This is a genomic window from Teichococcus rhizosphaerae (assembly GCF_002631185.1).
Taxonomy (GTDB): domain Bacteria; phylum Pseudomonadota; class Alphaproteobacteria; order Acetobacterales; family Acetobacteraceae; genus Pseudoroseomonas; species Pseudoroseomonas rhizosphaerae.
In genome coordinates this window covers 56037-218678 of record NZ_PDNU01000008.1, presented here as the reverse complement: position 1 = coordinate 218678, position 162642 = coordinate 56037, and the positions used below count along the sequence as shown (strand labels likewise).

Sequence of the window (162642 nt, the reverse complement as noted above, 5' to 3'; positions counted from 1 at the left end):
TTGACGCGGTCCCCGGCCAGGACGCGGATGCGGTTCTTGCGCATCTTGCCGCTGGTATGGGCCAGGACCATGTGCTCGTTGTCGAGCTTCACGCGGAACATCGCGTTGGGCAGAAGTTCAACGACCTGGCCGCTGAACTCGATCATATCTTCTTTTGACATCAGGCCTCTTTCGGGGGTGGTGGCAGGCGGGGCGGACCATGATCGCCCGCGCCCGGCTGGTCAAGCACAGGCTGCGGAAGCGGGCAGGGCGCCGGCCGCTCGGTACGGCATGGAAATGGCGCCGGGAGGCGAATTCTTCAACCTTCAAGGACGGCGCGGAAAGGTGGCGGCAGGGACGGGGGCTCAGCCCTGCCCCAGCCGCATCGAGACGCTGCGGGCATGGGCGTCCAGGCCCTCCGCCCCGGCCAGCGCCACGGCGGCGGGGCCGATCGCCTCCAGCCCGCGCCGCTCGGCGGCGATCCAGGTGGTGCGCTTGAGGAAGTCGAACACCGACAGGCCGGAAGCGAAGCGCGCCGTGCGGCCGGTGGGCAGCACATGGTTCGGCCCCGCCACGTAGTCGCCCAGCGCCTCGGGGCAGTGGCCGCCCAGGAAGGCGGCGCCGGCATGGCGGATGCGGGCGAACAGCGCCTGCGGCTCGGCCACCATCACCTCCAGGTGCTCGGGCGCCAGGCGGTCGGTGAGCGCGGCGCCCTCCTCCCAGTCCCGCACCACGATGATGGCGCCGTGGCGGCACCAGCTTTCCCCGGCGATGGCGGCGCGCGGCAGGGTCTTCAGCGCCTCCTCCACCGCGTGCTCGACGGCGTTGGCCATCTGCCCGCTGGTGGTGATGAGGATGGCCTGGGCGCTCTCGTCGTGCTCGGCCTGGGCCAGCAGATCGATGGCGATCAGCGCCGGGTTCTGCGAGGCATCCGCCAGCACCACCACCTCGGAAGGGCCGGCGATGGAATCGATGCCGACCCGGCCGAAGACCTGCCGCTTGGCCTCGGCCACATAGGCGTTGCCGGGGCCCACCACGCGGTCCACCGGCGCGATGCTGGCGGTGCCCCAGGCCATGGCGGCCACCGCCTGGGCGCCGCCCAGCCGGAAGATCTCGCTGACGCCGGCGCGGTGGGCCGCGGCCAGCACCAGCGGGTTCAGCGCGCCATCGGGGGTGGGGACGCACATGGCGATGCGCGGCACGCCCGCCACCCGGGCGGGGATGGCGTTCATCAGCACGGAGGAGGGGTAGGCCGCCTTGCCGCCGGGCACATAGATCCCCACCGCGTCCAGCGGCCCCCAGCGCAGGCCGAGGGTGAGGCCGAGCGGGTCCGCCAGCTCCACGTCGCGCGGCAACTGCGCCTGGTGGAAGCGCTCGATGCGGGTGGCGGCGAGGTCCAGCGCGTCCAGCAGGCCAGGGGCGCAGGCGGCGCGGGCGGCCTCGATCTCGGCCTCCGTCACGCGCAGCGCGGCGGCGCTGCCGGGCGTCCAGCGGTCGAAGCGGGCGGTGATGTCGAGCAGGGCGTTGTCCCCGCCCGCGCGCACCTCGGCGATCAGGGCGGCCACGGCGGCATCCACCTTGGCGGTGGTGTCGCGCGCCTGGTCCAGCAGGGCCTGGAACTTGCCCTCGAAGCCGGGCTCGGCGGTGGAAAGGCGGATCATGCGGCGGACTCGGTTCCGGTCTCGGCCAGGGCGGCGCGGAAGCGCGCCAGCCAGGCGCCGATCGCCTCGGGCTGCGTCTTGAGCGCGGTGCGGTTGACGATCAGGCGGGAGGTCACCTGGGCGATCACCTCCGTCTCCACCAGCCCGTTGGCCTTCAGGGTGGAGCCGGTCTGCACCAGGTCGACGATGAGGCGGGACAGGCCCAGGGAGGGGGCCAGCTCCATGGCGCCGTTCAGGTGCACCACCTCGGCCTGGATGCCGCGGGCGGCGAAGTGGCGGCGGGCGACGTTCGGGTACTTGGTGGCGACGGCGAGGCGGGATTCGCGGCCCAGCGCGTGCTGCCCGGCGCTTTCCAGCGGCTCGGCCACCGAGACGCGGCAGCGGCCGATGCCGAGGTCGAGCGGCGCGTAGATCTCGGGGTAGTCGAACTCCATCAGCACGTCGGCGCCGCAGATGCCGATCTGGGCGGCGCCGAAGGCGACGAAGGTGGCCACGTCGAAGGAGCGCACCCGCACCACGTCGAGCCCCGGATGGTTGGTCTCGAAGCGCAGGCGGCGGCTGGATTCGGCATGGAAGTCCTCGGCCGGCACGATGCCGGTGCGGGCCAGCAGCGGGCCCAGCTCCTTGAGGATGCGCCCCTTGGGCAGGGCCAGGACGAGGGGCGCCGCATCGTCGGCGGCTGCCGTGGTCGGGTTGGCGATGGGCTGGTCCATGGCGGGTTGTATCATCGGAAAAGCGGCAAAGCCATGTCAGCCTTGAATACGTTCGATGTCGGCGCCGACGGCGGCCAGCTTCCGCTCCACCCGCTCATAGCCGCGGTCGAGGTGGTAGACGCGGTTCACGGTGGTCTCCCCCTCGGCGGCGAGGCCGGCAATGATCAGGGAGACGGAGGCGCGCAGGTCGGTGGCCATCACCGGCGCGCCGGACAGCCTGGCCACGCCGCGCACGATGGCCGAGGAGCCGTGCGCGTTGATCCGCGCCCCCATCCGGGTCAGCTCCGGCACATGCATGAAGCGGTTCTCGAAGATCGTCTCGGTGATCATCGAGGCGCCCTCGGCCACCGCCATCAGCGCCATGAACTGGGCCTGCATGTCGGTGGCGAAGCCGGGGAAGGGCTCGGTCATCACGTCGACGCCGTGCAGCCCGTTGAGGCGCCGGGCACGGACGCCGTCCGCCTCCTGGATCATCTCCACCCCCGCCTCGCGCAGCGAGCGGGTGCAGGCGCCGAACAGCTCCAGCGTCATCCCCTCCAGCAGCACCTCGCCGCCGGTGATGGCGCCGGCGCAGGCGAAGGTGCCGGCCTCGATGCGGTCGGGCAGGATGGCGTGGGTGGTGCCGGACAGGCTCTCCACCCCCTCGATGGTCAGCCGGTCGCTCCCCACCCCCTCGATGCGGGCGCCCATGGAGATGAGGCAGTTGGCGAGGTCGGTGATCTCCGGCTCGCGCGCGGCGTTGACGAGCTGGGTTGTGCCCTCGGCGAGCGTCGCCGCCATCAGCAGGTTCTCGGTGGCGCCCACCGAGACCTGGGGGAAGAGGATGCGGGCGCCCTTGAGGCGGCCCTCCACCCGGGCGTCGATATAGCCCGCCGCGAGGTCGATCGCGGCGCCCATCTGCTCCAGCCCCTTGAGGTGGAGATCGACGGGCCGGGTGCCGATGGCGCAGCCGCCGGGCAGCGAGACGCGGGCCTGGCCGTGGCGCGCCAGCAGCGGCCCGAGCACCAGGATGGAGGCGCGCATCTTGCGCACCAGGTCGTAGGGCGCCTCGAACTGGCGGGCCTCGCCCTCCAGCAGGATGCGGCGGGCTTCGGTGTCTTGCTCCACCCGCAGCCCGTGCTGGGCGATGAGGTGGCCCATGGTGGCGACGTCGGCCAGCGCGGGGGCGTTGGTCAGCACCACCGCCTCATGGGTGAGGAGCGAGGTCGCCATCAGCGGCAGGGCGGCGTTCTTGGCGCCGCCAATGGCGATGCGCCCTTCCAGCCGGCGGCCACCGCGAATGCGGATGCGGTCCATCGCCTTACTCCCTTACGGCCTTACAGCCGGGGCAGCGCGACGCCGCGCTGGCCCATGTATTTGCCCTTGCGATCGGCATAAGACACTTCCGGCGCGCCCGCGCCCTGCAGGAACAGGAACTGGCAGATGCCCTCATTGGCGTAGATGCGGGCCGGCAGCGGGGTGGTGTTGGAGATCTCGATGGTCACCTGCCCCTCCCATTCCGGCTCGAGCGGCGTGACGTTCACGATCAGGCCGCAGCGGGCATAGGTGCTCTTGCCCAGGCAGATCACCAGCACGTCGCGCGGGATGCGGAAATACTCGACCGTGTGGGCCAGGGCGAAGGAGTTGGGCGGGATGATGCAGGTCGGGCCGCGGCGGGTGACGAAGCTGTCATCGGCGAACTTCTTCGGGTCCACCAGCGCGTTGTCGACGTTGGTGAAGACCTTGAACTCGTCCGCCACCCGGGCGTCGTAGCCATAGGAGGACAGGCCGAAGGAGATCACCCCCTCGCGCCGCTGGCTCTCGACGAAGGGCTCGATCATGCCGTGTTCGGCCGCCATGCGGCGGATCCAGTGATCGGGCATGATGGACATGGCGTGGTGAACGTCCTTCGGCGCGGCAGGGCGGGCCCCGATAGCGCAGCGCGCCCTGGCGGGCAACACGGGGAAAGGCGGGCGGCGGCCGGCGCTCAGTCCCGGCGCGGTGGTTCGGCGGGCGTGGGGGGCGGGGAGGCGGGCTCTCCGGAGGGCTCCGCCCCGGCGCGGGCGCGGCTTTGCGCCTTGCGGCGGCGCAGGTTCTCGCGAAGGGCGGCGGCCAGCCGGGCCTCGCGATCGCTGTTCCGGTCGCTGGGCGGAGGAGGCTTGCTCATCGGGCGGGCCGCGCGGGGAATTGCGGAAGGAGGCTCAAGGAGGGCGGGCTCCCCGGAGGGAGAGGGGTGGTGCTGCTAGAGAGGATTGAACTCTCGACCTCTCCCTTACCAAGGGAGTGCTCTACCACTGAGCTACAGCAGCATGCCGCCGTGGAAGCGAGGCGCTCTCTACGGGCGCGGCCGGGGCGGCGCAACCCCTTTTTTGTGCCGCGGGCGGTAAAACAGGCCGGCGACCTGTGGCCGCGGCCCCCTCCCGCCCCCATGCCGGAGGCGGAAGGGAGGCGCCTCGGCCTCCGCCTCAGGCGCCGGGCTCGCCGAAGCCGCGGCCCTTGCGCACCGCCTCCCACACGCCGAGTGCGGCGATGGCGAGGTGCGGCAGCGCCGCCTGCAGCTCGGCCGAGACGGTGATGCCGAAGCCGGCGGCGAGCAGCAGGAACAGGCCGCGCCAGGTGCTGGGCTGGCTGATCTGCAGGCGGATCCAATCGGTCATGGAGAAGCTCCGGGAAAAGGGGGAGGATCAGATGCCGTTCAGGGTGAGCGCCTCGGCGGCGATGGTTACCGTGCCCGGCCCGGTCACGCTGGCGGTTTGCGCCAGGAGGCCGCAGGCCAGGGCATTGCCGCCGCTGGCCGCGTCATAGATGCCCAGATGGGTCAGGCTGCCGGCGGCGCCGGTGAAGACGAAGCGCAGCGCCTCGGTGTTGCGCTGCGCGCCGGTGCCGGTGAAGACGATGCGCTGGCGGGCATAGCCGTTGCCGGCCGGCTCGCCGGTCAGGCCGCCCGCGCCCGCGCCGGTGCCGAGCGCGGCATAGACGATGGTGGGCAGCGCGGGCGCCCGGCCGCACAGGGCGCGGGCCAGCATGTTGCGGGCATAGTCGGTCAGGGTCGGCATGGGCGTGCGATCCTTGCGAGGGGTGGAGAATGTGGCGCGGCCTCAGGCGGCCGCCGTCAGCGCCCGCAGCATGGCGTCGGGGAGGCGCTGCGGGCGGTAGTCGATCGAGCCGAGCTCGCCATTGGCCGCGCGGTTCAGCGCGGTGGAGGCATGGCCGACCAGCAGGCGTGACAGGCCGGGGGGCACGGAGACGGCGGCGCTCTGCACCGGCCTGCCGGCCATGCAGAAGGCCAGCCCGTCCGGAGCCCAGGCGAGGGCGGCGCGGAACGGCGTGCCGGGCGTCATGCTGCCGCCGGACAACGCGGCGAGGGTGGCGCCGCCGCTTTCCGCCACGCCGAACACCTCCGCGCCGCCCGAGGTGTTGCGCACCACCAGGCGGTTGGCGTCGGTTCCGTCATCGAGCTGCGCCAGGCCCTGGCTGGTGCCGAACAGGGCGAGGTTCGGCAGCATGGCCTCGAGCACCAGGGTTCCCGCCGTGCCGAACCCGCCCGGCGGTGTCCAGACCGGCACATCCGCCGCGCGGCTGCCAGAAACCAGGAGCCCCGCTGGCGGAAGGACGGGAGAGCTCATGGCATGCCCCGGCTCCAGCTGCGGAGCGCCGATGCGCAGCGTCACGTCGAGAGCGGCGCCGGAGGGCGCCCGGAACTCCAGCCCGGGCACGACGAAGGCGGTGCCGGAGGGTGCCGTGGCATTCGATGCGGTGCGGCTCTGTGCCAGCGAAGGGCCGCTGCGCAAGGGGGCGAGGCTGCTGATCAGGGCCCCGCCATTTTCATTGCGGTATCGGACCGTGACACCCAGGGTCGTGAAGCTGGCGACGCTGCCTGCCAACACCCGGCAGAACACCGAGCCGGTCCAGACCTCGTTCATGGAGGCTGCCACCGTCTCGCTTCTCTCGAAGCACAGGGCCCATGAAGCGGAACTGCCGTTGGTGCCGGAGAGGCGGACATCGACAAAGGGGATGCCGTCCTCGGTTCCGCCGCCCAGGATCTTGATGCTCAGGGTGGTGGAGCCGAGGATGTTCCAGTTGTGGGGCAGGCGCGAGGTCCAGGCTCCGGTGCGTGCTCCCTCGCCGCGTGGGTTGCGGATGGCGTTGCGGCGCGCCGCCTCCACCAGCAACCGCCGGCCCGTGCCGGTGAACCGCGCCATGTGGGGCGGGGCGGGCCACCAGGCGCCGGAGGCGTCCTGCGCCATGGCATCCCCCATGCGGCCGACAAGGACGCGCCCCGTGTGCTCCGCCCCCAGCGCGCGCAGCGGGACGCCCGCGCCAGGCAACCCGATGAGCCCGGGCGATGCGATCATCAAGGCGCCCCCGACCCCACCAGGTGGCAGATCCGCGTCGTTCCGCCATCGGGCGAGTAGGTCATCAGCGTCGCCACGCCGCCCGCGCGCACCTTGGTGAAGCCGTCGCTGTTGGTGGGCGCCGTGTTGCTGGTGAAGCCTGACAGGGCCAGCGCCAGGTCCGCGCCCGTGCGGTTGACCACGGTGCAGGAGAAGCCATCGCCCATGCCGGTCCAGCTCAGCGAGAGGGTGGTGCCGGGGTTGGCGATCAGCACCCGGGCATTGTGCGCCGCGTGGGTGAGCGCGGTGGCGCCGGCGAGCGCCAGCGTCGTCAGCCGCCGGCTGGTGAACTGCGTGTCCACATACTGGCGCGTCGCGGCGTGCAGGTTGGCCGTCGGGTTGGCTGGCAGCACCAGCGGGCCGGTCAGCGTCACCGTGCCGTTGGCGCTGATGCGGAAGCGCTCGGCCACGCTGCCACCCTGGCGCGTCTCCACCACCACCGCGCCCGCTTCCGAGCCGCTGGCCACGGCCTCCGCCACCGTCGCCACGCGGGCGAAGACCTGCTCGGTGCCGGCGCTGTTGTTGCCGCTGCTTTCCAGCACGCCGATGCGGTCATTGGCGGCGGGCGCGGCGGAAAGGCGGCGCAGGCGCACCGTCTGGGCCGCCGTCATGCCGCTGCCGCCGAAGGTGAAGCCCGCATTGGGGTTGTCCGCCTCGCCGGCGAACACGCAATCCGCCCCGGCGACCGTGAAGCTGGCATAGGGCGTGTTGCCGCCGTTGAACATGCGGAGCTGGCCGCCCAGCCCGCTGCCGCGGCGGTGCAGGTTCACCGCGCCATCCGTGTCCATCGACAGGCGCGTCTCGATCGCGGCGCCGCTGGAGACGGAGGCGAGCTCCACCCGCCCGGCGGCGATGCGCTGGACGGTGGCGCCGGCCCCGCCCAGGCGGTTGCCCAGCAGCTGCAGGCGCTGCATGGCCGCGGCGCTGTCGGCGGTGAAGGTGACGGCGCTGGTGTCGCAGCCTGAGACGATGAGGCTGCCGGCGCCGGCGCCGAGATGGATGGCGCTGATGGTGACGTTGCTGGTGCCCGGCGCGCCCGTGAAGTCGCAGCCGACCAGGGAGAGCTGGCCGGACAGCACCTCGGCGATGCGGCGCGCGCCGCCGGTGATGTTGACGCCGATCATCTCGTGCTGCTCGTTGCCGGTGGCGTTGACCTGCACCGAGCAGCCTTTGGAGGACAGGAAGCCGCCCACCCACTTGCAGCGCAGCGCCGTGCCGCCGATGCGCACGCCGATGGTGGCGGGGTCCGCCGCGTCCACCCAGCCATCCGTGCCGCTGTTGAAGAAGCTGCAGGAATGCGTGGCGTCCTGGATGTCGAAGCCGATCTCGTGGCCGAACTCGAAGCAGTTGTCGAAGGTGGCCATGTCCACGTCGTTGACGACGAAGCCGCTGCCGAGGCGGCGGTTCGGGCTGATGTAGACGGCGCCGCCCGAGGTCCAGCCGGCGGCGTAGCTGCTGCCCACCAGGTCCACGGTGGTGCCGTTCACCACGTTCACCTGCCAGCGGCCGTGGCAGGCCGGCGCGCCCGAGCTGCGCATCTCGGCGATGTTGATGATCTCGCCGCTCACCAGGCTGTGCGGCGCGGCCATGGTGACGCGGAAGAGGCCGGCGCCGTTGCTGGCGACATTGGTGATGAGGATGCGGGTGTTCGACCAGCTGCGCGAGGTGGTGACGAGCGGGTGCCAGTTCACCTCGCTGATGCGCGAGACGTCGAAGGAGCGCGCGAGGTAGAGCCCGTTGGTGCAGTCGCCCAGCACGTGCTCGATGCGCACGCGCGCATTGCCGTCGCTGTGGATGCCCCAGTTGAAGCCGAGGATCAGCAGCCGCGAGAGCTGGCTGTCGGCGCCGTTCGCGGTGCCGCCGGCGCCGCTGCCATCGCCCACCGTCACGGCGGTGCCGGCGAAGGCCGCGGCCTCGTCCAGCCCCTCGCGCAGCGTGGTGGGGCGGCCGAGGCCGCGGCGCAGCAGGGCGATGCCGTCCAGCCCGGCATTGCGGCGCACCCGCACCGTGCGCGCCGGATCGACGATCAGCGCGTGGCGCACGCCGCTGTAGTCGCCATTCATCCGCCAGCCGCCGGTGCCGGGGCGGCCGCGCAGGAACACGCCGTCCTTGAGGATCAGGTCGGCGGCGCCGATCAGGTAGCGGCGGGGGCCGATCAGCACGGTGCCGCCGCCCTGCGCCGCGGCCGCGTCGATCGCCGCCTGGATGGCCGCCGTGTCGTCGGTCACGCCGTCGCCCACCGCCCCGTGGTCGCGCACATGCAACTCGCGCTCCGCCATGATGCCGGCGCGCAGCTGCCGCACCGTGGCGCGCCGCGTCTCTGCCAGCGCCAGGCTGCCCTGCACCACCGGCGCCACGTCGTCATCGGCCAGCGTGGCGGCCGCCGGCAGCTCCGAGATCTTCTTGTCGGACATGGAAGCAATGATCCTTGCGAGCGGAAGAAAGGGGAGGGCGCGTGGTCAGAGCAGCAGCTCGCCGCCATCGGCGGCGGTGAGGCTGGCGCCCGCCTCGGTCAGCAGCGCGAACGGCTCGGTGACGACGAAGGAGGCGGAGGTCTGCGCCGCCAGCGGCTCGTTCGTGTCCTGCACGCGGATGCGGTAGCCCGAGCCCGGCGCGGGCGCGGTGAAGCTGGCCGAGGCGCCGCCCGAGGCCACGGCCACCGTGGCGGGGCCGGCGATCACCGCGCCGGCGGCATCGAGGATGCTGAAGGTGAGGCTCGCCACCGGGCCGCTCACGCGCGCGCCGATGGTGAAGCTGCGGCCGATGTAGAGACCCGTCGGCACCGGATCGAGCGAGACGCTGCGCGTCACCGCCGCCACCGGGCCGAGCGAGAACTCGAAGCCCAGCGCCGCGTTCCCGCCCAGCCGCAGCGGCGGGGCGGAGGCGTCCAGCACCAGCCCGTTCCCCACGCCCGCGCTGCTGCGCACCGGCAGGAAGGTGAGCGAATCCGCCGATTGCAGCACCACCACATGGCCGGGCTGCAGGCGGGTGGCGGCGGCGGCGAAGTAGCCCGGCGCCAGCACGCCAGCGCGGGTGTCGGTGGTGACGTAGAGCCAGAGGGTGAAGCTGTCCGTGCTGGCGAGCGAGGACAGGCCGCGGGGGTCGAACGGCATGCGCGTCTCCTGATGGGTCGCGGAAGGCGTGCGTCTCCGGCCCGCGCACGGGCCCCGGCGCATGGCGAAGGGCCGGCGCGCAGGCGGCCGGTGCAGAGGAGGGGGCGGGGAGGCCCGGATCGTTCGGGGAGGGGCGGGCGTGTGCGCCAGGCGCAGTTCACCCGTTGATGGCTAGGATTTAAAGGATTGATTGGGTATTTGTCAAGAAAATATTCCCAATGTTGTCTTCTGCGCCGCTGCCCGTGGACCCTTGGGCGGCGTGCAACTAACCTGCGATCTCCCCCTCCCCATTGCCGCAGGGACCGCTCGATGCCCCGACGCCGGATCGCCACCGCCGCCTTCGCCGCCCTGCTGGGCCTGTTCGCCGCCGGCCATGCCGGCGCGCAGCAGCCGGAGGCGGTGCTGAACGTCTACAACTGGTCGGACTACATCGACCCGTATGCCGTGGCGCAGTTCCAGAAGGAGACCGGCATCCGCGTCCGCTACGACGTGTTCGACAGCCTGGAGACGCTGGAGGGCAAGCTTTCCGCCGGGCGCTCGGGCTACGACATCATCGTGCCGACCAGCGAGCCCACCTTCTCCCGCCTTGCGCGGGCCGGCGCGCTGAAGCCGCTGGACCGCGCGAAGATCCCGAACTGGGGCAAGCAGGATCCCGCGCTGCTGCGGCAGGTGGAGAGCAGCGACCCCGGCAACCGCTTCGGCGCCATCTATCTCTACGGCACGGTGGGCCTCGGCATCCGCGCCGACCGCGTGCGCGAGCTGCTGCCCGACGCGCCGACCGACAGCCTCGACCTGCTGATGAAGCCCGAGAATGCGCGGCGCCTGGCGCGCTGCGGCATCGCGGTGATGGATTCCGCCACCGACGTGCTGCCCACCCTGCTGAAGTGGCTGGGCCGCAACCCCAGCAGCACCGAGCCGCAGGACCTGCGCGCGGCCGAGGATGCGCTGACCGCCATCCGCCCGCATGTGCGCGCCATCACCGCGAGCGGCAACATCCTCGATGCCCTGGCCAATGGGGAATACTGCGTGGCGATGACCTATTCGGGCGACGTCATCCAGGCACAGGCCCGTGCGCGCGAGGCGAAGCGCGGCGTCGAGATCGGCTATGTGGCGCCGAAGGAGGGCGCGCAGCTCTGGTTCGACATGCTGGCCATCCCGGCCGATGCCCCGAATCCGGAGGCGGCGCACCGCTTCATCGACTTCCTGCTGCAGCCGGCGGTGATGGCGGGCATCACCAACCATGTCCGCTACCCGAACGGGGTGCCGGAGGCGCGCCCGATGGTGGACCCGGCCGTGCGCAACGACCCCAATGTCTACCTCTCCCCCGAGATGCTGGCGCGCACCTTCACCCTGACGCCGCTGACGCCGGCGGCGGAGCGGGCGCGAAGCCGCAGCTGGAGCCGCTTCAAGGCCGGCCGCTGACTTGCCGCTGCTCTCCCTGCGCGCCCTGACCCGGCGCTTCGGCCAGACCCTGGCGCTCGACCGCCTCGACCTCGACGTGGCGGCGGGCGAGTTCCTCACCCTCCTCGGCGGCTCGGGCTCCGGCAAGTCCACCCTGCTGCGCGTCGTGGCGGGGTTCGAGACGGCGGATTCTGGCGCGGTGCTGCTGGAGGGGCGCGACCTGTCCGGCGTGCCGCCGCATGCCCGGCCGCTCAACATGATGTTCCAGTCCTACGCGCTGTTCCCGCACATGAACGTGGCGGCCAACGTCGCCTATGGCCTGCGGCGGGATGGCGTGCCGCGCGCCGAGCGGGACGCGCGGGTCGGGCAGGCGCTGGCCATGGTCGGGCTGGAGGGCTTCGGGGGGCGGCTGCCGCACCGGCTCTCGGGCGGGCAGCGGCAGCGCGTGGCGCTGGCCCGCGCGCTGGTGAAGCGCCCGCGCCTGCTGCTGCTGGACGAGCCGCTGGGCGCGCTGGACGCCAACCTGCGCGAGCGCACCGGCTTCGAGCTGCGCGCCCTGCAGCGCGAAACGGGCGCGGCCTTCATCATGGTGACGCATGACCAGCAGGAGGCGCTGGCGCTGGCCGACCGGGTGGCGGTGCTGGAGCATGGCCGGGTGGTGCAGCTCGGCCCGCCCCGCGCGGTGTATGACCGGCCGGCGACGCGCTTCGTCGCCCAGTTCCTCGGCGCCGCCAATGTGCTGGAAGGCCGCCCCGATGGCGCGGGCGGGTTCGACTGCCCTGGCCTTGGCGCCACGCTGCGGCCGGAGGGCGCGCTGCCGCCCGGCACCGCCGCCTGCGCCCTGCGCCCCGAGCGCATCGCGCTGCGCCCCCTGGCGGAAGGGCCGAACAGCGCCGAGGGCGTGGTGGAGGAGGTCGCCTTCCGCGGCGATGACAGCCTGCTCCTGGTCCGCGCCGGGGGCGGGGCGCTGCTGCGCGTCGGCCATGCCGAGGAGGATGGCGCGCCGCCGCCGCGTGGCGCCACGGTGCGGCTGGGGTGGGAGGCGGCCTCCGTGGTGCCGCTGGCCGGCTGATGCGCCCCCTGCTGCTGCGCGCCCTTCCCCTGGCCCTGCCGGGGCTGTGGCTGGCCCTGCTGGTCGCCGCGCCGCTGCTGGTGGTGCTGGCGCTGGCCTTCGCCTGGCCGACCGAGAGCGTGCCGCCCATCGCCCCGCCCTGGGGGGCGGAGGGGCCGAACATCGAGCCCTTCGCCCTGGTGCTGGAGGACCCCTTCTACCACGCCGCCTTCGCCCAGGCGGCGCTGGTGGCGGCGGGCACGGCGGCGCTCTGCCTGCTGCTGGGCTTCCCCATGGCGATCGGCCTGGCGCGCGCCACCCCCGCCTGGCGGCTGCCCCTGCTGATGGCGGTGCTGCTGCCCTTCTGGACCGGCTTCCTGCCGCGCCTCGGCGCCTGGATCGGCCTGCTGCGCGACGAGGGCTGGATCAACACCCTGCTGCAATCGCTGGGCCTCATCGCCGACCCGCTGCCGCTGCTCTATTCCTGGCCGGCGCTGTTCCTCGGCATGGCGCATGCCTACCTGCCCTTCGCCGTGCTGCCGCTCTATGCCAGCCTTTCGCGCCGCGACCCGGCGGTGGAGGAGGCGGCGGCCGATCTCGGCGCGACGCCCTGGGCGGTGTTCCGCACCATCACCCTGCCGCTGGCGGCGCCGGGCGCGGCGGCGGCCTTCCTGCTGGTGTTCATTCCGGCCATGGGCGAATACGTCATCCCCGAGCTGCTGGGGCCGCCGGGCGCGCAGCTTGTCGGCCGCGTGCTGTGGCAGGAGTTCTTCCAGAACCGGGACTGGCCGGTGGCGGCGGCGCTCGCCGTGCTGCTGCTGCTGGCGCTGCTGCTGCCCATCCTGCTGTTCCAGCGGCTGGAGGCGCGGCGGTGAGCCGGGGCGGCATGGCGCGGCTCGGCCTCGCGCTGGGGCTCGGCTTCCTGTGGCTGCCGGTGCTGCTGCTGGCGGGCTACGCCTTCAGCGAAAGCCGCATCCCCTTCCAGTGGGGCGGCTTCTCGCTGCGCTGGTTCGCCGCGCTGGCGGAGAATGAGCGGCTGCTGGAGGCGGCCTGGCTCTCGCTCCGCGTGGCGCTGGGCTCGGCCACGCTGGCGGTGCTGCTGGGCGGCGCCACCGGCTGGGTGCTGGCCCGGCGCGGCTCGTTCCGGGGGCGGGCGCTGTTCGGCGTGCTGGCCGGCGCGCCGCTGGTGCTGCCCGACGTGGTGATGGGCCTTTCGCTGCTGCTGCTCTTCGTGCTGCTGGAAGGCGCCACGGGCTGGCCCGCCGGGCGTGGCGCCACCACCATCCTGCTGGCGCACGCCACCATCGGCGCGGCCTATGTGGTGGTGCTGGCGCAGGCGCGGCTGGCCGAGATGGCGCCCGAGCTGGAGGAGGCGGCGCGCGACCTCGGCGCCGGGCCCGCCACCGCCTTCGCCACCATCACCCTGCCGCTGATGGCGCCGAGCCTGGCGGCGGGCTGGCTGCTGGCCTTCACCCTTTCGCTCGACGACGTGGTGGTGGCGAGCTTCGTGTCCGGCCCCGCCGGCACCACCCTGCCCATGGTGGTGTTCTCCATGCTGCGGCTGGGGCTGACGCCGGAGGTGAACGCGCTGGCCGTCGTCATCCTGGCGGTGGCGGCCCTGGGCGGCGGGCTGGCCCTGCTGGCGCTGCGGGGCCTCCGCCGGCTTTGAACCTTCCGTGTGCCGTGCTTGCTCCCCCGGCGCCGCATCCCAGATCCCTGGATGTGGACGACCTGGCTGCGCGCGGCGTGGTGGTCACGCCCCCGACGACATGGCCACCCGGTTCCCGGTGCCCGGGCCTTCCGTGAAGCGAATGCCGCGACCCTGAGAGGCGCGGCAGAAGTCGAACACGGCGCCCGCGTGGCGCGGGAGGAAGAACATGGCCACGACCTGGACGGATGCGCCCGGCATGACCCGGCGCGAGCCCTCCATACGCCGCATCGGCGGCTCCGACATCGGCGAGGCGCTGGCGCTGGGCTGGCGGGACTTCCTGGCCAACCCCACCCAGCTCGTCTTCCTGGCGATCCTCTACCCCATCATCGGCCTGGTCGCCGCGCAGCTGGCGGCGGGGCGGGAGCTGATGCCGCTGTTCTGGCCGCTTGCCTCCGGCTTCGCGCTGCTGGGGCCGGTGGCGGCGCTCGGCATCTACGAGCTGAGCCGGCGGCGGGAGCAGGGCCAGCCGACCCGCTGGACGGACGCCCTGGCCGTGCGCCATTCCCCGGCGATCACCTCCATCCTCGGCCTCGGCGTCCTGCTGCTGGCCATCTTCGTCCTCTGGCTCTTCACCGCCCGCCTCATCTACGGGATGACGCTGGGCAGCACCCCCGATAACGCGACCGACTTCCTGAGCCGGGTACTCTACAGCCGCGAGGGGCACCAGCTGATGCTGCTGGGCAACCTGGCCGGCTTCCTCTTCGCGGCCCTGGTGTTCTCGCTCACCGTCGTGTCCTTTCCCATGCTGCTGGACCGGGCGGGGCGGGGCATGCCGGTCACGGCGGGCATGGCCATGCGCACCTCGCTGCGGGCCGTGCGCGCCAACCCGGCGCCGCTGGCGCTCTGGGCCTTCGTCATCGCCCTGCTGCTGGCGCTCGGGAGCCTGCCGCTCTTCGTGGGCCTGGCGGTGGTGGTGCCGGTGCTGGGCCACGCCACCTGGCACCTCTACCGGCGGATGGTGCAGGACTGAGGCCCCGGCCCCGGTCCCGGCTGTGCCCTGGCCCTGGCCCTGGCGGTGCCGGGGGCCCGGGGCCGGCGCGCCAGCGCCGCGGAAGGGGCGAATCGGCCCCGCGGGGTGGCGTGCCGCCTTGTCGGGGCGGCCGGGTGGGGTCTAGGGTCCGGCGTCTTTCGAGTTGGACCCATTCACCCATGAACCTGATCGCCGAGCGGCTCGACCGCATCGCCCCGTCCCAGACCATCGCCATCACCGCCAAGGCGCGGGCGCTGAAGGCGGAGGGCAGGAACGTCATCAGCCTCTCGGCCGGGGAGCCTGATTTCGACACCCCGCGCAACATCAAGGACGCGGCGATCGCGGCGATCGAGAAGGGCGAGACCCGCTACACGGACGTCGCCGGCGCCCGGGCGCTGCGCGAGGCCTGCGCCACCTATTTCCGCCGCGAGCACGGGGTGGAATACAAGCCGGAGGAGATCGTCGTCTCCACCGGCGGCAAGCAGGTGATCTTCAACGCCATCCTGGCCACCATCGACGCGGGCGACGAGGCAATCATCCCGGCGCCGTGCTGGGTTTCCTACCCCGACATCGTGACCCTGGCCGACGGCAAGCCGGTGATCGTTCCGGCCGGGCAGAACCAGGGCTTCAAGATCACGCCCGAGCAGCTCGAGGCGGCGATCACGCCAAAGACCAAGTGGCTGATCCTGAACAACCCCTCCAACCCCACCGGCGCCGCCTACAGCGCGGAGGAGCTGAAGGCGCTGGCCGAGGTGCTGTTGCGCCACCCGGATGTCTGGGTGTTCACCGACGACATCTACGAGAAGCTCACCTATGGCGGCTTCAAGGCCCGCACCCTGGTGGCGGTGGAGCCGCGCCTGAAGGAGCGGACCGTGACCATGAACGGCTGCTCCAAGGCCTATGCCATGACCGGCTGGCGCATCGGCTTCGCCGGCGCGCCGGTGAAGCTGATCAAGGCGATGGACAAGCTGCAGGGCCAGTCCACCTCCAACACCTCCTCCATCTCCCAGGCCGCCGCCGTGGAGGCGCTGACCGGCCCGCAGGATTCGGTCGAGGAGATGCGCAAGGTCTACGAGAAGCGCCGCGACCTTGTGGTCGGCCTGCTCAACAAGGCCCCCGGCATCCACTGCATCACGCCCGAGGGCGCCTTCTACGTGTTCCCCTCGGTGCATGGCTGCCTGGGCAAGACCACGGCCTCCGGCAAGCGGATCGAGACGGACGAGGACTTCGTGACCGCGCTGCTGGAGGATGAGGGCGTCGCCGCCGTGCACGGCTCCGCCTTCATGTTCCCCGGCCATTTCCGCATCTCCTACGCCACGGACGATGCCTCCCTGACCGAGGCCTGCACGCGCATCCAGCGCTTCTGCGCCGGCCTGAAGTGAATGGCGGGAAGGGGGAGGGCGGTCCGCCGCCCTTCCGCTTCCACCCCGCGGCCGAGGCGGATTTCGAGCGGCTGCTCGACCTTTCCATCCGCGTGCTGCGCGCCGATCTGGAGCGCGTCGGCCGCTGGGACCCGGAACGCCGCCGCGCCCGGATGCGCGAAAGCTTCGACCCCGCCGCCACGCGGCTGGTCGTGGCGCCGGATGGCGCGCTGCTCGGCTGCGTCACCTGCCGCCACCATGCGGACCACACCGAAATCTCCAACCTCTACCTGGAGCCGGCCTGCCAGGGGCGGGGCCTCGGCCGCGCCGTGATGGCGGCGCTGCTGGCGGAGCGGCCCGGCCTGCCGGTGCGGCTGGAGGTGCTGAAGCAGAGCCGGGCGGTGGGCTTCTATCGCCGCCTCGGCTTCGCCCAGCTGCGGGAACAGGCCTTCGACCGGGCGATGGAGCTGCCGCCCCGGCAATAGGCCGGGCGGGCCACGCCCCCGCCTGGCCAGCCCCCGCCTGGCCAGACCCCCGCTTGCCCGGCAGCGCGGGGCCGCCCTGCGCGTCCCGGTGCCTGCCACCCTTGGCGGAGCCGGAAACGCCCACTAGGCTGCCCGCCTCGCCTGCCTGACATGTCGGAGATCAGCCCAGCCATGCCCGCCCTCGCCGGTCGCCTGAATGACATTGCCGTTTCCGCCTCCGTCGTCATGGGCACCCGTGCCCGGGCGCTGGCCGCCGAAGGCAAGAAGGTGATCAGCCTCGCCGCCGGCGAGCCCGACTTCCCGACGCCCGCGCACGCCATCGAGGCCGCCCACCAGGCGGCGCTCTCCGGCGACACCAAGTACCCGCCGACCGACGGCACGCCGGCGCTGAAGAAGGCGGTGCAGAAGAAGTTCCGGCGCGACAACAACCTCGACTACGCGCTGGACGAGATCATCGTCGCCAATGGCGGCAAGCAGATCATCATGGATGCGCTGCTGGCCAGCTGCGACCCGGGCGACGAGGTGCTGATCCCCGCCCCCTACTGGGTGAGCTACGCCGACATGGCGAAGCTGGCGACGGCGACGCCCACCTTCGTCAGCTGCCCGCAGAACAACGGCTTCAAGCTGCGCGCCGAGGACCTGGACGCCGCCATCACGCCGAAGACCAAGTGGCTGTTCCTGAACTTCCCGAACAACCCGACCGGCGCCGCCTGCTCCCGCGCGGAGATGGAGGCGATCGCGGCGGTGATGCTGAAGCACCCGCATGTCTGGATCCTGACGGACGACATGTACGAGCACCTTGTCTATGACGGCGAGTTCTGCACCATCGCCGCGGTGGAGCCGCGGCTGAAGGACCGCGTGCTGACGGTCAACGGCGCCTCCAAGACCTATGCCATGACCGGCTGGCGCGTGGGCTTCGCGGGCGGGCCGAAGGCGCTGATCAAGGCCATGGCCAACATGCAGGGCCAGCTCACCAGCGGCATCAGCACGATCAGCCAGGCCGCCGCCGTGGCCGCGCTGGAAGGGCCCCAGGACCTCATCGCCGAGCGCGCCGCCATCTACCGCGAGCGGCGCGACCTCGTGGTGTCCATGCTGAACGAGGCGCCCGGCATCACCTGCCACAAGCCGGAAGGCGCCTTCTACGTCTATCCCAACATCGCCGCCTGCCTCGGCAAGACCAGCAAGGGCGGGCGCAGGATCGGGAACGACACCGACTTCGCCCTGGCCCTGCTGGAGGAGAAGCTGGTGGCCACGGTGCAGGGCACGGCCTATGGCATGAGCCCTTATCTGCGCATCTCCTACGCCACCGACACGGAAAGCCTGCGCGAGGCCTGCGCGCGCATCCAGGAGTTCTGCCGGGAGCTGGCGTGAGCGGCGCCGGCCTCGGCCTGAGCGGCCCCGCCCGGAGCATCCCTGCCATGGGCGGCTTCACCATCCGCCCCGGACAGGACGAGGACGCGGCGGACTTCATCCGCCTCGTGGGCGACGCCTGGGCGGAATACCCGAACTGCTTCCTCGACGTGGATGGCGAGGTGCCCGAGCTGCGGGCGCTGGCCACCCACTTCGCCGGCACGGGTGGCGCGCTCTGGGCGGCGGAAGCGGAAGGGCGCGTCGTGGGCATGGTGGCGGCCCGGCCGCTCGGCTCCGACCGCGCCTGGGAAATTTGCAAGATGTATGTGGAGAAGTCGCAGCGCGGCACCGGCCTCGCCCACGCGCTGCTGGGCGGGGCGGAGGCGCATGCCCGCGCGCGGGGCGCGCAGCGCATCGTGCTCTGGACCGACACCCGCTTCGAGGCGGCGCACCGCTTCTACGAGAAGCGCGGCTATGTGCGCTCCGGCTCCATCCGCATCCTCGACGACATCTCGAAGTCGCTGGAGTTCCGCTACGCCAAGCCCGCCATCGGGCTGGTGGTGGAGGCGCTGGACGCCGCGGCCGCCGCCAGCGCCGAGCGCAGCCTGGCCGAGATGCTGGTGGCCTGCGTGGCGGATGGCGCCGCCACCGGGCACCTGCCGCCGCTTCCGCCAGAAGCGGCGCGCGCCTTCTGGCGCCGCGTCTCGGGCGAGGCGGCGCTGGGCAACCGGCTGCTGCTGGTGGCGTGGCAGGAAGGGCAGGTGGCCGGCACGGTGCAGCTCAACCTCGCCATGCCACAGGACCAGGCGCACCGTGCCGTGGTGGAGCAGCTCCTGGTGCATCCGCAGTTCCGCCGCCAGGGCATCGGGCGGGCGCTGATGCAGCGGGTGGAGCAGGCGGCGCGCGGCATCGGCCGTTCCCTGCTGACGCTCGACATCCGCGCCGGCGCCGCGGCCGAGGCGCTGTGCCGGGGCCAGGGCTGGGTGGAGGCAGGGCGCATCCCCGGCTTCTCGCGCGATGCCGGCGGCACGCTGACGGAGCAGCTGCTGCTCTACCGCCCGCTCTAAGGGGGGAGGGAAGGGACCGCTCCTTTCCCGGCCGCCTGCCTTTGCGCTACGGTTCCGGAATGGTCACGCCGGAATACTGCCGCGCCATGGCGGCCTACAACACCACGATGAACCGCCGCTTCTACGCGGCCGCCGCGGGCCTCGGGGCGGCGGCGCGGGAGCGGGAGCGGGGCGCCTTCTTCGGCTCGCTGCACGGCACGCTCTGCCATCTGGTGTGGGGCGACCTGCAGTGGATGAGCCGCTTCGATGGCGGCCCGGCGCCGGCGGCGAAGCTGGCGGACAGCGCCGGCATGATCCGCGACTTCGGCACGCTGCGCGCCACGCGCGAGGCGCTGGACGCGCGCATCGAGGCCTGGGCGGCGGCGATGGACGAGGTGCTGCTGGCGGGAAGCCTCACCTGGCACAGCGGCGCCGCCGGGCGGGAGGTGACGCGGCCCATGGCGCTGCTGGTGGTGCATTTCTTTAACCACCAGACGCATCACCGCGGCCAGGCCCATGCCCTGCTGACGGCCGAGGGCGCCCGCACGGGAGACACCGACCTGTTCCTCGTGCTGCCCTGACCCGTGTGGGGCGGAGAGCGGCGGGGGGAACCCGTCCCCGCCCCTGGTGTTTCTCCGCCGACACCGCCACGGAGAACAGACATGCCGGACATCAAGCAGAGCAAGATCCTCATCCTGGCCACCGACGGCTTCGAGGAATCGGAGCTTTTCGTGCCGCTGGAGAAGCTGCGGGCGGCGGGCGCCACCGTGCATGTGGCCGCCCCCGAGAAGACCCGCGAGCCCGGCAGCATCCTTGCCTGGGACGGCCAGAAGCAGCCCGAGGACTGGGGCCGCAAGGTGCCCGTGGACCGCAGGCTGGACGAGGCGAGGGCGGATGACTACGACGCCATCGTGCTGCCCGGCGGCGTGCTGAACCCCGACCAGCTGCGGGTGGACCCGGCGGTGATCGGCCTGGTGCGCGACTTCGCGGCCAAGGGCAAGGTGGTGGCCTCGATCTGCCACGGGCCGTGGATCCTGGTGGAGGCGGGCCTCGCCAAGGGCCGCAAGATGACCTCCTTCGCCTCCATCAAGACGGATGTGCAGAATGCCGGCGCCAACTGGCTGGACCAGGAGGTGGTGACCGACCAGGGCATCGTCACCAGCCGCTCGCCCAAGGATCTCGACGCCTTCGTCTCCAAGATCATCGAGGAGGTGCGGGAGGGCAACCACGGCGCCCGCCGCGCGGCCTGACCGGCAGGCGATAGGCCCAGGCCCGGGGGCCGTTCCGCCCCCGGCCTTACCGGCTCAGCGCAGGAACGGCCCCACCGCCGCCAGCACCTCGTCCGGCGCCTCTTCCGCCAGATAGTGCCCGCTGTTCACCGCATGCCCGCCCACCGGACCGGCGGCATGGTTCCTCCAGACCTCCAGCGGCCTGTACCATTGGCCGATCTTTCCCTTCTCGCCCCACAGCGCCAGCAACGGGCACTGCACCTTCTCGCCCGCCGCGCGGCTGGCGCGGTCATGCTCCAGGTCGATGGTGGCGGCGGCGCGGTAATCCTCGCAGATGGCGGTGACGGTGCCGGGCTGGCGCAGGGCGGCGAGGTAGTCGGCCCGCGCCTCGGGATGGAAGAAGCCCTTCTCCTTCGGCTCACGCGAGGTGTGCAGGTCGAACCAGTCCTCCACGTCGCGCAGGATCATCCGCTCCGGCAGGTCGTGCTTCTGGGCCAGGAAGAACCAGTGGTAGTAGCCGAGCGCGAAGGCCATGTCGGTGCGCTCGAAATGCTCCAGGGTCGGCACGATGTCGAGCAGGGCGAGGCGCTCCACGGCCTGCGGCGCGTCGAGCGCCAGGCGGTGCGCCACGCGGGCGCCACGGTCATGCGCCAGCACGCGGAACCGCTCATGGCCCAGGCCGCGCATCAGCCCGAGCATGTCGGCCGCCATGGCGCGCTTGGCATAGGGCGCGTGGTCCGCCGTGGGGCCCGGCTTGCCGGAAAAGCCATAGCCGCGCAGGTCGGGGCAGATGACGGTGTGGGTCTCGGCCAGGATGGGCGCGACGCGGTGCCACATGGCATGGGTCTGCGGATTGCCGTGCAGCAGCAGCAGGGGCGGGCCTTCCCCGGCCCGCCGCAGGCGCAAGGTCTGTCCCGCGACGTCGCGCTCCTCCAGGACGAATCCCTCGAAGATCATGCCGTTTCCTCCCCTTCGGAGGATCAGCCCAGCACGGTATAGACGCCGAGCGCCAGCCCCGCCGCGCAGAAGCCCATGGAGAGGCCGGGCCAGATGCTGCGCGGGCCGCGGCTGGCCAGCAGCAGGTTGAACAGCAGGCACAGGCCGAAGCCCAGCGCCACCTCGGTCAGCGGGCGCATGTAGATGCCCCAGGCCAGCAGGCCCAGCCACAGGAAGAAGGCCAGCTTGGCCAGGAGCCTCCAGATCGTGTCGGCCCTGTCCGAGGCGGGGCGGAGTTCCGGCACGTTGGAGCGGGTGTGGATGAAGGCACCGCCCGAGAGCAGCAGCAGCGCCGGAATGAAGGTGTCCATGCCTCAGCCGGGTAGCCAAGCCGGGCGCCCTTGCCAAGCCGCAAAGCGGCGCATGGGCACCGGCCCGCCGCCGCGCGGCAGGCGGCGAGCCGCGGCAGAGGGGGAGGGACGCCCTGCTTGGTCAGCCCTGCGGAAGGTGGCGGCTGGCACGCCTCAGCAGCCAGCCCTGCAGGCCGGGAGCCTTGTGGATGGCATCGCGCAGCGCCTTCAGCTCCGCCTCGGCCCGCGAGCGGGCGAGGGAGGCTTCCACCGCATGGCCACGGGCGATCTGGCGCTCCTCCTCCAGCGTGGCGAGGCGGCGCGCCAGCACGCTCCTGTCGCCATCGGAGCCCTGGCTCATCTCGCGCAACAGGGTGCGGGCCTCCTCCAGCTCGCGGCGCAGGCGCTCGACCTCGCCCTGCGCCGCCGGCGGCGGGCCGGCCGGACGAGGCGCGCGGGTGTTCGGGATGCTCTTGGAACGCTTGCGGCCCATACCGGCTCTCCCACTCTGCCAAAGCCAGGGTCGATACCCATTCTGGCCGTGAGGGGGAAGGCTGCCATCCACAAAAAGCCCGCGGCGCCGGGGGCGTGGCGCGGAGGGGTTCTCCGCGCCCTGCCACTTCAGTGGACCGCCTGACCTTCCTGCGCCTCCTCCTCGGCCTCCTCCACGGTCCGCTTCATGAGGCGGACCGCTTCCTCCACCGTGTCGGCGGTCCAGTCGGAGATCTCCCGGACCCAGACGCCGTTGCGGAAGAGCCGCGCCCGGACCATGCCGGAGGAGGCAAAGGTCTTGATGGTGTAGGGGCCGTATTCGAATGCGGCGGATTTCATGGCTTCTTGCCGTGCTGGATTGCGGTGGCGTGCAGCTTAGGGCCGGCTTTGTTAACAAAGGGTTCCGGCCGGCGCGAATATGGCCGCCAGGATGCACGGGGCCGGCCCGGCATGGTTGACGAGGATGCATGACGACCTTCTTCACCGCCGACACCCATTTCGGCCATGGCGGCGCGCGCGGCCTCTACCGCCGGCCCTTCCCCTCCGTCGCGGCGATGGACGCCGCCCTGGAGGAACGATGGAACGCGGCGGTGCGGCCGGGCGACGAGGTCTGGCACCTGGGCGATTTCGCCATCGGCTACCCGGCGGAAGCGATGGCGGCGCTGCTGGCGCGCCTGAACGGCACGAAGCGGCTGATCCTGGGCAACAACGATGCGGCGGCCACCGCCGGCCTGCCCGGCTGGGCCAGCGTGCAGCACTATGCCGAGACGGAGGTCGAGGGACGCCGTCTGGTGCTCTGCCACTACGCCTTCCGCAGCTGGCGCGACATGGCGCGCGGCGCGATCAACCTGCATGGCCACAGCCATGGCCGGCTGAAGCCCCTGGCCCGCCAGTTCGATGTCGGCGTGGATGTGCGGGAGTTCCGGCCCGTGACCCTCGCGGAGATCCTGCAGGCGGCGTGAGGCGCCCCGCGCCGCCTGTTCCCCGCTTCCTACCGGAGCCGCTGGGCCACCCGCTCGGCATCCTCGTCCGGCAGCGGGTCCACCAGGGTGCCGATCAGCCGCATCAGTTCCTGATGCTCCGGCCCACTGCCCCGGCGCGCCAGGAACTCGCCCAGCGGGACGAGGGATGCGGCTCCGCCGGACGGGCCATTGGGTTGATGCCTGACCATGACATCCTGTTCCCCCGGCCCACGGACCAGATGCCAGGTGTCGCCATTCGCACTCGCATAGATCAGCCGTTCCGGCCGGGACATGCACGCCTCCTTCTCATGGCCAGGAGGTAACGCGCCCACCCCCCCATCCGGATCACGCGCCCGCGCCAGACAGGGAGGGACGGCCCGCGAAGCGCCGGTGCAAAAAGAAAGCCCGCCGACCGAAAGGGCAGCGGGCCAAGGTATACAGGGAGGCTTCACGTCTGGGAGACGAAGGGTCAGGGACCCTCTCCGGCCAAATCGCCGGATGACAGGAAGCTAATGCGCCCTGTGACATGCGCGTAGATCAAATATCGCCGCCCCGCCATGCAGGCGACGCATGGTGAACATTTGATGGCTGCTATCAGCCGTTGAGAGCCGCCAGTTCGGACACCAGGAAGTCGCGGAACACGCCCACGCGCTTCGAGTGCCGCATCTCCTCGGGATAGACGAAATAGGCGTCGATGCGCGGCGCCTTCAGGTCGGACAGCACGGGGATGAGGTCGCGCAGGTCGTCGCCCATGTAGTCGGGTAGGGCGGCGAGGCCCAGGCCCGAGCGGACGGCGTGCAGCATGGCGGGCAGGCTGTTCACCTCCACCGCCGCGCGGCGCGGGCTGCCGGGGCGGCGTCCGGCCTCCAGCAGCCAGTTGATGCTCTCGACGGGCGGGCGGTAATCGCCATAGACGATCAGCCGGTGGACATCGAGATCCTCGGCCCGCTGCGGGATGCCCGCCTGCTTCAGGTATTCCGGCGAGCCCACCACCTTCCAGCCGAAGGTGGCGACATGCCGCTGGATCAGGTCCGGCTGCTTCGGCGGGTGCATGCGGATGGCGACGTCGGCCTCGCGCATGGCGAGGTCGAGATCGGCATCGTCGAGCAGCAGCGTCACCGTCACGTCGCTGTGCAGGCCCATGAACTTGCGCAGGCGCGGCGCCAGCCAGGTGGTGCCGAAGCCGGTGGTGGTGGTCACCTTAAGGCGGCCCGCGGCGCGCTCCCGGCTTTCGGTGAGCAGCGCCTCCGTCATGGCGAGCTTGGCGAACACCTCGCGCACGGTGCGGTTCAGCGTCTCGCCCTGTTCCGTCAGGATCAGGCCGCGCGCGTGGCGGTGGAAGAGGGGCACCTGCAGCGCCTCCTCCAAGGCCTGGATCTGGCGCGAGACGGCGGACTGGCTGAGGTTCAGCGACTCACCGGCATGGGTGAAGCTGCCCGCCTCGGCGACCGCGTGGAAGACCCGGAGCTTGTCCCAATCGAGCGGCATGGCGGGTCAGGCGGCTTCGGCCTGGGCGACGTCGTCGCGGAGCGCGAGGAACTTCTCCGCTTCCAGCGCCGCCATGCAGCCGGTGCCGGCGGCGGTCACCGCCTGGCGGTAGACCCGGTCCTGCACATCGCCGGCGGCGAAGATGCCCGCCCGGCTGGTCCGCGTCGAATCAGGAGCCGTCACCAGATATCCCTCCGCATCCATGTCCAGCTGTCCCTTGAACAGGCTCGTGGCCGGGGCGTGGCCGATGGCGACGAAGACGCCGTCCACCGCCAGTTCCCGCGCCTGGCCGGTTTCGCGGTCGCGCAGCGCGAGGCCGCGCGCGACCGGCGTGCGCCCGCCGGTCTCGGCCAGCACCTGCTCGGTCAGCGTGTTCCAGAGGATCGTCACGTTGCCCTTGGCCATCAGCCGCTTCTGCAGGATCCGCTCGGCCCGCAGCGTGTCCCGCCGGTGGATCAGGGTCACGTGCCGCGCCAGGTTGGAAAGGTAAAGCGCCTCCTCCACCGCCGAGTTGCCCCCGCCGATCACCGCCACGTCCTTGTTGCGGTAGAAGAAGCCGTCGCAGGTGGCGCAGGCGGAGACGCCGAAGCCGGACAGCTCCTTCTCTCCGGGGATGCCGAGCCACTTGGCCTGCGCGCCGGTGGCGATGACCACCGCCTCGGCCTCGTAGCTGTCCCCCGAATCGCCGGTGCAGCGGAAGGGCGGGCCGGCGGTGAAGTCGACGGCGGTGATCAGGTCGTGCCGGATGCGGGCGCCGACATGCTCGGCCTGCTCGCGCATCTGCTCCATCAGCCAGGGCCCCTGGATGGGGGCGGCGAAGCCGGGGTAGTTCTCGACCTCGGTGGTGATGGTGAGCTGCCCGCCCGGCTGCATGCCGGCCACGATCAGCGGCTCCAGGCCGGCACGGGCGGCATAGATGGCCGCGGTGTAGCCGGCGGGGCCGGCGCCGAGGATCAGGAGGCGGGTGCGGTGCAGTTCAGACAAGGGCTTGGTCCCGGAATCGCTCTGGTGCGCAGGATATCGGAAAGAACCGGTTTCCCCGCAACCCGATGCCTTGAATAGAAAGCCTCGTGCAAGGATATTGCGTCTGAAACGCCGCACGAGCAACGAAACGGTTCCGATGAAGCCTGAAACGATCGACAACCTGGATGCGGTGGACCGCCAGATCCTCGCCGAGCTTCAGGCCGATGGCCGGATGACGAATGTGGAACTGGCCCGGCGGGTGGAGCTTTCCGCGCCGCCCTGCCTGCGCCGGGTGCGCCGGCTGGAGGAGGGGGGCATCATCCGGGGCTACCACGCCGACATCGACCCGGTGGCGCTGGGCTGGCAGATCACCTTCTTCGCGGTGGTCGGGCTGGAGAGCCAGAAGCACGCCATCCTCTCCGCCTTCGAGGCGGAGGTGACCACCTGGCCCGAGGTGCGGGAATGCCACATGATCCGCGGGGGAGGGGATTTCCTGCTGCGCCTCGTGGCGCGTGACACCGCGCATGAGAACGCGCTGACCAACCGCCTGACCGCGGCCCCCAATGTCGGCCGGGTGACGACGCTGCAGACCATCCACACCGCCAAGGAAGTCCCCGGCGTGCCGCTGGAGCTGCGATAGGGAAAGCGCGAAAGGGCGGGCGAGGGAGGCCTCTCCTTCCCCCGCGCCCCGTGCCCTCAGGCGCGGCGCACCGTGTAGTTGGCCGCTTCCAGCGCCGCGACGATGGCGTTGCCCTGCACCGCGTCCCGCACCTCGATCATCAGCTCCAGCTCGGTGGACTGCACCGTGGGCGCGCCGAAGAGCTGCTGGTGCTTGACCTCGATGACATTGCCGCCGGCCTCCGAGATGCGCCTGGAGATGTCGGCCAGCACGCCGGGGCGGTCGGGAATGTCGAAGTGCAGCCGCATGATCCGCCCGTCCCGCAGCAGCTGGCGCAGCAGGACGTTGGACAGGGCGCGGGCGTCGATGTTGCCGCCGCAGACGGGCGTGCCCACCCGCCGGCCGGCGAGGCGCGCGGGATGCGCCAGCAGCGCCGCGACGCCGGCCGCGCCGGCGCCCTCCGCCACCACCTTGGCGCCTTCCGCCAGCAGGGCGATGCCCTGCTCCACGGCGCGTTCCGGCACCACCAGCACCTCGATGCCGAGGCGCTTGATCAGGGCATAGGGCGCCTCGCCCACGTCGCGCACGGCGATGCCCTCGGCGACGGTCGGCCCGCCGACGGCGATGGGCTGCCCCGCCAGGCGCTGCGCCATGGCCGGATAGCCCTCCACCTCCACGCCATAGACGGTGAGGGAAGGGTTCATCTCCAGCGCCGCCGCGGCGCAGCCGGCCAGGAGCCCGCCGCCGCCCACGGGAAAGACCAGCGTGTCCAGGCCCGGAGCGTCCTCGATCATCTCGATCGCCATGGTGCCCTGGCCGGCGATGACGCCCCGGTCGTCATAGGGATGGATGAAGGTCAGCCCCTCGCGCAGCGCCAGGGCATGGGCGTGTGCGGCGGCCTCGGCCAGCGTCTCGCCATGCAGCACCACGGTCGCGCCCCAGCTTTCGGTGCGGACCACCTTGGTGGCGGGGGTGAAGCGCGGCATGACGATGGTGGCGCGGATGCCCAGGCGGCTGGCATGGCGCGCCACCGCCTGGGCGTGGTTGCCGGCCGACATGGCGATGACGCCCGTGGCCTTCTCCCGCGCCGTCAGCAGCGCCAGCCGGTTGGCGGCGCCCCGCTCCTTGAAGGCGCCGGTGGCCTGGAGGTTGTCCAGCTTCAGCCAGACCTCGCAGCCGGCGGCGCGCCCGATGACGGGGGCGGGCACGGTGGGCGTGCGCAGCACCGCGCCCTGGATGCGCGCCGCAGCCTCCCGCACATTGGCGAGGGTGATGAGGGCGGGCGAGGACAGCTCGCCCGCCAGTCCCGAAAGGCCGCGGCTCGGCATGGTCAGACGAAGCGGACCTTGGCGATCTCGTAGGCGCGCGAGCCGCCGGGCGCCGGCACCTCGACGGAGTCGCCGAGCTTCTTGCCGATCAGCGCCTTGGCCAGCGGCGAGGAGATGGAGATGGAGCCCTGCTTGGTGTCCGCCTCGTACTGGCCCACGATGCGGTAGGTCTTCTCCTCGTCGCTCTCCTCGTCGATGACCGTGACGGTGGCGCCGAAGCGCACCTGGTCGCCGGAAAGCTTGGAGACGTCGATCACCTCGGCCGAGGGAATGATACCCTCCAGCTCGGCGATGCGGCCCTCGATGAAGGACTGCCGCTCGCGCGCGGCATGGTACTCGGCATTCTCGGAGAGATCGCCATGCTCGCGGGCCTCCGCGATCGCGCGGATCACCGCGGGGCGCTCCTCCGACTTCAGATGCCGCAACTCCTCCTCAAGCCTGGCGAGACCTTCGGCGGTCATCGGGAATTTCTGCACGGCAGATCTTTCCTTCATACGCGGCAACGACCGCCGGGCGGAACCCGGCGGCCTTCCGGCACCCAGACGGGCGCCATTGGCGGGAACATGGATCGGGCGGGGCCGGCCTTTCGGTCAGCCCCGCCCCGCCCTTCAGAACGAAGGAGGAAAGTAAGCCTGCAAGGGCGCCACTTCAAGTGTTCCGGCCTTCAGGGCGGCAATCGCGTGCACCGCGGCGCGGGCGCCGGCCATGGTGGTGTAGTGCGGCACGCCATGGGTCAGCGCGCCGCGGCGGATATCGAAGCTGTCCGCCACGGCCTGGCCGGTGCCGGTGGTGTTGATGACGAGCTGGATCTCGCCGTTGCGGATGGCGTCCACGCAATGCGGGCGGCCCTCCATCACCTTGTTCACCACGGTGACGGAAAGCCCCGCCTCGCGCAGCGCCGCCGCGGTGCCGCGCGTGGCCAGGATGCGGAAGCCCATGTCGGACAGGCGGCGCACGAAGGAGACGGCGCCCTTCTTGTCGCTGTCCTTCACCGAGACGAAGGCGGCGCCCTCGGATGGCAGCTTCACGCCGGCGCCGAGCTGGGCCTTGGCGAAGGCGCGCTCGAAGGAGGCGTCGAGCCCCATCACCTCGCCGGTGGACTTCATTTCCGGCCCGAGGATGACATCGACATTGGGGAAGCGGTTGAAGGGGAACACCGCCTCCTTCACCGCCACGTGCCGGTTGACCGCCTCGTCGTCGAGCCTGAACTCGGAAAGCTTCGCGCCGGCCATGACGCGGGCGCCGATCTTGGCGATCGGCACGCCCGTCGCCTTGGCGACGAAGGGCGCCGTGCGCGAGGCGCGCGGGTTGACCTCGAGGACGAAGATCTCGCCGTCCTTCACCGCGTACTGCACGTTCATCAGGCCCTTGACCTTGAGGGCCTTGGCCATCGCCTCCGTCTCGGCCTTCAGCTCGGTCACCACCGAGGGGGGCAGGGAGTAGGGGGGCAGCGAGCAGGCGCTGTCGCCCGAATGGATGCCCGCCTCCTCGATGTGCTCCATGACGCCGGCGACATAGACCTGCCCGTCCTCGTCGGCGATGCAGTCCACATCGACCTCGATCGCGTCCTGCAGGTACTGGTCGATCAGGATCGGGTTCTCGCCCGAGACGATCACCGCCTCCTGGCCGAAGCGCAGGAGCTGCTCGCGGTTGTAGGCGATCTCCATGGCGCGGCCGCCCAGCACGTAGGAGGGGCGCACCACGACGGGATAGCCGATGCGCTCGGCCTCGGCCACCGCCTCGTCCAGCGTGCGGACGATGCCGTTCTGCGGCTGCTGCAGGCCGAGGCCCTTGAGCAGAAGCTGGAAGCGCTCGCGGTCCTCGGCGATGTCGATGGCCTCGGCGGAGGTGCCGAGGATCGGGATGCCGGCCTTGTGCAGCGCCTGGGACAGCTTCAGCGGCGTCTGGCCGCCATACTGCACGATGCAGCCCAGCACTTCGCCCTTCTCCTGCTCCTTGCGGATCAGGGAGATCACGTCCTCGGCCGTCAGCGGCTCGAAGTAGAGGCGGTCCGAGGTGTCGTAATCGGTGGAGACCGTCTCGGGGTTGCAGTTGACCATGATGGTCTCGAAGCCCGCCTCGCGCAGCGCGTAGCAGGCATGGACGCAGCAATAGTCGAACTCGATGCCCTGGCCGATGCGGTTCGGACCGCCGCCGAGGATGACGATCTTCTTCTTGTCCGTCGGCCGGGATTCGCAAACGGGCGTGCCGAAGCCGCCTTCATAGGTGGAGTACATGTAGGGCGTGTCGGAGGCGAACTCGGCGGCGCAGGTGTCGATGCGCTTGAACACCGGCAGCACGCCGAGGCTCAGCCGGTGCTGCATCACCGCCGCCTCGCTCTGCCCGCTCAGCACGCCCAAGCGCTTGTCGGAGAAGCCCATCGCCTTGAGGCGGCGGAAGCCGGTGGCGTCCTGCGGCAGCCCCTCGGCGCGCACGCCCTCCTCGGCGCGGACGATCTTCTCGATCTCGCGCAGGAACCAGGGCTCGAAGCGGCAGGCCTCGTGGATCTCCTCGACGGTGAGGCCGGCGCGGAAGGCCTGCGCCACGTTCAGCACGCGGTCGGGCTTCGGCGTGGCGAGCGAGGCGATATGCGCCTCGCGGCTGTTGTCGGTCATGGCGATGTCGTCGAGGCCGGACAGGCCCGTCTCCAGGCTGCGCAGGCCCTTCTGCAGCGCCTCGTTGAAGGAGCGGCCGATGGCCATGGCCTCGCCCACCGACTTCATCGAGGTCGTCAGCGTCGCCGGGGTCCCTGGGAACTTCTCGAAGGTGAAGCGCGGGATCTTGATGACGACATAGTCGATCGTCGGCTCGAAGGCGGCCGGCGTCACCATGGTGATGTCGTTCTTCAGCTCGTCCAGCGTGTAGCCCACGGCGAGCTTGGCGGCGATCTTGGCGATGGGGAAGCCCGTCGCCTTGGAGGCCAACGCGGAGGAGCGGGAGACGCGCGGGTTCATCTCGATGACCACCATGCGGCCATCGGCGGGGTTGATGCCGAACTGGACGTTGGAGCCGCCGGTATCGACGCCGATCTCGCGCAGGCAGGCGATGCTCGCATCGCGCATGCGCTGGTATTCCTTGTCGGTCAGCGTCAGCGCCGGGGCCACCGTGATGGAATCACCCGTGTGCACGCCCATCGGGTCCAGGTTCTCGATGGAGCAGACGATGATGCAGTTGTCTGCGCTGTCGCGGACCACCTCCATCTCGTATTCCTTCCAGCCCAGCACGCTTTCCTCGATCAGCACCTCGTTGGTCATCGAGGCGGAGAGGCCGGCGGAGACGATCTGCTCGAACTCCTCCCGGTTGTAGGCGATGCCGCCGCCCGTGCCGCCGAGCGTGAAGGAGGGGCGGATGACGCAGGGCAGCTTCACCAGATCCAGCCCCGCGCGCGCCTCCTCCATCGTGTGCGCGATGGCCGAGCGCGGGCTCTCGATGCCGATCTTGGTCATGGCGTCGCGGAACTTCAGCCGGTCCTCCGCCTTGTCGATCACCTCGGCCTTGGCGCCGATCAGCTCGCAGCCATACTTCTCCAGCACGCCAGCCTCGGCCAGCTTCAGCGCGGTGTTCAGCGCGGTCTGGCCGCCCATGGTGGGCAGCAGCGCGTCGGGGCGCTCCTTGGCGATGATCTTCTCGACCATCTCCACCGTGATCGGCTCGATATAGGTGGCGTCCGCCAGGCCGGGGTCGGTCATGATGGTGGCGGGGTTGGAGTTCACCAGGATCACCCGGTAGCCCTCCGCCCGCAGCGCCTTGCAGGCCTGCGCGCCCGAATAGTCGAACTCGCAGGCCTGGCCGATGACGATGGGGCCGGCCCCGATGATCAGGATGGACTTGATGTCTGTACGCTTCGGCATCGGGGAGGACCTTATCGGCGGGAATCGGTGGCGAGCTTGACGGCGATCAGCCCCAGCGCGCCGCCCAGCACATAGCGCTGCGCGGCCAGCCAGAGGGGCCGCCTGGCCAGGAAGGTGGAGATGCCCCCGGCGCCCAGCACCAGGAGGATGTCGAACAGCGCGCCGATCAGCACCTGCACGCTGCCCAGGATGATGCCCTGCGCCAGCACGCTGCCGCGGGCGGGGTCGATGAAGGGCGGCAGCACCGCCACGTAGAACAGCGCCACCTTCGGGTTCAGCAGCGCCGTGGCGGCGCCCACGGTGAACAGCCGCGCGGGCGGCTCCGGCGGCAGGGCGCGCGGCTCGAACACCGAGGCGCCGCCCGGCCGCAGCGTCTGCCAGGCCATCCAGCCGAGATAGGCGGCGCCGCCCAGGCGCAGCGCGTCATAGGCGTAAGGCACGGCCAGCAGCGCCGCGGTGACCCCGGCGGCGGCCGCCAGCATGATCAGCGCCATGCCCGTCTGGCAGCCGGCCAGGGAGACCAGCCCCGCCCGCCGCCCCTGCGCCAGGGTGCGGGAGGCGAGATAGAGCATGTTCGGGCCCGGCGTGACCGCGAGGCCCACGGAAAGGGCGGCGAAGGCCAGGAGTGCCGCGAGCGAGGGCATCAGACCGCGCCCATGGCGTCAGCCCTGGATCGAGAAGCCGCCATCCACCGGGATGGCCGTGCCGGTGATGAAGGCGGCCTCGTCGCTGGCGAGGAAGGCGGCGATGCCGCCGAAATCCTTGGGGTCGCCCCAGCGCCGGCAGGGGCTGCGGGCGATGACGGCGTCGTTCAGGGTCGGCACGTCCTGCCGCGCCTTGCGGGTCAGGTCGGTGTCGATCCAGCCGGGCAGGATGGCGTTGGCGGTGATGCCATCGGCGCTCCAGGCGGCGGCGAGGGACTTGGTGTACTGCACCACCGCGCCCTTGCTGGCGCCGTAGGCGGGAGAGAAGTACACGCCGAAGATCGACAGCATGGAGCCGATGTTGATCACCCGCCCATGCCCGCTGGCCTTCAGCGCCGGGTAGGCGGCGCGGGTCAGGCGCATCACGCTGGTCAGGTTGGTGTCCAGCACCGTCATCCACTCCTCGTCCGTCACCTCGTGCGGAGCCTTGCGGATGTTGGTGCCGGCATTGTTGACCAGGATGTCGAGCCGGCCGGCCTGGGCCAGCACGTCCTCCACCAGCCTCGCCGGGACGGCGGGGTCGGTCAGCTCGGCCCGCAGGGCGAGGGTGCCGCCGCCCAGCGCGGACGCGGCGGCCTGGTTCTTCTCCGCGTTGCGGCCGGCGATGACCACGCGCGCGCCGCAGGCGGCGAGGCCGCGCGCCATGCCGAAGCCGATGCCGCCATTGCCGCCGGTGACCAGCGCCACGCGCCCCGTCAGGTCGAACATCCCAGCCATGCCCCGTTCCTCCTCCCGCCAGGCGGCTCAGGCCGCCTTGTGCTTCTCGATCATCTCGACAAAGCGGTGGAAGAGATAGTGGCTGTCGGAGGGGCCGGGGCTGGCCTCGGGGTGGTACTGCACCGAGAAGGCCGGCCGGTCGGTGGCGGCGATGCCCTCGTTGGAGCCGTCGAACAGCGACACATGCGTCACCTTCACGGTCTCGGGCAGGGACTTCTCGTCCACCGCGAAGCCGTGGTTCTGGCTGGTGATCTCGACGCGGCCGGTGGCCAGGTCCTTCACCGGCTGGTTGGCGCCGCGGTGGCCGCGGTCCAGCTTGAAGGTGCGGCCGCCCAGCGCCAGCGCCAGGAGCTGGTGGCCGAGGCAGATGCCGAAGACGGGGGTGCCGCTGTCCAGCACGCCGCGGATGGCCGGCACGGCGTATTCGCCCGTCGCCGCCGGGTCGCCGGGGCCATTGGACAGGAACACGCCGTCCGGCTTGTGCGAGAGGATGTCCTCGGCGGTGGCGGTGGCGGGCAGCACCGTCACCTCGCAGCCCGCATCGGCCAGGCAGCGCAGGATGTTGCGCTTGGCGCCGTAATCGACCGCCACGACCTTGTGCCGGCGCGCGGGCGCCACGTTGTAGCCCTCACCCCAGGACCACAGCCCTTCCGTCCAGGCATAGGACTGGCGGCAGGAGACGTCCCGGGCGAGATCCATGCCCTCCAGCCCCGGCCAGCCGGCGGCCTGGGCGCGCAGCGCGGGGATGTCGAAACGGCCGTCCTGCGGGTGGGCCAGCACGCCGTTCGGCGCCCCGCCGTCGCGGATGCGGGCGGTGAGCGCGCGGGTGTCGATGCCGGCGATGCCGGGGATGCCGTGGCTCTTCAGCCAGTCGTCGAGATGGCGGGTGGCGCGGTAATTGGCCGGCTCCGTCAGGTCCAGCTTCACCACCAGGCCGCGCGCGGCGGGGGTGATGCTCTCCACATCCTCCGCGTTGGCGCCCACATTGCCGATATGCGGGAAGGTGAAGGTGATGATCTGCCCGGCATAGGAGGGGTCCGTCAGGGTTTCCTGGTAGCCCGTCATGCCGGTGTTGAAGCAGATCTCGCCCACATTGGTGGTGTGGGCGCCGAAGCCCACGCCCCAGAACACCGTGCCATCGGCCAGCACCAGCGCGGCGGTGGCGCCGGCGGGGGGCTGGTCCTTGGTCTGGCCATCGGTCGGGGTGGCGGAAGCGGGCATGCGCGTCTCCGGGCTCGGTTCGGTCTGCGGGGTGGGGGCGGCGGCCAGCTCCGCCAGGGAAAGGCCGGTGGCGGCGAGGATCGCCGGCCAGTGCTTGGCGGGAATGGCGCGCGACTGGCGCCACTTGCGCACCGCCTCGGTGCCGACGCCGCAGCGCTCGGCCACGGCTTCGCTGCCGCCCATCAGGGCGATGATGTCATCCACGGACCGCATGGGCACGTTATGTGGGAAAAAATTTCCCGGCGCAACCAGAGGGCCGGAATTGGGAAAAAAATTCCCAGGCGCATGGACCCCTGGCCCCCGCCGCCCCGAGCGGCTTTATACCCCGCCCCGATCCCGATGGAGAGTGACCGATGAGCCTGCGCGAACGCTTCACCCAGGAACTGAAGGCCGCCATGGTGGCGAAGGATGCGGCCCGCACCTCCACCATCCGCATGGTCATGGCCAAGCTGAAGGACACCGACATCGCCGCCCGCCCCAGCGGCGTGGAGCAGGTGCCGGAGGAGCAGATCGTCGCCATGCTGCGCTCCATGGTGAAGTCGCGCCGCGAGAGCGTCGAGATGTACACCCAGGGCAACCGCCCGGAGCTGGCGGAGAAGGAGGCGGCCGAGATCGCCGTGATCGAGTCCTTCCTGCCGCGGCAGATGGACGATGCCGCCATGCAGGCCGCGGTGGCCGAGGCGGTGGCCGAGAGCGGCGCCAGCTCCATCAAGGACATGGGCAAGGTCATGGCCGCGCTGAAGGCGAAGCACGCCGCGACGCTGGACATGGCCAAGGCGGGGCCGATGGTGAAGGCCGCGCTTGGCGGCTGAGGCCGATCCCGCCGTGGCGCGGCGGGGCGGCATGGCTTAGGTAGGGCGGCATGTCCCTGCCGCCGAACTTCCTGGAGGAGCTGCGCCTCCGCACGCCGCTGGCGCCGCTGATCGGCCGCGGCGTGAAGCTGGCGCGCGCGGGGCGGCAGTGGCGCGGCTGCTGCCCCTTCCACGGCGAGAAGTCGCCCTCCTTCTACGTCTATGACGACCACTACCATTGCTTCGGCTGCGGCGCGCATGGCGATGCCATCGCCTATGTCATGCAGAGCCAGGGCGCCACATTCCCCGAGGCGGTGGAGCGGCTGGCCGCCGAGGCCGGGCTGGAGGTGCCGAAGGCCACGCCGCAGCAGGCGAGGCGGGAAGCCCGGCAGCGCGACCTGCACGGCGTCATGCAGGCCGCCGCCGAGGCCTTCCAGCGCCGCCTGCGCCTGCCCGAGGGCCGCGCGGGGCTCGACTACCTGCTGCGCCGGGGCCTTTCGGAGGAGACCATCCGCAGGTTCGGCCTCGGCTGGTCCGGCGCCGGGCGGGGCACGCTGGCGGCGGACCTGAAGCCGCTCGACATCGAGGTGCCGCAGCTGGTGGAGGCCGGGCTGATGCGGCCGGGGGAAGGGGACAGCCCGCCGGCCGACCTGTTCTTCAACCGCGTGATGTTCCCGATCCGCGACCGGCGCGGCCGCATCATCTCCTTCGGCGGGCGGGTGCTGGGGGATGCCCAGCCGAAATACGTCAACGGCCCGGAAACCGAGCTGTTCTCCAAGCGCCGCAACCTCTACGCGGCCGACCTGGCGCGGGAGGCCGCCTTCAGGGGCGCGCCCGTGCTGGTGGTGGAAGGCTACATGGACGTCATCGCCCTGCACCAGGCGGGGTTCGGCGGTGCCGTGGCCCCGCTCGGCACGGCGCTGACCGAGGAGCAGCTGGCCGAGCTGTGGCGGCTCTCGCCCCAGCCCCTCCTGTGCTTCGACGGCGACAAGGCGGGTGCCCGCGCCGCCGCCCGCGCCGCCGAGCTGGCCCTGCCGCTGCTCTCGCCCGAGCGCAGCCTGGGCTTCGTCACCCTGCCGCCGGGGGAGGACCCGGACACGCTGGTGGCCAGGGGCGGCCCCGCCGCCTTCCGGGCCCTGCTGGAGGCGGCGCGGCCGCTCTCGGCGGTGCTCTACGGCATGCTGGCCGAGAAGCACCCCGGCACCACGCCCGAGGCGCGCGCCGCGCTGCGCCACGCGCTGGAGGCGGCGGCGGGCACCATTCCCGACAAGTTTCTGGCCGGCGAGTACCGGCGGACCTTGCTCGACACCTTCTTCGCCAGCGGCCGCCGGCCCGCCCCGGCGGCCCGCCAGCCCTGGGCGCCGCGTGGCGGCGCCGGCGCCGGGCGCGGCGGCCGCCCGGCGGCGCCGGCCCTGAACCTGCCGCGCCCCGGCATCGACCCGGGCCATGTCCGGCAGGAGCAGGCCCGCTGCCTGCTGGCCATCACCCTGGCCCATCCCTGGCTGCTGGGCGAGGTGGAGGAGGCGCTGGCCAGCCTGGAGCTGCCCGGGGGCATGGCGCGCGGGTTGCAGCGGGCGATGCTGGCCTGGCATGGCGGGGCGGAGCGCCTTGAAGCCGCGGCGCTGGCCGACCACCTCGAAAAAACCGACCCCGAGGGCCTGGCCTGGCTGCGCCATTCGCCCCGCATGCTGCCCGCGGCGGCGCGGGAGGCGGCGCTGCCGCAGCTGGTGACGCAGCAATGGTGGTACTTCTTCGGCCGCTTCCGCGGCGAGGAGGCCCTGCTGGCGGAGCGCGAGGCGGCGGCCCGGGACTTCGCGGCCACCGGCAGCGAGGCGGCGCAGACCCGCCTGATCCGGCTCAATGAACTGCTCGCCGCCCAGCGGCGGGGCGAGATGGAGGAGGAGGGCTGGGGCGGTTAGGAAGGCCGCCGCCCCGCATCATTCCGCGTCCCGCTCTTGTGTTGCCCGGTGGGGGGGCGTTATGGCCCCGTTTCGTGGCGTTCATCCGGGCGCGGCGTGTGGCCCTCCTTCTCCTGTCTTTTTGGGGCGGGGCCGTTAGGACCAAAGCGAGGCTTCCTGGCCTAGACTGCGGGCCGGGCAGCGTCAGACGGAGCGGATCGGCATGGCGAGCAAGGTCGCGAACGGCACCGACACGGTCGAGAACCGGGACGAGGCGGTGGAGGGAGCGCTTCTCGACACCCTTTCGGCCGCGGTCAAGAAGCTGGTCGCGCGTGGCAAGGAACGTGGCTACGTCACCTATGACGAGCTGAACCAGGCATTGCCGGACAGCCAGGTTTCCTCCGAGCTGATCGAGGACACCATGGCGATGCTGAGCGAGCTCGGCGTCAACGTGGTCGAGGCCGAGGAGACCGAGGAGGCCGAGGGCGCCGCCAAGCCCGCCGCCAAGGCCGAGGGCGGCGAGGACGAGGAAGAGGAGGAGGGCGGCGGCAATGTGGACGAGGAAAGCCTCGGCCGCACCGACGACCCGGTCCGCATGTACCTGCGCGAGATGGGCAGCGTGGAGCTGCTCTCGCGCGAGGGCGAGATCGCCATCGCCAAGCGCATCGAGGCGGGGCGGGACATGATGATCGGCGGGCTCTGCGAGAGCCCGCTCACCTTCCAGGCCATCCTGACCTGGCACGACGCGGTCCGGGAAGGCCGCATGCTGCTGCGCGACGTGATCGACCTCGAGGCGACCGCCGCCGCCGACAGCCCGGACGTGCCGCCCGCCGCCGAGGAGGAGTTCGAGGAAGGCGAGGAGGGCGAGGGGATGGGCCTCTCCCTGTCCGCCCTCGAGGAGAAGCTGAAGCCCGAGGCGCTGGCCACCTTCGAGCAGATCGAGGAGATGTATGGCCGCCTGCAGAAGCTGCAGAACAAGCGCATGGAGGCCTACACGGCGGGCGAGGAGCTCGCCAGCCGCACCGAGGCGACCTACGAGAAGCTGCGCCAGGAGCTGGTCGCCCTGGTCGAGAAGGTGCAGCTCCACAACAACCGCATCGAGGAGCTGGTGGACCAGCTCAAGGGCCTGAACCGCCGCATCACCGGCTATGAGGGCCAGATCCTGCGCCTCGCCGAGGCCAGCAAGGTGAAGCGCGACGACTTCCTGGCGCAGTGGCGCGGCGCCGAGATCGACCCCGCCTGGTTCGAGCGCGTGGCCACCCTGCCGGGCAAGGCGTGGAAGACCTTCGCCGAGCGCTCGCGCGGCGAGGTGGAGCAGATCCGGACCCAGATCAGCAACACCGCCGCCGTCACCGGCCTGCCGGTGGGCGAGTTCAAGCGCGTCTATTCCACCGTCTCGCGCGGCGAGCGGGACATGACCCAGGCCAAGAAGGAGATGATCGAGGCCAACCTGCGTCTCGTCATCTCCATCGCCAAGAAATACACCAATCGCGGCCTGCAGTTCCTGGACCTGATCCAGGAGGGCAATATCGGCCTGATGAAGGCGGTCGATAAGTTCGAGTACCGCCGCGGCTACAAGTTCTCCACCTACGCCACCTGGTGGATCCGGCAGGCCATCACCCGCTCCATCGCGGACCAGGCGCGGACCATCCGCATCCCGGTCCACATGATCGAGACGATCAACAAGCTGGTCCGCACCAGCCGCCAGATGCTGCACGAGATCGGCCGCGAGCCGCAGCCCGAGGAGCTGGCCGAGAAACTCGGCATGCCGCTGGAGAAGGTGCGCAAGGTCCTCAAGATCGCCAAGGAGCCGATCAGCCTCGAGACGCCGATCGGCGACGAGGAGGACAGCCATCTCGGCGACTTCATCGAGGACAAGGCCGCCATCATCCCGCTGGACGCCGCCATCCAGACCAATCTGCGCGAGGCGACGACGCGGGTGCTCTCCTCGCTCACCCCGCGCGAGGAGCGGGTGCTGCGCATGCGCTTCGGCATCGGCATGAACACCGACCACACGCTGGAGGAGGTCGGCCAGCAGTTCAACGTGACGCGCGAGCGCATCCGCCAGATCGAGGCCAAGGCGCTGCGCAAGCTGAAGCACCCGAGCCGCAGCCGCAAGCTGCGCTCCTTCCTGGACAACTGAGCATGGCGCTCTCCCTGGTGGAGCCGGCCCTGCGGGTGGCGGTGGACGTCACCTTCCTCCGCATGGCGGCACCGCCGGACGGGCCGGCGCCGGCCCTGCCGGAGGGCAGCCGGGTGGAGCGGGTGGCCCGCTGCTCGGTGCCCTTCTACCGCTACCTCTACAACACGGTGGGCCAGGACTATGTCTGGTGGCTGCGCCGCGCCGCGGGCGATGCCGAGATCGCCACCATCCTGGCCGACCCGGCCGTGTCCATCCATGTGCTCTACCAGGGCGGCGCGCCCGCGGGCTTCTTCGAGCTGGAGCGGCGGGCGGCCACCGGGCTCACCGGCGCGGGCAGCGTCAACATCGCCTATTTCGGGCTGCTGCCGCACGCGGTCGGCACAGGCGTGGGGCAGGCCTTCCTGCGCCACGCCATCGACACCGCCTGGGCCGAGGGCTGCGGGTTGCTGACGGTGAACACCTGCACCGCCGACCATCCCCGCGCCCTGCCCAACTACCTCGCCGCCGGCTTCACCCGGCTGCGCACGGTGCGCGAGATCTGGCCCGTGCCGGTGCGGCTCGGCCTCAACGTGCCGGCGCACCTGCTGGCCTGAGGCGGCGGCCGCCCTTCCTGAAAAAACGAAGGGCCCGGGAAGGAAGCTTTCCCGGGCCCTCGCCTTGCTCCGCGGGTTTCCCCGCGAACATCACTTGGCGGCGGCGATCTGCCGCTCCAGGATCTCGGCGGCCTGGGCGGCGTTGCCCCAGCCCTTCACCTTCACCCACTTGCCCGGCTCCAGGTCCTTGTAGCGGGTGAAGAAGTGCTCGATCTGGTCGCGGGTGATCCTGGGCAGATCCTCCATCTCCTTCACGTCCGTGTAGGCGAGGGAGATCTTGTCGTGCGGCACGCAGACGAGCTTCTCGTCCTGGCCGCTTTCATCCTCCATGAACAGCACGCCGATCGGCCGGGCGCGGATCGTGGCGCCGGGCACCACGGGAGCCGGCACCAGCACCAGCGCGTCGGACGGGTCGCCATCGTCGGCCAGGGTGCCGGGGACGAAGCCATAGGCGGCCGGATAGGCCATCGGCGTGAACAGGAAGCGGTCCACCACCACGGCGCCGCTGTCCTTGTCCACCTCGTACTTCACCGAACTGCCCTGGGGGATCTCGATGACGACGTTGATGTCGTGCGGCGGGTTCTTGCCGGTGGGGAGCTTGGTCACATCCATGGGGGGCCATCCGTTTCGTGGCAGTGCGGGGGCTGGTTAGCAGGGGGCGGCGGCGGCGGCAATTCGGCCACGCTGCGGGCTTGCGGGCGGCCTCGCGGCGCGGGCACCATGGCCGCTCCGGCCGTGCCGCGCCAACCGCCCGCCCGGCCCGGGCCTGAGGGAGGGAAAACAGCACCATGACCACCCGTCGTTCCCTGCTGGTGGCTGCCTGGGCGGCGCCGCTGGCCGCCGCCGCGCCGGGCCTGCTGCCCGGAACCCTCGCCCGGCCCGCCCTTGCCCGGCCCGCCCTGGCGCAACCGGCGCTGGCGCAACCGGCCCCCGCGCCCCTGGTGGAGCGGCGCGAATTCAGCTTCCAGGGCTACACGACGCGGGGCGGGGCCGCCATCCCGGCCATCCGCACCGGCTACCAGACCCTGGGCACGCTGAACGCCGCCGGCGACAACGCCGTGCTGGTGACGCATTTCTTCAGCGGCAACGGCCATGCCTTCGGCCGGCTGCAGCCGGATGGGCCGGCGGGGTGGTGGGATGCCATCATCGGCCCCGGCCGCCCGATCGACACGGACCGCTACTTCGTCATCGCCTCCGACACGATGGTGAACCTCAACGCGCCGGACCGGCACACCATCACCACCGGCCCGGCCTCGGTGAACCCCTCCACCGGCCGCCCCTGGGGGATGAGCTTTCCCGTCGTCTCCATCCGCGACTTCGTCGAGGTGCAGAAGCGGCTGCTGGACCACCTGAAGGTGCGGAAGCTGGCGCTGGTGGCCGGGCCCAGCATGGGCTCGCTCCAGGCCATCGAATGGGCGGTGGCCTATCCGGAAATGGTCGAGCGCGTCATGCCGGTGATCGGCACGGGCGAGATGGATGCCTGGATGCTGGGCTGGCTCGACCTCTGGGCCTCGCCCATCCGCACCGACCTCGCCTGGCGCAACGGCGACTATTACGGCCAGGGCCGCGAGGCGCCGCTGCGCGGGCTGGCGGAGGCGCTGAAGCTCGTCACCCTGCATTCGCGCGACCGTGGCTGGGCCAGGCAGTTCGGCCGCCGCCCGGCCGAGGGGCAGGACCCCGCCCGCCGCATGCAGGACCGCTTCGCCATCGAGGCCGCGCTGGATGCCGCGGCGATGGCGCGTGCCAGGCTGTCGGACGCCAATTCCTTTCTCTACCTGGTGCGGGCCAACCAGCTCTTCCTGGGCGAGCATGAGGGGCTGGATGCCGCCCTGGCGAAAGCCGGCGGGCGCTGGCTGGTGCTGCCCAGCCGGGGGGACCGGGTCTTCCCGGCCGAATACAGCGACGAACTGGTGGCGGCGCTGCGCCGGGCCGGCAGGCCGGTGGCGCAGGCGGTGCTGGAGGGGCCGCAGGGCCATCTGGAAGGCGTCGTCGCCATCGCCCAGGCAGGAGAGGCGATCCGCGACTTCCTTGCCCGCTAGCGCGGCTCGGTCTAGCAGGGGGGAAGCATGGCGAATCGCCGGGCCTTCCCTTCGCGCCCGTAGCTCAATGGTCAGAGCGGGCCGCTCATAACGGCTTGGTTGCGGGTTCAAGTCCTGCCGGGCGCAAGGGGGGAAGACAGCGCGGCGCCAGGCCCGCCGCGCCGGGCCGGCGGGCCGCTCCGGAAGGGTGGCCCGGGAGCGGGCGTTAACCCTCACGCTTGGCGGGGCGGCCCGGGCTGGCTAGAACCACGCCTGAACCTCTGCCCGGAATAGTGTGACCATGGCCGCTCAGTACGTTTACGTGATGAAGGATCTCACCAAGTCCTACCCGGGCGGGCGAGAGATCTTCAAGGGCATCACCCTGTCCTTCCTGCCCACCGCCAAAATCGGCGTGCTCGGCCCGAACGGCGCCGGCAAGTCCACCCTGATGCGCATCATGGCGGGCATGGACAAGGAGTTCGGCGGCGAGGCCTGGGCGGCCGAGGGCGTGAAGGTCGGCTACCTGCCGCAGGAGCCGCATCTCGACCCCAACAAGACCGTGGGCGAGAACGTCCGCGACGCCTTCGGCACCTTGGCCGCCGACCTCGAGCGCTTCAACGAGATCTCGATGAAGTTCGCCGAGGAGATGAGCGAGGAGGAGATGAACGCCCTCCTCGCCGAGCAGGCCGAGCTGCAGGAGAAGATCGACGCGGCGGATGGCTGGGACCTCGACCGCAAGATCGACATCGCGCTGGACGCCCTGCGCGCGCCGCTGGCCGACAGCCCGGTGACCAACCTCTCGGGCGGCGAGCGGCGCCGCGTGGCGCTGTGCAAGCTGCTGCTGGAGAAGCCCGACCTGCTGCTGCTCGACGAGCCGACCAACCACCTCGACGCCGAGAGCGTGAGCTGGCTGGAGAAGACGCTGCGCGACTACCAGGGCGCCGTGCTGATCGTCACCCACGACCGCTACTTCCTCGACAACGTCACCAACTGGATCCTCGAGGTCGATCGCGGCCGCGGCATCCCCTATGAGGGCAACTACTCCGCCTATCTCGCCGCCAAGCGCAAGCGCCTGCAGCAGGAGGAGAAGGAGGAGAGCACCCGCCAGCGGCAGCTGGCCGAGGAGCAGGAATGGATCGGCCGCTCCCCCGCCGCCCGGCAGGCCAAGAGCAAGGCGCGCATCCAGGCCTATGAGGAGCTGCTGGCCAAGAGCCAGGAGCGCGCGCCGGACCCCACCGAGATCCAGATCCCGCCCGCGCCGCGCCTCGGCAACCTCGTCATCGAGGCGGAGGACCTGCGCAAGGGCTTCGGCAACAACCTGCTGATCGACGGGCTATCCTTCAAGCTGCCGCCCGGCGGCATCGTCGGTGTCATCGGGCCCAACGGCGCCGGCAAGTCCACGCTGTTCAAGATGATCACCGGCAAGGAGCAGCCCGATGGCGGCACGCTCAAGATCGGCGAGACCGTCTCCCTCGGCTATGTGGACCAGAGCCGCGACACGCTCGATGACAAGCGCACCGTCTGGCAGGAGATCTCGGACGGCGAGGACCTGATCATGATGGGCAAGCGCGCCGTGCCGTCCCGCGCCTATGCCGCCGCCTTCAACTTCAAGGGCGGCGACCAGCAGAAGCCGGTGGGCGTCCTGTCGGGCGGCGAGCGCAACCGCGTGCACCTGGCCAAGATGCTGCGCAAGCCGCACAACGTCATCCTGCTCGACGAGCCGACCAATGACCTCGACGTGGACACCCTCCGCGCGCTGGAGGAGGCGCTGGTGGACTTCGCCGGCTGCGCCGTGATCATCAGCCACGATCGCTGGTTCCTCGACCGGCTGGCGACGCACATCATGTCCTTCGAGGGCGACAGCCACGTCGAGTGGTTCGAGGGCAACTACCAGGCCTACGAGGCGGATCGACGTCGACGCTTGGGCGCGGCGGCGGACCAGCCGCACCGGATCAAGTACCGGCCGCTCACCCGGTAAACCGGTGGATGGCCTGGCGCGGGTGGAATCCCCGCATGCGGTGCGCACGTCGCGGCTGACGCTGCGCCCCGTCGGGCCTGAGCATCTGGCCGACCTCGTCGCGCTGAAGGGTGACGAGGCGGCCTTCGGCCTGATGCTCCATGGCACCCGCAGCCCGGCCCAGGCGCGGCAGGATCTCGAGCAGGACATCGCCTGCTGGGCCGTCCATGGCTACGGCACCTGGGCGGTGCACCTGTCCGCGACCGGCGCCTTCCTCGGCATCGTCGCGCTGGCCGAGCGGCCGGATGGCCGTGGCGTCGCGCTGCGCTTCGCGCTCTGGCCGCACACCCGCGGCAAGGGCTATGCGCGGGAGGCCGCCCGCGCCGCGCTGGAATTCGGCCACCAGAGGGCCGGCCTCGCCCGCATCGTCGCCGTGGCGCGGGAGGACAACCTGGCCTCGCGCGGGGTGCTGGAGGATCTCGGCCTGCGCCGCGCCAGCGAGTTCCCGCGCGATGGGCACCGCATGCTGGTCTATGAGAGCCTGCGGCCGCCAGCGTCGCCGGCCTCCCGGGACGGCGGCTGAACCGGCCGGCCGGGGGAGGGAAGCGCACCGCCATATTGTGGCAGGCCTGCCACAATATGGCGGCAATGCTCACCCGCCCGTGATCTCCTTTAAACAGCCGAAATCCCATAAGTATCTGAAAAGGCGTGACTTATAGAGCGCCTCGCCGACTTCGAGAGAAGTCGGTGGTCCCAGCATTGTGTTTGAAATATGGCAGTTGCGGGCTAATCCCCCCGCAGGGAAGGAAGCGCAGACTTGAGGGTCTCGCTCAATGCCAACAACTCGGTTTCTCGCCGCACTGATCGCCGTGCTGATCATCGGCCTCATGTCGCCCGCCGCGAAGGCGCGGGATGCGAAGGACTTCACCCTGGGTGTCGCCATCGGCGGCGGCGTGCCCTTCGCGCGGAAGGATTCCTTTCTGGTCGCCTCCCTCGGCGGCGCGAAGGGCGGCAAGATCTCCGTCGCCAGCAGCCTGTCGCTCGCCGCCCTGGCCCGGCCGGTCTTCGAGCCGCGCCCCCTCTACGTGCTGGGGGGCGGGCTGGGGCTGGGCCGGATCGGCGCGGCCCGGCTCTCGCTCGACGGGCAGATCGCAGCCGCCGCCAATCCGGCGCCGGATGAGAGCCGCGCCGTGCTGGGCCTCGCCCGGCTGCGCCTGGTGTTCTGAACCTGCCTTCCAGGCCGGCGCCCCAAGCGCGGGCGGTCAGGCACCCGCAGTCAGGCGCTGGCGGTCAGGCGCGCCATGGCCGAGGCGGTGGCATCGTCGGCCGGGAAGAAGGCCTCGATCGTCACCTCCGACAAGGTCACGTCCACCGCCGTGCCGAACACCGTGGTGGTGCTGATGAAGCCGAGCGGCCCCGCCTCGCTCGCCAGCCGCAGCGGCACCGCGATGCCGCTCTCTTCCGCAGGCGCGGCCCGCACGCCCCGGGCCTGCGGCGGGAGCGGGAGGGCCTTCAACTCCTCCAGCAGGCCGAGCAGCGCGGGGTCGGACGAGGCGCGCACCTCATGCCCCAGCCGCGCCAGGAGATGGGCGCGCCATTCCGGGAAGTTCAGGATGCGCCCGGCAAGCCCCCCGGGGTGCAGGCTGAGGCGCAGCACGTTGACCGGCGGCCGCATCAGCGCCTCCGCCACCTCCCCGATCAGCACGCCAATGGCGGCGTTGGCGGAAAGCAGGTTCCAGTGCCGGTCCACCGCCAGGGCGGGATGGGGCATGTGCCCGTGCAGGATGCGCTCCATGGCCTGGCGGGCCGCCGCCAGCGCGGGCGCCTGCAAGGGCCGCTCCCCATAGGCCGGCGCGAAGCCCGCCGCCACGAGCAGGGCGTTGCGCTCGCGCAGCGGCACGCCGAGCCGCTCGGCCAGGTGCAGCACCATGGCGCGGCTCGGCATGGCGCGCCCCGCCTCCAGGCAGCTGAGATGCCGCTGCGAGACCTCGGCCTCCAGGGCGAGGGCCATCTGGCTCAGCCGCCGCCGCTGCCGCCAGTGGCGCAGCAGGGCCCCGGCGGTCGGGCGCTCCGTTGTCATCATGGGGCAAGCCTAGCGAGTGCCGCCGCCGCCCGCGCTGCTGGGCGGGGCGGGGCTGGCGCTGCTGCCCGTGGCCGCCTTCATGGCCTGGCTGGCGCATGGCCCTGCCGTGCCGCGCCAGGGGCTGAGGCTGGTGGTGGCGGGCAATGTCCTGTGGGTGGTGGCGAGCCTGCTGCCGCCGCTGCTGGGGATGGTCTCGCCCAACGCGCTGGGCTGGGCCTTCCTGGTGGGGCAGGCGGGGTTCGTCGGCCTGCTGGCCTGGCTGGAGGCCGGGGCCGGCCGCGCCGCGGCGGCGGCCGCGTGAGCCGGGCCGGGAGGAGGATCGCGCCATGACCTGCTACGCCGTGGGCCTGCTGCACGCCGTGCAGATGGGACCGGGGATCGTCGCCTATCTGGAGGGGATCGACGCCACCCTGGCACCCTATGGCGGCCGCTTCGTCATCCATGGCGGCCCGCAGGAGGCGCTGGAGGGCGCGTGCGACCGCGACCTGATCGTCATCGCCTTCCCCGACCGGGCGGCGGCCCGCGCGTGGTATGGATCGCCGGGCTACCGGGCCATCCTGCCCCACCGGCTGCGCCACGCGCGGGGCGAGGTCTTCCTGATCGAGGGGATGGGGGAGGGGCACCGCGCCACCGACATCCTGCGCGGCGCCTGATGCCTCAGACCCCGCGCCGCCGGCGCAGCAGCCGCATGCCGAGGATCGCGCCGCCGATCACCAGGAAGGACAGGGCGGTGGAGACGGTGCCGAGCGCGTAGAGCACCGGCGTCGTCACCGTCGTCGTCATGCCGAGGATCTCCAGCGGCAGGGTGTTGCCGCTGCCGGCGGTGAGCAGGGTGCGGGCGAACTCGTCGAAGGACAGGGTGAAGCCGAACAGGGCGATACCCACCACGCTGGGCGCGATGATCGGCAGCACCACGTGCCAGAAGCTCTGCCAGGGGGTGGCGCCCATGTCGCGCGCCGCCTCCTCCCAGGCGCGGTCGAAGCGGTTGAACACGGCGAACATGATCAGCAGGCCGAAAGGCAGCGTCCAGGTGAGCTGCGCGCCGAAGGCGGAGGAATACCAGGCGGGCTCCCATTCCATCCGGTTGAACAGCAGCCCCACGCCGAGGCTGACCAGGATGGAGGGGACGATCAGGCTGGCCAGCGTCAGGTAGAACAGCGCGCCGCTGCCGGGAAAGCGCCGGCGGAAGGCCATGCCGGCGGCGAGCGAGATGACCACCGTGCTGGCCGTCACCATCGCCGCCAGCAGCAGGGTGCGCGTCATCGAGGCGCCGAGGTCGCCCACCGCCTGGGTCTGGAACAGCCGCCCGAACCAGTGCAGCGAGACGCCGTTCATCGGAAAGGTCAGGCCCCCGTCCGGCCCCTGGAAGGACAGGATGGTGATGGTCAGCGTCGGGCCGTAGAGGAACAGCAGGAACAGCACGAACAGCGTGCCGAGCAGGAGGCGGGCCGCGCGTCCGGGCATGGTTCAGAGCTCCTTGCGGATGTCGATGACGCGCAGCATCGCGGCCACCAGCAGCAGCACCATGGCCAGCAGCACCACCGCGTTGGCCGCCGCCGCCGGGTATTGCATCAGCCCGATCTGGTTCGAGATCATCAGCCCGACCGAGGCGCTCTGCCCGCCGCTCATCAGCCGCACCGTGGCGAAGTCCCCCATCACCAGCACGACCACGAAGATGGAGCCGATGCCGATGCCCGGCTTGCACAGCGGCAGGATGACGCACCACAGGGTCTGCCAGAAGCCGGCGCCCGCGTCGCGCGCCGCTTCCAGCAGGCGGCGGTCGATGCGCATCATGGTGTTGAAGATCGGCACCACCATGAACAGCGTGTAGAGGTGGACGAAGGCCAGGATCACCGCGAAGTCCGAGAACAGCAGGAATTCCAGCGGCTGCTCGATGACGCCCGCGCCCACCAGCGCGTTGTTCAGGATGCCGTTGCGGCCGAGGAAGGGCACCCAGGCGATCATGCGGATCAGGTTGCTGGTCCAGAACGGCACGGTGCAGAGCACGAACAGCACCATCCGCCAGGTGGCGTCCTGCACCACGAAGGCCAGGTAGTAGGCCAGCCAGAAGCCCAGCGCCAAGGTGACAAGCCAGGTGAGGCCGGCGAACCAGACCGTCTTGAGGTAGGTCTGCCACGTCACCGGGGAGGCGAAGACCTCCCTGTAGTTGGTCAGCACGAAGTCTGGGATCAGGCTGAAGCTGTCATAGTCGTAGAAGCTGACGACGACGATCAGGCCGATCGGCACGAGAAGGAAGCAGGCCAGGACCAGCGCCAGGGGCGCGGCCTGAAGCCAGGGGAACCATCGGGACATGGGCGCTCCGAACGAGAGGCCGGGGCAGGGGGCGCCGCCCCCTGAACCCCCGCCATCAGCGCGCGGCCGCCGCGGGGGCGCGCCGCGCAGGCGAACCATGGCTCAGGCGGCGATGAACTCGTTCCACTTCTGGATCATGTAGCGGTCCTCGTTCATCACCGAGTTCCAGCACACGACCTTGCCCATGCGCTCCTGGAAGGAGCCGCCGTCGCGCACCGCGCCGGCCTTCTCCATCACCTTGCCATCGGGGGCGAGGATGTCGGCGGTGGCGGGCTTGCCCTCCATCCAGTAGCCCCACTCGTTCTCGCTCATGTTGGCCTTGGCCGTTTCCAGCACCGCCGAATAATAGCCCTGCCGGTTGAGGAAGGCGCCGCACCAGCCGGAGAGATACCAGTTCATGTATTCATAGGCCGCATCCAGCTCGAGGCCCGAGAGGTGGCGCATCAGCCCGAGGCCCGAGCCCCAGGCGCGGTAGCCCTCGGCCAGCGGCTGGTACACGCAGGGAATGCCGCGCGAGCGCACGGCGGTGACGGCCGGCGACCACATGGACTGGATGACGACCTCGCCCGAGGCCATCAGGTTCACGCTCTCGTCGAAGGTCTTCCAGAAGGCGCGGAACTGCCCGGCGCGCTTGGCCTCGATCAGGAAGGCGATGGTCTTGTCGATCTCGGCGCGGGTCATGTTGCCCTTGTCGCCATACTTCAGGATGCCGGCGCTTTCCGCCACCATGGCGGCGTCCATGATGCCGATGCCGGGGATGTTCAGGATGCTCGCGCGGCCCTTGAAGGCGGGGTCCAGCAGGTCCTTCCAGTGGGTGATGGGGCGGCCCACCAAGTCGGGGCGGATGCCCAGCGTGTCGGCGTTGTAGACGGTGGGCATCAGCGTCATCAGCTCGGTGCGCTTGCCGGCGAAGGCCTTCGCGTCGCGGCTCTCGACGAAGCCCACCGAGAAGGGGCTGGTGCCCTGGCCGGCCGCGCTGTCCGGCGTCAGCCGGCCGGTGGTGAAGATCGGCACGATCTTGTCGGCCAGCTTGATGCGGCTGGTGTCGATCGGCTGCAGCGCGCCGGTCGGGTACACCTTCTTGATGCTGAAATACTCGATGTCGGCGATGTCGAAGCTGCGCGCCTGGGTGGCGGCGCGCTGCGCCACGGCGTCCGTGTCGGTCACCGTCAGCTGCAGGGTGAAGCCGAGATCCTTCTTCACCTGCTCGGCGATCGGGTTCAGGCCCGACACGCCGGTGCCGATCTGGCGCAGCGTCACGTTGCGGATGTTCTGCGCCCACAGCGTGGGGAAGCCGGTGATCGCGCCGCTGCCCATGGTGGCGCCCGCCAGGGCGAGCGCGCCACGGCGGGTGAGGGCGGCGGGCTTCGTCTGCTCGGTCATCTCTTACGCTCTCCTGGTCAGGCGTTGGGGCTGAGGGGGTGGGCGTCCTGCGCGTCCCATCCCAGCGTGGCGGCCTCGCCCGGTGCCACGGGCGCGGCGTGGAACAGGCCGTCCGGCAGCAGCGCCTCGGCGGTCTGGCCATCGGGGGCCCGCACCACCACGCGCACCGCGGCGCCCTGGTACTCGACGGCGGCCACCTGCCCGGCGAGGCTGGCGCCGCCGGGAGGGGGGGCGAGGCGGGTGCGGTCGGTCCGCACGGCGAAGCGCCCGCCCGGCAGCTCCAGCACGTTGTGGCCGCCGATGAAGCGGGCCACGAAGGCGCTGGCCGGCTTCTCGAAGATCTCGCGCGGGGGCGCCGCCTGGGCGATCCGCCCCTGGTCCATCACCACGGCCATGTCGGACAGCGCCATCGCCTCCTCCTGGCCGTGGGTGACATGGATGAAGGTGATGCCGAGCTCCCGCTGGAGGCGCTTCAGCTCCTCGCGCATCTGGGTGCGCAGGAAGGGGTCGAGGGCGGAAAGCGGCTCGTCCAGCAGCAGTACCTTGGGGCGGGTGATCAGCGCGCGGGCCAGCGCCACGCGCTGCTGCTGCCCGCCCGAGAGCTGCGCCGGCAGCCGGTCCGCCATCGCCCCGAGCTGCACCAGCCGCAGGAACTCGGCCGCCCGGGCCAGCCGCTCCGCCTTGCCCACCCCGCGCATGCGCAGGCCGAAGGCGATGTTCTCCAGCGCCGTCAGGTGCGGGAACAGGGCGTAGGACTGGAACATCATCGCCGTGCCGCGCGCGGCCGGTGGCAGCAGCGTCACGTTGCGCCCCGACAGCAGGATGTCCCCCTCGCTGACCGTCTCATGCCCGGCGATCATCCGCAGCGTGCTGGTCTTGCCGCAGCCGGAGGGCCCGAGCAGGCAGCAATAGCTGCCGGCCGGAATGGCGAGGGATATGCCGTCCACCGCCGCCGGGCCGTGGCCGTATCTCTTGGTGACGCCGATCAGTTCCACATCTGGCCGCAAGCGCCCGGTCCTGTCCCGTTTACTGTCGGGCAGGTTCCATGCAAGAGGCGCGCCACTCCCAGGGATGAATGCTGACTCACAACTTTCCGTGCAGGGAAAGCCTGTGGGCGCGGCAAAAAGAAGAAAATCGCCCAAAAAATAAGCGAAAAGGGTATTCCTGCCTTTTGGGCAGTCAGCCTTTGCGCCATTGAAATCACGGCACAATGTCATCCATCATCTTGATGATGCGCGCGGCTCCGCGGGCATGTCGAATAGGCTCCAGGAGAGCGAGCCATGCCTGACGCGACGCCACCGGGCCATAATCTGAGCGTGAGCCTGCCGGATGCCGGAGAGCTCGTGCCGGTGCTCGACGAGCTGGTGGACATGGCGTGGGAGCCCGGCTGGGGCCCCGCGGCCCTGGCCAGGCTGGTGCAGCTCTGCGGCACGCTGAAGCAGAGCCTGCCGCCGGCGGCCTGGCAACTCGCCCGCGCGGAGATGCTGGGCCACCCGCTGCACCGGCTGATGCAGGAAGATCCCCTTATCCGGGCCGCGCAGGAAATGGCCGGCCGCCCCGGCCTGCTTCCCCTGCTGCAGGATCTGCTGTTGCGGCACGAGGCGGTGCGGGACCGGATCGGCCAGGCCTCGCGGGCGGGGCGCGACCTGTTCGAGGCCACCACGGCACTGGGCCACTTCTCCGCGCTGCGCGGCCAGACCGCCTTTCTGGCGCGTGTGATCGATGCCGTGCTGGAGCGGCACCCGGGCGCCGAGATCCTGAGCCTCGGCGCCGGGCATCTGCGGGAGGCCGCGCTCCTGGCGGAGCCCGGCAAGCTGGGCCGCTGGGTGGCGCAGGAGGCGGATAACGGGGTGATCGCCACCCTGCGCAAGGGGCTGCCGCCCGGCATCCCGCTGCGCAGCCTGCGCTGCAACCTCTCCTACTTCGTCCGCAAGCCCTATCTGCGTGGCTGCTTCGACCTGATCCTGCTGCCGGACCTGCCGGGCTGCGGCGCCGCGCCCTGGCTGCGGGAACTGGTGGACTCCGCCTTCGCCGCGCTCAAGCCGGGCGGGCTGCTGCTGCTGGGCAGCGCCGGCCCCGCTCCGCCCGAGGCGGCCTGGATGGAGGTCTTTCTGGGGCTGCGGCCCTGCTGGCGCACCGCGGAGGAGATGAGCACCCTGCTGGCCGCCGCGCCCGAAACGGAGGCGTGGCGGCCGCGGGTGTTCCATGGCAGCGGCGGCGGCCCTGGCGGCCAGCGGCTCTATGCCATGGTGGAGCGGCGGCGCTAGCCTTTCCCGGCCCGCCGCCGCGGCCTCGTCAGCGGCCCTCGCGCGCCGCCAGGGTGGCGACCTGGCGCCGCATGGCGTCCAGCAGCGCCGAGACCTGGCCGCCATTGCGGCTGATCACGGCGGAATACTCGCTGCGTTGCGTCAGGCGGAGCGAGGTGCCCTCGGCGATCACGTCCACCACGCGCGGCTGGCCCTCGACCTCGCCCACCCGCCAGTCCAGGCTGAAGGGGGCGGTGTTGGGGCGCTCGATGATGGTGTTCACCAGCGCATCGTCCTCGGTGCGCTGCTGGCTGCGGCCCAGGCTGAAGCGCACCCCCTCATACTCGCCGAAGCGGGCGGAAAGGTTGCGGATCAGCGTCTCCTCGAACAGCTTCAGGTATTCCTGCTGCTCCGCCGGGGAGGCGGTGCGCCACCAGCGGCCGAGGATGAAGCGGCCGACGCCCTCCACATCCACGGCGCGGCGCAGGATGGCCGCCACGCGCTGGCGGCGCTCGGCCACCGGGGCGCGGGAGTTGAGGGCGCCGACCAGCTCCTGGCCGGTGCTCTCGATGAAGCCGGCGGCGCGGTTGATGTCCATCTCCGCCCGCGCGGGGGCGGTGCCCAGCGCGGCGAGGGAGAAGGGGGCGGCCCAGGCGGCGGCCAGCAAGAAACGGCGGTTCATCCTGTTCGGTCTCATCTCGTGTCCGGGCCGGCTCAGTTGCGGCCGGGCTGGGTTCCAGAGGGCGGGCTTCCGGCGGTGCCGAGCCCCGTGCCCCAGGCATTGGCGGGCGCCGGGTTGGCGCCGCCGTTGCGGATCTCCTGCTGGCGACGCTGGCGGTAGGCGCTGCGGAAGGTGGCGTAGGGGTCGAGGCTGGTTTCCTTTACCGAGTCGATCGTCTCGATCAGCCCCTCGCGGGTGTCGAGCACGGTCAGGCCGGTGAGGCCGTAGCCGATGTTCTCCAATGTGTTGTCGCCATTGGCGGTCACCCAGGTCATCGGGTTGCTGGCGATGCCAACTCCAAACCCCACCAGGTCGCGTGGGTTGCTCGGGCCCAGCACGGGAATGAACAGGAAGGGCCCTTCGCCCACGCCCCAGGTCGCCAGGGTCTGGCCGAAATCCTCCGTGTGCGCCGGCAGGCCGAAGCCCGTGGCCACGTCGAAGATGCCGCCCACGCCCAGGGTGGAGTTCAGCAGGAAGCGGCCGACGGTGTTGCCGAAGCGCTGCGTCTCGCCCTGCAGCCCATCGTTCAGCAGGATCACGGGGCTCCTCAGGTTGGCCAGCACGTTGCGCACCCCGGTGCGCACCGGCTGCGGCAGCACGAAGCGGTAGACCTCCGCCGCCGGGCGCAGCACCACCGTGTCGATGCCGTTGTGGACGGCATACAGGCCGCGGTTGAGGGGCTCCAGCGGGTCGTTGGTCTGCTCGTATTCCGCCAGCGCCTCGGGCTCGCTCGCTGGCGGGCGCGTGGCGCAGGCCGAGAGGGCCAGCATGCCGAGCAGCATAAGGAGCGGGCGGCGATAGGGATGCATGGGCGGAGCATTTCCTGCAAGGCCGGGAGGAAGCGGCGGGAAGGGCAATCAGCGGGCTACATACATCCAGGGATGAATGCCAGGAACATTTAAAGGTCAAGCTGCTGCAAACAACCCCGTGCGGTGCCGCATTCATTTCCGCCGCCGGGTGCAGTAAGGGAGGGGCATGAACCACCTCGCCGACCACGCAGCCTCCGCCGGCACCCCGGGCACCCTGCAGCGCTGGCTGACCGGCCCGCGCGTGGCCGGCCTGCCCGTGCCGACCGAGCTGCCGCCCCCCGCCCTTTCCTTCGAGTTCTTCCCGCCCCGCACGGAGGCGCTGGAGCAGCAGCTCTGGAGCTGCGTGCGGCGGCTGGAGCCGCTGGCGCCGCGCTTCGTCTCGGTCACCTATGGTGCGGGCGGCACCACGCAGGAGCGCACCCATGCCACGCTCTCCCGCCTGGTGCGGGAAACCAGCCTGACGCCGGCCGCGCATCTCACCTGCGTTGGCGCCAGCCAGGGCGAGGTGGACGACGTCGCCCGCCGCTACTGGGCCGATGGCGTGCGCCACATCGTGGCGCTGCGCGGCGACGCCCCGGCCGGCGAGGAGGGCTATGTGCCGCACCCGCAGGGCTACGCCTATGCCGCCGACCTGGTGGCCGGGCTGAAGCGCGTGGCCGATTTCGAGATCTCGGTGGCCGCCTATCCCGAGACACACCCCACCGCCAGCTCCGCCCAGCACGACCTGGACAACCTCAAGCGCAAGATCGACGCCGGCGCCACCCGCGCCATCACCCAGTACTTCTTCGACACCGAGGTGTTCCTGCGCTTCCTGGACCGCTGCCACGCCGCCGGCATCACCGTGCCGATCGTGCCGGGCATCCTGCCGGTCTCCAACTTCAACCAGGTGCGCAAGTTCTCCGCCATGTGCGGCGCCAGCGTGCCGGACTGGATGGGCCGCCTCTTCGAGGGGCTGGACGACGACCCGGAAACCCGCCGCATGGTGGCCGCCGCCCTCGCCGCCGAGCAGGTGCGCCTGCTGCAGGCCAACGGGGTGGACGAGTTCCACTTCTACACCCTCAACCGCGCCGACCTGACCTATGCCATCTCCCACATCCTGGGCGCCCGGCCGAAGGCGGCGCCGGCCGCCTGAAGAGGCGGGGAGGGGCGGCCCCCTCCCTCAGCCCCGCCGCGCCAGCCGGGCATAGACCGGCTTCAGCAGGAAGGGGCTGAGGAAGAGCGGAAACTGGCAGAGCACGAAGAACAGCAGGATGCGCGGCTCCGTGCTGGCCGGCATCACCGCCAGGTAGAGCGCCATGTTGCGGTTGCCCGAGAGCAGCCCCGCGGAAAGCGACAGGCGGTGCCCCGCCGGGCGGAAGGCCAGCGCCGTGGCCACGTTCAGCCCCAGGCAGCCGGCGAAGGCCAGCAGGATGCCGCCCAGCACCAGCCCGGGCTCGGCCAGCAGGCGGGCCAGCACGCCGTCCATCACGCCGAAGCCGTAGAGCACCACCAGCAGCACCACCGCGCCATCCACGGCGCCGCCCCAGCGGGCCAGCCGCGCCGGCCCGGCCATCTGGCGGATCGCCAGCGAGACCGCCAGCGGCAGCCCCACCACCAGCGCCAGCCGCGCCATCAGCCCGCCCACGGTGATGGACAGGTCGATCCCCAGCAGCCCCAGCGCCAGGGGCGGCGCGGTGAAGGGCACCAGCAGGGTGGAGAGCAGCGACACCACCAGCGCGATCTCGCCATCCAGCCCGACCAGCCGGGCGAAGGCGGGGGAGGAGGTGGCGGCGCAGCCGGTGGCCACGATCACCAGCCCCGCGCCCATCGGCCCGTCCAGCCCCACCGCCCGGGTCGCGGCATAGGCCAGCAGCGGGCATCCCAGCAGCAGCCAGGCCAGCATCGCCACCACCAGCAGCGGCCGCCGCAGATAGGCCAGCACCTGCACCGGATCGACCCGCAGCAGCACCAGCGTCATCAGCAGCGCCACGATCGGCGTCACCGCCTCGCGCAGGGCGCCAGCCAGGGGCGGGATGAACAGGCCGGCGAAGATGCTCGCCGCCAGAAGCATGCCGCCCTGCCGGGCGGACCATTCGAGGGCGCGGATCGGCAGGCTGAGAATGGCGGCGACTCCCTCCCGGCGGCCGGCCGGAGGTTGGCCGCGTTCGTGGCCCGTTCTATATCCAGCCCGTGTCCCCGCCAATCCTGCCCCTTCTTGCCCTTCCCCTGCTGCTGCTGCTGGGCATCGCCCCGGCCGCCGCCGCCTGCACGGACGCCCCCGCGCCCGGGGTGGACTGGCGGCGCTGCCTGCAGGACGGGCAGGATTTCCGCGGCGTGGACCTGACCGGCGCCGTGCTGCGCGATGCGAGCTTCGCCCGCGCCAGGCTGGGCCAGGCGAAGCTGGCCGAGGCGGACGCCCCCGCCGCCCGCTTCACCTCGGCCGATGCGTCAGGCGCCGATTTCTCGGGCGCCGTGCTGCGCGGCGCCGAGTTCACCCGCGCCCGGCTGGTCGGCGCCCGCTTCGCCGGGGCCGACCTGCGGGGCGCCCGCTTCTTCCGCGCCGACCTGACCGATGCCGACCTGACCGGGGCCAACCTGTCGGGCGCCGACCTGGGCACCGCCACGCTGGATGGCGCGCTGTGGGTCGATGGCGCCCGCCGCTGCGCCGCCGGCTCCGTGGGGTTCTGCCAATGACGACCATGCCCGCCTCCGCCACCGACTACCTGGCCCGGCTGAACCCCGAGCAGCGCGCCGCCGTGGAGACGGTGGACGGGCCGCTGCTGGTGCTGGCCGGCGCCGGCACCGGCAAGACGCGGGTGCTGACCACCCGCTTCGCCCACATCCTGATGACGCGGCGGGCCTTCCCCAGCCAGGTGCTGGCCGTCACCTTCACCAACAAGGCGGCGCGCGAGATGCGCGAGCGCGTCTCGGCCATCCTGGGCCAGCCGGCGGAGGGGCTGTGGCTCGGCACCTTCCATGCCCTCTGCGCCCGCATGCTGCGCCGCCACGCCGAGCTGGTGGGGCTTTCCAGCAACTTCACCATCCTCGACACGGACGACCAGATGCGCCTGCTCAAGCAGGTGATGGAGGCCGCCGGCATCGACCAGAAGCGCTGGCCACCGCAGGGTCTGATGACCGTCATCCAGCGCTGGAAGGACCGCGGCTGCACGCCCGCGCGGATCACGCCGGCCGAGGACTCGGACTTCGCCAACAACCGCGCCCGCAGCCTCTACGCCGCCTACCAGGAGCGGCTGAAACAGGTGAACGCCACCGATTTCGGCGACCTGATGCTGCATGTGGTGGAGATCCTGCGCGAGCATCCGGACGTGCTGGCCGACTACCACCGCCGCTTCCGCTACATCCTGGTGGACGAGTACCAGGACACCAACCTCGTCCAGTATCTCTGGCTGCGCCTGCTGGCCCAGCGCGAGGACCCGGCAAGCCGCAACATCTGCTGCGTGGGCGACGACGACCAGTCGATCTATTCCTGGCGCGGCGCCGAGATCGAGAACATCCTCCGCTTCGAGAAGGACTTCCCCGGCGCCACCATCGTGCGCCTCGAATCCAACTACCGCTCCACCACGCCGATCCTGGGCGCCGCCTCGGGCCTGATCGCCCGGAACAGCGGGCGGCTGGGCAAGACGCTCCGCCCCGGCCGCGAGGATGCGCGCGGCGAGAAGGTGCGCGTCGTCTCGCTCTGGGACTCGGAGGAGGAGGCCCGCATGGTGGGCGGCCGCATCGAGGCCGCGCGGCGGGACGGGCACAACCTCGCCGAGATCGCCATTCTGGTCCGCACCGGCTCGCAGACCCGCGCCTTCGAGGAGCGGCTGATCACGCTGGGCATCCCCTACCGCGTGGTGGGCGGGCTGAAGTTCTACGAGCGGGCCGAGATCCGCGATGCCATGGCCTATCTGCGGGTGCTGAACCAGCCGGCCGACGACCTGGCCTTCGAGCGCATCGTCAACACCCCCAAGCGTGGCCTGGGCGACACGGCGCTGCGCGCCATGCACCAGCTCGCCCGCGCCGAGGGCGTGCCCCTGCTGGTGGCGGCGGACCGGATGACGGCGCTCGGCGCGCTGCGGCCCAAGCCGCGCCAGGCGCTGCGGGAGCTGCTGGAGGGCTTCGCCCGCTGGCGCGAGGGGCTGGAGCGGGAGGGGCATGTGGTGGTGGCCGCCACCCTGCTCGACGAATCCGGCTACACGGAGATGTGGCGGCAGGACAAGTCGCCCGAGGCGCCGGGGCGGCTCGAGAACCTGAAGGAGCTGATCCGCGCGCTGGGCGAGTTCGAGACGCTGGCCGGCTTCCTGGAGCATGTCTCGCTGGTGATGGAGAGCGACCAGGCGCCGGAGGCCGAGCGCGTCAGCCTGATGACGCTGCACGCCGCCAAGGGGCTGGAGTTCGACACGGTGTTCCTGCCCGGCTGGGAGGAGGGGCTGTTCCCGCACCAGCGCTCGCTCGACGAGTCGGGCGACAAGGGGCTCGAGGAGGAGCGGCGCCTCGCCTATGTCGGCATCACCCGGGCGCGGAAGTGCTGCGTCATCAGCCACGCGGCCAACCGGCGGCTCTACGCCAACTGGAGCAGCGCCATTCCTTCCCGCTTCCTCGACGAGCTGCCGCCCGAGCATGTCGAGCAGGAGGGCGGGGCGCGCGCCGAGCGGGCGCGCATGGTTTCGGCGCCCTCGGTGTTCTCCGGCCAGTTCCCGCTGGTGGCGCGCAAGCCGCGCATCATTGAGGCCGGCGCCTGGGAAGTGGCGGAGCGCCCGGCGAAGAATGCCGCCATTCCGCCGGGCAGCCGGGTGTTTCACACGAAATTCGGCTATGGGCGTGTCGTGAGCGCCGAAGACAACAAGCTGGACGTCGAATTCGACAAGGCGGGGCGGAAGCGCGTGCTCGACAGTTTCGTGGAAAAGGCCTGATGAACCGCCGCCATCCCCAGACCCTGGAAACCCTGACCATCGACGGCCTGCCGGAAGAGGCGGTGCCGCATTTCGAGGCGGCGCTGCAGACCGTCTGCCCCAGCGTGGGCTACTTCAAGGACGACCCGACCGACAGCTGGGGCCTGGAGGCGGTGCGCGAGACCGGCGTGGGCGACGAGGAGCTGCTGCCCGCCCTGGTCCTGGCCGCGGCGCTGTCCGGCATCGAGATGCCGGAGCTGAAGCGCGCGCCCGTCGAGGCGGAAGGGTGGCTCGCCCGCACCGTGCAGGCCTTTCCCGAGCAGGAGATCGGCGCGCGGGTGCTGATCCGCCCGAGCCACCTGCCCAATCCCGTCACCTATGGCCGCACCGTGCTGCGGCTGGATGCGGGGCTCGCCTTCGGCTCGGGCGAGCACGGCTCGACGCGCGGCTGCCTGATCGGCTTCGAGGGCATGGCGCACCGCCGGCCGCGCCGCATCCTTGACCTCGGCACCGGCTCCGGCATCCTGGCCATGGCGGCGGCCAAGCGGCTGCGCCGCCGCGTGCTGGCCACCGACATCGAGCCCTGGAGCGTGCGCATCGCCGCCGAGAACGCCAGCGCCAACGGGCTACGCAACCTGATCCGGGCGCGGCTGGCCGATGGCTGGCGCCACCGCGGCGTGCGCGCCGGCACCTATGACCTGGTGTTCGCCAACATCCTCGCCCGCCCGCTCTGCGCCATGGCCAAGAGCCTGTCCGAACACCTGGCGCCGGGCGGCACCGCCATCCTGGCCGGCCTGCTCGGCACCCAGGTGCGGATGGTGCTGGCCGCGCACCGCCGCGCCGGCATGGTTCTGGAGCGGCGCATCGACCAGGGCGCCTGGTCCGCCCTGGTGCTGCGCAAGCGCTGAGCCGCATCGGGGCCGGGCGGGATCGAGCCCGCCGGGGGCCGGATATGGAACCGCCCCGCATCTGGGGGGATGCGGGGCGGTTCTGGCTGGAAGCGGCACCGGGGGGAGGGGGGGAGGAAGCGCCGCTTCCTGGTCTCTGGTGCTACAAACCAGGACGCGCGGCCGGAGTTGCCGCGCGCCAGCCGATTCTTTTCGGGCCGCTTCGTGTCAGGCGGCGCTGCGGCTGCCGGCTGGGGCGTTCGCCGCGCGGCTGGCCTGGGCCTCGAAATCGCCCTCGAACACGCGGCTGATGTCGCCGCGGCTCAGGCCGATGTCGGACAGCTCGCGGTCGGTCATCAGCGACAGCTCGTCCTTCACGCGGCGGCGCTGCGGGTATTCCACCACGGCGCGATAGGCCTTGACGATCGCCTTGCGGATCCACTGGCCGATCGCCTCATCCCGCGCGCGGATCGCGGCGAGCGCGACGGAGCGCGCCTCGTCCATGGCGAAGGCAGCGCTCGGGGTGGCGGAGTGAAACTCCGGCTTGGTGATGCGGGCGTCCATTGTCTAGCGTTCCAATTGCGCGCCGGGGTGGTCCGCAGGACTGGCTCGTGCCGTCGACCGCCCGCCCCTTGCGCGATGCGCCGGATGTAGGCTTGAGCGCGTGCAAAGACGAGCGCGACAAACGAAGCTTAGCCATGCGCTCGGCGCATTGAAACCTGTGGAAACATGTTCTTAACGGGATGCTAACCAACGTGACACACGCCGAACGCCTCGCCGCCCTCCGGGCCGAACTCGACCGGAGCGGGGTGGATGGCCTGCTGGTCCCGCGCAGCGACGAGTATCTGGGCGAATACGTGCCGCCCAGCGGCGAGCGCCTCGCCTGGCTGACGGGGTTCACCGGCAGCGCCGGCATGGCGGTCGTCCTGGCCACGCGCGCCGCGCTCTTCGTCGATGGCCGCTACACCACCCAGGCGCTCCAGCAGGCCGACCCGGCGCTGTGGGAGCATTGCCACCTGACCGAGCAGCCGCCGCAGGACTGGCTGGCGCGGCACGCGGCGGGCCTGCGCATCGGCTACGACCCCTGGCTGCACCCGCAATCGGCGCTGGACCGGCTGATGCCCTCCGGCGCCGTCCTGGTGCCGCTGGCCGCCAACCCGGTCGATGCCGTGTGGCGGGACCGCCCGGCACCGCCGCGCGCCGCCGCCGTGCCGCATCCGCTGGAATATGCCGGCCGCGACTCGGCGGAGAAGCGGGCCGAGGCCGCAGCCGGGCTGCGCGCCGCCGGCGAGGCCGCCGCCGTGCTGGCGGACCCGCATTCCCTGGCCTGGCTGCTGAACCTGCGCGGCGGCGACCTGGAGCACACGCCCCTGGCGCTGGGCTTCGCCCTGCTGCGGGCGGATGAGCGGGTGGAGCTGTTCATGGACCCCGCCAAGCTGCCCGAGGCCACGTGGGCGCATCTGGGCAATGCGGTGTCGGTGCATCCGCCGGCGGCGATGGCCGAGGTGCTGGCGGGGCTGGGCGGCCAGGCGGTGCGGCTCGACCCCGACGCCACCCCCGTCTGGTTCGCCGCCACGCTGCGCGAGGCCGGCGCCACGCTGCATGCCGGCGAGGACCCCTGCCGCCTGCCGCGCGCCTGCAAGAACCCGGTGGAGCAGGAAGGCGCCCGGCGTGCGCACCGGCGCGACGCGCAGGCCATGGCGCGCTTCCTGGCCTGGTTCGCCGCCCAGGCGCCGCGCGGCACCGAGACCGAGATCGGCGCCGCCGAGCGTCTGCTGGCCTTGCGCCGGGCGCAGCCGCTGTTCCGCGCCGAGAGCTTTCCCGCCATCTCGGGGGCGGGCGAGCACGGCGCCATCGTCCATTACCGCGCCACGCCGGAAACGGACCGGCCGATCCGCCCCGACGAGTGCTACCTGATCGACAGCGGCGCGCAGTACACGGACGGCACCACGGACATCACCCGCACGCTCTGGACCGGCCCCGGCACCCCGCCGGCGGATCTCGTGGAGCGCTACACGCGGGTGCTGCGCGGCCATATCGCGCTGGCCACGCTGCGCTTCCCGCAGGGTGTCGCCGGCCCGCACATCGACGCGGTGGCGCGGGCGCCGCTGTGGCAGGCCGGGCTCGACTACGACCACGGCACCGGCCATGGCATCGGCAGCTTCCTGTCGGTGCATGAGGGGCCGGCGAGCATCAGCCGCGCCGCGCGGGCCGTGCCGCTGCGCCCGGGCATGATCCTGTCCGACGAGCCGGGCTTCTACCAGCCGGGCGCCTATGGCATCCGCATCGAGAACCTGCTGCTGACCCGGCAGGCCGAAAGCCGCCCCGGCCAGACGCGCCCCTTCCTGGAGTTCGAGACCCTGACCCTGGTGCCCTATGAGCGCCGGCTGATCGACCTGGCCCTTCTCACCCCCGGCGAGCGCGGCTGGGTGGATGCCTACCATGCCCGCGTGCTGGCGGAGGTCGGCCCCGGGCTGGAGGATGACGGGGCGGAATGGCTGCGCCGGGCCTGCGCGCCGCTCTGACCGCCCGACGCCAGGGGAAGGGAAAGGGCGCGCCCCCTGGCTAGCCCAGCCCCGCCATGGCGCGCCACTCATCCTCCGTCAGCGTGCGGAGGTTGAGCTCGGCGGCCTTCTTGGCCTTCGACCCCGCATCGGCGCCCACCACCACGAAGTCGGTCTTCTTCGAGACGCTCTTGGTCACCCTGGCGCCGAGCCGCTCGGCCACCGCCTCCGCCTCGTCGCGCGAGGTCTTCTCCAGCGTGCCGGTGAAGACGACGACCTTGCCGGCGAAGGGGCTGTCGCTGGCGGAGAAGTCCTCGGCATCGGTGGGGCTCACCTCGCGGGCGAGGTCGTCCAGCGCGTCGCGGTTGTGCCTCTCGGCGAAGAACTCGGCCAGCTCGGTGGCGATGGCCGGGCCGATGCCCTGGATGGAGCCCAGCTCCTCCCGCGCCTCGGAGCCGATGGTGGTGGCCGCCAGCATCTTTTCCCGCCAGGTGGCGAGGGAATGGTAGTGCCGCGCCAGCAGCTTGGCGTTCTGCTCGCCGATGCGGCGGATGCCGAGGGCGAAGATGAACCGCTCCAGCGGCACGTTCCTGCGGGATTCGATGGCCGCCAGCAGGTTCGCCACCTTTCTGGTGCCGCCGCCCTTGGCCGACTTGCCCCAGCCCTCCCAGCCGCGCATCCGCTCGGCGTGCGGCGCCAGGCGGAAGATGTCGGCCGGGCTCCGCACCAGCCCCTCCTCGTGCAGCTTGAGGATGTTCTCCTCGCCCAGTCCCTCGATGTCCATGGCGTTGCGGCTGACGAAGTGCTTGAGCCGCTCCACCGTCTGCGCCGGGCAGACGAGGCCGCCGGTGCAGCGCCGCACCACCTCGCCTTCCGGCCGCACGGCGTGGCTGCCGCAGGCGGGGCAGGTGGTGGGGAAGGCGAAGGGCTGGCTGCCCGCCGGCCGCTTCTCCGCCACCACGGCCACGATCTGCGGGATCACGTCGCCGGCGCGCTGGAGGATGACGGTGTCGCCCACCCGCACATCCTTGCGGGCGATCTCGTCCTCGTTGTGCAGCGTGGCGTGCTGCACCATGACGCCGCCGACATTGACCGGCTGCATCACCGCGCGCGGCGTCAGCGCGCCCGTGCGGCCGACCTGGATCTGGATCTCCTGCAGCACCGTCTCGGCCCGCTCGGCCGGGAACTTCCAGGCGATGGCCCAGCGCGGCGCGCGGCCGACGAAGCCGAGGCGCGCCTGCCAGTCCAGCCGGTCCAGCTTGTAGACCACGCCGTCGATGTCATAGGCGAGGCCGGCGCGCCGTGCCGCCATCTCCGCCTGGAAGGCCTCGGCCGCCGTCTCGTCCGGCAGGGCGCGGGAAAGCGGGTTCACCGGGAAGCCCCAGGCCCTGAGCTGGTCCAGATAGGCCGAATGGGTGTCAGCCACCGGGCTGCTGGATTCGCCCTGGGCATAGGCCAGGAGCTTCAGCGGCCGCCGCGCCGTGACCTCGGGGTTGAGCTGGCGCAGGCTGCCCGCCGCCGCGTTGCGCGGGTTGACGGGGATGCGGACCGCCTCGCCCACCTTCTCGCCGCGCTCGCGCCGCCGCTCGCGCTCCTCGTGCAGCCGCGTCTGCTCGGCATGGAAGGCCAGGAAGTCCGCCTTGGTCATGAACACCTCGCCGCGGATCTCGATGGCATCCGGGAAAGGTTCGGGCAGGCGGCGGGGCAGCTCCTCCAGCGTCTCGAGGTTGCGGGTGATGTCCTCGCCCACCGTGCCGTCGCCCCGCGTGGCGCCGCGCACGAACACGCCCTTCTCGTAGAGCAGGTTAACCGACAGCCCGTCGATCTTGGGCTCGGCCACGAAGGCCAGCACCTCCTCCGGCGGCAGCTTGAGGAAGCGCCGGATGCTCTTGGCGAACTCGGCGAAGTCCTCGGGCGAGAAGGCGTTGTCCAGGCTCAGCATCGGCGTGCCGTGGCGGAACTTGGCGAAGCCCGCCGCCGGCGCCGCGCCCGGCGGCGCCTCGCTCGGGCTGTCCGCCCGCTTGAGCGCGGGAAAGCGCGCCTCGATGGCCGTGTTGCGCCGCCGCAGCGCATCGTACTCGGCGTCGGTCATCACCGGCGCGTCGTTCTGGTGGTAGGCGATGTCGGCGGTCTCGATCGCCTCGGCCAGGGCGGCCAGTTCCTCGGCCGCCTGGGCCTCGGTCAGCGCATCGACGGGGATGGAGCGGAGCGGCGCGGTCATGGCGCTCCTGCTAACGCGGGAACGGACGAAACAGGAAGCCCGGAAGCCGTATCTTTTTCGCCTGCCGCCGTTCAGCGCAGCAGCGAATCGGCGGCGGCGCGGGCGGCCTCGGTGATGGTTTCGCCGGCCAGCATGCGGGCCAGCTCCTCGCGCCGCGCGGCGGGGTCGAGCGGCTCCACCCGCGTCTCGGCCCGCTCGGCCCGCACGCCCTTGGAGACGCGCCAGTGCTGCGTGCCGCGCGCCGCCACCTGCGGGCTGTGCGTCACCACCAGCACCTGCAGCCGCTCCGCCACGCGGGCCAGGCGCTCGCCCACTGCCGCCGCCGTGGCCCCGCCGATGCCGCTGTCCACCTCGTCGAACACCAGCGTCGGCACGGGGGAGCCGCGCGCCAGCACCACCTTCAGCGCCAGCATCAGCCGGGACAGCTCGCCGCCCGAGGCGATCTTGTCGAGCTGCCCGGGCTTCTGGCCAGGATTGGTGGAAACCAGGAAGGTGACGCGGTCCTGCCCGTCGGCCGCCCAGGCGCGCTCCTCGCGCGGGGCGATCTCGATGTGCAGCCGGGCGCGCTCCAGCTTCAGCGGCGCCAGCTCCTGCGCCACCGCCTTCTCCAGCGCGCGGGCGGCCCCGCCACGGGCGGCGGAAAGCGCCTCCGCGCGCCGCACATAGGCCGTGCGCGCCGCCGTGGCGGCCTGCTCCAGCGCGGCGGCGCGTTCCGCCCCCGCATCCAGCGCGGAAAGGCGGCTGGCGAGATCGGCCAGCAGGGCGGGCAGCTCCACCACCGCCACCATGTGCTTGCGGGCGGCGGCGCGGAGCGCGAAGAGGCGCTCCTCCACCTGTTCCAGCCGGCGTGGGTCGGGGCCGAGATCGGCGCCCAGCCGCTCCAGCATGGCCTCGGCCTCGGCCAGCGAATCCTGCGCCTGGCCCAGCGCCGCGAGGATGGGGGAGGCCTCCTCGTTCGGCGCGGGCAGGCGCTCCAGCGCGCGGGCGGCATTGCGCAGGGCCGCGGCGGGGCCGGCGCTGCCGCGGCGGTCGCGCGGCTGCAGCTCGGACAGGGCGGCGGCCACGGCCTCGGCCCGGCGCTCGCCCTGCTGCATGGCCTGCCGCTCATTGGCCAGCGCGTCCTCCTCGCCCTCCACGGGGGCGAGGACGGAAAGCTCCTCCACGGCGTGGCGCAGCCATTCCTCGTCGCGCTGCGCCTGGGCGATGGCTTCCTGCGCCTCGCGCAGGGCGCGCTCCGCCTGCTTCCAGGCGCGGTAGGCCTCGGCCACGCCCATCCGATCGGCTTCCAGCGCGCCGAAGGCATCGAGCAGCGCGGCATGGGTGGCAGGGTCGGCGAGGCCCACCTGGTCGTGCTGGCCCTGCACCTCGACGAGCAGCGCGCCAAGGCGGCGCAGCAGCGCCACGCCCACGGGCTGGTCGTTGACGAAGGCGCGGGAGCGGCCATCGGCCTGCACCACGCGGCGCAGCACCAGATCCTCCTCCACCTCGATGCCCTGCTCCGCCAGGACGGCATTGGCGGGATGGTCGGCGGCGAGGTGGAAGCAGGCGGCGACCGAGGCCTGGGCCTGCCCGCCGCGCACCATGCCGGCCTCCGCCCGCTGGCCGAGCGCCAGGCCGAGGCTGTCCAGCAGGATGGACTTGCCCGCCCCGGTCTCGCCGGTCAGCACGGTGAGGCCGGCGCCGAGCGCCAGGTCCAGCCTGTCGATCAGCACCACGTCACGGATGGCGAGCGAGCTCAGCATGGCGGGGCCGCGGCCTTGGTCTTGCCTCTGGGGTCAGGGGCCTGGCGGCTCAGAACACCGAATTCCAGGCGCGGCGGAGGAAGCCCGGCCGGTCCTGCGGGGCGGGCTGCGCGCCTTCCACCAGCAGGGCATAGGAATCCTGGTACCAAGCGCTGCCGGGATAGTTGTGGCCCAGCACGCTCGCGGTGCGCCGCGCCTCCTCGGTGAGGCCAAGGGCGAGGTAGATCTCGGTCAGCCGGTGCAGCGCCTCGGGCACGTGGTTGGTGGTCTGGAACTCCTCCACCACCCGCTTAAAGCGGCCGATGGCGGCCGATTGCAGCCCGCGCGACTGGTAGAAGCGGCCGATGTTCATCTCGCGCCCCGCCAGGTGGTCGCGGGCGAGGTCGATCTTCAGCCGCGCATCGCGGGCATAGGAGCTTTCGGGGAAGCGGTTGATCACTTCCTGCAGCTGCGCCAGGGCGATCTCGGTGCCGCGCTGGTCGCGCTCGGCATCGACGATCTGCTCGTAGTAGCAGAGCGCGCGCAGGTAATAGGCATAGGCGATGTCGCGATGCGCCGGGTGGAGCTGGATGAAGCGGTCCAGCGCGCCGATGGCCTCGGTGTAGCGGTTGCGCATGTAGTCCGAATAGGCGGACATCAGCTTGGCGCTGGTGGCCCAGGTGGAATAGGGATGCTCCCGCTCCACCGTGTCGAAATACTCGATGGCCTGGACGTAGCGTTCCTGGCGCAGCGATTCGATGCCGGCGGCATAAAGGGATTCCGGCGTCTGCTCGGCCAGCGGAGCGCGAGGACGCAGCGAGTCGTCCCTGCCGTCCCATTGCGAGCAGGCGCCCGCCAGCAGCGGAGCGGCCAGGATCAGGGAAAGGCGGAGAGTCCGGTTCAGACGGGTGCGCATGGCGTCCGCTCTATATCATGCTCCCCCGCCAAGACGAAGAGGGCCATCCGGCCTGGCGCGCGGCCAGGCGAAGGCTGGCTTGGCGCGTGGCCGGCCGCCCGTTCAGGCGGCCACCGGCTCGGCGTCCAGGGCGCGGGTGGAGAGGGGCTCGGAGGCGGGCAGCAGCGGCGCGTCCTTCCAGCGCCAGGCGTTGCTGTCGGCGAACAGCGCGCGCAGCAGCCGGTTGTTCAGCGCGTGGCCGGAGCGGCTGCCGCTGAACCGCGCCGAGAGCGGGGCGCCGGCCAGGGCGAGGTCGCCCACAACATCCAGCAGCTTGTGGCGCACGCACTCGTCCGGATGGCGCAGCCCGCCCGGGTTGAGCACCAGCGGGCCATCCACCACCACCGCATTGGCCAGGCTGCCGCCCTGCGCCAGGCCGGCGGCGCGCAGCCGCGCCACGTCCTCGGCCATGGTGAAGGTGCGGGCATCGGCCAGCATGCCGCGGAAGGAGGCTTCCGTCACGCGCAGCGACAGCGACTGGCGGCCGATGGCGGTGGAGGGGAAGTCGATCTCCAGCGCGGCCTCGAAGCCCGGCGTGGCGGTGGGATGCAGCGCCACCCAGGGAGCGTCCGGCCCCTCGCCATCCTGCACGCGCACCGTCTTGAGCACCTCGATGGTGCTGCGCGGCATGGCGCTGGTGGCAATGCCCGCGCAATCGATCAGGAAGATGAAGGGAGCGGCGGAGCCATCCAGGATCGGCACCTCGGGGCCATCGACCTCGACCACCACGTCGTCGATGCCACAGGCGGCCAGCGCGGCCATGACATGCTCGATGGTGCCGAGCCGCGCCTGCGGCTGGCCGGGAAGGGCGATGGCCGTGCAGAGGCGGGTGTCGAACACCAGATCGTGGCGGGCCGGGATGTCCAGCCCGAGATCGGTGCGGCGGAAGACGATGCCGGCATTGACCGGGGCGGGGCGCAGCGTCAGCGCGGCGCGGCGGCCCGAGTGCAGGCCGATGCCGACGCACCCGATGGGCGCCTTCAGCGTCCTGCGTCGTTCCATGCCCCCTGCGAGGAAACCGTCCATCACTGCCCCTGGCCATTGCTGCATCGGCGGAGGGAAATCCCTCGGCCGTTTCGGCTGAGCGTTACATGACATTGGCGGCGGCACACTGCGAGTCAACGCTTGTTTCCGTTTATTTCAGTTTAGCTCAACAATATAAGCCATTGAAATTGGATGGTTGCTGCGATGCAAAAAGCCCCGCAACTTGCATTGCGGGGCTGCTCCGTCACTGGCGGCGTGGCCGGTCAGTTGTTCTGGCGGCGCAGGAAGGTGGGGATGTCAAGGCCCATTTCCTCGGCCTGCGGCGCGGGCTGCGGCGCCGGGGCGGCGGCCGGCCGGGGCGCGGCGGGCGGCACGGGCGCGGCGGCCACGGGGCGCGCCACGGGCGCCGGCGCGGCATCGCCCTCGGCCGAGAGGTTGCGGCGCATCAGACCAGTGGCGCGGCGGAACAGGTTGAAGCCGCCACCGCCGGCCGGCGGCGCGGAAACGGGGGGCGGCGCCATCGGGCGGGCCGGGGCGGGCGGGCGCGCCGCCAGGTCCGGATGCTGCGCGAGCGGCGCCGGTATGTCCTCGGGCGAGGGCGCCTCCGGCGCGGGCTGCGGCGCCTCATAGGCCACCGGCTGCATCACCGGGGCCATCTGCTGCGCCGTGGCGGCGGCGGTGGCGGGCGCCATGCCCGCCGGGCGGCGGGGCGCGCCGGCGGGGCCGGCCGGGCCCACGCGCACGGGCGAGGCGGGCTGCGGCATCACCGCGCGCTGCATGGTGGGGGCGCCGGGCACGCCGCGCGGAATGGCGGGCGGCACGGGCGCGCTGGCGACCGCCTGCGTCGGCGCCACGCCGCCGACCGCGACCAGCTTCGGCCGCTCGGCATTGTGTTCCTGGATGGCGTCGATGCCGGTGGCGACCACCGAGACGCGCAGCCGGCCATTCATGTCCTCGTCCACCGAGGAGCCGAAGATGATGTTGGCTTCCTCGTCCACCTCGCGGCGGATGCGGTTCGCGGCCTCGTCCACCTCGAACAGCGTCATGTCGTAGCCGCCGGTGATGTTGATCAGCACACCCTTGGCGCCGAGCATCGAGGTGTCCTCGAGCAGCGGGTTGTTGATCGCGGCCTCGGCGGCCTTCACCGCGCGGTCCTCGCCCTCGGCCTCGCCCGTGCCCATCATCGCCTTGCCCATCTCGGCCATGACGGTGCGGATGTCGGCGAAGTCGAGATTCACCAGGCCGGGATTGACCATCAGGTCGGTGACGCCGCGCACGCCCATGTGCAGCACGTCGTCCGCCATCTTGAAGGCTTCGGCGAAGGTGGTGCGCTCATTCGCCTTACGGAACAGATTCTGGTTCGGAATGACGATCAGCGTGTCCACATAGGACTGCAGATCCTCAAGCCCCGCCTCCGCCGCCCGCCGGCGCTTCGGCCCCTCGAAGTCGAACGGGCGGGTGACGACGCCGACCGTCAGGATGCCACGCTCGCGCGCCATGCGCGCGATCACCGGAGCCGCGCCCGTGCCCGTGCCGCCGCCCATGCCGGCGGTGATGAAGACCATGTGCATGCCTTCGAGATGGCGGGCCAGCTCCTCCGTCGCCTCCTCGGCGGCGGCGCGGCCGATCTCGGGCTTGGCGCCCGCGCCCAGGCCCTGCGTCAGGTGAGGGCCGAGCTGCACGCGGCGCTCCGCGCGGCTGTGCACCAGCGCCTGCGCGTCGGTGTTGGCCACCAGGAACTCGACCCCGTCGAGACCCATGGCGATCATGTTGTTCACCGCGTTGCAGCCCGCGCCGCCGACTCCGACGACGGTGATTCGCGGGCTGAAATCGGTGTGCTGCTGGCGCGGGATCGTCAGGTTCAGCGTCATTGCAGCGTGTCTCCTCGGGTAGCGGGCGTTGGGCGTGGCGGACGGGTTGCAGATTGCATCAGACGCGGTCGCGAAGCCAGTTGACGAAGCGCGCAAATCGACCGTTTCCGCGCTCCGGGCCAGGATCAATATCGAGCAGCGGGCGGCCTTCGCCCATGCCCCATGCGACAAGCCCCAGCGTTGTCGCAAAATCGGGACCCTGCGCGGTTTCTGGTAAGCCGCGCAGCGTGGCGGGGCGTCCGAGGCGCACGGGACGGTCGAGAATTTGTGCGGCGAGCTCGCGGAGTCCCACGAGCTGACTCGCGCCGCCGGTGAGCACGACGCGCGAGCCCGCGTCGCGGCCCAGCGCCGCGGCGTTCAACCGGCCGCGGACCAGCTCCAGCGTCTCCTCGATTCGCGGGCGGATGATGTTCACGATGCTCGCGCGCGGGATGCTGACGAGGTGGTCGTCATCCTCGCCCACCTGCGGAACGTTCACCATGGTCCGGGCGTCGTCGCCGCCGTTCAGCGCGCTGCCCTCGAGAATCTTGATCCGCTCGGCATGCGCGATGGGGGTGGCGAGGCCGCGCGCCAGGTCGTTCGTCACCTGCCAGCCGCCGACGGGGATCTGCGCCGTGTGCAGGAGATGGCCCTCGCCATACACCGCGATGCTGGTGGTGCCGCCGCCCATGTCCACCACCGTGGCGCCGAGCTGCCTTTCATCCTCCACCAGCACGGAAAGGGCCGAGGCGTAGGGCGCCGAGACCAGCTCCTCCACCTCCAGGTCGCAGCCATGCAGGCACACGCCGAGATTGCGCAGCGAGGCGGATGCCGCATCGACGAGGTGCATCTGCGCCACCAGCGATTCGCACACCATGTCGCGCGGGTCCTCGACGCCGGGCGTCGCGTCGATGGTGAAGCCGAGCGTCGCGGCATGCACCGTCTCGCGCCCGTCATCGGTGGCGCGGCGGCGGCCCTCGCCCAGCACGGCGCGCAGGTCGGCCTCGGTCACGGCGCGGCCGCCGATCGGCCACTGGATGTTCATCAGCCGCGAGCCGGGCTGGCCGCAGGAGAGGTTGACGATGGCGCCCGCCAGCTTGACCTCCGCGGCGTCCTCCGCCTGCGCCACGGCGGCGCGGATGCACTGCTCGGCCTCGTGCAGGTCGACGATGTTGCCGCCCTTGATGCCGCGCGCGCGCTGCCAGCCGCAGCCCAGGATGCGCGGCTGGCCGTCATTCTCCATGCGCGCGATCAGGCAGACGATCTTGGTGGTGCCGATGTCCAGCACGCCGAAGGGGCCGCTGCGCGCGCGCCGGCGGCGCGGCGTGACGAGGGGGACGGGCGGCGGCTCGACGGCGAGGCGGGGCGGGGTCCTCATCCGCGGCTGCTCCCGCCACGCCGCTTCGGCGGCTCGGGGATCGGCTCGGGCGCCGGGTTGTGCCGCACCACCAGCCGGTCCGGCAGGCGCATGTCGATCGCCACCAGCGGCCGGTCGAGCAGCGCGCTGCTGCGCTGCAACTCGCCCAGGCGTTTCACCGCCGCCTCCTCATGCGCCTCGGGCAGCATCACATCCGTGCCGTTGTGCAGCCGCAGGTTCCAGCGCCGCTCGCTGACCAGCACCAGGGCCTGCACCCGGCGGCGCACCTCGGGCTCGCGCGAGAGCGCGTCGTACAGCGTGGCGCCGAGCTTGTGCGCGCCATCGCCCACCAGCAGCGGCAGCGGGCCGAAGGCATCGAGCGTGTCGGCGGAGACGACGCGGCCGTCGCGGTCCACCACCGCGAACTCGCCCTGGCGCTGCCAGATGGCGAAGGGCTTGCGCTCGTGGATCTCGATCAGGATGTTGCCGGAAAGGTGGCGCTGCACCTCGGCGCTCTCGATCCAGGCGATTCTTTCCAGCCGCGCCTTGGCCTGGGTGGGGGAGAAGGCGAGCAGCGGGTCGCCGCGCCCGACGCCGATGGCGGCGCGGATCAGCTCGCGCGGCGTGTTCTGCTGCCCGCGCACGACGATCTCGTTCACCGTCATGCCCGCGGCACCGGCGACCTCCGCGATGTTCTCGGACAGCCAGGAGAAGCGGCCCGCCGGCTCGAGCGCCACCACCATCACGGTGCCGGCACCGAGCGCGCCAATGCCGAGCAGCGCGTAGAAGGCCGGGCGCAGCAGCCCGCGCCGCCGGCGCAGCCAGAGGCGCAGGCCGCTCGGCCGCTGCGGCGCGGCGAGGCTGGGTCGCCCGCCATCGCTGGCGAGACGGATGCGGTCCTCCGCGCGAAGGCGGGCGGGACTACGGGCCATGGCGTGCCTCCTGCACCAGCCAGGTGCAGAGCTCGGGGAAGCTGATGCCGCAATAGGCCGCCTGCTCGGGAACGAGGCTGGTCGGCGTCATGCCCGGCTGGGTGTTCACCTCCAGCAGGACGAGGCGGTCCGTCGCGTCGTCGTAGCGGAAGTCGGAGCGGCTGACGCCGCGGCAGCCCAGCGCCTGGTGCGCGCGCAGCGCCGCCTCCATCGCCGCCCGCGTCACCGAATCGGGGATGGCGGCGGGGATGGTGTGGCGGCTGCCGCCATCGGCGTACTTCGCGTCGTAGTCGTAGAAGGCGTGGCCGGTGCCGATCTCGGTGACGGCGAGCGGGCGGTCGCCCATCACGGCCACCGTCAGCTCGCGCCCGGCGATGAACTCCTCGGTCATGATCTGCCGGCCGAAGCGCCAGTTGCGGGCGATCTCGGCGCGGCGGTTGTCGCCTTCCTTCAGGATCTCGACACCGACCGAGGAGCCCTCGTTCACCGGCTTCACCACATAGGGGCGGTTGATCGGGTCCTCCGCCTCCAGCTCCTCCGGCGAGACCACGCGGTGCTCGGCCAGCGGCAGGCCGTGGGCCGCGAACACCGCCTTGGCGGCCGACTTGTCCATCGCCACCGAGGAGGCGCGCACGCCGGAATGGGTGTAGGGAATGCCGAGCCAGTCCAGCACGCCCTGCACGCAGCCATCCTCGCCGAAGCGGCCATGCAGCGCGTTGAACACCGCATCCGGCTTCGCCTGCCGCAGCGCGGCGACCAGGGCGGAGAGGTCCTCCGTCACCTCGACCGGCGTGACGCGGTGCCCCGCCTCGCGCAGCGCGGCGATGACCTGCCGCCCCGTGGAGAGGGAGACCTCGCGCTCGGTGGAGATGCCACCGAACAGGACAGCGACATGACTCATGCGGCGGGCTCCCCGAGGCGCTTGATTTCCCACTCCAGCGCGATGCCGGATTGCGCGGCGACGCGCGCGCGCACCGTCTCGCCCAGCCCTTCCAGATCGGCCGCCGTGGCGGCGCCGAGGTTGAGGAGGAAGTTGCAGTGCTTCTCCGACACCTGCGCGTCGCCCTGGCGCAGGCCGCGGCAGCCGGCGGCGTCGATCAGCGCCCAGGCCTTGTGGCCTTCGGGGTTCTTGAAGGTGGAGCCGCCGGTGCGGGCGCGCACGGGCTGGCTTTCCTCGCGCGCGCTTCGGATGACGTTCATGCGCGCGGCGATCTCCGCGGCGGCACCCGGCACGGCGCGGAAGCGGGCGCGCACCACGACGCCGCCAGCGGGAAGCGCGGAGCGGCGATAGGCGAAGCCCAGCGCGGCATTGTCCAGGCGCAGCAGGCCGGCGGGCGTCGCCACCTCGGCCCAGTCCAGCACGTCCTTCACTTCCGAGCCATAGGCACCCGCGTTCATCGCGACCGCCCCCCCAATGGCGCCGGGGATGCCGCTGAGGAACTCCAGCCCGCCGAGCCCGGCGGCGGCGGCGTGCTCGGCCACCGTCATGTCGAGCGCGGCGGCGCCGGCGATGATGCCGTCCGCCTCCACCGCGATGTCGGAGAAGCCGCGCGCGAGCTTGACGGTGATGCCGCGCAAGCCCCCGTCGCGCACCAGCAGGTTGGAGGCGGCGCCGATCACCGTGAGCGGCAGGTGCGCGGGCCGGTCGCGCAGCAGCAGCAGCAGGTCATCCACGTCGGCCGGCCGCACGAGATACTGCGCCGGCCCGCCCACGCGGAACCAGGTGAAGGGCGCGAGCGGCGCCTCCGCCTGGACGCGGCCGCGCAGCGGCGGCAGGGCAAGGGTGGCGCTGTCCGGCATGGCGCGGCTCACCGCCCCCCCCCGGCCAGGCGTGGCCCGCGCGGTTGCAGCGCGGCCAGCTTCTCCGGCAGCGCGTGCGCCCAGGCCGTGATGTTGCCGGCGCCGAGGCAGACCACGTAGTCGCCCGGCTTGGCGATGGCGTTGATCATCTCCGGCAGGCTGTCGGGGCCGGGCAGGGGCACCACGGAGCGGTGGCCATGCGCGCGCAGCCCATCGACCAGGCTGTCGCGGTCGGCGCCGGGGATGGGCTGCTCGCCGGCGGCATAGACATCGGCCACGATCACCGTGCCCGCGTCGTTCATGCACTGGCAGAACTCCTCGAAGAGCTGCTTCAGGCGCGAATAGCGGTGCGGCTGCACCACCGCGATGACATCCCGCGCCCCGGCCTGGCGCGCCGCCTTCAGCACGGCGGCGATCTCCACCGGATGGTGGCCGTAGTCGTCGATCACCTGGATGCCGTTGGTCTCGCCGACACGGGTGAAGCGGCGCTTGACGCCCTTGAAGCCGGCCAGCGCCGAGCGGATCGTGCCCTCGTCGATGTCCATCTCGATGCCGACGGCGATGGCGGCCAGCGCGTTCTGCACGTTGTGCTGGCCGAGCATCGGCAGGCGCATCGGCTTCAGGCTGCGGCTGCGGCCCGTGGCGCGGTCCTGCACGATCACCTCGAAGGTGGCGCCCATACGGTCGGTGATCAGGCGCTCGGCGCGCACATCGGCCTGGGGCGAGAAGCCGTAGGTGATCAGGCGCCGGTCGATGTGCGGGATCATCGCCTGCACGTTGGGATGGTCGGCGCACAGCACCGCGAAGCCGTAGAAGGGGATGTTGCCGACGAACTGGGCATAGCCCTGCTTCATCGCCTCCTCGGTGCCCCAGTGGTCCAGGTGCTCCGCGTCCATGTTGGTCACCACGGCGGCGACGGCGGGCAGGCGCAGGAAGGAGCCGTCGCTCTCATCCGCCTCCACCACCATCCAGTCGCCCTCGCCGAGCCGGGTGTTGGTGCCATAGGCGTTGATGATGCCGCCGTTGATCACGGTGGGATCGAGCTTGGCCGCCTCCAGCACGGTGGCGACGAGCGAGGTGGTCGTCGTCTTGCCGTGCGTGCCGCCGATGGCGATGCCCCACTTCAGGCGCATCAGCTCGGCCAGCATCTCGGCGCGGCGCACCACGGGGATCAGGCGCTGGCGCGCGGCCACGACCTCCGGGTTGTCGCGCTTCACGGCGGTGGAGGTGACCACCACCTGCGCGGTGCCGAGATTGGCCGCGTCATGGCCCACCGTGACGCTGATGCCCGCCTCGCGCAGGCGCTCCACGTTGTAGCCCTCGGCGATGTCGCTGCCCTGCACCGTGTAGCCGAGATTGTGCAGCACCTCGGCGATGCCCGACATGCCGATGCCGCCGATGCCGACGAAGTGGATGGGACCGATGTTCAGCGGCAGGGCGCGCATTCTACGAGACTTCCTGAGAGCGGCGCGCGGCGGCGCGCGCGAGAACGAGATCGGCCAGGCGCGCGGCGGCATCCGGCGCGGCGAGGCTGGCGGCGGCGGCGGCGGCACGGGCCAGCGCCTCCGGCGAGTCGAGCAGGGCGGCGAGCTGCGCCGCCAGGGCCGGCGGCGTGCAGGCGGGCTGCGGCATCACCACCGCCGCGCCGCTGGCGGCGAGCGCCTTCGCGTTCGCCGTCTGGTGGTCGTCGATGGCGTGCGGCAGGGGCACGAGGATGGCGCCGCGCCCGGCGCAGGCCAGCTCCGCCACGGTGGAGGCGCCGGCCCGCGCCACCACGAGATGCGCCGTGCCGTAGAGCCCCGCCACGTCGCCGAAGAAGGGGGCGAGCTCCGCCGGCACGCCGAGCGCCTCATAGGCGGCGCGCACGCGGGGGAGGTCCTCCACCCGGCATTGCTGCACCAGGGAAAGGCGCCCGCGCAGCGGCGCGGGCAGCAGGCCCACCGCCTCGGGCACCACGTCGGAGAAGACGCGCGCGCCGAGGCTGCCACCGATGACGAAGAGCCGCACCGGACCCTGTGGCGGGGTGAAGCCTTGGCCCGCCAGGGCGGCGAGCGCGGGGCGCACCGGGTTGCCCACCACCGCGGTGGTGGTGCCGGCCGGCACGCGCGCCGTGTCGGCGAAGGACAGGGCGAGCGTGTCGGCGCCGCGCGCCAGCAGGCGGTTGGCGCGGCCGAGCACCGCGTTCTGCTCGTGCAGGATGGTGGCCGGGCGGCGCGCGGCGGGCAGGGTGCGCGCGGCCAGCAGCGGCGGCACGCAGGGATAGCCGCCGAAGCCCACCACCGCCGCCGGCGCCAGCGAGAGCAGCAGCCTGCGCGCCTGCACCGTGCCGGCGGCCAGCGCCATCGCGCCCATCGCGGCGCGTTGCAGCCCGTGCCCGGCCAGGCCCGCGCCCTTCAGCACGAAGCGCTCGGCATGGGCGAAGGCGGGGCTGCTGTAGTCGGCGCTGCGCGAATCCGTCATCAGCGCGATGCGGTGGCCGCGGCGCAGCAACTCCGCCGCCAGCGCCTCGGCGGGAAAGAAATGGCCGCCGGTGCCGCCGGCGGCGATGACGATGGGCGCGCCGCTCATGCCTCCTCCGTCCGGGCGAGCCGCCGCCGCGTCATGGCCAGCAGCATGCCCATGCCGAGCGCCACCGCGACGACGGAGGAGCCGCCATAGGAGACGAAGGGCAGCGTCATGCCCTTGGTCGGGATCAGGTGCAGCGCCGAGCCCATGTTGATGAAGGCCTGCAGGCCGAACTGCGTCAGCAGGCCGGTGGCGCCGAGGATGATGAACATGTCCTTCTCGCCGAGCAGCCGCAGCAGACCGCGCAGCACCACGAAGCCGAACAGCGCCAGGATCAGCAGGCAGATGGCCAGGCCGAACTCCTCGCCGGCGACGGCATAGACGAAGTCGGCATGGGCGTCGGGCAGCATGCCCTTCAGCCGGCCCTCGCCGGGGCCGACGCCGAGCAGCCCGCCATGGCCGAACGCCTCCATGGCGATCTGCACCTGGTAGGTGTCGCCCGATTGCGGGTCGAGGAAGCGGTCGATGCGCGACTGGAAGTGCGGCAGCACGAAATAGGCGCCGATGCCGCCCAGCACGCCGGCGACGCCAGCGCCCGCCACCAGCACCAGGCTGATGCCGGCGACGAAGAGCTGCGCGCAGAACACCGAGCCGATGACGATGAGCATGCCCATGTCCGGCTGCTTCACCAGCACCGCCGCCACCACCACGAACAGCGCGCAGGCCGCCGCCGTGGCGCGCCAGCCCAGGTTGCGCGCCTCGGACAGCAGCCAGGCCGCGACCACGGCGAAGCAGGGCTTGAGGAACTCGGAAGGCTGGATGGTCATGCCCGGCAGGTGCAGCCAGCGCCGCGCGCCCTTGATCTCGACGCCCATGGACAGCGTCGCCGCCGTCATCAGCAGCGCGCCGAAGAAGCCGAGCAACGCCAGGCGCCGCACCTGCTTCACCGGCAGCAGCGAGATGAACACCATCACGCCCGTGGCCAGCGCCAGGAAGAACACCTGCTTGAGGATGAACAGGTCGCGCGAGCTGGCGCCGATGCGCTCGGCGACGCCGGGGCTGGCGGCCAGCAGCATGACGTAGCCGAGGCCGACCAGCGCCAGCAGCGCCGCCAGCGTCCAGCGGTCGACCGTCCACCACCAGCGGCCAAGGACGGAGGTATCAGCGCGGGAGAGGGCCATCACACGTCCTCGGGCAGGGCGGCGACGAGGGCGCGGAACGCATCGCCGCGCGCGTCGAAGCCGGTGAACTGGTCGAAGCTGGCGCAGGCGGGGGAGAGCAGCACCGTGCCCACCCCGTGCCGCCGCGCCGCGTCCCGCGCCGCCGGCACCGCCGCCGCCAGCGTGCCGGCGACCCGCACGGGCACGCGGTGGGCGGCGAGGGTGGCGGCGAAATCCTGCGCGCTCTGGCCGATCAGCACCGCCTCGGCGATACGCGGAAAGAGCGGCGCCAGGCTGTCGATGCCGCCCGCCTTGGGCACGCCGCCACCGATCCAGACAACGCGGTCGTAGCTCGAGAGAGCGCGCGCGGTGCTGTCGGCGTTGGTGGCCTTGCTGTCGTTGACGAAGGCGATGCCGCCACGCGCGCCGACCCGCTCCTGCCGGTGCGGCAGGCCGGGGAAGCTGGCGAGGCCGGCGGCGATCTCGGCGTGGGAAAGGCCCATGAACAGCGCCACGGCCGCCGCCGCGGCGGCGTTCTGCGCGTTGTGGCTGCCGGGCAGGGCGGGCGCCGCGTCGAGATCGGCGATGACGCCCGCCTCGTCGCGCAGGAGGCGGCCCTCGGCCCAGACGCCGCCCGGCTGCGGTGCGAGGCCGGAGATGGGCACCACCCGCGCCGCGTGCCCTTGCGCGAAGGCGGCCGTGTCCGCGTCGTCCATGCCGATCACGGCGAGGTCGCGCGCGTCCTGGTGGTCGAACACATGCGCCTTGGCGGCGGCATAGCCCGCCATGCCGCCATGGCGGTCGAGATGGTCGGGCGAAAGGTTGAGCAGCACGGCGGCGTCGAAGCGCAGCGCGGCGGTGCGCTCCAGCATGTAGCTCGACATCTCCAGCACATAGCAGCCCTCGTCGCCGAGCAGCGGCAGGCCGAGCGCGGCGGGGCCGAGGTTGCCGCCCACCTCCGCCACGCGCCCCGCCTGCACGAGCAGGTGGTGCAGCAGCGCCGTGGTGGTGGACTTGCCGTTGGTGCCGGTGATGCCGATGAAGCGCGCGCGGCTGCCGCCCTGTTCCTGTTTCTGGGCGCGCACGGCGCGGAACAGCAGCTCGGCGTCGCACAGCACCGGCACGCCGGCCTCGCGCGCGCGCGCGGCGGCCGGGTGCGGCGCCGGCAGGGTGTGCGGGATGCCGGGGGAAAGCAGCAGCGCGTCGAAGCGGAAGCCGGCTTTCGCGCAGGGATCGCCCACCGGCAGGCCGGCGGCGAGGGCGGCATCGCGCGCGGCTTCGCCATCGTCCCAGCACAGGATCTCCGCGCCCCAATCCACCAGCCGCCGCGCCGCGGGCAGCCCGGCGCGGCCAAGCCCGACCACGGCGATGCGCTGCCCGGCGAAGGGCGCGAAGGCGGCAAGAGGAAAGGGGGCGGCGGCGCTCATCTCAGCGGATCTTCAGCGTGCCGAGGCCGACAAGGGCCAGGATCATGGCGATGATCCAGAAGCGGATGACGATGGTGGGCTCGGCCCAGCCCTTCTTCTCGAAATGGTGGTGCAGCGGCGCCATCAGGAAGACGCGGCGGCCGGTGCGCTTGAACCAGAACACCTGGATGATGACGGACACCGTCTCCACCACGAACAGCCCGCCGACGATGGCCAGCACCACCTCGTGCTTGGTGGCCACCGCCACGGCACCCAGCGCGCCGCCGAGCGAGAGGCTGCCCGTGTCGCCCATGAACACCTTGGCGGGCGGCGCGTTGTACCAGAGGAAGCCGAGCCCCGCGCCGATCAGCGCCGACAGGAACACCGCCAGCTCCGAGGTGCCGGGCACGCCGTTGAGCTGCAGGTAGTCGGCGAAGAGGCGGTTGCCGACGAGGTAGGAGATCAGCCCGAACACGCCGGCCGCCAGCATCACCGGAACGGTGGCGAGGCCGTCCAGCCCGTCCGTCAGGTTCACGGCGTTGGAGGCGCCCATCATCACCAGCATCCCCACCAGCGGGAACAGGATGCCGAAATTGATCATGGCCTCCTTCAGGAAGGGCATGGCCAGCTGCGAGGAAAGCTCCGCCGGCATGAGCTGGGTGATCCAGATGGCGGCGGCGAGGCCGACGCCCGCCTGCACCACCAGCTTCGCCTTGCCGGAGACGCCCTTGGTGTTGCGCTTGGTGACCTTCAGCCAGTCGTCCCAGAAGCCCAGCGCGCCATAGCCCAGCGTCACCAGCAGCACGGCCCAGACGAGGCCGTTGCGCAGGTCCGCCCACAGCAGCGTCGCCGGCACCATCCCGAGCAGGATCAGCACGCCGCCCATGGTGGGCGTGCCCTTCTTGGTCAGCAGGTGCCCTTCCGGCCCGTCCGTGCGGATCGGCTGGCCGCCATTCTGGAAGCTGCGCAGCCAGCGGATCACGGCGGGGCCGAAGAACAGCGTGACGAACAGCGCCGTCATGCAGGCGGCGCCGGCCCGGAAGGTGACGTAGCGGAACAGGTTGAACAGGATGAACCCGTCCGCTTGCGAGGACAGGAGGTTGTAGATCATGAATGCGCCCCTTCGCGCATCCCAGTCCGCATGTCCTGGGATGCCGATGTCAGGGCCCGGACCACCACCGCCATGCGGCTGCCCAGCGACCCCTTCACCAGAATGACATCGCCCGGACGCACGGCCTGCCGCACCAGCGGGGCCAGTTCATCGCTGTTGTCCCGATGCGCGCCGCGCCGGTTCTCCGGCAGGGCGTCAAACAGGCCGCGCATCAGTGCACCGCAGCAAAATACCACATCCGCCCCGGCCAGAACATCGGGGAGCAGGGATGCGTGCAGAGCGGGGCCGTGCCCGCCAAGCTCCCGCATGTCGCCCAGCACGGCGATCCGGCGCCCCCCCGGGCCAGGGCGCTGCGCCCCCAGCACGCCGAGCCCGGCGCGCATCGCCGGCGGCTGGCCGTTGTAGCTGTCGTCGATCAGCAGGGCGCTGCCGCCGGGCAGGTCCAGCGTCACCCGCCCCCCGCGCCCGGCGCCGGGGCGGAACCCTTCCAGCGCCGCCAGGAAGCCGGCGCGCTCGGCGCCCAGCGCCTCGGCGACCGCGATGGCGGCCAGCGCGTTCAGCGCCAGGTGCCGGCCCGGGGCCGCGAGCCGCAGGGTGTGGCCGGCGCCGCGCAGGGAAAGGCGGGCCACCCCGCCCTCGGCCGCGCCCTCATAGCCGAGCAGCCGGTATTCCGCCGCCTCATGCGCGCCGAAGGAGATGACGCGCAGCCCGGCCGCCTCGGCACGGGCGGCGAGGCGGGGGAACATGGCGGCATCGCGCGGCAGCACCACCGGCGCGCCGGGGACGAGGCCCGCCATGATGTCCGCCTTCTCCTCGGCGATCTCCTCGATGGAGCCGAGATGGCCGATATGCGCCGCCTCCACCGTGGTGATCGCCGCCACATGCGGGCGCGCGAGGCGGGCCAGCGGCGCGATCTCGCCGCGATGGTTCATGCCGATCTCGAGCACGCCGTATTCCGCCTCGCGCGGCATGCGGGCGAGGGTGAGCGGCAGGCCCCAGTGGTTGTTGTAGCTGGCCACCGCCGCATGGGTGCGGCCGAGCGCCGACAGGCCGTGGCGCAGCATCTCCTTGGTGGTGGTCTTGCCGACGCTGCCGGTGATGGCGGCGATGCGCGCCGTGCTGCGCGCCCGCCCGGCGGCGCCCAGCGCCTGGAGCCCTTCCAGCGTGCCGGCCACCCGCAGCAGCGGCGCGCCGGACGGCACGCCGGGCGGGTCGCGGTCCACCATGGCGGCGGCGGCGCCGCGCGCCAGGGCATCGGCCACGAAGTCATGCCCGTCCCGCGCGTCGCGCAGCGCCACGAACAGCTCGCCGGGGCCGGTGGCGCGGCTGTCGATGCCGATGGCGCGGATCTCCAGCCCGTCCGGGCAGGTGCCGCCGGTGGCGTCGCGCAGCTCGGCCGGGGTCCAGAGCGGGGTGCTCATGACGCCACCCCGGCGAGGCGGCGCACCACCTCCACATCGTCGAAGGGATGCGTCACGCCGGCGATGGTCTGGCCCGGCTCGTGCCCCTTGCCGGCCACCACCAGCACGTCGCCCGGCGCCAGCGCCGCCAGCCCCGCGGCGATCGCCGCCTCGCGGTCGCCGATCTCGGTGATCTCGGCCGTGCCCGTCATGCCGGCGCGCACGGCGGCGCGGATGGCGGCCGGGTCCTCGCCGCGCGGATTGTCGTCGGTGAGGATGGCGTGGTCGGCCAGGCGGGCGCAGATCCCGCCCATCAGCGGGCGCTTGCCGCCGTCGCGGTCGCCGCCGGCGCCGAACACCACATGCAGCCGCCCGCGGGTGTGCGGGCGCAGCGCGGTGAGCAGCCGCTCCAGCGCGTCCGGCGTGTGGGCGTAGTCCACATAGGCGGCGGCGCCGCCCGGCAGGCGCGCGGCCAGCTCCATGCGGCCGCGCACGCCGGCAAGATGCGGCAGCAGCCCCAGCACCCTGTCGGCCGCGAGGCCGGTGGCGATGGCGAGGCCCGCCGCCAGCAGCACGTTGTCCGCTTGGAAGCGGCCGGGCAGGGCGAGGACCACCTCGGCGCGGCGGCCGAAGGCTTCCAGCAGCAGCTCCTGCCCGTCGGGGCGGGGCGCCTGGCGCAGCAGGCGGATCGCCTCGCCCGCCTCGCCCACCGTGTGGAGCCTCAGGTGGCGGCGGCGCGCGATGCCGCGCAGCGCGTCCAGCACCTCGGGCGCCATGTCGGCATTGGCCACGGCGGCGTCGCCCTGGTCGAGCAGCGTGTCGAACAGGCGCAGCTTGGCGCCCGCATAGGCCGCCATGTCGCCGTGGTAGTCCAGGTGGTCGCGCGTCAGGTTGCTGAAGCCGGCGGCGGTGAGCATCAGCCCGTCGAGCCGCCGCTGCTCCAGCCCGTGCGAGGAGGCTTCCAGCGCCACGCTCTGCACGCCGGAGCGGGCGAGCTGCGCCAGGGTGGCGTGCAGCGCCACCGGGTCCGGCGTGGTGAGGGAGGGGGTCTCGGGGAAGCCCGGCGCGCGCAGGCCGAGCGTGCCGAGCGAGCCCGCCTTCAGCCCCGCCAGCGCCCAGATCTGGCGCAGGAAGTCCACCGTGCTGGTCTTGCCGTTGGTGCCGGTGACGGCGACGAGCCGCGCCGGCTGCGCGCCGTGAAAGGCGGCGGCCATGCGGGCCAGCGCCCGGCGCGGGTCGGCTTCGGTCAGCAGCGGGCGGGGCGGCACGCCGGCGGGCCATTCGGTGCCGTCGGGCGCCAGCACGGCGCCGGCGCCGCGCGCCACGGCCTCCGCGATATAGGCGCGCCCGTCCTGCCGCGCGCCGGGCAGCGCCGCGAACAGGTAGCCGGGCGCCACCGCCCGGCTGTCGGCCGTCAGCCCGGTGATGGCCAGGCCCGCGAAGGACATGGCGCCGGCGCCGCGCTGCGGTCCGAGGGCCTGCTGCATCAGCTCACCGAGCCGCAAGGCTCGCCTCCCGCCGGGGCGCCGGCGCGGCGGCGTCGGCCGAGGTCATGCGCAGCGGCACGGGGGCGGGCAGGCTGCCGGGCGTGGCCGGCATGTTGGGCATCGGCACCGCGCGGGGCAGGGGGTGGGGCTGCGCGGGCTGCGGCGCGCGCAGCGCCGGGGCCTCTGGCGCGGCGGCGGCGCGCGGGGCGGGGCTGCGCGGCGGCTCGGCCGGCCGTGCGGCGGCGGGCGAGACGGCGGGCGCCGCCGGCCGGGCGCTGGCCGTGGCCGGGCGCGCCCGGCCCGGTTGCAGCGGGATCTGCGTGGCGGCGACGATGGCCGGGTTGGCCGGGTCCTCCGGCACCAGCCCCAGGATGGGGGCGATGCGCGAGATGACGGTGTGCGCCGCCGGCGCCGCCACCCAGCCGGCGGTGGCGTAGCCATGGCTCTTGGCGTTCGGCTTCGGCTCGTCGACCATCACGTAGAGCGCGTAGCGCGGCGCCTGCATCGGGAAGGCGCCGACAAAGGCCGCGATGCGCTTGTTCATGATGTAGCCGCCGCGCGGGCCGGTCTTCTGCGCCGTGCCGGTCTTGCCGCCGACGAAGTAGCCCGGCACCTCGGCGTTCTTGCCCGAGCCGTCGGTGACGACGAGGCGCATCAGCCGGCGCATCGTCTCGCTGTTCTGCTCGCTGATCAGCCGGGTGCCCTCGCGCGCGGCGCCGGGCGGCTGGGCCAGCAGGGTGGGCGGCCGCAGGATGCCGCCATTGGCGATGGCGGACACGCCCGAGACCACGTGCAGCGGGGTGACGCTGATGCCGTGGCCGAAGGAGACGGTGTACATGTTGATGTCGCGCCACGCATTGGCGGGCGGCACCAGCGGCGCCGCCGCCTCGGGCAGCTCGATCGGCGGGCGCGCCAGCATGCCCGCGCGCTTCAGGAACTCGCGCTGCCGCGCCGGGCCGTAGGTGGCGGCCATGTGCGCGGCGGCGAGGTTCGAGGAGTAGGCCAGCATCTCCGGGAAGCTGAGCCAGCGGTTCTTGCCCTTGTAGTCGCTGATCGTGAAGCGGCCGTAGCGGATCGGGCGGGACGCGTCGAAGCTCGACGTGTTGACGTTGGCGGTGCCGTATTCCAGCGCCGCCGCGGCGGTGAACAGCTTGAAGGTGGAGCCCGGCTCGTAGACGCCGACGGTCACGCGGTTGAAGCGCTGGTCGGGCGTGGCGCCGCCGATGTCGCCCGCGTCGTAGTCGGGCAGGCTGACCATCGCCACCACCTCGGCGGTGTTGACGTCGAGCACCACGCCCGCGCCGCCGATGCCGTTGAAGTCGTGGATCGCCTGGCTCACCGCGTCGCGCAGCGCGAGCTGCACGCGCACGTCGATGGACAGCTTCAGCGGCGTGTCGCGCTCGGTGCGCAGCCGCTCGTCGTAGCGACGCTCGATGCCGGACAGGCCGTTGCCGTCCACGTCCACATTGCCGAGCACATGCACGGCGGCGCGGCCCTGCGGATAGTAGCGGCGCTCCGCCTCCTCGAAGTCCAGCCCGGCGATGCCGAGGTTGATGATGCCCTGCTGCTCGCGCGGGGTCAGCGCGCGCGCCACATAGACGAAGCCGCGGTCGCCCGAGAGGCGCTCGATCAGCTTGTCCCGCTCGAGCTGCGGCAGCACCGTGCGGATGCGGTCGGCGACCAGCTCCTTGTTGTCGATCACGCGCGGATTGGCGACCAGCGCGGTCACCGGCAGGGAGATGGCCAGCATCTCGCCGTTGCGGTCGGTGATCGGCGCGCGGCTGGCGGCGTGCTGCACGGGCGGCTGCAGGGCGCGCACGGCGGCGTTCAGCCGCTTCGGCTCGGCCGGCATGACAACCGTGGACCAAGTGGCCTTCGCCGCCACGGCCAGGAACAGCACGCCGAAGCCCAGCGCCGCGATCACCAGCCGGCCGCGGCTGCGCTCCAGCTGGGCGCGGCGCGCCAGGTCCGGCTGGGTGACGCGCACGACCACGCCCGGCGCCGGCGCGGCGGGATCCTCATGCTCCGGCGCGGCCTGGCGCGGATGGCGCAGGGGCGGGGAGTCCGGCGAGGGGGGCGTGACGTGCGGCATGGCCGGTTACTGCCTCCAGGCACCAGACGCGGCGGGAACGGGAGCGGCCAGCGGCACGGGCGGCGCGAGGCCGCGGCCGCCGGCCATGCCGAGGGCGGAGCCCATGGGCGGCGCCAGCGGGCGCGGGGCCGGCACATGCGATGCGGCGCGCAGCAGCGGCGCCTGTGGCGGGGTGGCGCGGGCCGCCTGGGTGGCCATGGGCGCGGCCGCGCGCAGCACCGGGGCGGGAGCGGGGGCCGGCGCCCGGGCCACGGGTGCCGCCATCGCGGGGGCGGCGCGGCGCGGCGCCTCCGCCCGGCTGGCGGCGAGGGCGACGCTGGAGGCGGGCGGGTTGGTGGCGCGGCCTGCCGGGCGCGCCGGCTCGGCCGCCCGCGCGGCGGCGGCGGGTGCGGGGCGGGAAGGCGCCTCGCTGGCGGCGCGCGGCGCGGCGGCGGCGCTGGACACGGCGCCAATCGCGGCCGCCGCCAGCACGGCCGTGCCAGCGGCCGGACGCGGGGCGGGGGAGGCGGCGGAAGGCGTGGCGGCGGAAGAGGCGGCCGCCGGCTGCGGTGCCGCCGGCTCGGCCGCGGCCACCGCGATCTCCGGCGCCGAGCCGAACAGGCTGACCGGCCCGGCAAAGGCCACCGCCTGCGGCAGCCGGCGCTCCAGCTCGGCGATGCGCACGAACTGGTCGGGCAGCATCGTCTCCAGCGTCAGGTGCCGCTGCGCCACCTGCCGCAGCCGCTCCGGCTCGTTCAGCATCGCCCATTCGGCGCGCAGCACCTGGGTCCGCTCCCGCGCCTGCTCGATGCGGCGGTTGAGGTCGCGCAGCTCGCGGTCGAGCTGGGTGGCGGCCTCCTCGGCACGGTAGACGTGCCAGCCCACCAGGCTGAAGGCAGCGATGGCGACCACGGTCAGGGGGCGGAACATCAGGCCTCCTCCAGCTTCTCAAGGGCCCGCAGGCGGGCGGATCGGGCGCGCGGGTTGGCCGATGTCTCGGCCTCTCCCGGGCGCTGGGCGTTGTTGACGACAAGGCGGAACGCCGCGCGGGCGGCGGGCGCCTGCATGGCGGCCGGCATGTGGCGCGAGGCGCCGGGCGCGCGGCCGGCGGCGGCCTGCATGAAGCGCTTCACCAGCCGGTCCTCCAGCGAGTGGAAGGCCACCACCACCAGCCGCCCGCCAGGGGCGAGCAGCCGGGCGGCGGCCGCGAGGCCGCGCTCCACCTCGCCCAGCTCGTCATTCACCTTCAGGCGCAGCGCCTGGAAGGAGCGGGTGGCGCTGTCGATGCCGGAGGGATCGCGCGGCATCACCGAATGGATGATCTGCACGAGCCGCCCCGTGGTCTCGATCGGCGCTTCCCGGCGGGCGGCCGCGATGGCGCGGGCGATGCGGCGGGAATGCCGCTCCTCGCCCAGCTCCCACAGCACGTTGGCCAGCTCGCCCTCCGGCAGGCGGTTGACCAGCTCGGCGGCCGAGGGGCCGGCCTTCTCCATGCGCATGTCGAGCGGGCCGTCGAAGCGGAAGGAGAAGCCGCGCTCGGCCTGGTCGAGCTGGAAGGAGGAGACGCCGAGGTCGAGCACCACCCCATCCACCGGCGGCACGCCCTCCAGCAGCGCGTCCATGTCGCCGAATCGGCCTTCGTGCAGGTGCAGCCGGCCGGCAAAGACCGCCTGCAGCGCGGCGCCGCGGGCGATGGCGTCCGGGTCGCGGTCGATCGCGTGCAGGGTGCAGGGGGCGGCCTCCAGGATGGCGCGGGCATAGCCGCCGCCGCCGAAGGTGCCATCGACATAGGTGCCGCCCGCGCGCGGGGCGAGCGCCGCCAGCACCTCGGCCAGCATGACGGGGAGGTGGCCGCTCATGCCGCGCCCCGCGGCGTGGCGGGCAAGGTCATGCGCTTCTGGAGGGCGCTCTGGCGGGCCTCCAGGCTGCGCTGCCGCCCGGCGGCGGGCTCCCACATCTGGAAGATGCGCCCGTTGCCGATGAAGGCGATGGAGTCGCTCAGCCCGGCATGGGCGATCAGCTCCTCGGGCAGCATGATGCGGCCTTCCCCGTCGGGACGCATCGGATAGGCGTCCGCGAACAGGGTGGCGGCGAGGTCGTCATGCTCCTCGGAAAACACTTCCAGCTGTTCCAGCTTGCTCGTCTCGGCCTCGAAGGCGGGCATCGGCCAGGCTTCCAGGCAGGGCCACTTGTGGGAGGGACGCAGCACCAGCTCGTCCGAGCCCAGCCGGGTCAGCTCCGCGCGAAAGGGCGCGGGGACGGAAACCCGTCCCTTGCGGTCCAATCGATTGGTGTGCGTGCCCATGAACCGGGTCATCTGGCCGCCATGTCCCCCTGCGGCGGTGATAAAGTCCCAGCCGGAAAGCGGCCGGCGAGGCCCCCCGACCCCGCCGGCTCACCCGACCATCCCCTTCACGACTCCCTCGCCCCCCCGAGCTACGGATCGTTCATGGGATAAGTTGGGATATCATGGGTTCAGTTTGGGCAGCAAGGGTAAAACCCCTGTTAAAGGCCTTCCCGAACACTGGGAAAACATCGCCTTATCCAGCGCACCTTCGGCGCTGTATTACGACTGTTCGGATTGTGAGTCGGGATGGGGTGTGCGCGTCAGATGGCCTGTAAGCCGGGTTCTGTCCGGGCACGCGGCAAGCCGCGCGCCCGGGGCGACCATTCCTCTGGGACATGCCTCGCGGCATGCCTCTCGCGGCCAACCCGGGTGGCGGGGCGGGAACGCCCCTGCGGCCGAGTCCCTCGCGGAACTCCCGCCGGCCACCCCTATTCGGCCTTGCTCCCGGTGGGGTTTACCGTGCCGCCCCTGTTGCCAGGGGCGCGGTGCGCTCTTACCGCACCGTTTCACCCTTGCCAGCGCGGCGAGCCGGGCTGGCGGTCTGATTTCTGTGGCACTTTCCCTGAGGTCGCCCTCGCCGGCCGTTGACCGGCACCGTATTCCCGTGGAGCCCGGACTTTCCTCCAGCCCCGGAACCTGCCCGGAGCCAGCGGCCGCCCGGCCATCTGACGCGGCGGCTCCTGTGCGCCGCCGGGGCGGGGAAGTCAATGCGCCCGTTGCGGCGATGCGCGCGCTGGCCGGCCGGGAGGCGCGGCGTCAGGGGGTGGGGTGGAGCGCGGCCACGGCCTCCAGCCGCGCCAGCGTGCCGGCATCGGCCCGGCCGTTCACGGCCTCCTGCCGCCAGCGGCGCTGGAAAGCGGCGAGCGCCAGCTCGGGCCGCGCCGGATCGGCCCGGTAGCCGATGCGCGCCAGCAGCGGCAGCGCCCGCGCCACGCCATCCGGCGCGGCCGTCGTTTCCCCGCCGCTGATGCCCCGCGGCCACAGGCCGATCCCGTTGGCCGCCAGCCCTTCCCAGTCGAACAGCTCGCCCGGGTCCTGCTTGCGGTCGGGCGCGATGTCGCTATGGCCGACCACGTTGCAGGGCGGGATGGCGTGGCGGGCGAGGATGCCGAGGCAGAGCTCGGCCACCGCGGCCATCTGCAGGGCCGGAAAGGGCCGGTAGCCCCATTCATGCCCGGGATTGGCGATCTCGATGCCGATGCTGCGGCCGTTGAGCGTCTCGTTCCCGCGCCAGAAGGAGATGCCGGCATGCCAGGCGCGCCGCTCCTCCGGCACCATCCGCCAGACCAGCCCGTCCTCCTCCACCAGGTAGTGGCAGGAGACGCGCGGCAGCGGCGGCGGCGGGGCGGGGTCGCAGAGCCGGTCCAGGGCGGCGGCGGCGCTGGTCATGCCGGTGTAGTGCAGCACCAGCGTGTCGATCGGCACGCCCGCGGGGCGCGAATCGTGGTTGGGGCTGGCCCGGTCGCGGCAGGGCAGGGAGGCTTCCGCGAAGGCCTGCCCCTCCGCCGCGCCGCTCAAAGGCTGCGCTCCCGCTTCACGCGGTCCCAGGCCGCGTTGATCTCGGCCACCTTGTCCGAGGCGCGGCGCAGCTGGTCGGGCGGCACGCCGCGCGCCGCCAGGCTGTCCGGGTGGTATTCCCGCATCAGCCGGCGCCAGGCCAGGCGCACCTGCTCGTCCGTGGCGTTGGGCGGCACGCCCAGCACCGCGTAGGGGTCCGGCCCCTGCGGCCGCACCAGCGCGGACTGCCCGGCCTGGGCGCGGGCGCCGCTCGCATCGTCCAGCCGGAAGCCCTGGCGCACCTTGGCCAGGAACACCGCCTCGCTGCGCGTCATCGGCCCGTCGGCACGGGCGATGTGGTGCAGCGCGGTCAGCACCTCCTCCAGCATCAGCTTGTTGTCGGCGAAGGCCTCGCCCATGCGGTTGGCGAAGGCCTCGTAGCCGCCCGGCTCCTCGCGCGCCTTGTCGAACAGCAGCCCCACCTCGCGCTGGCTCTCGGGCGGGATGCGGAAGGCGCGCTTGAAGGCATCGATCTCCTCCCGCTTCACGGCGCCGTCCACCTTGGCCAGCTTGGCCGAGAGCACGATGACGCCGATCGAGAAGAGCTGGTCGCGATTGGTGATGCGGGCGAGGGCCTCGGGCCTGGCATCCAGCTCCGGCAGGCGCGTCGCCCCCTCGTCGGCGGCATGGCCGAGCGCCGCCCCGACCACCGCGCCGAAGGGCCCGCCCATGGCGAAGCCCGTCACGCCGCCGAGGATCTTCCCCCACAAACTCAAGGCCCGCCAGCCTCCCGCCTTTGCGCTGTCCGCAACCTCCCTACCATGCCCGGGGGCGGCCTGCCATTGCCTCCGGTGGCGTCTCGGGCCTTGCATGGCACGCCGCCGGGCGCCACACGGAAGCGGCGAGGATCGGAGAGATGGGATGACCGCAGCGGGCTGGCAGTTCTGGGTCGATCGGGGCGGCACCTTCACTGACATCGTGGCGCGCAGCCCCGAGGGGACGCTCTCCACCCGCAAGCTGCTGTCCGAGAATCCGGGGCGCTACCGCGACGCGGCGGTGGCGGGCATCCGCGCCTGCCTTGGCCTGGGGGAGGGCGCGCCGATCCCGCCCGGCACCATCGAGGCGGTGAAGATGGGCACCACCGTGGCCACCAACGCCCTGCTCGAGCGCAAGGGCGAGCGGGTGCTGCTGCTGGTCAACCGCGGCTTCGCCGATGCGCTCCGGATCGGCAACCAGGCCCGGCCGCGCCTGTTCGACCTCGACATCCGCCTGCCCGAGCTGCTGCATGAGCGCGCGGTGGAGATTGGCGGCCGCATCGCCGCCGACGGCGCCGAGATCGAGCCGCTCGACGAGGCCGCCGCCCGCGCCGCGCTGGAGGAAGGCTTCGCGGCCGGCATCCGCGCCGTCGCCATCGTGCTGATGCATGCCTGGCTGGCGCCCGGCCATGAGCGGCGCCTCGGCGTCATCGCGCGGGAGGTGGGCTACACCCAGGTCAGCCTCAGCCACGAGGCGAGCCCGCTGCCGCGCATCGTGCCGCGCGGCGACACCACGGTGGTCGATGCCTACCTCTCTCCCATCCTGCGCCGCTACGTGCAACAGGTGGCGGAGCAGCTCCCCGGCGTGCCGCTCTACTTCATGCAGTCCTCCGGCGGGCTGACGCTGGCGGAAAGCTTCCAGGGCAAGGACGCCATCCTGTCCGGCCCCGCCGGCGGCATCGTCGGCGCCGCGCGCACCGCCGCCATGGCGGGGTTCGAGAAGATCATCGGCTTCGACATGGGCGGCACCTCCACGGATGTGGCGCTCTATGCCGGCCAGTTCGAGCGCGCCTTCGAGACGGTGGTGGCGGGCGTGCGGATGCGCGCGCCGATGATGGCCATCAACACCGTGGCGGCGGGCGGCGGCTCCATCCTGTCCTTCGACGGCGCCCGCTTCCGCGTGGGGCCGGAAAGCGCCGGCGCCGTGCCCGGCCCCGCCTGCTACCGCCGCGGCGGGCCGCTGACGGTGACGGACGCCAATGTCATGGCGGGCAAGATCCAGCCCGCCCACTTCCCCTCCATCTTCGGGCCGAATGGCGACCAGCCCCTCGATGCCGGTGTGGTGCGGGAGAAGTTCGCGGCCATGGCGGCCGAGATCGCCGCCGCCACCGGCCAACCGGCGCAGGACCCGCGCGCCGTGGCGGAGGGCTTCCTGCGCATCGCGGTGGCCAACATGGCGCGCGCCATCAAGCAGGTCTCCATCCAGAAGGGGCACGACCCGGCGGGCCACGCGCTGCAATGCTTCGGCGGCGCGGGCGGCCAGCATGCCTGCCTGGTGGCGGACGAGCTGGGCATGGAGACGGTGTTCATCCACCCCTTCGCCGGCGTGCTGTCCGCCTATGGCATGGGGCTGGCGGACCAGAGCGTGATCGGCGAGGCCGCCATCGAGGCGCCGCTCGCGCCCGAGGGGATGGAGGCGCTCGCCGCCCGCATCGCCGCGCTGGAGGCGGAGGGGCGCGCCGCCCTCGTGGCCCAGGGCGCCGGGGCCGCCCGGCTGCGCGCCGAGCCGCGCCTGCACCTGCGTTACGCCGGCACGGACAGCTTCCTGCCCGTGCCCTTCGGCGACCACGCCACGGTGCTGGCGGCCTTCACCGAGGCGCATCGCCGCCGCTTCGGCTTCGCGACGCCCGAGCGCCCCGTTCTGGTCGAGGCCTGCGTGGTCGAGGTGATCGCCCCCGGCGAGGCGGTGGAGGAGCCGCGCCTGCCGCCCCGCGCCGGAGGCGAGGCGCCCGCGGCTGTGGACACCGTTCCCCTCTTCACCGGCGGCGCGGAGCACGCGGCCCCCGTGCTGGACCGCGAGAGCCTGCGCGCCGGCGACCGCATCGCCGGCCCCGCCCTGATCCGCGAGCGCACCGCGACCACCGTGGTCGAGCCGGGCTGGACCGCCGAGGTGACGCCGCTCGACCATATGATCTTGCGCCGCACCGCGCCGCGCCCGAAGGCCGAGACGGCGGCGGCGGGGGAGGGCGCCGCCGCGCGGCCCGACCCGGTGCTGCTGGAGCTGTTCAACAACCTGTTCATGAGCATCGCCGAGCAGACCGGCACGGTGCTGCAGAACACCTCGCTCTCGGTGAACATCAAGGAACGGCTGGACTTCTCCTGCGCCATCTTCGACGCCGAGGGGCGGCTGGTCGCCAACGCGCCGCATGTGCCGGTGCATCTCGGCGCCATGGGGCAGAGCGTGCGCACCGTGATCGACAGCCGCGGCGCGACGCTCAGGCCCGGCGACGTGGTGGCGCTGAACAACCCCTACAATGGCGGCACCCACCTGCCGGACATCACCGTCATCACCCCGGTGTTCGACGAGGAAGGAACGGAAATCCTGTTCTTCGTCGGCAGCCGCGGCCACCACGCCGACATCGGCGGCCTCACCCCCGGCTCCACCCCGCCCGATTCCCGCACGCTGGAGGAGGAAGGCGTGGTGATCGACGACTTCCTGCTGGTCGATGCGGGGAAGTTCCAGGAGGAGGGCTTCCGCGCCCTGCTGGCCGGGGCGCGCTACCCCGCCCGCAGCCCGGACGTGAACGTGGCCGACATCAAGGCCCAGGTCGCCGCCAACGAGACGGGCGTGCAGGAGCTCCGCCGCGCCGTGGCGCAGTTCGGCCTGCCCACCGTGCGCGCCTATATGCGCCACGTGATGGACAACGCCGAGGAGGCGGTGCGGCGGGTGCTGGACCGGCTGCGGGACGGCGCGTTCGCCTACACCATGGACGATGGCGCGCCGCTCCGCGTGGCCGTGCGGGTGGACCGCGCCGCGCGCCGCGCCACCATCGACTTCACCGGCACCGCGCCGCAGCGCCCCGGCAACTTCAACGCGCCCGAGGCGGTGACGCGCGCCGTGGTGCTCTACTGCTTCCGCTGCCTGGTGGGGGAGGACATCCCGCTCAACGATGGCTGCCTGGTGCCGCTGGAGATCGTGGTGCCGCGCGGCTCCTTCCTGTCGCCCGAGCCGGGTGCCGCGGTGGTGGCCGGCAACACGGAGGTATCCCAGAACACCGCCAACGCTCTGCTGGCCGCGCTGGATGCCTGCGCCTGCGCCCAGGCCACCATGAACAACCTGCTCTTCGGCGACGACCGCTACCAGTACTACGAGACGGTGTGCGGCGGCACCGGCGCGGGCGAGGGGTTCGACGGCGCCTCCGCCGTGCAGACCCACATGACCAACACCCGCATGACCGACCCCGAGATCCTGGAGCTGCGCTACCCGGTGCGGCTGGAGGAGTTCGGCATCCGGCGCGGCTCGGGCGGGCCGGGGCGCTGGCGCGGCGGCGACGGCGCGCGGCGGCGCATCCGCTTCCTGCGGCCGATGCAGGCCATCATCGTCGCCAGCCGGCGCGAGGTGCCGCCGCACGGGCTGCATGGCGGCGCCGATGGCGCCCCCGGCCGGCAATGGGTGGAGCGGCTTGACGGCACCATAGAGCCGCTCGGCGGCCGTGACCGCGCCGATCTCCAGGCCGGCGAGGTGCTAGGGCTGGAAACGCCGGGTGGCGGCGGGTGGGAACCCGTGGCGGGCTGATGCCGCCCCTGCCACCTCCCACGCCGGGCGGCGCGCGGCCGCGCCGGCCCTGGCTCGGCCGGCTCGGCATCGGCGCGCTGCTGCTGCTGCCCTTGCTGGTGCTGGCCGCCCTCTGGTTCGGCCCCCGCCTGACCGACTGGAACGAGCACCGCGACCGGCTGGCCATCCTGGCCGCCGGCCGGCTCGGCCAGCCGGTGACGCTGGCAGGCCCCGTGAAGCTGGCGCTGCTGCCGCAGCCCATGCTGGAGGCGGGCGGCGTCACCATCGGCGGGCCGGACGGGGAGATCTCCATCGAGGCGCGGGCGCTGCGGCTGCGGCTGGACTGGCCGGCGCTGCTGCGGCTGGAGCTGGAGCCGCGCGAGGTGGCGCTGGTCGGCGCCGAGATCCGGCTGCCCTGGCCGCCGGCGCCCGGCCAGCCCTTCCGCCCGCCGCCATGGCTCACCGGCCTGCAGGGGCGCGTGCAGGATTCCCGCATCATCATCGGCCAGGTGGCGCTGGAGCGGGTGGAGGCGGGCCTCGCCGCCGGCGGCCCGGCCGATGCGCTGCGGATCGAGGGCCGTTTCCGCTGGCGGCAGACCGAGGTGGCCTTCGAGACCACGCTCGGCCGCCCGGGCTGGGACGGCATCGCGCCGCTGGCGCTGACGCTGAGCGGCGCGCGCGCCTCGGTCTCCACCAGCGGCGTGCTGCTGCCCGAGGGCGGCTTCGAGGGCAACCTGCAAGGGGGCGGCAGCGATCTCGCGGCGCTGCTGCCGGCGCCTCCGGGCAGCTTCCGCCTGCGCGGCCGGCTCAGCGTCACGGCCGAGTTGCTGGCGGCGGAGGAGCTGAGCCTCGACATCGCCGGCAGCCCGGCGCGCGGCGCGGCCACGCTGCGCGTCAGCCCCGCGCCGCGCCTCGACCTCGCCTTGCAGACCGGCCGGGTGGAGCTGGATCCCTGGATGGCGGCGCTGCGCGGCGCCGGCGCCGCAGCCCTGCCATTCGGCCTGGACCTGACGGCGGAGGCCGCGACGCTGCGCGGCATCACCCTGCGGCGGCTGCGCGGCGCGCTGTCCGTGGAAGGCGACCGGCTGACGCTGGCCAATGTCGGCGCCCTGCTGCCGGGCGACACCGAGGTCGAGCTGGACGGCGCCACCACGGGGCGCGGCGGCACCGGGCGGCTGGAGGCGGCGCTGCGCTTCCGGGGCGAGGCGCTGCGCGCCACCCTGGCCGCCCTCGGCCTGCCGCTGGAAGGCACCGACCCTTCCCGCCTGCGGAGCGGCGAGGGCCGGCTGCGCCTGACGCTGGACGAGGCCCAGGCCGCCATTTCCGAATTCGCCGCGACACTGGATGGCAGCCGTGTGTCCGGCGCCGGGGTGCTGCGCTTCGGCGCGCGGCCGGCGCTGGGCCTCGGCCTGAACTTCGAGCGGCTGGCGCTGGATGGCTGGCTGCCGCCCGCCCTCGGCTGGCCCGCCATCCAGGCCCGGCTGGCGGGCATCGACGCCAATCTGCGCCTGTCCGCCGAGCAGGCGGCGTGGCGCGGCCTGACTTTCCAGGGCCTGTCGGCGGATGCGGCGCTGGAGAACGGGCGGCTCACCGCGCGCCGCCTCGCCGCGCGGGTGGCGGAAAGCGAGCTGGCCCTGTCCGGCGTGGCGCAGCTCGGCCCGACGCCGCGGCTGACCGACCTGGCGCTGGAGGTGAGCGCGCCCTCCGCGGCGCCGCTGCTGGCGCTGCTGCCCGGCGCCTGGCCGGACCAGGAGCCGATCGCGGGGGCGCCGCTCTCGCTGCGGCTGTCCGGCAGCGGCCCCACCGGGGCGCTGGCGCTGCGCGGCGGGCTGGAGCTGGGGGATCTGCGGGCCGAGCTGAACGGCACGCTGGACCTCGCCCTGCCGCGCTATTCCGGCGCGCTCACCCTGCGCCACCCCGGCGCGCCGCGCCTGCTGGCCGAGCTGGCCGGCTTCGCCATGCCGGGCTGGCTGGACGAGGGCTCGCTCTCGCTCATCGCCAATGTGGCGCTCTCGCCGCAGGAGCTGGTGGCGGAGAACTTCGACCTGGTGGCCGCCGGGCTGCGGCTGGGGGGGCAGGTCAACCTCGCCCAGGGGGAGCGCCGGCCGCGCCTGACCGGGCGCGTCTCGGCCGAGCGGCTGCTGCTGCCGGGCCTCGACTGGCGCTCGCGCGAGCCGTTGGCGCTGGATGGGCTGCAGGTCCTGGATGCCGAGCTGGCGCTCGCGGCGCAGCGCGTGGAGCCGGTCGGCCTGCCGGTGCTGGAGCAGGCCGCGGCCACGCTGCGCCTGCGGGATGGCGCGCTGGTGCTGGAGGGCGCGCGCGCCCAGCTCGCCGGCGGCAGGATCTCCGGCGCGCTGCGGCTGGACGGGGCGGCAAGCCCCCCCGTGCTGGCCGTGCAGGGGAGCATGGCCGGCCTTTCGCTTCCCGGGCCGCTCACCGGCCTGCCGCTCGATCTTTCGGCGGGGCGGGTGGAGGCGGCGCTCGACCTGCGCGCCACCGGCCACAGCCCGGCCGCCCTGCTGGCCACGCTGGACGGCCAGGCGAAGCTCTCGGTGCGCGACGGCATCCTCACCGGCGCCGATCTGCGCGGCGCCCTGGCCGCCGCCGAGCGCGCCGACCTCGTGGCCGCCGAGGCGGGGCTGCGCGCCGCGCTGGGCGATGGTGCCACGGCCTTCGAGGGGCTCGACCTCGCCGCCCGCATCCGCTCCGGGCGGGCCGTGCTGGAGCAGGGGCGCATGGCCATGGCGGAAACCGCGGGCGCCAGCCTCGCGGGGGAGCTGGACCTGGCGCGCGGCGGCATGGACCTGCTGCTCGCCCTGCGCGACGCGGAAGGGCCGGAGTTCGGCCTGCGCCTGACGGGGCCGCTGCACCTGCCGCGCCGCGTGCCGGACCTCGCCGACTGGCTGGGCTGGCGGGCGGAGCGCTGAGCGGCGCTCAGCCGGGCGCCTCGATGCGCCGGTAGCGGGCCTCGGCGAACTCGAAGATGCCGAAGGCCGCCAGCCCCAGCGCCACCACGCCGAACAGCACCCGGCCGAAGGGCTGCTCCTGCAGGGCCAGGAGGGCGCTGCCCAGGCCGCGCACCTCCTGCGGGTCGGACTGCCAGGCGGCGACCACCAGGAAGATGCCGATGATCAGGAACACCACGCCGCGCGCGGCGAAGCCGAGCCGGCCGAACGGCACCACCCAGCGCGAGGCCTCGGCCGGGCAGCGCAGGTGGCGGGTGAAGGAGGCGCGCCAGCCGCGCGCCAGCATGGCCACGCCCACGCCCATGACGACCAGCCCCGCCAGGGCCACCAGGATCTCGCCGGCCGGCTTCGAGAGCAGCCACCGCGTCCAGTCCTGCGCCGACTGGTCATCGCCGCCGCCGCCCATCAGCAGCCCGAAGGCCGAGATGCCGAGGCCGGCATAGGTGACGGCCGAGATCAGCGCGCCGGCCCGGACGGCCAGCCCCTTGGCGCCGGTTCCGTGGCTGTCCGCGTCCAGCAGCCCTTGCAGCGTCCGCCACAGGGCGAAGCCGAACAGCCCCAGCCCGACGATGCCGAGCAGCACGCCGCCGAAGGGATGCAGCAGCAGCTCGCGCAGCGCCCCCTGGGAGCCGGTGGCCTGGCCGCCGGGCCCCAGGGCGGCGAGCAGGGCGAGGGAGCCGATGATCAGGTTGACGGCGCCCCGGGCGGCATAGCCGAGCCGGGCGAACATCTCGAGCGCAGCGCGGTGGGATGGCACGGGCAGGGTCTCCGGCGCGGGAAGGGAACCCTGGTAACGCTCCGGCCTAGCTTTCCGATGCAGGCAGGATGGCGCCCTCCGCGGCGGGCCTGCGGGCGGGCGGCAGCCGCGCCAGCAGGAACAGCATGATGCCCATGGCCGGCAGCGCCGCGAAGGTGGTGAGCAGGAAGAAGTCCGCCCAGCCCAGCCATGCGGCCAGGCTGCCGGAGCCGGCCCCCAGCGTGCGCAGCGGCACCGCCGCCAGCGAGGACAGCAGCGCGTATTGCGTGGCCGTGAAGGCGCGGCTGGTCAGGCTGGAGAGGTAGGTGACGAAGGCGGCGTCGGCCAGGCCATCGGTGAAGTTCTCGACGCCGACCTGGGCCCAGAGCATGGGCATGTCGTGCCCGGCATGGGCCAGCGCGACATACATCAGGTTGGAGAGCATCTGCGCCAGGCCGGTCAGCACCAGGGCGCGGGCGGTGCCGATGCGCACCACCAGCCAGCCCCCCGCCAGGGCGCCCAGCAGCGTGGCGAACAGGCCGAACACGCTGCCCACCGCCGCCACCTCCGTGCGGGAAAAGCCCAGCTCGCGGTAGAAGGGCGCCGTCATCACGCCGGCCAGCGCCTCGCCCAGCTTGAAGAGCGCGATGAACAGCAGGATCCACAGCCAGTAGGGGCGGCGGACGAAGTCGGCGAAGGGGTCCACCACCGCGGCGCGCAGCCGCGCCGACCAGCCCGGTGCTGAGGCCGGCGCCGCCGCCGGCTCCGGCCCGCGCCACACCGCGATGAAGCCGATGCCCACCAGCGCCGCGCAATAGGCGAAGGCCACCGGCCAGCCGGCGAACTCGGCCACCGCCAGCGCCCCGGCGTTGGAGGCCAGCAGCGCGCCCCGGTAGCCCCAGACATAGTAGGCGAGGCCGAGGCCCTGCTGCCGCTCCTCCAGGAACTCGATGCGGTAGGCATCCACCACGATGTCCTGGCTGGCGGACAGGAAGGCCACCAGCACCGCGACCGCCACGGTGATCTCCGGCGCCACGGCCGGGTTGGTGAGGCCGAGCGCCAGGATGGCCAGCGCCAGCACCGGCTGGATGCTGGCCAGCCAGCCGCGCCGCCTGCCCCAGCGGCGGAAGAAGGGCGGCGCCGCATGGTCGATCAGTGGCGCCCAGAGGAACTTCAGCGAGTAGGACAGGCCGATCAGCGCCGTGAGCCCGATGGCGGCCAGCGAGATGCCGGCCTCCGACATCCATTGCCGCAGCACGAAGGCGGTGAGCGGCAGCGGCACCCCGGCGGAGAAGCCGAGGGCCAGCATGACGAGGAATCGGCGGTCGCTGGCGATCGCGGGCAGGGGCAGGCGCATGGGCGGGCACCCTGCCACGCGCGGGGCGGCTTTTGAACCGCCGCGTCGCGCATCGGCCAAGAGGGCGGGCGGGAGGCGGAAGGCTCAGGCGGCGCCGGCTTCCGGGCGGTGGCGCAGGGCGCGAACCAAGGCTTCGGCCAGGATGCCGCGCGCATAGGGCTTGCGCAGCACCGCCGTGGCCGCGGCGGCGTGGCCGGCCAGCTCGGCGTCGTCGCCATAGCCGGTGATGAAGATGATGGGCACCTGCCGCGCCCGCAGCATCTCGGCCACCGGAAAGACCACCTCGCCCGCCAGGTTCACGTCCAGCAGCGCGGCGCTGAGCGGGGTGCCGGCGGCCAGGGCCATCGCTTCCTGCAGGCTGTGCGCCGGGCCCACGGGCAGGCAGCCCATCTCCTGGAGCAGCACCGCCGTCTCCAGCGCCAGCAGCGCTTCATCCTCCACCACCAGCACGCGGGGCGGGCCGGAGGGCTCCTCCACCAGCGGCTGCAGCGCGGCGACGGCTTCCGCGGGCGTGGCCAGGATCGGCGCCGCCATGCGCCAGACGGCGCCGTCCGGCGCGCTGACGTGCCGGGCGGGCAGGGTGAGGGAGACGCGCAGCCCGTCCTCCCTCCAGACGAGGCGCAGCAGGCCGCCCAGCTGCCGCTCCGCCAGCTGCCGCACCAGCCGCAGCCCGAAGCCCAGGCGGGGCTCTGGCGGGCCGCCCGTGGCGCCCTCGGGCAGGGGGGCGCCGTTCTCCGGCGGGGCGCCGCTTTCCTCCCACAGCAGCCGCAGGTCGCCCTCCTCGCCGTCGAAGGCCCAGGCGATCGAGACCCGCCCATCGGGCCGGGCCAGCGCGCCATGCCGCGCCGCATTGGCCGCGAGCTCGTGCAGCAGCATGGCCAGCGGCTGCACGGCGATCGCGGCGATCTGCACGGCCGGGCCGTCGAGGCGGACGGCCTCCCGGTGCGCCGCCAGCTCGCCTTCCACCACGGCGCGCAGGTCGGCGCCCAGCCAGGCGTGGCAGGCCAGCAGGGCATGCGCCCGCGCCATGGCGGCCACGCGCCCCTCCACCGAGGCTGCGAAACGCTCCGGCGGCACGTCGCGCGGAGCCAGGCGCACCAGGGAAAGCGCCACGGCCAGCGCGTTCTTGGCGCGGTGGTCCACCTCGCGCACCAGCAGCTTCTGGTTCGCCTCCGCCTCGCGCTTGGCGCGGGCGCGCAGGCGCAGCGCCTCGCCCGCGCGGATCAGGCCGGCGCGCGCCATCGCCACCTCCCGCACGGTGGCCGAGGCGCGGGCGGGGGGCGGCGCCTCGGCGAGCGCGACGGCCGCGGCGTCGATGCCCAGGCTCTCGATCTCGCGCCCCAGCCTGCGGCCGAGCCACAGCGCCGCCAGCGCCGCCAGCGCGGCGGCGCAGAGCCCGCCCGCCCCGGCCAGGCCCAGCGCCCGCCAGAGGGGGCCGTCCACCTGCAGGCGCGGCGCCGCGTAGACCACCATCCAGGGCACCGCGCCCGTGCGGTGGACCGCCGCATAGACCGGCACCCTGTCATAGGTGGCGGTGCGGACCAGGCCGTTGTCGCGCTCGGCTTCCGCCATGAAGTCGCGGATCTCCGGCATGGCGGGCTGCGCCAGCCACGCTTCCTGCTCGGCCGAGCGGGCGACGACCATGCCGGCGCGGTCCACCACCGAGGCCACCCATCCGGGGGGCGGCGCCTGCTCCTGAAGGATGCGGCCTATGCCCTCGGGGCGGAGATTGGCCGCCAGCACCGCGACGACGCGCCCTTCCCGCCGCACCGGCAGCGCCACGGCCACCACCCAGTCCCGCGCCAGCGCGGGCCGGTAGAGGTCGGAAACATAAGGCTGGCCGTCCTGCAGCGCCGTGCGCATGGGGAGGGCGGGTTCGTGCTCGCTCCCGTCGGGGCGGGGGGGCGCGCGCATGGGCCGGATGGCGGGCAGCGCCGCGCCCGGCACCACCAGCGTGTTCAGCACCGGGCGCGCCGCCTCGACCGAGTAGAGGCTGACATTCATCAGCGCGGCGGCGCGGCGCGCCACCAGCGCCGAGGCCTGGACGTGGAAGGCGGCGAGCGCCGGCACGGCACCCTCCTCGCGCAGGGCGCGGTCGAGGTCGGGCGAGGTGGACAGCACCTCCAGCGCCGCGATGGTCACGCGCAGCTCGCGGTCCACGGCGAGCTGCAGGGCGTTGGCGGTGCCGGCCATGGCACGCAGCATGTCGCCGCGCTGCTCCTGCGCCGTCCAGATCGCGAGGCCGGCCGCGAGGGCCACGAGCGGCAGGGCGGTGGCGAGCACCAGCCGCAGGAGGTGGGCACGGAAGCGGGCAGGTCTGCGGGGATTGGGCGCGGTCTTTTCTTGCTGCTGTCCTGTGCTCATATCGTGCCGATCTCAAAGGCTGCCTGCCCCAGATGACCGCGCACAATGATGCAGGCAGGACGGCAGGCAGCACGGGCCTAGCCCAAACTATTGCCGCCGGCGACGCACATTGCGTTGTTCAGGCCGGATGAAGTGCAGCGCCGCCCGCCCTCTGACCAAATCTTACGAGGAGGGCGGCGCAGGCGCATTTCTATTAAGCCATGTTTACCATGATGGTCTTCTTGTGGGTGAAGTGCTCCAGCATGGATTCCAGGCTGGCCTCCTTGCCGAGCCCGGAGGCCTTCACCCCGCCATAGGACAGGTTCGGCTGCACGACGAGGTTCTGGTTCACCTGCACCAGCCCCGCCTCGATGCGGTGCGCGAAGTCGAGCGCGATCCTCAGGTTGTTGGTCCAGACGCTGGCGGCGAGGCCGAACTCGGTGTCGTTGGCGGCGGCGAGCACCGCCTCGGCATCGTCGAACGGAAACACGACGGTGACAGGGCCGAAGATCTCCTCGCGCACCAGCCGGCTTTCGGTGCCCAGCCCGGTGAAGATGTGCGGCTGGATGAACAGGCCCTTCCTCAGCGCCGGGTCCGACGGCATGGCCGAGCAGGCGCGGCCTGTGGCGCCGGCGGTCGCCTTGCCCTCCTCGATGAAGCCGCGCACCTTCTCGAACTGGCCCGGCGAGATGATGGTGCCGATGTCGGTCTTCTCGTCCAGCGGGTCGCCCATCACCATGGCGTCCACGCGCCTGGCCATCTCCGCCACGAAGCGCTCGTAGATCGGGCGCTCGACGAAGATGCGGCTGGCCGCCGTGCAGCTCTGCCCCTGGCGCGTGAAGCGCATCGAGGTCAGCGCGCCCTGCACGGTCTTCTCGAAGTCGCAGTCGGCGAACACGATCATCGGCGACTTGCCGCCGAGTTCGAGCGTGACGGGGATCAGCTTCTCCGCCGCCGCGCGGTAGATGATCTTGCCGGTCTCGACCGAGCCGGTGAAGGTGACCTTCTTCACGAGGGGATGCTCGACCAGCGGCGCGCCGCATTCCGGCCCCTGGCCGCTCAGGATGTTGAACACCCCCGCCGGCAGCACGCGGTTCATCAGCTCGACGATGCGCAGCACCGCGAGCGGCGCCTCCTCGGCCGACTTCACGACGATGCTGTTGCCGGCGACGATGGCGGGCGCCGCCTTCAGCGCCATCAGCATCATCGGGATGTTCCACGGGATGATGGCGCCCACCACGCCGAGCGGCTCGCGCACCGTGATGTCCAGCACCTCGGGCGAGAAGGGCACGGTCTCGCCCTTCAGCTCGCCGCCCAGGCCGCCGAAGAACTCGAAGATATCGGCCACGTTGTTGGCCTCGACGCGGCTCTCGGTGCGCAGCGCCTTGCCGGTCTCGAGCGCCACCAGGCGCGACAGCTCCTCGACATGCTCGCGGATCAGGGCGGCGGCCTTGTGCACCAGCGCGCCGCGCTTGCGGGCGGGGACGCGGGCCCATTCCTTCTGGGCGCGCGCGGCTTCCGCCACCGCGGCCTCGACATCGGCCGCGTCGCCATCGGCCGCCTCGGCCACGGCCTCGCCGGTGGCGGGGTTCACCACCGCGAAGTTGCGGCCCGAGCGCGCCGGGACGTAGCGGCCGCCGATGAAGTGGACGCCCGAAAGCGCCTTCGCCAGCGCGAAGGGGTCCAGGCAGGGGGCCTCCGGGGCGGGGTTGGGGCGGTCGAGCATGGTTTTCCTCCTGGATCGGCCGGAACGGGTCGGCCGCGGACGATGCGCCGGCCATGGCGCCAGGGCAACCCATCCCTTCGCGCGCGGCTCCGGCGGGGCGGCCGGGCGGGCGTCCCGCCCCCGGAAAGCGGCCAAGATCAGGCTCCTGCGCGATTTCTGGTTTCCGATCCGGGCCGCCCTGCTCTACTCGGGTGGGCGACAAGGGCGGCCGGCGGGCAGGCCCGTGAGGCGGAAGGAGTTTCCATGGCGCTGTCCATCACCCTTGGCGCGCGCACCTGGATCGAGCGGCTCTGGTCCGGGATCGCTGATCGCGGCCGGCCCTATGCCGACGTGCCCGGCGCCGCCACCCCGCCGCTGGACCGCGCCCGGCTGCTCGCCCTGGCGCTGCTGTCCGAGCGTGGCGAGGCTTCCGGCGCCGCCGTGGCGCGGGAGCTGCTGCAGGTGCTGGCCACGCTGGAGGCGGGGGACCGCGCCGCCTTCCGCCATTTCCTGGCCGGCAACTTCCTGCCCGACCAGGCGACGCTCCGCGCCGCGGCGGAAGCCTACCTGGCGGAGCCCTCGCCCGAGCGGGCCATGGCGCTGTTCGAATGCGCCGAGCCGCCGCGCCAGGAGCTGCTGCGGCGGATGAACATGGCGCCGGGCGGCACCGCCGCGCTGGTGGCGCTGCGCACCGAGCTGCTGGGCGGGCTCAAGCGCGACCCGGCGCTGAAGCCGCTGGACTCCGACCTGCGGCACCTCTTCGCCTCCTGGTTCAACCGCGGCTTCCTGGAGCTGCGCCGGATCGACTGGGACACGCCCGCCGCCATCCTGGAGAAGCTGATCCGCTACGAGGCGGTGCACGAGATCCAGGGCTGGGAGGACCTGCGCCGCCGGCTGGCGCCGGACCGGCGTTGCTTCGGCTTCTTCCACCGCGCCCTGCCGGGCGAGCCGCTGATCTTCGTCGAGGTGGCGCTGGTGAAGGGGCTGGCGGGCGCCATCCAGCCGCTGCTGGCGCTCAGCCGGGAGGCGGCGCCGCAGCCGCCTCCCGGCTTCGACACGGCCATCTTCTATTCCATCTCCAACTGCCAGGAAGGGCTGCGCGGCGTTTCCTTCGGCAACTTCCTGATCAAGCAGGTGGTGGAGGAGCTGAAGGCGGAGCTGCCCGACCTGCGGCACTTCTCCACCCTCTCGCCGGTGCCCGGCTTCTGCCGCTGGCTGAAGCGCCGCCTCGACCGGGACGGCAACGCCTTCACGCCGGAGGAGCGCGGCGCGCTCGCCGCCCTGCTGCCGCCGGCCCAGGAGGAGCGGGAGGCGGAAGCCGGCCCGCCTTCGGCCGCCGCGCTGGTGGAGCAGGTGACCCAGGGCGAGTGGTGGCGCGACCCGGCGCGCGAGGCCGCGCTGCGCGGGCCGCTGATGCGGCTGGCCGCCGAGTACCTGACGCGCCCCAACACCGGCATGGGCGCCATCGACCCCGTGGCGCGCTTCCACCTGGGCAATGGCGCGCGGCTGGAGCGCATCAACTGGCTGGGCAACACCGCGCCGCGCGGCCTGGAGGAATCGCACGGGATGATGGTGAACTACCTCTACGACCCCGACAGCATCGAGGCGAACCACGAGGCCTTCACCCGCTCCGGCACGGTGGCGCGCTCGGCGGCGGTGGAGGCGATGCTGGCCCAGCCGCGCCTGCCCGCCCCGGCCGGCGCCCGCTCCCGCCTGCCGCGCCTGCTGGGCGGCGGCGAGGCGGCCGCTTCCGGTGCCCGGGAGAACGCCCCCTCCTGAGCCGCGGCCACAGGCTCCGGGCGGGCGGGCGGGGGCAGGCCCGCTCCGGTCGCGCCGGCCCCGAGGGGGTGGATTTCTCGGCCACCCGATCTGCCCTAAAGCCCTCTCCGCCAAGCCCACTCCGCGAAGCCCACTCCGCCAAGCCCACTCCGCCCTGGCGCCGGGGGCAGTTCCCGGCACCCTGGGCCCGTCCAGCAGCAGGAACGATCCAAGACCATGTCACCCGCACTCGCCTCCACGCTGGGGCTCGTCGTGATGTTCATCCTGGGCGCGGCGCTGCCCATCAACATGGGCGCGCTGGCCTTCGCCCTGGCCTTCCTGATCGGCGTCTTCGCGGTTGGCATGACGGCCAGCCAGATCCTGGCGGGCTTCCCGGGCGACCTGTTCGTCACCCTGGTGGGCATCACCTACCTCTTCGCCATCGCCCAGAAGAACGGCACCATCGACCTGCTGGTCCATTGGGCGGTGCGGGCGGTGGGCGGGCGCATCGCCGCCATTCCGTGGGTGATGTTCGGCGTCGCCGCCATCCTCACCGCCATCGGCGCCGTGAGCCCCGCGGCGGTGGCCATCATCGCCCCCATCGCGCTGCGCTTCGCCCGGCACTACGGCATCGACCCGCTGATGATGGGCCTGCTCGTGGTGCATGGCGCGCAGGGCGGCGGCTTCTCGCCCATCTCCATCTATGGCGGCATCACCAACGGGATCGTCGAGCGCGCCGGCCTGCCGGGCGACGAGACGGCGCTGTTCCTGGCCAGCCTGCTGTTCAACCTGGCGGTTTCCGTGGGCGTGTTCCTCGCCTTTGGCGGGGCGCGGCTGATCGGCCGCCGCGACGGCGTGGCGCATGACGAAGTCGAGGAGGGCGGCCGGGCCTCGCTGCCCGTGCGCGGCCATGGCGGCACCCCCGCCGCGCCGGGGGCGGGCGGGCCGCACGCCCCGCCGCGGGCCGACCGCGACCGCGTGCTGACGCTGCTGGGCCTGCTGGTGCTGGGGGTGGGCTCGCTGGCCTTCGGGCTGAACGTGGGCATGATGGCCATCACCGTGGCGGTGGCGCTGGCGCTGCTGGCGCCCGAGGCGCAGAAGGGCGCGGTGGACAAGGTGAGCTGGTCCACCGTGCTGCTCATCGCCGGCGTCATCACCTATGTCGGCGTGCTGCAGAAGTCGGGCGCCATCGACATGGTGAGCAACAGCGTGGCCAGCCTCGGCACGCCGCTGCTGGCGGCGCTGCTGCTCTGCTACATCGGCGGCGTGGTGTCGGCCTTCGCCTCCTCCACCGGCGTGCTGGGCGCCATCATCCCGCTCGCCGTGCCGTTCCTGGCGGGCGGCGAGGTGGGCGCGGTCGGCATGATCGCCTCGCTGGCCATCTCGGCCACCATCGTCGATGTCAGCCCCTTCTCGACCAATGGCGCGCTGGTGCTGGCCAACGCGCCGGAGGGCGAGCGGGAAAGGCTGTTCCGCCGCTTCCTCATCTATAGCGGCCTCATCGTGGTGGCCGGGCCGCTGCTGGCCTGGGCGGTGCTGATCGTGCCCGGCTGGCTGTGAGGGACGCCCACAAGGACCGGACCGGAAGCGGCGGGGTGGGCTGGTCCTGCGCCGCCGCTTCTGGCTTGATGGCGGCGTGGCCGGGAAGCCGGCTCGTGCCGTGGCATTCCCGTGAAGTGCTGACAGAAAACGGAAGACAGAAGCGATGACTGAGCCGACCGGCCCGCTGAAGGGCCTGCGCGTGGTGGACCTGACCCGGGTGCTGGCGGGCCCCACCTGCACGCAGATGCTGGGCGACCTGGGCGCCGAGGTGATCAAGATCGAGCGCCCCGAGGCCGGCGACGACACCCGCGGCTTCGCGCCGCCCTATGTGCCCAGGACCAAGGAGAGCGCCTATTTCGTCGGCGTCAACCGCAACAAGCAGTCGGTGACGGTGGACATCGCCAAGCCCGAGGGCCAGGCCATCGTCCACAGGCTGCTGGAGACGGCCGACATCCTGGTCGAGAACTTCAAGGTCGGCGCGCTCGCCAAGTACGGCCTGGGCTGGGAGCAGCTGAAGGAGAAGTATCCGGGGCTGATCTACTGCTCCATCACCGGCTTCGGCCAGACCGGCCCCTACGCGCCGCGCCCGGGCTACGATGCCCTGATCCAGGCCATGGGCGGCGTCATGTCCCTGACCGGCGAGATCGAGGGCGAGCCGCAGAAGGTGGGCATCCCCGTGGCCGACCTGTTCGCCGGCCTCTACGGCACCATCGGCGTGCTCGCCGCGCTGCGCCACAAGCAGGCCACCGGCCAGGGCCAGCAGATCGACATCGGCATGCTGGACACGCATGTGGCCTGGCTCGCCAATCAGGGCATGAACTACCTGGCCACCGGCGAGAACCCGCCGCGCCTCGGCAACCAGCACCCCAACATCGTGCCCTACCAGGTGTTCCCGACAGCCGATGGCTACATGGTGCTGTCGATCGGCAACGACCCGACCTTCGAGCGCTTCTGCAGGAATTTCGGGCTGGAGCACCTGCTGGCCGACGAGCGCTACGCCACCAACGCCGCCCGCGTCGGCAACCGCGCCCTGGTGACCGAGACGCTGACGGCGGTGACGAAGACCCGGCCGACCAGGGAATGGATCGAGAAGCTGGAGGCGCTGAAGATCGGCTGCGGCCCGATCAACACGCTGAAGGACGTCTTCGCCGACCCGCATGTGGTGGCGCGCAACATGGTGGTGGAGATGCCGCACGCCTCGGGCGAGACGGTGCAGGTGATCGCCAACCCGGTGAAGCTTTCCGCCACCCCGCCCGACTACCGCTCCGCCGCGCCGGTGCTGGGGCAGCACACCGAGGGCGTGCTGTCCGGCCTCGGCTATTCGGCCGAGGAGATCGCGGCGATGCGCCGGTCGGGCATTGTCTGACGGCCTGGGCGCCGCCTGAGGGGGGCGCCGCAAAAGGGAAGGGGCGGGTTGGCGCGCCCGCCCGCCGCGGCCCCTTGCGCCCCCCCCCGACTCCGGGCGGGCTTGAGCGGGGCCGGGCAACCAAGCCCTTGGCGCGACGTTCCGACCTCGCCAGGCCGCCCGCCTCAGGCCGGGGCCTGCCGAGGAGATGCCGATGACGATGATGTCCCGCCGCGCCAGCATGCTGCTGCCGCTGGGCCTGGCCGGCCTGGTCAGCGCCTGCGCCACCGAGCCCGTGCCGCTGCCCCCGGCCGACCCGACGGGCCGTGCCGACCCGCAGATGCGCGCGCTGCTGGAGAGCCTCCAGGCGCTGAACCCGAAGCCGATCGAGACGCTGAGCGCCGAGGAGGCCCGCCGCCAGCCCGGCATGGCCGACGCGGTGCGGCACCGGCTGCGCGCCATCGGCCGCCCCGACGCGCCGCGCCCCATCCCGGTGGTGCGGGACCTGGAGATCCCGGGCAATGCGGGGCCGCTCCGGGCGCGCCTCTACAGCCCCGTGGAGCCGCCGCGCGCCGGCCAGCCCGCCCGCCCGCTGCTGCCGCTGATCGTCTACTACCATGGCGGTGGCTTCGTCATCGCCGACCTCGACGCCTACGACGCCTCGGCCCGCGCGCTGGCCGCCGAGGCGCAGGCCGTGGTGCTCGCGGTGCATTACCGCCAGGCGCCGGAGCACAAGTTCCCGGCCGCGCATGACGATGCCTACACCAGCTACATCTGGGCGGTGCAGAACGCGGTGCAGCTCGGCGCCGACCTTTCCCGCGTGGCCGTGGTGGGCGAGAGCGCGGGCGGCAACCTGGCCATCGCCACCGCCATGTCGGCCCGCGAGGCGCGGGCGCCGCTGCCCGTCGCCATGGGCCTGATCTACCCGGTGGCCGGCACCGACATGACCACGCCCTCCTACCGCGAGAACGCGATGGCCAGGCCGCTGAACGCGGCGATGATGCGCTGGTTCGTCGAGAAGTACAGCAACAGCCCGGCCGAGCTGCAGGACCCGCGCCTGAACGTCTATGGCCGGGCCGAGCTGCGCGGCCTGCCCAAGGCCGTCATCGTCACCGCCGAGATCGACCCGCTGCGCAGCGACGGCATGCTGCTGGCCGAGAAGCTGCGGGCCAATGGCGTGCAGGTGGTGGCGCAGGACTATCCGGGCGTGACGCACGAGTTCTTCGGTGCCGACCCGCAGGTGCTGGCGCGTGCCGGCGAGGCGCAGCGCTTCATGGCGGGCGAGCTGCGCTCGGCCTTCGCCCTGCCGGCGCCGACCATCGTGCCGCCGCAGCCGCCGCGCCGCATTCCGCCCGTGCCGCGCGGCTGAAGCCGCCCCGCCTGAACCACCTGGCCTGAGCCAGGAAGCTGAAAGGGCGGTCCCGCCGCGCGGGGCCGCCCTTCATGTTGAACAGACCCGGCCTTTTCATCCCGGCGGCATCGCCGAACACTGCCGGGCGACAAGCAAGGAGATTCCCCGCATGGAACTGCGCGAACTGGGCCGCTCCGGCCTGCGCGTCTCGCCCCTGTGCTTCGGCGGCAACGTCTTCGGCTGGACCGCCGGCGAGGCCGAGAGCTTCCGCCTTCTGGACCGCTTCGTGGAGGCGGGCGGCAACTTCATCGACACGGCGGACGTGTATTCCCGCTGGGCGCCCGGCCACCAGGGCGGCGAGTCGGAGACGGTGATCGGCAACTGGCTGGCCCAGGGCGGCGGGCGGCGGGAGAAGGTGGTGATCGCCACCAAGGTCGGCATGGAGATGGGGCCGGACCGCAAGGGGCTGGCCGCCGCCTATATCCGCCGCGCCGTGGAGGATTCGCTCCGCCGCCTGCGCGTCGAGCGCATCGACCTCTACCAGGCGCACAAGGACGACCCCGAGACGCCGCTGGAGGAGACGCTGGCCGCCTTCGGCAGGCTGATCGAGGAAGGGAAGGTGCGGGCCATCGGCGCCTCCAACTACGAGGCGCCACGGCTGCGGGAAGCGCTGGAGACCAGCGCCAGGCTCGGCCTGCCCCGCTATGAGAGCCTGCAGCCGCACTACAACCTCGTCGAGCGGATGCGCTACGAGGCGGCGCTGGAGGAGGTCTGCCAGGCGGAAGGGCTGGGGGTGATCCCCTATTTCTCGCTGGCCGCCGGCTTCCTCACCGGCAAGTACCGCTCGGAGGCCGATCTCGGGCAGAGCCCGCGCGGCCAGGGCGTGGCCAAGTACCTGGACGAGCGCGGCCTCGGCGTGCTGGCGGCGCTGGACGAGGTGGCGGGGCGCCACGCCGCCACGCCCGCGCGGGTGGCGCTGGCCTGGATGATGGCGCGGCCGAGCATCACGGCGCCGATCGCCAGCGCCACCCGGCCGGAGCAGCTCGAGGAGATGCTGGCCGCCACCCGGCTTTCCCTCGGCCAGGAGGATATCGAGCGGCTGGACCGGGCCTCGGCGGGCTGAGGACAGGAAAGGCCGGGGGAAGGAATTCCCCCGGGCCCCCATCTTTTTTCTGGCAGATCAGCGGCCGGCCAGCTGGCGGGCGGCGTCCACCGCGAAATAGGTCAGCACGCCGTCGGCGCCGGCACGCTTGAAGGCCAGCAGGCTTTCCAGCATCGCCTTCTCATGGTCCAGCCAGCCATTGCGCACGGCGGCCATGATCATCGCGTATTCGCCGCTCACCTGATAGGCGTAGGTCGGCACGGCGAAGCGGTCCTTCACCCGGCGGACGATGTCGAGATAGGGCATGCCGGGCTTGACCATCACCATGTCCGCGCCCTCCGCCAGGTCGAGCGCCACCTCGCGCAGCGCCTCGTCGGAATTGGCGGGGTCCATCTGGTAGGTCTTCTTGTCGCCCTTCAGCGCCCCGCCCGAGCCCACCGCGTCGCGGAACGGGCCGTAGAAGGCGGAGGCGTACTTGGCCGAGTAGGACATGATGCGGGTGTGGATCAGCCCCTGGCCGTCCAGCGCCGCGCGGATGGCGCCGACGCGCCCGTCCATCATGTCGGAGGGCGCGATGACGTCGATCCCCGCCGCGGCCTGGTTCACCGCCTGGGCGGCCAGGATGGCCAGCGATTCGTCATTGGCCACATAGCCGTCGCGGATCACCCCGTCATGGCCGTGGTCGGTGTAGGGGTCGAGCGCCACGTCGCCCACCAGGCCGAGGTCGGGGAATTCCCGCTTCAGCAGCCGGGAGGCGCGGCACATCAGGTTCTCGGGGTTGGTGGCCTCGGTGCCCTCGGCGTCCTTCGCCTCGGGCGGCGTCATCGGGAAGAGGGCGATGGCGGGAATGCCGAGCTCCACCGCGGGCGCCACGTGCTGCGCCAGCCGGTCCAGCGTCACCCGCCGCACGCCGGGCATGGAGCCGACCTCGGAGACGCTGTCCCGCCCTTCCATGACGAAGATCGGCCAGATCAGGTCGTCCACCGAAAGGCGGTTCTCCGCCACCAGCCGCCGCGTCCAGGCATCGTGGCGGTTGCGGCGGGGGCGGATGGCGGGGAAGGCGCCCATGGAACCCGTCATCAGGGGAATCGTCATGCTGCTGCTCCGGCGGCGGCGGCCAGGGCCTGGTCCAGGTCGGCCAGGATGTCGTCGATGTGCTCGATGCCGATCGAGAGGCGCACATAGCCGGGCGTGACGCCGGCCGCCGCCTGCTCCTCGGCCGAGAGCTGGCTGTGCGTGGTGGTGGCGGGGTGGATGGCGAGGCTGCGCGCGTCGCCGATATTGGCGACGTGGTAGAACATCCGCAGCGCCTCGATGAAGCGGCCCCCCGCCTCGGCCCCGCCCTTCAGCTCGAAGCCGAGCAGGCTGCCGAGGCCGCCCCTCAGGTGCGCCTCCGCCCGCCGCCGCGCCTCGCCGCCGGCCACGGAGGGGTGGATGACGCGCGCCACCTCCGGGTGCGCGGCGAGAAAGGCCGCCACCCGCAGCGCGTTGGCGCAGTGCCGCTCCATGCGCAGCGGCAGCGTCTCCAGCCCCTGGAGGAACAGGAAGGCGTTCATCGGCGCCATGGGCGCGCCGATGTCGCGCAGCAGGCAGGTGCGCATCCGCAGGATGTAGGCGATGGGGCCCATGGGCTTCGCGGCTTCCGTCCAGACGGCGCCGTGGTAGCTGGGGTCGGGCTGGTTCAGCGTCGGGAAGCGGGCGGGGTGGGCCGACCAGTCGAAATTGCCGCCATCGACCACGATGCCGCCGATGCTGCTGCCATGCCCGCCGATCCACTTGGTGGTGGAGTGCATGACCACCGCCGCGCCATGGTCCAGGGGTCGGCAGATGACCGGCGCCGCCGTGTTGTCCATGATCAGCGGTATGCCCATGCCGCGCCCGAGCGCCGCCACCTCGGCGATGGGGAACACCTCCAGCTTCGGGTTGGGCAGCGTCTCGGCGTACCAGGCGCGGGTGCGGTCATCCGACGCGGCGGCGAAGGCCTGCGGGTCAGCCGGGTCGACGAAGCGGACCTCGATGCCGAACTGCCGCAGCGTGTTGGCGAACAGGTTCCAGGTGCCGCCATAGATGGCGGTGGAGGAGACGATGTTGTCCCCCGCCGAGCACAGGTTCATCACGCAGAAGGTGCTAGCCGCCTGGCCCGAGCCCAGCGCCAGCGCCGCCGAGCCCCCCTCCAGCGCCGCCATGCGCCGCTCCAGCACATCGACGGTGGGGTTCATGATGCGGCTGTAGATGTTGCCGCCTTCCTGCAGCGCGAAGAGCCGCGCGGCGTGGCCGGTGTCCTGGAACTGGAAGCTGGTGGTCTGGTGGATCGGCACCGCCACCGAGCCGGTGCCGGGGTCCGCCCGCCAGCCGGCATGCAGGACCAGGGTCTCGGGATTGCTCCCGGAACCGTTCCCGCGATCGCTCCTGGATTTGCTGCTGCTGGCCATTCCGCGCCTCCCGCCTTTGCGGCGGATGTCCTGCCACGGGGCGGGGCCATGGGGGAAGGGGGATGCGCGCGGCCCAGGCCCCGGCGCCCGGCTTTCCGGCGCGGGGGTGGCCTTTCTCGCCGCACATGCCGGCCCTGCGCGGAGGCCCTAGGGCTTCGCATTCCCCGCTGCCGCGAGGCGTGGTAACGGGGGCGCCATGAACCCGGCCGACACCCCCATCGCCCTTGGCGCCGACCATGCCGGCGTCGCCCTGAAGGACAGCCTGCGGGCCGCGCTGGAGGCGGCCGGCCACCCCGTGCTGGACTTCGGCACCCATGGCAGCGAGAGCTGCGACTACGCCGATTTCGCCCATCCCGTCTCCGAGGCGGTGGCGGGCGGCCAGGCCGTCTTCGGCGTGCTGGTCTGCGGCAGCGGCATCGGCATGGCGATCGCCGCCAACCGGCACCCGGCCATTCGCGCCGTGGTGGTGCACAACACCACCGAGGCGCGGCTGACCCGTGCCCACAACGATGCCAACGTCGCCTGCTTCGGTGCCCGCACCATCGGGCCGGAAGTGGTGCTGGACGCGCTTTCCGCCTTTCTGACCACCCCCTATGAAGGGGGGCGCCACGACCGGCGCATCGCCAAGATCACGCCGCGCATCGTCGCCGCCGGCGCCCAGGAGACCTGAACCGATGAACGAGCTGTCTTCCGCACACCGCGCCGGCCGCTTCTTCGGCGCCTCCCTGGCCGAGGCCGATGCCGACATCGCCGCGCTGATCGGCCAGGAGCTGGTCCGCCAGCAGGAGGGGATCGAGCTGATCGCCTCCGAGAACATCGTCTCGCGCGCCGTGCTGGAGGCGCAAGGCTCGATCCTCACCAACAAGTACGCCGAGGGGCTGCCCGGCCGCCGCTACTATGGCGGCTGCGAGGTGGTGGACCAGATCGAGACGCTCGCCATCGAGCGCGCCAAGCAGCTGTTCAACTGCGGCTTCGCCAATGTCCAGCCGCATAGCGGCGCCCAGGCCAACCAGGCGGTGTTCTTCGCGCTGATGCAGCCGGGCGACACCTTCATGGGCCTCGACCTCGCCGCCGGCGGCCACCTGACGCACGGTTCGCCCGCCAACCAGTCCGGCAAGTGGTTCAAGGTCGCGCCCTACACGGTGGAGCGCGAGAGCGGCCGGATCGACATGGAGGAGGTGGCCCGCATCGCGCGCGAGAGCGGCCCCAAGGTGATCGTGGCCGGCGGCTCCGCCTATTCCCGCGCCTGGGACTTCGCCCGCTTCCGCGCCATCGCCGACGAGGTGGGCGCCACCTTCATGGTGGACATGGCGCATTTCGCCGGCCTCGTGGCGGGCGGCGCGCATGACAGCCCGTTCCCGCACGCCCATGTGGTGACCACCACCACCCACAAGACCCTGCGCGGCCCGCGCGGCGGCATGATCCTGACCAATGACGAGGCGCTGGCCAAGAAGCTGAACAGCGCCGTCTTCCCCGGCCTGCAGGGCGGCCCGCTGATGCACGTGATTGCCGGCAAGGCGGTGGCCTTCGGCGAGGCGCTGCGCCCCGAGTTCCGCGCCTATGCCGCGCAGGTGGTGGCCAATGCCCGCGCGCTGGCCGAGGAGCTGGTGGCCCAGGGCGCCGGCATCGTCACCGGCGGCACGGACAACCACCTGATGCTGGTGGACCTCCGCCCGCTGAACCTGACCGGCAAGGCGGCCGAGGCGGCGCTGGGCCGCGCCCACCTGATCTGCAACAAGAACGCCATCCCCTTCGACCCCGCCAAGCCCGCCGTCACCTCCGGCATCCGGCTCGGCACCCCGGCCGGCACCACGCGCGGCCTGGGCGAGGCGGAGTTCCGCGAGATCGGGCGGATGATCGGCCGCGTGCTGCTCGGCCTGTCCCGCGCCAACGACCCGGAGGGCAATGCCGCGGTCGAGGCCGAGGTGGGCGCCGAGGTGCTGGCGCTGTGCAACCGCTTCCCCATCTACCGCGCCTGAGGGGCGGCGAGGGGGAGGGAGGCCGCCATGCGTTGTCCGTTCTGCGGCAGCGAGGACACGCAGGTGAAGGACAGTCGCCCCGCCGATGACGGGGCGGCGATCCGCCGCCGGCGTTCCTGCCCCTCCTGCGGCGCCCGCTTCACCACCTTCGAGCGCGTGACGCTGCGCGAGTTGACGGTGGTGAAGTCCGACCAGCGCCGCGTCCCCTTCGACCGCGACAAGCTCGCCCGCTCCATCCGCATCGCGCTGCGCAAGCGCCCCGTGGACGAGGACCGGGTGGAGCGCATCGTCAACGGCATCCAGCGCAGGCTGGAGGCCGAGGGCGAGAGCGAGATCACCAGCCGCGCCATTGGCGAGATGGTGATGGAGACGCTCAAGGAGCTCGACCAGGTGGCCTATGTGCGCTTCGCCTCGGTCTATCGCAATTTCGGCGAGGCCGCGGACTTCCAGGCCTTTCTCGGCTCGCTCGACCGCAACGGCTGACAGAAGACCATGGTGATCCTCTTCCATCCCGCGGCGCGTGCCGCCGGGGCTGCCTCCGCTGTCATGGCCACCCTGCGCCCGGCCCTGCCCGGCGACAGGGCGGCCCTGGCCGTGATGGCGGCCGCCGCCTTCGCCCAGGGGCCGGCCGCGCTGATGCCGGCGCCGCTGCGCGCCCGCGCCGATGCCGGCCGCTTCGCCGCGCTGTTCGCCGCCCCCGGCCCGCTGCTGCTGGCCGAGGCGGAGGGGCGGCCGGTGGGCTGCATCCTGGCCGAGCCGCCCGCGGCCGAATCCGGAGCTGACGCCACGGCCCGCATCACCGGCCTGTGGGTGGCGCCGGAAGCGGCGGGGCAGGGCGTCGGCTCCGCCCTGCTCGCCGCCATGGAGCGGCACCTGGCCGAGAATGGCGCCGCCTGCCTGCGGGTGCGGGTGCCGAGCGGGCATCTGCGCGCCCTCGGCCTGTTCCGCCGCCGTGGCTACGCCATGCAGGCGGCCGGGCAGCGCACCGAGCCGGTGCTGCAGGTGCCGCTGCCGCACACGGTGCTGGTCAAGCCGCTGGGCGCGGCCAAGCCCACCTGCACTTCCCTGGCCGGCACGGCCGTGGCCTGCGCCGCGGCATGAGCGCGGGCGCCGGCCCGGCGGCGGAGGCGGCCGACGAGACGCATCTGCGCGCCGCGCTGGCGCTGGCCGCGCGCGGCCTGGGCAACACCTGGCCGAACCCGGCGGTGGGCTGCGTCATCGTGCGGGACGGTGCCGTGGTCGGCCGGGGCTGGACCGCCCCCGGCGGCCGCCCGCATGCCGAGACCGAGGCGCTGAAGCGCGCCGGCCCGCTGGCGCGCGGCGCCACCGCCTATGTGACGCTGGAGCCCTGCTGCCACTGGGGCCGCACCCCGCCCTGCGCCGACGCCCTCGTCGCGGCCGGCGTGGCGCGCGTGGTGGTGGCGATGCGCGACCCCGACCCGCGCGTCGATGGCGCCGGGCTGGAGCGGCTGCGCGCCGCCGGCATCGCCGTCTCGGTCGGGCTGCTGGAGCGGGAGGCGCGGGCGCTGAACGCCGGCTTCCTCAAGCGCCTGATGCGCAACCTGCCGCTGCTGACGCTGAAGCTGGCCACCACGCTGGACGGCCGCATCGCCACCCGCAGCGGCGAGAGCCAGTGGATCACCGGCCCCGAGGCGCGCCGCCGGGCGCATGTCCTGCGCGGCACGCATGACGCCGTGCTGGTGGGCAGCGGCACCGCCCTGGCCGACGACCCGGAGCTTTCCTGCCGCATCCCGGGCTTCGCGCCCGTGCCCACGGTGCGCGTGGTGGCCGATGCCCGGCTGCGCCTGCCCCCCGCCGCCCGCATGCTGCGCGAGGGGAGCGGCCCCGTCTGGGTCGCCACCCGGCCCGGCCATCCGGACGCGCTGCTGGAGCCGCTGCGCGCCGCCGGCGCCACGATCGTCGAGATACCGGAGGCGGAAGGGCGGCCGGGCCTCGACCCCGCCGCGCTGCTGCGGGCGCTGGCGGCGCGCGGCCTGACGCGGGTGCTGGCCGAGGGCGGCGCGGCGCTGGGCGCCGGGCTGCTGCGCGCGGGCCTCGTGGACCGGCTGGCCTGGTTCCACGCCCCCGGCATCATCGGCGCCGATGGCAGGGCCGCGGTGGACGCCTTGCCGCTGGAGGTTTTGTCGGCCATGCCCAGATATCGCCGCACCGCCCTGGCGATGCCGGGGGCGGACCTGCTCAGCGAGTATGCCAGCGAGATTGGGGCCGACTGAATGTTCACCGGGATCATCACCGCCCAGGGCCAGGTGGCCGAGATCATGCCGATCGGCGGCGGCCGTGACATGCGCCTGGTCATCGCCACGCCGGAAGGCTGGCTGGAGGGGGCGGCGATCGGCGCCTCCATCGCCTGCTCCGGCTGCTGCCTGACCGTCGTCGCGCGCGACGCGGCGCGCTTCACCGTCGAGGTCTCGGCCGAGACGCTGGCGAAGACCACGCTGTCCCGCTGGGCGGCGGGCGGGACCATCAACCTGGAGCGCGCGCTCAGGATGGGCGACGAGATGGGCGGCCATGTGGTGTCCGGCCATGTGGACGGGGTGGGGGAGGTGGTCTCCGCCACGCCCGAGAACGGCTCGCTGCGCATCCTGGTGAGGCTTCCGCCCGATCTCGCGCGCTTCGTGGCGCCGAAGGGCTCCGTCACCATCGAGGGCGTCTCGCTCACCGTGAACGAGGTGCGGGGCGACACCTTCGGGGTGAACCTCATCCCGCACACAGCGCAGGTGACGACGCTGGGCGGCTTGTCGGCCGGCGCGCCGGTGAATATCGAGATCGACATGCTGGCGCGCTATGTCGCCCGGCTGCGTGAGTCCGAGGCGGGCGCATCCCGCGGGGGGGAGACCAAGGCATGAACGTTCTGACCCAGCGCACCTCCTTCTCGGAGTTCCTCAGCCCCACCGAGGAGCTGCTGGAGGAGGCGCGGCGCGGCCGCATGTTCATCCTCGTCGATGACGAGGACCGCGAGAACGAGGGCGACCTCGTCATCCCCGCCCAGTTCGCGACGCCGGACGCCATCAACTTCATGGCCCGCCACGCGCGCGGCCTGATCTGCCTCGCCATGACCAAGTCGCGGGTCGAGCAGCTTGGCCTGCCGCTGATGGCGCAGAGCAACGGCACCCGCCACCAGACCGCCTTCACCGTCTCCATCGAGGCGCGGGACGGCGTGACCACCGGCATCTCGGCCGCCGACCGGGCGCGCACCGTGGCGGTGGCCATCAACCCCGAGAGCCGGCGGGAGGAGATCGTCACCCCCGGCCATGTGTTCCCCTTGGTGGCGCGCGAGGGCGGCACGCTGGTGCGCGCCGGCCACACCGAGGCGGCGGTCGATTTCGCGCGCCTGGCCGGGCTGAACCCCGCCGGCGTGATCTGCGAGATCATGAACGAGGACGGCACCATGGCCCGCATGCCGGACCTGGTGGCCTTCGCCCAGCACCACGGCCTGAAGCTCGGCACCATCGCCGACCTGATCGCCCACCGCCGCCGCACCGAGCGGCTGGTGCGCCGCGTCGAGGAAGGCCGCCACGTCGAGGCGCCGGGCGGCGAGTGGCGCTCCGTGGTCTATGCCAACACGCTGGAATACGGCGAGCATGTCGCGCTGATCAAAGGCGACCTCGCGCGCCCCGGCCCGGTGCCGGTGCGGATGCACGCGGTCAACCTGTTTGCCGATATCGTCGGCGCCGGCGGCGCCAGCGAGCTGCACAACGCCATGGAGGCCATCGCGCGGGAAGGACGCGGCGTCGTCGTGCTGATCCGCGACGTGAAGCCCACCGCCCTGTCCGAGCGCGTCCGCGCCGGGCGCGACCGCAGCGCGCTGCCGGAGCTGCGCGACTACGGCATCGGCGCGCAGATCCTGGCCGATCTCGGCGTGCGGGAGATGATCCTGCTGACCAACCACCCCAAGGCGATCGTCGGGCTGGAGGGCTACGGCCTGACCGTGGCCGAGACCCGGCCGATCGAGCACCAGTGAGCACCTGAATTCATGAGCACCATCGACGCGCCGGAGCGCGCCACCCCCTCCATTCCCGGCCCGCCGCCGCGCATCCTGCTGATCCAGGCGCCCTATTACGAGGCGGTGGTTTCCGGCATGCGGCAGGGCGCCGAGCGCGTGCTGGCCGGGGTGGGGGCGACGCTGGAGGTGGTGGACGTGGCCGGCGCCTTCGAGCTGCCCGCCGCGCTGCGCATGGCCCTGAAGGCGGCGCCGGGCGAGGGGGGCGGGGGCTGGGACGGCTTCCTGCTGCATGGCTGCGTGGTGAAGGGCGAGACCGACCACTACCAGTTCATCTGCGAGGCGGTGTGCCAGGGCGTGATGGACATCAGCGGCGAGACCGGCGTGCCGCTGGGCTTCGGCCTGCTGACGGTGGAGAACCTGCCCCAGGCCGTGGCGCGCTCCTCCAACGACCGCCACAACAAGGGCGCCGAGGCGGCGCATGCGCTGCTGGCCCAGATCGGCCTGGCGCGGAAGTGGGGCGTGAAGTGACCGCGCCCGAGAAGAGCCCCGCCGCCAAGGGCAAGCGCCCCGTGCCGCCGCAGGGCCGCCCCCGCACCGGCTCGCGCGTCGCCGCCATCCAGGCGCTGTTCCAGAGCGAGCAGACCGGCGAGGCGGCCGAGACGGTGCTGGACCAGTTCGTCCGCCACCGCATCGGCCCCGATGCCAACATGTCCCAGGGCGGCTTCGAGGATGGCCGCGTGCCGCTGGCCGACGTGCCGCTCTTCGCCCAGCTCGTGCGCGGCGTGGCCCGCCAGGGCGACGCGCTGGACGGGATCGTGGGCGGCCACCTGGCGGGGGACTGGACGGTGGCGCGGCTCGACCCGGTGCTGCGGGCCCTGCTGCGCGCCGCCGCCTTCGAGCTGTCCTCCGGCACCCAGCCGCCGGCCCGCGTGGTGATCAACGAGTACATGGACATCGCGCACGGCTTCTTCAGCGGCGAGGAGCCGCGCTTCGCCAATGGCGTGCTGGACGCCATGGCCCGCTCGCTGCGCGCGGCCGAGTTCCAGCGCTAGCACCGCGCGGCCGGGCGCGGCGGGGTTTCCCGCCAGGGCGGGGAAGGGGGAAGCACCATGACATTGCCGCCGGAATTCTCCCTGATCGCCCGGCACTTCCGGCCGCTCGCCGGCCCGGGCGCGCTGGACCTGACCGATGACGCGGCGGTGCTGGCGCCGCCCCCCGGCCGGGAGCTGGTGCTGGCCGCCGACGCCATGGTGGCCGGCATCCATTTCCTGCCGGACGACCCGCCGGAGACCATCGGCCGCAAGCTGCTGCGCACCAACCTGTCCGACCTCGCCGCCATGGGCGCCACGCCGCTCGGCTACCTGATGACGGTGGCGCTGCCGCGCGGCCTGCCGGAAGGCTGGCTCGCCGCCTATGCCGGCGGCCTGGCGGACGACCAGCGGGAATTCGGCATCGTCCTGCTGGGCGGCGACACGGTCTCCACCCCCGGCCCCATCAGCCTCTCGCTCACCATCCTTGGCCATGTGGCGCCGGGGGCGGCGCTGCGGCGGGACGGCGCGCGGCCGGGCGACGAGATCTGGGTCTCGGGCAGCATCGGCGACGGCACGCTGGGGCTGGGCGTGCTGCAGGGTCATTTCCCGGCGGATGCGGGCGGCTTCCTCGCGGATCGCTACCGGCTGCCGCGCCCGCGCCTCGGCCTGGGGCTGGCGCTCGCGGGGCTCGCCCGCGCGGCCATGGACGTGTCGGACGGGCTGGTCCAGGACCTGGGCCATCTCTGCCGCGCCGGCGGCTGCGGCGCCGTGCTGCGCGCCGCCCAGGTGCCGCTCTCGGCCGAGGCCCGGGCGCTGCTGCGGGCGGAGCCGGCGCTGCTGGCCCGCATCCTGACCGGCGGCGACGATTACGAGCTGCTCTTCGCCGCGGCGCCGGAGGATGCGGGCGGCGTCCGCGCCCGGGCCGTCGCCTGCGGCGTGGCCGTGTCACGCATCGGGCATTTCGTGCCCGGCGAAGCCGTGGTTACGGTGCGGGATGGAGCCGGGGCGCCTCTCGATCCCGGCCAGGGGGGATGGAGCCACTTCTGATGGCAGGAACGGAACCGGCGGCTGCCCGGGGCGATGCCCGGGCGGATGCCGAGATGCGCAGGACGGTCTGGCTGATGTTCGCCTGCCAGGCGCTGATGAACGCCTCCGTGGTGGGGCAGGTGGCGATGTCGGCGCTGATCGGCCACAGCCTGGCCAGCGACAAGGCGCTCGCCACCCTGCCCATGGCGCTGCAGATGGCCTCCACCATGGCGGCCTCCATCCCGGCGGGGCTGGTCTTCGCGCGCCTCGGGCGCCGCGCGGGCTTCGTCCTCGGCGCGCTGGGGGCCTTTCTCGGCAGCCTGACCTTCGCGCTCGGCGTCTGGCAGGGGGACTTCCTGCTCTACTGCCTGGGCGCCATCCCGGCCGGGCTCGGCTTCGGCATCTCGCAGCACTACCGCTTCGCGGCGGCCGAGGTGGCGACGCCCGCCTACCGCCCGCGCGCCATCTCGCTGGTGATGGCGGGCGGCGTGCTGTCCGCCATTTTCGGGCCGGAGCTGGTCAAGCACAGCCGCGACATGCTGGCGCCCTTCCTGTTCCTCGGCACCTACCTGATCCTGGCGCTGCTGCCGCTGGCCTGCCTGGCGCTGCTCTCGCGCGCCAGCCTGCCGCCCGCGCCCCCGTGCCCGAAGGTGGCGACCCCGATCGGCGAGATCCTCGCCCGCCCCGCCTTTCTGGCCGCCGCCATCACCGGCGCCGTGGCCTATGGCACGATGAACCTGGTGATGACCTCGACGCCGCTCGAGATGATGCTCTGCGGCTTCGGCGTCGGCGCCAGCGCCACGGTCATCCAGCTCCACGCGGTCTCGATGTTCGCGCCGGGCTTCGTCACGGGCCGGCTGATCGCCCGCTTCGGGGTGCGGCGGATCATCGCGGCGGGGGCGGTGCTGAACCTGCTCTGCGTGGGCGTCGCGCTGTCGGGCCGGGAGTTCGGCCATTTCAGCGTGGCGCTGATGCTGCTCGGGCTGGGCTGGAACTTCATGTTCGTCGGCGCCACCAGCCTGCTGGCCGAGGCGCACCGGCCGGAGGAGCGGGTGCGCGCCCAGGCGGCCAACGACTTCATCGTGTTCGGCACCGTGGCCTTCACGGCCTTCGCCTCGGGCGCCATCCACGCCCAGGCCGGCTGGCTGCTGCTGAACCTGATGCTGGTGCCGGCCATCGCCCTGGCGCTGGGGCTGGTGGCGCTGCAATCGCGCCGCGCCCGCGCCGCCTGAGGCGGCCGGCGGGCGCTCTCCCGGGCTGGGGCGGGAGCCTGAGAAGGCCCGGGGGGCTCGCCTTGGGCTTTCTCGTCAGGCCGCGGAAGGAGGGGCGCTCAGCGCCCCGGCCCGCCGCCCGGCGTCGTTTCCGAGCCGAGGCCGCCGGCGCCGATGCGCCCGAGGTTGCCGAACAGGGCCTGCAGCACGGTGCGCTCCGTGCCCGGCACGGGGGTGGTGCGGTCCACCATGTCCACGCGGCGCATGTCGTCCTGGCCCACCTCGCGGATGTCGCGCAGCGTGCCGCCCTCGTCGAAGCGCATGGCAATGACGCGGCGGTCCTCGACGGTGAAGTGGCTCGCGGGGCGCATCCGCGTCACCGAGCTGATGTAGTACCACATGTTCCGGTCGAAGGTGCCGGTGGCGGTGGGCGAGCCGAGCAGGGCCTGCACGTCGGCCTGGGTCTGCACGCCCGGGGTGAGCTGGGCCAGCAGTTCCGGGTCGGCGCGGTTGCCGCGCTGCACGGGCGGCGCCTCGAAGATGGAGCAGCCGGCGGCCGGCAGCGCCAGGAGGAGCGCGAGCAGCGCGGCGCGCGCCCTGCCGGCCGGCCGCGGGCGGATCATGCCGCGGTGGGTCTCGCTGCTGGTCACGTCGCTGTTCGGGTGGCTGGTCACGGGGCGCCCCAATTCCTCTCGGCCTTCGCCCCGCGCGGCGCCCGCCGGCGGGCCGGTCGGATTGACCAATGCGGGGTTGCGGTCCATCTGCACGGTCGATTGCCACCGCCCCGCACCGGGGTCAACCGGCCTGTGCGGCCGGGGGGACCGTGCCCGGGGCGCCGTTCCTCCGGGAAACACGCCCGGGAACATCGAAGGAGCCTGTTCCGACCATGGCCTTGTTCGGCCTGTTCCGCCGCAAGCCGCATGAGCGGCAGGGCTTCGAGCTTTACGGCGCCGCCGTGCGGGCGGCCCGCCACCCCCTGTTCTTCGCGCGCTACGGCGTGGCCGACACGCTGGATGGCCGGTTCGACCTGATCGGCCTGCAGGTGGCGCTGCTGATCCGCCGCCTGCACCGCGACCCCGACCCGCGCGGCGCGGCCCTCGCCCAGGCGGTGTTCGACGCCATGTTCGCGGACATGGACTTCAACCTGCGCGAGATGGGGGTGGGCGACATGTCCATCGCCAAGCGGGTGAAGAACATGTGGGAAGCCTTTCATGGCCGCGCCCGCGCCTATGAGGCGCCGCTGGAGGCGCGCGACGAGGCCGCCCTGGCCGCCGCCCTGGCGCGCAACGTCTGGCGCGGCGCGGTGGCCGAGGATGCGCCGGCGCCGCGTGCGCTCGCGGCCCTGGCCATGGCCACCGACGACGCCCTGGCCGGGCAGGGGCTCGATGCCCTGCTGCGCGGCCAGGTGACCTTTCCCGCGCCCCGGGACATGCCGTGACCGAAGGAGAGCGCATGACCGACCAGCCCCTGGAATTCTCCCGCACCCTGCCCTGGGTGGCCGTGGGCCCCGAAGGGCGCCGGCAAAGCCTGCGCGCCACCGAGGCGGAATGCGCGGCGCTCGCCCGGCGCTTCGGCATTCCCGCCGTCACCGCCTTCGGCGCCGAGCTGGAGCTGCGCGTGGAGGGGGGTGGCGCCATCCGCGCACGGGGGCGGCTGCAGGCTTCGGTGGTGCAGTCCTGCGTCGTCACGCTGGAGCCGGTGGCGCAGAAGGTCGAGGATGCGGTGGACCTGCGCTTCCTGCCCTCCGGCCGGGAGCCCTCCGACGAGGACCCGGACGGGCCGGACGAGATCCCGACGGAACGCGGCGTGATGGAACTGGGCGAGGCGCTGGCCGAGCAGCTTTCCCTGGCGCTCGACCCCTATCCGCGCGCGCCCGGCGCCAGCCTGCCGGCGCTGGAGGAGGATGCGGCCGCCCCGGAGCCGGGGCCGGAGCGGCCCAACCCCTTTGCCGTGCTCAGGGGCGGCAAGGGTTGAGCTTGCAAGCGGAGGGTTGGCGTTTCAATCCTCTCCGGGCCTGAGTAACAACGGCGTATCAAGGCTGGCGATGGCGTTGGCCCGCCTGTAAGGAGAGCGGCATGCGCCGGAGAGACCTGCCTGCCCTGCTGCTCGCCGCGGCAATGCCCCTGCCTGCCCTGTTGCCGCCCGCCCAGGCCGCCGCGCCGGCGGCGCCCCGGATCAGGCCGGAGGCGATGCTGCGGCTGGCCGCGCGGCTGCGGCTGCTGACGATCGACGGCCTCTCGCCCCGCCTCTATGACATCCCGCCCGACGCGCGGATGGGCACCGACCCGCAGGGCCATGCCGCCGCCCTCCAGGCCGCCGCCGCCGCCGCCCTGGCCGACCTGGTGCAGGGCCGTGTCGCCGCGCCCCCGGGCCGCCCGGACATCCGCCGCGACCTTTCCGCCCAGCGCCTGGCGCAGTGGCAGGCGCTGCTGCGCAGCAGCCCCGAGCCGGCCGAGGTGATCGAGCAGGCGGCGCTGGCCCACCCCGACATACCGGCGCTGCGGCTGGCGCTGCAGGCCATCCGCGCGCGGGTGGAGGCGGGCGGATGGCCCGTTGTGCCGCCTGGCGGCACGCTGGACCCCGGCATGACCGACCCGGTGCGCGTCCCGGCCCTGCGCGCCCGCCTGGCGGCCGACGACACCACCCTGGCCGCCGCCCCCGATGGCGGCGAGCTGTTCGACCCGGCGCTGGACGAGGCGGTGCGCCGCTGGCAGGCGGCGCACGGGCTGGACGTGGATGGCCGCGTGGGCCCCGCCACGCTGCGGCTGATGAACCGCCCGGCCGAGGCCTGGCTCGGCCAGGTGCGCGTGGCGATGGACATGCGGCGCGGCGCCGCCCCGCCGCCCGCCGGGCGGCGCGTCGAGGTGAACATCCCCGAATACCGCCTCTGGGTGATGGAGGGAGCGCGCACCCTGCTGGAGATGCCGGTCATCGTCGGCAAGCCGGCGCGGGCCACGCCGCCGCTTGCCGTGCGGATGACGGCGGTGCAGTTCAACCCGCCCTGGGGCGTGCCCGAGCGCAACGCGCGCGAGGACCTGCTGCCGCGCTTCCGCCGCGACCCGCGCGCCATGATGGAGAAGGGCTTCCGCCTGTTCACCGTGGTCGGCGGCGAGCGGGTGGAGGTGGACCCGATGACGGTGGACTGGGCCGGCGTGAACCCCAAGCGCTTCCCCTACATCGTGCGGCAGGACGCCAGCGACGTCAGCGCGCTGGGGCGGCTGAAGTTCGTCATGCCGAACGGCGACGACATCTACCTGCACGACACGCCGGACCGCCACCTGTTCGGCCGCGGCGACCGCGCCCTGTCCTCCGGCTGCATCCGCCTCAGCCAGCCCATGGAGCTGCTGGCGCTGGTGCTGGAGGGTGCGCCGGGCTGGAACCGCGAGCGCGCCCAGCAGGCGCTGGACAGCCGGCAGACCAGCTTCGTGAGCCTGTCGCGCGCCCTGCCGGTGCGGCTGGCCTACACCACCGTGACGGCGGAGGGCGGGCTGGTGCGCGTCCGCCCCGACATATACGGGCTGGATGCCGACTATCTGCGGCTGCTGGACCAGCGCCGCCCGCCTGCCAGCCCGGCGGCGCCACCGGCGGCCCCGCCGCTGGCACAGGGCGCCCCCGCCAGGGCGGCATCCCGGACCGCCGCCGTTCCCGCCACTCCCGCCCTGGCGCATCCGGCGCCGGAACAGTTCCGCCCCGCCCATGCCGAGGCTTCCGCCCAGGCAGAGGCGACCAAGCTCGCGAGCCCTTGATGCCGTTCGGACGACACAAGCCCCAGGACTGCCCCTGCTGCGACCCCGCCCTGGCCGGGCGGCGCGAGGTGATCACCGCCGGCCTCGGCCTGCTGGCCTGCGCGGCGGTGCCGCGCGCGGCCCGCGCCGCGCCGCCGCTCGCCCCGGTGCGCAGCCTGCGGGTGGAGCGCAGCTACACCGAGGACAGCTTCGACGGCGTTTACTTCCGCAACGGCCGCTACGACCGCGAGGCGCTGCACAAGCTGGACTGGGTGTTCCGCGACCTGTCCGCCGCCGAGGTGACGCCGATGGACCCGCGGCTGTTCGACGTGCTGCACGCCGTGGCGCAGCAGCTCGACGCCACGGAGGCCTTCGTCATCTCCAGCGGCTACCGCACGCCGGAGCGCAACAGCCAGCTCCGCTCCAGCCGCGTCTCGACGGTGAGCCTGCACATGTCGGGCATGGCCGCCGACTTCCGCCTGCCGGGGCGCAACGCCTATGGCGTGGCGCGCGCCGCCGCGCAGATGCAGGTGGGTGGCGTGGGCCTCTACCGCCGCGAGGGCTTCGTGCATCTCGATTGCGGCCCGCCCCGGCGCTGGTAGGGCGGGCCGCGCGCACCCGCCGGATCAGCCGGCCAGCTTCAGCCCGATGATGCCGCCCGCGATCAGCGCGATGCAGAGCAGGCGTGCGGCGGTGGCGGGCTCGCCGAACAGGGCGATGCCCAGGACCGCCGTTCCCACCGTGCCGATGCCGGTCCACACCGCATAGGCGGTGCCGAGCGGCAGGCCGCGCAGCGCCAGGCCCAGAAGGCCAAGGCTGGCCGCCATGCTCGCCACCGTCAGCACGGTGGGCACGAGGCGGGTGAAGCCCTGCGTGTATTTGAGGCCGACGGCCCAGCCGATTTCCAGAAGGCCCGCCAGGGCCAGGTAGATCCAGGACATGGGGAAGGACCCCTCCCGAAGGTGGCGGGGCCGTCCCTGCCGTGACCGATGCGCGGGGAGGCCGTCCTCCCGGCCCCCTATCTAGGCGCTTCGGGGCCGGGTTGCAGCCCCGCGTCGCGCTTGCCCCGCTCAGTCGGTGGCACGGCCGGCGGACGGGCAGGAAGGCTCAGCGCGCAGGAAGTCGAGGTCGCAGCCCTCATCGGCCTGCAGCACCTGCTCCTTGTAGAGCCGGGCATAGCCGCGCTTCGGCATGGCGGCGGCGGCGGGCGCCTCGGCGCGGCGGCGGGCCAGCTCCGCCTCCTCCACCAGCAGGTCGATGCGCCGCTCCTTCACCGACAGGCGGATGCGGTCGCCGTTCCGCACCAGCCCGAGCGGCCCGCCCGAGGCGGCATCCGGCGAGACGTGCAGCACGATGGTGCCGTAGGCGGTGCCGGACATGCGGGCGTCCGAGATGCGGACCATGTCCTTCACCCCGGCGCGCGCCAGCTTGGCGGGGATGGGCAGGTAGCCCGCCTCCGGCATGCCGGAGGGCGAGAGCGGACCGGCGTTCTGCAGCACCAGGAAGTCGTCCGCCGTCACGTCCAGGTCGGGGCTGTCGATGCGGGCGGCGAGGTCCTCCAGCGAGGTGAAGACGACGGCGCGCGCCTCCTTCTCGAACAGCTTCGGATCGGCCGCAGCGCGCTTGAGGATGGCGCCGCGCGGGGCGAGGGAGCCGAACAGGGCCACCAGCCCGCCTTCCGGCTGCAGCGGCTCCTCCCGCGTGCGGACCACGGCGCGGTCCACATAGCCGGGCTCGGCGGCCAGCCGCTCGCCCAGCGTCTCGCCCGTCACGGTCAGGGCGTCGAGGTGCAGCAGCGGCTTCAGCTCCCGCAGCACGGCGCCGATGCCGCCCGCCACATGCAGGTCCTCCATGTAGAAGGGGCCGGTGGGCTTGAGGTCCACCAGCACGGGGGTGGTGTCGGACAGCGCGTTGAGCCGGTTCAGGTCCACCGTGATGCCGGCGCGGCCGGCGATGGCGGTGAGGTGGATGATGGCGTTGGTCGAGCCGCCGATCGCCAGCAGCACGCGCAGCGCGTTCTCCACCGACTTCTCGGTGATGATCCGGTCGGGCGTGATCCGCTTCGCCGCCAGCATCATGGCGGCGGCGCCGGAAGCCTCGGCGGCGCGGATGCGGTCGGCATGCACGGCGGGGATGGCGGCGGTGCCGGGCAGCATCATGCCCAGCGCCTCGGCCAGCGATGCCATGGTGGAGGCGGTGCCCATCACCGCGCAGGTGCCGGCGGTGGTGGCGAGGTTGCCCTCCACCTCCTCGATGGTGTCGGCGTCGATCTCGCCGGCGCGGAACTTGGCCCAGAAGCGGCGGCAATCGGTGCAGGCGCCGAGCCGCTCGCCGCGCCAGCGCCCGGTCATCATCGGGCCGGTCACCACCTGGATGGCCGGCACGTTGGCCGAGACGGCGCCCATGAGCTGCGCCGGCACCGTCTTGTCGCAGCCGCCCACCAGCACCACCGCGTCCATCGGCTGGCCGCGCACCATCTCCTCGGTGTCGATCGCCATCAGGTTGCGGAAGAACAGGCTGGTGGGGTTGAGGAACACCTCGCCGAGCGAGATGGTGGGGAACTCCAGCGGCAGGCCGCCGGCCGCCAGCACGCCGCGCTTCACCGCCGCCACCAGCTCCGGCACCTGGCGGTGGCAGTTGTTGAACTCGGAATAGGTGGCGGCGATGCCCACCACCGGCTTGCGCAGCAGCTCGGAGGAAAGGCCCATGGAGCGCGCCATGGACAGGCGCAGGTAGCGCGCGAAATCCATGTCGCCATAGTTGGTCAGGCCACGGGTCAGGCCGACGGGCTCGGGCTTCTCGGTCATGGGCAGGGCTTCCTCAGGGGTTCGGGCGGCCATCAGCCGAGCAGGGCGGGGTGCTGGCTGAGATAGGCTTCGCGGGCGGGGGCGAAATGCGCGGCGCAGAGCGCGACCAGGGCGCCGCGCTCGCCACGCTCCAGCGCGCCGAGCATGGCGGCGTGCTGGTCGCGCGCCCATTCCATGCTGCTCCGGCTGCGCAGGTTGGCATAGCGGATCACCTGCGCGCGCTGGCCCAGCTCCTCGATGGTCTCGGCCAGGAACAGGTTGCCGCAATGGGCGAAGAGCGCGCGGTGGAAGGCGAGGTCGGCGCGGAACACGGCCCGCGCATCGCCGGCGGCGACGGCGGCGGCGTGCTTCTGTTGCAGGCCGCGCAACGGCGCCAGCGCGGCCTCCTCCAGCGGCAGCGGGATCAGCGCGGCGGCCTGGGTTTCCAGCATCTCGCGCAGGGCATAGAGCTGGCGCACCTCGGCCGGGTTGTAGGCCTTCACCAGCGCGCCGCGGTGCGGGATGCGCTCGATCAGCCGCATCCGCTCCAGCTCGGCCAGGGCCTGCCGCACCGTGTGGCGCGTGGCGCGGAAGCGCTCGGCCAGCTCCTCCTCGATCAGCCGCTCGCGCGTGTGCAGGCGGCCGAAGACGATGTCCTCCTCCAATGCCGCGGCGATGGCGGCGGGCAGGGGAAGGGCACCCTCATCTCGGGCAGAATCATTCCAGGCTATGTCATTCCGGGCGACGTCATTTCGGGCGGCATCGGCCATGCGCGTGGCTTTCGTGGTGCGCGGTGTCGGTCAGGTTAATCGTCAATGAGATTGTCGACAATGCCGTTGACTCGTCTGGCCGAGACGGAAAGAGTGGGCGCCGAAAGAAAACTTCTGGAGGACGTTCCATGCGCAACCCCGCTTCGCAGGGCGCTTTGCCGCGCCGTGGCCTCGGCGCCCTCGCCCTGGCCGGCACCCTTTCGGCCGCCGGCTTCCGCCCCGCCCGGGCCGCCGCCTATCCGGACCGCGCCATCACCGTGGTGGTGCCCTTCGCGCCGGGCGGCGCCACCGACCTCGCCGGCCGCGTGCTGGCCGACCGCATGGGCCCGCTGCTTGGCGGCGACGGGCGCGCCCTGGTGGAGAACAGGCCCGGCGCCGGCTCCAGCCTCGGCGCCGACTATGTCCGCCGCGCCCGGCCGGATGGCTACACGCTGCTGGTGGGCTCCGCCTCCACCCTGGCGGTGGCGCCGGCGGCGCAGCCCAACATCGCCAGATACCATCCGGTGGAGGACTTCACGCCCATCGCCATCGTCGGCACCAGTGCCATGGGGCTGGTGGTGCCGGCCGCCTCGGGCATCAGGAGCGTGCCGCAGCTGATCGCCCGGCTGAAGGAGAAGCAGGGGGCGGATGGCTATGCCAGCTCCGGCGTCGGCGGCGTGTCGCACCTCGCCTCCGCGCTGTTCGTGCAGATGGCGGACGCGCCCGCCAACCACATCCCCTATCGCGGCGGCAGCTCGGTGGCCGAGGCGCTGCTGAAGCAGGAGGTGGTGTTCGCCATCGACCAGATCGCCTCCGTCATCGGCCAGATCCGCGATGGCGGCCTGACCCTGCTGGCGGTGACCACGGAAACGCGGGACGCGGCCTTCCCCGACGTGCCCACGCTCGCCGAGGCGGGGGTGCCGGGCTACGCGCTTTCCACCTGGACGGCGATGGTGGGGCCGAAGGGGCTGCCGCCCGAGGTGGCGGCGGCGCTGAACAAGGCGGCGAACGCCGCGCTGAGCGAGCCCACCCTGCGCGAGCGGCTGTCCAGCAGCGGCACCGACCCGCGCAACGACAGCACGCTGGAAAGCGCCGCCGCCTTCCTGGCGCAGGAGTTCGACCGCTTCAAGGCGGTGGTGCAGCGCACCGGGCTGAAGCTGGACTGACGGGGCGGCGCGGCCCTCCCGGGCGGGAGGGCCGCGCCTCGGGCCAGTGCCTCAGATGGGCGCCTCCGCGCCCGCCTCGGCCGGGGCGGGCGGCAGGGTGAGGAGGGCGGTGCGCATGGCCTGCTCGGCGTCCGGCCAGCCGGTCTCGATGTCATCCCCCGCCAGGGTCAGGCTTTCCGGCGAGAGCAGGGCGCGCAGATGCGCCTCCCGCCAGGCCTTGGGCTGGTCGCGCTTGGCCAGGCCATAGGCCAGGGCGCGCACCACCCGCAGCACCATGGCGCGCTCCGCGATGGTCTGCGCCGCGTCGCTCGCGGCCTCGGGGTCCACGGTCGCGGGGGCCAGCGCCAGCAGCCGCCCGGCCAGGGCCGGCACGGCGGGATAGGCCAGGTTGATGTGCAGCTGGTGCGTCTCGGCGTAGTAGGCGGCGGCGCGGTGGGTCAGCTCGCGGTCGGCGAGTTCCGCGGGGTCGCGCAGCAGGAACAGCGCGGGCGGCGTTTCCAGCACCGGGGCGGGCGGCGGCGCCTGGGGTCCGGCCTTGGCGGCGGGATCGGCGGGCTGCGCCGGGGGTGCGGGCGGCGCCGCGCCGGGCATGCCCGGCTTCGGCGGCGGGCGGCGGCGCTGCACCTCCATCTCCTCCAGCATGGCGCGCATCATCTCCCGCACCTCGTCGAGATAGAGCGCATCGGGCGAGGCATCGGCCAGAAGCCTGGCCAGCCAGCCGGGGATGTGGCGCGAGACGAGGCCGGCATAGTCCATCAGCCGCAGCTGGGCCTGGGTGCCGGCGCGGTAGCGCAGGAACTCGCGATAGGCTTCCGGCTGCACCGGATAGTCGTCCGGCAGCTCGACAAGGACGATGACGTGGCGCGCGGCGAAGGGGATGCCGAAGCTCGGCGCCTCGCGCCGCCACACATTGCCGCGCGCCACCGCATACATCTCGTTCTGGTGCACGACGGCGCCGAGGCTCTCGTGCAGCATCACGCCTTCCTTGCGCGGCAGGGCCGGATCGTAGGCGTAGTGCAGCACGATGCCGTCCGGCCCCTTCACGGCCTCGTAGTGCTCGAGCCGCGCCAGCCGCTCGGCCAGGCTCACCACCGTCAGCGGCTGCGCGAGCCGCGCGATGCCGGGCCCGATGACGACCTCGGTCCCGGCGGGAAAGCGGAAGAAGCGGTGGCCGATGGTGTCGGGCAGCCAGTGGGCCGGGCTGCGCGGATGGCCGTTATAGGGGTCGGCCGCCGTGTTCTGCTCGGGCGCGTTGCCCAGCAGCACCACCTCGGTCCACTCCCGGTCGAGCGGGCGGCCCTCGGCGGCGGCGCTTTCGGTGACATGGATCACCTCGCGCATCTGCCCGTCCGGACCCGGCCGCAGCAGGCGGCCATAGACACCCTCATACTTGCCGATCATCACTTCCTGCACCGTGCCCTTGCGGGCCGAGCGGTAGCGCATGCCGTTCTGGTTGGAGGGCAGGGAGGCCACCTTGGCGCCCATGCCGAAATTGCGGTCGAGCCCGGTCTCCTTGCGGATGGAGGCGGCGATGTCGCACATCCGGTAGAGCTCGGGGCCGGTCAGGCCGGTGCCGCTGTTCCAGATGGCGAGCTTGGGCGTGCCGCCGACCGGAACGGTGGAGAACTCGACCCGCCGCTCGCCCTCCGGCGCCGACTGCGCCGCTTCCAGCGCGTTCTGGAGCAGCTCGCGGATCATCATGGTCTTGGGGCAGCGCTCGATCATCGAGGCCACCAGGAAGTCCTCGTCCTTGACGCGCAGCTTGGTGACGGTGGCGCTCACTCTGCATTCTCCCCTGCGGCGGCTCGACGGAGCCGCGGTCGAGATCGGGCTGCCGGCCTGGCGGCCCGGCCAGATCCGGACATGTCAGCCACGCCCATCATATGGGAAGGGGGGGCGCCATGACAGGCAAAGGTCCAGGCCATGGCCGGGCGGTGCCTTTTCCCCTCCGCGGCGTGGCCGGCTATGGCGGCGGGTAGGGCGGGGCATCGTCGAGCTCCGGCGGCGGCGTGGCCGCCGGGTCGCGCGCGATCAGCCCCGCGTCGTTCTCGGCGAAGCGGCCGACACGCGCCGCCACCGGCCAGCAGGCGAGATCCTCCGGCGGGCTCGGGCGCAGCAGCGCCAATGGATCGCCCTCCGCCTCGCCGAGCCAGACGGGCCAGTCCTCGCGCGGCAGGATCACCGGCATGCGGTGGTGCACCAGCGCCTGCTTGGCATTGGCTTCCGTCGTGACGATGCTGAAGCTGCGCAGCCATGCGCCGTCCGGCTGCTGCCAGCCCTCCCACAGCCCGGCCAGCGCCATGGGCGCGCCGTCGCGCAGCGCCACGGCATAGGGCTGCTTGCGCTTGCCCTCCTGCCGCCACTCGTAGAAGCCATCGGCGGGCACGAGGCAGCGGCGGCGGGCGAAGGCCTCGCGGAAGGAGGGCTTCTCCGCGATGCCCTCGCTGCGCGCGTTCATCAGCTTCGCGGCGCCGGAGGCATCCCTGGCCCAGCGCGGCACCAGCCCCCAGCGCAGCACGCCCAGATGCCGCGCGCCGCTTTCCGGGTGGCGGCGCACCACCAGCGAGTCCTGCGTCGGCGCCACGTTCCAGGAGGGCGGATGGTTCGGGAATGGCGGAACGGCCTCGAAATACTCCGCCAGGCGCTGCGGATCGCGTTGCAGGAAGAAGCGGCCGCACATGATGGATCTCCCTTCTGCCGCCGATCCTAGCCGCCGCGAGGGCGCCGGGCGAGGCGGGCACGCCGCGTTCCACCCTTCTGGGATCAGGCTCACGGCATGGTAATTTCGGAATCGAATTGAGATTCGATAGATGCAGGTCCCGGCCCGTGAAATGGAAGCCGGATCCGCTCAAGCTTGGCGCGGATGTTTCGAGGGGAGCGAGGATTATGGGTTTCGCCAAGTACCTGACATCGGACTGGCTGCACTACACCCGGCCCGTGGTGAACTGGATCAACGACAAGCTGTTCTATGGCACGCGCGGCGACGACACGATCAGCCGCGAGGATGGCGGCCTGTTCGTCTTCGGCCTCGGTGGCGATGACGAGATTACCGTCGACAACCGCGCCGGCCCGGATGAAGAGGGCAACACCGTGGCGGGCGGCACGGGGGACGACACCATCAGCGCCTCCGGCAGCGGCAACCGGCTGCTGGGCGAGACGGGGGACGACACCCTCAGCACCTTCGGCAGCGGCAACACGGCGCTCGGCGGCACGGGGAACGACACCATCTCGCTGAGCGGCCAGAACGCCAATGGCAACGCCGCCTATGGCGGCAGCGGCGACGACACCCTCTCCGCCTTCGGCTACGACAACATCCTCAATGGCGGCACGGGCGCCGACGTGCTGAGCAGCCGCAGCTTCAGCGTCGGCCAGGGCATCCAGGTCAGCGACGGCACGGTGATGACGGGCGGCGCCAACACCGACCGCTTCGTGCTCAACAACACCAGCAGCCTTTCCGTGCAGGACGATGACGGCAACGACGTCGTCTCCGCCGGCGACACCTTCCGCGGCGTGATCGACGTCATCACCGACTACCGCTCGGGCGAGGTGATCCAGACCGGCGCCACCACCCGCGAGAGCGGGCCCGTGGCGCTGGACGAGCTGATGACCATCCCCTCCGGCAATCTGGGCGCCGTGCTGGGAGCGGGCGAATACGCGCTGTTCCGCGGCGAGCTGACCGAGGCTGGTGTCTTTTCCGTGGCCGGGGCGGGGCCGGACCTGCTGATGATCTACGAGGCCGCGGGCGCCCCGGATTCCACCGCGAGCGGGGCGGTGGTGCTGCGCGACTATGCGTCCGACGACGTGCTGATCGCCTGAGCGCGCCGCGCGCCGGGCGGGCCGCGAAGGCCCGCCCGGGCGATGCCGGCCGCGCGGGATCAGTCCACGATGAACAGCGTGGCCCCGGTTTCGGTGGCGGAGCGGTGCGCCGCGTCGCCGAAGTCGGAGACCATGTAGCTCATCCCCGCCGTCAGCTCGGTGCGCCGCCCGTCCCTCAGCTCGCTGACCAGCGCGCCGGAAACGACATGGATGACGTGGCCCCGGTCGCACCAATGGTCGGCCACATAGCCCGGCGAGTATTCCACCAGCCGCACGCGGATGTCGCCGATGGCGAAGCTGCGCCACAGCGCGTGGCCGGTTTCGCCCTCGTGCCGGGTGGGCTCCACCGCCGACCAGTCGATGGCGGTGAAGGGCAGGGGCGGGATCCTCACGGCGCCGGCCTCAGCCGCGCGGCAGGAGCTGCTCGGCCAGCGCCGCGAAGAAGCTGGCGCCCACCGGCAGGACCGCGTCGTTGAAGTCGTATCGCGGGTGGTGCAGCCCGGCATCCGCATCGGTGCGGCCACTGCCCAGCATCAGGTAGGAGCCGGGCTTGGCGTTCAGCATGAAGGCGAAGTCCTCGCCGCCCATGGTGGGCTTGGGCAGCTCCCTGACGTTCGCCTCGCCCACCACGGCGGCGGCGGCGCGGCTGGCGAGCTCCGTCGCCCCCGCCTCGTTGATCGTCGAGGGATACATGCGGAAGAAGCGCACATCGGCGCTGGCGCCGAAGGCGGTGGCGATGCCGGAGGCGATCTCCGTCACCTTCTTCTCCAGGATGTCGCCCACCTCGGGCAGGAACCAGCGGGCGGTGCCGCGCAGGCTGACCGTCTCCGGGATCACGTTGAAGGCGTTGCCGCCCTCGATCTTGCCGATGGTGACGACGCCCGCCTCCACCGGCTCCACGTTGCGCGCCACGACCGATTGCAGCGCGGTGACGATCTGCGCCGCGATCACCACCGGGTCGTTGCCCATGTGCGGCATGGCGCCATGCGCGCCCTTGCCGGTGATGGTGATCTCGATGTCGGCCACCGCCGCCATCACCGGGCCGGCCCGCCAGCGCATCTCGCCCGCCGGCAGGCTCGGCCAGTTGTGGATGGCGAAGACGCGGTCCATCGGGAAGCGCTCGAACAGCCCTTCCTTCACCATCACCTCGGCGCCGCCGCCCATCTCCTCGGCCGGCTGGAAGATGACATGGACCGTGCCGGCGAAGTTGCGGGTCTCGGCCAGGTACCTGGCGGCGCCCAGCAGCATGGCGGTGTGGCCGTCATGGCCGCAGGCATGCATCTTGCCGGGGATGGTGGAGGCATGCGGCACGCCGCTCTCCTCCAGGATCGGCAGCGCGTCCATGTCGGCGCGCAGGCCGATGGCGGGGCCGGCGCCCTGCCCGCGGATGACGCCGACCACGCCCGTCCTGGCGATGCCGGTGATCACCTCGTCCACGCCGAAGGCGCGCAGCTTCTCGGCGACGATGCCGCTGGTGCGCACCTCCTCGAAGGCCAGCTCGGGGTGGCGGTGGAAATCCTGCCGCCAGGCGGTCATCTCGTCATGGAAGTCGGCGATGCGGTTCAGCACGGGCATGGGGCGGGTTCCGTCCGGTCGGTGTGCGGCGAAAGGCGCAGCTTTGCGGCGAGTGGCGGTGCGCCGCAAGGGGAGGGGGTTTGCCGGCGGCCGGGGCGGGGCCAATTGATGGGGGATGCTTCGCCGGGTCGTGATCCTCCTCCTCCTGCTGGCCCTCCTGGTGCCGGCCGGGCTCTACCAGGCCGGGGTGCTGCGCCTGCCGCCGCGATGGGACCCCCGCGCGCCCCTCGACATCCGCGACACGCCCACCCTGGTGACGCACTGGAAGCTGGCCCGGCTGGAATGGCAGCCCTCCGCCTGCCTCGCCGCGCTGGAAGCCTCCAGGCTGGAGATGCCGCGGGTGCCCGACCGTGCCTCGGACACCGGCTGCCCGATCGCGAACGCCGTGCGGCTGGAGGCGGGGGAGGTGGCGCTCAGCCCCGCGCGCCCGGTGGTGACCTGCCCGCTGGCGGTGGCCTGGGCGATGTTCGAGCGGCACGCGCTGCAGCCGGCGGCGCGGGCGCATTTCGGCCAGGGGGTGCGGAGCGCGCGGCACCTCGGCACCTACAACTGCCGCAACGTCTATCACCGGCAGGGCGGGCGGCGCAGCCAGCACGCCACGGCCAATGCCATCGATATCGCAGGCTTCACCCTGGCCGATGGGCGCGGCATCACCCTGCTGCGCGACTGGGGGGAGGAGGAGGGGGCGGAGGCGGCGCATGGCACGCCCGCCGCCTTCCTGCGCGATGTGCGCGACGGCGCCTGCCGCTACTTCAGGGCGGTGCTCGGCCCCGACTACAACGCGCCGCACCGCGACCATTTCCACCTGGACCGGGGGCGCTGGTCGCGCTGCTCCTGAGAGGGGTGGAGCAATACGGTATTATGATACCACATCTTTTTCCTTGACCCCGCGGCGCGTTGCACCGATAACCCGCCCCATCTTTCCAGGACTAAGCAAAGCAGATCATGCTCACCACGCAGACCCGCTCGCTGAAGCCGGCGGAGGTCAAGAAGGACTGGGTGCTGATCGATGCGGACGGGCTCGTGCTCGGCCGCCTCGCGGCGCTCGTGGCCAACCACCTCCGCGGCAAGCACAAGCCGCAGTTCACGCCGCATGTCGATTGCGGCGATCATGTCGTCATCGTCAACGCCGAGAAGGTGAAGGTGACCGGTAACAAGGCCGAGCAGTCGGTCTTCTACTGGCACACCGGCTATCCCGGCGGGATCAAGGAGCGCACCCTGCGTGAGCGCCTCGAGGGCCGTTTCCCCGAGCGCGTGATCGAGAAGGCCGTGGAGCGCATGATCACCCGTGGCCCGCTGGGCCGTCGGCAGATGAAGAACCTGCACGTCTATGCGGGCGCCGAGCACCCGCATGCCGGCGCGCAGCCCCAGACGCTGGACGTCGCCGCCCTGAACCGCAAGAACAAGGTGGCCTGAAGATCATGAGCGAACAGACCACCGCCACTTCGCTGTCCGAGCTGAAGAACCTGGTCGCCGGCACGCCTGCCGCCGGCGAGGCCTCGGCCGCCCCGCGCGAGCCGAAGAAGGACCAGTTCGGCCGCTCCTACGCGACCGGCCGCCGCAAGAACGCCATCGCGCGCGTCTGGGTGAAGCCGGGCAAGGGCACTGTCGAGATCAACGGCAAGGCCGCCTCCAAGTACTTCGCCCGCCCGGTGCTGCGCATGCTGATCGCGCAGCCCTTCCTGGTGGCCGACCGCTACCAGCAGTTCGACGTGTACTGCACGGTTGTCGGCGGCGGCCTGTCCGGCCAGGCCGGCGCGGTGCGGCACGGCATCAGCCGGGCGCTCACCAACTTCGAGCCGGGCCTGCGCCCGATCCTGAAGAAGGCCGGCTTCCTGACCCGCGACCCCCGCGTCGTCGAGCGCAAAAAGTACGGCAAGGCCAAGGCCCGACGCTCCTTCCAGTTCAGCAAGCGCTGACGCTGGCGGGCCGGCGTTGGCGCCGGCCCGGTCAAGGGCTGTTCATCGGCAAGGGCGGGTCCGCGAGGGCCCGCCCTTTCTGCTTTCCTGTTATCGTCACCGACCCTGAAGGAGGGCCAGATGGCCAAGGGTTCCGTTCCCGCGATCTTCATCGACGGCGAGGCCGGCACGACGGGCCTGGGCATCCGCCAGCGCCTCGAGGCGCTCCCGGGCATCGCCCTGCGCTCGATCGATCCCGCGCAGCGCAAGGACCCCGAGGCCAAGCGCGCCCTGATGGCCGAGGTGGACCTGGTGGTGCTCTGCCTGCCCGACGACGCGGCCAAGGAAAGCGCCGCCATGGCCGCGAGCCTCGGCGCGGAGGCGCCCAAGCTGCTGGATGCCTCCACCGCCCACCGGGTGGATGCCGGCTGGACCTATGGCTTCCCCGAGCTTTCGGCCGAGCAGGCGGCGGCGGTGGCGGCCAGCCCGCGCGTTTCCAACCCGGGCTGCTACCCCACGGGCGGCATCGCCCTGCTGCGGCCGCTGGTCGATGCCGGGCTGATCCCCGCCGACCACCCGCTCACGGTGAACGCCGTGTCCGGCTATTCCGGCGGCGGCAAGTCGATGATCGAGGCCTATGAGTCCGGCACGGCGCCCGCCTTCGAGCTGTACGGGCTGGGGCTGGAGCACAAGCACCTGCCGGAGCTGCAGAAATACTCCGGCCTGACGCGGCGGCCGATCTTCGTGCCGAGCGTCGGGAACTACCGGCAGGGCATGCTGGTTTCCATCCCGCTGCACCTGGACACCCTGCCGGGCCGGCCTTCGCCGGAGGACCTGCAGGCGGCGCTGGCGGCGCGCTATGCGGGGTCGCCCTGGGTGAAGGTCGTGCCCGCCACGGCCAATGGCAAGCTGGAGCCGGAGGCGCTGAACGACAGCAACGCCCTGGAGCTGCGCGTGTTCGGCAACGCGGCGCGGCACCAGGCGGTGCTGGTGGCGCGGCTCGACAATCTCGGCAAGGGCGCCTCGGCGGCCGCGGTGCAGAACATCGGCCTGATGCTGGGGCTGGAGCAGGCGGCCCAGAAGGCGGCCTGACGCGGGGCGGGGAAGCCCCTTCTGCCCGGCGCCGGATGAGAGGATGATGCGGGTGGGGAGCGGCACTCCCCGCCCATGCCCGCCACCCTGCGGCGGGCTAAACCAATGGCGGGGCCAACCCCGCCGCAGCGCGAGGATACCGTCACGCCCATGGCTCCGCTCCATCCCTTCGAAGGGCGCCTGCCCACCATCGATCCGAGCGCCTTCGTCGCGCCCAGCGCCGCCGTGATCGGCGATGTCGAGCTGGGGGCGGATGCCAGCGTCTGGTATCACTGCGTGCTGCGCGGGGACACGAACTTCATCCGCGTCGGCCCGCGCAGCAACATCCAGGACGGCACCATCGTCCATGTGAATGCCGGCACCCATCCCACCATCATCGGCGCGGACGTCACCATTGGCCATGCCTGCATCATCCATGCCTGCACCCTGCACGACCGCGCCTTTGTCGGCATGGGGGCCACGGTGCTGGACGGGGCGGTGATCGAGGAGGGCGGCATGCTGGGGGCCGGCGGACTGCTCTCGCCGGGCAAGCGGATCGGCGCCAACGAGCTGTGGCTCGGCTCGCCCGCCCGCAAGGTGCGGGTGATGGACGCGGAGGAGCGCGCCCGCTGGGACCGCACCGCCGCCCATTACGTGGAGCTGGCCAAGCGCCACCGCACCTCCCTGGCGGGCACGGGCGCGTGACGCCGCGCTGCGCCGCGCTGGCGGCCGGGCTGGCGCTGCTCGCCGGCTGCGCCCTGGCGCCGCCCGAGCCGCCGGTGACGCTGCCCCCTGTGGCGGCGCGCGGCGCGCCGGCGCCCGCCACGGCCGCCGTGCGCGGCGCGGCGGCGGCCTTTTCCGCGCCGGAGCGGCTGCATGGCCGCCCGGCGCTGGCGGCCATCGCGGTGGCGCAACTCGAATACCTCGCGGTGGAGCTGCCTTCCGGCCGCTGGGGCGAGGTAGGCATGGTCTCGCCCTCGCTGCTGGCGGCGCGGCAGGAGGTGCGCGGCGCCCTGGGCATTTCCTCGGGCGCGGACCCCCAGGCGGTGATCGATTCGCTGGCGGCGGCGGCCACGGCGCCCGGCGGCGACCCGGCGGCGCCCGCCCTGCTGCCGCGGACCCTGTTCCCGCTGGGCGGCGAGGAGACGTGGCGCCGGCTGGGGCGGCTCCCCCGCCTGCCACAGGCCAATGCGGCGACCCTGCGCGCGCTCCGCCACTGGGAGTTCGGGCCGGAGGAGCCGTTCGACATCAGCAGCCTCCGCCGCTTCTGAAAGGCGGGTTTTTTGGCGGATGGCGGCGGCTGCGGCATGCTGCCCGCCTTGATGTGGAGTGCCCCGCCATGCGCCGAGTCCCGACCTTCCGCCTGATGGCGCTGCCGCTGGGGCTGCTGCTGGGCGCCCTGCTGCTGCCGGGCTGCGAGCGGCTGGGCGCTGAGCTGCGGACGCCGCGCCCGCGGGTGAGCCTGCCGCTGGAGCTGGTGCCCGGCGCCGAGGACCCGCTGCGCAGCGCCGCCCGCCTTTCCGCCGCCGCCTTCGCCGACCAGGGCGCTGGCCTCCAGGGCCGCCCCGCCGAGACCGCCCGCGCCGCCGCGCGGCTCGAATACCTGGCCCAGGCCCTGGCGAGCGACCCGCGCTACAGGGCGCTGCCGCCGGGGCTGTCGCTCGCCCTGCGCGGCGCGGTGGCCGAGCTGCGCGCGGCGCTGGGGCTGGCCGAGGCGGCGCTGCCGGAACAGGCCATCGCCGCCCTGGCACAGGCCGCCCGCGCGCTCGATGGCGGCGGCGATGCGCGGGCCGCGCTGGCCCCGCCGCTCTTTCCCGCCGGACCCGAGGCCACGCTGCGCCGGCTGCGCGAGCCGGGCCCGCTGCCCGAGGCCGCCATCGCCACCGGCCGGACGGAGGAGGCGATCCGCGCGCTCGACGCGGGCAGCGGCTGGACGGTGACGCCGGAGCGCTCCCTGCCGCGCTGAACGCCGCCCCGCCGCATTCCTTCCCCCATCCTTTTCCTTCAAGGGCGGCCGTGAATATGCAGAATGCCGCCTTTCACGATCCGCATATCGGGGAGTTTCTCATGCAGCGACGCAGTTTCCTGGCTGGAGCCGCGGGCCTTGCCGCCGCGGCTCCGCTCGCGCGGCCGGCCCTGGCGCAGGGCGAGGCGAATCAGGTGCTGCGCTTCATCCCGCAGGCGGATCTCAGCATCATCGACCCGCTGAACACCACCGCCTACCCGACGCGCAACCACGGGCATCTCTGCTGGGACACGCTGTACGGGCTGGACCTCGACTTCCGCCCGCAGCCCCAGCTCGCCGCCGGCCACACGCTGGAGGATGACGGGCGGCGCTGGACCTTCACCCTGCGCGAGGGCATCCGCTTCCACGACAACGAGCCGATCCGTGCCGCCGACGCCGTGGCCTCGATCCGCCGCTGGATGCTGCGGGACACGCATGGCCAGACCCTTGCGCAGCGCCTGGAGGAGATCCGCGCGCTGGATGACCGCCGCTTCGAGATCCGCCTGAAGCGCCCCTTCGGGCCGATGCTGGACGCGCTGGCCAAGGCCTCGTCCTACCCCTGCTTCATCTATCCGGAGCGCTTCGCCGCGCAGGACCCGGGGCGCGCCTTCACCGAGGTGGTGGGCTCCGGCCCCTACCGCTTCGTGGCGGAGGAGCGGGTCTCGGGCAGCCAGGTCATCTATCGCCGCTTCGAGGGCTACAAGCCGGCCGAGGGCGCGGTCAGCCTGACGGCGGGGCCGAAGCTCGCGCTGTTCGAGCGGCTGGAGTGGAAGCACATCCCCGACCCCGCAACCGCCGCCGCCGCCCTGCAGGCGGGTGAGGTGGACTGGTGGGAGCAGGTGGCGCCGGACCTCCGCCCGCTGCTGCGGCGCGGCCGCAACATCACGGTGGACCGCCTGGACTACGGCGGCACGGTGGCGATGCTGCGCCCCAACCACCTGCACCCGCCCTTCGACAACCCGGCGCTGCGCCGCGCCCTGCTGCCGGCGATCCACCAGGCGGACTACATGACCGCCATCATGGGCGACAACCGCGACCTGTGGCATGAGGGCGTCGGCTGCTTCCCCGAGGGCAGCCCGATGGCCTCCGATGCCGGGATGGAGGCGCTGACCGGCCCGCGCGACCTCGACGCGGTCAGGCGCGCGGTGAAGGCGGCGGGCTACAAGGGCGAGAAGGTGGTGATGCTGCACCCCACCGACATCGTCAACAACAACAACCTGACCGCCGTGGCGACCGACATGCTGCAGCGCGCCGGGCTGAACGTGGAAAGCGCGACCTCCGACTGGGGCACCCTGCTGCAGCGCCGCTCCAACAAGAACCCGCCGGACCAGGGCGGCTGGGGCGCGCTGATCGTGCTGTTCGGCGGCATGGACCTGTCGAACCCGGCCGGCCACCCGCTGCTGCGCGCCAACGGGCAGAACGCCTGGTTCGGCTGGCCCACCGCGCCGAAGCTCGAGGCGCTGCGCGACCAGTGGTTCGACGCGCCGGACCTCGCCGCGCAGCAGCGCATCGGCCGCGAGATCCAGCTGCAGTTCTTCCAGGACGTGCCCTACTACCCGCTGGGCCAGTATCTCATCGACAGCGCCTGGCGCAGCAACCTGACCGGCCACCGCAAGGGCATGGCGCTCCCCCTCAACGTGAAGCGCGCCTGAGGCGGACGCAGGAAAGGGAACGGGCCAGGGGGAGGGTGCCTCTCCCCCGGCCCCGCCTCAGCAGCCTTCGGGCATGAACACCCGGCTCGGTGCCACGAACTCCTCCTGCGCCGCCACGGTGAGGATCTCCCGCGACGCCGCCTCCGAGGTCCGCCGCAGCAGCCCGTAGATGGAGGAGGCGGCAGCCCCCAGCGCCACGCTGGCGCTGCCGCTCTTGAGCCGGTGGAACAGGAACAGCGCGGCGATGGCGTCGCCCGCGCCGTTCACCGAGAGCGGCAGCATCGGCGTCGCCACGCGGTGGAACCCGCCGCCCTCGGCCGCCAGCATCTCGATCCGGTCCTCCGGCGTCTCGGCCACGCGCAGCGAGGTGACGAGCACGCAGCGCGGCCCGCCCGGCGCCATGGTGGCCTGCAACGCCGCCACCGCCGTCTTCGCCTCGGCCAGGGTGGTGACGGGCAGCCCGGTCAGCCATTCCAGCTCGAACTGGTTCGGCGTGATGATGTCCGCCGCCGGCACGGCGCGGTCGCGCATGAACTCGGGGATGCCGGGGCGGACGAACACCCCGCGCCCCACATCGCCGATCACCGGGTCGCAGCAATAGAGGGCGCGCGGGCTGGCCGCCTTCACCTTCGCCACCGCGTCGAGGATGGCATCGCCGATGGCGGCGTCGCCCATGTAGCCGGACAGCACCGCGTCGCAGCGGGGCAGGGCGCCGCGATCCTCGATGCCCTGCACCAGGTCGCGCACCAGCTCGGCGCCGAACACCTGGCCGCGCCAGGAGCCGTAGCCGGTGTGGTTGGAGAACTGCACCGTGTTCACCGCCCAGACCTCCGCGCCGAGACGTTGCAGCGGAAACACCGCCGAGGCATTGCCGACATGCCCATAGGCGACCCAGGACTGGATGGAGAGGATGTTCATGCGCCTGCCCGGTGGTTGAATCGGGGATCGAGACGGGGAGGAGCCCCGCCGGCCAAGCTGTAGGAAGGGGCGTGGGGCGGGTCAATCGGCGCCGAATCCGCTCATCCGGCGCCCCTGGACCCGTGGCATTGGTTGCGCCCGGGGGGCGCTGCCTGTAGAAGCGGCGCTTCCGTGCGGCCGGTCGGCATCGGCTGCTCCATAAACAGACGAGTGCGCCATGAAGCCCGATATCCACCCGGACTATCACGAGATCACCATCATCATGACCGATGGGACCACCTACAAGACCCGGTCCTGCATGGGCAAGGAGGGTGACACCCTTCGCCTGGATATCGACCCGAAGTCGCACCCGGCCTGGACCGGCCAGCAGCGCATCATCGACACGGGCGGCCAGATCGCCAAGTTCAACAAGAAGTTCGCCGGCATCGGCGCCCGCAAGAAGGCCTGATTCCAGCCTCTTGCCGAGGCCCGCGGGCCTCCCGGCCAAGTGAATTTTCCGCAGCGCCACTCCCTTGAAGCAGGGGGTGGCGCTTTCTATTTTCAGCCCTGCCAGCGGTGCCCGGATCGGGGCCGCAGGTGTGGTCCAGATGCGCCGGGGTCGCCCTTGTGGGGCCCGGACGACGCAGCGGGCCGCAACGCAACGGACCCTTGCTTGGATTGAGAAGGCTCCAGACCATGAACGCTTTCGACACCGCCCCCCTGTTCCGCTCCGCCATCGGCTTCGACCGCCTGACCCGGCTGATCGACACCGCACGCGCCGCGTCCGAGGGGCCGGCCTATCCGCCCTACAACATCGAGAAGACCGCCGAGGACGCCTATGTCCTGACCATGGCGGTGGCTGGCTTCGGCCCTGAGGACCTGGAGATCACCACCCAGGACAACGTGCTGGTCGTTTCCGGCAAGATGGCGCCGGTGAACGAGCAGGAGCGCCGCTTCCTGCACCGTGGCATCGCCGGCCGCGCCTTCGAGCGCCGTTTCGTGCTGGCCGACCACATCCAGGTGGAGGGCGCCGACCTCGCCAACGGCCTGCTCAACGTAGCGCTGAAGCGCCAGGTGCCAGAGGCGCTGAAGCCCCGCCGCATCGCCATCGGCGCCGCGCAGCCGCGCCAGCAGCCGGTGCTCGAGGGCAAGTCCGAGGACAAGGTCGCCGCGTAACCACGCAGATTGAACGGCTGATGGGCCGGGGTGGCGACACCCCGGCTTTTTCGCGCGCCGAAGCCTGGCCAGGACTTGCCGCGCGGCGCCGCCCCCCGGATGCTGCCCCGCACCCTTCGCTGCCGGGCCATGATCCAGGACACAGAGAAATTCCGCACCGTGACGGCGCTGGGTATCGCCCAGACCCTCGCCTGGGCGTCCTCATACTATCTCCCCGCGATCCTGGCCCGGCCGATGGCGCAGGAGCTCGGCCTCTCCACCTCCGCCATCTACGCCTATTTCTCCATGGCGCTGCTGCTGACGGCGCTGCTCGGCCCCGCCACCGGCCGCATCATCGACCGGCGCGGCGGGCGGGGCGTGCTGGCGGCCTCCAACCTCGTCTTCGCCGCCGGGCTGGGCACGTTGGCTGTGGCGCAGGGCCCGCTCGGGCTGGGGATCGGCTGGGGGCTGCTCGGCATCGGCATGGCGATGGGGCTGTACGATGCCGCCTTCGCCACCCTGGCCGGGCTTTACGGCGCCCTGGCCAAGGGGCCGATCACCGGCGTCACGCTGTTCGCCGGCTTCGCCTCCACCGTGGGCTGGCCGCTCAGCACCCTGCTGGACGCGGAACTGGGCTGGCGCGGTGCCTGCCTGGTCTGGGCGGCGCTGCATCTGGGTCTGGGCCTGCCGCTGAACCGGCTTCTGGTGCCTCCCGCGCCGCCCCCCGCGCCAAAGTCCGAGACCGGGGGCCAGGCCGCGCCGGCGCCGCCCCGGGCGATGTGGGTGCTGGGCTTCGTCTTCGCCGCCACCGGCATCGTCACCGCCGCCATCGGCGCGCACCAGCCGGCGCTGCTGGCCGCCGCCGGCGCCACGCCCGAGGCCGCGCTGCTGGCCGCCTCGCTCACCGGGCCGGCGCAGGTGGGGGCACGCTTCCTCCAGTTCAGCCTGCTGCGGGCGCTGCATCCGCTCTGGATGGCACGGGCGGCCTGCGTCATCCAGGGCATCGGGGCGCTGGCCCTGCTGTTCCTGGGCGGGCCGGCGGCGGCGGCCTTCGCGCTGCTGCATGGCGGCGGCAACGGGCTGCACACCATCGCCAAGGGCACGCTGCCGCTCGCCGTGTTCGGGCCGGTGGGCTATGGCCAGCGGCAGGGCATCCTGTCCGCGCCCGCGCGGCTGTTGCAGGCAGGGGCGCCGCTGCTGTTCGGCCTGCTGATGGAGGCCCATGGCGCCGCGGCGCTGTGGCTGACCACCGGCCTCTGCTTCGCGGCCTTCGCCGCCCTCTTCGCGCTGCGCGCGCGCTGAGGGCGGCGGCTCCGCTCAGGCGTTGCGCCGCAGCGCCTCGGGGTTGATCAGCGCGTCCGGGTCCGGCGCGCCGGCCAGGAAGTCCAGCACGTTGCGGGCGGAGGCGGTGGCCATGCGCTGCAGCCCCTCGGCGGTGCTGGCGGCCACGTGCGGCGTCATCACCACGTTCGGCAGGCGGAGCAGCGGGATCGGCGCCGGCATCGGCTCGACCTGCACCACGTCGAGCCCCGCGCCCGCGAGATGGCCGGAGCGCAGCGCCGCCTCCAGCGCCGCCTCGTCCACCAGCGTGCCGCGCGCGGCGTTGATCAGCACGGCGCCCGGCTTCATCGCCGCCAGGAAGCCGGCATCCACCATGTTCCGCGTCTCGGCGTTGGAGGGGCAGTGGAGGGTGACGATGTCCGCCTCCGCCAGTGCCGCCGGCAGGTCGCGCGCCGGCTCGTAGCCCAGGCCGCGGATGGTGTTGGCGGGGATGAAGGGGTCGTGCACCCGCACCCGCAGCCCGAAGGCGGCGCAGAGGCGCGCCACCCGCGTGCCGATCCGCCCGAAGCCCAGGATCAGCACGGAGCGCCCGCCGAGGTCGAAGGTGGCGGACTGGCCGGGCACGCGCCATTCGCCGCGCCGCACGCCCGCGTTGAAGGCCACCACCTGCCGGGACAGGGACAGCATCAGCATCATCGTGTGCTCGGCCACCGAGGAAGCGTTGGCCTCCGGCGTCACGGCCAGCAGGATGCCGCGCTCGGTGAGCGCCGGCACGTCCACATTGTCATAGCCGACGCCGTGGCGGCAGACGAAGCGCAACCGCGGCGCGCGGTCGAGCAGGGCGCGGTCCACCGCCATGCCGCGCACGATCATCGCCTCCGCCTCGGCCAGATGGGCGGGCAGGGTGTCGGGCGTCAGCGCCTCGGGCGGCAGCAGCTGCACGCCGGCGGCCATGCGCAGCATCTCCAGGCCGTCGCGGTGGATCGGGTCCGGCACCAGCACGGTGCGGAGCGGCATGTGGGCCATGGGGTTATCCGTTGCTCCAGGGGCGGCGGCGGAAAAGCTCGCGGACCGTTTCCGCCTCGCGCAGCGCGTTGGCGCGGTATTCGGCGCCGGTGAGGAGGCGCATCGGCAGGTTCAGCCGCGCCGCCTCCTCCAGGAAGGCGGGGTCCGCCAGTGTTGCGCGGAAGGCGGCCACCAGCGCCGAGGCGATCTCCTCCGGCAGCCCGGGCGGCGCCACGAAGCCGCGCGCCGAGCCGCTCACCACGGCGAAGCCCTGCTCCCGGAAGGTCGGCACCTCCGGCATGGCGGACCAGCGCTCCGGCGCGGCGGCGCCGAGACAGCGTGTGCGCCCCTCGCGCAACAGGGCGATGCCCTCGCTGAGATTGTAGGAGGCCACGTCGAGCTGGCCGCCCAGCAGGTCGCGGATCACCGGGGCGGTGCCGTTGTAGGGCGCGTGCAGGGCGCGGACCCCGGCGGCCTCCTCGAAGGCGAGGAGCAGCTGGTGGTCGTCCGAGCCGATGCCGGCGGCGGAGCCCACCGAGACCGCCTCCCGCGCCCGGCGCGCCGCGTCCCGCAGGTCGGCCAGGCTGCGCAGGGGGGAATCGGCGCGCACCCAGAAGGCGCCGGGGTCCTCCACGATCTGCGCGAGATAGGTGAACTCCTCCACCTTCCAGCGCGCCGGGCGCTCCAGCGGGATGGAGCTGAAGGAAAGGGTGGCGATGGCGCCCAGCGTGTGGCCGTCCGGCCGCGCCGCGAAGATCGCCTCGTTGCCCGTCTGCCCGCCGGCGCCGGCGCGGTTGGTGACGATGAAGCGCGCGCCGGGCAGGTGGTTGGGCAGGTGCTTCACCGCCAGCCGCGCCATGATGTCGATGCCGCCGGCGGGCGGGTAGGGAACAATGATCTCGATCGGCCGGGCGCCGGGCCAGCCGGACGCTCCCTGCCCAGCCTGGCCCGCATCGGGCTGGGCCGTGGCGGGCTGGGCCTTGGCGGGCTGGATCAAGGCGGGGCTGGCCAGCGCCGGCAAGGGAAGGAGACAGGCGAGGAGGCCGCGGCGGCTGGGCATGGCGTGGGGTCCCGGGATCGTTCCTGCGGGGCTCGCTTTGCCGGCCCCGGCCCCTGGATGGGGCTCTGCGGCGGGCACGCTAGAGCATGGGGGGCTGGCTGGCTATGGCGGCCGGTTGGCCATGGCTGCCCTGCGCGCGCGTCTTCGCACTTGCGTCAGGCCACGGCCGCGCGCATATCAGGCGCGCCGGCCTCCATGGGGAAGCGCCGGCCGCGCCCTGGCTGCGTGAACGGACCGCCCGCCCACTTCGTGGCGGCGGCCATGCCAGGGCCCCGGGACAAACCCCCCGGACCTTCTCCCTTCGGTACGACCCATCCACGCGGGGCGTCCTGACCCGCAACCGGTGCGGCCGTCATGGCGCGCGCCGAATCTTGGATTTGTCGATGACCGATTTCACGTCCCTCGGCCTGGCCGAACCGCTGCTGCGCGCCCTGGCCCAGGAAGGCTACGCCACCCCCACCCCGATCCAGGCGCAGGCGATCCCGCTGGTGCTCTCGGGCCGCGACCTGCTGGGCATCGCCCAGACCGGCACGGGCAAGACGGCCGCCTTCGCGCTGCCGCTGCTGCACCACCTGGCCGACCGCAAGGCGCCCGCCCCGCGCGGCGGCTGCCGCGCCCTGATCCTGTCGCCGACGCGCGAGCTGGCCTCGCAGATCCACGACAACATCCGCGCCTATGGCCGCTTCCTCGGCCTGTCCTCCACCGTGATCTTCGGCGGCGTCGGCGCGCGGCCGCAGGTGCAGGCGCTGAGCCGGGGCGTGGACGTCCTGGTGGCGACGCCGGGCCGGCTGCTCGACCACGTGCAGACGGGCGCCGCCCGCCTCCAGGGCGTCGAGATCCTGGTGCTGGACGAGGCCGACCAGATGCTGGACCGCGGCTTCTGGCCCGCCATCCGCAAGCTGACCGGGCTGATGTCGAAGAACCGGCAGACGCTGTTCTTCTCCGCCACCATGCCCACCGAGATCGCCCGGATCGCCGATGAGCTGCTGAAGGACCCCGCCAAGGTGTCCGTCACGCCCGTGGCCTCCACGGCCGAGCGGGTGGAGCAGCGGCTGATCCACATCGACGCCAGCCAGAAGCGCGTGCTGCTGGCCGAGCTGCTGCGCGACTCCGCGATCGGCCGCGCGCTGGTCTTCGCCCGCACCAAGCACGGCGCCGACCGCGTGGCCAAGCACCTGGTGGCCGAGGGCATCAACGCCCACGCCATCCATGGCGACCGCAGCCAGGGCCAGCGTGAGCGGGCGCTGGCCGAGTTCCGCAACGGCCGCGCGCCGATCCTGGTGGCGACCGACATCGCCAGCCGCGGCATCGACGTGGACGGCGTGACGCATGTGTTCCAGTTCGACCTGCCGGACACGCCCGAGGCTTACGTCCACCGCATCGGCCGCACCGCGCGGGCCGGCGCCAGCGGCGAGGCCATCGCCTTCTGCGCGCCGGACGAGGTGGTGAAGCTGAAGGCGGTGGAGAAGCTGATCGCCATGAAGATCCCGGCCGAGGACCGCCGCAGCCCGGCGGCCCGCGCCGAGGCCGAGGCGGCCCAGCCCAAGAAGCAGCCTCCGCGCGGCCGTGGCCCCCGCCCGCAGGGCGCCGGCGCCTCCGCCCGTCCGCAGGGTGCCGGCCCCTCCGCCCGCCCGCAGGGCCCGGCGCGGCGCGGCGGCCGTGGCATGCCGCCCGCCGCCGCCGGCGCGCGCAAGGACCGCAACTGGCGCGACGGCGACTTCCGCGACTCCTCGCGCTGACGGGAGCAGGCGGGGAGGCGCGCGCCGTCCCCGCCACGCCCCGCGCCGCCGGAAACCGCTTTCCCGGCTGTGTGCGATGCCGATATGAATATCCGGGGCCATCGCGGCGGATGGCAGCACTTCCCCGGAGCGGCCGATGACCTTCCAGGTCAGTGACGACCATTATCCCGGCACGGCCATCGCCTATATCGAGGCGCAATGGGGCGACCGCGTCCTTGCGGGCAGCGGCGTGCTGGTGGGGCGCAACGATGTCCTCACCGCCTCCCACCTCATCTACAATGCGAGCCTCGGCGGGCTGGCGGAGCAGGTCCGGGTCTATTTCTCCTTCGAGCCCGGAGAGCCTGGCGCGGTCGCCCATTCTCCCGTCCAGCTGCGCTATCACGCGACCCACAGCCTGGACGGAAGCGGGCTGATCCCCTCCGGCGACGGCGCGGGCGCGACCCTCGCCCATGGCGAGCTGGACATCGCGCTGCTCTCCATCCCCGCACCCGTGGGCGACCGGCAGGGCTGGTTCGGCTTCTCGGGCGGCTTTCCCGGCGGCCCCGTGGGCGTGCTGGGGCATCCGGCGCTCTACGGGCACCGGCTGATGTTCGATGACGGCTCGATCCGCCGCGACCCGCTGGAAAACCTCTTCTGGGTGAATGCGGATCTGGAGATCAATCCCGGCAATTCCGGCGGCCCGATCTACTACGACCATGGCGGCGGGCCGTTCGTGGTGGGGGTGGTCTCCACCCGCTCCTTCGCCGCGGCGGTGGACCGCCATCTCGGCTGGATCCAGGCGGAGATGGGGGTGAATGACCGCTTCCTGACGCCGGGGGAGGACGTCTTCCGCTTCTACAACACCGGCTCCGGCGCGCATTTCTACACCGGCAGCGCCGAGGAAGCCTATGATGTCGCGCTCTCCATGCCGGGCCTGCGCTTCGAGGGCACGGCCTTCTCGACCTCGGCCGATGCGGCGAGCGGTGTCGGCGTTCACCGCTTCTACCGCCCCTCCTCCGGCAGTCACTTCTACACCGCCAGCGCGGAGGAGGCGGCGTGGCTGCGGGCGGAGCCGGGCTTCCGCCACGAAGGGATCAGCCACTACGCCCATGGCGAGGCAGGCGCGGGGCGCGACGCGGTCTTCCGCTTCCACAACACCGAGCGCGGGGTGCATTTCTACACCACCTCGGCGGCGGAGCGGGACAGCATCGTCCAGGCGCTGCCGCAATACCGCTACGAGGGCATCGCCTACTACGTGGACGCGGTGGCCTGAGCGGCGCCGGACCCTGACAGCCGGAGGAAGGCCCGGGTTTTCCGCGCCTGGCCGGCGGGGCGGTGTTGCCATCGGGGCGCGGCGGGGCAAGGCTGGCGGGATCCGCAACCGCAGGAGTGCCGCCCCCGTGCCGCAAGAATCCGATCCCCGCGTCGCCGCCATCGCCGCCGAGGCGACGGAATGGCGCCGCCACCTGCACGCCAATCCCGAGCTGTCCTTCGAGGAGCACCAGACCAGCGACTTCGTGGCGGCGAAGCTGGAAAGCTGGGGCATCGCGGTGACGCGCGGCATCGCGGGCACGGGGCTGGTCGGCACGCTGCGCGGCGCCAGGGGCCAGCAGGGCGCCAATGCGGGCCGCGCCATCGGGCTGCGCGCCGACATGGACGCGCTGCCCATGCAGGAGATGACCGAGGACCTGCCCTACAGATCCACCCGGCCCAACGTGATGCATGCCTGCGGCCATGACGGCCACACCGCCATGCTGCTCGGCGCCGCGCGCTACCTGTCCGAGAAGCGCGATTTCGAGGGCACCGTCCATTTCATCTTCCAGCCCGCCGAGGAGAAGGGCGGCGGCGGCCGGGTGATGGTGGAGGAGGGGCTGTTCACCCGCTTCCCCTGCGACGCGGTGTACGGCATCCACAACGGCTCCAACGTGCCGAAGGGCCAGTTCGTCATCACCCGCGGCACCACCAACGCGGCCGCCGACACGGTGAAGCTGACCGTGCGGGGCCTGGGCGGCCACGCCGCGCGGCCGCACCAGGCGCTGGACCCGGTGCTGGTGGCCTCGCACATCGTGGTGGCGCTGCAGAGCGTGGTCAGCCGCCGGGTGGACCCGCTGGATTCCGCCGTGCTCTCGCTGTGCAGCATCCATGGCGGCAGCGCCTGCAACGTCATCCCCGAGGAGGTGGTGATCGAGGGCACGGTGCGCACGCTGCGCCCCGAGACGCGCGACGAGATGCAGCGCCTGCTGACGGAGGTGGCCACCGCCACGGCCACCGCGCATGGCGCCAGCGTGGAGATCGACTACGAGCGCGGCTACCCGCCCGTGGTGAACAGCGACGGGCCGGTGGAGCGCGCGCGCCTGGCGGCGGCGAATCTGGTGGGCGAGGGGATGCTGGTGCGCGAGGCGCCGCCGACCATGGGCGGCGAGGACTTCTCCTACATGGCGCGCACCGTGCCGGGCTGCTTCATCCGCCTCGGCCAGATGGACCCGGGCAAGCCGAATTTCTCCACCCACCACCCGCGCTACAACTTCAACGACGACATCCTGCCTACGGGCATCGCCTTCTGGTCGTCGCTGGTGGAGCAGGAGCTGACCCCGGGCTGAAACGGGCTGGGCCGGGGGGTGCCTTTCCCCCGGCCTTGTTCTCCTCTAGTCGGTGGCCATCACCTTCACATAGCTCCCCGGCGCGTCCTCGATCGCCGGCAGCCCGCCCTCGCCCGGCATGCGCGCCGGCACTTCCTCCTTGTCCAGCCCGCTCACCCAGCGGTGCCAGTCCGGCCACCAGGAGCCGGCGAACTCGGTGGCGGCCCCGAACCAGGCTTCCGGCTCGGGCGGCAGGCTCTCGCCCACCCAGTGGCTGTACTTGCCGGATTCCGGCGGGTTGGCGACGCCGGCGATGTGCCCCGAGGCGGCGAGCACGAAGCGCACCGGACCGCCATAGATCTGCGTCGCCTTGTAGGTGCTCTTCCAGGGCGCGATGTGGTCCTCGCGCGTGGACAGGATGTAGGTGGGCAGCTCGAGCTTCCGCAGGTCGAGCGGCACCCCGGCCAGGGTGATGCCGCCGGGCTTCACCAGGTCGTTCTGCTGGTACATGCGGCGCAGGTAGAAGCTGTGCATGGCCGCCGGCATGCGGGTGCTGTCGTCGTTCCAGTAGAGCAGGTCGAAGGGAAAGGGCTCCTGCCCCATCAGGTAGTTCTGCACCACGAAGGACCAGATCAGGTCGTTGGCGCGCAGCATGTTGAAGGTGGTCGCCATCTCGCGGCCCTCGAGGTAGCCGCGCTTCTGCATCCGCTCCTCGAGCGATTGCAGCTGCTCCTCGTCGATGAAGACGGAAAGCTCGCCCGCCTCGGCGAAGTCCACCATGGTGGTGAAGAAGGTGGCGGACTTGATGCGCGTGTCCCGCTTCACCGCCATGTGCGCGAGCGTCGAGGCCAGCAGCGTGCCGCCCAGGCAGTAGCCGATGGCGTTCACCGCCTTCTCGCCGGTGGCCTTCTCGATCGCGTCCAGCGCGGCGTAGGGGCCTTCGAGCATGTAGTCCTCGAAGGATTTCTGCGCGAGCCGCTCGTCCGGGTTGACCCAGGAGACCATGAAGACGGTGTGCCCCTGGCTCACCGCCCAGCGGACGAAGCTGTTCTTGGGCCGCAGGTCGAGGATGTAGAACTTGTTGATCCAGGGCGGCAGGATCAGCAGCGGCCGCTTCAGCACCGTTTCCGTCGCCGGCGTGTACTGGATGAGCTGCATCAGGTCGTTCTGGAACACGACCTTGCCGGGCGAGACGGCGATGTTCTCGCCGATCCTGAACTTGGTCTCGTCCGTCATGCGGATGCGCAGCTTGCCCTTGCCGCGCTCGAGGTCGGAGAGCAGGTTCTGCAACCCGCGCAGCAGGTTCTCGCCGCCCGTCTCGGCGGTGCGGCGCAGCACCTCGGGGTTGGTCATCAGGAAGTTCGAGGGGCTCATCGCATCCACGAACTGGCGGGTGTAGAAATCCACCTTCTGCGCCGTCTTGGGGTCGAGGTCGTCGGCCGCGTGCGCCACGTTGGTGAAGTAGCGGGCGGAGAGCAGGTAGGACTGCTTGATGAAGTCGAACACCTCGTTGTCGCGCCACGCCTCGTCCTTGAAGCGGCGGTCCTTCGGGTCCTCGGCGATGACGGGGCTGACCTCGCCGCCCCACATGCGGCGGGCGGTGTTCTGCCACAGCGTCATGTAGTCCTGCCAGAAGCCAAGCTGCGCCTGCATCAGCCGCGCAGGGTTGGTCATCAGCCGGGTGGTCATCTCCATGAAGGCGGAGCCGATATGCGCCGGGTCCGGCGCGTCCGCCGCGCCGCCCGGCCCGTCATCCGCCTGGCGGCGCAGGAAGTCGGCCACGATGCGCTGCCCACGCTCGGCCACGTCCGCCATGGTGCGGGACACCAGGGCGGGATCCGGCAGGCGGAAAGCGCCCGGGTCCGGGGGAGTGTCGTCCTTGGCCATGCGTCCCTCCGCGCCTTTGGCGCCTGCTTCCTGCGATGCCGCCGGCCTGCCTTGTGGCACGCCGTTCCTGAAGCCCTGGTTTCGCTGCACGGGGAACCGGGGCGTGGCGGCGCGGTTCCGCGCGGCCTTCCGCCAGCCCCGCCTTTCGGGCTAATGCCCTGGGCGATGGACGATAAGAGGCGGACCATGGACCAGCGCAGCGACCGAGGCCGCCTACAAGGTAGGGCCCGCGCGAGGGGGCATCAAGCAGCCTGCGGCGCGGTGCTGGCGGCGCTGCTGCTGGGCGGCTGCGTGGGCTCGCCGACCGAGGGGCCGGTGGAGTTCTGGAGGAACGCCTTCGGCGCGCCGCTGGAAGGCCGGCCGCTGCCCCCGGGCACGGAAGGGGCGTATCCCAGCATCGCCTCCGTGCCGCCCGCGCCGCCCCGCGGCGCCGCCTCCGAGCGCGAGGCGCTGCGCGACGCCCTGGCCGATGCGCGCAGCCAGTCCCGCACCCCGGTGCTGCCGGGCCGGCCCGTGCCGCCGCCGCCGGCGGGCGCCGAGAGCGCCGGGCAGGTGCCGCTGGCGCCCCCCCGGCCGCCCCGCCTGAGCGCCGCCCCGCCGGTGCCGCGCGGCAGCCCGGATGCGGCGCCCGGCCTCGCGCCCGCGCCTGCCGCGCCGGACCTGCCGGCCGACCCCGGCGCGCCTCCGGCGCCACCCCCCGCCGAGTTCATGGCGCCATCCCCGCCCGCGCCTCCCGCGGGCGGCATGGCCGCCCCGCCGCCGCCGCGGCTGTAGCCGCCCGCGCGCCCGTTTCCGCGGGGGCGCGATCTGCTCTATGGTCACGGCCCCGATTCACCGACTACTTCGCTTGTTCCAGTTCGCACGGACCCCCAAGGCCATGACCGAGGAATTCCACCGCATCCGCCGCCTGCCGCCCTATGTGTTCGCCGAGGTGAACCAGGCCAAGGCCAAGGCACGCGCCGCGGCCGAGGACATCGTGGACCTTGGCATGGGCAACCCGGACAGCCCGACGCCGCCGCACATCGTGGCCAAGCTGGTCGAGGCGGTGCAGAACCCGAGCACGCATGGCTATTCGGCGAGCCGCGGCATCCCCGGCCTGCGCCGGGCGCTGGCCGGCTATTACGCGCGCCGCTTCAACGTGAAGCTGGACCCGGAAACCGAGGTGGTGGCCACCCTCGGCTCGAAGGAGGGGCTGGCCAACCTCGCCGCCGCCATCTCCTCGCCGGGCGACACCATCCTGGTGCCGAACCCCTCCTACCCGATCCACCAGTTCGGCTTCATCATCGCCGGCGCCTCGGTGCGCTCCATCCCGCACACGCCGGATGACGAGATGCTCTCGGCGCTCGACCGCGCTGTGCGCCATTCCGTGCCGAAGCCCACCGCGCTGATCGTCAACTTCCCCTCGAACCCGACGGGGCTGATGGCGGGGCTCGATTTCTACAAGGAGATCGTGGCCTTCGCGAAGAAGCACGAGATCTTCGTGCTCTCCGACCTCGCCTATGCCGAGCTGTACTACGGCGACAAGGTGCCGCCCTCGATCCTGGAGGTGGAAGGCGCCAAGGACGTGGCGGTGGAGTTCACCTCCATGTCCAAGACCTACAACATGGCCGGCTGGCGCATGGGCTTCGCCGCCGGCAACCCGCGCCTGATCGCGGCGCTGACGCGGGTGAAGTCCTATCTCGACTACGGCGCCTTCACGCCGATCCAGGTGGCCTCCACCGCCGCGCTGAACGGGCCGCAGGACTGCATCGAGGACATGCGCCGGCTCTACCGCGAGCGGCGCGACGTGCTGGTGAAGGGGCTGAAGCAGGCGGGCTGGGACGTGCCCGTGCCGGAGGCCGGCATGTTCGTCTGGGCGCCGGTCCCGGAGCGCTACAAGCACCTGGGCTCGGTCGAGTTCAGCAAGCTGCTGCTGGCGCGCGCCAAGGTGGCGGTGGCTCCCGGCCTCGGCTTCGGCGAGCATGGCGACGGCCATGTGCGCATCGCCATGGTGGAGAACACCCACCGCATCCGCCAGGCGCTGCGCGGCATCCGCGCCTTTCTGGCGACCGACAATGGCGGGCCCGTCGCGGAGCCCGCCGCCGCTGAACTGGTGAAATGATGACACGTCCGCTTTCCGTCGCGGTCGCCGGCCTGGGTACGGTCGGCGCCGGCCTGCTGACCCTGCTGCGCGACAATGCCGAGATCATCGCCGCCCGCGCCGGCCGGCCGATCGTCGTCACCGCCGTCTCGGCACGCGACCGCAGCCGCGACCGCGGCGTCTCGCTCGATGGCCTGCGCTGGTACGAGGACCCGGTGGCGCTGGCCGCCGACGGCCAGGCGGATGTGGTGGTGGAGCTGGTCGGCGGCAGCGACGGCCCGGCGCGCGCCCTGGTGGAGGCGGCGCTCGCCGCCGGCAAGCCGGTGGTGACGGCGAACAAGGCGCTGCTCGCCCTGCATGGCGCGGAGCTGGCCCGGGCCGCCGAGGCGACGGGCGCGACGCTCGCCTACGAGGCGGCGGTGGCGGGCGGCATTCCCGCCATCAAGGCGCTGCGCGAGGGGCTGGCGGGCAACCGCATCCGGCGCGTCACCGGCATCCTCAACGGCACCTGCAACTACATCCTCACCAACATGCGCGAGCAGAAGCGCGAATTCGCCGACGTGCTGGCCGAGGCGCAGAAGCTCGGCTACGCCGAGGCCGACCCCTCCTTCGACATCGACGGCGTGGACGCGGCGCACAAGCTCGCCATCCTGGCGGCGCTGGCCTTCGGCCGCCCCGTCGCCTTCGGCGACGTGCATGTGGAGGGCATCCGCGCCGTCTCCGCCCTCGACATCCGCCTGGCCGACGAGCTCGGCTACCGCATCAAGCTGCTCGGCATCGCGCAGCGGGAGGAGGGGGGCATCGCCACCCGCGTGCATCCCTGCATGGTGCCGGCGAGCCACCCCATCGCGCGGGTGGATGGCGTGTTCAACGCCGTGGTGGCGGAGGGCGACTTCGTGGGCCGCGTGGTGCTGGAAGGGCGCGGTGCCGGCGCCGGCCCCACCGCCAGCGCCGTGGCGGCGGACCTGATCGACATCGCCCGCAACCGGCAGACCCCCGTCTGGGGCGCGGCGGCGGCGGCGCTGGACGGCGAGCCGGCGCTGCCCATGGCGCAGCACCACGGCGCCTACTACCTCCGCCTGATGGTGCTGGACCGCCCCGGAGTCATCGCCGACGTCACCGCCACGCTGCGCGACCACGGCATCAGCCTGGAATCGATGATCCAGCGCGGCCGCGCGCCGGGCGAGGCGGTGCCGGTGGTGCTGACCACGCATGATTGCCACGAATCCGCGATGCGCGCCGCCCTGGCCCGCATCGGCGCGCTGGAGGCGGTGCTGGAGCCGCCCGCCTTGATCCGCATCGAATCCCTTTGACGAGCGTTGGCGGGGCTGTGCCGGCCTCGCGCCGGGTCAGGACCCGCACCGGGAAAGACAGGAGCCACCATGCGCCGCGACACCACCCCCGTTGACCGCAATCTCGCCCTCGAACTGGTGCGCGTCACCGAGGCTGCGGCGCTGGCCGCCAGCCGCTGGATCGGCCGCGGCGACAAGAACGCCGCCGATGGCGCGGCGGTGGACGCCATGCGCAAGGCCTTCGACACCATTGCCATCAGCGGCACGGTGGTGATCGGCGAGGGCGAGATGGACGAGGCGCCGATGCTCTACATCGGCGAGAAGATCGGCCTGGGCGGCCCCAAGGTCGACATCGCGGTCGATCCGCTGGAGGGCACCACCATCTGCGCCACCGGCGGGCCGAACTCCATCGCCACGCTCGCGGTGGCCGAGGATGGCGGCTTCCTGCACGCGCCCGACATCTACATGGACAAGATCGCGGTGGGCCCCGGCCTGCCGGCGGGCGTCGTCGATCTCGATGCCTCCCCGGGCGAGAACCTGCGCGAGCTGGCCAAGGCGAAGAAGGCCGAGATCAACGACCTCGTCGTCTGCATCCTCGGCCGCGACCGCCACAAGGAGATCATCCGCGCCTGCCGCGAGGTCGGCGCGCGCATCATGCTGATCCCCGATGGCGACGTGGCCGGCCTCATCGCCGTCTCGCAGCCGAATGCGGGGGTGGACATGTATCTCGGCTCGGGCGGCGCGCCGGAGGGCGTGCTGGCGGCGGCGGCGCTGCGCTGCATCGGCGGCCAGATGCAGGGGCGGCTGCTCTACGAGGATGAGGGCCAGATCGCCCGCGCGCGCGAGATGGGCATCACCGACCCGCAGAAGAAGCTCACCGCCGAGGACATGGCGCAGGGCGACGTGATGTTCGCCGCCACCGGCGTCACCGGCGGCCCGCTGCTCAAGGGCGTCCGCCGCGGCCCGACCTCGGCCTACACCCACTCCATCATCATGCGCAGCAAGACCGGCACCGTCCGCTACATCGAGGCGCACCACAACTTCTCCCTGAAGCCGCGTGCTTTCGTTGACTGACGCCATCGTCACGCACGGGGAGGGGATGCCGGCCGAGGCGGTGCTGGGCGTCGCCCACTCCGCGCAGGGGCGGCGCTGGATCTGGCGGCAGGGCGATTCCCGCATCGGCCTCGCCATCGCCCAGCGCCTCGGCCTGCCGGAGCTGGTGGGGCAGCTCCTCGCCGCGCGCGGCGTGGGCATCGAGCAGGCTCCCGTCTTCCTGGAGCCCACCCTCCGCGCCCTGCTGCCCGATCCCTCGGTGCTGCTGGACATGGACCGCGCCGCCGCGCGTCTGGCGCGGGCCGTGCAGGCGGGCGAGCCCGTCGCCGTGTTCGGCGACTACGATGTGGACGGCGCCTGCTCCGGCGCGCTGATGCTGCGCTTCCTGCGGGGGCTGGGCTGCCCGGTGCGCGCCTATGTGCCGGACCGGCTCAAGGAGGGCTATGGCCCGAACCCCGCCGCCATCGCCGCGCTTTGCGCCGAAGGGGCCACGCTGATCGTCTGCGTCGATTGCGGCATCGCCGCGCATGAGGCGCTGGAGGCGGCGCGGGGCCGGGCGGATGTGGTGGTGCTGGACCACCACAAATCCGAGGGCCCCGTGCCCGCCGTGGCGGCGGCGGTGAACCCCAACCGGCTCGACTGCACCTCCGGCCTGCGGCATCTCTGCGCCGCCTCGGTGGCCTTCATGGCGGCCATCGCCACGCTGCGCACGCTGCGCCGCGCCGGTTTCTTCGCCGACCGCCCCGAGCCCAACCTCCTTTCGCTGCTCGACCTCGTGGCCCTGGCCACGGTGTGCGACGTGATGCCGCTCACCGGCCTGAACCGCGCCCTGGTGACGCAGGGGTTGAAGGTGATGGCGCGCGGCGAGCGCCCCGGCATCTCCGCCCTGCTGGAGGTGGCACAGGCGCGCGACGCGCCTTCCGCCTACACGCTGGGCTTCCTGCTGGGGCCGCGCATCAACGCCTCGGGCCGCATCGGCGAGCCGGATCTCGGCCTGCGCCTGCTGGCCTGCGACGACCCCGTCGAGGCCCGCGCCATGGCCGAGCGCCTGGATGTGGTGAACCGCCGCCGCCAGGAGGTGGAGAGCGAGGTGCTGGCCGCCGCCTTCGCCCAGGCCGAGGCGCAGGCCGAGGCCGGGCACCCGGCGCTGCTCGTCTGCGGCGAGGGCTGGCATCCGGGGGTGGTGGGCATCGTCGCGGGGCGGGTGAAGGAGAAGTTCAACCGTCCCGTCTGCGTGGCGGGGGTGGCGGAAGGGCTGGCCAAGGGCTCGGGCCGTTCCGTGCCAGGGGTCGATCTTGGCGCGGCGGTGATCGCGGCGCGCCAGTCGGGCCTGCTGGCGACCGGCGGCGGGCATGCCATGGCGGCCGGCTTCTCCTTCCGCATGGAGCAGCGCGACGCCTTCCACGCCTTCCTCGACGAGCACCTCTCCCACGCCGCCACCCTGCCAACCAGCGCGGACCTTGTGGTGGACGGGACGCTGCTCGTCCCCGCCGCGACGGTGGCGCTGGTGGAGCAGGTGGCGCGCCTCGGGCCGTTCGGCGCCGGCAACGAGGAGCCGGTCTTCGTTTTCCCGCGCGCCCGCATCGTCCGGGCCGACCGGGTGGGCAAGGAAGGCAACACCATCCGCGCCTTTGTCGAGGGAGAGGGCGGGGGCCGGCTGAAGGCGGTGTGCTTCCGGGCGCGCGAGGGCGCGCTGGCGGATCTGCTGCTGAACAGCCGCGGCGTGCCCGTGCATCTGTGCGGCGCGCTCAGGGCCGAGAGCTGGAACGGTAACGTCTCGGTCAGCCTGCATGTGCAGGACGCGGCCATGGCCTGACCGTCGCGCCCTCCTGCGCGGAGGGCGCTGCCGCCGGGCATGGCGGCCGGCCCTGTCGGCCGGCCGCTTTCCTCAGCGGGACGCCTTGTAGAGCTTGGTGGCGATCTCGAACATCTCCTCGGGCGCGTAGTCCGGCGTGAAGGCCGAGGGGATGCCCGTCAGCTGGTGGATCTTGCCGCCCTCGGGCATGCCGTCCACCACTTCCAGCTCACCCGGCGGATCGGTCGGCAGGGCCTGCTCGCCATTGCCCCAGATGCCGGAGATCTCCTTGTAGTCGTTCGGGCTCCAGGTGTAGAGCCGGCGGTGCGAGCCTTCCTGGAGGTACTTCTGGCACTCCGGGATCTTGTCGAGCGGAATGTTCGGCGTCGGCAGGAACTTCTCCAGCTCCACCCCCGTGATCTGCTTCAGCGCCAGCGCATAGGCATGCGCATGCACCGAGCCGCGCACCAGGAGGTAGCCGCAGACCTCGCGGCCTGTCGGATCGGACAGGGTCTCATAGACGCGCAGCTTGTGCAGGCGCGCGCCGCATTCGAGGTGGAAGTTGTGCAGCAGGTCCACCACCACGTTGCCGGTGGTGGTCACCATGTCCGCGTTCCAGGACATGCTGTTGCTGTTCACCGGCAGGGCGCCGCCGCCGGCGGAAGCGAAGCTGGCGAAGGAACGGATGTCCTTCATCGCCTCCATCGGCGTCTTCGAGATGTCGCCGCCGCTGGCCATGTCGCCGTCATTGTCCGGCCCGTTGGCCAGCATCGCGACGCCGTTGCTGACCAGCTCGACATGGCCGAGCTCCTCGGCGGTGATGCTGGCGACCAGGCTGTAGAACGGCCTGAGCTTGTCCTTGCTGCGAAAGTTGAAGCTCTGGAACATGTAGTTGCCCAGGGTCGACATCTCGCCATATTTCCCGCCCAGCAGTTCCTGCAGGGCGGCGGCTGCGTTCGGATCGGCCTTCCGGGGTGCCGGAAGGGCTGCCTGAAGCTTGTCAACGCGCATGAACATCTCAGCATCCTTCGGGAGGAAGTTCCCGCCTCAGGAACATCCGAGAAGGCGCCGGGTTTTCCGCCCTCTCATCCCGCGCCGGGATAAGGGGAAGGCGCAGCCTTTCGGCTCAGCCTTTGGCATGGACTGGGAAGAAGGAGGGCGCCCCATTTCCAGGCGCCTCGGCAGCGATCTGGTTCCGGGAATGGATCGCGAAGGCCGGAGAGATGGCGTCCCCAACGGGATTCGAACCCGTGTTACCAACGTGAAAGGCTGGTGTCCTAGGCCTCTAGACGATGGGGACCTGCGCCATGATTGCCGCACGCCCTGAGGTGAAGCGCGACGGCGGCGGCTTACTAACCCAGGAGGGGCAAGGCGTCTAGGGGTTGTCGTGAGGCCCGGGGCCGGCACCTCGGTCATGCCGGGGCGGCGGACAAGCTGCGCTGTCCAGGCGAGCCAGCGGCCCAGGCGATGGAGCAGATTTGCCGCTGGTGTCGGAGGCCCTCGCGGCCATCCGGGCGGCGATGGAGACTGTGCGGGAGCATGTTGCCGCGGCCGTGCAGCCGGCTGCCGGCGCCGTCACCGGAAGGCAGGATGCCGCGCGGGTTCTGGTGCGTTGCGCCACACGCCAAGCCGGCGGGCAGACGGCAAACAGGCAAAGACGGTGGGTGAGGGAGGCGCAATGAACCCTCTGTGAGGGCATCGGAGGGCAGGCAAAGAAGCCTTGCGGAGTGTCTATAAAGAATCAGAATATTCACGAAATGATAACAAATTTTCCAAACAACCCCGCCCCTTCCAAGGGTGTCTCCGGACAACGCCTGGAGCGCATCCTCCCCTCCACCCACGCGCAGCAGATCTTCCCCTTGTGCCGCTTGCTGGCCGGTGCAGCCCTTGTCCTGCTCCTGCTGCAGGAAGTCATATCGCGCAGCCTCGGCATCGTCGCGCCGAGCCACTATCTCAGCCCCACCTTCCTGTCTCCCGCCGCGCTGGCGGCCTTTGCCCTGTTCGCCATCCTCAGCACCCGCGCGGAGCGGATGCGGGTGCTGCGCATCGGGCTCGGCCTTGAGGCGGTGCGGATCTGCCTGCATCTCCTCGCGGGCCGCGACCCCCTCAACCTCCTCCTCTTCCCCGGCTTCGGGCTGGGGGTGGCGACCTGGGGGTTCCTCGCCCACCAGGTCCTGACCAGCGCCGGCCCGCGCCGGCAGCGGTCGCTCGACATGCTGGCCGCCGCCCTGGCGGTGCCATTCGGCCACCTGCTCCTCTGGCCCTGCATCCTGGCCACCATTCCCCTGCTGCCCAACCTCCAGGACAACATGCTGATCCGCCTGGACGCGGCGCTCGGCTTCCAGCCAGCCGCGCTGGTCGGGCTGATGTTCCGCGAGGCGCCGTTGCTGCACGTCCTGCACCTGGTGATCTACTTCCAGATCCCGCTCGCCATGTATGTGGTCGCGGCGCTGGAGGAGCGGGCGCAGCGCCGGACGGGGGTGGGGCTGATCCCCGCCTGCCTGGTGGCCGCCGTGATCGGCTACGGCCTCTATGTCATGATGCCGGCGATCGGCCCGCGGCCCTATTTCGGCGATGGCTTCGCCGAGGCCATGTGGCACCTCGCCGCCCTGCCCACCGAAACCGTGGTCAACACCGCCAATCCGCGCAACGCCGTCCCCTCCCTGCACATGACCTGGGCGCTGCTGATCTACCTCGCCGCCCGGCAGGAAGGTCCGCTGGCCCATCTGGGCGCCATCGCCTTTGCCCTGGGCACCGCCCTGGCGACGCTCGGCCTCGGAGAGCACTACTTCATCGATCTCGTGGTCGCCGTTCCGCTGGTGCTGCTGGTGCGCGCCATCTGCGCCTTCGGCGTCCCGCTGGCCCGGCCCCAGCGCTGGGTCCCGCTCGGCCTGGGCGTGGTTCTCCTGCTCGGCTGGTCCCTCATCATCCGGCAGATCCTCGACCCGACCGGCATTCCGGGTCTGGCGCCGCTGCTGATGCTGGGGACCGTGGCCCTCTGCTTCTCCGCCGAGCGGGTGCTGCTCCGGCTCGAGCGGGGCGTGCAGGACACGCAGCTCTGGCGGCTCGGCGCCGTCGCGGGAACGTCCGACTGAGGCGCCCCCGCATGACGACAGCACCGGGAACCGCTCTCGGAGAGGCAAGCCGCGCCGCATGCTGATCATCTTCAATCCCACCGCCGGGCCCACCCGGCGGCGGAACATGACCCGGATCCTCTCGGTGCTGCTGGAGCAGGGCATCCAGGCAGAACTGGCCACGACCGCCCATGCCGGCCATGCCGAGGAGATCGCGCGGGAAGCCGCGCGGGAGGGGAGGAGGGTGGTGGCCGCGGCGGGGGGCGATGGCACCATTGCCGAGGTGGCCAGCGGGCTGGCGGGCAGCGGCACCGCGCTCGGCATCCTGCCGCTCGGCACCGTGAACGTGCTGGCCTGCGAGCTCGGCATCCCCCGCACACCCGAGCGCGCCGCGATGGTGCTGGCGCAGGGGCGGATGGCGGCGCTCCGTCCCGGCATGGCACGCTTCGCGGACGGGCGGACGCGGCTTTTTCTGCAGATGCTGGGCGCCGGCTTCGACGCGGCCGTGGTCGCCGAGCTGAGCCTGCCGCTGAAGCGGCAGATCGGCCGCGGCGCCTATGTCTGGCAGACGGTCCGGCAGCTCTCCGCCTACCGGTTCCCGCCGGTGACCGCCTGGATCGACGGCAAGGCCGAGGTCGCGGCCAGCGTCGTCGTCACCAAGAACCGCTTCTATGCCGGCCGCTACGAGCTGGCGCCCGAGGCGCTGCCTGGCGAGGAGGGCTTCCATGTGGTGCTGTTCCGCCGCTCCGGCGCGCTGGCCACGGCGCTCTACGGCGCGGCGCTGCCGCTCAACCTGCTTCCCCGCATGGCGGGCGTGGAGATCCGGCGCGCCAAGGCCGTCCGGCTG

General features: G+C 72.5%; 148 protein-coding genes, 3 tRNA genes and 1 other RNA gene (1 of these 152 cut by a window edge). 75 read left to right on the top strand and 77 right to left on the bottom strand.

Features of this window, described 5'->3' with window-relative positions; translation table 11 throughout:
- From infA to CR162_RS07680, 11 genes are all read right to left on the bottom strand, one after another.
- On the bottom strand, positions 1 to 161 hold a 161-nt coding region (gene infA, locus CR162_RS07730), incomplete at its 3' end, for a translation initiation factor IF-1 (protein ID WP_099094972.1).
- 183 nt (positions 162 to 344) lie between these two features.
- Positions 345 to 1640, bottom strand: coding sequence for a histidinol dehydrogenase (hisD, locus tag CR162_RS07725; RefSeq protein WP_099094951.1), 1296 nt, complete (start codon positions 1638 to 1640; stop codon positions 345 to 347).
- The gene (hisG, locus tag CR162_RS07720) at positions 1637 to 2353 is read right to left on the bottom strand and encodes an ATP phosphoribosyltransferase (protein WP_099094950.1); all 717 of its coding nucleotides are present in this window, start codon (positions 2351 to 2353) and stop codon (positions 1637 to 1639) included. The genes hisD and hisG overlap by 4 nt, the downstream gene beginning before the upstream one ends.
- A 36-nt stretch (positions 2354 to 2389) precedes the next feature.
- On the bottom strand, positions 2390 to 3649 hold the full coding sequence (gene murA / locus CR162_RS07715) for a UDP-N-acetylglucosamine 1-carboxyvinyltransferase (protein WP_099094949.1): 1260 nt from the start codon (positions 3647 to 3649) through the stop codon (positions 2390 to 2392).
- A gap of 20 nt (positions 3650 to 3669) precedes the next feature.
- Complete coding sequence (gene dcd / locus CR162_RS07710) at positions 3670 to 4224, bottom strand: dCTP deaminase (RefSeq protein ID WP_099094948.1); 555 nt, start codon at positions 4222 to 4224, stop codon at positions 3670 to 3672.
- A gap of 342 nt (positions 4225 to 4566) precedes the next feature.
- Positions 4567 to 4641 (bottom strand) — tRNA-Thr (locus CR162_RS07705).
- 156 nt (positions 4642 to 4797) lie between these two features.
- The gene (locus tag CR162_RS07700; protein WP_099094947.1) at positions 4798 to 4989 is read right to left on the bottom strand and encodes a hypothetical protein; all 192 of its coding nucleotides are present in this window, start codon (positions 4987 to 4989) and stop codon (positions 4798 to 4800) included.
- Between the two features lie 27 nt (positions 4990 to 5016).
- Positions 5017 to 5388 (bottom strand): phage tail fiber protein, encoded by a 372-nt coding sequence (locus tag CR162_RS07695; RefSeq protein WP_099094946.1) that lies wholly within the window; start codon positions 5386 to 5388, stop codon positions 5017 to 5019.
- A 42-nt stretch (positions 5389 to 5430) separates the two neighbouring features.
- On the bottom strand, positions 5431 to 6687 hold the full coding sequence (locus CR162_RS07690; RefSeq protein ID WP_099094945.1) for a hypothetical protein: 1257 nt from the start codon (positions 6685 to 6687) through the stop codon (positions 5431 to 5433).
- Positions 6687 to 9140: a glycosyl hydrolase family 28-related protein gene (locus tag CR162_RS22620; RefSeq protein WP_218014846.1), complete on the bottom strand. Its 2454-nt coding sequence runs from the start codon at positions 9138 to 9140 to the stop codon at positions 6687 to 6689. The genes CR162_RS07690 and CR162_RS22620 overlap by 1 nt, the downstream gene beginning before the upstream one ends.
- A gap of 45 nt (positions 9141 to 9185) precedes the next feature.
- The gene (locus CR162_RS07680; protein WP_099094944.1) at positions 9186 to 9839 is read right to left on the bottom strand and encodes a hypothetical protein; all 654 of its coding nucleotides are present in this window, start codon (positions 9837 to 9839) and stop codon (positions 9186 to 9188) included.
- Between the two features lie 309 nt (positions 9840 to 10148).
- Between CR162_RS07680 and CR162_RS07675 the strand changes: the two genes are divergently transcribed.
- The 11 genes from CR162_RS07675 to CR162_RS07625 all read left to right on the top strand — a co-directional run bounded on the left by CR162_RS07675 (position 10149) and on the right by CR162_RS07625 (position 20464).
- The gene (locus CR162_RS07675; RefSeq protein ID WP_099094943.1) at positions 10149 to 11261 is read left to right on the top strand and encodes a polyamine ABC transporter substrate-binding protein; all 1113 of its coding nucleotides are present in this window, start codon (positions 10149 to 10151) and stop codon (positions 11259 to 11261) included.
- Between the two features lies 1 nt (position 11262).
- Positions 11263 to 12312, top strand: coding sequence for an ABC transporter ATP-binding protein (locus CR162_RS07670; protein ID WP_099094942.1), 1050 nt, complete (start codon positions 11263 to 11265; stop codon positions 12310 to 12312).
- Positions 12312 to 13166, top strand: a complete 855-nt coding sequence (locus tag CR162_RS07665) for an ABC transporter permease (protein WP_245870192.1) — start codon at positions 12312 to 12314, stop codon at positions 13164 to 13166. The genes CR162_RS07670 and CR162_RS07665 overlap by 1 nt, the downstream gene beginning before the upstream one ends.
- The gene (locus CR162_RS07660) at positions 13163 to 13960 is read left to right on the top strand and encodes an ABC transporter permease (protein WP_408887452.1); all 798 of its coding nucleotides are present in this window, start codon (positions 13163 to 13165) and stop codon (positions 13958 to 13960) included. Before CR162_RS07665 ends, CR162_RS07660 begins: the two co-directional genes overlap by 4 nt.
- A gap of 208 nt (positions 13961 to 14168) precedes the next feature.
- Entirely contained in the window at positions 14169 to 14972 is an 804-nt protein-coding gene (locus CR162_RS07655; RefSeq protein ID WP_099094941.1) for a DUF2189 domain-containing protein, read from the top strand.
- Positions 14973 to 15151: 179 nt separating this feature from the next.
- On the top strand, positions 15152 to 16354 hold the full coding sequence (locus tag CR162_RS07650; RefSeq protein ID WP_099094940.1) for a pyridoxal phosphate-dependent aminotransferase: 1203 nt from the start codon (positions 15152 to 15154) through the stop codon (positions 16352 to 16354).
- On the top strand, positions 16351 to 16818 hold the full coding sequence (locus tag CR162_RS07645) for a GNAT family N-acetyltransferase (RefSeq protein ID WP_099094939.1): 468 nt from the start codon (positions 16351 to 16353) through the stop codon (positions 16816 to 16818). The genes CR162_RS07650 and CR162_RS07645 overlap by 4 nt, the downstream gene beginning before the upstream one ends.
- 171 nt (positions 16819 to 16989) lie before the next feature.
- Entirely contained in the window at positions 16990 to 18189 is a 1200-nt protein-coding gene (locus CR162_RS07640; RefSeq protein WP_099094968.1) for a pyridoxal phosphate-dependent aminotransferase, read from the top strand.
- On the top strand, positions 18186 to 19235 hold the full coding sequence (locus CR162_RS07635; protein WP_245870191.1) for a GNAT family N-acetyltransferase: 1050 nt from the start codon (positions 18186 to 18188) through the stop codon (positions 19233 to 19235). The genes CR162_RS07640 and CR162_RS07635 overlap by 4 nt, the downstream gene beginning before the upstream one ends.
- Before the next feature lie 59 nt (positions 19236 to 19294).
- On the top strand, positions 19295 to 19795 hold the full coding sequence (locus tag CR162_RS07630) for a DinB family protein (protein WP_099094938.1): 501 nt from the start codon (positions 19295 to 19297) through the stop codon (positions 19793 to 19795).
- Positions 19796 to 19876: 81 nt separating this feature from the next.
- Positions 19877 to 20464, top strand: a complete 588-nt coding sequence (locus CR162_RS07625; protein WP_099094937.1) for a type 1 glutamine amidotransferase domain-containing protein — start codon at positions 19877 to 19879, stop codon at positions 20462 to 20464.
- Between the two features lie 54 nt (positions 20465 to 20518).
- On the opposite strand, the gene CR162_RS07620 is transcribed toward CR162_RS07625, so the two are convergent.
- The 4 genes from CR162_RS07620 to CR162_RS07605 form a co-directional block, all read right to left on the bottom strand.
- Positions 20519 to 21400, bottom strand: a complete 882-nt coding sequence (locus CR162_RS07620; RefSeq protein ID WP_099094936.1) for an alpha/beta fold hydrolase — start codon at positions 21398 to 21400, stop codon at positions 20519 to 20521.
- Positions 21401 to 21423: 23 nt separating this feature from the next.
- Positions 21424 to 21750 (bottom strand): multidrug DMT transporter permease, encoded by a 327-nt coding sequence (locus CR162_RS07615; RefSeq protein WP_099094935.1) that lies wholly within the window; start codon positions 21748 to 21750, stop codon positions 21424 to 21426.
- Between the two features lie 121 nt (positions 21751 to 21871).
- Positions 21872 to 22222 carry a hypothetical protein gene (locus tag CR162_RS07610; protein WP_099094934.1) on the bottom strand — a complete coding sequence of 117 codons (351 nt, stop codon included), beginning with the start codon at positions 22220 to 22222 and terminating at the stop codon, positions 21872 to 21874.
- Positions 22223 to 22350: 128 nt separating this feature from the next.
- Positions 22351 to 22560, bottom strand: a complete 210-nt coding sequence (locus CR162_RS07605) for a hypothetical protein (RefSeq protein ID WP_099094933.1) — start codon at positions 22558 to 22560, stop codon at positions 22351 to 22353.
- A 128-nt stretch (positions 22561 to 22688) separates the two neighbouring features.
- Here CR162_RS07605 and CR162_RS07600 point away from each other — a divergent pair, with 128 nt between their 5' ends.
- Positions 22689 to 23183 carry a metallophosphoesterase family protein gene (locus CR162_RS07600; RefSeq protein WP_099094932.1) on the top strand — a complete coding sequence of 165 codons (495 nt, stop codon included), beginning with the start codon at positions 22689 to 22691 and terminating at the stop codon, positions 23181 to 23183.
- A 29-nt stretch (positions 23184 to 23212) separates the two neighbouring features.
- On the opposite strand, the gene CR162_RS07595 is transcribed toward CR162_RS07600, so the two are convergent.
- From CR162_RS07595 to trxB, 3 genes are all read right to left on the bottom strand, one after another.
- Complete coding sequence (locus CR162_RS07595) at positions 23213 to 23476, bottom strand: hypothetical protein (protein WP_099094931.1); 264 nt, start codon at positions 23474 to 23476, stop codon at positions 23213 to 23215.
- A 301-nt stretch (positions 23477 to 23777) separates the two neighbouring features.
- A complete protein-coding gene (locus tag CR162_RS07590; protein WP_099094930.1) occupies positions 23778 to 24671 on the bottom strand; it encodes a LysR family transcriptional regulator in 894 nt (297 codons plus the stop codon).
- A 6-nt stretch (positions 24672 to 24677) separates the two neighbouring features.
- Positions 24678 to 25655 carry a thioredoxin-disulfide reductase gene (trxB, locus tag CR162_RS07585; RefSeq protein ID WP_099094929.1) on the bottom strand — a complete coding sequence of 326 codons (978 nt, stop codon included), beginning with the start codon at positions 25653 to 25655 and terminating at the stop codon, positions 24678 to 24680.
- 136 nt (positions 25656 to 25791) lie between these two features.
- Between trxB and CR162_RS07580 the strand changes: the two genes are divergently transcribed.
- On the top strand, positions 25792 to 26274 hold the full coding sequence (locus CR162_RS07580; protein WP_099094928.1) for an Lrp/AsnC family transcriptional regulator: 483 nt from the start codon (positions 25792 to 25794) through the stop codon (positions 26272 to 26274).
- Positions 26275 to 26330: 56 nt separating this feature from the next.
- Here the strand turns inward: CR162_RS07580 and CR162_RS07575 are convergent, their stop codons facing one another.
- The 6 genes from CR162_RS07575 to carA form a co-directional block, all read right to left on the bottom strand.
- Entirely contained in the window at positions 26331 to 27581 is a 1251-nt protein-coding gene (locus tag CR162_RS07575; protein WP_099094927.1) for a threonine ammonia-lyase, read from the bottom strand.
- A 2-nt stretch (positions 27582 to 27583) separates the two neighbouring features.
- The gene (greA, locus tag CR162_RS07570; protein WP_099094926.1) at positions 27584 to 28057 is read right to left on the bottom strand and encodes a transcription elongation factor GreA; all 474 of its coding nucleotides are present in this window, start codon (positions 28055 to 28057) and stop codon (positions 27584 to 27586) included.
- 132 nt (positions 28058 to 28189) lie between these two features.
- A complete protein-coding gene (carB, locus tag CR162_RS07565) occupies positions 28190 to 31432 on the bottom strand; it encodes a carbamoyl-phosphate synthase large subunit (RefSeq protein WP_099094925.1) in 3243 nt (1080 codons plus the stop codon).
- An 11-nt stretch (positions 31433 to 31443) separates the two neighbouring features.
- Entirely contained in the window at positions 31444 to 32076 is a 633-nt protein-coding gene (locus CR162_RS07560) for a LysE family translocator (protein WP_099094924.1), read from the bottom strand.
- An 18-nt stretch (positions 32077 to 32094) separates the two neighbouring features.
- A complete protein-coding gene (locus CR162_RS07555; RefSeq protein ID WP_099094923.1) occupies positions 32095 to 32853 on the bottom strand; it encodes an SDR family NAD(P)-dependent oxidoreductase in 759 nt (252 codons plus the stop codon).
- A 27-nt stretch (positions 32854 to 32880) separates the two neighbouring features.
- Positions 32881 to 34293, bottom strand: coding sequence for a glutamine-hydrolyzing carbamoyl-phosphate synthase small subunit (gene carA, locus CR162_RS07550; protein ID WP_099094922.1), 1413 nt, complete (start codon positions 34291 to 34293; stop codon positions 32881 to 32883).
- Positions 34294 to 34427: 134 nt separating this feature from the next.
- On the opposite strand from carA, the gene CR162_RS07545 reads away from it, so the two are divergent.
- The 4 genes from CR162_RS07545 (at position 34428) to CR162_RS07530 (ending at position 39499) form a co-directional block, all read left to right on the top strand.
- Positions 34428 to 34886: a GatB/YqeY domain-containing protein gene (locus tag CR162_RS07545; RefSeq protein WP_099094921.1), complete on the top strand. Its 459-nt coding sequence runs from the start codon at positions 34428 to 34430 to the stop codon at positions 34884 to 34886.
- Positions 34887 to 34936: 50 nt separating this feature from the next.
- Positions 34937 to 36784: a DNA primase gene (gene dnaG, locus CR162_RS07540; protein ID WP_099094920.1), complete on the top strand. Its 1848-nt coding sequence runs from the start codon at positions 34937 to 34939 to the stop codon at positions 36782 to 36784.
- A gap of 202 nt (positions 36785 to 36986) precedes the next feature.
- Positions 36987 to 38906: an RNA polymerase sigma factor RpoD gene (gene rpoD, locus CR162_RS07535; RefSeq protein WP_099094919.1), complete on the top strand. Its 1920-nt coding sequence runs from the start codon at positions 36987 to 36989 to the stop codon at positions 38904 to 38906.
- Positions 38907 to 38908: 2 nt separating this feature from the next.
- The gene (locus CR162_RS07530; RefSeq protein ID WP_099094918.1) at positions 38909 to 39499 is read left to right on the top strand and encodes a GNAT family N-acetyltransferase; all 591 of its coding nucleotides are present in this window, start codon (positions 38909 to 38911) and stop codon (positions 39497 to 39499) included.
- A 90-nt stretch (positions 39500 to 39589) separates the two neighbouring features.
- On the opposite strand, the gene ppa is transcribed toward CR162_RS07530, so the two are convergent.
- Positions 39590 to 40111, bottom strand: coding sequence for an inorganic diphosphatase (gene ppa / locus CR162_RS07525; protein WP_099094917.1), 522 nt, complete (start codon positions 40109 to 40111; stop codon positions 39590 to 39592).
- Between the two features lie 176 nt (positions 40112 to 40287).
- On the opposite strand from ppa, the gene CR162_RS07520 reads away from it, so the two are divergent.
- The 5 genes from CR162_RS07520 to CR162_RS07500 all read left to right on the top strand — a co-directional run bounded on the left by CR162_RS07520 (position 40288) and on the right by CR162_RS07500 (position 44700).
- Positions 40288 to 41538 carry an E22 family MetX-like putative esterase gene (locus tag CR162_RS07520; RefSeq protein ID WP_099094916.1) on the top strand — a complete coding sequence of 417 codons (1251 nt, stop codon included), beginning with the start codon at positions 40288 to 40290 and terminating at the stop codon, positions 41536 to 41538.
- Positions 41539 to 41591: 53 nt separating this feature from the next.
- Positions 41592 to 41664: transfer RNA gene (locus tag CR162_RS07515), tRNA-Ile, on the top strand.
- 154 nt (positions 41665 to 41818) lie between these two features.
- Positions 41819 to 43495, top strand: a complete 1677-nt coding sequence (ettA, locus tag CR162_RS07510; protein ID WP_099094915.1) for an energy-dependent translational throttle protein EttA — start codon at positions 41819 to 41821, stop codon at positions 43493 to 43495.
- 22 nt (positions 43496 to 43517) lie between these two features.
- On the top strand, positions 43518 to 44057 hold the full coding sequence (locus tag CR162_RS07505; RefSeq protein ID WP_245870190.1) for a GNAT family N-acetyltransferase: 540 nt from the start codon (positions 43518 to 43520) through the stop codon (positions 44055 to 44057).
- Between the two features lie 250 nt (positions 44058 to 44307).
- Positions 44308 to 44700 carry a hypothetical protein gene (locus CR162_RS07500; RefSeq protein ID WP_141563099.1) on the top strand — a complete coding sequence of 131 codons (393 nt, stop codon included), beginning with the start codon at positions 44308 to 44310 and terminating at the stop codon, positions 44698 to 44700.
- Positions 44701 to 44750: 50 nt separating this feature from the next.
- Here the strand turns inward: CR162_RS07500 and CR162_RS07495 are convergent, their stop codons facing one another.
- A complete protein-coding gene (locus CR162_RS07495; protein WP_245870189.1) occupies positions 44751 to 45557 on the bottom strand; it encodes a helix-turn-helix domain-containing protein in 807 nt (268 codons plus the stop codon).
- A gap of 16 nt (positions 45558 to 45573) precedes the next feature.
- Here CR162_RS07495 and CR162_RS07490 point away from each other — a divergent pair, with 16 nt between their 5' ends.
- Positions 45574 to 45858 (top strand): hypothetical protein, encoded by a 285-nt coding sequence (locus CR162_RS07490; protein ID WP_099094912.1) that lies wholly within the window; start codon positions 45574 to 45576, stop codon positions 45856 to 45858.
- A gap of 25 nt (positions 45859 to 45883) precedes the next feature.
- Positions 45884 to 46210: a DUF1330 domain-containing protein gene (locus CR162_RS07485; protein ID WP_099094911.1), complete on the top strand. Its 327-nt coding sequence runs from the start codon at positions 45884 to 45886 to the stop codon at positions 46208 to 46210.
- Positions 46211 to 46214: 4 nt separating this feature from the next.
- On the opposite strand, the gene CR162_RS07480 is transcribed toward CR162_RS07485, so the two are convergent.
- The 4 genes from CR162_RS07480 to CR162_RS07465 all read right to left on the bottom strand — a co-directional run bounded on the left by CR162_RS07480 (position 46215) and on the right by CR162_RS07465 (position 50260).
- A complete protein-coding gene (locus CR162_RS07480; RefSeq protein ID WP_099094910.1) occupies positions 46215 to 47021 on the bottom strand; it encodes an ABC transporter permease in 807 nt (268 codons plus the stop codon).
- Positions 47022 to 47024: 3 nt separating this feature from the next.
- Entirely contained in the window at positions 47025 to 47870 is an 846-nt protein-coding gene (locus CR162_RS07475) for an ABC transporter permease (RefSeq protein ID WP_099094909.1), read from the bottom strand.
- 102 nt (positions 47871 to 47972) lie between these two features.
- Positions 47973 to 49253 (bottom strand): ABC transporter substrate-binding protein, encoded by a 1281-nt coding sequence (locus tag CR162_RS07470; protein WP_099094908.1) that lies wholly within the window; start codon positions 49251 to 49253, stop codon positions 47973 to 47975.
- A 17-nt stretch (positions 49254 to 49270) separates the two neighbouring features.
- On the bottom strand, positions 49271 to 50260 hold the full coding sequence (locus CR162_RS07465; protein WP_099094907.1) for an ABC transporter ATP-binding protein: 990 nt from the start codon (positions 50258 to 50260) through the stop codon (positions 49271 to 49273).
- Between the two features lie 273 nt (positions 50261 to 50533).
- Here CR162_RS07465 and CR162_RS07460 point away from each other — a divergent pair, with 273 nt between their 5' ends.
- Positions 50534 to 51520 (top strand): hypothetical protein, encoded by a 987-nt coding sequence (locus CR162_RS07460; RefSeq protein ID WP_141563098.1) that lies wholly within the window; start codon positions 50534 to 50536, stop codon positions 51518 to 51520.
- A 28-nt stretch (positions 51521 to 51548) separates the two neighbouring features.
- Here CR162_RS07460 and CR162_RS07455 read toward each other — a convergent pair whose 3' ends face one another.
- Positions 51549 to 52181 (bottom strand): MlaC/ttg2D family ABC transporter substrate-binding protein, encoded by a 633-nt coding sequence (locus tag CR162_RS07455; RefSeq protein WP_245870188.1) that lies wholly within the window; start codon positions 52179 to 52181, stop codon positions 51549 to 51551.
- A gap of 32 nt (positions 52182 to 52213) precedes the next feature.
- Complete coding sequence (locus tag CR162_RS07450) at positions 52214 to 53029, bottom strand: MlaA family lipoprotein (RefSeq protein ID WP_099094904.1); 816 nt, start codon at positions 53027 to 53029, stop codon at positions 52214 to 52216.
- Positions 53030 to 53195: 166 nt separating this feature from the next.
- Between CR162_RS07450 and metF the strand changes: the two genes are divergently transcribed.
- Positions 53196 to 54161: a methylenetetrahydrofolate reductase gene (metF, locus tag CR162_RS07445; RefSeq protein ID WP_099094903.1), complete on the top strand. Its 966-nt coding sequence runs from the start codon at positions 53196 to 53198 to the stop codon at positions 54159 to 54161.
- Between the two features lie 27 nt (positions 54162 to 54188).
- On the opposite strand, the gene CR162_RS07440 is transcribed toward metF, so the two are convergent.
- A complete protein-coding gene (locus tag CR162_RS07440) occupies positions 54189 to 55079 on the bottom strand; it encodes a hypothetical protein (protein ID WP_245870187.1) in 891 nt (296 codons plus the stop codon).
- Positions 55080 to 55198: 119 nt separating this feature from the next.
- Between CR162_RS07440 and CR162_RS07435 the strand changes: the two genes are divergently transcribed.
- The 3 genes from CR162_RS07435 to CR162_RS07425 are packed head-to-tail and all read left to right on the top strand — an operon-like array spanning position 55199 to position 58811.
- Positions 55199 to 55702 (top strand): pentapeptide repeat-containing protein, encoded by a 504-nt coding sequence (locus CR162_RS07435; protein WP_245870186.1) that lies wholly within the window; start codon positions 55199 to 55201, stop codon positions 55700 to 55702.
- Positions 55699 to 57924 carry an ATP-dependent helicase gene (locus CR162_RS07430; RefSeq protein WP_099094900.1) on the top strand — a complete coding sequence of 742 codons (2226 nt, stop codon included), beginning with the start codon at positions 55699 to 55701 and terminating at the stop codon, positions 57922 to 57924. The genes CR162_RS07435 and CR162_RS07430 overlap by 4 nt, the downstream gene beginning before the upstream one ends.
- Entirely contained in the window at positions 57924 to 58811 is an 888-nt protein-coding gene (locus tag CR162_RS07425; protein ID WP_099094899.1) for a 50S ribosomal protein L11 methyltransferase, read from the top strand. The genes CR162_RS07430 and CR162_RS07425 overlap by 1 nt, the downstream gene beginning before the upstream one ends.
- 207 nt (positions 58812 to 59018) lie before the next feature.
- Here the strand turns inward: CR162_RS07425 and CR162_RS22615 are convergent, their stop codons facing one another.
- Complete coding sequence (locus CR162_RS22615) at positions 59019 to 59354, bottom strand: DUF1127 domain-containing protein (RefSeq protein ID WP_099094898.1); 336 nt, start codon at positions 59352 to 59354, stop codon at positions 59019 to 59021.
- A gap of 179 nt (positions 59355 to 59533) precedes the next feature.
- Between CR162_RS22615 and CR162_RS07415 the strand changes: the two genes are divergently transcribed.
- The gene (locus CR162_RS07415; RefSeq protein WP_099094897.1) at positions 59534 to 61315 is read left to right on the top strand and encodes an aminopeptidase P family protein; all 1782 of its coding nucleotides are present in this window, start codon (positions 59534 to 59536) and stop codon (positions 61313 to 61315) included.
- A 40-nt stretch (positions 61316 to 61355) separates the two neighbouring features.
- Here the strand turns inward: CR162_RS07415 and ligA are convergent, their stop codons facing one another.
- From ligA to CR162_RS07300, 23 genes are all read right to left on the bottom strand, one after another.
- Positions 61356 to 63515, bottom strand: coding sequence for an NAD-dependent DNA ligase LigA (ligA, locus tag CR162_RS07410; protein WP_099094896.1), 2160 nt, complete (start codon positions 63513 to 63515; stop codon positions 61356 to 61358).
- A 71-nt stretch (positions 63516 to 63586) separates the two neighbouring features.
- A complete protein-coding gene (gene recN, locus CR162_RS07405) occupies positions 63587 to 65257 on the bottom strand; it encodes a DNA repair protein RecN (RefSeq protein ID WP_099094895.1) in 1671 nt (556 codons plus the stop codon).
- A gap of 49 nt (positions 65258 to 65306) precedes the next feature.
- Complete coding sequence (locus CR162_RS07400; protein WP_099094894.1) at positions 65307 to 66152, bottom strand: outer membrane protein assembly factor BamD; 846 nt, start codon at positions 66150 to 66152, stop codon at positions 65307 to 65309.
- 102 nt (positions 66153 to 66254) lie between these two features.
- Entirely contained in the window at positions 66255 to 67193 is a 939-nt protein-coding gene (gene lpxC / locus CR162_RS07395; RefSeq protein ID WP_245870185.1) for a UDP-3-O-acyl-N-acetylglucosamine deacetylase, read from the bottom strand.
- A 245-nt stretch (positions 67194 to 67438) separates the two neighbouring features.
- A complete protein-coding gene (gene ftsZ / locus CR162_RS07390) occupies positions 67439 to 69046 on the bottom strand; it encodes a cell division protein FtsZ (protein ID WP_099094892.1) in 1608 nt (535 codons plus the stop codon).
- 58 nt (positions 69047 to 69104) lie between these two features.
- Complete coding sequence (gene ftsA, locus CR162_RS07385; protein ID WP_099094891.1) at positions 69105 to 70403, bottom strand: cell division protein FtsA; 1299 nt, start codon at positions 70401 to 70403, stop codon at positions 69105 to 69107.
- The gene (locus CR162_RS07380; RefSeq protein ID WP_099094890.1) at positions 70400 to 71314 is read right to left on the bottom strand and encodes a cell division protein FtsQ/DivIB; all 915 of its coding nucleotides are present in this window, start codon (positions 71312 to 71314) and stop codon (positions 70400 to 70402) included. Before CR162_RS07380 ends, ftsA begins: the two co-directional genes overlap by 4 nt.
- On the bottom strand, positions 71304 to 72215 hold the full coding sequence (locus CR162_RS07375) for a D-alanine--D-alanine ligase (RefSeq protein ID WP_099094889.1): 912 nt from the start codon (positions 72213 to 72215) through the stop codon (positions 71304 to 71306). The genes CR162_RS07380 and CR162_RS07375 overlap by 11 nt, the downstream gene beginning before the upstream one ends.
- On the bottom strand, positions 72212 to 73114 hold the full coding sequence (murB, locus tag CR162_RS07370; RefSeq protein ID WP_099094965.1) for a UDP-N-acetylmuramate dehydrogenase: 903 nt from the start codon (positions 73112 to 73114) through the stop codon (positions 72212 to 72214). The genes CR162_RS07375 and murB overlap by 4 nt, the downstream gene beginning before the upstream one ends.
- An 8-nt stretch (positions 73115 to 73122) precedes the next feature.
- Positions 73123 to 74559, bottom strand: coding sequence for a UDP-N-acetylmuramate--L-alanine ligase (gene murC, locus CR162_RS07365; RefSeq protein WP_099094888.1), 1437 nt, complete (start codon positions 74557 to 74559; stop codon positions 73123 to 73125).
- A gap of 1 nt (position 74560) precedes the next feature.
- Complete coding sequence (gene murG / locus CR162_RS07360) at positions 74561 to 75682, bottom strand: undecaprenyldiphospho-muramoylpentapeptide beta-N-acetylglucosaminyltransferase (RefSeq protein WP_099094887.1); 1122 nt, start codon at positions 75680 to 75682, stop codon at positions 74561 to 74563.
- Complete coding sequence (locus CR162_RS07355) at positions 75679 to 76800, bottom strand: FtsW/RodA/SpoVE family cell cycle protein (protein ID WP_099094886.1); 1122 nt, start codon at positions 76798 to 76800, stop codon at positions 75679 to 75681. The genes murG and CR162_RS07355 overlap by 4 nt, the downstream gene beginning before the upstream one ends.
- Positions 76800 to 78206, bottom strand: a complete 1407-nt coding sequence (gene murD, locus CR162_RS07350) for a UDP-N-acetylmuramoyl-L-alanine--D-glutamate ligase (protein ID WP_099094885.1) — start codon at positions 78204 to 78206, stop codon at positions 76800 to 76802. The genes CR162_RS07355 and murD overlap by 1 nt, the downstream gene beginning before the upstream one ends.
- Before the next feature lies 1 nt (position 78207).
- A complete protein-coding gene (mraY, locus tag CR162_RS07345; protein ID WP_099094884.1) occupies positions 78208 to 79296 on the bottom strand; it encodes a phospho-N-acetylmuramoyl-pentapeptide-transferase in 1089 nt (362 codons plus the stop codon).
- Positions 79293 to 80717 (bottom strand): UDP-N-acetylmuramoyl-tripeptide--D-alanyl-D-alanine ligase, encoded by a 1425-nt coding sequence (locus tag CR162_RS07340; RefSeq protein ID WP_099094883.1) that lies wholly within the window; start codon positions 80715 to 80717, stop codon positions 79293 to 79295. The genes mraY and CR162_RS07340 overlap by 4 nt, the downstream gene beginning before the upstream one ends.
- Positions 80714 to 82144 carry a UDP-N-acetylmuramoyl-L-alanyl-D-glutamate--2,6-diaminopimelate ligase gene (locus CR162_RS07335; RefSeq protein WP_245870196.1) on the bottom strand — a complete coding sequence of 477 codons (1431 nt, stop codon included), beginning with the start codon at positions 82142 to 82144 and terminating at the stop codon, positions 80714 to 80716. The genes CR162_RS07340 and CR162_RS07335 overlap by 4 nt, the downstream gene beginning before the upstream one ends.
- Positions 82145 to 82187: 43 nt before the next feature.
- On the bottom strand, positions 82188 to 84275 hold the full coding sequence (locus tag CR162_RS07330; RefSeq protein ID WP_099094882.1) for a peptidoglycan D,D-transpeptidase FtsI family protein: 2088 nt from the start codon (positions 84273 to 84275) through the stop codon (positions 82188 to 82190).
- 6 nt (positions 84276 to 84281) lie between these two features.
- The gene (gene ftsL / locus CR162_RS07325; protein ID WP_099094881.1) at positions 84282 to 85184 is read right to left on the bottom strand and encodes a cell division protein FtsL; all 903 of its coding nucleotides are present in this window, start codon (positions 85182 to 85184) and stop codon (positions 84282 to 84284) included.
- Complete coding sequence (rsmH, locus tag CR162_RS07320) at positions 85184 to 86113, bottom strand: 16S rRNA (cytosine(1402)-N(4))-methyltransferase RsmH (RefSeq protein WP_099094880.1); 930 nt, start codon at positions 86111 to 86113, stop codon at positions 85184 to 85186. The genes ftsL and rsmH overlap by 1 nt, the downstream gene beginning before the upstream one ends.
- On the bottom strand, positions 86110 to 86571 hold the full coding sequence (gene mraZ, locus CR162_RS07315) for a division/cell wall cluster transcriptional repressor MraZ (RefSeq protein ID WP_099094879.1): 462 nt from the start codon (positions 86569 to 86571) through the stop codon (positions 86110 to 86112). Before mraZ ends, rsmH begins: the two co-directional genes overlap by 4 nt.
- 286 nt (positions 86572 to 86857) lie before the next feature.
- Positions 86858 to 87270: RNase P RNA component class A (rnpB, locus tag CR162_RS07310), an RNA gene on the bottom strand.
- An 87-nt stretch (positions 87271 to 87357) separates the two neighbouring features.
- Positions 87358 to 88119, bottom strand: coding sequence for an N-acetylmuramoyl-L-alanine amidase (locus CR162_RS07305; RefSeq protein ID WP_408887451.1), 762 nt, complete (start codon positions 88117 to 88119; stop codon positions 87358 to 87360).
- Complete coding sequence (locus tag CR162_RS07300) at positions 88116 to 88874, bottom strand: TerB family tellurite resistance protein (protein ID WP_099094878.1); 759 nt, start codon at positions 88872 to 88874, stop codon at positions 88116 to 88118. The genes CR162_RS07305 and CR162_RS07300 overlap by 4 nt, the downstream gene beginning before the upstream one ends.
- 145 nt (positions 88875 to 89019) lie before the next feature.
- Here CR162_RS07300 and CR162_RS07295 point away from each other — a divergent pair, with 145 nt between their 5' ends.
- On the top strand, positions 89020 to 92649 hold the full coding sequence (locus CR162_RS07295) for a hydantoinase B/oxoprolinase family protein (RefSeq protein ID WP_099094877.1): 3630 nt from the start codon (positions 89020 to 89022) through the stop codon (positions 92647 to 92649).
- Positions 92649 to 95555: an AsmA family protein gene (locus CR162_RS07290; RefSeq protein WP_141563097.1), complete on the top strand. Its 2907-nt coding sequence runs from the start codon at positions 92649 to 92651 to the stop codon at positions 95553 to 95555. The genes CR162_RS07295 and CR162_RS07290 overlap by 1 nt, the downstream gene beginning before the upstream one ends.
- A gap of 7 nt (positions 95556 to 95562) precedes the next feature.
- Here CR162_RS07290 and CR162_RS07285 read toward each other — a convergent pair whose 3' ends face one another.
- From CR162_RS07285 to CR162_RS07270, 4 genes are all read right to left on the bottom strand, one after another.
- A complete protein-coding gene (locus CR162_RS07285) occupies positions 95563 to 96351 on the bottom strand; it encodes a DUF1206 domain-containing protein (RefSeq protein WP_218014845.1) in 789 nt (262 codons plus the stop codon).
- A 46-nt stretch (positions 96352 to 96397) separates the two neighbouring features.
- On the bottom strand, positions 96398 to 97687 hold the full coding sequence (locus tag CR162_RS07280; RefSeq protein WP_099094874.1) for an AmpG family muropeptide MFS transporter: 1290 nt from the start codon (positions 97685 to 97687) through the stop codon (positions 96398 to 96400).
- A gap of 84 nt (positions 97688 to 97771) precedes the next feature.
- Positions 97772 to 100051 carry an HWE histidine kinase domain-containing protein gene (locus CR162_RS07275; RefSeq protein WP_099094873.1) on the bottom strand — a complete coding sequence of 760 codons (2280 nt, stop codon included), beginning with the start codon at positions 100049 to 100051 and terminating at the stop codon, positions 97772 to 97774.
- Between the two features lie 193 nt (positions 100052 to 100244).
- Positions 100245 to 101756, bottom strand: coding sequence for an aldehyde dehydrogenase family protein (locus tag CR162_RS07270; protein ID WP_099094872.1), 1512 nt, complete (start codon positions 101754 to 101756; stop codon positions 100245 to 100247).
- A gap of 243 nt (positions 101757 to 101999) precedes the next feature.
- Between CR162_RS07270 and CR162_RS07265 the strand changes: the two genes are divergently transcribed.
- The 5 genes from CR162_RS07265 (at position 102000) to CR162_RS07245 (ending at position 108854) form a co-directional block, all read left to right on the top strand.
- Positions 102000 to 103514, top strand: a complete 1515-nt coding sequence (locus tag CR162_RS07265; protein WP_099094871.1) for a malonyl-CoA decarboxylase — start codon at positions 102000 to 102002, stop codon at positions 103512 to 103514.
- A gap of 216 nt (positions 103515 to 103730) precedes the next feature.
- Positions 103731 to 105053 (top strand): SLC13 family permease, encoded by a 1323-nt coding sequence (locus CR162_RS07260; protein WP_099094870.1) that lies wholly within the window; start codon positions 103731 to 103733, stop codon positions 105051 to 105053.
- Positions 105054 to 105198: 145 nt separating this feature from the next.
- The gene (locus CR162_RS07255; RefSeq protein WP_099094869.1) at positions 105199 to 106401 is read left to right on the top strand and encodes a CaiB/BaiF CoA transferase family protein; all 1203 of its coding nucleotides are present in this window, start codon (positions 105199 to 105201) and stop codon (positions 106399 to 106401) included.
- 193 nt (positions 106402 to 106594) lie between these two features.
- Complete coding sequence (locus CR162_RS07250) at positions 106595 to 107749, top strand: alpha/beta hydrolase (RefSeq protein WP_099094868.1); 1155 nt, start codon at positions 106595 to 106597, stop codon at positions 107747 to 107749.
- A 151-nt stretch (positions 107750 to 107900) separates the two neighbouring features.
- A complete protein-coding gene (locus CR162_RS07245) occupies positions 107901 to 108854 on the top strand; it encodes an aldo/keto reductase (RefSeq protein ID WP_099094867.1) in 954 nt (317 codons plus the stop codon).
- A gap of 57 nt (positions 108855 to 108911) precedes the next feature.
- Here the strand turns inward: CR162_RS07245 and hemB are convergent, their stop codons facing one another.
- Both hemB and CR162_RS07235 read right to left on the bottom strand, forming a co-directional pair.
- Entirely contained in the window at positions 108912 to 109928 is a 1017-nt protein-coding gene (gene hemB, locus CR162_RS07240) for a porphobilinogen synthase (RefSeq protein ID WP_245870184.1), read from the bottom strand.
- The gene (locus CR162_RS07235) at positions 109925 to 111265 is read right to left on the bottom strand and encodes an O-acetylhomoserine aminocarboxypropyltransferase/cysteine synthase family protein (protein WP_099094866.1); all 1341 of its coding nucleotides are present in this window, start codon (positions 111263 to 111265) and stop codon (positions 109925 to 109927) included. The genes hemB and CR162_RS07235 overlap by 4 nt, the downstream gene beginning before the upstream one ends.
- A 196-nt stretch (positions 111266 to 111461) precedes the next feature.
- Here CR162_RS07235 and rpiB point away from each other — a divergent pair, with 196 nt between their 5' ends.
- From rpiB to CR162_RS07180, 11 genes are read left to right on the top strand one after another with little or no spacing between them, the layout of a single operon-like run.
- A complete protein-coding gene (gene rpiB / locus CR162_RS07230) occupies positions 111462 to 111935 on the top strand; it encodes a ribose 5-phosphate isomerase B (protein ID WP_099094865.1) in 474 nt (157 codons plus the stop codon).
- A gap of 4 nt (positions 111936 to 111939) precedes the next feature.
- Positions 111940 to 113244, top strand: a complete 1305-nt coding sequence (gene glyA, locus CR162_RS07225) for a serine hydroxymethyltransferase (protein WP_099094864.1) — start codon at positions 111940 to 111942, stop codon at positions 113242 to 113244.
- Positions 113245 to 113271: 27 nt separating this feature from the next.
- Entirely contained in the window at positions 113272 to 113727 is a 456-nt protein-coding gene (gene nrdR / locus CR162_RS07220; RefSeq protein WP_099094863.1) for a transcriptional regulator NrdR, read from the top strand.
- Positions 113728 to 113736: 9 nt separating this feature from the next.
- Entirely contained in the window at positions 113737 to 114345 is a 609-nt protein-coding gene (locus CR162_RS07215) for a GNAT family N-acetyltransferase (protein WP_099094862.1), read from the top strand.
- Positions 114342 to 115478, top strand: coding sequence for a bifunctional diaminohydroxyphosphoribosylaminopyrimidine deaminase/5-amino-6-(5-phosphoribosylamino)uracil reductase RibD (gene ribD / locus CR162_RS07210; RefSeq protein WP_099094861.1), 1137 nt, complete (start codon positions 114342 to 114344; stop codon positions 115476 to 115478). The genes CR162_RS07215 and ribD overlap by 4 nt, the downstream gene beginning before the upstream one ends.
- Positions 115479 to 116111, top strand: a complete 633-nt coding sequence (locus tag CR162_RS07205; RefSeq protein WP_099094860.1) for a riboflavin synthase — start codon at positions 115479 to 115481, stop codon at positions 116109 to 116111. It begins immediately after the preceding gene.
- Entirely contained in the window at positions 116108 to 117226 is a 1119-nt protein-coding gene (ribB, locus tag CR162_RS07200) for a 3,4-dihydroxy-2-butanone-4-phosphate synthase (RefSeq protein ID WP_099094859.1), read from the top strand. Before CR162_RS07205 ends, ribB begins: the two co-directional genes overlap by 4 nt.
- Positions 117227 to 117238: 12 nt before the next feature.
- The gene (gene ribH, locus CR162_RS07195) at positions 117239 to 117736 is read left to right on the top strand and encodes a 6,7-dimethyl-8-ribityllumazine synthase (RefSeq protein WP_099094858.1); all 498 of its coding nucleotides are present in this window, start codon (positions 117239 to 117241) and stop codon (positions 117734 to 117736) included.
- The gene (gene nusB / locus CR162_RS07190) at positions 117733 to 118260 is read left to right on the top strand and encodes a transcription antitermination factor NusB (protein WP_245870183.1); all 528 of its coding nucleotides are present in this window, start codon (positions 117733 to 117735) and stop codon (positions 118258 to 118260) included. Before ribH ends, nusB begins: the two co-directional genes overlap by 4 nt.
- Positions 118261 to 118317: 57 nt before the next feature.
- On the top strand, positions 118318 to 119286 hold the full coding sequence (gene thiL, locus CR162_RS07185) for a thiamine-phosphate kinase (protein WP_099094857.1): 969 nt from the start codon (positions 118318 to 118320) through the stop codon (positions 119284 to 119286).
- Entirely contained in the window at positions 119286 to 120497 is a 1212-nt protein-coding gene (locus CR162_RS07180) for an MFS transporter (RefSeq protein ID WP_099094856.1), read from the top strand. Before thiL ends, CR162_RS07180 begins: the two co-directional genes overlap by 1 nt.
- 98 nt (positions 120498 to 120595) lie before the next feature.
- On the opposite strand, the gene CR162_RS07175 is transcribed toward CR162_RS07180, so the two are convergent.
- Positions 120596 to 121150 (bottom strand): outer membrane protein assembly factor BamE, encoded by a 555-nt coding sequence (locus CR162_RS07175; protein ID WP_245870182.1) that lies wholly within the window; start codon positions 121148 to 121150, stop codon positions 120596 to 120598.
- A 212-nt stretch (positions 121151 to 121362) separates the two neighbouring features.
- Between CR162_RS07175 and CR162_RS07170 the strand changes: the two genes are divergently transcribed.
- The 4 genes from CR162_RS07170 to CR162_RS07155 all read left to right on the top strand — a co-directional run bounded on the left by CR162_RS07170 (position 121363) and on the right by CR162_RS07155 (position 124803).
- Positions 121363 to 121914 (top strand): ubiquinol-cytochrome C chaperone family protein, encoded by a 552-nt coding sequence (locus tag CR162_RS07170; RefSeq protein ID WP_099094855.1) that lies wholly within the window; start codon positions 121363 to 121365, stop codon positions 121912 to 121914.
- Positions 121915 to 121928: 14 nt separating this feature from the next.
- Positions 121929 to 122450 carry a YceD family protein gene (locus CR162_RS07165; RefSeq protein ID WP_099094854.1) on the top strand — a complete coding sequence of 174 codons (522 nt, stop codon included), beginning with the start codon at positions 121929 to 121931 and terminating at the stop codon, positions 122448 to 122450.
- Between the two features lie 101 nt (positions 122451 to 122551).
- Positions 122552 to 124222 carry a L,D-transpeptidase family protein gene (locus CR162_RS07160; RefSeq protein ID WP_099094853.1) on the top strand — a complete coding sequence of 557 codons (1671 nt, stop codon included), beginning with the start codon at positions 122552 to 122554 and terminating at the stop codon, positions 124220 to 124222.
- The gene (locus CR162_RS07155; RefSeq protein WP_099094852.1) at positions 124222 to 124803 is read left to right on the top strand and encodes a YcbK family protein; all 582 of its coding nucleotides are present in this window, start codon (positions 124222 to 124224) and stop codon (positions 124801 to 124803) included. The genes CR162_RS07160 and CR162_RS07155 overlap by 1 nt, the downstream gene beginning before the upstream one ends.
- Positions 124804 to 124827: 24 nt before the next feature.
- Here CR162_RS07155 and sugE read toward each other — a convergent pair whose 3' ends face one another.
- From sugE to CR162_RS07140, 3 genes are all read right to left on the bottom strand, one after another.
- Complete coding sequence (gene sugE / locus CR162_RS07150) at positions 124828 to 125142, bottom strand: quaternary ammonium compound efflux SMR transporter SugE (RefSeq protein WP_099094851.1); 315 nt, start codon at positions 125140 to 125142, stop codon at positions 124828 to 124830.
- Between the two features lie 129 nt (positions 125143 to 125271).
- Positions 125272 to 127008 (bottom strand): dihydroxy-acid dehydratase, encoded by a 1737-nt coding sequence (locus tag CR162_RS07145; RefSeq protein WP_099094850.1) that lies wholly within the window; start codon positions 127006 to 127008, stop codon positions 125272 to 125274.
- 32 nt (positions 127009 to 127040) lie between these two features.
- On the bottom strand, positions 127041 to 127757 hold the full coding sequence (locus tag CR162_RS07140) for a GntR family transcriptional regulator (RefSeq protein WP_099094849.1): 717 nt from the start codon (positions 127755 to 127757) through the stop codon (positions 127041 to 127043).
- A gap of 128 nt (positions 127758 to 127885) precedes the next feature.
- Between CR162_RS07140 and CR162_RS07135 the strand changes: the two genes are divergently transcribed.
- A complete protein-coding gene (locus CR162_RS07135) occupies positions 127886 to 128902 on the top strand; it encodes a Bug family tripartite tricarboxylate transporter substrate binding protein (protein ID WP_099094848.1) in 1017 nt (338 codons plus the stop codon).
- A gap of 51 nt (positions 128903 to 128953) precedes the next feature.
- Here the strand turns inward: CR162_RS07135 and CR162_RS07130 are convergent, their stop codons facing one another.
- Both CR162_RS07130 and CR162_RS07125 read right to left on the bottom strand, forming a co-directional pair.
- A complete protein-coding gene (locus CR162_RS07130) occupies positions 128954 to 130684 on the bottom strand; it encodes an ATP-binding protein (RefSeq protein ID WP_099094847.1) in 1731 nt (576 codons plus the stop codon).
- A gap of 181 nt (positions 130685 to 130865) precedes the next feature.
- On the bottom strand, positions 130866 to 131582 hold the full coding sequence (locus CR162_RS07125; protein ID WP_099094846.1) for an SOS response-associated peptidase: 717 nt from the start codon (positions 131580 to 131582) through the stop codon (positions 130866 to 130868).
- A gap of 206 nt (positions 131583 to 131788) precedes the next feature.
- Between CR162_RS07125 and CR162_RS07120 the strand changes: the two genes are divergently transcribed.
- Complete coding sequence (locus CR162_RS07120; RefSeq protein ID WP_099094845.1) at positions 131789 to 132718, top strand: calcium-binding protein; 930 nt, start codon at positions 131789 to 131791, stop codon at positions 132716 to 132718.
- Positions 132719 to 132777: 59 nt separating this feature from the next.
- Here CR162_RS07120 and CR162_RS07115 read toward each other — a convergent pair whose 3' ends face one another.
- Complete coding sequence (locus CR162_RS07115; RefSeq protein WP_099094844.1) at positions 132778 to 133110, bottom strand: DHCW motif cupin fold protein; 333 nt, start codon at positions 133108 to 133110, stop codon at positions 132778 to 132780.
- 10 nt (positions 133111 to 133120) lie between these two features.
- Positions 133121 to 134293 (bottom strand): M20 aminoacylase family protein, encoded by a 1173-nt coding sequence (locus CR162_RS07110; protein WP_099094843.1) that lies wholly within the window; start codon positions 134291 to 134293, stop codon positions 133121 to 133123.
- A 130-nt stretch (positions 134294 to 134423) separates the two neighbouring features.
- On the opposite strand from CR162_RS07110, the gene CR162_RS07105 reads away from it, so the two are divergent.
- From CR162_RS07105 to CR162_RS07070, 8 genes are all read left to right on the top strand, one after another.
- On the top strand, positions 134424 to 135131 hold the full coding sequence (locus tag CR162_RS07105) for an extensin-like domain-containing protein (RefSeq protein ID WP_245870181.1): 708 nt from the start codon (positions 134424 to 134426) through the stop codon (positions 135129 to 135131).
- Positions 135132 to 135238: 107 nt separating this feature from the next.
- Entirely contained in the window at positions 135239 to 135709 is a 471-nt protein-coding gene (gene rplM / locus CR162_RS07100; RefSeq protein WP_099094841.1) for a 50S ribosomal protein L13, read from the top strand.
- 5 nt (positions 135710 to 135714) lie between these two features.
- Entirely contained in the window at positions 135715 to 136212 is a 498-nt protein-coding gene (gene rpsI, locus CR162_RS07095; RefSeq protein ID WP_099094840.1) for a 30S ribosomal protein S9, read from the top strand.
- Between the two features lie 120 nt (positions 136213 to 136332).
- Positions 136333 to 137283 (top strand): N-acetyl-gamma-glutamyl-phosphate reductase, encoded by a 951-nt coding sequence (argC, locus tag CR162_RS07090; RefSeq protein ID WP_099094839.1) that lies wholly within the window; start codon positions 136333 to 136335, stop codon positions 137281 to 137283.
- A 150-nt stretch (positions 137284 to 137433) separates the two neighbouring features.
- Positions 137434 to 137967 (top strand): gamma carbonic anhydrase family protein, encoded by a 534-nt coding sequence (locus tag CR162_RS07085; protein WP_099094838.1) that lies wholly within the window; start codon positions 137434 to 137436, stop codon positions 137965 to 137967.
- Positions 137964 to 138533: a hypothetical protein gene (locus tag CR162_RS07080; RefSeq protein ID WP_099094837.1), complete on the top strand. Its 570-nt coding sequence runs from the start codon at positions 137964 to 137966 to the stop codon at positions 138531 to 138533. Before CR162_RS07085 ends, CR162_RS07080 begins: the two co-directional genes overlap by 4 nt.
- Positions 138534 to 138601: 68 nt before the next feature.
- The gene (locus CR162_RS07075; RefSeq protein ID WP_099094836.1) at positions 138602 to 139228 is read left to right on the top strand and encodes a hypothetical protein; all 627 of its coding nucleotides are present in this window, start codon (positions 138602 to 138604) and stop codon (positions 139226 to 139228) included.
- Positions 139229 to 139329: 101 nt separating this feature from the next.
- Complete coding sequence (locus CR162_RS07070) at positions 139330 to 140919, top strand: ABC transporter substrate-binding protein (RefSeq protein WP_099094959.1); 1590 nt, start codon at positions 139330 to 139332, stop codon at positions 140917 to 140919.
- 57 nt (positions 140920 to 140976) lie between these two features.
- On the opposite strand, the gene pdxY is transcribed toward CR162_RS07070, so the two are convergent.
- Positions 140977 to 141837, bottom strand: coding sequence for a pyridoxal kinase PdxY (pdxY, locus tag CR162_RS07065; protein WP_099094835.1), 861 nt, complete (start codon positions 141835 to 141837; stop codon positions 140977 to 140979).
- 217 nt (positions 141838 to 142054) lie between these two features.
- Between pdxY and rpmE the strand changes: the two genes are divergently transcribed.
- The 3 genes from rpmE (at position 142055) to CR162_RS07050 (ending at position 144273) form a co-directional block, all read left to right on the top strand.
- On the top strand, positions 142055 to 142285 hold the full coding sequence (gene rpmE / locus CR162_RS07060) for a 50S ribosomal protein L31 (protein ID WP_099094834.1): 231 nt from the start codon (positions 142055 to 142057) through the stop codon (positions 142283 to 142285).
- Positions 142286 to 142512: 227 nt separating this feature from the next.
- Positions 142513 to 142992 (top strand): Hsp20 family protein, encoded by a 480-nt coding sequence (locus tag CR162_RS07055; protein ID WP_099094833.1) that lies wholly within the window; start codon positions 142513 to 142515, stop codon positions 142990 to 142992.
- A gap of 129 nt (positions 142993 to 143121) precedes the next feature.
- Positions 143122 to 144273 (top strand): MFS transporter, encoded by a 1152-nt coding sequence (locus CR162_RS07050; protein WP_099094958.1) that lies wholly within the window; start codon positions 143122 to 143124, stop codon positions 144271 to 144273.
- Positions 144274 to 144288: 15 nt separating this feature from the next.
- Here CR162_RS07050 and CR162_RS07045 read toward each other — a convergent pair whose 3' ends face one another.
- Positions 144289 to 145278, bottom strand: a complete 990-nt coding sequence (locus tag CR162_RS07045) for a hydroxyacid dehydrogenase (protein ID WP_245870180.1) — start codon at positions 145276 to 145278, stop codon at positions 144289 to 144291.
- A 4-nt stretch (positions 145279 to 145282) separates the two neighbouring features.
- On the bottom strand, positions 145283 to 146317 hold the full coding sequence (locus tag CR162_RS07040; protein WP_099094832.1) for a tripartite tricarboxylate transporter substrate binding protein: 1035 nt from the start codon (positions 146315 to 146317) through the stop codon (positions 145283 to 145285).
- Between the two features lie 383 nt (positions 146318 to 146700).
- Here CR162_RS07040 and CR162_RS07035 point away from each other — a divergent pair, with 383 nt between their 5' ends.
- From CR162_RS07035 to CR162_RS07025, 3 genes are all read left to right on the top strand, one after another.
- Complete coding sequence (locus tag CR162_RS07035; protein WP_099094831.1) at positions 146701 to 148056, top strand: DEAD/DEAH box helicase; 1356 nt, start codon at positions 146701 to 146703, stop codon at positions 148054 to 148056.
- A gap of 136 nt (positions 148057 to 148192) precedes the next feature.
- Positions 148193 to 149308 (top strand): trypsin-like peptidase domain-containing protein, encoded by a 1116-nt coding sequence (locus CR162_RS07030; RefSeq protein ID WP_099094830.1) that lies wholly within the window; start codon positions 148193 to 148195, stop codon positions 149306 to 149308.
- Positions 149309 to 149435: 127 nt separating this feature from the next.
- Positions 149436 to 150635, top strand: a complete 1200-nt coding sequence (locus CR162_RS07025; protein ID WP_099094829.1) for a M20 aminoacylase family protein — start codon at positions 149436 to 149438, stop codon at positions 150633 to 150635.
- A 45-nt stretch (positions 150636 to 150680) separates the two neighbouring features.
- Here the strand turns inward: CR162_RS07025 and CR162_RS07020 are convergent, their stop codons facing one another.
- Positions 150681 to 152501 carry a PHA/PHB synthase family protein gene (locus CR162_RS07020; protein ID WP_099094828.1) on the bottom strand — a complete coding sequence of 607 codons (1821 nt, stop codon included), beginning with the start codon at positions 152499 to 152501 and terminating at the stop codon, positions 150681 to 150683.
- Positions 152502 to 152687: 186 nt separating this feature from the next.
- Between CR162_RS07020 and CR162_RS07015 the strand changes: the two genes are divergently transcribed.
- From CR162_RS07015 to recJ, 5 genes are all read left to right on the top strand, one after another.
- Positions 152688 to 153275 (top strand): hypothetical protein, encoded by a 588-nt coding sequence (locus CR162_RS07015; RefSeq protein WP_141563096.1) that lies wholly within the window; start codon positions 152688 to 152690, stop codon positions 153273 to 153275.
- Positions 153276 to 153378: 103 nt separating this feature from the next.
- Positions 153379 to 154602 (top strand): LL-diaminopimelate aminotransferase, encoded by a 1224-nt coding sequence (locus CR162_RS07010; protein WP_099094826.1) that lies wholly within the window; start codon positions 153379 to 153381, stop codon positions 154600 to 154602.
- Complete coding sequence (locus CR162_RS07005; protein ID WP_099094956.1) at positions 154602 to 155894, top strand: homoserine dehydrogenase; 1293 nt, start codon at positions 154602 to 154604, stop codon at positions 155892 to 155894. Before CR162_RS07010 ends, CR162_RS07005 begins: the two co-directional genes overlap by 1 nt.
- Before the next feature lie 69 nt (positions 155895 to 155963).
- On the top strand, positions 155964 to 156947 hold the full coding sequence (gene glpX, locus CR162_RS07000; protein WP_099094825.1) for a class II fructose-bisphosphatase: 984 nt from the start codon (positions 155964 to 155966) through the stop codon (positions 156945 to 156947).
- A 25-nt stretch (positions 156948 to 156972) separates the two neighbouring features.
- Positions 156973 to 158742 carry a single-stranded-DNA-specific exonuclease RecJ gene (gene recJ / locus CR162_RS06995; RefSeq protein WP_099094824.1) on the top strand — a complete coding sequence of 590 codons (1770 nt, stop codon included), beginning with the start codon at positions 156973 to 156975 and terminating at the stop codon, positions 158740 to 158742.
- Between the two features lie 72 nt (positions 158743 to 158814).
- Here recJ and CR162_RS06990 read toward each other — a convergent pair whose 3' ends face one another.
- Together CR162_RS06990 and CR162_RS06985 are read right to left on the bottom strand one after the other, a co-directional pair.
- Positions 158815 to 159738 carry a manganese catalase family protein gene (locus CR162_RS06990; protein ID WP_099094823.1) on the bottom strand — a complete coding sequence of 308 codons (924 nt, stop codon included), beginning with the start codon at positions 159736 to 159738 and terminating at the stop codon, positions 158815 to 158817.
- A 207-nt stretch (positions 159739 to 159945) separates the two neighbouring features.
- Positions 159946 to 160021, bottom strand: a tRNA-Glu gene (locus CR162_RS06985).
- Positions 160022 to 160478: 457 nt separating this feature from the next.
- Between CR162_RS06985 and CR162_RS06975 the strand changes: the two genes are divergently transcribed.
- Positions 160479 to 161816, top strand: coding sequence for a phosphatase PAP2 family protein (locus CR162_RS06975; RefSeq protein WP_141563095.1), 1338 nt, complete (start codon positions 160479 to 160481; stop codon positions 161814 to 161816).
- Between the two features lie 58 nt (positions 161817 to 161874).
- Positions 161875 to 162642 carry the 5' portion of a diacylglycerol/lipid kinase family protein gene (locus CR162_RS06970; RefSeq protein ID WP_099094820.1) on the top strand. It continues 105 nt past the right edge of the window, so only the first 768 of its 873 coding nucleotides appear in the window; the start codon lies at positions 161875 to 161877; its stop codon lies off the right edge, out of view.

What these genes read in the sequence shown, in the direction of transcription:
- CR162_RS07205 (WP_099094860.1), top strand. Translation starts at nt 115,479, where the DNA reads ATGTTCACCGGGATCATCACCGCCCAGGGCCAGGTGGCCGAGATCATG.
- CR162_RS07375 (WP_099094889.1), bottom strand. Translation starts at nt 72,215, where the DNA reads ATGAGTCATGTCGCTGTCCTGTTCGGTGGCATCTCCACCGAGCGCGAG.
- CR162_RS07415 (WP_099094897.1), top strand. Translation starts at nt 59,534, where the DNA reads ATGCTAACCAACGTGACACACGCCGAACGCCTCGCCGCCCTCCGGGCC.
- CR162_RS07330 (WP_099094882.1), bottom strand. Translation starts at nt 84,275, where the DNA reads ATGCCGCACGTCACGCCCCCCTCGCCGGACTCCCCGCCCCTGCGCCAT.
- murG (WP_099094887.1), bottom strand. Translation starts at nt 75,682, where the DNA reads ATGAGCGGCGCGCCCATCGTCATCGCCGCCGGCGGCACCGGCGGCCAT.
- CR162_RS07280 (WP_099094874.1), bottom strand. Translation starts at nt 97,687, where the DNA reads ATGCGCCTGCCCCTGCCCGCGATCGCCAGCGACCGCCGATTCCTCGTC.
- CR162_RS07430 (WP_099094900.1), top strand. Translation starts at nt 55,699, where the DNA reads ATGACGACCATGCCCGCCTCCGCCACCGACTACCTGGCCCGGCTGAAC.
- rpoD (WP_099094919.1), top strand. Translation starts at nt 36,987, where the DNA reads ATGGCGAGCAAGGTCGCGAACGGCACCGACACGGTCGAGAACCGGGAC.
- CR162_RS07340 (WP_099094883.1), bottom strand. Translation starts at nt 80,717, where the DNA reads ATGAGCACCCCGCTCTGGACCCCGGCCGAGCTGCGCGACGCCACCGGC.
- rpmE (WP_099094834.1), top strand. Translation starts at nt 142,055, where the DNA reads ATGAAGCCCGATATCCACCCGGACTATCACGAGATCACCATCATCATG.
- CR162_RS07495 (WP_245870189.1), bottom strand. Translation starts at nt 45,557, where the DNA reads ATGATGACAACGGAGCGCCCGACCGCCGGGGCCCTGCTGCGCCACTGG.
- CR162_RS07295 (WP_099094877.1), top strand. Translation starts at nt 89,020, where the DNA reads ATGACCGCAGCGGGCTGGCAGTTCTGGGTCGATCGGGGCGGCACCTTC.
- mraZ (WP_099094879.1), bottom strand. Translation starts at nt 86,571, where the DNA reads ATGACCCGGTTCATGGGCACGCACACCAATCGATTGGACCGCAAGGGA.
- CR162_RS07640 (WP_099094968.1), top strand. Translation starts at nt 16,990, where the DNA reads ATGCCCGCCCTCGCCGGTCGCCTGAATGACATTGCCGTTTCCGCCTCC.
- CR162_RS07475 (WP_099094909.1), bottom strand. Translation starts at nt 47,870, where the DNA reads ATGTCCCGATGGTTCCCCTGGCTTCAGGCCGCGCCCCTGGCGCTGGTC.
- CR162_RS07075 (WP_099094836.1), top strand. Translation starts at nt 138,602, where the DNA reads ATGCGCCGAGTCCCGACCTTCCGCCTGATGGCGCTGCCGCTGGGGCTG.
- CR162_RS07145 (WP_099094850.1), bottom strand. Translation starts at nt 127,008, where the DNA reads ATGACCGAGAAGCCCGAGCCCGTCGGCCTGACCCGTGGCCTGACCAAC.
- murB (WP_099094965.1), bottom strand. Translation starts at nt 73,114, where the DNA reads ATGCCGGACAGCGCCACCCTTGCCCTGCCGCCGCTGCGCGGCCGCGTC.
- CR162_RS07600 (WP_099094932.1), top strand. Translation starts at nt 22,689, where the DNA reads ATGACGACCTTCTTCACCGCCGACACCCATTTCGGCCATGGCGGCGCG.
- CR162_RS07485 (WP_099094911.1), top strand. Translation starts at nt 45,884, where the DNA reads ATGACCTGCTACGCCGTGGGCCTGCTGCACGCCGTGCAGATGGGACCG.
- CR162_RS07135 (WP_099094848.1), top strand. Translation starts at nt 127,886, where the DNA reads ATGCGCAACCCCGCTTCGCAGGGCGCTTTGCCGCGCCGTGGCCTCGGC.
- dcd (WP_099094948.1), bottom strand. Translation starts at nt 4,224, where the DNA reads ATGTCCATCATGCCCGATCACTGGATCCGCCGCATGGCGGCCGAACAC.
- CR162_RS07250 (WP_099094868.1), top strand. Translation starts at nt 106,595, where the DNA reads ATGACGATGATGTCCCGCCGCGCCAGCATGCTGCTGCCGCTGGGCCTG.
- ribH (WP_099094858.1), top strand. Translation starts at nt 117,239, where the DNA reads ATGAGCACCATCGACGCGCCGGAGCGCGCCACCCCCTCCATTCCCGGC.
- CR162_RS07455 (WP_245870188.1), bottom strand. Translation starts at nt 52,181, where the DNA reads ATGAACCGCCGTTTCTTGCTGGCCGCCGCCTGGGCCGCCCCCTTCTCC.
- ligA (WP_099094896.1), bottom strand. Translation starts at nt 63,515, where the DNA reads ATGACCGCGCCGCTCCGCTCCATCCCCGTCGATGCGCTGACCGAGGCC.
- CR162_RS07030 (WP_099094830.1), top strand. Translation starts at nt 148,193, where the DNA reads ATGACCTTCCAGGTCAGTGACGACCATTATCCCGGCACGGCCATCGCC.
- murD (WP_099094885.1), bottom strand. Translation starts at nt 78,206, where the DNA reads ATGAGCGCCGCCGCCCCCTTTCCTCTTGCCGCCTTCGCGCCCTTCGCC.
- dnaG (WP_099094920.1), top strand. Translation starts at nt 34,937, where the DNA reads ATGTCCCTGCCGCCGAACTTCCTGGAGGAGCTGCGCCTCCGCACGCCG.
- pdxY (WP_099094835.1), bottom strand. Translation starts at nt 141,837, where the DNA reads ATGAACATCCTCTCCATCCAGTCCTGGGTCGCCTATGGGCATGTCGGC.
- CR162_RS07450 (WP_099094904.1), bottom strand. Translation starts at nt 53,029, where the DNA reads ATGCATCCCTATCGCCGCCCGCTCCTTATGCTGCTCGGCATGCTGGCC.
- CR162_RS07595 (WP_099094931.1), bottom strand. Translation starts at nt 23,476, where the DNA reads ATGTCCCGGCCGGAACGGCTGATCTATGCGAGTGCGAATGGCGACACC.
- recJ (WP_099094824.1), top strand. Translation starts at nt 156,973, where the DNA reads ATGCCGGCCGAGGCGGTGCTGGGCGTCGCCCACTCCGCGCAGGGGCGG.
- CR162_RS07655 (WP_099094941.1), top strand. Translation starts at nt 14,169, where the DNA reads ATGGCCACGACCTGGACGGATGCGCCCGGCATGACCCGGCGCGAGCCC.
- CR162_RS07615 (WP_099094935.1), bottom strand. Translation starts at nt 21,750, where the DNA reads ATGGACACCTTCATTCCGGCGCTGCTGCTGCTCTCGGGCGGTGCCTTC.
- CR162_RS07180 (WP_099094856.1), top strand. Translation starts at nt 119,286, where the DNA reads ATGGCAGGAACGGAACCGGCGGCTGCCCGGGGCGATGCCCGGGCGGAT.
- rpiB (WP_099094865.1), top strand. Translation starts at nt 111,462, where the DNA reads ATGAACCCGGCCGACACCCCCATCGCCCTTGGCGCCGACCATGCCGGC.
- CR162_RS07120 (WP_099094845.1), top strand. Translation starts at nt 131,789, where the DNA reads ATGGGTTTCGCCAAGTACCTGACATCGGACTGGCTGCACTACACCCGG.
- CR162_RS07265 (WP_099094871.1), top strand. Translation starts at nt 102,000, where the DNA reads ATGGCGCTGTCCATCACCCTTGGCGCGCGCACCTGGATCGAGCGGCTC.
- CR162_RS07650 (WP_099094940.1), top strand. Translation starts at nt 15,152, where the DNA reads ATGAACCTGATCGCCGAGCGGCTCGACCGCATCGCCCCGTCCCAGACC.
- CR162_RS07680 (WP_099094944.1), bottom strand. Translation starts at nt 9,839, where the DNA reads ATGCCGTTCGACCCCCGCGGCCTGTCCTCGCTCGCCAGCACGGACAGC.
- CR162_RS07630 (WP_099094938.1), top strand. Translation starts at nt 19,295, where the DNA reads ATGGTCACGCCGGAATACTGCCGCGCCATGGCGGCCTACAACACCACG.
- CR162_RS07055 (WP_099094833.1), top strand. Translation starts at nt 142,513, where the DNA reads ATGAACGCTTTCGACACCGCCCCCCTGTTCCGCTCCGCCATCGGCTTC.
- ftsL (WP_099094881.1), bottom strand. Translation starts at nt 85,184, where the DNA reads ATGTTCCGCCCCCTGACCGTGGTCGCCATCGCTGCCTTCAGCCTGGTG.
- CR162_RS07530 (WP_099094918.1), top strand. Translation starts at nt 38,909, where the DNA reads ATGGCGCTCTCCCTGGTGGAGCCGGCCCTGCGGGTGGCGGTGGACGTC.
- CR162_RS07690 (WP_099094945.1), bottom strand. Translation starts at nt 6,687, where the DNA reads ATGATCGCATCGCCCGGGCTCATCGGGTTGCCTGGCGCGGGCGTCCCG.
- CR162_RS07070 (WP_099094959.1), top strand. Translation starts at nt 139,330, where the DNA reads ATGCAGCGACGCAGTTTCCTGGCTGGAGCCGCGGGCCTTGCCGCCGCG.
- thiL (WP_099094857.1), top strand. Translation starts at nt 118,318, where the DNA reads ATGACATTGCCGCCGGAATTCTCCCTGATCGCCCGGCACTTCCGGCCG.
- CR162_RS07545 (WP_099094921.1), top strand. Translation starts at nt 34,428, where the DNA reads ATGAGCCTGCGCGAACGCTTCACCCAGGAACTGAAGGCCGCCATGGTG.
- CR162_RS07015 (WP_141563096.1), top strand. Translation starts at nt 152,688, where the DNA reads ATGGACCAGCGCAGCGACCGAGGCCGCCTACAAGGTAGGGCCCGCGCG.
- ftsZ (WP_099094892.1), bottom strand. Translation starts at nt 69,046, where the DNA reads ATGACGCTGAACCTGACGATCCCGCGCCAGCAGCACACCGATTTCAGC.
- glyA (WP_099094864.1), top strand. Translation starts at nt 111,940, where the DNA reads ATGAACGAGCTGTCTTCCGCACACCGCGCCGGCCGCTTCTTCGGCGCC.
- CR162_RS07400 (WP_099094894.1), bottom strand. Translation starts at nt 66,152, where the DNA reads ATGCGCACCCGTCTGAACCGGACTCTCCGCCTTTCCCTGATCCTGGCC.
- CR162_RS07005 (WP_099094956.1), top strand. Translation starts at nt 154,602, where the DNA reads ATGACACGTCCGCTTTCCGTCGCGGTCGCCGGCCTGGGTACGGTCGGC.
- CR162_RS07040 (WP_099094832.1), bottom strand. Translation starts at nt 146,317, where the DNA reads ATGCCCAGCCGCCGCGGCCTCCTCGCCTGTCTCCTTCCCTTGCCGGCG.
- CR162_RS07170 (WP_099094855.1), top strand. Translation starts at nt 121,363, where the DNA reads ATGGCCTTGTTCGGCCTGTTCCGCCGCAAGCCGCATGAGCGGCAGGGC.
- CR162_RS07335 (WP_245870196.1), bottom strand. Translation starts at nt 82,144, where the DNA reads ATGTCCTTCGCGGGCCTGGCCATCACCGGGCTGACGGCCGACAGCCGG.
- CR162_RS22615 (WP_099094898.1), bottom strand. Translation starts at nt 59,354, where the DNA reads ATGGACGCCCGCATCACCAAGCCGGAGTTTCACTCCGCCACCCCGAGC.
- CR162_RS07520 (WP_099094916.1), top strand. Translation starts at nt 40,288, where the DNA reads ATGACCACCCGTCGTTCCCTGCTGGTGGCTGCCTGGGCGGCGCCGCTG.
- argC (WP_099094839.1), top strand. Translation starts at nt 136,333, where the DNA reads ATGGCCAAGGGTTCCGTTCCCGCGATCTTCATCGACGGCGAGGCCGGC.
- CR162_RS07460 (WP_141563098.1), top strand. Translation starts at nt 50,534, where the DNA reads ATGCCTGACGCGACGCCACCGGGCCATAATCTGAGCGTGAGCCTGCCG.
- CR162_RS07555 (WP_099094923.1), bottom strand. Translation starts at nt 32,853, where the DNA reads ATGGCTGGGATGTTCGACCTGACGGGGCGCGTGGCGCTGGTCACCGGC.
- CR162_RS07665 (WP_245870192.1), top strand. Translation starts at nt 12,312, where the DNA reads ATGCGCCCCCTGCTGCTGCGCGCCCTTCCCCTGGCCCTGCCGGGGCTG.
- ettA (WP_099094915.1), top strand. Translation starts at nt 41,819, where the DNA reads ATGGCCGCTCAGTACGTTTACGTGATGAAGGATCTCACCAAGTCCTAC.
- CR162_RS07260 (WP_099094870.1), top strand. Translation starts at nt 103,731, where the DNA reads ATGTCACCCGCACTCGCCTCCACGCTGGGGCTCGTCGTGATGTTCATC.
- CR162_RS07050 (WP_099094958.1), top strand. Translation starts at nt 143,122, where the DNA reads ATGATCCAGGACACAGAGAAATTCCGCACCGTGACGGCGCTGGGTATC.
- CR162_RS07010 (WP_099094826.1), top strand. Translation starts at nt 153,379, where the DNA reads ATGACCGAGGAATTCCACCGCATCCGCCGCCTGCCGCCCTATGTGTTC.
- CR162_RS07045 (WP_245870180.1), bottom strand. Translation starts at nt 145,278, where the DNA reads ATGGCCCACATGCCGCTCCGCACCGTGCTGGTGCCGGACCCGATCCAC.
- murC (WP_099094888.1), bottom strand. Translation starts at nt 74,559, where the DNA reads ATGCGCGCCCTGCCGCTGAACATCGGTCCCATCCACTTCGTCGGCATC.
- CR162_RS07290 (WP_141563097.1), top strand. Translation starts at nt 92,649, where the DNA reads ATGCCGCCCCTGCCACCTCCCACGCCGGGCGGCGCGCGGCCGCGCCGG.
- CR162_RS07035 (WP_099094831.1), top strand. Translation starts at nt 146,701, where the DNA reads ATGACCGATTTCACGTCCCTCGGCCTGGCCGAACCGCTGCTGCGCGCC.
- CR162_RS07470 (WP_099094908.1), bottom strand. Translation starts at nt 49,253, where the DNA reads ATGACCGAGCAGACGAAGCCCGCCGCCCTCACCCGCCGTGGCGCGCTC.
- ftsA (WP_099094891.1), bottom strand. Translation starts at nt 70,403, where the DNA reads ATGAGGACCCCGCCCCGCCTCGCCGTCGAGCCGCCGCCCGTCCCCCTC.
- CR162_RS07215 (WP_099094862.1), top strand. Translation starts at nt 113,737, where the DNA reads ATGGTGATCCTCTTCCATCCCGCGGCGCGTGCCGCCGGGGCTGCCTCC.
- CR162_RS07255 (WP_099094869.1), top strand. Translation starts at nt 105,199, where the DNA reads ATGACTGAGCCGACCGGCCCGCTGAAGGGCCTGCGCGTGGTGGACCTG.
- metF (WP_099094903.1), top strand. Translation starts at nt 53,196, where the DNA reads ATGAACCACCTCGCCGACCACGCAGCCTCCGCCGGCACCCCGGGCACC.
- CR162_RS22620 (WP_218014846.1), bottom strand. Translation starts at nt 9,140, where the DNA reads ATGTCCGACAAGAAGATCTCGGAGCTGCCGGCGGCCGCCACGCTGGCC.
- rplM (WP_099094841.1), top strand. Translation starts at nt 135,239, where the DNA reads ATGCTCACCACGCAGACCCGCTCGCTGAAGCCGGCGGAGGTCAAGAAG.
- CR162_RS06990 (WP_099094823.1), bottom strand. Translation starts at nt 159,738, where the DNA reads ATGTTCATGCGCGTTGACAAGCTTCAGGCAGCCCTTCCGGCACCCCGG.
- CR162_RS07500 (WP_141563099.1), top strand. Translation starts at nt 44,308, where the DNA reads ATGCCAACAACTCGGTTTCTCGCCGCACTGATCGCCGTGCTGATCATC.
- CR162_RS07480 (WP_099094910.1), bottom strand. Translation starts at nt 47,021, where the DNA reads ATGCCCGGACGCGCGGCCCGCCTCCTGCTCGGCACGCTGTTCGTGCTG.
- CR162_RS07440 (WP_245870187.1), bottom strand. Translation starts at nt 55,079, where the DNA reads ATGCTTCTGGCGGCGAGCATCTTCGCCGGCCTGTTCATCCCGCCCCTG.
- CR162_RS07380 (WP_099094890.1), bottom strand. Translation starts at nt 71,314, where the DNA reads ATGGCCCGTAGTCCCGCCCGCCTTCGCGCGGAGGACCGCATCCGTCTC.
- CR162_RS07590 (WP_099094930.1), bottom strand. Translation starts at nt 24,671, where the DNA reads ATGCCGCTCGATTGGGACAAGCTCCGGGTCTTCCACGCGGTCGCCGAG.
- CR162_RS06975 (WP_141563095.1), top strand. Translation starts at nt 160,479, where the DNA reads ATGATAACAAATTTTCCAAACAACCCCGCCCCTTCCAAGGGTGTCTCC.
- rsmH (WP_099094880.1), bottom strand. Translation starts at nt 86,113, where the DNA reads ATGAGCGGCCACCTCCCCGTCATGCTGGCCGAGGTGCTGGCGGCGCTC.
- CR162_RS07700 (WP_099094947.1), bottom strand. Translation starts at nt 4,989, where the DNA reads ATGACCGATTGGATCCGCCTGCAGATCAGCCAGCCCAGCACCTGGCGC.
- hisG (WP_099094950.1), bottom strand. Translation starts at nt 2,353, where the DNA reads ATGGACCAGCCCATCGCCAACCCGACCACGGCAGCCGCCGACGATGCG.
- hemB (WP_245870184.1), bottom strand. Translation starts at nt 109,928, where the DNA reads ATGACGATTCCCCTGATGACGGGTTCCATGGGCGCCTTCCCCGCCATC.
- CR162_RS07125 (WP_099094846.1), bottom strand. Translation starts at nt 131,582, where the DNA reads ATGTGCGGCCGCTTCTTCCTGCAACGCGATCCGCAGCGCCTGGCGGAG.
- CR162_RS07610 (WP_099094934.1), bottom strand. Translation starts at nt 22,222, where the DNA reads ATGGGCCGCAAGCGTTCCAAGAGCATCCCGAACACCCGCGCGCCTCGT.
- CR162_RS07270 (WP_099094872.1), bottom strand. Translation starts at nt 101,756, where the DNA reads ATGCTCGACCGCCCCAACCCCGCCCCGGAGGCCCCCTGCCTGGACCCC.
- lpxC (WP_245870185.1), bottom strand. Translation starts at nt 67,193, where the DNA reads ATGGAACGACGCAGGACGCTGAAGGCGCCCATCGGGTGCGTCGGCATC.
- CR162_RS07275 (WP_099094873.1), bottom strand. Translation starts at nt 100,051, where the DNA reads ATGAGCACAGGACAGCAGCAAGAAAAGACCGCGCCCAATCCCCGCAGA.
- CR162_RS07160 (WP_099094853.1), top strand. Translation starts at nt 122,552, where the DNA reads ATGCGCCGGAGAGACCTGCCTGCCCTGCTGCTCGCCGCGGCAATGCCC.
- CR162_RS07165 (WP_099094854.1), top strand. Translation starts at nt 121,929, where the DNA reads ATGACCGACCAGCCCCTGGAATTCTCCCGCACCCTGCCCTGGGTGGCC.
- CR162_RS07560 (WP_099094924.1), bottom strand. Translation starts at nt 32,076, where the DNA reads ATGCCCTCGCTCGCGGCACTCCTGGCCTTCGCCGCCCTTTCCGTGGGC.
- CR162_RS07235 (WP_099094866.1), bottom strand. Translation starts at nt 111,265, where the DNA reads ATGGCCAGCAGCAGCAAATCCAGGAGCGATCGCGGGAACGGTTCCGGG.
- ribD (WP_099094861.1), top strand. Translation starts at nt 114,342, where the DNA reads ATGAGCGCGGGCGCCGGCCCGGCGGCGGAGGCGGCCGACGAGACGCAT.
- sugE (WP_099094851.1), bottom strand. Translation starts at nt 125,142, where the DNA reads ATGTCCTGGATCTACCTGGCCCTGGCGGGCCTTCTGGAAATCGGCTGG.
- CR162_RS07085 (WP_099094838.1), top strand. Translation starts at nt 137,434, where the DNA reads ATGGCTCCGCTCCATCCCTTCGAAGGGCGCCTGCCCACCATCGATCCG.
- CR162_RS07355 (WP_099094886.1), bottom strand. Translation starts at nt 76,800, where the DNA reads ATGGCCCTCTCCCGCGCTGATACCTCCGTCCTTGGCCGCTGGTGGTGG.
- murA (WP_099094949.1), bottom strand. Translation starts at nt 3,649, where the DNA reads ATGGACCGCATCCGCATTCGCGGTGGCCGCCGGCTGGAAGGGCGCATC.
- rpsI (WP_099094840.1), top strand. Translation starts at nt 135,715, where the DNA reads ATGAGCGAACAGACCACCGCCACTTCGCTGTCCGAGCTGAAGAACCTG.
- CR162_RS07020 (WP_099094828.1), bottom strand. Translation starts at nt 152,501, where the DNA reads ATGGCCAAGGACGACACTCCCCCGGACCCGGGCGCTTTCCGCCTGCCG.
- CR162_RS07620 (WP_099094936.1), bottom strand. Translation starts at nt 21,400, where the DNA reads ATGATCTTCGAGGGATTCGTCCTGGAGGAGCGCGACGTCGCGGGACAG.
- CR162_RS07695 (WP_099094946.1), bottom strand. Translation starts at nt 5,388, where the DNA reads ATGCCGACCCTGACCGACTATGCCCGCAACATGCTGGCCCGCGCCCTG.
- CR162_RS07675 (WP_099094943.1), top strand. Translation starts at nt 10,149, where the DNA reads ATGCCCCGACGCCGGATCGCCACCGCCGCCTTCGCCGCCCTGCTGGGC.
- CR162_RS07155 (WP_099094852.1), top strand. Translation starts at nt 124,222, where the DNA reads ATGCCGTTCGGACGACACAAGCCCCAGGACTGCCCCTGCTGCGACCCC.
- mraY (WP_099094884.1), bottom strand. Translation starts at nt 79,296, where the DNA reads ATGATCTACAACCTCCTGTCCTCGCAAGCGGACGGGTTCATCCTGTTC.
- carB (WP_099094925.1), bottom strand. Translation starts at nt 31,432, where the DNA reads ATGCCGAAGCGTACAGACATCAAGTCCATCCTGATCATCGGGGCCGGC.
- CR162_RS07625 (WP_099094937.1), top strand. Translation starts at nt 19,877, where the DNA reads ATGCCGGACATCAAGCAGAGCAAGATCCTCATCCTGGCCACCGACGGC.
- CR162_RS07245 (WP_099094867.1), top strand. Translation starts at nt 107,901, where the DNA reads ATGGAACTGCGCGAACTGGGCCGCTCCGGCCTGCGCGTCTCGCCCCTG.
- nrdR (WP_099094863.1), top strand. Translation starts at nt 113,272, where the DNA reads ATGCGTTGTCCGTTCTGCGGCAGCGAGGACACGCAGGTGAAGGACAGT.
- hisD (WP_099094951.1), bottom strand. Translation starts at nt 1,640, where the DNA reads ATGATCCGCCTTTCCACCGCCGAGCCCGGCTTCGAGGGCAAGTTCCAG.
- CR162_RS07425 (WP_099094899.1), top strand. Translation starts at nt 57,924, where the DNA reads ATGAACCGCCGCCATCCCCAGACCCTGGAAACCCTGACCATCGACGGC.
- CR162_RS07140 (WP_099094849.1), bottom strand. Translation starts at nt 127,757, where the DNA reads ATGGCCGATGCCGCCCGAAATGACGTCGCCCGGAATGACATAGCCTGG.
- recN (WP_099094895.1), bottom strand. Translation starts at nt 65,257, where the DNA reads ATGCTGAGCTCGCTCGCCATCCGTGACGTGGTGCTGATCGACAGGCTG.
- CR162_RS07580 (WP_099094928.1), top strand. Translation starts at nt 25,792, where the DNA reads ATGAAGCCTGAAACGATCGACAACCTGGATGCGGTGGACCGCCAGATC.
- glpX (WP_099094825.1), top strand. Translation starts at nt 155,964, where the DNA reads ATGCGCCGCGACACCACCCCCGTTGACCGCAATCTCGCCCTCGAACTG.
- CR162_RS07605 (WP_099094933.1), bottom strand. Translation starts at nt 22,560, where the DNA reads ATGAAATCCGCCGCATTCGAATACGGCCCCTACACCATCAAGACCTTT.
- CR162_RS07110 (WP_099094843.1), bottom strand. Translation starts at nt 134,293, where the DNA reads ATGCCCGTGCTGAACCGCATCGCCGACTTCCATGACGAGATGACCGCC.
- ribB (WP_099094859.1), top strand. Translation starts at nt 116,108, where the DNA reads ATGAACGTTCTGACCCAGCGCACCTCCTTCTCGGAGTTCCTCAGCCCC.
- CR162_RS07575 (WP_099094927.1), bottom strand. Translation starts at nt 27,581, where the DNA reads ATGCCGAGCCGCGGCCTTTCGGGACTGGCGGGCGAGCTGTCCTCGCCC.
- ppa (WP_099094917.1), bottom strand. Translation starts at nt 40,111, where the DNA reads ATGGATGTGACCAAGCTCCCCACCGGCAAGAACCCGCCGCACGACATC.